The following is a 228,210-nucleotide window of genomic DNA, read 5'->3' as shown; positions in this document are numbered from 1 at the left end:
GCTGCGCGTTTTCGCGTACGGGGCTCTCACCCACTACGGCGACCCTTTCCAGAAGTCTTCCACTAACACACAACCACACAATCCGAGGTCCGGCAGAACCCCGACGACCACAACCCACGACACCGCATCCGCAACCCCTGCCGGGTATCACACGAACACGGTTTAGCCTCCTCCGCTTTCGCTCGCCACTACTCACGGAATCACGGTTGTTTTCTCTTCCTGTGGGTACTGAGATGTTTCACTTCCCCACGTTCCCCCTTACACCCTATGAATTCAGATGTAAGTAACGCCCCATGACGGGCGCTGGGTTTCCCCATTCGGACACCCTCGGATCACAGCTCGGTTGACAACTCCCCGAGGACTATCGCGGCCTCCCACGTCCTTCATCGGCTCCTGATGCCCAGGCATCCACCATGTGCCCTTACACACTTGACCACAACAAGATGCTCGCATCCACTATGCAACACTCAACACACAACCACACCCCGACCCCCGTCACACCACCACCCACACAACGGCGGGCGTTAGATGAACCAGACCGGACGCGGCCACCAAGAACACACCCACAGGTGTCTCCTCAGGACCCAACAGCGTGCCGAACCGTAGAAACAAATACCGGAACCAGAACGATCGTGTTCCACCCAGCACCCCGAAACCGGGGTGATTCAGTGATAAGGAGGGACAGACACCCCAAGGGCACTGACCTCATCCCACCAACACGGTGAGACTCCTTAGAAAGGAGGTGATCCAGCCGCACCTTCCGGTACGGCTACCTTGTTACGACTTCGTCCCAATCGCCAGTCCCACCTTCGACGACTCCCTCCACAAGGGTTGGGCCGCCGGCTTCGGGTGTTACCAACTTTCGTGACGTGACGGGCGGTGTGTACAAGGCCCGGGAACGTATTCACCGCAGCGTTGCTGATCTGCGATTACTAGCGACTCCAACTTCATGGGGTCGAGTTGCAGACCCCAATCCGAACTGAGACCAGCTTTAAGAGATTCGCTCCACCTCACGGTCTCGCAGCCCTCTGTACTGGCCATTGTAGCATGTGTGAAGCCCTGGACATAAGGGGCATGATGATTTGACGTCATCCCCACCTTCCTCCGAGTTGACCCCGGCAGTCTCCCATGAGTCCCCGGCATTACCCGCTGGCAACATGGAACAAGGGTTGCGCTCGTTGCGGGACTTAACCCAACATCTCACGACACGAGCTGACGACAACCATGCACCACCTGCACACCAACCACAAGGGAAGCCCTATCTCTAGGGATGTCTGGTGCATGTCAAACCCAGGTAAGGTTCTTCGCGTTGCATCGAATTAATCCACATGCTCCGCCGCTTGTGCGGGCCCCCGTCAATTCCTTTGAGTTTTAGCCTTGCGGCCGTACTCCCCAGGCGGGGCGCTTAATGCGTTAGCTGCGGCACAGAGACCGTGGAATGGCCCCCACACCTAGCGCCCAACGTTTACGGCGTGGACTACCAGGGTATCTAATCCTGTTCGCTCCCCACGCTTTCGCTCCTCAGCGTCAGTATCGGCCCAGAGACCCGCCTTCGCCACCGGTGTTCCTCCTGATATCTGCGCATTTCACCGCTACACCAGGAATTCCAGTCTCCCCTGCCGAACTCCAGTGATGCCCGTATCGACCGCAAGCCCAGAGTTAAGCCCCAGGTTTTCACGGCCGACGCGACACACCGCCTACGAGCTCTTTACGCCCAATAATTCCGGACAACGCTCGCACCCTACGTGTTACCGCGGCTGCTGGCACGTAGTTGGCCGGTGCTTCTTATCCAGGTACCGTCACTCACGCTTCGTCCCTGGCGAAAGAGGTTTACAACCCGAAGGCCGTCATCCCCCACGCGGCGTCGCTGCGTCAGGCTTCCGCCCATTGCGCAATATTCCCCACTGCTGCCTCCCGTAGGAGTCTGGGCCGTGTCTCAGTCCCAGTGTGGCCGGTCGCCCTCTCAGGCCGGCTACCCGTCGTCGCCTTGGTAGGCCATCACCCCACCAACAAGCTGATAGGCCGCGGGCCCATCCCCAGCCGAAAAACTTTCCACCCACTCCCATGCAGGAGAAGGTCCTATCCGGTATTAGACCCGGTTTCCCAGGCTTATCCCAGAGCTGAGGGCAGGTCACCCACGTGTTACTCACCCGTTCGCCGCTCGTGTACCCCGAAGGGCCTTACCGCTCGACTTGCATGTGTTAAGCACGCCGCCAGCGTTCGTCCTGAGCCAGGATCAAACTCTCCAACAAAAACTGGCTCCAACTGGCGGGCCTACTCCCGACGGGGTCAGGAACATGAGCCCAAAAATGAACTGGCACAAACCGCCAGTCCCGATATTACTAGCTCGACACACTGTTGAGTTCTCAAAAGACACCCGCACACCATGGCTCACCCGACGGCGAACTTCCGGGGCTTTCCCCACCGTACACCCACTCGAATCCACGAGGATCCACGGGGTCCGGCTCGGGGGGCGGCCAGCGGGCCTGTTGACCGAACCCCAGGGGCTCGTTCTGTCCGGCTGTCTCGCTGACAGAGAGAAAGTTACACGGCCCGATCAGCCAGGGCAAAACGGGGGTCCCCACCCCGAGATCGGGCCGACTGCGCAGGTCACGACGTTGCGAACGCTGCCAGGAGTCAGGTTGACGGCAGATTTCCGGGTTCATGACGGCGCTCACACTTTCGGCGACAACTGAGCGCCAGGGGCCGGGGGGCCGAGGTGGACACCGGCTGACCAGCGACCTCACCCCTGGTTCCGTGCCCGCGAGGGCGCACCCGCATCGGCTCGTCCGGCATCTTCGGGTACTCGGGCGGGTACGGCATCTCCCCCAGCCCGTCCTGCTCTTACCACTCGAGGGCCTGCCCGCGAGGGGCCTACTCGCTGCCTGTGTCGCTACGTCCCTGTCCGCGGCCCGTGTCGAGCTCTGGGCGGTTGCGTGGGGGAGAGACGAGGATGAGGCCGCTCATGCCGTCGAGGGCAGGCCCTCGGGCGGCGGGTCCGCGTCATCATCGGGCGTGAGCACCGTGTCCCTGATGGTCACGACGGTCGTCGCCGACCTCGCCGGAGCCGCGCCGATGCCGGTCGGGTACGTCGTGACGCTCTGCCCGTGCGCCTACCTGGTGATCAGTCTCCGACCCGTCGTTCGTCGCCGGGCGTCGCTCCCCGGCTGAGGCAGCCGGCGACTCCCCCGAGTTCGACTCCGACGGCGGTGCAGCCCCGGAGCCGGATGGTTTGTTGCTGGGTGGCGTGGCTTGCTCAACGTCGATTCGCTGCGCAGGCTCCCGAGCTGGGCGTAGAACGGTCACGAGCTCGGTTCCGGAACCGAGACGCGCCGCGGTGCGGGGCTCCGGGCCGGGGTCCCCAGCAACGATCGTCCAGGCGGTGACACCGTGCGAGGGCGTTGCTTCCAGGCGTAAGCGATCCACAGGTACGCCGTCGCGGACCAGATCGGCCCACAAAGCCGGTGGCGTCTCGAGCGCCGGACCGGCTGACGGCGACGCCAGGATCCAGCTCGCCAGGTGGCGGTGCGGGAGTTCGGATGTGTGCGCCGGGAGGAAGATCCCGCCGACGACGACGAGTACGAGGACCGGCACGGCCAGCAAGGCTCTCAGCAGCGGATGCGGGCGAACCTGCACCGGCCGGCTGGTCCAGGCGTCGACGATCAGCGCACCAACCCCGACCACCGCCGCGACCAGCAGGGGGAGCGCCACGTCGGCGCCCGGTGCGTTCACGGCCACCAGCACGACGAGCGGCCCCGCGATCACAGCGGTCCATCGCAGCGCGCGGATCGCGAGGACTCCCCCGACGACCACGACCGAGGCGAGCAGCACCAGCACGTCCCGCTCCGACCCGGTGAGTACGGAGCGCGCAGGTGTGCCCAGCAGGGGCGGCGCCACGAGTGCCGCGAGCAGGACGAGGCCGAACGCTCCGCCGACGACCGCGGTCCAGCCGAGCTCTCGGGAGACCGCGTTCTCACGCCGGAGGACGAGCACGGCCGAACCGACCGCCATCGGCACGGCGACCAGCGGCGCGCTGGCGATTCCGAGTGCGAGCGCCGCCACGCCGAGTCCCAGGAGGACCCGGCGCCGCGTGAGCAGGTGCGGGCGCCGGTGACGACCGCCCGGGCGCTGCTCTCGGAACACGAGCGCCGTCACGCCCGTCGCCGTCCATGCCGCTCCCACGACGCCCGGGCCGACCGCGGCGAGCGTCGAGACGACCGGACCCATCGCCGCGGCCCCCGCCAGCGGCAGAGCGACGGTCGCCGGCCGCCAGCGCAGCGCCGTCCCGAGCACCAGGAGGCACGCGACAAGCACCACGCACGCCAGCACCGCCAGCTCCCGAGCGCCCCCGAGGACGGCGTCGTGTCGATGGAACGCTCCGGTCAGCCACGCGTAGGCGACGAGTTGGTCCCTGACGAAGGACTCGCCGGCGTCCACGGCAGGAGCGAGACCGGGCCCGAACAGGAGAACGCCGAACGCGCTCGCGGTGATCCGGGTCTCCGCGGCCGAGGCCGGGGCCGTTGCCGTGGTCACGGCGACCCGGGCGATCAGGGCGACGGCGAAGCCACCCACCGCGACGAGCACCGCATACCGCCGCACGGCGCTCCAGACGCCGGGCTGGACCCAACCCCATCCCCACCGGGTTGCCGCGTACCTGCGGAGTGCGCCGACGAAACTGGCGCTGATCAGGAGGGTGCCGACCCACGGCAGCAGGAACATCACGAGCTGGAACACGCTCAGTGCAGTGGTCGCCACCTCGCCGGCGCGCGCCGCCTGCTCGATCGTACCGAGGTAGTCGATCAGCCCGTCCCAGACGACGGGGATGACGTGGGGCGCCAGGATGAGGAACCCGACGAGATAGCCGAGCAACGTCGGCACAACCAGAACGACCCACAGCACAATGAGCCGGCGCGACCAGGGCCGAAGCTTTCCCACCCGTGGATCAGTCGGACGCCCTGGAACGAGGCTGGCGCACACCGGCCGCAGATAGCTGAAGAGATCAGGCACCCCGACCAGGTCGGCGAGAATGTAATAGCCATCGAGCCGGATCGAAGGCAGGAACTGCCATGCGGTTTCGGTGTGAAGAGCGATGAGGACGAGCAGCAGCCAAGGCTGACCTGTCGTGAGGTACAAAAGGCTCACACCGGCCATGAAGATGGCATTGAAGTACACCCCGCCGAGATCGGTGCGTAAACGACCGATCCGGTCGAGCCGGTAGGCGTCGGTGACGTTGGTGTACAGCGCAGGCCAGATGATGTAGAGCCCGACACCCATCACGCCTGGCCGGGCGCCACCGTAGCGGCACGCTGTCGCGTGCCCGCACTCGTGGAACATCCCGCTGAGCAGGGTCAGACCGATGATCGCGAGCATCAGCGCCGGTCGGTCGACCAGTACGTCCACCCCGGCGATCGACTGGTCGAACACGCTGCTGCGCAGGATGATCAGCACGTCGAGCGCGAGGAAGGAGGCGACGGCCGCGATCCACACGGGCCGCAGGAAGAGCGGCCGGAAGACGCCGGCGATGCGCCAGACCGCGCTCGCCGGGACGACGCCGACCCGGAAACGAAGCGCCAGCAGGGGATCGGACCGGACCGGCGGAGCAGAAGCCTCGCCGACGTCAGGGTCGCTGCCGGACACGTCGGGCGCGACGATCCCGACCGGCCGGAGCCGTTCCTCGACCAGGAACGCGATGTCGTCGGCGGTCAGGTCCTGGCCGAGCTCGGCACTGAGCGCGCAGGCCAACTCACCGTCGTCGCGTCGGCCGTCCAGGGAGCTCGCCACCCGGTAGAGGAGGGCCGGGAGCTGCATGACCTGCCCGTCGCACCGGCGCAGCAGGTATTTCGGCTCCTGGTAGCCGGACCCCTTGTATTCGCCGATCAGTTCGGTGCCATCGGCCAGCCGTCGCATGCTACGACCGGCTGCAGCTGGGGCTGCAAGCACGCCGCCCTCGACCACCATGCCCCCTCGATCAAAGCTGGTACAGCCGGAACAGGGGGGCAACCGGCGTGCGATCGCCCCCCTGCCGCCGGCAGCACGATGCGCCGACGATCAGCGCTAGGAGACGGTGAAGCTTCCGTTGCCCCCGTTGCCGCCCTCGACGATCAGGTCACCGGGACCGGTCTCCAGCGGTCCGTGAGTGTTGGTGGCGATGAGAGCCGCCCCGCCGCCACCACCGCCACCACCGAAGGTGCCGCCGCCGCCGCCGCCGCCGACGTTGCCGCCGTTGCCGCCGTTGCCGACGGAGATGCCGTTGTGCTTGCCGTGGTTGTGGTGCGGCGGAGCCACGACGGTCATGACGGTGCGCTCGGGCAGCAGTTCCACGTGCAGGTCGTCGAACATGGTTTTCCTCCCGGATTTCCTCGCGTGAAAGCGACAGAGCAGAAGAATGGTCAGCACTCGGATTCACGAGTGCCGATCGTCCGCACCTCTTCCGCGATCACGGCTTCGGAGATGTGCCGTTGATTCGGCAAGGACATTTTCCGCGGAGTGGCGACCGAAAAGCAATGGAAACGTGTACGCAGGTTGTGTGCAGACACCACGGCACTGGCCACGTACTCAGCACTGACGTTACGTCTCGGACTACGTACGTCTCGGCGCGGATCTACTGAACTTACAGTGACGTAGGTCATCGATCTTTCGACGCCGACGCAGGAGAGGTCAATGCGGGCGCAACGGACGTCGGACGCGATACTGCAGGACGAGTCATACTGCCCTTGACTCACGGGATCCCGGGTTTGCGTCACACTGGGAGCGGGTAGCGCGTCGAATTGTGGGCCCGTCTAGGTCATCATTGGGCAGGGCCGACGAATTGCCCAAGGGAATGCGCCGAACGCCAGGTGCTCGTCGGGTCTCACCCGTCTCGAGGTCCTGTCGTGGGGCGTTCCGCACTCAGTGAGGGTGGGGGGCGGGTGCAGGACGACAGGGCTGACGAGTGGCCGGGCCGGTCTTCCGTCCGGTTCCACGGGGTGTTCCCCGGCGGAGCCGTCGACAGCCGGCTCGAGCCACCGGAGCCTTCCGGCGGGATCTGGCCGTTCCTCGCTCGCGATCGCGAGCTCCTGGCCGTCCTCGATGCCGTCGGCCAGGCCGAACCCGGCTCGGTCGTGATCTCCGGCGCATCGGGAGTGGGCAGGACCCGACTGGCTCAGGAGGCCGTGCGGGCCGCGCAGCGCGCGGGCCGCCATACGGAGTGGGTGACGTGCACCCGGGAGATCGCCGCGATCCCGCTCTGCGCGCTGGCCCATCTGCTCCCCGCCGTGGGCGCGACGGATCCGGCAACGGCGTGGCAGGCCCTGGCATCCGCGCTCCATCCGGGCCAGCGGGGAACGGCCGTCGTCGGGATCGACGACGCCCATCTCCTCGACGATCTGTCGGCTGCGCTCGTGCACCGGCTGGTGCTGACCCGCACGGCGAGCGTCGTGCTCACCGTCCGAAGCGGCGCCCCGGCTCCGGATTCCGTGGCGGCGCTGTGGAAGGACGGGTTGGCGAGGAGGCTCGAGCTCGCCCCGCTGACGCGCGCGCAGGTGGAGCGGCTTCTCACCGCGGTGCTCGCCGGCACGGTGGACAGCCGGACCTGTGAGTATCTGCTGCAGATGAGCAGCGGCGCTGCCCTGTTCCTGCACGAGCTGGTCGCCGCGGGCCACGAGACCGAACGATTCCGTAAGGCGCGCGGTGTCTGGCGCTGGCAGGGCCGGCTCATGCTGACCCAGCGCCTCACAGAGGTGGTGCAGGCACAGCTCGGGGAGCTGGACCCGGCCGCGAGGGCGGCGGCGGAGCTGCTCGCCATCGCCAACCAACTGGATCTCGAGGACCTCGTCGGGTTGACCTCTCCGGACGTCGTGGCCGGGCTCGAGCGCCGGGGGATCGTCGTGACCGAGCAGGTGTCCGGCGGCACCGAGGCACGCCTGGCCCAGCCCCTGCACAAGGAGGTGCTCTGCGCCCAGACCCCCCAGGCCGAAGCGGGCGAGCTTCGGCACAGGCTCACCGAGACCGCGTGCGTTCGGCGGTGGACCCGGGAGAACCCGGTGCGGATCGCCGAACTGCTCCTCCTGCCGGGGGACCGCGTCGAGCCGGCCGCGTTCGCTCATGCGGCACTACAGGCGAACGCGATGTCGGACCATGAGCTGGCTGAGCGGCTCGCACGCGCGGCGCTCGGGTCCGAGGCGGGTGGCATCGCGGCCGTCGCGCTCGCGGAAGCCCTGCGCTGGCAGGGGCGACACGGCGAGGCGGAGCGTGTCGCGGTCGACGCCCTCCCCCTCGCGAGCTCCGAGGATCATCGTGCACGGCTCGCCACGACCTGTGCGCTCAACCAGTTCTTCGGACTCGGTCGGGTCGAGGACGCCCTGGTGTCGCTGGGCCGGGAAGGGCACGCGGCGGCAGCGGTCCGGGCAGTGCTGCAGTACTTCGCGGGCAGGCCCGAGGAGGCCATCCAGCTGGCCTCGAGCACCTCGTCGACGGCTGAGTCCGGACCGTGGCTACGACTGTGGGGATCCCTCGCATCGACCATCGGGCTCTGCGCGCTCGGCCGCGGGGACGAGGCACTCGCGGCCGTGACCCGCGGGTGGGCCGCATTCGAGGAATGCACCGCCGATCCGGAGTTGGCGATCACCCGTACCGTGCTGCGACACGTCGAGCTCGCCGGGTTGCTCCTCACCGGGCGGATCCGGGAGGCCGAAGCGGTCGCCGCCGAGCAGCACAGAGCGACGCTGTCCCAAGCACCCTCCGCGTGCGACGCGATGGGCGGGCTGGCGCTCGGGTTGGCGGCGTCGGCGAGCGGCTCCCCGTCCCTTGCTGCGCGCTGGTTGACCGAAGCCGCTGCGCGGCTTGCGGACAGCGACCCGATCGGGTGCGCACCGCTGTGCCTGGCGAAGCTGGTGGAGACGAACGTCGTGCTCCGCGACGACGGCGCCGCCGAGCAGGTCCTGAGTGAGATCGTCGAATCGGACCGACCCGTCCTGGGCGGGTGGGTCCCGCAGATCCACCTCGCCCGCGCTTGGCGAGCAGGCCGCAGGGAAGGGCTCGACGAGGGGGCCGAGGCCGCGCTGCGAGCGGGATCCTCGGCCGCGACCGCCGGGCAGCGGCTCGTCGAGGCCGAAGCCCTGCACACCGCGGCCCGTCTGGGCCGTGCCTCGGATGTCGCGGCGCGCCTCGGTGAGCTCGCCGCGCAGGTCGACGGTCAACTGATCGTCCTCTTCGCGGACCACGCCCGGGCGATCATCGATGGGTCGGGTGACGCCCTCGACGGTGTGGCCGAGAAGTTCGAGTCGTTGGGCGCACGTCTCCTTGCGGCCGATGCGGCGGCAGAGGCCGCGCGGCTCCATCAACGAGCACGTCACCCGAGGAAGGCGTCCACCTCGACCGCCCGCGCGACCCGGCTCGCAAGGGCGGCGGGCGGCGCCTGGACACCCTCGCTCGATCAGCTGAACCCACCCTCTCTCACGAGGCGGGAACACGAGATCGCCGTGCTGGCGGCCGCCGGGACGAGCAACCTCGACATCGCCCGGAAGCTCGTGCTCTCCGTGCGAACCGTCGAGACCCACCTCGCGCACGTCTACGACAAGCTGGGGATCAACAATCGCGCCGCGCTGCGAAAGGCGCTGGAGAACGAGGCTGAGCCTGGCTGAGCAACTGCGCTGGGGTCGTTGCAGACCCAGCAGGACGGCGGCGACCCCGTCAGGGCGACACAACCCAAGCTGATCCGTACAGCCGAACGGTTCGCGTTGCCACCGTCTCAGCCGTTCTGATGCCTGGCCCGGGACGGCTGCACCCGCATCGGCTCGTCCGGCATCTTCGGGTACTCGGGCGGGTACGGCATCTCCCCCAGCCCGTCCTGCTCGTACCACTCGAGGGCCTGCTCGCAGCCGCCCTGCTCGCGGTGCATGTCCGCGTGGGGGTCACCGTGCTCGGCGAGCAGCCCCGGCACGGTGCGCAGGGTGAAGTCCTCGGGCGCGACGTCCGGCAGGGACTCCCACGTGAGGGGCATGGAGACCGTGGCCCCCGGCAGCCCGCGCACCGACCAGGCCGACGCGATCGTCCGGTCCCGCGCCGCCTGGTTGAAGTCGAGGAACACCCGCTCGCCCCGCTCCTCCTTCCACCAGGCCACCGTCGCCTTGTCCGGGATCCGGTCGGCGACGCGGCGGGCGATCGAGATGACCGCGCGGCGCACCTGGATGAAGTCCCACTCGGGACGGATGGGCGCCGCCACGTGGATGCCCCTGCCGCCCGACGTCTTGGGCCACCCCGTGAGGCCGGCCTCGGCGAGCACCTCCCGCACCACGGCGGCCACGGCCACCGCATCGGCGAAGGTCGTGCCCGGCTGCGGGTCGAGGTCGATGCGCAGCTCGTCCGGATGGTCGGTGTCCGGGGCCCGCACCGGCCACGGGTGGAAGTCGAGGGTGCCCATGTTGGCGGCCCACGCGATCGCGGCGGGCTCCGACGGCGCGAACGTGTCCGCGGTGCGCCCGCTGGGGAAGGTGACGCGCGCGGTGCGCACCCACTCCGGCGCCCCCTTCGGCAGCCGCTTGGCGAAGAACGGCTCGCCCTCCACGCCGTCCGGATACCGCTTGAGGTTGGTCGGCCGGTCCCGCAGGACCGCGATCATCGGCTCGGAGACGGCGACGTAGTACTCCATCACCTCGCGCTTGGTGATCCCGAGCGCCGGGAAGATCACCTTGTCCGGGCTGGTCAGACGCACCTCGCGGGTGCCCTCCGGACCCGGGACCGGCACCAGCTCGACCGCCTTCGACGCCATGTCGCGCAACCTACCGGTGCCGGCCGACGAAATCCCGGATCGCGGCCGCGACCAGCGCCGGAGCGGTGGCGAGAGGCGACCGGCCCGCGCCGTGGGCCCGGACGTCGAGGCCCGCGACCGTCGTCCCCCGCAGCGCGGTGGTCATGGAACGGACCCTGCCACGGGGAGATCCGCACGACGAGCGGATTCCCGGCGCTACCCTCGGACCATGACCCCTCCGGAGCCGCGCCACCGGGAGCCCCACTGGGCGCGCCGGTTCGACGACGAGCTGGTCGGGCTGGACCCGGAGGACCCCGAGGCGCGCGCGTTCGCCCAGCACCTGGACCGGATGCAGCGCGACCGGCCGTCGTTCACCGTCGAGGGGTACCTGGACGGCGTGAAGGACTTCGCCGAGTCGGCGAACCGGGCCCAGGGCGGCCGGTACTGGGCGGCGGTGCTCGTCGTGGTGCTGCTGCTCGTCGGTGTGGTGTGGGTGGTCGGCAACGCGCTGGTCTTCGTGCTCGGCACCTGGTCGTAGCCCGAAACATCCCGGCCCCGCCGCGCGTTGCACCCGACGGCACCCCGTGCCGGGAAGGGTTAGCGTGACGACATGGGTCTGTTCAGCAAGGAGTCCGGGTCGCGGGAGACGGCGGAGAAGAGGGCGCAGGAGCCGGCTCCGACCGTCGTGAAGTCCGACGAGGAGTGGCGGGCCCAGCTCAGCCCCGCCGAATACCAGGTCCTGCGGCAGGCGGGCACCGAGCGGCCCTTCGTGGGTGAGTACACCGACACGAAGACGATCGGCGTGTACAGGTGCCGCGCCTGCGGCGCCGAGCTGTTCCGCAGCGAGACCAAGTTCGAGTCGCACTGCGGCTGGCCGTCCTTCTACAAGCCGGAGGACGCGGCCGTGATCGAGCGGGCGGACACCTCGCTCGGGATGCGCCGGGTCGAGGTGCTGTGCGCGGCCTGCCACAGCCACCTGGGCCACGTGTTCGAGGGCGAGGGCTACCCCACGCCCACGGACCTCCGCTACTGCATCAACTCGATCTCGATGACGCTGGAGCCCGCCGAGTAGGCGTCGGCGGACCCGCGGACACGGAAGGCCCCGCACCCTCGAGGTGCGGGGCCTTCCCCGTGTCCGGGTGTCCTCAGGGCAGGGTCGCGACCAGGTCGCCGACCTGCACCCGCGGGCCGGTGTAGAAGGGGATCTCCTCGCGGACGTGCCGGCGGGCCTCGGTACCGCGCAGGTGGCGCATGAGGTCGACGATCCGGTGCAGCTCGTCCGCCTCGAAGGCGAGGATCCACTCGTAGTCGCCGAGGGCGAAGGCGGGCACGGTGTTGGCCCGCACGTCCGGGTAGTCGCGCGCCTCCTTGCCGTGGTCGGCGAGCATCGTGCGGCGCTCGTCGTCCGGCAGCAGGTACCACTCGTAGCTGCGGACGAAGGGGTACACGCAGACGTACTTCTTGGGGTCCTCGCCGGCGAGGAAGGCCGGGATGTGGCTCTTGTTGAACTCGGCCGGGCGGTGCAGCGCGACCTGGCTCCAGACCGGGACCGACGCGCGGCCGAGGGAGGTCTCGCGGCGGAGGTCGGCGTACGCGGCCTGCAGCGCCTCGAGGTTCTCCGCGTGCCACCAGATCATGTAGTCCGCGTCCGCCCGCACGCCCGCGAGGTCGTAGACCCCGCGGACCACGACGCCCTTGCCCTCCAGGGCCTCCACGAACTCGGTGGCCTGGGTGGCCGCGCCGGAGCGCTCCTCGCCCAGCTTCCCGGGTTCCACCCGGAAGACCGACCACATGGTGTAGCGGATCGTCGCGTTCAGCTCGGCGTAGTCGAGGCGGGCCATGCCTCCATGCTGCCACGCGGGCCGGGGCTCCCGTTCGAGGTCCCCACCACTCCGGCCAGCCGTTCCGCGGCCGCCCGGGCGGTCCCGACACACGCCGGCACGCCGACTCCGTGCAGGGCCGCGCCGACGACCTCCAGGCCCCGGGCGCGGGCCACGGCGGCCTCGAGCGCGGCGACCCGGTCCAGGTGGCCGGGCGCGTACTGCGGCAGCCCGCCACCCCAGCGCTGGACGTGCACCGCGACCGGGTCGGCGGTGATCCCGTGCAGCGTCGCCAGGTCGGCGCGGGCGCGCGCGACCAGCTCCGCGTCGTCGACCTGGAGGGTGGCGGCCTCGCCGAAGCGCCCGAGGGAGACCCGGAGCCGGACCAGGCCGTCGGGCGAGACGTGCGCCCACTTGGCCGACGAGTGCGTGGCGGCCTTGATCGCCAGCGGCTCGTCCGCCGCGACCAGGACCCCCGACGTCTCCGGTCCCGTGATCCCGCGGAACGCGAGGGCGATCACGACGGACGACGCGAGCTCGATCCCCTCGACCGCGGCCGCCGCGTCCGGGACGGGCCCTGCGAGGAGCCTCCGCACGGCCGGGGCCGGGACGGCGAGGACCACCGCGTCGACGTCGAGGGCCTCGGGGGCGGTCGTGGGGCCCAGCACGAGTCGCCAGCCCGGCCCGCGGCGTTCCAGCTCCCGGACGGTGGTGCCCAGCCGCAGCTCGGCGCCCGAGGCCGCGGCCAGGGCGTCGAGCAGCACGCCGTAGCCCCCGCGGACGGCGCCGAACACGGGCCCACCCGCCTGCCCGGACACCCGCGGCCCGCCCGACTCCCGGTCGGCCGGCGGCGCGGGCGGGGCCGCCCGGGTCGCGGCCTCGGTGAGCGACGGGGCTCCGGCGTCGAGCGCGGCGGCGAGGGCGGGCACGGTGGCGCGCAGGCCCAACGCGTCGACCCGGCCGGCGTAGACACCGCCGAGCAGCGGGTCGGTGAGCCTCGCGGGGACCTCGGGGCCGAACCGCTCCCGCAGCAGGGCGCCCAGGGCGGCGTCCTGGCCGGGCTCCCAGTGCAGCGGCCGCTGCGGCTCCGCGGCCGCGGCGGCCAGCCCGGCCTCCGAGAGCACGCCGGCCAGCTGCGCCCCGGCCGTCGGGACGCCCATGAGGGTGCCGCCCGGCATGCCGACCGTGCGGCCGCCCGCGCGGATGGTGGGGCGGGCCCCGGTGGGGTGCACCGCCTCGCCGGCGAGCCCGAGCTCGGCCAGCAGCGCCGGGACCTCCGGGCGGCGGGCGAGGAACGCCTCGGCGCCGACGTCGAACGGGCGCCCCGCGAGGTCGACGGTCCGCAGCACGCCGCCGACCCGGTCCGACCGCTCGACCACGACGATCCGGGCCCCCGGACCGAGCAGGACGCGCAGCCGGTGGGCCGCGGCGAGGCCCGAGACCCCGGCCCCGACGACCGCGACCGACGGGGCGACCGTGGGGGCCACTAGAGCGAGTGCACCAGCTCGACGGTCCGGGTGATCATGTCCGGGTCGGTGCCCGGGAGCACCCCGTGGCCCAGGTTGAACACGTGCCCGGGCGCGCGGGCGCCCTCGGCGGCGATCCGCCGGACCTCCTCCGCGACGGAGGCGAAGTCCGCGAACAGCACCGCGGGGTCGAGGTTGCCCTGCACCGGCACCCGGCCGCCCGCCCGGCGGGCGGCGACGTCGAGCGGGGTGCGCCAGTCGACGCCGATGACGTCCGCGCCCGCCTCGGTCATCGCGCCCAGCAGCTCGGCCGTGCCGACGCCGAAGTGGAAGCGGGGTATCCCGGCCCCGGCGACCCGGGACAGCACGGCCGCCGAGTGCGGCAGCACGTAGCGCCGGTAGTCCCGCTCGGACAGCGCGCCCGCCCAGGAGTCGAACAGCTGCACGGCGTCGACGCCGGCGGCGATCTGCGCCTCCAGGAAGGTCGCGGTGATCTCGGCGAGGTGCGCCATCAGCGCGTGCCACACCTCCGGCGCGGCGTGCATCAGCGCCTTGGTGCGCTCGTGGTTGCGGCTCGGCCCGCCCTCCACGAGGTACGAGGCCAGGGTGAACGGGGCGCCGGCGAAGCCGATCAGCGGCGTCTCCCCCAGCTCGCGCAGGAGCAGCCCCACCGCGTCCGTGACCGGCTCGACCTGGCCGGGGTGCAGCGTGGGCAGCCCCGCGACGTCCGCGGCCGTGCGCACCGGCGACGCGACGACGGGCCCGGTGCCGGGCACGATGTCGACCGCGATCCCGGCCGCGTAGAGCGGGACGACGATGTCGGAGAACAGGATCGCCGCGTCCACGCCGTGGCGGCGGACCGGCTGCATCGTGATCTCGCAGGTGAGGTCCGGGGTCAGGCAGGCCTGCAGCATGCCCGTGTCCGCCCGCAGCGCCCGGTACTCCGGCAGCGAGCGCCCGGCCTGGCGCATGAACCAGACCGGCAGCCGCTCCGGGCGCTCGCCGCGCGCCGCGGCGAGGAACGCGGACTCGGGCAGCGACCGCCGGGTGGGCACGGTGGTGAGCGGGTTCATCACGCCCCATCGTCCCACGTCCGCCGCGCGCGGCGCAGATCGACCCGATCGGAGAGCGGCGCGCCTGTTTCCGCCGGTCCCGCCGCCGACCTACAGTCCCGCCCCGTGCCCGATCCCGCCGCCCCACCACCGCTGTTCCGCCGCGCGGTGGACACCCTCGCGGCCGTCCGGCCCCGGCCCGAGCTGGTGGTCCGCTCCCTCGAGGCGCCGCCGCGGCTGGCCCCCTACAGCTGGGCGACGAGCGTCGAGGCCGACATCGTCCACCGCGGCGACGGCACGGACGACCTGGACGAGCCCGACACGTCCGGGCGGCTGATCCTGCTGCACGACCCCGCCGGGCAGGCGGCCTGGGAGGGCGAGTTCCGGCTCGTCTGCTTCGTGCAGGCGCGGCTCGAGCGCGAGCAGCTGGGCGACGAGATGCTCCCCGTCGTCGCCTGGTCGTGGCTGACCGAGGCGCTGGCCGACCTCGGCGGCCGGCACACCGCGCTCGGCGGGACCGTGACACAGACCTCCTCGGTGCGCTTCGGCGACATCGCAGGACCCAAGCGGGACGACGACGTGGAGCTCCGCGCCTCCTGGACCCCACTCGAACCCGATGGGGACCTTGCGGCACACGCGGAGGCGTTCTGCACACTGGTGGCCACCGCCGCGGGACTTCCGCCGGTGGGAGTTCGGACGCTTGCGCGGCGAAGTGTGTGAGTGGGGAGCGAAGGTGCTGGTCACGGCGCGGGTACGGAGCGTTGATCACCCGACTGGGCGCATCACCGTCGACAAGGCTGTAACTTTCACCCGGAGAAGTTCGATCGGATACACGACGTTAGACCGCTTGGGGGGCTACAGTTCCTCCACGACACCTCCTCGGGCGGTCGGGCGCAACTCTCCGTCCCACCGGGGTCCCGGTGTTGGTCGGGGGGCAACGACCGACTCCAGGGAGGTAGTGACGTGGCCGTAGTAGGCCAGGGCACACCCTTGCGCGGCACTCCTGGTGCCGTGCTCCAGCCCGCGATGGTTCCCCATCCGCGGGAAGAGCAGTTCACCGTGCTGGTGGTCGACGACCACCCGCTGCTGCGGGAGGCCATCGCGGCCCGCCTGCGGTCCATGGGCGCCGGCACGGTGCACGAGGCGGCCTCGGTCGCCGAGGCACGTGCGCGGGCGCAGGCCAACGGGCCGTGCGACCTCGCGATCCTCGACCTCGGCCTGCCGGACGGCAGCGGCCTCGACCTCGTCACCGAGCTGCGCCAGCTCGGGTGGAACCGGCTGGTGGTGCTGGCCTCCTCGGACGACCCGTACGCCGTCCGTTCGGCCTTCCAGGCCGGGGCGCAGGCGTACCTGCTGAAGTCCGCCTCGCCCGCCGTCGTCACCGACGGTGTCAAGCGGGTGCTCGACGGCGGGGTCTACGCCGACCCGACGGTCGCGCCGCTGCTGGCGACGGGCACCCGGGTGCCGGGCACCGACAACACCCCGCGGGAGCTGTCGGCCCGCGAGGTCGAGGTGCTCCAGCTCGTGGCGGACGGGCAGTCGAACAAGGAGATCGGCGAGGCGCTGAGCCTGTCCGCGCTGACCGTCAAGAGCCACCTCTCGCGGATCGGGCGCAAGCTCGGCACTGGGGACCGGGCCCAGATGGTCGCGCTGGCAATGAGAGCCGGGGTCATCCGCTGACCGGAGACGACGCTCGCGGAGTCGACCATTGACTTCGCACGGCTCGGGGGGCGGGCCGGCGCCGCGGCACGCGGCGGCCGGCCCCTCCGCCGTGCCCGGGGGCACGTCGGGGGCCGCCTCGGACGGTGATGCCGAGGGCAACGCCCCCGTCCCCCTGCTGCGCCCCGCCGACGGGCTCCCCGAGGTCGTGCGGGACGCGGCGGCGCTGGCCGACACGGCGGCCGCCCTGGCCGCCGGCAGCGGCCCGATCGCCGTCGACGCCGAGCGGGCGTCCGGTTTCCGGTACTCGCAGCGCGCGTACCTGGTGCAGCTGCGGCGGGCGGGCTCCGGCACCGCCCTCGTCGACCCCGTCCCGCTCGGCGGCGACCTGACCGGCCTCGCGCCGGCCCTGGACGGCCCCGAGTGGGTGCTCCACGCCGCCTCGCAGGACCTGCCCTGCCTCGCCGAGGCGGGGCTGCACCCCGCGCGGCTGTTCGACACCGAGCTCGCGGGCCGGCTGGCGGGCCTGCCCCGCGTCGGGCTGGGCCCGCTCACCGAGCGGATGCTCGGGCTCACGCTGGAGAAGGGCCACGGGGCCGCGGACTGGTCCCGCCGCCCGCTCCCCGAGGACTGGCTCGTCTACGCCGCGCTCGACGTCGAGGTGCTCGTCGAGCTGCGGGACGCCCTGGCCGCCCTGCTCGAGGAGCACGGCAAGCTCGAGTGGGCGCTCGAGGAGTTCGAGGCGGTCCGCACGGCCGGGCCGCCGCCGCCGCGCGCCGACCCGTGGCGGCGCACCTCCGGGATCCACAAGGTGCGCAAGCCGCGGGCGCTCGCCGCAGTCCGGGCGCTGTGGGAGGCCCGGGACCGGCTGGCGGCCGAGCGGGACGTGGCGCCCGGCCGGGTGCTGCCGGACTCGGCGATCGTGGAGGCCGCCGTCGCCTCCCCCACCTCCCCGAAGGCGCTCTCGCAGCTGCCGGTGTTCCGCGGGCGCGCGCAGCGCAGGCTCGAGTCGTACTGGTTCGGGGCCCTGCGGTCCGCGCAGACCCTGCCCGACGCCGAGCTGCCCCGTCCCGCCGCGGCCACCGACGGTCCGCCCCCGGTGTCCCGCTGGGCAGACCGCGACCCGGCCGCCGCGGCCCGGCTCTCCGCCGCCCGCACGGGCCTGTCCGAGCTGTCGGAGCGCTGGTCGGTGCCGGTGGAGAACCTGCTGCAGCCGGACCTGCTCCGCCGGCTCTGCTGGACCCCGCCCACCGACGGCGACGTGCCCGCCTTCCTCGAGCGGGGCGGCGCGCGGAACTGGCAGATCGCGCTCACCGCCCCGGTGCTCGAGAAGGCTCTGTCGCCCCGTCAGGAGCCCTGAGAGGCTGTCGAGGCCCGCTTCAGAGCCCCACGCGCTCCCCGCGCTTCACCGCGCGGACGGTGCGGCGGACCGTGGTGACGCCCTTGCGCACCTTGCGCAGGCCGTCGACCTGGGTGGCCTTGTGCAGCTGGTAGCGCCAGGCCTCGGGGTGGTCGCCGCGGCGGTCGAGGAGGGTGTAGGCGAAGCGGACCGGGTCCTGGGTGTCCAGGTACCGGTCGACCTCCTCGAACCAGTGCATGTTGCGCAGGGCCTGTTCCTGCACCCGGCCGACCTCGGCGCGGCGCAGCGCGTCGTAGCCCGCGATCGCGCCCGGCAGGTCGTCGGCGAAGAGCTTCAGGGACTCGGCGAGCCGGACGGCGTCCTGCACGGCCAGCACGGTGCCCGAGCCGATGCCGAAGTGCGTGGTGTGCGCGGCGTCGCCCATCAGCACCACGTTGTCGCGCCGCCAGGTGGCGTTGCGCAGGTGCCGGAAGGTCAGCCACGGCGCGGCGGTGCCGGAGCTGCCCACGCGACCCGGCGGGCGCATCATCGGCTCGCCGCCGAGCGGCTCGGCGAAGATCTCGGCGACGCGCGCGACGCCCTCGTCGACGTCGGCGGCGTCCAGGCCGAGCCCGGTCCACGTCTCCGGGCCGCACTCGACGATGCAGGTGCTGGTCCCGCCGGTCGACGGGTAGGCGTAGAACCACAGCCAGCCCGCGTCCGTGCGCTCGAAGGCGAAGGTGAACCGCTCGAGGTACCGCGAGGTGCCGAGCCAGATGTACCGGTTGCGGCCGGTGGTCACCGCGGTGCCGAAGTCGTGCGCCCCGCGGACCCGGCTGCCCGCGCCGTCGGCGGCGATCACCAGGTGGGCCTCGGAGCCGAGGTCGGCCACCCGGTCCTCGGGCAGCTCGGTCTCCCAGCGGATCGTGACGCCGAGCTCCGCGGCCCGCGCGGCGAGGATCTCCAGCAGCGCGGCGCGGCCCATCGAGAAGCCGTACTTGCCGCCGATGTGCACGGGCGGCCGCCCGCCGATCCGGACGACCTGGTCGCCCCACAGGATCGCCGCGTCCCGGATGGCGCGGCCGCTCTCGGCGTCGTGCCGGTACAGGTCGTCGAGGAGGTCCTCGCCGAACGTGATCCCCCACCCGTGGGTGGCGCCGGGCGCGTTGCGCTCCAGCACCTCGACCTCGGCCGACGGATCGGCCAGCTTGGCCAGGATCGCCGAGTACAGGCCGGCGGGACCGCCGCCGACGCAGAGCACCTTCATCTCGTGCCTCCCCCTCGTCCACCGGAGTCCAACACGTCGCGGGTTAACGCCGGGCGTCCGGGGCGCGAACGTAGCAAGGCACTCGTTCGGACGATGCGCGGGACCTCCGTGACCCGCCCGAGACGGCCGGACCTGTGCGTTCCGCGACGGACGGGCTGGTCTACGGTCGATCGTGTCGCACGCGGCCCTCCGGTCGTTGGACGCAGTGTCGCGGTCGGACACACATCAGGGGGACTCAGCTTGTTCGCACGAACGGTCGCCGTGGTCGGGACCGGCTATGTCGGTCTGACCACCGGAGCCTGCCTCGCCTCGCTCGGCCACCGCGTGGTGTGCGCCGACATCGACGAGACGAAGGTGGCCGCGCTGTCCCGCGGGGAGATCGCGATCCGCGAGCCCGGGCTGGCGGAGCTCGTCGCCGAGGGCCTGGCCGCGGGCCGGCTCTCGTTCGTCGTCGGCGCGGCCGAGGCGCTCAAGGAGCTGGAGTCCGAGGGCCGCCCGGTCGAGGTGATGTTCCTCTGCGTGCCGACCCCGATGGGCGTCGGCGGCGTGGCGGACCTGGCGGCGGTCGAGGCCGTCGTCGAGGAGGTCCGCGAGGCCATGCCGCCGGGCTGCGTGGTCGTCAACAAGTCGACGGTGCCGGTGGGCACGGCGGACCGGACCAGCGAGCTCCTCGCCCGGGACGACGTCGAGGTCGCCAGCAACCCCGAGTTCCTGCGCGAGGGCTCGGCGGTGCACGACTTCCTGCACCCCGACCGGATCGTCGTGGGCTCGAACTCGTCGCAGGACGCCGCCGAGCGCGTCGCGGCCCTGTACGCCCGCCTCGGTGCGCCCACCGTCCTCACGGACGCGGCCAGCGCCGAGATGATCAAGTACGCGGCGAACTGCTTCCTCGCCATGAAGCTGTCCTACGTCAACGCGCTGGCGGAGCTGTGCGAGCGGGTCGACGCGGACGTCGCCGACGTGACCGAGGGCATGGGCTACGACCGCCGGATCGGCCAGGCCTTCCTGTCCCCCGGCCCGGGCTGGGGCGGTTCCTGCCTGCCCAAGGACACCCATGCCCTGCTCCAGGTCGCCGACTCGGCCGACTTCGAGTTCCGGCTGCTCCGGGCGAGCATCGACACCAACACCCGCCAGTTCCAGCGCATGGTCGACAAGGTCCGGGTGGCCGTCACCGGGCGCCGCGGCGGGCCGCTGACCAAGACCCGGCTGGCGCTGTTCGGGCTGACCTTCAAGGCCGGCACGGACGACCTGCGGGACTCCCCCGCCCTCGGCGTGGCCGCGCTGCTGCGCCAGGCCGGTGCCGAGCTCGTGGCCTACGACCCGGGCGTCCCGGTGGGCTCCGCCGCGGCCGGCACGCTCGACCCGCGCACGCTCACCCTCGTCGACGACCCGTACGAGGCCGCGGCGGGCGCCGAGGCGATCGTCGTGCTGACCGAGTGGCCCGAGTTCCGCTCGCTGGACTGGACCCGGCTGGCCGGGACGGTCGCCGCGCGCACCGTCGTCGACACCCGCAACCTGCTCGACCCGGCCGTCGTGCGCCGGGCGGGCTTCGCCTGGTCGGGCATCGGCCGGCAGGCGCGGGAGAACCCGAACGCCCGCCTGGGCCCCCGGTGAGCCGTCCGGCCACCGAACCGGCCCCGACGGGGCTCCGCGGCCGGATCCACGGGATCCGCCGGGAGCTCGCCGTCCCGCTGTACCGCAACACCTACGCCCTGATGCTCAACACGGCGGTCAACTCCGTCTTCGGGCTGCTCTACTGGGTCGTCGCGGCCCGCACCTACCCGGACGTCGAGGTGGGCCGCGGCAACGCGCTGACCTCGCTGATGCTGCTGGTGTCGGTGCTGACCCAGCTGAACTTCGGCCAGGCGCTCATCCGGTTCCTGCCCAGGGCGGGCACCGCGTCGGGGCGACTGATCCTGCGGTCCTACTTCGTCTCGTCCGGGCTGGGGATCCTCGGCGCGAGCGGGGTGGCGGTGTACTGCCACGTGTTCCGCGACGAGGGCGACCCGCTCCACATGTCCTGGCCCTTCGGGCTGTGGTTCGTCGCCTCGGTCGTGATCTGGTCGCTGTTCAACCTGCAGGACGCGGCGCTGACCGGCCTGCGCGAGTCCCTGTGGATCCCGCTGGAGAACGGGATCTACGGGATCGTCAAGCTGATCCTGCTGGTCGCCGTGGCGCAGACCGCGGTGAGCGACGGCGTGTTCACCTCGTGGACGCTGCCGGTGGTCGCGCTGATCGTCCCGGTGACGCTGCTGCTCTTCCGGAGGCTGCTGCCCCGGCACGTGGCCGCCACCCGGGCCGACCAGGAGCCGGTGGACCGCCGGACGCTCGCCCGGTACATGGCGGGCGACTACGCCGGCCAGGTCTTCAACCAGATGTCGTCGACCTTCCTGCCGGTCCTCATCGTGGGGCTGATGGGGCCCGAGGAGGGCGCGTACTTCCTCCCGGCGCAGACGGTGTTCACGGCGATGAACCTGCTGACGATGGGCATCACGTCGTCGCTGGTCGCCGAGGCGGCCCGGGACCCCGCGCACGCCCATCGCTACGCCCGCGCGGTGCTGCGCCGCATCGCGCTCACCGTGCTGCCCGCGTCGCTGGTGATCGCCCTGGTGGCGCCCTGGCTGTTGCAGCTCTACGGCACGCAGTACCGGGAGAACGCCACGTTCCTGCTGCAGCTGCTGATGATCTCGGTGTTCCCGCGCGTGGTCGTGTCGCTGTACATGACCATGACGCGCCTGGAGAACCGGACGGCCCCGCTCGCCTGGATCCAGCTCGTGCAGTCGGTGCTGCTGATCGGCGGCGTGGCCGTGCTGCACGGCCCGCTCGGGCTGGACTCCGTGGGCTGGGTGACGCTCGTGATCGAGATCGTGCTCGCCCTCGCCGTCGGACCGGTGGTGGTCCGGTGGCTGCGCGGGCAGCGGGACCCGCGCAGCCTGCCGGAACCGACCCGGTCCTGACTCAGTTCTTCGCGACGAACCGCTCGGGGACCGGGGTGCCGTGGCGCCACATGTCCCCGAGCGCGCGGTCGAATTCCCGCGGCTGCAGGCGCACCAGCCCGCCGCCCGGGTTGTGGGTGATCTCGCCGAAATAGATCTTGCCGTCGACGTTGTAGAGATCGATCCGGGCGAATGCGAATTCGGCACTCAGTGCCTTCGCGACGTCGAGCATCTCCGCGTAGTTCGCCGGCTGCACGGGGGGCTTCTCGGCGAAAGCGAAGCGGCCACTGATGTCGTATTGCCGCCACTCCGGCGTCAGCATGGTCGAGGTGTGCCCGGTGAACCGGTCCTGGTCGACCACGACCATGCCCGGCACACCCCCGAACATGAAGAACTTGTAGTCCGTCGGAGCGTCTCCCGTGGGGGTGCCGATGAACTGTTCGACGACCGCGCGAGGCTTGAGTCCGCGGTAGGGCGTCTCGCGCCAGGCCGCCTTGTAGAAGTCCGTGCCGAGCCAGCGCCGGACCGTCTCGCGGATGGCGGCGCGGTCGGCCGCGGCCAGGTCCGGGACCAGCACGGTCATGTCACAGCCGTGCGTCCCCTTGATCACGCACGGGCCGGGGATCGCGTCGAAGTCGAGATCCGCCGCATTGTCGACGACCTGGTACAGCGGAATGAGGTAATCCTCGCCTACCTTCTCCGCGACGTACTCGCGGACCGCGTATTTGTCCGACGTCTGGTGGACCACCGGGTCCTGCTCGCGCAGGTTCTTCGCGGCGAGCAGCTGGGACCAGGTCACGGGGTTGCGGAGCGTGGTCAGCTCGCCCTGGAAGAGGGCGTGCTTGGCGATGGCGAAGGGCCGGTCGGGAAGGAAACGCAGCCGGCGGGCGAGGAGAACCCGCGCATCGAACGTCATCTGCCAGACGATAGCGGAGCGCCGTGGACGTCCCGCCGTCACGTCCGGGAAACACAAAGCGTGACGGGCTACCCGTAATCACTCTCCTGCACACGTCCCGAAAGAGTGAATGGGGTCGCGGGAGCACCCGCACAGCACCATTGATAGGGTCCGATTCGTGCCGAAGAATGCAGCGGTGGTCTCGGTGATCACGCCGGCGTACAACGTCGGGCGGTGGATCGGGGAGGCCATCGACTCGGTGAGGCGGCAGAGCGAGGGCCGCTTCGAATACGTCGTCGTCGACGACGGCTCCACGGACGACACGGCGGACGTCGTTCGCGGGCGGGCGGCCCTCGACGCCCGGATCCGGCTCGTCTCCACCACCAACGCGGGCTCCGGCGCGGCCCGCAACCTCGGCATCGCCGAGACCACGGCGCCGTTCGTGGCCTTCCTCGACGGCGACGACCGCTGGCACCCGGAGTTCCTCCGCCGCCAGCTGCACACCATGCACACCGCGCCGGGCCCGATCGGCGCGACCTTCTGCCACACGCGCGTGATGCTGGAGAGTGGCCGCGTCGTCGGCCCGCGCTGGCAGCCGGCCGGCCCGTGCGACATGGACCGGTTCCTCGCCGAGAACAACCCGACGCACAACGGCAGCTCGCTGCTCGTGCGCCGCAGCTGCTTCGACGAGGTCGGCGTGTTCGACACCAGCATCGCCAGCGCCGTCGACCTGGAGATGTGGCTGCGGATCGGCGCCTGGTCGTCGACCCCGCTCTTCTACGGCATCCGCCGCTACCTGGTCGACATGCGGCTCATGCGCACCGGCAGCATCAGCTCGAACCGCACCGCGCGGTACGAGGCGCTCGACAAGATGCTCACCGAGTACGCGCCGATGATGACCCGGCTGCACCCGGGCCTGGCCTTCGTCCAGCCCGCGGTGTTCGCCTACCGGGACGGGCACGACGAGATCGCCGAGCGCTGGGCCCGGCAGGCCCTCACCGCAGGCCCCACCCGGCTCGCCCGCAGCCGCTGGGGCCAGTCGCTGCTGGGCTGGCACGGCGCCGGCCCGGCCGGCCGGATCAAGATGCGCGCGGCGCGCGACGGCGCCCGCGCCGGCATCTACGGCGGGATCTCGAAGGTCATCCAGTCCGTCGGCTGAGCGGGTGGCCGAGCGGGCGACCAGGCCGTGCGCTCAGCCGAGCCCGGTCGGCAGCCGGACCACCACGGTCAGGCCGCCGCCCGGCACCGGCTCGGCCCGCACCGCACCGCCGTGCGCCGCCACCACGGCCCGCACGATCGACAGCCCCAGCCCGGAGCCGGCAGTCCCGCCGGTCCGGGGCACCGGCCCGCGCCGGAAGGGTTCGAACAGCTCCCCCACCCGCGCCGGGTCGATCTCCGGCCCGCTGGAGGAGACCCGCAGCTCCGCGCCGCCGTCGAGCGGCCCGGTGCACACCTCCACCCAGCCGCCGTCGACGTTGTGCCGCACGGCGTTCTCCACGAGGTTGCCCGCCACCCGCTCGAGGAGCGCGGGATCGCCCGAGACCGGTGCCGGCCCGCCCGTCGTCCGCACGTGCAGGCCGCGGCGGGCCGCCTCGGTCGCGGTGACCCGCACGGCGTGCGCCCCGGCGTCGCGCAGGTCCACCGGCCGCCGCGCCGGCTCCGCGATCCCGCCCAGCGCCTCCGTGCGTGCGAGCAGCAGCAGGCCGGACACGAGGTCGTCCGCCCGGCGGGTGGCGTCCCGGACCACCTCGCCCATCCGCCGCAGCTCGGCGACGTCGGCGTCCGGGTCGGCCAGGGTCACGTCGACCTCGGTGCGCAGCACGGAGAGCGGGGTGCGCAGCTCGTGGCTGGCGTTGGCGACGAACCGGCGCTGCACCTCGAAGGCGCCCTGCAGCCGGTCGAGCATCGCGTCGAACGTGGTGGCGAGCTCGGCCAGCTCGCCGCGGGCCTCGCGCAGCCCCAGCCGGGCGTCGAGGTTCTCGGCCGACAGCCGGCGGGCGGTGGCCGTGACCTCGTGGAGCGGGGCGAGCACCCGCCCGACCAGCACCCACGACGTGAGCCCCGCGGCCAGGACGACCAGCGGGAAGGCGATCAGCCCGGCGTGCAGCACGTCGGCGCGCGCCGCGTCCCGCACGGCGGCGGTGACCTGCTCGGCCGGGACCTCGACGGATCCCACGCGGACCGGGGTGCCGGGCGGCAGGGAGGGCACGGACGCGGCCACCCCGCCGACGAGCAGCCAGCCCAGCCACAGCAGCAGGGCGCTGACCAGCGCGACCAGGGCGGTGCCGAGGAGCGTCAGCTGCCACCGCAGCGTGAGCCGCGTGCGCACGGCGCCCTCCTCCCGGCCGCCCGGTCAGCCGGCGGAGGGCACCCGGTACCCGGCGCCGACCACGGTCTCGATCACGCCGGGCTCACCGAGCTTCTTGCGCAGCGTCATGACCGTGACCCGGACCGTGGTGGTGAAGGGGTCGGCGTTCTCGTCCCACACCCGCTCGAGCAGCTCCTCGCTGGACACGACCGCGCCGCCGGCGCCCATCAGCACCTCGAGGACGCCGAACTCCTTGCGGGTCAGCTCGACCGGCGACGCCGCGCGGGTGACGGTGCGCCGCGCGGGGTCGAGGGCGACGTCCCCGGCCACCAGCACCGGCGGGACCGCGGGGGCGGACCGCCGGCCCAGGGCCCGCACCCGGGCGACCAGCTCGGGGAAGTCGAAGGGCTTGGCGAGGTAGTCGTCCGCGCCGCGGGACAGGCCGTCGACCTTGTCCTCCAGGGTGCCGCTGGCGGTGAGCATGAGGACGCGGGTGGTGCCGCCCCCGCCCACGATGGCCGCGCACAGGTCGTCGCCGGGCATGCCGGGCAGGTCCCGGTCCAGCACGACGACGTCGTAGCGGGTGATCGAGGACTTCTCGTGCCCGGTGTCGCCGTCGAGCGCGACGTCGACCGCCATGCCCTCCCGGCGCAGGCCGCGCGCGACCGCCTCGGCCAGTGGGGCCTCGTCCTCGACGACCAGGACGCGCATCAGCCCGCCTGCTCGCCCGACACCTCGCCGGGCTCCGGCACGGCGCCGGCGGACTCCACCACCGGCCCGGCGGGCAGGCAGCCCGGCACCTTCACGGCCCACTCGGTGACCCGGCGGGCGACGTCCTGCGCGGTGAGCCCCACGGCGGCCAGCACGTCCGACCGCGCGCCGTGCTCGAGGAACTCCTGCGGCAGGGCCACGTCCCGCTGCGGGACGTCGACCTCGGCGGTGCGCAGCGCGTCGGCCAGGGCCGACCCGAACCCGCCGTGCCGGCCGGCGTCGGCCACCGTGACGACGAGCTGGTGCGCCCGCGCCATCTCGACCAGCTCCGGCGGCACCGGCAGCACCCACCGCGGGTCGACGACGGTGACGGACACGCCCTGACGGGCGAGCCGCTCGGCGGCCTCCACACCCAGCTCACCGAACGCGCCCACGCACACCATCAGCACGGACGGCGCGGTCCCGTTGACCCGGTCCTCGCGCAGCACGTCGACGGTGCCGGCCCGGCGCACCGCCGGGACCGACTCGATGACCGGCCCCTTCGGGAACCGCAGGGCGGTGGGCCCGTCGGCCACGGCGACGGCCTCGCCCAGCTCCTCCCGCAGCGTGGCCGCGTCCCGCGGGGCGGCGACCCGGATGCCCGGCACCACGCCGAGGATCGACAGGTCCCACATGCCGTTGTGCGAGGGCCCGTCGTTGCCGGTGACGCCGGCCCGGTCGAGCACCAGCGTGACGGCCTCGCGGTGCAGCGCCACGTCCATCATCAGCTGGTCGAAGGCGCGGTTGAGGAAGGTCGAGTAGACCGCGACCACCGGGTGCATCCCGCCGCGGGCGAGGCCGGCCGCCGAGGTGAGCGCGTGCTGCTCGGCGATCCCGACGTCGACGCAGCGCTCCGGGAACTCCTGCTGGAACTTCGCCAGCCCGGTCGGGCCCAGCATTGCCGCGGTGATCGCGACGAGATCCGGGCGCTCGGCGCCGAGCCGGACCAGCTCGTCGGCGAACACGCTGGTCCAGCCGGTGGTCTTCGGGCCGGTCGGCAGGCCCGTCTCCGGGTCGAAGGCCGACGGGCTGTGCATCTGCTCGGCCTCGTCGTTCTCGGCCGGGGCGTAGCCGTTGCCCTTGCGGGTCACCGCGTGCACCACGACCGGGCCGCCGAAGTGCCGGGCGCGGCGCAGCGCGGACTCCATGGCGGCCACGTCGTGCCCGTCGACCGGGCCGAAGTACTTGAGGCCGAGGTCGGCGAACAGCTCCTGCGGACTGATCGCGTCCTTGAGGCCGGCCTTGAGCGCGTGCAGCCCGGCGTAGACCGCGGGGCCGACGACCGGGGTGCCGCGCAGCGTGTGCTTGCCGGCCTCGAGCAGCTTCTCGTAGCCCGGCTGCAGCCGGAGGGTGGCGAGCCGGTCGGCGAGGCCGCCGATCGTGGGCGCGTAGGAGCGGCCGTTGTCGTTGACGACGACCACGACGTTGCGGTCCTTGGCCGCCGCGATGTTGTTGAGCGCCTCCCAGGCCATGCCGCCGGTCAGCGCGCCGTCGCCGATCACGGCCACGACGTGCCGCTGCTGGCCGGTGAGCGAGTAGGCGCGGGCGAGCCCGTCCGCCCAGGACAGCGACGACGACGCGTGGCTGGACTCCACGTGATCGTGCACGCTCTCGGTCCGGCTCGGGTAGCCGGACAGCCCGCCCGTCTTCTTCAGCCGGTCCCAGCCCTCCTGGCGGCCGGTGAGCAGCTTGTGGACGTAGGCCTGGTGCCCGGTGTCCCAGATCAGGGTGTCCCGCGGGGAGTCGAACACCCGGTGCACGGCGATCGTCAGCTCGATCACGCCGAGGTTGGGGCCGAGGTGCCCGCCGGTCCGGGACACCGCGCTGACCAGGAAGTCCCTGATCTCCGACGCCAGCCCGGCCAGCGCGTCGGGGCCGAGCCGCTTGAGGTCGGCCGGGCCCCGGATCGACGACAGAACGTAGGATGGCTGCACGCTCACGTCCGCCACTCTACGAGCGGTGGCCAGCACGGGGCCCGCCGGACACCGGGCGTGACGCGACGGTCACGTGCGGGCAGCCGGCTCCAGCAGGTCGGCGACGTGGGCGAGCTCGTTGACCGTCCACGGCTTGCGGACCCCGTCCCGCCGGGCGACGACCCTGGTCAGGCCGGTGTAGTCGAGCGGGAAGGGCAGCGGCCGCTCGATGCCGAGCAGGTGCCCCAGATAGACGTTGATCACGCCGGCGTGCGCGAAGACCACCGCGGTCCCCCGGCCCGGGTGCGCCGCGATGACCTCTTCGAGCGCGGCGACGACGCGCGCCCGGAAGGCCGGGACGTCGACGTGCTCGGGCAGGTGGCCCTCGACCATCCGCCGCCACTCCTCGGGGTTCTCCCGGGCCAGCAGGTGCACCGGCAGGTACTGCTGCTCGTCGGCGTCGTACTCGCGCAGGTCGTGCACGGTGCGGACGGTGAGGCCGCGGGCCCGGGCGAGCGGCTCGGCGGTCTGCCGCGCCCGGGTCATGGTGCTCGCGTAGACGGCGTCGACCGGCTCGCCGGCCAGCGCGCCGACCACCCGCTCGGCCTGCCGCAGGCCCAGCTCGGTGAGCGCGGGATCGGCCCGGACCGGCGCCTGGGGCGCACCGTCGACCCGGTCCGGCAGCCCGTGCCGGACCAGGACCAGCCGCACGCCTAGAGCTTTCCGGAGGTGGCCACGTGGTCGCCGTGGCCGGCCTCGCGCAGGGTGGTGCGCAGCCGCTCGGCGATCCCGTCCTGCTCGGCGTCGTCGACCGACCTCGCGGCGTTGGCGAAGTCGAACGCCGCCATGTTCCACGCCGGGAACACGTGCAGGTGCAGGTGCGGGACCTCGAACCCGGCCACCAGGAAGCCGACGCGCGGGGGCTGCCAGATCGCCGCGACCGCCTTGGCGATCGTGTGCGAGACGCCGGTGAGGTGCGCGACCAGGTCCGGGTCGGCGTCGACCCAGTGGTCGACCTCCTCGCGCGGCACGACCAGCGTGTGGCCCGGGCCGAGCGGGTTGATCGACAGGAACCCGGCGCAGCGCTCGTCCGACCAGACGAACCGGCCGGGCAGCTCGCCGTCGATGATCTTCGTGAACACGGTGCTCATCACGGCGGACCCTACCGGCCCGCGGCCGTACCGGGGGCGGTCGCCGGTCCGCTCTCCTAGAGTTCCCGCCATGCCCCGCACGATCGCCACGAACACGCCCGTCGAGCGCGAGGAGCTCCTGGAGTTCCTCCGCCCGCGGCACAAGGTCGTCCTGCTGACCACCCGGTCGGACGGTGGGGTCCAGGGCTCCCCGGTCACCGCGGGGGTCGACACGGAGGGCCGGATCGTGGTGTCGACCTACCCGGAGCGGGCCAAGGCGCGCAACGTCGCCCGCACCGGCACCGCCTCCGTGGTCGTGCTGTCGGACGAGTTCAACGGCCCGTGGGTCCAGGTCGACGGGGACGCCGAGCTGATCACGCTGCCGGAGGCCGTCGAGCCGCTGGTCGACTACTTCCGCGCCATCTCCGGCGAGCACCCGGACTGGGACGAGTACCGGCAGGCGATGCGGGACCAGGGCAAGGCGTTGATCCGCGTCACACCCACCCGGTGGAGTCCCGTCGCGACGGGCGGCTTCCCCGCGCGGCTCGCCGACTCCTGATTCACGCCCCCGGTAGCGTTGCCGGGTTCCTCCACCACCGAACGACAACCGAGACGGTCGGCGGGCACCCGCCGGGAAGTAGGGATCGCATGCGTCCGTGGCCGGGCAACCCGTACCCGCTGGGTGCGAGCTACGACGGGGCCGGGACGAACTTCGCCTTGTTCTCCGAGGCCGCCGAGAAGGTCGAGCTCTGCCTGTTCAGCCCGCGGGGCAAGGAGACGAAGGTCGGGCTCACCGAGGTCGACGGCTTCGTCTGGCACGCCTACCTGCCGACCGTCGAGCCCGGGCAGCGGTACGGCTACCGGGTGCACGGGCCGTACGACCCGGCGCAGGGCCTGCGGTGCAACCCGAGGAAGCTGCTGATCGACCCGTACGCGAAGGCGCTCGACGGGCCGGTGAAGTGGGACGAGGCCGTCTTCGGCTACAACTTCGGCGACCCGCTGTCGCGCAACGACCGGGACTCGGCGCCGTTCGTGCCCAAGTCCGTGGTGGTCAACCCGTACTTCGACTGGGGCTCGGACCGCCCGCCGAAGATCCCCTACCACGAGACCGTCATCTACGAGGCGCACGTCCGCGGGCTCACGATCGCGCACCCGGACATCCCCGAGGAGCTGCGCGGCACCTACGCCGGCCTGGCGCACCCGGTGATGATCGAGCACCTGCAGCGGCTCGGGGTCACGGCCGTGGAGCTCATGCCGGTGCACGAGTTCCTCAACGACCACCACCTGCAGGAGAAGGGCCTCTCCAACTACTGGGGCTACAACACCCTGGCCTTCCTCGCCCCGCACCACGCGTACACGATGCGCGGCTCCCGCCCCGGCTCGCAGGTGCACGAGTTCAAGGCGATGGTGCGGGACCTGCACGAGGCGGGCATCGAGGTCATCCTCGACGTCGTCTACAACCACACCGCCGAGGGCTCGGACATGGGCCCGACGCTGTCCCTGCGCGGTATCGACAACCACGCCTACTACCGGCTGGTCGAGGACGACCCGCGCTACTACATGGACTACACGGGCACGGGTAACTCGCTCAACGTGCGCAACCCCCACACCCTGCAGCTGATCATGGACTCGCTGCGCTACTGGGTCACGGAGATGCACGTCGACGGCTTCCGCTTCGACCTCGCCTCCACCCTCGCCCGCGAGTTCTACGACGTCGACCGGCTGAGCGTGTTCTTCGACCTCGTGCAGCAGGACCCGGTGATCTCGCAGGTCAAGCTGATCGCCGAGCCGTGGGACGTCGGTCCCGGCGGGTACCAGGTCGGCAACTTCCCGCCGCTGTGGACGGAGTGGAACGGCAAGTACCGCGACACCGTGCGGGACTTCTGGCGCGGCGAGCCGGGCACCCTGGGCGAGTTCGCCTCGCGCCTGACCGGTTCGAGCGACCTCTACCAGGAGGACGGGCGGCGGCCGTACGCGTCGATCAACTTCGCCACCGCGCACGACGGGTTCACCCTCGCCGACCTGGTGTCCTACAACGACAAGCACAACGACGCCAACGGCGAGGGCGGCAACGACGGCGAGAGCCACAACCGCTCCTGGAACTGCGGCGTCGAGGGCCCCACGGACGACGAGGCCGTGCTGGAGCTGCGCGCCCGCCAGCAGCGCAACTTCATCACCACGCTGATGCTGAGCCAGGGCGTGCCGATGCTGCTGCACGGCGACGAGCTCGGCCGCACCCAGGGCGGCAACAACAACGTCTACTGCCAGGACAACGACATCGCCTGGGTGGACTGGTCGCTGGCCGGCAAGAACGCCGGGCTCGTCGGGTTCACCGCGGGCGTCGCGGCGCTGCGGCACGCGCACCCGGTGTTCCGCCGCCGCCGCTTCTTCCAGGGCAGGCCGATCGCGCCGCGCCGCCGGGACTCCCTGGCCGACATCGCCTGGTTCACCCCGGACGGCACCGAGATGACCGAGGGCGACTGGGACTCCGGCTTCGGCAGGTGCGTGATCGCCTTCCTCAACGGCGAGGGCATCTCCGACCTGGACCCGCGCGGCGAGCGCGTCACGGACGACTCGTTCCTGCTGGCGTTCAACGCCCACTGGGAGGACATCGACGTGACCCTGCCGACGGCGGAGTACGGCAAGGAGTGGGCCATCGTCGTCGACACGGCGGCGGGCGAGGTGGTCACGCTCTCGACCGCCCCCGGCGTGGTCGCGGCCGAGCCGCCGATGACCCGGGCCGGCGCCACGCACACCGTGCCCGCGCGCTCCCTCCTCGTCTTCCAGCGGACCGTGTGATGGCGCGCCCCATCCCCTCCTCCACGTACCGGCTGCAGTTCTCGAAGGACCAGACCTTCGCCGACGCGCAGGGCCTGGTCGAGTACCTGGAGCGGCTCGGAATCGGCACGCTGTACGCGTCGCCGCTGCTCGAGTCCGGCGCCGGCTCCAACCACGGGTACGACGTCGTCGACCCGACCCGGATCTCCGCCGAGCGCGGCGGGCCGGAAGGGCTGCACGCCCTGCTGGCCCGGCTGCGCGAGGCGAAGCTGACGATGCTGCTCGACGTGGTGCCCAACCACGTCGGCGTCGAGGTGCCGAAGGCCAACCCCTGGTGGTGGGACGTCCTGAAGCACGGCCAGGGCTCGCGGTGGGCCGGGCACTTCGACATCGACTGGTCCGCCGGTCCGCTGCTGCTGCCGATCCTCGACGCGGACGAGGCCAACGCCCTGTCCGAGCTCTCGGTGCAGGACGGCGAGCTGCGCTACTACGAGCACGCCTTCCCCCTGGCGCCCGGCACGGAGCACGGGTCGGCCGCCGAGGTCCACGAGCGGCAGCACTACCGGCTCGTGTCGTGGAAGCGCGGCGCGGCGGAGCTGACCTACCGGCGGTTCTTCGACGTGTCCACGCTGGCCGCGGTGCGCGTCGAGCTGCCCGAGGTCTTCGCCGACACGCACCGCGAGATCCTGCGCTGGCTGGAGGAGGAGCCCACGATCATCGGGCTCCGCGTCGACCACCCGGACGGGCTCTCCGACCCCGGCGGCTACGCGCGCATGCTGCGCGAGGCGATCGGGCCGGAGCGCTGGCTGCTGGTGGAGAAGATCCTGCACCTCGGCGAGGAGCTGCCGGTCTCCTGGCCGGTCGACGGGACGTCGGGCTACGAGGCGCTCGCGGACGTCCAGGGCGTGTTCGTCGACCCTTCCGGCGCGGGTCTGCTCACCCAGTTCACGGCCGAGCACACCGGCGTCAAGGTCTCCTCGCACGCGGCCGAGCACCAGGGCCGGCGCGAGGTGGCCGACACGATCCTCGCCGCCGAGGTGCGGCGGATCGCGGCGCTCGTCCCGGTGCCGGAGGCCGCGCCGTCGACCGAGGAGGAGCCGGGCCCGGCCGCGGACCGCGTCCGCGAGGCCGTGGCCGAGTTCCTCTGCGGCTTCCCGGTCTACCGCAGCTACCTGCCCGAGGGCCGCGAGGCGCTCGACACCGCGGTCGCGGTGGCGCGGGCGCACCGGCCGGACCTCGCCCCGATCCTCGAGGCCATCCACGCGGCGATGCTCGCCGACCCGGAGGGCCTGCTCGCCACCCGCGTGCAGCAGACCTCCGGCATGGTCATGGCCAAGGGCGTCGAGGACACCGCGTTCTACCGGTACAACCGGCTCGTCGCCCTCAACGAGGTCGGCGGCGACCCCGGCCGGTTCGGCCTCTCCCCCGCCGCGTTCCACGCGGCGCTGTCGGCCCGCGAGTCCGGGTGGCCGCGGACCATGACCACGCTGTCGACGCACGACACCAAGCGTTCCGAGGACGTCCGGGCGCGGCTGGCCGTGCTCGCCGAGATCCCCGGCGAGTGGGTCGAGCGGGTGCGCCGCTGGTCCGCCCGGCACCCGCTGCCGGAGCGCTCGCTCGAGCTGCTGGCCTGGCAGAGCGTGGTCGGCGCCTGGCCGATCCCGGCGGACCGCCTGGCCGCCTACCTCGGCAAGGCGTCGAAGGAGGCCAAGCTCGCCACCAGCCACGTCGAGGCCGTGCCCGAGGTGGACGAGGCGATCGCCGCGTGGCCCGAGCAGGTCCTGGGCGACGGCGAGCTGGTCACCGAGATCACCGCGTTCGTCGAGCGGATCTCCGCGCCCGGCTGGTCGAACTCGCTGGGGCAGAAGATCCTGCAGCTCGCCGGGCCCGGCGTGCCGGACGTCTACCAGGGCACGGAGCTGTTCGAGTACTCCCTGGTCGACCCGGACAACCGGCGCCCGGTCGACTTCGCGGCCCGGCAGCGGCTGCTCGCCCGCCTCGACGAGGGCTGGCTGCCCGGCGTCGACGACACCACCACCGAGGGCGCGGCGAAGCTGCTGGTCACGGCCTCGGCGGCGCGGCTGCGGCGGTACCGGCCCGAGCTCTTCCACGGCTACCGCGCCGTGCCGGCGCAGGGGCACGCGGCCGAGCACGTGGTGGCGTTCACGCGCAGCCCCAGACTCGTCGCCGTCGCCACCCGGCTGCCGGTCGGGCTCGAGGCGAAGGGCGGCTGGGGCGACACCGTGCTCCCGCTGCCCGACGGCGCCGCGGACTGGCACGACATGATCACCGACACCCCGGTCGACGGCAGTGCGCCGCGGCTGGCGACGCTGCTGTCCCGCTACCCCGTCGCGCTGCTCGTCCGCCCGGCCTGACGAGCCCGTCCTCACACCGCCGGTCCTCACACCGCCCGGCCGGCCCGCACCGGGGCCGGTCGGGCCGTGCGTCTCGCGGCCCGCATCGTGTTGCGCATGATGCAGCTCACGTTCCGGAACTCCGCCACACCGTCTTTACGTTGACCAGCTGATATCTCGGCGATCGAAGTAAAGATCATCCCGAGCGGGAGGACGAGTGACAAGGAGTTCGGTGAGTGAGATCGCAGTACGACTGAAGAACGTCCTGGCGGCCTCGGACGCCTACCGCCAGACCATGGCCCGGCTCGTGGGCCTGGGCGTCCCGGAGACCACGATCCTGGTGCACCTGCTGCACGAGGGCCCGCGGAGGCCGTCGGCGCTCGCGCGCCGCGTGGGCGTCACGCCGGCGAGCGTGACCTCCCAGCTGGACCGCCTCGAGCTGGCCGGGTACGTCGTCCGGCGCTCCGACCCGCGCGACCGGCGGAGCGTGCTCGTGGTCCTGACCGACCGCGGCCACGACCTGGCCGCGCGATTGTTCGCCATTTTCGACCGCGACGTGGCCGTCGGCATCGGCGCCGCCGATCCCGCCGTCACCGCGGAGCTGGGGCGTATTCTCGAGCACCTGTCGCGGCGGCTCGACGAGCGCGCCCGCGACACCCACGCCATCGCCGCCGACCTGGAGGAATCCGGCCTCCACTGATCGCGGGCCGGACCGGTACGAATGGTTCGGCAGCCGTACTTCTCCGCATCGCGATTATCTTCCGAAAAGTGCGGCTGAACGGCCGATTCCGGCACGGCGTGCCGTTCCTACTCTCGACCACGCAACGCACAAGGTCCGGGTCCGATCCCCCCATCCCACCGGAACCTCGTTGCCGGGATCGCCGGCCGTCTCCGTGCCCCCCGACCGGCCGGCGGTCCCGACCCCGGAGCCCCGGGTCCCGCCGTGCGGTGGCGGCGGGAACCGGCCGCACCGCCGTCGGCCCCCGTCAGGAGCCCCGTCGCGGGCGTTGCGCCGCGTGTCACGTGGCCCCCGCGGGCGCACCGGCCGCCCATTCGGCAGGATTCCCCCGTGGCTGACTACGCGGTGTGGGCGCCGGAGAAGGACAAGGTCCGGGTCCTGGTGGACGGCGAGACCTACGCGATGCGGCGGGAGACGGGCGGCTGGTGGCGCGCCGACGTCGAGGACAACGGCCCGGGCTCTGCCTACGCCTTCCTCGTCGACGACGATCCGACGCCCCTGCCCGATCCGCGCTCGACGTGGCAGCCCAACGGCGTCCACTCGGCCTCACGCCGCTACGACCAGAACTCCTTCTGGTGGACCGACCAGGCCTGGACCGGCCGCACGCTGGCCGGCAGCGTGCTCTACGAGTGCCACATCGGCACCTTCACCGACGAGGGCACCTTCGACTCCGCGATCGAGAAGCTCGACCACCTGGTCGCGCTCGGGATCGACATGGTCGAGGTGTTGCCCGTCAACGCCGTCGACGGGCCCCGGAACTGGGGGTACGACGGCGTCGGCTGGTACGCCGTCACCGAGAACTACGGCGGCCCGGACGGCTTCAAGCGGTTCGTCGACGCCGCGCACGCCCGCGGGCTCGGGGTGGTCCTCGACGTCGTCTACAACCACCTCGGCCCGTCCGGTGCCTACCTCGACAAGTTCGGCCCGTACTTCGCGGGCAGCAACATCTGGGGCCCCTCGCTCAATCTCGACGGCCCGTGGTCGGACGAGGTGCGCCGGTTCGCCATCGACAACGCCCTGATGTGGCTGCGCGACTTCCACGTCGACGGGCTGCGGATCGACGCCGTGCACGCGCTGCGGGACACCCGTGCCCAGCACGTCCTCGAGCAGCTGGCCGTCGAGGTGGCGGCGCTCGAGGCGCACGTCGGCCGGCCGCTGTCGCTCATCGCGGAGTCGGACCTCAACGACCCGAAGATGATCACCGCGCGCGAGGGCGGCGGGCTCGGCATGACCGCCCAGTGGACGGACGACATCCACCACTGCCTGCACGGCGTGCTCACCGGCGAGGGCCAGGGCTACTACTCGGACTTCGCCGAGGCCGACCTCGCGGGCCTGGCGCACGTGCTCACCCGCGGGTTCCTGCACGAGGGCACCTGGTCGAGCTTCCGCAAGCGGACGCACGGCGCACCCGTCGACACGGCGCGGATCCCGGGGCACCGGTTCGTGACCTACCTGCAGAACCACGACCAGATCGGCAACCGGGCCACCGGCGACCGGCTCACCCAGCTGCTCTCCCCCGGCATCCTGGCCTGCGGCGCGGCGATCCTGTTCACCTCGCCGTTCACGCCGATGCTGTTCATGGGCGAGGAATGGGGCGCCCGCACGCCGTGGCAGTTCTTCTCCTACTTCCCGGACGAGGGGCTGCGCGAGGCCGTCCGGAAGGGCCGCACCGCGGAGTTCGCCGAGCACGGCTGGGGTGACGTCGAGGTCCCCGACCCCAACGCCGAGTCGACCTTCCTCGACTCCAAGCTCGACTGGACCGAGCACGAGCAGGAGCCGCACGCGACCCTGCTGGCGATGCACAAGGAGCTCATCGCCATCCGCAAGGCGTGGCCCGAGCTCTCCGACCCGTGGCTCGACGAGGTGGCGGTCGACGTCCACCCCGAGGCCCGCACGCTCGTCATCCACCGCGGCCGGCTGCGGGTGCTGGTCAACCTCGGCCCCGAGGAGGTCGCGCTCGACCTGGGCGCCACCATCACCCGGATCCTGCTGGCCAGCGAGCCCACGGCCAGCGAGCAGTCGGACATCACGCTGCCCGGCGAGTCCTTCGCGATCGCGGTGCTCGCCGAGTAGCCCCCGAATGCACGAACGGCACTCTCGCTCGGTAGACGTGAGCGAAAGTGCCGTTCGTTCGGCTGTGGGCGGACGCTCCTATGGTTCGTCAAGCCCGTGAGGTCGTCGGTGGGTGTTCGAGCTGTCGGTAGAGCTGGCGGGTGATGTAGCGCTTGAGGCACCGGCGGATCTCGGGATCGGTCTTGCCTTCGGCGGTGCGTCTGGCGGCGTAGGCGCGGGTGTCGGGGTCGTAGCGCAGCCGTGAGACGGCGATGGTGTGGATGGCCCGGTTGAGCTGGCGATTGCCGGAGCGATTGAGCCGGTAGCGCACGGTCTTCCCGGAGGACGCGGGGATGGGTGCGGTGCCGGCGAGCATGGCGAAGGCACCGTCGTCGCGGCAGCGGCCCGCGTGTGACCAGGCGGCGAGCACGACCGCGGCGGTGATCGGGCCGACCCCGGGTAGTGGGAGCAGGTCCGGGCGCCAGGACCGCACGATCGCCCGGATCGCCTTCTCATGCTCCCCAGCCTCGGCCTCGAGAGACTGGATGCGCTTGGCGAGGGCTTTGAGCGCGGTCATCGTGGTGAACACGTGCACGTCGGCGGCGGCGGTATGCGGGCGCAGCTTCGCCGCGGTGGCGACCATGACGACGATGCTCTGTTCGCGGAACCGGTCCCGGACCAGCTCTGGGGCGGTGACCACCAGAGCCCGGAGCTGACGCTGAGCGTTCGCGCCGGCCTCGACCGCGCCGCGGCGCACGGTCAGCAGGTTCTGCAGCGCGGCCCGGTCGTCGCCGGACTTGGGCTGGGCCAACCGGGTGCGAGACAGAGCCTCGCGCGCGGCGCGGGCGGCGTCGAGCGGGTCGGACTTACGCCCACCACGGCGCGCCGGTCGTCCGGGACGGTCGAGCTCGATGACCAGCTCCTCCAGGTCACCGAGGTGTCGGGCCAGGCCGGCACCGTAGCCGCCGGTGCCCTCGATCGCCCACCCGCGCAGCCCGGCGTGGGTGTCGGCGAACTCGACGAGCTCGTTGTACCCGTCGGCGTCCGCAGCCACCGTCACCGTCGCCAGGATCGCTCCAGTGGCTGCGGTCACAGCGGCGGCTGTGTGGGTGTCGGTGTGGGTGTCGACGCCGATCACGACATCGACCAGGTCAGCGAGCCTGGACTTCTGTATCGGCTCTGACAGCATGGACATCTGCGTTCTCCTTGCCGGGAGGGACGTGGAAGGTCCCGGTCCCGGTTCGGAGCCGGCAAGACTGTGACGGGACACGCCAGCGCCTACTGGCGGTCAAGCTCCTGATCAGGCCAGCTGCTCCGGCCGGGGCCGGCGCCGACGACAACAGGTGGGCAAGTCCGCTCGAAGGCACCCGAAGAGCCAGTCAGGCGAAGGGCCACACCCGCTGTCGTCGCGCACCAACCCACCATCACCGGGCCGGTACCGCCAGCCTCACAGTCAGATGAGGCCGCTCAGATCAGACCCAGGCCCTTGACGGCCTCGCGCTCCTCGACCAGCTCGGCCACGGAGGCGTCGATCTTCTCGCGGGAGAAGTCGTTGATCTCCAGGCCCTGGACGATCTCGTACCTGCCGTTCTTCGTGGTGACCGGGAAGGACGAGATGATGCCCTCGGCCACGCCGTAGGACCCGTCGGACGGAACGGCCATCGAGGTCCAGTCGCCCTCGGGGGTGCCGTTGACCCAGGTGTACACGTGGTCGATCGCCGCGGAGGCCGCCGACGCCGCGGACGACGCGCCGCGGGCCTCGATGATCGCCGCGCCGCGCTTGGCCACGGTCGGGATGAACTCGTCCCGCAGCCAGGACTCCTCGACCTGCTCGGCGGCGATCTTGCCGCCGACCTCGGCGTGGTAGAGGTCCGGGTACTGGGTGGCGGAGTGGTTGCCCCAGATCGTCATCTTCGAGATCTCGGAGACCGGCACGCCCAGCTTGCCCGACAGCTGCGCGAGCGCGCGGTTGTGGTCGAGGCGGGTCATCGCGGTGAACCGCTCGGCCGGGACGTCCGGCGCGGCGCTCTGCGCGATGAGGGCGTTGGTGTTGGCCGGGTTGCCGACGACCAGGACCTTGATGTCGTCCGCGGCGCCCGCGTTGATGGCCTTGCCCTGCGGGGCGAAGATCCCGCCGTTGGCCTCGAGCAGGTCGCCGCGCTCCATGCCCTTCGTGCGCGGGCGGGCGCCGACGAGCAGGGCGACGTTCGTCCCGTCGAAGGCCTTGGTGGCGTCGTCGAAGATGTCGACGCCGGCCAGCAGCGGGAAGGCGCCGTCGCTCAGCTCCATGGCGGTGCCCTCGGCGGCCTTGACGGCCTGCGGGATCTCCAGCAGGTTCAGCTTCACCGGGGTGTCGGACCCCAGGAGCTGCCCGGAGGCGATCCGGAAGAGCAGCGCGTAACCGATCTGGCCAGCGGCTCCGGTGACAGTGACGGTGACAGGAGTGGACACGCCGTGAGGCTAGCCCTCCCTCCGCGGGCGCGCCGCGACGGGGATCACCCTGGTGGCGGCACCTTCGGTGTGACCTCCGACCCGCGCGCCGCCGCCCACGGCGCCCCGTGCCTCCGGTGTGCCCCGGTGGCCGGTGGACCGGACGCCGCGGGATGATCCGGGCGTGACCGCTCCCCTGCCGCTGTCCGCCCGGGCGGTCGCCCCCGACCTCGCCCGGGGCGCGATGCTGCTGCTGATCGCGCTGGCCAACGTGCACCTGTTCCTGCTGGCCGCGCCCGGGGTGCGCGGGTACCCGGACGAGCCGGGGCCCGTCGGCGGGGTGGTCACCGCCCTGCAGATGCTGCTGGTCGACGGGCGCGCCTACCCGCTGTTCGCCCTGCTCGTCGGCTACGGGGCGGTCCAGCTCGCCCGCCGGCGGGACGACGAGGGGGCGGCCGTCCGCCTGCTGCGCCGCCGAGGTGCGTGGATGATCGTCATCGGCGCCGTGCACGGGATCCTGCTGTTCCCCGGCGACATCGTCGGTGCCTACGGGCTGCTGCTGGTTCTGCTGGCCGGGTTCCTGGTCCGCGGCACCGAGGTCACGCTGCGGACGATCGCCGCCGTCGGGGTGGCGATCACCGTCCTGCTCGGTGCGGGCACCGGGCTGCGGACGGGTGCGCTCACGCTGCCCTCGGTCGCCGCACCCGACGTGCGCACGGCGCTGGGCCTGCACGTCAACGAGTGGATCGGCGGCACGCTGTCGGCGGCCCTGTTCACCGTCGGGATGCTGGCCGTCGGCGCCCTGGCCGCGCGCCGCAGGCTGCTCGACGAGCCGGAGCGGCACCGCCGCACCCTCGTCCGGGCGGCCGTGGGCGGGCTGACCGTCGCGGTGGTCGCCGGGCTCCCGCTCGCGGTGGCCGCGGCGGGCTGGTGGCGGCCGTCGGTGGGGCTGTCGGCCCTGCTCGGCCTGCTGCACGCGGTGGGCGGGCTCGCCGGCGGCGTCGGGTACGCCGCCCTGTTCGGCCTGCTCGCCACCCGCGCCGTCGGTCCCGTCGGGCGGGCCCTGGTCGCGACGGGCCGCTGCTCGTTGACCTTCTACCTCGCCCAGTCCGTGGTGTTCTGCGCGCTGCTGCCGGCGTGGACGCTGGGGTGGGGTGCGCGGATCGGCGCGGCCGGCGCCGCGCTGCTCGCCGTCGCGACCTGGGTGGCGTCCGTGCTGGCCGCGACCCTGCTGGACCGGGCGGGCCGCCGCGGACCCGCCGAGGTCCTGCTGCGGCGGCTCACGTACGGGGCCCGACCTGCACGTCCGGGCGCTGACCAGGCGGGATAGGGTCGGCCCCGTGGCGAAGCGGGACAGCAGGGCGACGCAGGCGAGCGAGCCGGCGCCGGTGGCGGACGTCCCCTACCACCGGGCCCTCTTCGGTGCGCTCGGCTGGGGCGTGGTCGCCTTCGCCCTGCAGGTCGTGTTCGGCGGGACCGGCGGGACCACGGGCCTGCTGATCCAGGTCGGCTGGATCCTCATCGCCGCCGTGCTCGCCGCGTGGCCCACCTGGTACGCGGCCCGCCGGCGCGGCTGGCCCGAGCTCTGGAAGCTCTTCCTCCTCGCCGCGCCGGCCTTCTGGGTGCTGCGGGCGGTCACCCTGATCCTGGACCGCCTGCTCTTCCACTGACCGCGGCTAGGTCCGTCGCCTGGAGCTGATCACCCCGGTGTCGAAGCCGGCCAGGTGCAGGCCGCCGGCGAACCGGGCGTGCTCCACCTTCAGGCACCGGTCCATCACGACGGTCACGCCCGCGGCTCCGGCCTTCGCCGCCAGGTCCTCGTCCCACAGCCCGAACTGCAGCCACCAGGTCTGCACGCCCTGCGCGTCCGACCCGAGCGCCAGCACCTCGTCGAGCACGCCGGGCAGGTCCTGGGGGCGGCGGAAGGTGTCGACGAGGTCGGGCACGCCCGGGCAGTCCGCCAGCGACGGGTACACGGGGCGGCCGAGGATCTCGGTGGCGTTCGGGTTCACGAACCACACCTCGTAGTCCGTGCTCGACAGGAGGTAGGTCGCCACGAAGTTCGACGCCCGCGCGGGATTGGGCGAGGCGCCCACCATCGCGACCGTGCGGGTGTCGCGCAGGATCCGCTGCCGTTCCAGCGCCGACGGGTTCTGCCAGCTCATGCGCTCTCCTTCGCGGCCTCGGCCAGCGCCTGGTCGAGGTCCCAGATGATGTCGTCCGCGTCCTCGAGCCCGACGCTGATCCGGATCAGGTCCTCGGGCACCCCCGCCGCCTCCAGCTGCCCGGCGGTCAGCTGCTGGTGGGTGGTGGAGCCCGGGTGCAGCACGAGCGTGCGGGCGTCGCCGACGTTGGCCAGGTGGCTGCACAACCGCACGGACTCGATGAACCGCGCGCCGGCCGCGCGGCCGCCCTTCACACCGAAGCTGAACACCGCGCCCGGGCCCTCGGGCAGGTACCGGCGCGCCCGCTCGTGGTGCGGGTGGTCGGGAAGCCCGGCGTACCGCACGTACTCCACCCGGGGGTCGGCGTGCAGCCACTCCGCGACGCGCTGCGCGTTCGCGACGTGCGCCCGCATCCGGAGGGGCAGCGTCTCCACGCCCTGGAGCAGCAGGAACGCCGAGTGCGGGGCCAGGGTCGGCCCGACGTCCCGCAGCTGCTCGGCGCGCAGCTTGGTGAGGAAGCCGAGCTCCTGGAAGTTGCCCCACCAGGTGAGCCCGCCGTAGCTGGGGACCGGCTCGGTCATCGACGGGAACCGGCCGTTGCCCCAGTCGAACCGCCCGGACTCGACGACGACGCCGCCGAGCGTGGTCCCGTGTCCGCCCAGGAACTTGGTCGCGGAGTGGATCACGATGTCGGCGCCGTGCTCGATCGGCCGGCAGAGGTACGGCGTGGCCAGCGTGGCGTCGACGATCAGCGGCACGCCCGCCGCGTGCGCGACGTCGGCCAGCCCGGCCAGGTCCGCCACCTCGCCGCCGGGGTTGGAGACGACCTCGGTGAACACGAACTTGGTCTTCTCCGTGATCGCCGCGGCGTAGTCCGCCGGGTCGCCGCCCGGGACGAACGTCGTGTCGACGCCGAACCGGCGCAGCGTGACGTCGAGCTGCGTGATCGTGCCGCCGTACAGGCCCGACGCGGCGACGCCGTGGTCCCCCGCCCCGGCCAGGCAGGCGAAGGTGAGGAACTCCGCGGCCTGCCCGCTGGCGGTGGCCACGGCGCCGATCCCGCCGTCGAGGCTCGCGAGCCGCTCCTCCAGCACCGAGACGGTCGGGTTGCCGATCCGGCTGTAGATCAGGCCGTACTTCTGCAGCGCGAACAGGCTCGCCGCGTCCTGGGTGTCCTCGAAGACGAAGCTCGTCGACTGGTAGATCGGGACCGCCCGCGCGCCCACGGCCGAGTCCGGCACCGCCCCGGCGTGCACCGCCCGGGTGTGGAAGCCCCAGGCGCGATCCCGCCGCTCCCTGCCGTCCCCGGTGTCGTCGCTCATACGCCCATCCTGCCTCGCCGGATCGGCGGCCGTCGCCCCGACCGACCGGTCACCGCCGCGGGAGGCGGACCAGTCCCTCCTGCATGGTGCTGGCCACCAGCCGGCCGTCCCGGGTGAAGAAGCGGCCCTGCGCCAGCCCGCGCCCGCCCGATGCGGCAGGGCTCCAGCACTCGTAGAGCAGCCACTCGTCGGCGCGGAAGGGCTGGTGGAACCACATGGCGTGGTCGAGGCTCGCCATCTGCACGGACGTGCTGGTCAGGTCGTGGCGGCCCACCACCGAGCCGAGCAGGGTGAGGTCGGAGATGTAGGTGAGCAGGCAGACGTGTCGCAGCGGGTCGTCGGGCAGCCGGCCGTCGGCCTTCATCCAGGCGCGCAGCGGGTCGTCGGTCGCCACCCGGTCCTCGGTCCACACCGGCTCGTCGACGAACCGGATGTCCAGCGAGCGCGGCACCCGCTCGATCCAGGCCGCCCCGGCCCCGGACACCACCCGGTCGCCGATGCTGGGCAGCTCGTCCGGCGTCGGCACCCCGTCGCTCATCGGCACGGAGTGTTCCAGCCCCTCCTGCGCGAGCTGGAACGACGCCGACAGCGCGAAGATGGCCTCGCCGCCCTGGATCGCGAGCACCCGGCGGGTGCTGAACGAGCGGCCGTCGCGGACCCGCTCGGTGCGGAACACGATCGGCCGGCCCGGGTCGCCGCCCCGGATGAAGTAGGCGTGCAGCGAGTGCACCCCGCGGTCCGGCTCGATCGTGCGGCCCGCGGCGACCAGCGCCTGCGCCGCGACCTGCCCGCCGAACACGCGGACGGGCGACGTCGCCGGGCTGGTGCCGCGGAAGAGGTCCACCTCGAGCTGCTCCAGCTCGAGCAGCCGCATCAGCTCGTCGAGGACGCCCTGTCCGCGCGGCACACCGTCGACGTCCAGCATGATCCCGGGGGCGCGAGGTTCGGTCACGCCGGGATCCTCCCGCACCCGGGCCTCAGGCGTGGTCCTCCTCGCCCAGCCGGTGGACGCGGATGAGGTTGGTCGAGCCGACGGTCGAGGGCGGCGAGCCCGCGACGATCACGACGAGGTCGCCCGGCTGGAACCGGCCGATCGAGAGCATGGCGTGGTCGACCTGACGGACCATCGCGTCCGTGGAGTCCACGGTGTCGACCAGGAAGGTCTCGACGCCCCACGTCATCGCGAGCTGACTGCGCACCTCGGGGGCCGGGGTGAAGGCCAGGAGCGGCAGCCGGGTGTGCAGCCGGGCGAGCCGGCGCACGGTGTCGCCGGACTGCGAGAAGGCGACCAGCGCGCGGGCCGAGAGGCGCTCGCCGATGTCGCGCGCGGCATAGGAGAGCACCCCGCGCTTGGTCCGCGGGACGTGGTTCAGCGGCGGCACGTTGGCCGGGCCCGCCTCGACGGCCTCGATGATTGTGGCCATCGTGCGGACCGTCTTGATCGGGTAGCGGCCGACGCCGGTCTCGCCGGAGAGCATGAGCGCGTCGGCGCCGTCGAGCACCGCGTTGGCCACGTCGGAGGCCTCGGCACGGGTCGGGCGTGAGTTCGTGATCATCGATTCCAGCATCTGCGTGGCCACGATGACCGGCTTGGCGTTCTCGCGGGCGATCTGGATCGCGCGCTTCTGCACCAGCGGCACGTTCTCCAGCGGCAGCTCCACACCCAGGTCGCCGCGGGCGACCATCACGCCGTCGAACGCGAGCACGATGGCCTCGAGGTTGTCGACGGCCTCCGGCTTCTCCAGCTTGGCGACGACCGGGAGCTTCACCCCGACCTTCTCCATGATCCGGTGCACGCCGTCGATGTCCGCCGGGCTGCGCACGAAGCTCAGCGCGATCACGTCGACCGACAGCGTGAGCGCGAACTCCAGGTCCGCGATGTCCTTCTCGCTCAGGGCCGGCACCGTGACGTTCATGCCGGGCAGCGAGATGCCCTTGTTGTTGGACACCGGGCCGCCCTCGGTGACCCGGCAGACCACGTCGTCGCCCTCGACCTCGATGACGCGCAGGCCGACCTTGCCGTCGTCGACCAGCAGCCGGTCCCCGGCCCGGGCGTCCCGGGCGAGCCCCTTGTAGGTGGTGGAGACGCGGTCGTGGGTGCCGGCGCAGTCCTGGACCGTGATCCGCACCTCCTGGCCGGTCTGCCACTCGCTCGGGCCGTCGGCGAACGTGCCGAGCCGGATCTTCGGCCCCTGCAGGTCCGCGAGGATGCCGACGGCGCGGCCCTCGGCGTCGGCCGCGTCGCGCACCATCTGGTACACGCGCTTGTGGTCGTCCCGCGTGCCGTGGCTGAAGTTCAGCCGGGCGACGTCCATGCCGGCAGCGACCAGCTCCCGGATACGGTCGGGCGTGGCGGTGGCCGGCCCGATGGTGCAGACGATCTTGGTGCGACGGGTCACGAGGTCAAGCGTAGCGCGCTCTCTGTAACGATCAGGTAGGAGGAAGTCGAACAGTGCGACGGCTGAGTTTCGCCCTTGCGGCGCTGGTCAGCCTGCTGGTGCTGTTCCTCCCGGCGTCCGGGGTGCCCACGGCCCCGCCCGGCGTCGACAAGCTCGTCCATCTGGGTGTGTTCGCCCTGCTGGGGCTCACCGGTCGGTGGGCGGGCGTCCCGCCGCTCCCACTGGTCCTCGCCCTCGCCGGGTACGCCGGGATCTCCGAGGTCCTGCAGGGCCTGCTGCCGATCGGGCGCAGCCCCGAGGTGCTCGACGCGGTCGTCGACTGCGTGGGCGTGTCGATCGGGGTCGCCCTGCACGAGCTGCTGGCGCGGCGGGCGCGCCGGCAGCAGGACCGGCCCTAGCGGCGGGGCTGTTCGCTGGGGCCGACGTGGTCGGCGAGCCACTCCGCGAGCGGGCGGGCGGCCCGCCAGGTGCGGCGGACGCGGTCGAGGCAGGTCCGCTCGTGCAGCGCGTCGTCCGGCGGCCAGCGGCGGCCGACCATGAGGCCCTTGTGCCGCAGCAGGTCGAGCCGCGGGTGGTCCGGGTCGGTGCCCTTCGGCCGGGTGCGCAGCTGCTCCCCGCCGACCGTCAGCCCGGCCTTCTCGGCGGCCTGCAGGATGCCGCGCAGGGCCTCGCCGCGGCGCTCGTCGTCGACGGCCGTGCGGTAGCGCGCGACCTGGTCCGGGGCCATGCCGTAGTACCCGGCCGCGGCGAGCAGCCCGTCGGGCCCGACCTGGACGTAGTACGGCGGGGCGAAGCCGCCGCAGTGGGTCTTGTACGGCGACTTGTCCTTCGCGAACCGGACGTCCCGGTACGGGCGAAAGATCTTGCCCGGCCCGAACTCCTCCTCGAGCTCGGCGAGCAGGGCCGTCATCGGGGCGCGGACGTGCGCCTCGTAGACCTCACGCTGGTCGGTCCAGTACGCCTTGCTGTTGTCCGCCAGCAGGCCGTCGTAGAACTCGACGGCGCCGTCGCCGAAGCCGTCGAAGCGCGTCGCCGAGGTGGTCACGGTGTCCGGTCGCCCGCCCGGCCCTCCGGCACGTTCGCGTCGGCGGACCCGGCCGGCTCGTCGGTCTCCTCGGCGCGCGCCCCGTCGGGGTTCGCGATCTCGGGTGGCAGCACCTCGCGCGGCTTGCGGACCAGGGCCACGTAGAGCACCGCCAGGACGAACACCAGCGCCGAGACGACGACGTTGATCCGGATGTCGCCGAACACGCGCGTGGCTGGGTCGGTGCGCATGAGCTCGATGAAGAACCGGCCGAGCGTGTAGCCGGCGACGTAGAGCGCGAAGACCCGGCCGTGGCCGAGCCGGAAGCGCCGGTCCGCCCACACGATCACCGCGGCGACGGCCAGGTTCCAGATGAGCTCGTACAGGAACGTGGGCTGCACGATCGCGATCGGGTTCGCGGTGTCGACGGCCACGCCGCCCAGCGGGTCCGACGCGCCGGTCGCCGGGTCGACCCGCTCGTAGATCTCCAGGCCCCAGGGCAACGTCGTCGGGGCGCCGTAGAGCTCCTGGTTGAAGTAGTTGCCCAGCCGGCCGATCGCCTGCGCGACGACGATGCCGGGCGCCACTGCGTCGGCGAAGAAGGGCAGCGGGATGCCACGGCGCCGGCAGCCGATCCAGGCCCCGACCGCGCCGAGCGCGATCGCCCCCCAGATCCCGAGGCCGCCCTCCCAGATCTTGAGCGCGTTGACCGGGTCGCCGCCGGGGCCGAAGTAGGTCCGCCAGTCGGTGGCGACGTGGTAGAGCCGCCCGCCGATCAGGCCGAACGGCACCGCCCACACGGCGACGTCGACGACGGTGCCCGCCGGACCGCCGCGCGCGACGAACCGCCTCTCGCCCCACCAGATCGCGACGACGATCCCGGCGATGATGCAGAGCGCGTACGCCCGGATCGGGATCGGCCCGAGATGCCAGACGCCGCGGTCCGGGCTGGGGAGGTAGGCCAGCACGGTGCTGCTCGCGAGGGCGCTCACGCCGCCACCGTAGCGCGGGGGCGGAGGGGAGCGGCTCCCCCACCTCCCCCGGCGGCACTCCGGGACCGCGCGCGACGCGCGGCCCCGGGCGGCCTCAGGCCGGCTGCGGCAGCCCCGCCCGCGCGACGCCGGCGGCGAGCTCCCGGGCCAGGTCGCGGACCGCGTCGGGCCCGCCCTTCTCCGCGGCGGAGACGAAGGCCGAGCCGACGATGACGCCGTCGGCGAAGCCCGCGATCTCGGCGGCCTGGTCGGCGTTGCGCACCCCGAGCCCGACGCCGATCGGCAGCGAGGTGTGCGGCCGGGTCCGGCCGACGATCTCGCCGGCGGCCGAGTTCACGGAGTCCCGCGCGCCCGTCACGCCCATGATCGACGTCGCGTACACGAAGCCGCTGGAGGCGGCCGTGGTCGAGGCGATCCGCTCGTCCGTCGACGACGGCGACACCAGGAAGGTCCGGGACAGCCCGTACTTGTCCGAGGCGGCGAACCACTCGTCGGCCTCGTCCGGGATCAGGTCCGGTGTGATCAGGCCGAGCCCGCCGGCGGCGGCGAGGTCCGCGGCGAAGCGGTCCACCCCGTAGCGCAGCACCGGGTTGAAGTAGGTCATCACGACGCAGTTGCCGCCCGCGGCCGTCACGCGCTCGACGGTGCTGAACACGTCCCGCAGCCGGAACCCGTTGCGCAGCGCGGTGTCCGCGGCGGCCTGGATCGTGGGCCCGTCCATCACCGGGTCCGAGTACGGCACGCCGACCTCGAGCAGGTCGCAGCCGCCCTCGCTCATCGCGGCGAGCAGCTCCACCCCCTCGTCGACCGTCGGGTACCCCGCCGGCAGATAGCCGACCAGGGCGCCGCGGCCCTCGGCGCGGCACTTCGCGAACACGTCGGCGACAGATCGGCCGCTCACGCCTGGATCCCCTCGGTCTCGCTGCCGGCGTCCGCGAAGGAGCCGGTCGGCTGCTCGGTACGGCCCTCGGCGATGGCCGTGCCGTCGGCCGCCTCGGCGCTCTCGTCCTGCCCGATCATCCCGAACCACTTCGCGGCGGTGTCGACGTCCTTGTCGCCGCGGCCGGAGAGGTTCACCAGGATCACCGCGTCGGGCCCCAGCTCCTTGCCCAGCCGCAGCGCACCGGCCACGGCGTGCGCCGACTCGATGGCCGGGATGATCCCCTCGGTGCGGCAGAGCAGCGCGAACGCGTCCATCGCCTCCGCGTCGGTCACCGGCTGGTACTCGGCGCGGCCGAGGTCCTTGAGCAGCGCGTGCTCCGGCCCGACGCCCGGGTAGTCCAGCCCCGCCGAGATCGAGTACGACTCCGCGGTCTGCCCGTCCTCGTCCTGCAGCAGGTAGGAGAAGGCACCGTGCAACGCCCCCGGCGACCCCTCGGACAAGGTCGCCCCGTGCCGGCCGGTCTCGACGCCGTCGCCACCCGGCTCGAACCCGACGAGCCGGACGCCCGGGTCGTCGATGAAGGCGTGGAAGATCCCGATCGCGTTGGACCCGCCGCCGACGCACGCGGCGACCGCGGTGGGCAGCCGGCCGGTGCGCTCGAGCACCTGGGCCCGCGCCTCGAGCCCGATCACCCGGTGGAAGTCCCGCACCATCTGCGGGAACGGGTGCGGGCCGGCGACCGTGCCGAGCAGGTAGTGCGTCGAGTCGACGTTGGTGACCCAGTCCCGCAGCGCCTCGTTGATCGCGTCCTTCAGCGTGCGCGAGCCGGTCTTCACCGGGATCACGGTGGCGCCGAGCAGCCGCATCCGGGCCACGTTGAGCGCCTGCCGGCGGGTGTCGACCTCGCCCATGTAGACCACGCACTCGAGGTCCAGCAGTGCGCACGCGGTGGCCGTGGCGACGCCGTGCTGGCCCGCCCCGGTCTCGGCGATCACCCGTTTCTTGCCCATCCGCTTGGTGAGCAGCGCCTGACCGAGCACGTTGTTGATCTTGTGGGACCCGGTGTGGTTCAGGTCCTCGCGCTTGAGCAGGATCCGCGCGCCGCCGGCGTGCTGCGAGAGCTTCGGCACGTCCGTCAGCGGGGACGGCCGCCCGGTGTAGTCACGGTGCAGCCGGTCCAGCTCGGTGAGGAACTCGGGGTCGTGGCGGGCCTTCTCGTAGGCCGTCTCCAGCTCGTCGAGCGCCGCGACCAGGGCCTCGGGGACCCATCGACCCCCGTAGCGGCCGAAGTGGCCGCGCCCGTCGGGCTCGTGGCCCGACGGCGTCTCGATGCCCTGACTGGCGGTGACCCGGCTGCTCGCCCGGACGCTCGTGGAGGAACTCACCGCACCATTCTGGAGCACGACGGGTGGAAGCCCGCAGCCACCAGCGCCCGGACGGCCGCGCCCGGATCGCCGCTGGTCACGAGGCCCTCGCCGACGAGCACGGCGTCGGCGCCCCAGCCCGCGTAGGTGAGCAGGTCGCCCGGCCCACGCACGCCCGACTCGGCCACGCGCAGCACGTCGTTGGGCAGCCCGGGGGCCAGCCGGCCGAAGATGCCCAGGTCGACCTCGAGGGTCTTGAGGTCCCGCGCGTTGACGCCGATGACCTTCGCCCCGGCCTCGAGCGCCCGGTCGGCCTCCTCCTCGGTGTGCACCTCGACCAGCGCGGTCATCCCGAGGGACTCCACGCGGTCCAGCAGCGACTCCAGGACCGGCTGCTCCAGCGCCGCCACGATCAGCAGCACCAGGTCCGCGCCGTAGGCCCGCGCCTCGTGCACCTGGTACGGCGTGACGACGAAGTCCTTGCGCAGCACGCAGACGTCGACGGCGGCGCGCACCGCGGCCAGGTCGTCGAGGCTGCCGCCGAACCGGCGCTGCTCGGTGAGCACGCTGATCACCCGCGCGCCGTTCTCGGCGTACGCCTGGGCCAGGACGGCCGGGTCCGGGATCGTCGCGAGCGCGCCCTTCGACGGGCTGCGCCGCTTGACCTCGGCGATGACCCCGACACCGGGCTCGTTCAACGCGGCCATGACGTCCCTCGGCGGCGCCGCCGCGGCGGCCCGCCGTTTGATCTCCGCGAAGTCCACCGCGGCCTCCCGGGCCGCGAGGTCCTCCCGGACACCCTCCACGATGGAGTCCAGGACGCTGGGCCGGACTCCCGCACTCACCTCACCGTGCTCGCCCACGGGGCGCACTCCCCTTCCGGGTTCGGGCCTACCAGGCGTTACGACCATGCTATTCCGTGCCGTCCGGGCGGCCGGGCCGGGGGCCGCCGTCCGGCCCACGGTCCCGCGCGAACGCACCCTCCGTGGTCGGGTCGACACCGGAGTCGAGCTCGTCCCAGGCCGCCCGCTCGGGGTCGGCCGGGCGGCGCGGCGCGCCCGGGGCGTCGTACCGCGCACCCATCCGCGGCAGCCGCCGGTCGGCCACCACCAGCAGCACACCCCCGGCGACGACCAGCAGCCCGCCGAGCACCCCGAGCAGCGGGGCGGCCGTGGTGGACACCGTGGCACCGGGTGCCGTGGTCGCCCCCGCGGCCGCGCTGCCCACCAGCGCGGGCAGCTCCGAGGCGGTCGGCGGGCGCATCCAGCCCGCCACCGCCGCGTAGGCGCCGTACCCGCCGGCCAGCGCCACGATCACGCCGAGGACCCGCCGCACGACGCCGGACACCGCGATCGCCGCGGCCACCGCCGCGACCGCGAGCGCGGCCAGCCCGAGCAGCGCCGGCGCGAGCTGCGCGCCGGTGGCCGCGACCGGCACCGCCCCGGTCGCCCCGTGCCCGGCCACCTCGACCTGCGTGGACGCCCAGTCCAGCCGGGTCGTCCCCCACAGCCCGAGCGCACCGAGGAGCAGCAGCGCGGCCGTCAGGAGGAACAGCCGGCCGCTGCGGGCGGGGGCGGGCGCGTCAGGCATGCCCGCCCGGGCGGCCCAGGGTGGCCGCGGTCGCGACCGCGGACAGCACCGCCCGGGCCTTGTTGAGGCATTCGGTGTCCTCGGCCTGCGGGTCCGAGTCGGCGACGATCCCGCCGCCCGCCTGCACGTACGCCCGGCCGTCCCGGATCAGCGCGGTCCGGATGGCGATGGCGGTGTCGGCGTTGCCGGCGAAGTCGAGGTACCCGACGATCCCGCCGTAGAGGCCGCGGCGGGTGGGCTCGAGTTCGTCGATCACCTGCATGGCCCGGACCTTCGGCGCACCGGACAGGGTGCCCGCGGGGAAGCAGGACAGCACGGCGTCGACCGCGTTCTTGTCCTCCCGCAGGGTCCCGGTGACCGTGGAGACCAGGTGCATGACGTGGCTGTAGCGCTCCACGGAGAAGAAGTTGCGCACCTTCACCGTGCCCGGCTCGCAGACCCGGCCCAGGTCGTTGCGCCCGAGGTCGACGAGCATGACGTGCTCGGAGCGCTCCTTCTCGTCGTGCCGGAGGTCCTTCTCCAGCAGCTCGTCCTCCTCGTCGGTGGCGCCGCGCCAGCGCGTCCCGGCGATCGGGTGCGTGGTGGCCTGCCGGTCGGCCACCGTGACGAGCGCCTCCGGGCTGGACCCGACGATCGTGAACGGGCTGCCGCCCGACTCGTCCTCGATGTTCAGCAGGTACATGTAGGGGCTGGGGTTGGTGGTGCGCAGCACCCGGTACACGTCGAGCGGGTCGGCCCCGCAGTCCGTCTCGAAGCGCTGCGAGACGACGATCTGGAAGCACTCCCCCGCGCGGATCTGCTCCTTCGCCACCTCGACGGCGGCGAAGTGCTCCGCCTGGGTGCGCTTGCGCTCGAAGTCCGGGGACACCGCGCTGAACACCGCGACCGTCGACGCGGCCGGCGCGGCGAGCTCGGCGGTCATCCGGTCCAGCCGGGCCACGGCGTCGTCGTAGGCCTCGTCGACGCGCTCGTCCGAGTCGTCCCAGTTGATCGCGTTGGCGATCAGCGTGATCGTGCCCTCGTGGTGGTCGACGGCGGCGAGGTCCGTGGCCAGCAGCAGGACCAGCTCGGGGATGCGCAGGTCGTCGACCGGCGGGTTCTCCTCGCTGCCGATCCGCTCGATCCGGCGGACGATGTCGTAGCCCATGTACCCGACGAGCCCGCCGGTGAGCGGCGGCATGCCCGGCAGCGGCTCGCTCTGCAGCTCCTCGACGACGCCGCGGACCGCCTCCAGCACGTCGCCCTGGGTGGGCAGGTGGTCGGGGACCTCGCCGGTCCAGCGGATCCGCCCGTCGACCGTGGTCAGCGAGGCGGCGGAGCGCGCACCGACGAACGACCAGCGCGACCAGGAGCGCCCGTTCTCGGCCGACTCGAAGAGGAAGGTGCCGGGGCGGGCGCGGCCGTCCGGGGCGGCGAGCTTGCGGTAGACGCCGACCGGTGACTCGTCGTCCGCCAGCAGCCGGCGGGTCACCGGGATCACCCGGTGGTTCTCGGCCAGCGCGCGGAACTCCTCGCGGGTGGGGCTGACCGCTCCCAGCGCGGCGGGAGGTGCGGTGGGGCTCGTGGTGGCTGCGGTCACGGGCTCATTCTCCCGTGCCGGGTGGGTGGGGTGCCGGGTGGGTGGGGTGACGGCGGGGAGGGTGAAGATGGCCCCGTGACCACCCGCGAACCGCGCCGCCGCGGCCGCCGCACCTCAGGCGAGGACACGCGCGCCGCCCTGCTCACGGCCGCGCGTGTCGAGTTCGCCGAACGGGGCTACGACGGCGCCACCGTCCGCCGGATCGCCGAGCGGGCCGGCGTCGACGCCGCCATGGTCAACCACTGGTTCGGGGGCAAGGCCCAGCTGTTCACGGCGTCGCTCGACGTGCCGGTCGACCCGTCCGCGATCGTCGCGACGGTCGAGCCCGGCGACCCCGAGCAGCTCGGCGAGCGGATCGTCGCCATGTTCCTGCGGGTGTGGGACGAGGCGTCGGGCGGCGCGCTCGTCACGCTGATCCGCAGCGTGGCCGGGCATCCCGCGGCGGCGCGGATGATGCGCGAGTTCATCGTCCGGGTGGTCATCGGACCGCTCGTCGGGCGGGTGGCGCCGGACCGGGCCGAGGAGCGGGCGGCGCTGGTCGCCTCGCAGGTCATCGGGCTGGGGATGATCCGGTACGTCGTGCAGCTCGAGCCGCTGGCCTCCGCCTCGCACGCGACCCTGGTCGCGCAGGTCGGCCCCACGGTGCAGCGGTACCTCACCGGGCCACTGCCCGACGGGTCGGCGGTGGACGGGTCGGTGGGCCGGTCGTAGCCCGACCATGATCGTCGCGCGTGGAGCGGAAAGGTCGACTTCCGTCCTTCGAGAACCAGAAATGACGATCACGGATCCAGGCCGTGGTGGCCATACCCCTGGGCACGGGTCCGCGAGCGGCGCGGCTCGGGCGGGGTGCTCGATCTCGCGGGGACGCGAACCAGCGGCCCGATGGCTCATGCACGCCACGATCGGGTGGCCGGGTCCGCGGCGGGGCCGCATGATGGATCTCGTGGTCGATCTGCAGGTTCCCGGGCTGGGGGACGTGTCCGCCGCCCTCGCGGACCGGGTCGCGGGCCTGCGGGCGCGGCTCGGTGCGGACGTCTTCCAGAAGGTCGCGGGCGACGAGGGGCCGAACCGTCGCGCACGGATCCACTCGGCGCCCGGTCCGCGCTGGTTCGCCGAGGACCGCCCGATCCGGCGGGTGCACGGGGACGCGTCGATGTTCGTCGGCGGGCTGCGGGCGCTGCTGCTGCAGTCGCTGCACCCGCTGGCGATGGCCGGGGTCGCGGGGCACTCGGGCTACCGCGGCGACCCGTGGGCGCGCCTCGCCCGCACCAGCTACTTCCTCGCCGCCACGACCTTCGGGCCCGACGACGAGGCCCGCGCCACGATCGAGCGGATCAAGGCCGTGCACGGCCGGGTCCGCGGGGTCGCGCCCGACGGCCGGCCCTACTCCGCCGGGGACCCGCACCTGCTGGAGTGGGTGCACATCGCCGAGATCGACAGCTTCCTGCGCGCCCACCAGCGGTACGGGTCGCGGCCGCTGGACCGGGAGGGCCGGGACGGCTACGTCGCCGACACCGCCCGCATCGCCCGGGAGCTCGGCGTCGTCGACCCGCCGGAGAGCGAGGCGGAGCTCGCGGCGCGCCTCCGGACCTTCCGCCCGGAGCTGCGCGGTACCCCCGAGGCGCGGTCCACGGCCCGGTTCCTGCTGCTCAGCCCGCCGCTCGCGCTGCCCGCCCGGGCACCGTACGCGCTGCTCGCGGCCGCGGCCGTCGGGTTGCTGCCCCGGTGGGCGCGCGGCCCGCTGCGGCTGCCCTACCTGCCCGTCGCCGAGGCGACGGTCGTCCGCCTGGCCGGCGAGGGCGTCACACGGGGCATCCGCTGGGTGATGTCCGGCCCGTGACCTGGCGAACGGCACTCTCGCTCACCAGCGATGAACGAGAGCGCCGCTCGTTCACGAAGAGGGGCGGGTCAGAGCAGGCGGTCGGCGTCGAAGCAGGTGTGGTCGCCGGTGTGGCAGGCCGCGCCCTCCTGGTCGACCACGACGAGCAGGGTGTCGCCGTCGCAGTCCAGCCGGACCTCGTGGACCTCCTGGACGTGCCCGGAGGTCTCGCCCTTCACCCAGTAGTCCTGCCGCGAGCGCGACCAGTACGTACCGCGGCGGGTGGTGAGGGTGCGGTGCAGCGCCTCGTCGTCCATCCACGCGACCATCAGCACCTCGTTCGTGCCGCGCTGCTGGACGACCGCGCAGACCAGCCCGTCCGCGTCGCGCTTGAGCCGCTTCGCGATCGCGGGGTCCAGCTCCGAGGTCTCGACCCTCATCGGATCTCCACGTGGTCGGCGCGCAGCACGTCCTTGACCTCGCCGATCCGCAGCTGTCCGAAGTGGAACACGCTCGCGGCGAGCACCGCGTCGGCGCCCGCGCGAACCGCCGGCGGGAAGTGCTCCAGCGCGCCCGCGCCGCCCGACGCGATCACCGGAACGTCGACCACCCGGCGGACCTTCTCGATCAGCTCGAGGTCGAAGCCCGCGCGGGTGCCGTCGGCGTCCATCGAGTTGAGCAGGATCTCGCCCACGCCGAGCTCCTGGCCGCGCGCGGCCCACTCGACCGCGTCGATCCCGGTGCCCGTGCGCCCGCCGTGCGTGGTGACCTCGAAGGTCGACGGCGTGGGCGGGCCGTCGACCACGCGCCGCGCGTCGACCGACAGCACGATGCACTGCGAGCCGAACCGGCGCGCCATCTCGCCCAGCAGCTCCGGCCGCGCGATCGCGGCGGTGTTCACGCTCACCTTGTCCGCGCCGGCCCGGAGCATGCGGTCGACGTCGTCGGGCGTGCGGATGCCGCCCCCGACGGTGAGCGGGATGAAGACCTGCTCGGCGGTGCGCCGGACGACGTCGACCATCGTCGCCCGCTCCCCCGACGACGCCGTGACGTCGAGGAACGTGAGCTCGTCGGCGCCCTCGGCGTCGTAGACCGCGGCCATCTCGACCGGGTCGCCGGCGTCGCGCAGCTCCTTGAAGTTGACGCCCTTCACCACCCGCCCGGCGTCGACGTCCAGGCAGGGGATGACGCGGACCGCGACGCCCACTAGCGGACCGCGGCGAGGGCCTCGGGCAGCGTGAACCGCCCGGCGTACAGGGCCTTGCCCACGATCGAACCCTCGATCACGCCGGTCTCGGCCAGCGCGACGAGGTCCTTGATCTCCGAGATGCCGCCGGACGCGACCACCGGCGCGGGGGTCTTCGCCGCGACCTGCCTGAGCAGCTCGATGTTCGGCCCCTGCAGCGTCCCGTCCTTGGAGACGTCCGTGACGATGTACCGCGACACCCCGTCGCGGTCCATGCGGGCCAGGGTCTCCCAGAGGTCGCCGCCGTCCTGCGTCCAACCGCGGGCGGCGAGCCGGTGCTGTCCGTCGGAGATCTTCACGTCCAGCCCGACGGCGATCTTCTCACCGTGCTCCGCGCAGACCTTCGCGCACCACTCCGGGTTCTCCAGCGCGGCGGTGCCGAGGTTGACCCGGGCGCAGCCGGTGGACAGGGCGCGGGCCAGCGACTCGTCGTCCCGGATCCCGCCGGACAGCTCCACCTTGACGTCCAGCTCACCGACGACGGCGGCCAGCAGCTCCGCGTTCGAGCCCTTGCCGAAGGCCGCGTCGAGGTCGACGAGATGGATCCACTCGGCGCCGTCCTCCTGCCACTTCAGCGCCGCCTCACGCGGCGCGCCGTAGGAGGTCTCGGTGCCGGCCTCGCCCTGGACCAGGCGCACGGCCTGCCCGTCGGCGACGTCCACAGCGGGAAGAAGCGTGAAACTCACCGCACGAGCCTACCCACCGCAGCTCGGCGGCCCGTCCGCCCCCGGACTCCAGGTGCGCCCGGGGACGGCGGCAGATCAGGCGGGCTCGGCGCCGCCCGAGGGCTCCGGCCCGTCCGGGACCTGCTCGGCGGCGAGAGACCGGCGGCCGCGCACCGCGGCGTACCCGAGCCCCACCAGCAGCCCGACGACGATCAGCAGCACCCAGCCCCACCACGCCAGCCCGCCCGGCGCGGTCGCGATCACGCCGGCCAGCGCGGCGCCGACGACCGTGCCCAGCGAGCTCGCGGTCGACGTGCGGCGGCGGGTGGTGGTCCGGCGGCGGGAGCGCCGACCCGTGCGCCCCGTGGCCGTGCGCCCCGTGGTCGTGCGCCGCGAGGACGTGCGCTTCCGGCTCGTCGTCCTCCGCCGCGGGGTGGCCACGGAACTCAGCCGACCACGTCGCGCAGCCAGTTCGCGAGCACCTGCGCGCCCGCGTCGCCGGACTTCTCCGGGTGGAACTGGGTGGCGGCGAGCGGCCCGTTCTCGACGGCGGCGACGAAGTCCTCGCCGTGGTGGGCCCAGGTGACCAGCGGCGGCCGGATCGCGTGCGACTCCTCCAGCTCCCAGCGGCGGGCGGCGAAGGAGTGCACGAAGTAGAAGCGGGTGCCGGCGTCGAGCCCGTTGAACAGGGTGGACCCCGCAGGGGCGCGCACCGTGTTCCAGCCCATGTGCGGAAGCACGTCCGCCTTCAGCCGCTCGACCGTGCCCGGCCACTGCCCGCACCCGTCGGCCTCCACGCCGAACTCGACGCCGCGGTCGAACATCACCTGCATACCGACGCAGATCCCGAGCACGGGGCGCCCGCCGGCCAGGCGGCGGCCGATGATCTGCGGGCCGCGCACCGCGTGGAGGCCCTCCATGCAGTGCGCGAAGGCACCGACGCCGGGGACGACCAGCCCGTCGGCCTCGCAGGCGGCGTCGAAGTCGGAGGTGACGGTGACGTCCGCCCCCACCCGCCGCAGCGCGCGCTCGGCCGATCGCAGGTTCCCCGATCCGTAGTCCAGCACGACGATCCGCGACACGCCCCCAAGTGTACGGACCGCCGTGGCGCCGCCCGGCCGGGTCAGCAGGCGTCGACGGGCGCGGGCCGGTGGGTCCGCAGGGTGGCCTGTTCGAGGAAGGTGCGGGCGGCCGCGGTGACGGCGCCGGTGCGGCTGACGTAGGCGATGTCCAGGTGCGCGGGCGGCTCCAGCTCGACGACGCGGGCGCCGGCCCGCTCTGCGAGCTCACGCCAGGAGTCGGGAAGCACGGCCATCCCGACCCCGGCGAGCACCAGCGGCAGGATCGCCTCCCGGTGCTCGCACTCCGCCGCGATCACGGCCCCGTGCCGCTCGAGGCCGTCGACCACGGACCGCATGGTGGTGGCGGGCGGTCCGCCGATCAGCCGGCGGCCCTCGAGCTGGTCGGGCCGCACGGGCCCGGCGAGGCCCGACTCCGGGGCCATGACCAGGACGAACCGCTGGCGCGCGACCGGATGCAGGTCCAGCCCGGTCGCGTGGATGGGCCGCGCGCTGGCGAGCAGGCCGAGCTCGGTGGCACCCGACCGGACGGCGGTGATCACCTCGTCGGCGGTGAACGCAGCCCGCACCACCACCCGCACCTGCGGGTAGGCCGCGCAGAACCGGGCGATGGTCCCGGCGAGCGGCGACACCGCCTCCGAGGGCGTCGCGACGATCTCCACCCGCCCCGCGCGCAGCCCCTCGACCGCCTCGACCGCCGCCCGGGCCACCTCCAGCCCGTGCCCGACCTCCCGGGCCGGCCCGACGAGCGCGCGGCCGGCCTCCGTGAGCACGACGTCCGCCCCGACGTGGTGGAAGAGCGCGGTGTGCAGCTCGCGCTCGAGCGCCGCGACCGCCTGGGTCAGCGTGGGTTGCCCGACGGACAGCGCCTCGGCCGCGCGGTGGAACCCACCGTGGTCGACCACGGCCAGGAAGTAACGGAGGTGCCGGGCGTCCATCGCCCCCATCCTGGTCGTTCGGTGGCCGAGTTCCTAGAGGGTGCCCTTGGTGGAGGCGATGCCGGTGATCCGCTCGTCGGGTTCGGTGGCGGCCCGCAGGGCGCGGGCGACGGCCTTGAACTCGGCCTCGGTGATGTGGTGCGGGTCCCGCCCGTCGAGCACCCGGACGTGCAGCGCGAGGTGGCCGTGGAAGGCCAGCGACTCGAACACGTGCCGGTTCAGCACCGTCGGGTAGTGCCCGCCCACCACGAAGCCCTGCATGACCTCGGGCTCGCCGGAGTGCACCGTGTACGGCCGCCCGGAGACGTCGACGACGGCGTGCGCGAGCGCCTCGTCCATCGGGATCCAGGCGTCGCCGAAGCGGCGGATGCCCTTCTTGTCCCCCAGCGCCTGGCGCAGCGCCTGGCCGAGCACGATCGCGGTGTCCTCGACGGTGTGGTGGGCGTCGAGGTGCACGTCGCCCTCGGCCTGCACGGTGAGGTCGAACGCGCCGTGCTTGCCCAGCGCGTCGAGCATGTGGTCGAAGAACGGGACACCGGTCGAGATGTTCGTCCGCCCGGTGCCGTCGAGGTCGATCTCGACCAGGACCTTCGACTCCTTGGTGACCCGCTCGACGCGGCCGATCCGGCTCATGCGATCTCCTCCACCACGTCCCCGGCCGCGGCCAGGAACGCGTCGTTCTCCTCGGGGGTGCCGATCGTGACCCGCAGCCGCTCCGGGATCCCGACGTCCCGGATCAGCACGCCGCGGTCGAGGAACGCCCGCCACGCCCGCGGGGCGTCGGCGAACCGGCCGAACAGCACGAAGTTGGCGTCGCTGGGGACGCAGTCGTAGCCCAGGGCCTGCAGCTCCGGCACGATCCGGTCCCGCTCGGCGGCCAGCAGCGCGACCGAGCCGAGCGTGGCGTCGGCGTGCCGCAGCGCCGCCCGCGCGGCGGCCTGGGTGAGCACCGACAGGTGGTAGGGCAGCCGGACGAGCTGCAGCGCGTCGACGACGGCGGGCACGGCGGCCAGGTAGCCCAGCCGGCCGCCGGCGAACGCGAAGGCCTTGCTCATCGTCCGCGAGACGATCAGCTTGTGCCCGTGCGTGGCCAGCAGGGTGGTCGCGCTGGGGTGCGCGGAGAACTCGGCGTACGCCTCGTCGACCACGACGATCCCCGGCGCGGCGTCGATCAGCAGCGCGAGGTCCGCGGGGTCGAGCGACTGGCCGGTGGGGTTGTTCGGGCTGGTCAGGAACGTGACGTCCGGCGCCTTCTCCTTGAGCAGGAGCTGCGCGGCGTCGACGTCGACCGAGAAGTCCGCGCTCCGCGGGATCTCGACCCACTCGGTCTGCGTGCCCGAGCTGATGATCGGGTGCATCGAGTAGCTCGGCACGAACCCGAGCGCGGTCCGGCCGGGCCCGCCGAAGGCCTGCAGCACCTGCTGGAGGATCTCGTTGGAGCCGTTGGCGGCCCAGAGGTTCGCGACGCCGAGCCGCACCCCGGTCTGCCGGGTCAGGTACGCCGCGAGGTCCTCGCGCAGCGCGACCGCGTCCCGGTCCGGGTAGCGGTGCAGGTTCCGCGCGGCCTCCTCGCAGGCGGCCGTGACGTCCGCGACCAGCTCGGGCGGCGGCGGGTACGGGTTCTCGTTGGTGTTGAGCCGGACGGCCACATCGAGCTGCGGGGCGCCGTAGGGCGACCTGCCGCGCAACGACTCCCGCAGCGGAAGGTCCTCCAGCCGGACTCCGGCGCCGGGCGTGCTCACCGCGGGAACCTCGCGGTGACGGCCTGGCCGTGCGCGGGCAGGTCCTCGGCGGTGGCGAGCGTGACGACCCGGTCCGCCACCTCGTGCAGCGCCTCCTCGGTGTACTCGACCACGTGCACGCCCCGCAGGAACGTGCCGGTGGAGAGCCCGCCGGAGTGCCGCGCGCAGCCGCCGGTGGGCAGCACGTGGTTCGAGCCGGCGCAGTAGTCGCCGAGCGAGACCGGGGCGTAGGGACCGATGAAGATCGCGCCCGCGTTGCGCACCCGTGCGCCCACCTCGCGGGCGTCGGCGGTCTGGATCTCGAGGTGCTCGGCGGCGTAGGCGTCGACGACCGCGATGCCGTCGGTGACGTCCCGCACCAGGATCGTGCCCGACTGCGGGCCCGAGAGCGCCGTGCGGATGCGCTCGGTGTGCTTGGTGGCCGCGACCTGGCGCTCCAGCTCGGCGTCCACCGCGTCGGCGAGCGAGTCCGAGTCCGTGACCAGCACCGACGCCGCGTTCGGGTCGTGCTCGGCCTGCGAGATGAGATCGGCGGCGACGTGCACGGGGTCCGCCCCGCCGTCCGCCAGGATCGCGATCTCGGTGGTGCCCGCCTCGGCGTCGATCCCCACGAGGCCGCGCAGCATGCGCTTGGCCGCCGTCAGGTAGACGTTCCCGGGCCCGGTGACCATGTCGACCGGCTCGAGGTCGGCGCCGTCCGTGTCGGTGCCGCCGTAGGCCAGCAGCGCGACGCACTGCGCCCCGCCGACCGCCCACACCTCGTGAACGCCCAACAGCGCGGCCGCGGCCAGGATCGTGGGGTGCGGCAGGCCGCCGTTCTCCGCCTGCGGCGGCGAGGCCACCACCAGCGACTCCACGCCCGCGGCCTGCGCCGGGATCACGTTCATGATCACCGACGACGGGTAGACCGCGAGCCCGCCCGGCGCGTACAGCCCGACCCGGCGGACCGGGACGAACCGCTCGGTGACGGTGCCGCCCGGTACGACCCGGGTGACGACGTCGGACCGGCGCTGCTCCTCGTGGACCTTCCGGGCGCGCTCGATCGAGGTCTCCAGCGCCTCGCGCACCGCGGGATCGAGGTTCGCCAGGGCCTTCTCCAGCTCGGCGACGGGAACCCGGACCGAGGCCGGGCGGACCTTGTCGAACCGCTCGGTGGCCTCCAGCACGGCCTCGACGCCCCGCTCGCGCACCGACTCGACGATGGGCCGGACCGCCTCGAGCGCCGCGTCGACGTCGATCTCCGCGCGCGGCAGCATCCCGCGCAGCACGGCAGGTCGCGGCAGCGGTTCGGGGCGCAGGTCGAGGCGGCGCAGGAGTGGGCGGACCATGCGTCCAGGGTACGTCCCGCCTACCTCCTCCCTGTGAGTGGCAATCACCGCTGTGGCGACCATCGCCACGCACAGCAGAATCACCGGGGTGGCGCTCCCCTCGATCCCGGCGGACCGGCGACGCGCGCGGCTCGTCGCGCGGCACCGGCTGGCCCCCGCGACCCGCACCGACGACGTCCCGCGGATCGTCGACGACCTGGTGGGGCTGCACTCCACCGACCCCGTCACCGTGTACCTCTCGGCCGCGGCGCGGATGGCGCACCCGGACCTCGGCGCGGTGGAGCGGGCGCTCTACGAGGACCGCAGCCTGCTCCGGCACCACGCCATGCGCCGGACGCTGTGGGTCTTCGGCCCGCACCACGCCCGGCTCGCCCACCACGCCGCGACGGTCGACGTCGCCGCCGTGCAGCGCCGCAACCTGCACAAGCAGCTGACCGCCGGCGGGTACGCCGACCCCGACGCCACCGTCGCCGACGCCCGGGACCGGATCCGGGAGCTGCTGCTCGCCGAGGGACCGCTGCCCGCCCGCGAGATCGGGCTGAGGCTGCCGGAGCTCACCACGCCGGTCCCGATCGAGGGCACCACCCCGTCGTTGCACTCGCGGGTCCTGCTGGTCATGGGGTTCGACGGCGAGGTCCTCCGCGCCCGGCCGACCGGGACCTGGATCAACGGCCAGTACCGCTGGGCGGCGGCCGACGCCTGGGTGCCCGGCGGGCTCGGCGAGCCGCTGCCCAAGCGCGAGGCCGCGGCCGGGCTCGCCCGCGCCTACCTGCGTGCCTTCGGCCCGGCGACCCGCGACGACCTCAAGTGGTGGGCCGGCTGGACCGTCGCGACGGCGAAGGCCGCGCTCGCGGACGTCGGCGCGGTCGAGACCGACGCGGGCCTCGTGCTGCCCGACGACCTGGACGCGGTCGAGCCGCAGCCCTCCGTCGCCCTCCTCCCGGGCCTCGACCCCACGACCATGGGCTGGAAGCAGCGCGACCACTACCTGGACCCCGCGCTCACGCCGCACCTGTTCGACCGCAACGGCAACGGCGGCCCCACGGTGTGGGTCGACGGCGCCATCGTCGGCGGGTGGGTGCAGCGCAAGGACGGGACGATCGCGCTGAAGCTGCTCGCCGACGTCGGGGCCGAGGCCCGCGCCCAGGTCGACGCCGCCGCGCACGCCCTGGAGACCCTGCTCGGCGAGGTGCGGTTCACCGTCCGCTTCCCCGCCCCGATGGCGGCCGAGCTGCTGGCCTAGATTCGCCGGGCGTGAGCGACTGGTTCCTGGCCGGTGAGCACGAGGCCGACGCGGTGGCGTCGGTGGCGTCCGGCGAGCACTCCTTCGACGACTGGCCCCACCTGTCGATCCCGTTGCGGCGCGGCGAGCTGGCCGCCCTGTACGCGGCGCTGACCGAGGCCGGCCCCGGCGACCCCCGCAGTCCCGCCGGCCTGCTCGCCGTCGAGATCGACGCCGGCATGATCGTGACCCGGGTGCCCGCGGCCGCGATCGAGGCCCTGGCCGAGATGACCCCGCGGACGGCACCGCCGGTGATGGCCGCCTGGTCGGAGGCCATCGCGCACGGCGAGCCCGACGCGCTCGGCGAGATCCTCTCCGACCTCGCCGCCTTCGCCCGGGACGCCGCGGAGTCCGGCCGCCCCGTCCTCGAGCTCGCCCCGTACTAGGCCGCTCCGGCGACCTCGTGCACCACCTCGGCGAGGACCTCGTCCGCGACGGGCATCGCGGCGACCTCGGCCGCGAGCCGCTGCGCCGCCCGCCGGAAGGAGGGCTCGCCGAGCAGGCGTCCCACCGCCGTGGCGACCGCGTCGGGCGTGACCTCCCCGGGCTCCAGGGCCAGGCCCGCGCCGGTCGGCAGCAGTGCCGCGGTGTTCGACGGCTGGTCGGTGCCCTGGGGCAGGCACAGCTGCGGCAGACCGTGGCAGACCGCGCCGATCATCGTCCCGGCACCGGCGTGCGACACCACCGCGCGGCAGCGCGCGAGCACCAGGGCCTGCGGCAGGTACCGCGCGGCGAGGACCCCGGGCGGCTGCGGTCCGAGGCCGGCGGGGTCGACGTCCGGCCCGGTCGTCACCACGACGTTCACACCGCTGCGCACGCACCCCTCCAGCACCGCGCGGAAGATCTCCGGAGCGCGGTTCGTGACCGTCCCCAGGGTCACGTAGACGGTGTCCTCGTGGGGCAGGGCGTCGAGGGCGGCGGCGAGGTCGGGATCGGGCTCGCCGGCCTCCCCGGCGGTGGGCCGGACCGGCCGCAGGTCCGTCCACGGGTTCGGTTCCGGACCGCGCAGGCCCGGCGGGCACGGGTCGAGGTAGGGCGCGGCGAACACGGCCGTGATCGGGTCGGGCAGCCCCGCGGCGCCGATCGTCTCCCCGACCACCTGGCCGAAGCGCGCGGTGTCGGGCACCGTCGGCCCGTACCCGTGGGTGACGTGCGGGACGCCGTGCGCCACCGCGGCGGTCGCCGACCCCAGCTCCAGGGTGTCGTGCACGACCAGGTCGGGCCGCCAGTCGTCGAGCAGCGCCGCGACGTCCCGGGCGCGCTCGATCGCGCCCGCGCCGAAGAAGTGGCGCGCGGCGACGAGGGGCCGCTCGTCCGGGGGCAGCTCGCCGAACGTCACCCCGTTCAGCCGGGCGAACGACTCGGCCAGCGTGGCCCCCGAGCGGTGCACGCGGACGCCGAGCCGCGCGGCCGTGGGCGCGAGATCGGCGCCCGTCGACACCACGATCTCCGCCCCGGCGCGCTGCGCGGCCCGGATCAGGGGCACCATCGGCAGCAGGTGACCGAACCCCGGCCACGAGGCGACGAGGATCCGCACGGCGACCACCTCCACCCCTGAGGAGCGGCGGCAGCGGCCGGCGGATACCCGCTACAGGTCCAGGCCCAGGTCCAGCGCGGTCACCGAGTGGGTCAGGGCGCCGACGGAGATGAAGTCCACTCCGGTCTCGGCGTACTCGCGGGCGTCGGCGAGCACCAGGCCGCCGGACGACTCCAGCAGGGTCGGGGCGGAACCACGGCGGCGCACCGCCTCCGCGGTCTGGTCCGGGCTGAAGTTGTCGAGCAGGACCAGCTCCGCCCCCAGCTCCAGCACCTCGTCGAACTGCGCGAGCGAGTCCACCTCGACCTCGCACGGCAGCTCCGGAGCCTGCTGCCGGGCGGCCTGCAGCGCCGCGGACACCGAGCCCGCCGCCGCCACGTGGTTGTCCTTGATCAGGATCGCGTCGCCGAGCCCGAGCCGGTGGTTCACGCCGCCGCCGCAGCGCACGGCGTACTTCTCCAGCAGCCGCAGCCCCGGGAGCGTCTTGCGGGTGTCCCGGATCCGCGCCCCGGTGCCCGCGACGGCGTCGACCCACCGGGCGGTCGCCGTCGCCACCCCGGACAGGTGGCAGAGCAGGTTGAGCGCGGTGCGCTCGGCCGTGAGCAGCGCCCGGACCGGCGCCCGGACGACGAGCGCGGGCTCGCCCGGTGTCAGCCGCGACCCGTCCGGCAGCTCGGCGAGCAGCTCCCACCCCGGCACCACCAGGTCCAGCACGGCCTCGGCCGCCGGGACGCCGGACAGCACCCCGGCCTTGCGGGGCGTGAACGACCCGACGGCCACGGCGTCGGTCGGCACCGTGGCGGCCGTGGTGGCGTCGGGGCCGTAGCGCAGGTCCTCGTCGAGCGCGGTGCGCACCACGCGGGCCAGGTCGTCGGGGTCCGGCACCCCGATCTCGGTGGCGCCGCCGACGCCCGCGGCGATCCCGGCGCTCACGCCGCACCCGCCAGGGCGTCCGTGCCGACGACCGGGCGGCCGCCGTCGTCGAGGGTCACGAGCAGGGACTCCTTCTGCCAGACGTCGTCGCGGTCGGGGAAGTCCGTGCGGACGTGGCAGCCGCGGCTCTCCCGGCGGGTGCCGGCGGCCGCGAGCACGGCCTGCGCGAGCAGGGTCAGCGCCGCGTCCTCCACGCCGGTGCGGTCGAGCGGGGTGGCCAGCAGCGTGGCCTGCTCGACGACGTCCGACGCCGTGGCGAGGCCCGTCGCGTCCCGGCCGATCGCGGCATACGCGCTCATCGCCCGCTGCACGACGCCCCGGTCGGCCACGCCCACCGCGGGCGCCGGCGCGATCAGCTCGGGCGCGGCCGCCCGCGGCTGCACCCGATTCCTCAGGGCCAGGTCCTCGACCACGGCCCGGACCGTGCGCTCGCCCACCACGAGCCCCTCGAGCAGCGAGTTCGACGCCAGCCGGTTGGCCCCGTGCAGACCGGTGCGCGCCACCTCGCCGGCGGCGTACAGCCCCGGGACCGCGGTGCGGCCGTCGATGTCGGCGACCACGCCGCCGCACGCGTAGTGCGCCGCCGGGGTGACGGGGATCGGCTCGCGGGTCGGGTCGATGCCGGCCTCGCGGCACGACGCGTACACCGTGGGGAACCGGGCCGCGAAGCCCTCCAGCGCGGTGGCGTCGAGGTACATGCAGTCCGCGCCGGTCTCGGCCATCCGGCGGGTGATCGCGGCGGCCACGACGTCCCGCGGGGCGAGGTCGGCGAGCGGGTGCCGGCCGACCATGAACCGGGTGCCGGCCCGGTCCCGCAGGACCGCGCCCTCGCCGCGGACCGCCTCGGTGACCAGCGGCCGGCGGCCGACCGCGGGCCCGGTGTAGAGCACGGTCGGGTGGAACTGCACGAACTCCAGGTCGGCCGCGGCGGCCCCGGCGCGCAGGGCCAGCGCCACGCCGTCGCCGGTCGAGGTCCCGGGGTTGGTGGTGCTCGCGTAGAGCTGCCCGTACCCGCCGGTGGCCAGGAGCACGGCCGGGGCGCGCAGGACGCCGGGGCTTCCGGCGTCGTCGAGCACGGCGAGCCCGGCCACGCGGCCGGAGGCGTCCTTGAGGGCGTCGACGGCGACGTGCCCGGTGAGGATCGTGAGCGACCGGGCGGCCTCGACCAGGGCGCGCTCGATCTCCGCGCCGGTGGCGTCGCCGCCCGCGTGCACCACGCGGAAGGCGGAGTGCCCGCCCTCGCGGGTCCGGTCGAGCCGGGCGCCGCGCGCGTCGAACAGCGCCCCGCGCTCGCGCAGCCGGCCGACCGCGGCGGGCCCGCCCGCGACGATCGCGGCGACCGCCTCGGCGTCGTTGAGCCCGCCGCCCGCGGCGAGGGTGTCCGCGGCGTGCGCCTCGACCGTGTCGCCCGGCACGTCACCGAGCACGACGGCCACGCCGCCCTGGGCCCAGCGGGTGCTGCCGGCGTCGGTCGCGTCCTTGGTCACCACGACCACGCGCAGCCCGGCCGCGGCGGCGTCGAGCGCGGCGGTCAGCCCCGCGACGCCCGACCCGACGACGACCAGGTCGGCGCCCGCCTCCCAGGTCACTCGCCACCCCCGGGCCGGCCGATCGCGATCATCCGCTCGACGGCGGCGCGCCCGCGCGCGGCGAGCTCGGGGTCGACGTGCACCTCGTCCGTGCCCTCGCGGACGCTGCGCAGCAGTGCCATGGGCGTGATCATCTTCATGTAGGTGCAGCTCGCGCGCTCGTTCACCGCGCGGAAGTCGATCTCCGGGGCGGCCCGGCGGAGCTGGTGCAGCATGCCGACCTCGGTCGCGACCAGGACCGACTTCGCGTGCGACGCGCGGGCGGCGTCGACCATCCCGCCGGTCGAGAGGATCTTGACCCGGTCCGCCGGCACGGTGCCCGACCCGGCGAGGTAGAGCGCCGAGGTGGCGCAGCCGCACTCCGGGTGGACGAAGAGCTCGGCGTCGGGGTGGGCCTCGGCCTGCGCGGTCAGCTCGGCGCCGTTGATGCCGGCGTGGACGTGGCACTCCCCCGCCCAGACGTGCATGTTCTTCCGGTCCAGGGTGCGCCGGACGTGCGCGCCCAGGAACTGGTCCGGCAGGAACAGCACCTCGCGGTCCTCGGGGATCGACGCGACGACCTCGACTGCGTTCGACGAGGTGCAGCAGATGTCGGTCTCCGCCTTCACCGCGGCGGTGGTGTTCACGTAGCTGACCACGACGGCGCCGGGGTGCTCGGCCTTCCAGGCCCGGAGCTCGTCGACGGTGATCGAGTCGGCGAGCGAGCAGCCGGCCCGCGCGTCGGGGATCAGCACGGTCTTCCCCGGCGCGAGGATCTTCGCCGTCTCGGCCATGAAGTGGACGCCGCAGAACACGATGGTCTCCGCGTCGACCTCGGCCGCGATCCGGGACAGCGCCAGGGAGTCGCCCACGTGGTCGGCCACGTCCTGGATCGCCGGCAGCTGGTAGTTGTGCGCCAGCAGCACGGCGTTCCGGCGCCGCGCGAGCTCGCGCACCTCGTCGCCCCAGCCGGGGTACGGGACGCCGGTCCCCGCCTGCACGTCAGCCGTCACGGTCATCGCTCGTCCTCCTCGGATGTTTTCGCCTGTTGGTCGAAAACACGGCGATCGTAGCATCGCGGCCGCCCGCAGGACACCGTCCGCGTGACTCGGAACTCACCTGCCCGTAACCTGCGCGTCCCGGAACGGACGGTTCGCCCGGATCACCGCGGCGGCCCCTACGATCGGCGCATGCCCGCCCGTCCCACGGGCCACGAGGTGCTCGCGGCCGTCCTGCAGGTCCGCGAGGACGCCCTCCAGGTGCTGCTCTGGCAGCGCGGCAAGGACCCCGACCGGGGCCGCTGGGCGCTGCCGGGCGGTACGCTCGGCGACACCGAGGACGTCGAGGAGTCGGTGCGCCGCCAGCTCGCCGAGAAGGTCGACGTCCGCGAGGTCACCCACGTCGAGCAGCTCGGCGTGTTCAGCGCGCCGGAGCGGGTGCCCGGCATCCGGCTCGTCGCCACGTCGTTCCTCGGGCTCGTGCCGTCCGACGTCGACCCGGCCGTGCCCGCGGACACCGCCTGGTTCCCGGTCGACGACCTGCCGGAGACGGCGTTCGACCACGCCGAGATCGTCCACGACGCCCGGGACCGCCTGCGCGCCAAGCTCTCCTACACCAACCTGGGCTTCGCGCTCGCCCCGCGGGAGTTCACGATCTCCGCGCTGCGCGAGCTCTACGCCGCCGCGCTCGGGCACCCGGTGTCGGCGACCAACCTGCAGCGGGTGCTCACCCGGCGGCACGTCCTCGCCGCCACCGGCGAGACCGCGCCGCCCGGGCCGGCCGGCGGACGTCCCGCCGCGGTGTTCCGGTTCACCGAGCGGGCCCTGCGGGTCACCGACGCCTCTGCGGTGCTCCGCCCGCCGGGCACCCGCGATTCGGCGGGCGACGGCGCGGTGCGGCCCGTACCGTGACGTCGTGGTCGCGACGATCCCCCTCTTCCCCCTGGGCACCGTGCTGATGCCCGGGGCGTCGCTGCCGCTGCACATCTTCGAGCCGCGCTACCGCCAGCTCACCGTCGACCTCGTCACGGGCGCGGTGCCGGACAAGGAGTTCGGCGTCGTCGCCGTGCGGGAGGGGCACGAACCCGACGTCCACGGCCTGGACGCGCTGCACGCGATCGGGTGCACCGCCCGGCTGCTCGACGTGCGGCGGCTCCCCGACGGGCGCTACGACGTCGTGACCACCGGCGCGCGGCGGTTCCGCCTGCTCGACCTCGACGCGGAGGCCAAGCCGTACCTCTGCGGCGCCGTCGAGTTCGTGCCGGACGACAAGAAGACCTCCGAGTCGGACGACCTGACCCGGATGCTCGCCGGCGCCGCCCGTGCCGCGCACCGCGGCTACTGCGCCACCGCCTGGAAGAACGACGACTGGTCCGAACCCGCCCACGAGGTCGCGACGGCCGAGCTCGCGCACGTCCTGGCCGCGGACTGCCTGCTGCCGCTCGAGGACCGGCAGGCGCTGCTGGAGCAGACCTGCCCGGTCGAGCGGCTGCGCATGGTGCGGCTGCTCATCGCGCGCGAACGCGGGCTGCTGGAGCGGCTCCGGGCGGTGCCCACGCCGATGAGCACCTTCGCGGAGCCCTTCGGCCCCAACTGATCCGGCGCGTCACTCCCAGCCGAAGCGGCCACGCAGCTCGTCCGCCACCCGGTCGAAGCGCGCCCGGTCGAGCACCGCGCCCTCCCGCCGGATGTCGTGCTCGCCGACCTCGAGCACGCGGTCGAGCCGGATGAAGGACTCGCGGCCCTCGCGGTCCCACTCGCCGGACCCGATCGCCACCCAGTCCGGGTCGCCCTCGCGCTTGTGCTGGCTGGACAGCATCAGCCCGAGCAGCTCCCCGCCCTGCCGCCCGACGACGAGCAGTGGCCGGTCCTTGCCCTGGCTCGCGTCCTCCTCGAACGGCACCCAGGTCCACACGATCTCGCCCGGGTCCGCGGCGCCGTCGAGCTCGGGGGCGTAGGCGATGCGCCGGGCCCGGTCGCCCGTCGGCGCGGTGCGGATCCCGCCGTGGCCCTCCGGCGCGGGGCGGGCGGGTGCGTCGTCCGCCTGCGCGAGGAGCTTGAAGCCCACGTCGACCGCTTGCTTGAGCAGGTTGCCCCAGTCCATGGTCGACAGCATCTCATCGGTCCACCGATGAGTTTCCGGCGCGGCGGTCGTTCCATGCAGCGACACCACCGCAGCGACACCACCGCAGCGACACCACAGCAGCGGCACCCCACCGCACAAGGAGGAACCACCATGGACTGCAGGCTCGAGGTCGTCGTCGTCCCCGTCTCCGACGTGGAGCGCGCGTACGAGTTCTACGCCGGGAAGCTCGGCTTCCCCGTCGACTCCGACTTCCACCCGAACGAGCACTTCCGCGCCGTCCAGGTCACCCCGCCCGGCTCGGCCTGCTCGATCGTCTTCGGCACCGGTCTCGGCGGCGGGGCCGCGCCCGGCTCGCTGCAGGGCTGCCACCTCGTCGTCACGAACATCGAGAAGGCGCACGCCGAACTGGAGGCCGCGGGCATCGAGAACAGCGGACCGCAGCACTTCGTGGACGGCGCGCAGACGGCCGGCGTGCACCCGGAGCACGAGGACTACGGCACCTTCGTCTACTTCGCCGACCCCGACGGCAACTCCTGGGCCCTCCAGGAGGTCCGGAGCCCGAAGCGCTGATGGGGCCCGATCCGACCGTCGACCTGGAGGCGGGCTTCGCCCGGCACCGGCGCGAGCTGCACGTGCACTGCTACCGCATGCTCGCGTCGGTGGCCGACGCCGAGGACGCCGTCCAGGAGACCTACCTGCGGGCCTGGCGCGGGCGGGCGGGGTTCGACGGCATGCACCTCCGGGCCTGGCTGTACCGGATCGCGACCACGGTCTGCCTCGACGCCGCCCGCGCCCGGGCCCGCCGCCCGGCGTCGGCGGCCGAGGTGGCCTGGTTGACGCCCTACCCGGACACCCTGCTCGAGCCCGCGAGCGCCGAGGAGGAGCCCGACGCGCTCGTCGTCGCGCGGGAGACGATCGAGCTCGCGTTCCTCGTGGCCCTGCAGGTCCTGCCGCCCCGGCAGCGGGCGGCGCTGCTGGCCCGCGAGGTCCTGGGGCTGCCCGCCAAGGAGACCGCGGAGATGATCGGGACGAGCGTCGCGGCGGCGAACAGCGCGCTGCAGCGGGCGCGGGAGACGCTGCGGACCCACCTGCCGTCGCACCGCGACGACTGGTCCGTCCAGGAGCCGAACCCCGCGGAGAAGGAGCTGCTCGACCGGTTCATCGCGGCACACGAAAGGAACGACGCGGCGGCCGCGCTCGCCGCCGCGGCAGAGGACATCCGGGTCACCATGCCGCCCGCGCCCTACTGCTTCGAGGGGCACGACCGGCTCCGGACGTTGCTCGACCGGGCCTTCGGGCCGGACCGCGAGGGCGACTGGCGGCTGCTGCCCACCGGCGTCAACCTCATGCCGGCCGCGGCGAGCTACCTGCGCCGGCCCGGGGACACGGTGTTCCGCCCGTTCAAGCTCGACGTCCTGCGGGTGGAGGGCGACCGGATCGCCGAGATCACGACCTTCGGCTGGTCCTGGTTCCCCGCCCTGGGCCTGCCCGACCACCTGTGACCCCCGCACGAACGGCGCTCTCGCTCACTGGACATGAGCGAGAGCGCCGTTCGCCCGTGGTGGGCTCAGGCGCTGAGCTCGCCGTGGCGGGAGCAGCGGGCGGTCCAGCCGAAGGGGTCGACCTGGACCACCATCCGCCGGGCGCACTCCGGGCAGAACCGGGGCGGTTCCAGCTCCCGCTCGCGGGCACAGCGGGCGTGGTCGCCCTCGGCCGCCGGTGCACCGCAGCGGTCGCAGAAGGTCCCCACGGCGCTCACAACGTCTCGTTGAGGGCCTTGATCGGCATCTCCAGCTCGCCGAGCAGGTCGATGTCCGACTCGGCCGGCCGCCCGAGCGTCGTCAGGTAGTTGCCGACGATCACGGCGTTGATCCCGCCGAGCAGGCCCTTGCGCGCGCCGAGGTCGCCGAGGGTCAGCTCGCGACCGCCGGCGAACCGCAGCACGGTGCGCGGCAGCGCGAGCCGGAACGCAGCCACCGTGCGCAGCGCGTCGGGCCCCGACATCGGCTCGAGGTCGCCGAACGGCGTGCCCGGGCGCGGGTTGAGGAAGTTCAGCGGCACCTCGTCGGGGGTCAGCGAGGCGAGCTGCGCGGCGAACTCCGCGCGCTGCTCCAGGCTCTCCCCCATCCCGACGATCCCGCCGCAGCAGACCTCCATGCCGGCCTCGCGGACCAGCCGCAGCGTCTCCCGGCGCTCCTCCCACGTGTGCGTGGTGACCACGTTCGGGAAGTGCGAGCGCGCGGTCTCGAGGTTGTGGTTGTAGCGGTGCACGCCCGTCTCGGCCAGCGCGGTGACCTGCTCCGGCGTGAGCATGCCGAGCGAGCACGCGACGTTGATGTCCACCGCGTCCTTGATCGCCGCGACGCCCGCCGCGACCTGCGCCATCAGTCGCGCGTCCGGCCCGCGGACCGCCGCGACGATGCAGAACTCCGTGGCGCCCCTCTTCGCCGTCTGCCTGGCCGCCTCGACCAGCATCGGCACGTCCAGCCACGCCGAGCGCACCGGCGACTCGAACAGCCCCGACTGGGAGCAGAAATGGCAGTCCTCGGGGCACCCGCCGGTCTTCAGCGAGATGATCCCCTCGACCTCGACCTCCGGCCCGCACCAGCGCATCCGCACCTCGTGGGCCAGCTCCAACAGGGCGTCGAGCTCGGAGTCGGGGAGCCGGAGGACCTCCAGGACCTGCTCCTCGGACAACCCTTCCCCGCGCTCGAGGACCTGCTCACGGGCACGGGCGAGGACAGTCGACGTCGCTGTGGTCACGGGCGCGAACTATGCCAAACACCACCCAGCGCGGGGGCGAGGGTGTGACGCGCGACCCGGGCGAATTCAGCCGGACGAAGGGTCCCGCTCCGCTCCGGCAGCGCCCCGAGCAACGGCACGCCGGTGACGGCGGGCAGGTCGGCGAGGTTGCACCGCGCGGCCAGGTCCGGCTCCGCCGGCCAGGACCCGACGACGACGCCGGCGCACGCGATGCCGCGGTGCGCCAGGGCGTCGGTGGTCAGGGCGGTGTGGTTGAGCGTGCCGAGCCCGGCCGCGGCCACGACGAGCACCGGCGCGCCGAGCGTGGCGGCGACGTCGGCCAGGGTGCCGTCGGGGGTGAACCGCACGAGCAGCCCGCCCGCCCCCTCCACGAGGACCAGGTCGTGATCGGCGGCGAGATCGCGGGCGGCGTCGACGGCGGCCCCGGGCGTGACGGGCGGGAGCCCGGCGCGGCGGGCCGCGGTCTCCGGGGCGAGCGGCTCGGGATAGCGCGCCAGCTCGGCGGTGGTCACGCCGGGGACCAGCGCCGCGACGGCCGCCAGGTCGCCGGGCTCCCCGCGGGCGACCCCGGTCTGGGCGGGCTTGAGCACCGCCACCCGCTCCCCCGCCGCCGCGGCCAGGGCGGCGAGCGCGGCCGTGACGACCGTCTTGCCCACGTCCGTGCCGGTGCCGCTGACCACGAGCACCCGACCGGTCACGGGCGGACCTCCGCGAGCACCTCGTGCAGGACCTCGCGCACGCGCCCCAGCTCCGCGGCGGTGAGGTCGGCGCGCGCGGTGAGCCGCAGCCGGCTCGTCCCCTCCGGCACCGACGGCGGCCGGAAGCACCCCACCCGGACCCCGCGCTCCAGGCACCGCCCGGCCGCCTCGAACGCCACCACCGGGGACCCGAGCACCACCGGCACGACCGCCGAACCCGTGAGCGGCCACTGCCCCTCCAAGGGCAGTTGCCGCTCACCACCCGCGACGACCTGCGACGACGCCAACGCAGCCGCGGCGATCGCAGCCAGCTCCGCGGAGGTCCGGAGGACCGCGGCGGCCCGGTCCGGCTCCTCCCGCAGCACCCGCAGGGCGGCGAGCGCCCCGCCGACGGACGCGGGCGCGAGCCCGGTGTCGAAGATGAAGGTGCGGGCGGTGTCGACCAGGTGCTCGACCACGGCGCGCGGGCCGAGCACGGCGCCGCCCTGTCCGCCCAGCGACTTGGACAGGGTCACGGTCGCCACGACGTCGTCGGCGCCGGCGAGGCCTGCCTCGACCAGCACGCCGCGTCCGCCGGGCCCGCAGACGCCGAGGGCGTGCGCCTCGTCGACCACCAGCACCGCACCGCGCGCTCGGCAGGCGGCATGCAGCTCGCGCAGCGGCGGGATCCCGCCGTCGATGCTGTCGACCCCGTCGGTGACGACGAGGGCCCGCTCCTCGGTCCGGGCGGCGAGCGCGGCGTCGACCGCGGCCACCTCCGCCCGCGGCGTGACGACGACGCGGGCCCGGGAGAGCCGACAGGCGTCGACGAGCGAGGCGTGGCTCCGCGCGTCGGACACGACGAGCGCGCCGCGGCCGGACAGCGCGGTGACCACGCCCAGGTTGGCGGTGTAGCCGGAGGAGAAGACCAGCGCGGCCTCGGCGCCGCAGAACGCGGCGAGCTCCTCCTCGAGCGTGGCGTGCAGCGTCGTCGAGCCGGTCACCAGCCGGGACCCGGTCGAGCCGGCACCCCACGCGCGCAGGGCCTCGACGGCGCCGTCGACCACCCGCTTGTCGCGGGACAGGCCGAGGTAGTCGTTGCCGGCCAGGTCGATCGCGTCGGCGTGCAGGGTTCGGGGACGCAAGGAGCGCCGCAGGCCTTCCGACCTGCGGCGCTCGGCGTTGTCCCGCAGCCAGTCCAGGGGGTGCGCCACCCGGGAGACCCTAGGCGGCGCCGCCGCCCGGACCGGCCGCGGTGTGACGGACCACTACTGGGCGGTCTGCCCCTCCTGCTCCTCCTGCTGGCGGGCCACCTCGGCCTTGACCTGGTCCATGTCGACCTCCTGGACCTTGCCGATCAGCTCCTCCAGCGCCGGCGCCGGCAGCGCGCCGGGCTGCGCGTAGAGCACCACCCCGTCGCGCACCGCCATCAGCGTCGGGATCGACGAGATGCCGAAGGCCTGCGCCAGCTGCGTCTGGGCCTCGGTGTCGACCTTGCCGAAGGTGATGTCCGGGTGCTTCTCCGACGCCTCGTCGAAGACCGGCGCGAACTGCCGGCACGGGCCGCACCAGGAGGCCCAGAAGTCGACGAGCACGGTGCCGTCGCCCGCCACGACCTCGTTGAAGTTGTCGGTCGTCAGTTCCACCGTTGCCATGTCCGCCTCAACTCCTCCGGGTCGGCGTATGTTCCGCCTACCCGCGCAGCGCCGCGGGCAGTCGCGCACCCACCTGCGAACCGACTCCCGATCCGACCGAGTCGTGCGGCCGGAAGGCGCGGGCGTCGGCGTCGTAGACGAGGACGTCGGCGGTGCGGATGTCGAAGAACAGGCCCATCAGCTCGGCGTCGACGCCGAGCTCACGCAGCTTCTCCAGCTGCATCGCGACGTTGACCATCGCCAGGCAGTCGCGCTGCGCGAACCCGGCCTCGACCCCCGCCCGGCCGGCCGGGTGACCCGCCAGCCACGCGTCGAGGCTGGGCCGGCCGCTGCGCAGCCAGTCGCCCAGGGCGCCGTCGGGCATGTCGGTGGGCACGCCGTCGAGCAGGCCCTTCATCGCCCCGCAGCCGGAGTGCCCGCACACCGCGACGAGCGGGACGCGCAGCACCGAGGTCGCGTACTGGACCGCGGCCAGCGCCCCCGTGCCGTGCACGAGGTTGCCGACGTTCTGCACGGTGAACAGGTCGCCCGGCCCGCTGTGGGTGATCATGTTCGGCAGCACGCGGGAGTCGGCGCAGGCCAGCAGCAGCCCGGACGGGCTCTGCCCGCCGGCCAGGCCGGAGAAGGTCGGCCGGACGTGCTCGGCCGTCTCGCGGTGGTAGGCGCGGACGCCGGCCAGCATCGGCGCGCTCGGGCCGTCGTGCGCGTCCTCGGCGTGCTCCGACTGCCACTGCGACCAGGTGGCGAACCGCCCGTGCTGCGGATCGGTGCGCGTGCCCGCGGGCTCGCTGACCTCGACCCACCCGCCCGTGGCGCGGTGCCGCCGGGTCCAGGACTCGAGGTGGTCGTAGGCGGTGTGGTCGAGGTAGTCGACGACGAGGTCGACGCGCACGGGTTCGCCGCCCGGCACCTCGTTCAGCACCCGCGACAGGGCCGGCACCGAGAGGAAGCTCAGCGTGCCCTCGACGACGACGCGGCGCGGGCTGCTGCCCGTCGGCTCCTCCACCCGCACCCGGGCCCGGGCGGCGCGGCGCACCATCAGCAGCCCGGCCAGCACGAGACCGATCGCCACCCCCTCGAGCAGGTTGAGGAACACCACGCCGAGCACGGTCGCGACGTAGATCAGCAGCTCGCCGTGCGTCCGGGCGGTGCGGATGTCGGCCGGCTTGACCAGCTGCAGCCCGACGACCACGAGCAGGCCGGACAGGGCGGCCAGCGGGATCAGCTCGATCACCGCGACCAGCACGATGCCGAACAGCGCGATCCAGACGCCGTGCAGGACGGCGGAGGCGCGGGTCTGCGCGCCGGCGCGGACGTTGGCCGAGCTGCGGACGATCACCCCGGTGATCGGCAGCCCGCCGAGCAGGCCGGAGACGGTGTTGCCGGCGCCCTGGCCGAGCAGCTCGCGGTCGGCGTCCGTGCGGACGGCGCGGGCACCGCCGTCGCGGTCCTGGGCCATCCGGTCGACGGCGACGGCCGAGAGCAGGCTCTCCACGCTGGCCACCAGCGCGACGGTGAGCATGCCGCCGAGCACACCGAGCCACAGCCCGGAGTCGGGAAGCACCGGCAGCGCGATCGACTCGATGAGGTTGCCGGGCAGGTCGACGCGCGGGACGTCGGTGAGGGCGAAGCTCAGGGCGGTCGCGGCACCGACGGCGACGAGCGCGCCGGGCACGGACCTCTGCGGCCCGGGGAGCCGGGGCCACACGATCATGATCGCGATGGCGGTGAGCCCGGCGACGACGGCGCCGCCGTGCAGGTTCATCAGCTGCGCGGGGAACTCGCGCAGGTTGTCCAGCGCGCCGGTCTGCGCGCTGCCGCCGAGCACGACGTGCAGCTGCGCCAGCGCGATGGTGATCCCGATGCCGGCGAGCATGCCGTGCACGACGGCCGGCGGGATGGCCTGCGTGAAGCGGGCGAGGCGGGACAGCCCGAAGCCGAGCTGCAGGAGGCCGGCACCGACGGTGATCAGCGTGGTGACCTGCCAGCCGAACTGGTCGACCAGCCCGGCGACGATCACGGTCAGGCCGGCGGCCGGCCCGCTGACCTGCAGCGGGGAGCCGCCGAGCAGGCCCGCGACGACGCCGCCGACCACGCCGGCGATGAGGCCGGCCATGATCGGCGCGCCCGAGGCGAGCGCGATGCCCAGGGAGAGCGGGACGGCCACCAGGAACACCACGAGCGAGGCGCCGAGGTCGGCGCGCAGCGTGCGGGGGTCGAGGCGGCCGCGGGTGCGGGGCGGGACCGCATCCGGGGAGCGGTCGGGAGCGCGCCCGGTGGGGGCGGCGCTCGGGGTCTGGTCCGGCACGTCGGGTCCTCCGGTCAGGGGTCGGTCTGGCTGGGGGGCGCACGAGTGCGGCTGTGCGGCCGTGCGGCGGTCTGCCCACTGAGCAAATCGGACGGCGAGGCCGTCCGGTTCCCGTCGGTCCGTGCCGGAACGTCCGGTTCCACTGAATCGATCACCCCGTGTGCCCGGGCGCCGACACCGACGCCGTCATGATCGTCACGGAACGGTTCTTCCGAGTGAGGTCATCGCGCTGCGCGGTGCATGGCGGCCGCCCTCCTGGCGAACCGCTGGCCCGATCGTGTGGATCATGGTGGGCGGCGCCACAGAGGCACCGATCGGGTGGTGCCGCGGTGAACTCCGCGTTACGCCGCGGCCGCGACGGCCGCGACGCCGTCCGTGATCCGGGCCAGGTCCGCGTCGTCGCAGACGAACGGCGGCATCGTGTAGACGAGGTCGCGGAAGGGCCGCAGCCACACCCCCGCCGCCAGCGCGGCGGCGGTCGCGGCGGCCATGTCCACCTCGTGATCCAGCTGGACGACGCCGATCGCCCCGAGGACCCGCACGTCGGTCACGCCGGGTGCCCGGCGCAGCGGGGCGAGCCCGTCGTGGAGCGCCTGCGCGATCCGGCGGACCCGGCCGCGCCAGTCCTGGTCGAGCAGCAGCCGGGTCGACGCCAGCGCCACCGCCGAGGCGAGCGGGTTGCCCATGAACGTGGGCCCGTGCATGAGGACCCCGGCCTCGCCGTCGGTGATCCCGCGGGCCACCTCGCTGCTGCACAGCGCCGCGGCCATCGTCACGTATCCGCCGGTCAGGGCCTTGCCGACGCACATGACGTCCGGCGAGATCCCGGCGTGGTCGGCCGCGAACAGCTCCCCGGTGCGGCCGAAGCCGGTCGCGATCTCGTCGAACACCAGCAGCACGTCGTGCGTCAGGCACAGCTCGCGCAGCACGTGCAGGTAGCGCGGATCGTGGAAGCGCATCCCGCCCGCGCCCTGCACGACCGGCTCCACGACGACCGCCGCGAGCTCGTCGGCGTGCCGCTCGATCGTCTCGGCCAGCTCCGCGACGTAGTCGTGGGAGAACTCGCGGGGCGGGGCACCGACGAACACCTGCTGCGGCAGCACGTCCCGCCACAGGGAGTGCATGCCGCCGTCCGGGTCGCAGACACTCATCGCGCCGAAGGTGTCGCCGTGGTAGCCGCCGCGCCAGGTCAGCAGCCGGTGTTTGCCCGGGCGCCCGCGCGAGCGCTGGTACTGCAGCGCCATCTTGATCGCGACCTCGACCGACACCGAACCCGAGTCGGCCAGGAAGACGTGCTGCAACGGGCCGGGCGTGATGTCCACCAGCAGCCGGGCCAGGTCGACGGCCGGGCCGTGGGTGAGCCCGCCGAACATCACGTGGCTCATCCGGCCCAGCTGGTCGGTGATCGCCGCGTCGAGCACTGGGTGCCGGTAGCCGTGGATCGCCGCCCACCAGGACGACATGCCGTCGACCAGCTCCCGGCCGTCGGCCGTGGTCAACCGCACCCCCTGCGCCCCGACGATCGGCACCGGGTCCACGGCCGCCGGCATCGGCGCGTAGGGGTGCCAGACGTGGGCGCGGTCGGCGGCGAGCAGGCCGGCGGTGTCGGGTCGGGCGTCGGCGGTCGTCACACGGGGACCCTACGTCCCGGCCCGTCGAGCGCGGGGCGGGCGAGGAGGGGCACTATCCTGACCCGACCATGTCCGCCGAAGCCAGCACGGACGTCGGTCCGGGGGGCGCCGACGCCGGGGATCTCGAGGGCCCCCATCCGGTCCTGTCCCGTCGGCGCGGACTCGGTCAGACCAGCGCGCGCTCGCTGCTGCTGACCCTGCTCGGCGAGTTCGTGCTGCCACGCGACGAGCCGGTCTGGACCCAGGTGCTGATCGACGTCCTGGGCGGGCTCGGGGTGGAGAGCAAGTCCGCGCGGCAGGCCCTCGCCCGCACGGCCGCGGAAGGCCTGGTCAGCTCGGACCGGGCCGGCCGCCGGGTGCGCTGGACGCTCACCGACGCCGGGCGCGACCTCCTCTCGGCGGGCGCCGAGCGCATCTACACCTTCGGCAACCCCGCCCCGGCGTGGGACGGGCGCTGGCTGGTCCTGCTCGTCAGCGTGCCCGAGTCCCGCCGCCAGCTGCGGCACCGGCTGCGCACCCGGCTGGCCTGGGCGGGCCTGGGCTCCCCCGCCCCGGGCGTGTGGGTCTCCCCCGATCCCGGCAAGGAGGCGGAGGTCGCGGACGTGGTCGCCGACCTCGACCTCGAGGCCGTGACCAGCTCGTTCGTCGGCCCCTTCGGCCGGATCGGCGAGCAGGCGGACGTCGTGGCGCAGGCCTGGGACCTCGCCGGCGTCGAGCGGGAGTACGAGGACTTCCTGGCCGAGTTCGCCGACGCCGCCCCCGCCCTCCCGGCCGACGTGCTCACCCACCAGGTGCTGCTGGTGCACGCCTGGCGCCGCTTCCCCTTCCTCGACCCCAAGCTCCCCGCCGAGCTGCTGCCCGAGGAGTGGGCGGGCACCCGCGCCGCCGCGCTCTTCGACACCCTGCACAGGCGCTGGCAGCGACAGGCCCAGGCGCACTGGCGCTCGCTCGTGAGCCGCGCCGCCTGACCCCCGACACACGAACGGCGTTCTCGCTCACCAGATATGAGCGAGAGCGCCGTTCGTGCTGGCGGGCTCGGGTCAGCCGAGGCAGCCGGGGCCCAGGAGGGCCTTGAGGTCGCCCATCAACGCGGGAGTGTTGGTGACCTTGAGGGTGTCGGCGAGCTTCCAGTGCGTGATCTTGGTGCCGTAGACCAGCGCCAGGTGCACCTCCGAGGTGCCCGGGTGGTGGGTGAGCACCTCCTTGAGCTGCGCGACCCGCTCCGGGGTGCACAGCTCGGTGCGCAGGCTGACCTTCACCGGCAGCCCCGCCTCGCCGGCGGCCTGCAGCTCGGGGACGGCGAGGTCGTTGGCGATCAGGGAGACTCGGTCGTCCCGCTTGTTCACCCGGGCCTTGACCAGCACGATCGCGTCCTCGGCCACGTCGACGCCCACCACCTGGTAGGCCCGCGGGAAGAACAGCACCTCGATGCCACCGGCGAGGTCCTCGATCTGGGCCGACGCCCAGGGCTCGCCGTTCTTGTTCACCCGGCGGTTGACGTTGGTGAGGATGCCGCCGACGGTGACCTGCGCGCCCTCGCCGATCGTGCCCTCGAGGATGGACTGGATCGGGGTGTCGGCCTTGGCGGAGAGGGCCTGCTCGACACCGTCGAGCGGGTGGCCGGAGACGTAGAGGCCCAGCATCTCCCGCTCGACGGCGAGCTTGTGCTTGGTGTCCCACTCGTCCTCGGGCACCTTGACGTCGAAGATGCCGCCGATGTCCGAGTCCTCGTCGCCCGAGCCGTCGAGCGAGCCGAAGAGGTCGAACTGGCCCATCGACGCGGCCTTCTTGCTGCTCATGATCGCGTCGATCGCGTCCGCGTGGACGAGCAGCAGGCCCTTGCGCGAGTGGCCGAGCGAGTCGAACGCGCCGGCCTTGATCAGCGACTCGATGACCTTCTTGTTGCAGACCACCGCGTCGACCTTGCGCAGGAAGTCGGAGAAGTCGGTGAAGTCGCCCTTCTCCTTGCGCGCGGCGACGATCGCGTCGACGACGTTGTAGCCGACGTTGCGGATCGCGCCGAGGCCGAACCGGATGTCGTCCCCGACCGGGGCGAAGTTGCGGACCGACTCGTTGACGTCCGGCGCGAGGACCTTGATCCCCATCCGGCGGCACTCGGCCAGGTAGACCGCGGCCTTGTCCTTGTCGTCCCGGACCGAGGTGAGCACCGCGGCCATGTACTCGGCCGGGTAGTTGGCCTTGAGGTAGGCGGTCCAGTAGGAGACCACGCCGTACGCGGCGGAGTGCGCGCGGTTGAAGGCGTAGTCGGAGAAGGGCAGCAGGATGTCCCAGAGGGTCTTGACCGCGTTCTCGGAGTAGCCGTGGTCCTTCATCCCCTGGGCGAAGCCGGCGTACTCCTTGTCCAGGATCTCCTTCTTCTTCTTGCCCATCGCGCGGCGGAGCAGGTCCGCCTTGCCGAGCGAGTAGCCCGCGAGCTTCTGGGCGATCGCCATGACCTGTTCCTGGTAGACGATCAGGCCGTAGGTCTCGCCGAGGATGTCCTTGAGGGGCTCCGCCAGCTCCGGGTGGATGGGCGTGACCTCTTGCCGCCCGTTCTTGCGGTCGGCGTAGTCGTTGTGGGCATTCGCGCCCATCGGACCCGGCCGGTAGAGCGCGCCGACGGCGGAGATGTCGTCGAACTCCGTGGGCGCCATCCGGCGCAGCAGGTCCCGCATCGGCCCGCCGTCCAGCTGGAACACGCCGAGCGTGTCGCCCCGGGCGAGCAGGTCGTAGGTCTTCGGGTCGTCCAGCTCGACGGTCTCGATCTCGAGCTTCGGCTTGCCGTTGAGCTCGATGTTCTCCAGCGCGTCGTCGATGATCGTGAGGTTGCGCAGGCCGAGGAAGTCCATCTTCAGCAGCCCGAGCGTCTCGCAGACGCCCATGTCGAACTGCGTGATGATCGCCCCGTCGGCCTCGCGGCGCTGGATCGGGATGACGTCGATCAGCGGCTTGCTCGACATGATCACGCCGGCGGCGTGCACGCCCCACTGCCGCTTCAGGCCCTCGAGCCCGCGCGCGGTGTCGACGATCTCGCGGACCTGCGCGTCCGCCTCGTAGAGCGCCCGGACCTCGGTGGCCTCCGAGTACCGCTTGTGGCTCGGGTCGAAGATCCCGGACAGCGGGATGTCCTTGCCCATGACGGCGGGCGGCATGGCCTTGGAGATCCGGTCCGCCACCGAGTAGCCGGGCTGGCCGAACAGCACGCGCGCGGAGTCCTTGATCGCGGCCTTCGCCTTGATCGTGGAGTACGTGATGATCTGGGCGATCCGGTCCTCGCCGTACTTCTCCGTGGTGTAGCGGATCATCTCGCCGCGCCGGCGCTCGTCGAAGTCCATGTCGATGTCGGGCATGGAGATGCGCTCGGGGTTGAGGAACCGCTCGAAGATCAGCTTGTGCCGGATCGGGTCGAGGTCGGTGATCTCCAGCGCGTAGGCGATCAGCGAGCCGGCCGCGGAGCCGCGGCCCGGGCCGCAGCGGATGCCGACGGACTTCGCGTACTGGATGAGGTCCGCGGTCACCAGGAAGTAGCCGGGGAAGCCCATCTGGATGATCACGCCGAGCTCGTACTCCGCCTGCCGGCGGTACTGCTCGGTGACGCCGTTCGGGAACCGCTTGTGCAGGCCCCGCTCGACCTCCTTGATCAGCCACGACTCCTCGGTCTCGCCCTCCGGGACGGGGGCGCGCGGCATGAGGTCCTGGCTGGCGAACGACACGTCGACCCGCTCGGCGATGGCGAGCGTGTTGTCGCAGGCCTCGGGGTGGATCGGGTCCCACTGGGCCCGCATCTCGGCGGCGGACTTGAGGTAGAAGTCCTGCGCGTCGAACTTGAAGCGGTTCGGGTCGGCGAGGGTCTTGCCCGTCTGCACGCAGAGCAGCACCTCGTGCGGCTTCGTGTCGTCCGGGTAGGTGTAGTGCAGGTCGTTGGTGGCGACGCCGGGGAGGTCGAGCTTCTTCTTCAGCGCGAAGAGGTCCTCCTGGACCCGCTTCTCGATCTCGATCCCGTGGTCCATCAACTCGCAGAAGAAGTTGTCCTTGCCGAAGATGTCCCGGTAGTCCGACGCGGCCTGGCACGCGTCGTCGAAGCGGTCCTGCTGCAGCAGGCGGGCCACCTCGCCGGACGGGCAGCCGGTGGTGGCGATGATCCCCTTGCCGTAGGTCTCCAGCAGCTCCCGGTCCATGCGGGGCTTGTAGTAGTAGCCCTCGAGGCTGGCCAGGCTGGAGAGCCGGAAGAGGTTGTGCATCCCCTCGGTGTTCTCGGCCAGCAGCGTCATGTGGGTGTACATCTCACCCGGGTTGTCGTCGCTGACCGTCTGGCCGCCGAGGGTGGCGCGCTTGCGCTCGTGCCGCGAGCCCGGGGAGAGGTAGCCCTCCATGCCGATGATCGGCTTGACCCCGGCCGCGTTGGCCTTCTTCCAGAACTCGTACGCCCCGTAGACGTTCCCGTGGTCCGTCATCGCCAGCGCGGGCATCTCCATCCGCGCGGCTTCCTTGAACAGGTCGTCGAGTCGGGCCGCACCGTCGAGCATGGAGAACTCGGTGTGCGTGTGGAGGTGGACGAAGGAGTCCCTGCTGTTCCCGCTCGCCGGGGCCATGGGTCGTCGAGACTCCCTTCACGCGCTCGCGCGCGGGTGGTGCGGCGGACCCGCGGGCCCCGACGGCGGCCGCCCGGCCGCCCTCGGGGTACGGCGTCCGGGTGCACGGCCGGCGACCGGACGGTGGCCCGTGCGGTGCCGGCGGATGTCGGGTCCCCGGGTCCGGGGGTGCGGCCAGACTAGCCCCGGCCACCGACAGTTCCGTGACCGCCGCCGGGCCCGTCGCGAACCCGCAGCTCACCGCGTCGAGGCGTGTCGAGGTCCCGGCGCGTCGCCTCCCGCCGGGCGTGTCGCGCCCCGGCTCAGGCCGCGAGGGCGGGCGCGGCGGGCCGGGCGGCGACCCGGTCGTAGACGCCCTCGAAGGCGTCGAGCGTGGCGTCGAGGGCGTGCCCGGCCACCAGCTCGCGGGCCGCCGCGCCCATCCGCCGCCGCGCCGCCGGGTCGCGCAGCAGCGCGGCCAGGACCGAGGTGAGGACGTCGACGTCGCCCGGCGGGAAGAGCCAGCCGGTCCGCCCGGGGCGGACCAGGTGCGGAAGGGCCATCGCGTCGGCCGCGACCACCGGCTTGCCCGCCGCCATCGCCTCCAGCGTGACCAGGCTCTGCAGCTCGGCCACGCCGGGCATGCAGAACACGGCGCAGCGCCGGTAGGCCGCGAGCAGGGTCTCCTCGTCGACGAACCCGTGGAACACCACCCGGTCGCCGAGCCCCAGCTCCGAAGCCAGCCGCTGCCACGCGGCCCGCTCGGACCCGTCGCCGACGATCTCGAGCCGGACGGTCGGGGCCAGCCGGACGGTGGCCCGGAGCAGCTCGTCGACGCGCTTCTCCTGGTCGAGGCGCCCGACGAACAGGATCGTCGGGGTCGGGTCCTCGCGGCCGCCGGCGTAGCGGGCCGGGTCGACGCCGCAGGAGATCGCGGTGGCCGGGAGCCCGGTCGAGCGCGTCAGCAGCTCGACGGCGCGGGGCGTGGGCGCGGTCAGGGCGTCGGCGCGCCCGAACACCCGCCGGACGTCCCGCCACGCCAGCCGGGCCGCGGCCCGGTGCAGCGCGGCGGGCACCCGGGCGTGCGCGACCAGGTTCTCCGGCATGAAGTGGTTGGTCGCGACGAGCGGGCGCCCGGTCGCCGACGCGGCCGCCGCTAGCCCGCGTCCGACCGAGAAGTGCGCCTGCACGTGCACGACGTCCGGATTCACCTCCGCCAGCACGGCCGCCGCCGCCGGGCCCGCCACCCACGGCAGGCACACGCGGAAGTTCTCGTGCAACGGGTAGCGGTGCGAGCGCACCCGGTGGACGGTCACCTCCCCGTCGATGCCGCCGAAGCGGTGCACCGCGGGCGGGCCGTCCGGCGACGGCGCGGCCACGTGGACCTCGTGACCGCGGCCGGCCAGGCCGGTGGCCAGGCGTTCGGCGAACCGGGCCGCGCCGTTGACGTCGGGCGCGAAGGTGTCGGCGCCGAGCAGGATCCTCACGTCGGTACCTCTCTCGGGGTGGAGGGCTGGTGGCTTCGGTTCTGGTGCCGGGTGGACCGGTGCCGGGCGGCGTCGGGGTGGTGCCGGGCGAGCAGGGCCACGCCGGCGGCCGCGACCGCGCCGGCGCCCAGGAGGAAGGCCACGCCGGCGGGGCCGAGCCCGCCTGCCTCGCCGAGCAGGCCGGCCCCGAGCCCGGTGGCCACGAACGGGTCGACGACGGTCAGCGCGGCCACGACGACCGCCGGCGGGCCGGAGGCGAAGCCCTGCTGCACGAGCCAGCCGCCCGCGGCGAGCGCGACGGCCAGGGCGGCGGCCGCGCCGAGGAGCGTGCCGACGTCCGCGGTCCCGATCTGCACGGAGACCGCCCGCAGCAGGGCGGAGACCAGGCCGAAGGCCACGGCGCCCGCCGCCGCGCAGGAGACGCACCGGACCCGGCCGGTCGTCCGGGCCGCGAGGACCGCGAGCCCGAGGCCGGCGGCCGCCGCGGCGGTGCAGGAGACCAGGAGGAAGCGGCCGAGATCGGCGGGGGCGTCCGGGGTCGCCGCGGCCGCCGTCCGGACCACGAGCGCGACCCCGGCCACGCAGAGGGCGGCACCGGCGACGACCCGGCCGGGCGGCCTGCGGTTCCGCAGGCCGAGACCCACCGCGAGCGGGACGGCCAGGACCCCGACCGGCTGCACGACGCTCACCGGCGCGAGGACCAGCGCGAGGGCGTGCAGGCCCGCGCCGGCGACCGCCAGGCCGGCCCCGGCGAGCCAGCGCGGGCGCGAGAGGAGCTCGCGGAGGTCGACCCGGCTCGTGATCGCCCCGTGCTGCAGGACGGCGGCCCCGGCGAAGCAGACCGCGCCCACGACGGCGAGCAGCAGCGCGAGCGCGGTCATCGGGTGGTCCCCGGGCGCAGGGCGCGGGCGGTCGTGATCAGCAGCGCGGTCACCGCCCCGTACAGAACCCGCTCCACCCCACCCAACAGGGGAAATGCGGGTGAACCCGCGACGACGATCGGCAGATGGGCGAGGAGGAACGCCCCCGACAGGGCGGCGGTCAGGAGCGCCAGCGCGACGACCCCGCGGCGGGCGGCGGCCCGGACCGCGGGTCCGCCGGCCAGGAGCAGCACCGCGACCGGCAGGACGGCGAAGATCCACGCCCCGGCGTAGCGGTGCACGGCCGCGGCGAGGTCCGGCGGGGTGCCGGGCACGTTCGTCGGGACGACCCCGGCGACCACCATCGCCCCCGCCCAGCTCGCGAGGAGGCCGACCGCGGCCCGCGATGCCCCGGCCCGGCGGGCGGCGGCGGCCAGCACCGTCGCGCCGAGGGCCAGCGCGCCCGCCGCGATCGCGAGGACGAGATGCCCGCCCGGCAGCAGGACGTAGTCGCTGACCGTGTGCACCAGCGGGTCCACCGCCGGGGTGTGCAGGGCGCCCGCCACGTGCAGCACGAGAACCGCCCATCCCGCCACCGCCACCCCCGCCGCCACCAGGGCGGCGGGGAGGGTGAGGGTGCGGCCCGTGTGTCGAGGCCGTGTGGCCGTCGTCCGTGCTGCGGTCGAGAGCCGCGCCGTCGAGGTCGACGGCAGCGCCGCGCTCGCACGTGGCGGGACCGGAGACGGCAGGGCCGGTGGAGGTGGCGGCGCCGCGACCGGAGTCGGGACGATCGGCGGCGGTGCGACAGGTGGCGGTGCCGCCGGTGGCCCACCCGCCGGTGTTGCGACGACCGTCCCGCAGGTCGCCGGAGCCGACGCCGCCTGCGCCGACACGATCATGGTGGTGGGTGCGGCCACCGCCGCCGCACCCGCCTCGCTCCCCCGCTCGCTCACGTGATCAACGCTCGCAGCGCGGCGGCTCCGCCGTAATCCGGTGATCCACCGAGCCGACCCGGGGGTCACCCCGACCTTCCCCGGGGTCGCCCGCCCCACCACGGGCGCGGCGACCAGGTCCTCAGTGGCTCGCACGCAGGCGACGACGTGCCGAGTCGGGCGGGGCCGCACACAAGCTCCGGTGCCCTCGCACACCCGCGGGAGCAGTCACACACCCGGTCGACCGGATGTGCCGCGCCCGACGAGGTGTGGGAGCGGTCGCGGATCTCGCGCGGCGAGTTCAGCGAAGGACAGCGGCGGCCGGGCCCCGACCGGTGGTCACCAGCGGAAGGGTCGCCGATCGATCTCTGCGTGTAGCCCTCCCCACGAGCACCGCCTGCAACGCCGCCGGCGGCGCACCCTCGAAGCCGCGCCACACCCGGTCGGCAGGATGTGCGACCTACCCGCAGGGTGTGTCAGCGGGCAACAACAGGTGTGTGGCGACGCGAGCGGGTGTGCCGCCACCTCGACGCACCTTCCCCCGCCGAGGGTCCGCCCGCCCCGAAGGACGGTCAGGGGACGAGGCCGTCGTCCGGGAGGGGGGTGGCGGCGGTGGCCTGTTCCGGGAGGAGCGGGGACAGCGCGAGCTCGGGCAGCGTGACCCCCGCCGGCGCGGCCTCCACCGCCCGCACCCCGGGCGTCCCGGCGAGCGCCTCCAGCCCGGCCCGGTCGGCCGAGACCACCAGCGCCACCACGCAGGCGCACGGCCCGGCGTAGGCCGCCGCCTCCGCCCGCGCGACGGCGGCGGGGCGGTCCGTGAGCCGGGAGGCGTCGGCCTCCGCGGCGTGCCCCGCGCGTTGCCGGGCCGTGTCCAGGGCGGCCGCGACCGGGGCTCCGGCGGGGAGGGTCTCGAAGCGCAGGGCGGTCTGCACCCGCGGGATCGGCACCCGGAACACCACCTCGACGGCGGGGCTGGCGGATCCGGCCAGCGCGGCCGCGGCGTCCGTGGTGAGCTCCCGGTCGAGCTGCACCAGCGCCGGCGCACGCTCCCCCGGCGCGGGCAGGGTCGCGGGCAGCCGGGCGAGGTAGTCCGGCACGGCCTCGCCCGAGTCGGGCCCGAGCCGCACCTGGCCCTGCGCGACCGCGGGCCCGCGCCCGGCGGAGGACGACCGCGCCTGTGCCGCCGCGTACCCGACGGCGACCAGCACCCCGAGCACGCAGACCACGATCAGCCAGCGGCGCCCCCGACGGGTCAGCAGACCGCCCTCGTCGTGGGAGTCGGGGTCCGGAGGCTCAGTCACGCAGCCGCTCGAGCGCCCGGGCGAGGTCGGGCGGGTACTCGCTCGTGAACTCGACCCACCGCCCGTCGGCCGGGTGCTCGAAGCCCAGCGAGCGGGCGTGCAGCCACTGCCGCTGCAGCCCCAGCCGCTTGGCGAGCGTGGGGTCGGCGCCGTAGGTCAGGTCCCCGACGCACGGATGCCGCAGCGCGGAGAAGTGCACCCGGATCTGGTGCGTGCGCCCGGTCTCGAGGTGCACGTCGAGCAGCGACGCGGCGCGGAACGCCTCGATCGTGTCGTAGTGCGTGACGCTCGGCTTGCCGCCGGCCACCACCGCGAACTTGTAGTCGTGCTTGGGGTGCCGGTCGATGGGCGCGTCGACGGTGCCGCTGGTCGGGTCGGGGTGGCCCTGCACGATCGCGTGGTAGCGCTTCTCGACCGTGCGCTCCCTGAACGCCCGCTTCAGCACGGAGTAGGCGTGCTCGGACTTGGCGACGACCATCACGCCGGTGGTGCCGACGTCGAGCCGGTGCACCACGCCCTGCCGCTCGGCCGCACCGGAGGTCGACACCCGCACTCCGAGCGCGGCCAGCCCGCCGACGACCGTCGGCCCGGTCCAGCCCGGGCTGGGGTGCGCGGCGACGCCCACGGGCTTGTCGACGACGGCGATGTCGTCGTCCTCGTAGAGCACCGTCATGCCGCCCACCAGCTCCGGCGGCGCGGTGATGACCGCCGGGGCCTCGGGCTCGGGCAGCTCGACCTCGAGCCAGCTGCCGGCGGTGAGCCGGTCCGACTTCCCGGCGGCGCGCCCGTCGAGCGCGATCATCCCGTCCTCGGCGAGGGTGGCGACGACGGTCCGGGACAGGCCCAGCAGCCGGGACAGGCCGGCGTCGACCCGCATCCCGTCGAGGCCGTCCGGGACCGGGAGCTGGCGGAGGTCACTCACCGGCGGGCTCCCGCTCGGCCGCGCCCGCCCGGGTCCCGTCGAGCTCCCGGCCGGTCAGCGCGAGCAGGACCAGCAGGATCCCGCCGCAGACGATGCTCGAGTCGGCCAGGTTGAACACCGGGAAGAACGAGCCGTCCGTCCGCACCACGGAGATGACGTCGACGACGTGCCCCTGCAGCGGCCCCGGCGCCCGGAAGATCCGGTCGACCAGGTTGCCCAGCGCCCCGCCGAGCACGAGCCCGAGCGCGATCGCCCAGCCCACCGACCGCAGCTTCCGCGAGATCCGGATGATCACCACGACCACGCCGAGCGCGATGATCGACAGCACCCAGGTGTAGCCGGTGGCCATGGAGAACGCGGCGCCGGGGTTGCGCACCAGGACCAGGTTGACCAGCCCGCCGAGCAGCCGCACGGGCGGCCGGTCCTCCAGGGTCGCGACCGCGAGGACCTTGGTCAGGATGTCCAGCAGCAGGACGACGGGTGCCACGAGCGCGAGCACCCACACCCGGCGTGGCGGGAGGGGGGCGGGGTCGGTGCGCTCGTCCGGCTCGTCGGTCACACCCTCGATTATGCGGGCCTTCCGGGGCCGTCCGGACGGGGGCCGGGATCGGTGTCCCGCCAGCGCACCAGCGCGCCGCCCCGGTCGACGGCCCGCAGCCGCTCCTCGGTGCGCTCCCGGACGTCGGCGGTGGCCACCACGAGCAGCTGGTCGTGCTCGCGCAGCCGGGTCTGCCCGCTGGGGGTGAAGGCCTGCTCGCCGCGCACGACGAGGCTGACCGTGGCGCCGACGGGCAGCCGCAGCTCCCGCAGGTAGACCCCGCGCAGCTTCGAGCCCGGCGGGATCCGGACCTGGAGCAGGTCGGCGTGCAGCTCGTCGAGCGGCGCGGCGTCGACCTCGACGTCCTTCGGCTCGGCGGTGCGCGCGACCCGCAGCCGCCGGGCGACCCACGGCAGGGTGGTGCCCTGCAGCAGGGTGAGGATCACGACGAGCACGAACACGACGTCGACCAGGTTGGCCGCGCCCGGCGCCCCCTCGACCAGGGAGATCAGCGCGAGCACGATCGGCACGGCCCCGCGCAGCCCCGCCCACGACAGGAAGGCCTGCTCCCGCCACGGCACCCGGAACGGCAGCGCGGCCGCGACCACCGACAGCGGCCGGGCGAGGACGAGCAGGACGCCGGCGGCGATCAGCGCGGGGATCACGGCGTCGACCAGCCGGGCCGGGCTGACGTACAGCCCGAGCAGCACGAACAGCCCGATCTGGGCCAGCCAGCCGGTGCCCTCGGCGAACGACAGCACGCCCCCGCGGTGCGGCAGCCGCGAGTTGCCCAGCACGAGCGCACACACGTAGGTGGCGAGCAGGCCCGACGCGTGCGCGAGCTGCCCGCTCGCGAAGGCCAGTACGCACACGGCCAGCGCGGCGAGCGGGTAGAGACCGGTCGCGGGCAGGGCCGCCCGGCGCAGCGCCCAGGCCCCGCCGAACCCGAGGGCGAGGCCGATCACCCCGCCCGCGACCAGCTCGTAGACCACGAGCAGCGGGGTCATCCAGGTCAGCGGGTCGTCCGAGGCGAGGAGGAGGACGGCGAGGACCACCGGGGCGTCGTTCATGCCGGACTCGAGCTCGAGTGCCCCGGCGAGCCGCCGTGACACCCCGACCCCGCGCAGCACGCTGAACACGGCGGCGGCGTCGGTCGACGACAGCACCGCGCCCCAGAGGAACGCGACCCGCCAATCCAGTCCGAGCAGGTAGTGCAGGGCGGTGCCGGCCACGACGATGCTCACGACGACCGCGATCGTCGAGAGCCCGATGCCGATCCCGAGCGACGGCCGCACCGCCTGCCAGCGGGTGGTCAGGCCGCCCTCCACGAGGATGAGCACGAGCGCGGCGAGGCCGAGGTTCTCGGTCAGCGCGGCGTTGGAGAACTGGACGCCGAGGACCGCCTCGCCGAGCAGGATGCCGATGCCGAGGTAGAGCAGCAGCGAGGGCAGCCCGAGCCGGACCGACACACGCACGGCGAGCACGCCGATCAACAGGACCGCGGCGACGACGCCGAGCAGGACCTCCAGGCTCATCGTCACCCCCGGCTCGTACGCGGACAACCCTATCCGCGCAGGTCACGCGGCCGTCAGGCGGGTGCCGGCACCGTGGGCCGGCGACGGTCGACACGGCCGAAGAGCCAGATCACGGGCAGTGTGCAGGACAGCGACACCGCGATGGAGAGCGGGCGTTCCCGCCACCAGACCCGGTCCGGCACCTCGCGCTCCCCCGGCCGCCCGGTGAACGCGTAGGACAGCCCGCGGCCGATCGCCATGCCCGTGGTGTGGAAGAGGAAGACGGGCATCGCGAACCGGTTGCTGCCGACAGCGCCGGTGCGGCCCTCCCGCAGGATGGCGGCATGCCGCCGGTCGACCCGACGATCACGCCACCCCGTGCGCGGCGTGTCCTCCCCCGGTGGTGGGGCCTGGTCGCCGCCGTCGCGCTGCTCGTGGCCACGAACGTGCTGGTCGGCGTGGTGTGGCCGGCGTGGGCGGTGCCGTGGAAGGTCGTCGTGACGGCGTTGCTGCTCGTCCTCGCCCGGGTCTGCGGCCTGGGGTGGGACGACCTGGGGCTCGCCCGGCGGCACCTCGGCACATCGTGCCGTCTCTGGGCCTGAGCAGCGCGAACGCCGCGGTCGGGGCGACCGTCGGCGGGTGGGGGGACGTCGGGCGGGCGGCGCTCGCCGTCGTCGCGACGTTCGGGGCGGGGATCCTGCTGTGCGCGGGGCGGCGCTGGGGCGGGCACCTGGTCACCCCGGTGCTGGCGCACCTCGCCACGAACTCGTCGGGCGTGGCGTTCGCCTGGTTCCTGGTCTCCTGATTCAGAGCCGCCAGACCAGCGTGGCCGCGGTGCGCGGGCGCGGCGGGATCCCGTCGAGCGCCGCGGCGACCTCGGGCTCCCGCTCCGGCGGCAGGCACAGCCGCCGCGTCACCCACTCCGGCGAGTGCGGGGCGCGCCGCTCCCGCTCCCAGCGCGTGACCTCCGGCTCGACGCCCTGCTCGCGCAGCACGGCGACGGCGTCGTCGACGGTCGCGGGCTCGGGCCGGTGCAGGTCGTGGAAGCGCGTCCAGAGCGGGTCGAGCCACGCCATCGGGTGCTCGGACAGCATCTCGACGACGACCCCGCGGACCGCCGCCGCGGTCAGGGCGGCGAGGAAGGGCGGCAGGTCGACGACGTTGTGCAGCACGTGGTGCGACACCACGACGTCCGCGGTGCCGACCTCCCCCGCCACGTCGGGCCACGGGCCGAGGACGGTCCGGGCGGGCACGCCGCGGACGTCCGCGCCGGCCTCGAACAGGTCGAGCATGTCCTGCTGGGTGTCGACGCCGGTGGCGTGGGTCATCGCACCGACCAGGGCGAACGCCGCGTCGCCGCCGCCGCACCCGACGTCGAGCACGGTGCCGGTGGGATCGAGCAGGGCGAGCCCCGCCTCGCGGGACGGGGTGTCCGCGGGGACCGTGGGCGCGGTGAAGTCCTGCGGATCGTGCCCCCACGGACAGGCCGGGGCCAGCGCCAGAATCTCGGGCGGGACGCCCCGCCCGGACTGCAGCTCCGCCCACCGCTCGGCAGCACTCCCCACGGCGATCACCCTAGCCCCGCGCCCAGCAGCCGATGAGCGAACGGCACCCTCGCTCACTAGGTCTGAGCGAGGGTGCCTTTCGCTCACTGCTTGGTGACGGCGACCTTGACCTCGGTGTTCTTCCCCTGCGGGTCGGAGACGCCGCCGGTGCCGGTCGGCTCGGCGAGCTCGGCGTACGCCACGCTCGTCGCCAGGACCTCGCCGGCCACGAAGGCCTCGTGGGCCCGGACGGCGTCGAGCACCGGCTCCGGCGCGTCGAGGGTCAGGGCGATCCGGTCCGAGACCTCGAGCCCGGCGTCCCGACGGGCCTGCTGGACCGCGCGCACCACGTCCCGCGCCGTACCCTCGGCCGCCAGCTCCGGCGTGACGGCCGTGTCGAGCACGACGAGCCCGGTGTTGCCGGGCAGCGCCCCGGTGGACTGCGGGTCCGCCGCGAGCAGCCGCTCGGAGAACTCGCCCTCCAGCAGCCGGATCCCGCCGGCCGTCACGGTGCCGTCCTGGTTCGCCGTCCAGTCGCCCGCCTTCACGGCCTTGATCGCCGTCTGGGTCTCCTTGCCCAGCCGGGGACCGCAGGCGCGGGCGTTGACCGTCAGCTCGAAGCGGCCGTGGGTCGCGACGTCCGTGGTCAGCACGACCTCCTTGACGTTCACCTCGTCCCGCAGGACGTCGGCGAACGGCGCGAGGGTCTCCGCGTCGGCGGCCGCCACGGTCAGGGAGGCCAGCGGCAGCCGGACGCGCAGCTTGCGCGCCTTCCGGAGCGACAGCCCCGCCGAGGCCACCTGCCGGACGCGGTCCATGGCGGCGACCAGCGCCGCGTCGTGCGGCAGCTCGGCGGCCGACGGCCAGTCGGCGAGGTGCACCGACCGGCCGCCGGTGAGGCCCTGCCACAGCTGTTCCATGGTCAGCGGCAGCAGCGGCGCGGCGACGCGCGCGGTCACCTCCAGCACCGTGTGCAGCGTGTCGATCGCGTCCCGGTCGCCCTCCCAGAACCGGTCCCGGGAGCGCCGGACGTACCAGTTCGTGAGCACCTCGGCGTGGTCGCGGATCTGCTCGCACGCCCCGGCGATGTCGTAGGCGTCGAGCGCCGTGGTCACGCCGTCGACCAGGTCCGCGGTCTTGGCCAGTACGTAGCGGTCGAGGACGTGCGTGGAGTCCGTCCGCGTGGTGCCGGTGACCCCGGCCGCCCCGGCGTAGAGCGACAGGAAGTACCAGGTGTTCCACAGCGGCAGGATCGCCTGCCGGACGCCCTCGCGGATGCCCTGCTCGGTGACGACCAGGTTCCCGCCGCGCAGGATCGGGCTCGCCATGAGGAACCACCGCATGGCGTCCGACCCGTCGCGGTCGAAGACCTCGTTGACGTCCGGGTAGTTGCGCAGCGACTTCGACATCTTGGCGCCGTCGTCGCCCAGCACGATCCCGTGCGCCACGCAGCTCTCGAACGCGGGCCGGTCGAACAGCGCCGTGGCCAGCACGTGCAGGGTGTAGAACCAGCCGCGGGTCTGGCCGTTGTACTCGACGATGAAGTCGCCCGGGTAGTGGTCCTCGAACCAGTCCCGGTTCTCGAACGGGTAGTGCACCTGCGCGAACGGCATCGAGCCGGACTCGAACCAGCAGTCCAGCACCTCGGGCACGCGGCGCATGGTCGACTTCCCGGTCGGGTCGTCCGGGTTGGGCCGGGTCAGCTCGTCGATGAAGGGCCGGTGCAGGTCCGTCGGCCGGACGCCGAAGTCCCGCTCCAGCTCGTCGAGCGAGCCGTAGACGTCCGTGCGCGGGTAGCGCGGGTCGTCGGACACCCACACCGGGATCGGGCTCCCCCAGAACCGGTTGCGGGAGATCCCCCAGTCCCGGGCGCCCTCCAGCCACTTGCCGAACTGGCCGTCCCGAATGTTGCCGGGCACCCAGTTGATCTGCTTGTTGAGCTCCACCATCCGCTCGCGGAAGGCGGTGACCTGCACGAACCACGAGTCGACGGCGCGCTGGATCAGCGCGTTGCCGCAGCGCCAGCAGTGCGGGTACGGGTGGTCGTAGGTCTCGTGCCGGAGCAGGACACCCGTGACGTAGGTGGCGGTGCCGGCCTTGAGGTCCCGGATGATGTTCGGGTTGGCGTCGAACACCTGCTGGCCGGCGTACGGCGGGACCTCGACGGTGAACTCGCCCCGCGAGTCCACGGGCACGACGGCCTCGATGCCGGCCGCATCCGTGACGGCCTTGTCCTCCTCACCGAAGGCGGGCGCGATGTGCACGAGCCCGGTGCCGTCCTCGGTGGTGACGTAGTCCGCCTCCAGGACCCGGTGCGCGTTCTCCCGGCCGACGAAGAAGTCGAACGGCGGGGTGTAGCCCAGGCCGAGCAGCTCGCGACCGGTGAAGGTGCGCAGGACCTCGGGGGCCTCGCCCAGCTCCCGGGCGTAGGCGCCGACGCGCGCGCTCGCCAGGACGTACTTCTCGCCGTTCGCGGAGAGCAGCGCGTACTCGACGTCCGGGTGCACGGCCATGGCGAGGTTCGACGGCAGCGTCCACGGCGTCGTCGTCCAGACCAGGGCCAGGGCGTCGTTCAGCTCCGGGTCGTCGCTCACGAGCCGCAGCCCGACGGTGACGGCCGGGTCCTGCCGGTCCCGGTAGACGTCGTCCATCTTCGTCTCGGAGTTCGACAGCGGCGTCTCGCAGCGCCAGCAGTACCAGAGCACGCGGAACCCGGAGTAGACCAGCCCCTTGTCCCACAAGGTCTTGAAGGCCCACATGACGCTTTCCATGTAGTCCAGGTCGAGCGTCTTGTAGTCGTTGTCGAAGTCGACCCAGCGGGCCTGGCGGGTCACGTAGTCTCGCCACTCGCCCGTGTAGCGGAGCACGGAGGTGCGGCACGCCTCGTTGAACTCGGCGATGCCCATGCTCTCGATCTCGGACTTGTGGTTGATCCCGAGCTGGCGCTCGGCCTCCACCTCGGCGGGCAGGCCGTGGGTGTCCCAGCCGAAGCGGCGCTCGACGTGCTTGCCGCGCATGGTCTGGTACCGCGGCACGACGTCCTTCACGTACCCGGTGAGCAGGTGGCCGTAGTGCGGCAGGCCGTTGGCGAAGGGCGGGCCGTCGTAGAAGACGAACTCGTTGCTGCCGTTCTCGCCGGCGGGGCGGGCCTCGACGGAGGCGACGAACGTGTCGTCCGCCTCCCAGTACTTGAGGACCTCGCGCTCGAGCTGCGGGAACGCGGGATGCGCGGGAACCGGGGGGTAGCTCTCGCTCATGGCGGTCGGTGCTCCTCGTGCAGTGCGTGGCTGTCGCTGCACGGGGACGACTCGATGGTGCTGAGCCGCGGTACCACCCCGCTTGCCCCGCTCGCGCGGGACCGCTCGTTCGACGGCTGTGACGGGCCGAACCCGTCCGGTTCTACTCCCCGGCCGTGCCGGGTTTCTTCCGGAGGCTCCCCGGTGATGGCCGGATCGGTGCCTGTGCCACCAGGGTAGCGCGGGGCGGCGAACCGTTATTCCGCGAGGTGCACACGCCCACGACGCCCCGCTCCTCAGGAGCGAACGGGGGCGCCGTTCGTGCTGGTCAGCTGCTGGTCAGCGGGCCGCGGCCTGGTGCCGGCCCGCCATGGTGCGGTCCGGGGTGCACCAGCCGCACGGGGTGAAGCCCAGCTCGACGGCCTCCTTGGCCGGCAGCGGGATCACCGGGCGGCCGGGCAGCGACCGGCAGCCCGCGAGGTGGTAGCGCGGCTGCTCGTCGACCACGACGACCTCGTCGTCGAGCTCGGCGACCAGCGCTGCGACCGTCGCGTCCCGCGGTTCCTCCGGGGGCTCGCCGTGCGGCCCGGGCGGGGGCATCGAGCCCAGCGGCGGCGGACCGCCGGCGGGCTGCTGGCCCTGCTGGGCCGGCTGCCCCTGGGGCTGGCCGGGCTGACCCGGCTGCCCCTGCGGGGCCTGTGCGCCGGGCTGGGTCGCGGCCTGCGCGGCGGATCCGGTGTGCGCCGGCGTGGCCACGGTGGGGCCGTCGATGTCCGAGGCCGACGCGGACACCGCGCCGGAACCAGGGGTGGACGTGCTCCCGGATGCTCCCGCCGCGGTCGCCGGGGCGCTCGCGTCGCCGGCCGCGGTCTCCGTCGCGGGGCCCTCCGCGGACGTCGCGGACGTCGTGGCCGGGGACGCCCCGGGCTCGGCACCGGAACCAGCGGCCGGGCCGGCTGCCGCCGTGCCGCCGGCCCGACCGGGCTCCGATGCCTGCTCCGCCGCCTCCGAGGAGGATGCCGAGGGGTCCGACACCTGGGTCGGGCTCTCGGTCGACCCCGATGCCGCAGCGGGAGCGGCCGCGTCCGTGCCCCCGTCCGCGTCGGGCTCCGCCGCGGACGCCGACGCACCCGCCGGCTCCGGGGCGCTCTCGCCGCGGGCACCGGTCGGGGCGCGCTCCTGCGTCGGGGCGCCGGAGGCCGGCTCCTCGCTCTCGTGCTTCCCGTGTGCCGCAGCCGCCACGCCCGCGACCGCGGCGCCCGTGGCGGCGCCGGCGGCACCGGCCGCCACCGCCGGACCGGTCCCGGAGCCGGTCTCCCCCGACGGGGAGTCCCGACGCCCCGTGGCGTCGGCATGACCCTCGTCACCAGTCACGCTGCGTGACGAAGAATCGCTCGACCGGGTGTCGTCATGCACAGCGCCGGACGGTCGCTCGGCTGAGCCGGACGGTCCCACGCGGGGCATCACGGAGGTGGCCTCCGCGTCCGACCCGGCACCGGGGCCGGAGTCCGACGAGGACTGTCCACGCTCTACCCCGGCCTGCGGCGGGGGCACACGCCCGGGCGAGCCCTGCCCGACGACCGGGAGCACCTCGGTGACCGGCTCGATGTCACGGCGTGTCCCCTGCGGGCCGCCCTGCGGCGCCGCTGCGGCGCCGGCGGCGGGCTGCTGCGACTCCGCGCCCGCCTTGACGGCCGAGCGGCGTTGCAGCCAGTCGACCAGCAGGGCCACCGCGGCCGCCACGGAGACGGCCACGGAGATCCACGCCCAGAGGACGCTGCCCGAGAGCAGCGCCACGACCAGCAGGCCGAAGGCGATCAGGACCAGAACCAGAACCAGCAGCAGCACTGTTCACCCCGTGTACGGCGGGCGGCGGCACGAGTGCCGCACTGCCGCCCGCCAGTCGTTCGGACGACGGGCCGGGCCGTCAGCTTCCGGCGTCCGCGCGCTGGCCGTAGCCGGTGGCGGCGTACCCGCCGTTGGCGTTCGACCGGGCGGCGTCCGACGGCGCGGCCGACCCCCGACCCTCGAGGTCGCGCAGCTGCGACTCGAGGTAGGTCTTGAGCCGGGTGCGGTACTCGCGCTCGAAGGTCCGCAGCTCGTCGATCTTCTTCTCCAGCACGCCCTTGTCCCGCGTGATGGTGCCGATGATCTCGGTCTGCTTGCGCTCCGCCTCGCTGACCAGCGAGGACGCCTTGTCGCGCGACTGCCGCTCGAGGGTCTCGGCGCGGGTCCGCGCGTCGTTGAGCATCGTCTCGGCGCGGGCGCGCGCGTCGTTCACCAGGCCGTCGGACTTGGTCCGGGCCTCGCTGAGCAGCTGCTCCGACTTGGCGCGGGCGTCCGACAGCATCGCGTCGGCCTCGTTCTTGGCCTCGGCGGTCAGCCGGTCGGCCATCTCCTGGGCCAGGCCCAGGACCTTGGCGGCCTGGACGTGGTGGTCCCCGCCCCCGGCGTCGCCGTCGCCCATCGGGCCCATGGCGCGCTGCGGCTCGACCGGACGCGGCGGCTGCGGGGGCTCCACGGGCCGGATCTGCTGCGTGGGCGGCGGGCCGGCCTGGACCCCCATCCCACCCTGCTGCGGGCGCGAACGCGCCTCCTCGAGGTCGGCCTCGGCGTTGCCGAGTCGCTGCTCGAGCTGGGAGACCTGCTCGCGCAGGTCCTCGTTCTCCTCGATCAGCCGGGCAAGCTCGGCCTCGACCAGGTCGAGGAACGCGTCGACCTCGTCCTCGTTGTACCCCCGCTTACCGATCGGGGGCTTGCTGAACGCGACGTTGTGAACGTCGGCGGGCGTCAGCGGCATCGGATCACCTCATGCAGTCCTCGGCGGCAAACCGGCTGGCGGGTGACTGGGGCTCACGCCACCGCCGGTCTGGCAATGCTCATCAGTATGAACACCACCAGCAGCAGAACCATAATCGAGAGGTCCAGTCCGACGCCCCCGATCCGGACGACGGGGATCACTCTCCGCAACAACTTCACGGGCGGGTCGGTGACGCTGAACACCATCTCGAGGGCCGCGGCCGGACGCCCGGCGGGCACCCACTCGCGTGCGAACGAGTGCACGAGCTCCACCACGATGCGCGCGACGAGCAGGAGCCAGAAGAAGAACAGGATGTAGTAGATGACGAACTGGAGGGCGATCGGCACGCCCTAATCCTGTCGGAAGAGGCCCCGCTCTGCGAGCCTGCGGGCGTCGTCGGCCGAGACCTCGACGTCGGCGGGCGTCAGGAGGAACACGCGGCTGGTCACCTTGTCGATGGAACCGCGCAGCGCGAACGCCAGACCAGCGGCGAAGTCCACCAGGCGGCGCGCGGCGGCCTCGTCGAGGTCGGTCAGGTTGATGATCACGGGCACGCCGTCGCGGTACCGCTCGCCGATCGTGCGGGCCTCGGTGAAGCTGCTCGGCTGCAGGGTCGTGATGCGCGCCAGGGCGGCCGCGCCGCGGTCCCGCTGCTCGGGCACCGAGGAGGGCGCCGCGACCGGCGCCGGCGGCTCGGGGGCGGCGCGCAGCACGGACTCCTCGCGGTCCACGGCCAGGGCGCCGCGGGTCGCCGGGGACGGGGCCGAAAGGCCGCCGCCGGCTCCGCCGGTCAGCCCACCGGAGGCGCGCACGGGTTCACGCGGAACCCGCGCCGGGCGGGCCGCCTCGCGCGCCGACCGGCGGTTCCAGTCGTCCAGCGGGCGCTCGTCGCGGCCGGCGTCGTACTCGGCGTAGTCGCTCCGGGGGTCCGGCGCGTCGTCGAAACGGTCGTCCGGGTCCGACCAGCGGTCGGCCCGGGCGCGGGGTGCGCGGCGCGGATCGGCGAAGGCCGCCGGCTCGTCGGCGTAGTCCATCTCCTCGGCGGGCACCATGCCGAAGTAGGCCTTGAGCCGGTACATCGCACTCATCCGTGCTCCCAATCCTCGACGCCCCCGATGCCGGTCCGCCCCCGCGGACCGGGCAGTCACCGGGAGGTTAACGTCCGGTCCCCCACAAGGGCCGTTCCGACACGCGCGACCGTCGAACCGTGACGGATCGCCACCTCCAGGTCCCCGCTCATCCCGGCCGACAGCACGGTCGCGCCGGGGTGCGAGGACCGCACCCGCCTACCCGCCGCCTCGATCGCGGCAAACGACTCCTCGACGTCGGCACCCAGGGGGGCGACGCTCATCAGTCCGTCGAGGACGAGCCCGGATGCCCCCGCGACCTGGTCCGCGAGCGCGAGCAGGCCGTCGTCGGGCACGCCGCCGCGGTCCGGGTCACCGTCCACGCTGTACTGGACGAGGACCGGCAGCGGCTCCGTCCGGGCGCCCGCGTCGAGCGCGCGGAGCACCGCCTTGTCGAGCGCGGCGGCCAACCGGGCCGAGTCGACGCTCTCGACCCGTGTCACCCACGGGACCACCAGCTTCGCCTTGTTCCGCTGCAGCCCGCCGACGAAGTGCCACCGCAGGGGCGCGCCGGGCCGCAGGGCACGGAGCTGTTCGACCTTGGCGGCCGCCTCCTGGGCGCGGTTCTCACCGAACGCGACGAGCCCGAGGTCGACCAGGGCCGCGACGTCCGCCGCGGAGATCGTCTTGGTGACCGCGAGCAGCTCCACCTCGTCCGGGTCGCGTCCGGCTGCGGCGCAGGCCTTCGCGATCCGGGCGCGCACCTCCCCGAGGCGCCGCTCGAGCTCGGCGCGCCGTTCCGGGGAGGCCTCCTGGGTCACCCGGCGAACCTTACGGAACGTGTCCGCCGGGACCCGCGAGCCGAAGGGGTGGTGTCGCGAGCGTCACGCAACCGTGATGTCTCCCGAACGTCCCCTGGGTCGGTTCTTGTGATTCCGAACCCGGGTGCCGCGGCCTCAGACGCCCGCGTCGAGCCAGACGACGCCGGCGAGGCGCCCGGTCCGCTGGTCCCGCCGGTGGCTGAACAGGGCCGGGTCCTCGAGCGTGCAGCGCGGGTCCACGCCGACCTTGGTGACGCCGAGCCCGGCGAGCTGGCGGTGGAGCCCGGCGCGCACGTCGACCGACGGCATGCCCCGGCGGGTCTCCGCCGCGCTGCCGGGCAGCGCGGCCTCGACCTCCGCGCGCATCTGCGCGGGCACCTCGTAGCAGAGTCCGCACACTGCCGGGCCGAGCAGCACCTCGATGTCCTCGAGGGCCGCGCCCAGCTCCTGCATGGCGGCCACGGTCGCGGGCACCACCCCCGCGGCCGCCCCGACCCGCCCCGCGTGCGCCGCGCCGACGACGCCGGCCTTCGGGTCCGACAGCAGGACGGGGGTGCAGTCCGCCGCGAGCACCGCGAGCCCGATCCCGGGGACGGCGGTGACCGCGGCGTCGGTCTCCGGGACGTCCGGTGCGCTGCGCCGCGGCGGCTCGGTGACCGTCACGACGCGCGTGCCGTGCACCTGGTTCAGGAACACGGTGCCGCGCAGGCCCAGCTCGCGCGTGAGCCGGTAGCGGTTGGCGTCGACGGCGGCGGGGTCGTCGCCCACCGCCCGGGACAGGTTGAAGCTGTCGAACGGGGCGGCGGACCGGCCCCCCGCCCGGGTGGTCACGACCCTGCGGACCCGCGCGCGCTGCGCCGTCTCACTCACCCCACGACCCTAACCACGCCGCGACCGCCCCCTCACACACCGCGTCGCCCTCCCGCACGCCTGTCGGAGTCGGTGTGCGGGAGGGCGACGCGGTGTGGGTCAGGTGTGAGGCCGCGTCGGAGCGGGTGTGCCGGGCCTCAGCGGTTGCGCCGAGGCCGGCACCCCGTCCGTGGCCGTCGGAGCTCAGCGGCGCATGAAGGGCGGGACGTCGACGTCGTCGTCGACCTCCGTCTCCCGGTTCTCCGCGGCCGCGGGGGCGGCGGAGGACGAGGGGGGCGGGGTCGGCGCCGGGGCCGGGTCGGGCTGGGCGTGGGCGCCCGACGGGGAGGACACCGGGCCCTCACCGACCGGCCCGCCCAGCTCGGTCATGGCCGGGTTCTGCCGGGCCACCTCGGGCTGCCGGGGCGCCGGCGGCGAGTACGGGGCGACGGGCGGGAGCGTCCCGCTCTGGTTCGCACCGGACCCGAACGCCGTCGACGAACCGGCCGAGTAGCCGGTGTGCCCGTTGCCAATGTTCCCCGCCGCGGGCGGCGGGGTCTGCGGCACCGGCGGCGCGGGAGCCGGGGGCGGCGTGGCAGCCGCCGGGGCGGCGGGCTCGGCCGAGCGGAAGGCGGAGGGCTCCAGCTTCTTGTGCGTGGGCGTGCCGCCCTCGAACCCGGCCGCTATCACCGTGATGCGCACCTCGTCGCCGAGGGAGTCGTCGATCACCGTGCCGAAGATGATGTTGGCCTCGGGGTGCGCGGCCTCCTGGACCAGCGACGCGGCCTCGTTGATCTCGAACAGACCGAGGTCGGAGCCGCCCGCGATCGACAGCAGCACGCCCTGGGCGCCGTCCATCGACGCCTCCAGCAGCGGCGAGTTGATCGCCTTGCCGGCGGCCTGCACGGCCCTGCCCTCCCCTCTGGCCGACCCGATGCCCATCAAGGCGGACCCCGCGCCGGACATGACCGACTTGACGTCGGCGAAGTCCAGGTTGATCAGGCCGGGGGTGGTGATCAGGTTCGTGATGCCCTGGACACCGGAGAGCAGCACCTCGTCGGCGGAGCGGAAGGCGTCCATCAGGGAGACGCCGACGTCGCCGAGCTGCAGCAGCCGGTCGTTGGGGATGACGATCAGGGTGTCGCACTCGTTGCGGAGCTGGGTGATCCCGTCCTCCGCCTGGCCGGCGCGCCGCCGCCCCTCGAAGGTGAAGGGGCGGGTGACCACGCCGATGGTGAGCGCGCCGAGCTTGCGGGCGATGGACGCGACGACCGGCGCGCCGCCGGTGCCCGTCCCGCCGCCCTCGCCGGCGGTCACGAAGACCATGTCGGCCCCCTTGAGGACCTCCTCGATCTCCTCGCGGTGGTCCTCGGCGGCCTTCCGGCCGACCTCGGGGTTGGCACCCGCGCCGAGGCCACGGGTCAGCTCGCGCCCGATGTCGAGCTTCACGTCCGCGTCGGACATGAGGAGGGCCTGCGCGTCGGTGTTCACCGCGATGAACTCGACGCCCTTGAGGCCGACCTCGATCATGCGGTTGACGGCGTTCACGCCGCCGCCACCGATGCCGACCACCTTGATCACGGCCAGGTAGTTGTGCGGGGGCGTCATGCGCGGCACCTCTCGGTTGCTCGGGTCCGGGTCAGCTCCGTCCAGCAGGTCTGTCCGGGCCGTTCGCGATCGAACGCTAGGTCCGAGGAGGGGGCACGGTCCAGCAGGCGCGCCGCGCGTCGGCAACACCTCGATGGTGTGGGAGCGACCATCCGTGACCTGCTCGTGACCCAGCGTCCATCCGGCCTGACGGACAGCGACGCACTGGTCCGGACGGAGCAGCGGATGTCTCAGGAACGGCGGGTCAGCGCGTGACGGTCGGGAGCTCCGGGCTCGAGACGTCGTAGACCGAGCCCTCCTGGGTCAGCAGCGGCACCAGCACGGCGATCTTCCGGTCCGCGCGCTCCGTGGAGCCGAACAGCACCTGCCGCTCCCCCAGCCCGAGCCGGACGGTGGGTTCGGTGGCGGCGTTGTCGACGTCGATCGTGGTGACCTGCCCGCGGAGGTCCGGCGGCAGCGCCTCGAGGACGGCGAGGGCCGCCCTGGTCGACGGGTCGTCCGGCCCGACGGCGCCGAAGCCCAGCATGGGCAGCGCGGGCGGCACCTCCGGCGCCTTCTGGTAGGCGACGCCGGTGGCGTCGACCAGCGTGACGCCCTGCGGGGTCCGCGCCAGCGCCACCGCCGTCCGCTCGACGACGGCGATCTCGACGGTGTGCGGCCAGCCTCGGCTGACCTGCACCGAGGCGACCCCGGGCAGCCGGGCGACCCGCCCGGCCACGGCCTTGGTGTCGACCTCGACGAGCGGGCCCCCGGTCTCGACGGCCGCGGCGCCGAGCACCGCGTCCCGGGACACGGTGAGCGTGCCGGTGACCTCGACGGTCTCGACGTCGGCGAGCCCGGAGCGGGCGAGCAGCAGCCACGACCCCACGCCGAGCGCGGACAGCAGCACCAGGACGAGCAGGGTCAGCGCCACCCGCCGCCGTACCCGGAACCGCCGGTCGACGGGCCGGGCCGCCTTCCGGGCCGACTTCGCCGACTTCCGGGCCGACCGGCGTGCCGTCCTCCGCGCCCGCTTCTCCTCCACCCGCCGCTGCTGCGGCAGCAGCCGGCCCCGCTGCGCCGCCCGCTCCTCGCGGATGCGGCGGGCCCGCTCGGCGGCGGCCGGACGCGCGGGCATGCGGTCGACAGCCCGGTCGGCAGCCCGGTCAGTGGCCCGGTCGGCGGACCGCTCGGCCGAGCGGTCCGACGACCGGCGCCCACGCCGGGTGGAGGAGGGCCGGGTCACGTCGCGGCCCGGTCCAGCTCGAGGAGGATCTCGGGGCCGAGCACCGTGACGTCGCCGGCACCCATCGTGAGGACCAGGTCACCGGGGCGGGCCAGGCCGGCGAGCACGCTCGGCACGTCCCCCCACGCCGGGACGAAGTGCACCTGCTCGGCCGGCAGCGGCACGGCGTCGGCGACCAGGGCGCCGCTCACGCCCGGCTCGGGGTCCTCCCGGGCGCCGTAGACGTCGAGCACCACGACCTCGTCGGCGAGCGCGAGGGAGCGCCCGAAGTCCTCGGCGAAGGTCCGCGTGCGCGAGTAGAGGTGCGGCTGGAACGCCACGATGACCCGGCCGCGCTGGCCGGGCCCGCCCACCGGGGGCTGCACCTCGCGGGCCGCGCGCAGGGTGGCGGCGACCTCGGTGGGGTGGTGGGCGTAGTCGTCGTAGACGGCCACTCCGCCGGCGCGGCCCTTGTACTCGAACCGGCGCCGGACGCCGTCGAACACGGCCAGCCCCTCGACCAGGCCCACGACCGGAGCACCCAGCGCGACCCCGGCCAGCAGCGCGCCGAGGGCGTTGAGCGCCATGTGCTCGCCGGGCACGGCCAGCCGCAGCTCCCGCTCCACGCCGGCGTGCCGGGCCCGCACCCGCGAGCCGGAGCCCTCCGGGGTGAAGTCGAGCAGGACGGCGTCCTCGGGGCCGGTGGCGGTGCGCCCGTATCGGCGGACGGGGACCCCGCCGGACTCGGCGAGCACCGCCAACCGCTCGGCGCCCTCGTCGTCGGCACAGGTCACGAGCGTGCCACCGGGCGCGATCCGGCCGAGGAACTCCTCGAACACGGCCCGGTAGGCGGCCTCGTCGCCGTGGTGGTCGAGGTGGTCGGGCTCGACGTTGGTGACGACCGCGACGAGCGGCGCGAACGCCGTGAACGAGCCGTCCGACTCGTCCGCCTCGACCACGAAGACGTCGCCCTCGCCGTGGTGCGCCCCGGCGCCGGTGACCGTGAGGTCCCCGCCGATGGCGAACGACGGGTCCACGCCGCAGTGCTGCAGCGCGACCGTGAGCATCGACGACGTGGAGGTCTTGCCGTGCGTGCCCGCGACGGCGGCGACCCGGTAGCCCTGCGTGAGCGCGGCGAGGGCCTGCGCCCGGTGCACCACGGTGAGGCCGCGTTCGCGGGCCCGCACGAGCTCGGGGTTGGTCTCCCGGATCGCGGTCGACACGACGACCGTGGGCGGCCCGCCGAGCTGGTCCAGGTTCTCCGCCGCGTGCCCGACGGCGATCGACGCCCCCAGCGCCCGCAGCGCGAGGACGGTGCGCGAATCCTTGGCGTCGGACCCCGACACCTCGACGCCGCGGGCCAGCAGGATCCGCGCGATCCCGCTCATGCCGGCCCCGCCGATGCCGATTAGGTGCACCCGGGGTCCCAGCACCGGGACGGAGCTGTGCACGGTCATCTGCCCAGCACCCCGAACACCACCTGGGCCAGCCGCTCGTCGGCGTCGGCGTGGCCGGAGGCGCGGGCCGCGGCGCCCATCGCGGCGAGCCGGCCCGGCTCGCGGAACCACGGCACCAGCTCGGCGAGCACGCGGTCACCGGTCAGCTCCGCGTCGGGCACGAGGACGCCGCCCCCGGCCTGGGCGACCGGCTCGGCGTTGAGGGCCTGCTCGCCGTTGCCGTGCGGCAGCGGCACGTACACCGCGGGCAGCCCGACGGCGGAGACCTCGGCGACCGTCATCGCGCCGGCCCGGCAGAGCACGGCGTCGGCCGCGGCGTAGGCGAGGTGCATGCCGTCGATGTAGGGCAGCGGGACGTACCCGGGCTGCGGCGGGGCGGCCTGCCCGGTCGGGCCGTGCGCGTGCAGCACCCCGATCCCCTCGTGCAGCAGCCCCGGCAGCGCCTGGGCCACCGCGCCGTTCAGCGACCGGGCGCCCTGTGAGCCGCCGAAGACCAGCAGCACCGAGCCGTTCGGGGGCAGCCCGAACCTCCGGCGTGCCTCGGCGCGCAGCCCGGGCCGGTCCAGCGTGGTGACGGCGTGCCGCAGCGGGATGCCGAGTACCTGCGCGTCGGGCAGGCCGCTGCCGGGCACCGCCGCGACGACGGCGGCGGCGAACCGCGCGCCCACCTTGTTGGCCAGCCCCGCGCGCGCGTTGGCCTCGTGCACGACGATCGGGACGCGCCCGCGGGCGCCGAGGTAGGCCGGCAGCGCGACGAACCCGCCGAAGCCCACCACGACGTCCGCCTCGACCTTGGTGAGCACCTCGCGCACCCTGGCGACGGCGCCGCGCACCTTGCCGGGCAGCCGGAGCAGGTCCGTGGTCGGCTTGCGCGGGAGCGGCACGGGGGGGATCAGCTCGAGGGGGTAGCCGCGCGCCGGGATCAGCCGCGTGTCGAGGCCCTTCTCCGTGCCCAGGGCCGTGACCGTCGCGTCGGGCCGCAGCCGCTTGACGGCGTCGGCGAGGGCGAGCGCCGGCTCGATGTGACCGGCGGTGCCGCCGCCGGCGACCACCACCGACGGGCCCGGGCCCATCCGCGGCAGGAACTGGGTGCCGTACTCGCTCATCGTCTCCGCTCGTGGGATCTGCTGTCGTCGGGGATGGTCAGGGCCGAGTCTCCGCTCCGCGCGCTCCGCTCAGCGGCGCACCGAGCGCTGGACCGGCGGCCGCGGCGCGGGTGCCCGGTAGGGCTCCGGCAGCGGGAGCCGCAGGAACGAGGCGATCCGGCCCTGGCCGTCCGACCGCAGCGCCGCCACGGCCTCGGGCTCGTGCCGGGCCGCGTTCGTCAGCATGCCGAACACGAACATGGTCACGACGAGGGAGGTCCCCCCGGAGGAGATGAGCGGCAGCTGGAGCCCGGTGACCGGCAGCAGCCCGACCACGTAGCCGATGTTGATCGCGGCCTGCACCACGAGCCAGGTCGTCGACGCCGCGGTCACCAGCCGCAGCCACGGGTCCGTGCTGCGCTTGGCGATGCGCAGGCCGGTGTAGGCGAGCGTGGCGAACAGCGCGAGGACGGCGAACGCCCCGACCAGGCCGAGCTCCTCGCCGATGATCGCGAAGATGAAGTCGTTGTGCGCGTTGGGCAGGTAGTCCCACTTGGCGCGGCCCTGGCCGAGCCCCACGCCGAACAGCCCGCCGTCGGCCAGCGAGTAGAGGGCCTGGGTGGCCTGGTAGGCGGGGCCGAGCGGGTCGGTGGTGTCCGACGAGAGGAAGGCCGTGATGCGGCTGACCCGGTACCCCGCGGTGAGGCCGAGGATGATCGCGCCGGCGAGCCCGCCGACGGAGATCGCCGCGAGCAGCTTCATCGGGGCGCCGCCGAACCACAGCAGGGCGATCATGACGATGCCGAGCGAGATCGTCATGCCCAGATCCGGCTCGAGGACGAGCAGGGTGAGCAGCAGCAGCGTGACCGGGACCAGCGGGTTGAGCGCGTGCTTCCAGCGGTGCATCACGTTGCGCCGGGCGACGAGCACGTGCGCGCCCCAGAGCGTGAGCGCGACCTTGACGCCCTCGGACGGCTGCAGCGAGAAGGAGCCGATCGCGAACCAGGCGCGGGAGCCGTTGCGCACCACGCCGACGCCGGGGACCAGCACCGCGACCAGCAGGACGACACCGGCGATCAGCAGCCAGGGCGCCAGGGCCCGCATCCGCTGCGGCGGGATCCGCAGCCCGAGGTAGAACAGCACCAGTCCGGCCGCGCAGAAGCCGAGCTGGCGGACGAACACCGCGTACGACGAGCCGCCCGCGGAGTACGACTCCACCGACGACGCCGACAGCACCATCACCAGGCCGAAGATCGTCAGCAGCCCGAAGACGCCGAGGATCAGGTGCAACGAGGTGAGCGGGCGGCGCAGCCAGGCCTGCAGCGCCTTGGCGCCGCGGCCGACGGCGGCGCGCGCAGGCGCCAGGCTGTCCGTGCGCGAGGGCCGCGACGGGCGGCGCGGGCTGCGGGTGGGCGCGCTCATGCGCCCGGCTCCCCGGCCCCGCCCTCCGCTGCGCCGGTCTCCGCCGATTCCCCGAGGGCCGCCACGGCGGCGGCGAACGCCTCGCCGCGCTCGGCGTAGTCCCGGAACTGGTCCATGGAGGCCGCCGCGGGTGCGAGGAGTACGACATCCCCCGGTCGGGCGAGTGCGGCGGCACGGCGGACGGCGGAGGACATGACCTCATCGTCGCCCTGGGTCACCTCGACGGCGGGGATCTGGGGCGCGTGTCGCGCGAGTGCGTCGACGATCTCCGCCCGATCGGTACCGATGATCACGGCCCCGGCCAGCCGGTCGGCGTGCCGCGCGATCAGCCCGTCGACGTGCGCGCCCTTGAGCAGCCCGCCCACGACCCAGACGATGCGCCCCGCGGGCTGGGCGGCCAGGGCGGCGTCGGCGGCGTGCGGGTTGGTGGCCTTGGAGTCGTCGACGTACCGGACGCCGGCCACCGTCCCCACGTGCGCGGAGCGGTGCGGGCCGGGCCGGAACCCGGCCAGCCCCTCCCGCACGGCCCCGGGCCCGACGCCGTGGGCGCGGGCCAGCGCCGCGGCGGCGAGGGCGTCCGTGAGGCCGGGCGGGCCGCCCGGCGTGACGTCCGCGACCGCGGCGAGCACGATCCCGTCACCGAAGGCGCGGTCGACCAGCTGCTCCCCCACGATCCCGAGCTGTCCCGGGCCGGGCCCGGCCAGGGTCACGCCGACCTTCGTCGGGGCCGGGGACTCGCGGAGCAGGCGGGCGGCGATCGTGTCGTCGGCCCCCGCGACCGCGACGGGCCCGGTGAGGGCGCGCGCCTTGGCGGCGGCGTACGCGTCGAGCCCGCCGTGCCAGTCGAGGTGGTCCTCGGCGACGTTGAGCACCAGGCCGGCGGCCGGGACGACCGACGGCGACCAGTGCAGCTGGAAGCTGGAGAGCTCGACGGCCAGCACCGCGTGCCGGGCCGCGACCGCGCTGACCACCGGGTAGCCGATGTTGCCGCAGGCCACGGCGTCGAGCCCGGCGGCACGCAGGATCGCGGCGAGCATGCCGGTGCAGGTGGTCTTGCCGTTGGTGCCGGTGACGACCAGCCAGACCGGCGGGACCGCCCGCTCCTTCCCGAGCCGCCACGCCAGCTCCGGCTCGCCGACGACCTCGATCCCGCGCACCGCCGCCTCGGCGACGAGCGGGTGGTCGGGCCGCCGGCCGGGGCCGGTGACGATCAGCTCGACGCCCTCGGGGAGCCCGGTGACGGCCTCGGCGCCGGTCGGGAGGTCCTCCAGCGCGGCGGCCCGGTCGTCCGACACCAGGGTGCGGGCACCGGCGGCGAGCAGCGCCTCGGCGGCCGCGATCCCGGAGATCCCGGCGCCCGCGACGAGCACGGTCCGGCCGGCGAACTGGCCCGGCATCTCTACAGTCCCGACGAGGCGGAGAGCCACTCGGAGTAGAAGATCCCCAGCCCCAGCGCCGCGCAGATCGCCGCGAGCAGCCAGAACCGGATGATCACCGTGGTCTCGGCCCAGCCGGCCAGCTCGAAGTGGTGGTGGAAGGGGGCCATCCGGAACAGCCGTCGCCGGGTGGTGCGGAAGACGATGATCTGCAGCGAGACCGACAGCGCCTCGACCACGAACACCCCGCCCATGACGACGAGCAGCAGCTCGGTCTTGGTGACCATGGACAGCCCGGCGAGCAGGCCGCCGAGGGCCAGCGACCCCGTGTCGCCCATGAAGATGCGGGCCGGGGCGGCGTTCCACCACAGGAAGCCGATGCAGCCGCCCATCGCGGCGGCGGCGACGATCGCGACGTCGAGCGGGTCGCGCACCTCGTAGCAGCCCGCGGCCGCGGTGACGGAGCAGCTGTTCCGGAACTGCCAGAACCCGATGATCGTGTACGTCGCCAGCACCATCGCGGCGGTGCCGGCGGCCAGGCCGTCGAGCCCGTCGGTGAGGTTCACGGCGTTGGACCAGGCCGCGACGATCAGGTTGCAGAGGATCACGAACCCGACGACGCCGAACCCGAGCACCGCGATGTCCCGGACGAAGGACAGGTACTCCGACGCCGGGGTGAGGTTGCGGGCGTTGGCGAACCGCAGCGCCAGGATGCTGAAGATCGTCGCGGTGAGCACCTGGCCCACGATCTTCGACGTCTTGTTCAGGCCCAGGTTCCGGCGCCGGCGCAGCTTGAGGAAGTCGTCGACGAACCCGACGACGCCCAGCGCGGTGGTGAGGAACAGGACCAGCAGCGCCGACGCCGTCATCGGCTCGCCGGTGAGCAGGTGCGCGACCAGGTAGCCCGCCCAGATGGCGAGCAGGATCGCGACGCCGCCCATGGTGGGCGTGCCCCGCTTGGTCTGGTGGCTCTTCGGGCCGTCGGCGCGGATCTCCTGGCCGAAGCCCTGCCGCGCGAAGAAGCGGATCAGGTAGGGGGTGAGCAGGATGGACAGGGCCAGCGCGACGCCGGCCGCGACGAAGACGCCCCTCACTGTCGGATCAGCTCCTGTTCCAGCAGCGCGGCGGCGAGCCGGTCGAGGCCCGCCGAGCGCGAGGCCTTGACCAGCACGACGTCGCCGGCGCGGACCTGGTCGGCCAGCAGCGCGACCGCGGCGTCCCGGTCGGCCGCCTGTTCGGTCCCGTAGAGGTCCGTGCCCACGGCCACGAACCGGTCCACCCCCAGCTCCCGCACCACGTCCGCGACCTGCGCGTGCGCCGCCGGGGCGGTGTCGCCGAGCTCGGCCATCGGGCCCAGCACGGCCCACGTCCGACGCGTGCCGCCGCCGATCGCGGCCAGGGCGCGCAGCGCGGCGGTCATCGACTCGGGGTTGGCGTTGTAGGCGTCGTTGACGACGGTCACCCCGTCGGCCCGGTCGGTGACCTCCATCCGCCAGCGGGAGGCGGCGCCGGCGGCGGACAGCGCCGCGGCGATCCCCTCCGGCGTGCCGCCCAGCTCCAGCGCGACGGCGGCCGCGGCGAGGGCGTTGCCCACGTGGTGCTCGCCGACCAGCTGCAGCGCGACCGGCGCCTCGCCGGCCGGGGTGACCAGGCGGAAGGCGGCACGCCCGGCCTCGAGCCGGACGTCCGCGGCCTGCACCGCACCGCCCGTCCCGTAGCCGACGACACGGGCCGCGGTCCGGGAGGCCATCGCGGCGACCCGCGGGTCGTCGAGGTTCAGCACCGCGACCCCGCCCCGGCCCGCCGCGGGCAGGGCCTCGACCAGCTCGCCCTTGGCCTGTGCGATCGCCTCCGGCGAGCCGAACTCGCCGACGTGCGCGCTGCCGACGTTGAGCACCACGCCGATCCGCGGCGGCGCGATCCGGCACAGCCGCGCGATGTGCCCCGGCCCGCGGGCCGAGAGCTCCAGCACGAGGTGCCGGGTCGCGGCGTCGGCGCGCAGCGCGGTCCACGGGTGGCCCAGCTCGTTGTTGAACGACCCGGGCGGGGCGACGGTCTCGCCGAGCGGCCGCAGCACGGCCGCGATCAGGTCCTTGGTGGAGGTCTTGCCGGAGCTGCCGGTCACGCCGACGACCTGCAGGTCCGGCAGGTGCGTGACCGAGTGCCGGGCGAGCCTGCCCAGCGCGGTCAGCACGGCGGCCCCGGAGCCGTCCGGGTCGGCGTCGCCGAGGTCCGTGCCGGCGAACGAGTCCTCCGCCGGCGGGGCGATCACGGCCGGGGCGTCGACCTCGCGCCCGGCGAGCACCGCCGAGGCACCGGCCGCCACCGCCGCGGCCGCGAAGTCGTGGCCGTCGGCGCGCTCCCCGGGCAGGGCGAGGAACAGCCCGCCCGGCCCGACCTTCCGGGAGTCGAACTCCGCGCCGGTGACGGGCTCGTCGCCCGTCGCCCGGTGGAGCCTGCCCCCGGTCACGGCGGCGACCTCGGCCAGCCGCATCTCGATCATCGTGCCTTCCTCGATCCCCGGATCATCGCCCGGCGGCGCGGATCGCCGCGGCGAGCTCGTCCACGTCGTCGAACGGGTGCTTGACCCCGTGGACCTCCTGGCCGGTCTCGTGTCCCTTACCCGCAACGACCACCACGTCGCCGGGTTTCGCCACCTCGACGGCGGCGATGATCGCCGCGCGCCGGTCGCCGATCTCGAGGATGTCGCCGCGGGCCGCTTCGGCCTCGGCACCTGCGCGCATGGCGGCCCGGATCTCGGCCGGGTCCTCGGTGCGCGGGTTGTCGTCCGTGACGATCAGCACGTCCGAGCGCGCGGCCGCGGCGGCCCCCATCAGCGGGCGCTTGCCGGTGTCGCGGTCGCCGCCGCAGCCGAGGACCGTGATCACGCGGCCGTCCGGCTGCTGCGCCCGCAGCGCGTCGAGCAGCGCGGCGACCGCGGCGGGCTTGTGGGCGTAGTCGACGACCGCGAGGAACCGCTGACCCGCCTCGACCCGCTGCATCCGGCCCGGGACGGCGAGCTCGGCGAACCGCGGCGCGGCGACCGCGGCGGGCACCCCGGCGAGGTCGAGGACGGCCAGGGCCAGCACGGCGTTGGCGATGTTGAAGGCGCCCGGCAGCTGCAGCCGCAGCGGGATCTCCTGCCCGTCCGGGGCGACGACGACGGCCTGCTGTGCGCCGTCCGGGTCGGTCACGATGTCGCGGGCGGTCCAGTCGGCAGGGTCGGTGGTGGAGACGGTGACGGCGTCGGGCGCCATCCCGGCCAGCCTGCGGCCCCACTCGTCGTCGACGCAGACGACGCCCTGCGCCGCGCGCAGCTCGTCGTCGACGAAGAGGCGCGCCTTGGCGGCGAAGTACTCCTCCATGTCGTGGTGGAAGTCCAGGTGGTCCTGCGAGAGGTTCGTGAAGGCGCCCACCGCGAAGCGGGTGCCGGCCACGCGCCCCAACGCCAGCGCGTGGCTGGAGACCTCCATGGCGACGTCCGTGACCCCGTGCTCGCGCATCACGCCGAACAGCGCCTGCAGGTCGGGCGCCTCGGGCGTGGTGAACGCGCTGGGCAGGCGGTCCTCGCCGATCCGGGTCTGGACGGTGCCGAGCAGGCCCGTCGCGCGGCCCCCGGCCCGCAGCCCGGCCTCGAGGAAGTGCGCCACCGTGGTCTTGCCGCTGGTCCCGGTCACGCCGAGGACGGTGAGGTCCGCGGTCGGGTCCCCGTAGACGGCGGCCGACAGCGCGCCGAGGACGGTGCGGGGGTGCGGGTGCAGCAGCGCCCGCACGGACCCCCGCTCGACGGCCTCGCGCAGCTCCGGGCGGGTCAGCCCGGCCGGGTCGGTGAGGACGGCGGCCGCGCCGGCGGCCAGCGCCGCGCCCGCGAAGTCGGCGCCGTGGGCGCGGGCGCCCGGCAGCGCGGCGAACAGGTCGCCGGGGCGGACGTCGGAGTTGCGGTGGGTCACGCCGGTGACGGCGACCGCGGGCCCCTCTGTGCCGATGGTCGGCTCCGCAAGCGTCGCTTCCGGCGGGTACGGCTCGGCCCCGGTGAGCGCGGCGAGGCGGGCTAGGTCGACGGGGGCGACCCGCGCGGGGCGCGGAGGGAGACCCTGCTGCCCGGCCGTCACGCGCGCGTCCGTCGGGCGGTCCGTGGGAACGGAGCTGGCGGGCGACACGTCGGGGAGGCTACCGAGGGCCGCCGGGCGCCCCTCCTCCGCACCACCCGCCCCGCGCGGGCCGCAGGCGCTCGTCGGGAGCCGTCCGCGCACGCCGGACCGGCCCCCGGTGGAACACCCGGGGGCCGGTCGGACGGCGGTCGGGACACGGCCGAGATCACATCGGGATCAGGGCGCCACCAGGGTCTGCACCGGGGCCGGCTCGCCGACCGGGATGTTCTCCTTCTGTCCCAGGTAGGAGGCGATGTCGTGGAACAGGGGGGCGGCCGAGGTGCCGCCCTTCGGCGCGTCGAGCATGATCGCCACGACGAACCGGGGGTCCTGCGCCGGCATCATGCCCGCGAAGGTGATCCAGTACGTCGACGACGCGTAGCAGCCGCACTTCGGGTCGACCTGCTGGGCCGTGCCGGTCTTGCCGGCGACCTGGTAGCCCGGGACCTGCGCGGCGTACCCGGTGCCCTGCTGCCCCGGCGCCTTCTGCGTGACGGCGGTGAGCATCGTGCGCAGCTGGGCCGCCGTCTCCGGCGACACCACCCGCACGCCCTCCGGCTGCGGGGTCTCGGTCCGCGAGCCGTCCGGCGCGATGGTGGCGCCGACGATCCGCGGCGGGATCCGCACCCCGTCGTTGGCCACGGCCTGGTACATCCCGGCCATCTGCAGCACGGTCATCGACAGGCCCTGCCCGATGGGCAGGTTGCCGAAGGTCGAGCCGGACCACGCCGAGCGCGCCGGCACCGAGCCGCCGCTCTCGCCGGGCAGCCCGACGCCGGTGCGCTGGCCGATCCCGAAGCGCGCCAGCATGTCCGAGAACCGGTCCGGGCCCAGCTTCTCCGCCGTCATGATCGTGCCGACGTTGGAGGACTTCGCCAGCACGCCGGTCAGCGTGTAGTGGTCCAGCCCGTGGTCCCAGGCGTCGTGCACGGTCCGGTCGGCGACCTTGATGCTGCCCGGGACGTCGAGCACGTCGTCCGGCTTGGCGAGGCCGTACTCCAGCGCCCCGGCCATGGTGACGACCTTGTTGACCGACCCCGGCTCGAACGGGCTGGACACCGCGGCGTTGCCGAGCGTCGACGGGTCCGAGGTGGCGAGCTGGCGCGGGTCGAAGGTCGTCCCGTTGGCCATCGCCCGGACCTGCCCGGTCGCCGAGTCCAGGACGACCGCGGAGCCGCCCTTGGCGCCCGTCCTCGCCACGTAGTCCTGCAGCTTCTGCTGCACCACGTACTGCAGGTCGGAGTCGATCGTCAGCTCGACGTCCGAGCCGGGGACCGCCGCCTGCTGGGCGCGGGTGCTGCCGGGGATGACGGTGTCGCTGCCCTCCGCCGTGTCGACGACCTGGAAGCCGTCCGTACCGGCGAGCACGTCGTCGTCGGCGCTCTCCAGGCCGACGCGGCCGACCAGCTTCTGGTTGTCCGCGCTCCACGTCGCGGCGCCGATGATGTTGGCCGCCAGGGTGCCGGACGGGTACTGGCGCGACTCGCGCTTCTCCTCGGCGATCTCCGGGAAGCGCTCCTCGAGGGCACGCGCGACGTCCGGGTCCGCGTTGGTGGTGAGCACGACGTAACCGCGGTCGGCGTTCAGCTGCTCCTGGATCGCGTTGGCGTCGCCGCCCGTGGCCTGGGCGACGGCCTGCGCCATCTCGGTCTTGTACGCGCCCGCCTGCTCCTTCTTCACCGAGCTGATCAGCCGCGGGTTCGTCACGAGCGCGCGGGCCTCGGTGGAGAAGGCCAGCCGGGTGCCGTTGCGGTCGAGGATCGCGCCGCGCTCCGCCGCGATCGTGATCTTGGTGGTGCGCTGCTTCTCCGCGCTCGCGGTGAGGTCGCCGGCGCGCACGGTCTGGATCAGGAGCAGCTGCACGGCCGAGGCCAGCAGCAGCACGACCAGCACGAGCCGGCCGATCCGGAAGCGCCGGTCCGCCAGTCCCAGGCGCGAGGTGGGCCGGCGCGGCGGCCCCGGCGGGCGCCGCGGGCCGGACCGCGGGCGGGAGCCGGGACGGGCGCGCGGGGGCGCGATCGCCATCAGCCCGCTCCGCCGCCGGTCGGGGCCGGGGCCTGGGCGGCCTGGTGGTCCTGCGCCTGCGCGCCCTGCTCCGGCTGCTCCTGCTGCTCCTGGGTCGCGGCCTCGGCGTTGGGGTTGGCGGGTGCGGCCTGCGCGGACTCGCCCTGCGGCGCGTCCTGCTGGGCCCCGGCGTCGACGGCGAGCTGCGACTGCGCGGGCGCCTGGGCCGGCATCGGGTCGGCCGGTGCCTCCGGCGCCGCCGGGGCGGCGGGCTGCCCCGCGGCCGGAGCGGCCGGGGCGGGCTGCGCCGGGGCGGGCGCCGCGGGCCGGGTGGCCGCGGCCGGCTCCCCGACGACCGTGACCGCCCCGTCGGGCCCGACGACCAGCCGGGCCGGGTCCTGCACCGGGACCATGCCCAGCTCGGTGGCCCGCTGGGCCAGCGCCGGCGCCGACTCCATCGACGCCACCTCGCGGTGCAGCCGCTCGCTCTGCTCGGTCAGGTTCCGCGCCGCCGTCCGGGCGTCCTGCAGGGTGTAGGAGTCCGCGGCGGCCGCCGTGGACAGCCACAGCGTGAGCACCAGCCCGGTCACGAGCAGCGCCATGATCAGCAGGACGAACTGCGCGCGGCCGCCGGTGGCGGTCCGCTGCCCGGCGCGCCGGGGTGTCCCGACGAGCCGGCGGGTGCGTTGGTCACGGCGCGCGTACGCGGCCTCGGCCGCCCCGGACCCGCGCCGCTGTGCGGGGACGGTGACGCTCCCCCGCTGGGCGGGGATGCGGCGGCTCGGCGCCTCGGTGCCCGTCCAGCTCACCGACACCGAGGGGCGACGGGTGCGGGTCCGGTCCGCGACCGGGGCACTCACGCCGCACCACCGGTGACGTCCGCCGGGTTGCTGCCGTCGTGTCGGATCATGCTGCGACCTCCCGGATGCGCTCGGCGGCCCGGCACCGCACGGAGGCGGCGCGCGGGTTCTCTTCGATCTCGTCGTCCGTGGCGACCTCGGCCCCACGGGTCAGCAGCCGCAGCTCCGGGCCGTGGCCCGGCAGCTCGACCGGCAGGTCCACCGGGGTCCGGGAGGTCGCGCGGGCGGTGAACTCCCGCTTGACCATCCGGTCCTCCAGCGAGTGGTAGGCGAGCACGACGACCCGCCCGCCCACCGCCAGCGAGTCGAGCGCGGCCGGCAGCGCCGTCCGCAGGGCCTCGAGCTCGCGGTTGACCTCGATCCGCAACGCCTGGAACGTGCGCTTGGCGGGATGCCCCCCGGTCCGCCGCGAGGCGGCGGGCACGGCGGCGTAGAGCAGCTCCACCAGGTCGGCGCTGCGGGTGAACGGTTCCTGCTGCCGGCGTCTCGCCACGGCGGAGGCGATGCGGCCGGCGAACCGCTCCTCCCCGTACTCCCGCAGGATCCGGGTGAGCTCGGGCACCGGGTAGGTGTTGAGGACCTCGGCCGCGGTCGGGCCCGTGGTGGGGTCCATCCGCATGTCGAGGTCGGCGTCGCGGGAGTAGGAGAAGCCCCGCTCGGCGGCGTCGAGCTGCAGCGAGGACACCCCGAGGTCGAACAGGACGCCGTCGACGCGCGGAAGCCCCAGCTCCGCGAGCACCTCGGCGATCCGGTCGTACACGGCGTGCACCAGGTGCGTGCGGCCGGAGTGGGCGGTGAGCCGCCGCCCGGCCAGCTCGAGCGCCTGCGGGTCCCGGTCGAGACCGACCAGGGTCAGCCGCGGGTGCGCCGCCAGCAACGCCGCCGAGTGGCCGCCGAGGCCCAGGGTGGCGTCGACCAGCACCGCCGACCGGTCCCGCAGGGCCGGTTCGAACAGCTCCAGTACGCGCGGCAGCATGACCGGCACGTGGGAGTGCGGACCCGGCTCGTCCTCCGTCGTGGACACCTGGTCACCTCCCGCCGCGCCCCGGCCCCGCGCCCGCACACGGAACCGCCCTGCATGCACAGCGGCCCGGGACCCGCCGGCGTCCCGAGCCGCTGTCGTCCCGCTCCAGCTCCCCAGCCTGGCGGGTGTGTACCGCTCGTGCCACCGTCCCCACCTGGCCGCCGTGCGGGCCGCCCCGCCCCGACGGACCTGGCACCGGGGAAGGTGCGCCAGGGCCGTCGGGCCGGGAAGGCCTTCACGGCGTCCGGGTCGGGACGGCGACGGTGTCGCGTGTTCGAAGTCGGGGACCGCCCCGGGCCCGCGGTGCGGGCTCAGATCAGTCCGGGCAGAACCTCCTCCTGCGCCTTGGCGTAGTCCTCCTCGTGCCGCTCCTGGTACTCCTGCCAGGACTGCGCGTCCCAGATCTCGACGCGCGTGAACGCGCCGATCACCACGCACTCCTTGGTCAGTCCCGCGTACCGGCGCAGCTCCGGGGCGATCGCGATCCGGCCCTGGCCGTCGGGGTTCTGCTCGTCGGTTCCCGCGAAGAGGTTCCGCTGGAAGGCACGGGCCGACTCGCTGGTCAGCGGCGCCGAGGCGACCTTGGTGGCCATCTCCGTGAAGGCCTCGCGGGTGAACACGTAGAGGCAGTGGTCCTGCCCTTTCGTGACCATGCACCCGCCCCGCAGTTCGTCCCGGAACTTCGCCGGCAGCGTGAGCCGCCCCTTGTCGTCCAACCGAGGGGTGTAGGTGCCGAGGAACACCCGCCCCACCTCATCTCGGAGCCCCGTCTCGCTCCAACGGCGGCCACATTACCCCACTTCCCCCCACCGTCAACTCGAACAGACCCCTGACGAGGCCTCCGTTCGGTGTTTCAGCAGGTCGGATGACGTGGGGCCCGGTGGGGGGAATCCGGCGGCGGACGCGTTCGGGCACCGGGCCCCACCAGCACCGCCTTCGCAAAACCGCAGGTCACGGAGGTGGGGGTGTAACGGTGGGGCGGGGTGGGGCGAGAGGTGGGGGACGGTGGCGACCGTCGGTGGGGCGCCGTGGGGGACCGGGTGGGGCCCCGGACGGACGCCCCGGCGGGGTGGACGTGACACGTCCGGGGGACGGTCCCCGCACCCGTTTGACAGACTGGGGTGCAGAGTTCCCGCGTTCTTCTGCAGTTCCCCCGTGTCCGACCCGTCCGCGGACGCCCACGAACAGGAGCAGGCTTGACCACCAGCAGCCGTCAGGGCCCGCCGGTGACCGGCGAGAGCGTGCCCGAGCCCCCGCCGCTGGCCGCCGTCGCCGACCTCACCGGCCGCATCGCGCAGAACGTGCAGCGGATCATCGTGGGCAAGCCGGAGGTCGTCCGGCTGGCGCTGGTCACCCTCCTCGCCGAGGGCCACCTGCTCGTGGAGGACGTCCCCGGGGTCGGCAAGACCTCGCTGGCCAAGGCGCTCGCCCGCTCGCTCGACTGCTCGGTCAGCCGCGTGCAGTTCACCCCGGACCTGCTGCCGGGCGACATCACCGGCATGTCCGTCTACAACCGGCAGACCGGGGAGTTCGAGTTCCGGCCCGGCCCGGTGTTCGCCAACGTCGTGATCGCGGACGAGATCAACCGCGCCTCGCCGAAGACCCAGTCGGCGCTGCTGGAGTGCATGGCCGAGCACCAGGTGACCGTGGACGGCGGCACCTACGTGCTGGCCAGCCCCTTCATGGTCGTCGCCACCCAGAACCCGGTGGAGATGGACGGCACCTACCCGCTGCCCGAGGCACAGCGGGACCGCTTCACCGCGCGGATCAGCGTCGGCTACCCCGACCCGGCCGCCGAGCTCGCGATGATCGACGAGCACGCGGGCGCCGACCCGCTCGACACCCTGCGTCCGGTGGCCGACGCCCGCACCGTCCGCTCGGTCATCGAGGCCGTGCGCCGGATCCGGGTCGGCCAGGAGGTGCGGCAGTACTGCGTCGACCTCGTCGGCGCCACCCGGCGCCAGCCCGAGCTGCGGCTCGGCGCCTCCCCGCGCGCCACCCTGCACCTGGTGCGGGCGGCGCGGGCCCAGGCGGCGCTCGCCGGCCGCGGCTACGTCGTCCCGGACGACGTGCAGGCGATCGCCGTCCCCGTCATCGCGCACCGGCTGACCGTCGCCCCCGAGGCCGGCGCGACGCGGGTCACCGCCGCCGACGTCGTCCGCGGGTTGCTGTCGCGCATCCCGGTGCGGGCCCCCTCGCGGGCGTGAGCTCCCGTCCGTCCGTGGGTCGCCCCGGGGCCCGCACCTTCGGGCTGACGGTCCGGGGGCGCAGCCTCCTGGCCGGCGGGGTCGCGACGGCCGTGTGCGCCGTCGTCCTCGACGAGCGCGACCTGCTCCGCATCGGGCTGGTCGTGTGCCTGCTGCCGCTGGTGTCGCTGCTCCTCGCCGTGCGCACCCGCCGCTCGGTGCAGGCCGCGCGCACGCTGCTGCCCGCGCGCACCGCCGCGGGTACCCCGGCCGAGGTCGCCCTGGACCTGCGGGGCGGGCCCGTGCTCGGTGCCCTGCGCCTCGCCGACACCGTGCCCGACGCCGCCGGCCCCGTCCCGTCGACACCCCCGCGGTTCACGGTGCACCGGATCGGGAGCCGCGGCGCGCGCGTCACCTATCCCCTGCGGCCCGCCCTGCGCGGGGCGCACCGGGTGGGCCCGCTGACCGCCCGGGCCGTCGGCGCGCTGGGTCTGGCCGAGTTCACCCGGGAGATGCTGGGGCCGGACCGGCTCCTGGTGGTGCCGCGGGTCGTCGGGCTGCACGGGGCGCCGCGCGCGCTCGGCAGCGGCGAGGGCCTCCCCGGGGCCGCGGCCCAGCAGGGCCAGGGCAGCCCGGACGTCATGGTCCGGACCTACCGGCAGGGCGACGAGCTGCGCCGGGTCCACTGGAGGAGCACCGCCCGGCACGACGAGCTGATGGTCCGGCTCGAGGAGCGGCCCTGGCACGCGGGTGTCACCGTGCTGCTGGACCGCCGCGACGGGGCGCATCGCGGCCACGGCGCCGGCGCCAGCCTCGAGTTCGCGGTCACGCTGGCCGCCAGCATCGGCGCGCACCTGCTGCGCCGCGGCGAGCCGGTCGAGGTGGTGACCGAGGACGGCACGCCGGTTGCCGCCGCCGAGGGCGGCCTCGACCCGCTGCTCGACGGGCTGGCCGTGCTCCGCCCCGCCGCCCGGCCCGATCTGTCCGGCCCGTCCACCGCCGCCGGCCGGGACGTCGTCTCCGTGCTGGGGGCGTGCACACCCGAGCAGGCCGGGCAGCTCGCCGCCCGGCACCCCGGCGGCGGGTACGCGGTCCTGCTCGCCGTCGACACCTGGGACGCGGCCGGCGAGCCGACGCCCGAGCCGGCCGCCGCGGCCGAGGTGCTCCGCCGCGCGGGCTGGCACGTCACCGTCGCGACCGCCGACCACACGCCCGAGCAGGCCTGGGACGCGCTCGTCGCCGGCAGCCCCGTGATCCCGGCGGGTGCCCGATGAGGACCACCGACCGAGGGGGCCGGCCGTGAGCACACCGACCGCCGTCCGTCCGGCCCCGCCCGCCGCCGCTCCCCCGCCCGGCCGCCCGCGGATCCGCTGGGTGGCCGCGGTGGCCGCCGGGCTCGCCGTCCTGCTCGCGGGCACCTGCCTGGTCGCCGTGGTGCAGGGCGGGACCTGGTTCGCCGACGGGGCGCTGATCGTGGCCGTGGTCGTCGGGCTGGGGATCGCGCTGCAGCGGCTGCCCGCCGCGGCCGTCGCCGTCGGTCAACTGCTCGGCGCGCTCCTCGTGCTCACCGGCCTGTTCGGCGACGACGCCGTGGCCGGCTTCCTGCCCGGTCCCGCGGCGTTCGGCGCCTTCGCCGACCACGTCACCGAGGCCGCCGCCCAGATCGACTCCGGCGTCGCGCCGGTGGTGCCGACCGCCGGCATGCTCTTCCTGATCACGGCCGCGTTCGGCCTGCTCGCGGTGATCGTGCACGCCGTCTCGGTGTCCGCCGGGGCGCCCGCTGCGGCCGGGGTGCCGCTGCTGTGCATGGTCGCGGTGCCGGCCGCGCTGTCCGACGCGCTGCTGCCCTGGTGGGCGGTCACCAGCGCGGTCGCCGGGTACGGGCTCCTGCTCGTCGCGCGGGACGGCGCGGGGCGCCGCGGGAGCGCCCTCGTCACCGGCGGGATCGCGGTCGTCGCCGTCGCCGGGGTGCTCGGGCTGCTGCTCGGCAGCGCGGCGACCGTCGTCGGCACGGCCGGGCGGTTCGTCAGCGGCGGCGCGGGCGGCGGCAGCGGCGGGGCGATCGGGCTCAACCCGTTCACCTCGCTGCGTGGGCAGCTCACCCAGAGCGAGCCGGTCGAGCTCTTCCGCACCACCGGCCTCCCCCGCCCGACCTACCTGCGCGCGCTGACCCTCTCGGACTACCGCGCCAACTCCGGCTGGCAGGCCGCGACGCCCCGGCCCGGCGTCCCGCTCGCGGGGCCGCTGACCGAGGACCCGGCGGAGGGCGAGCGGGTCCAGGTCGCGGTGCAGAACGTCGGCTTCCGGGACTACTGGCTCCCGCTCTACGGCCAGCCCGAGTCCGTGACCGGCGTCGACGCCGACCGGTGGGCCTACGACCGCAGCAGCGGCATCGCCTACACCCCGCGTCCCCGCGAGGAGGAGGCCTGGCAGGAGACCGCCGTCCTGCCCGCACCGTCGGCCGACGACCTGCGCTCGGCCGCGGGCCCCACGCGCGTGGACCCGGCGTACCGGGACACCGCCGGCGTCGACCCGCGGGTCGCGCAGATCGCCGCCGACGTCACCCGGGACGCCGGCACCCCCTTCGACAAGGCCATCGCGCTGGTCGAGTACTTCACCGGGCCGCAGTCGCAGTTCCGGTACAGCCTGGAGACCGCGCCGGGCAGCGGCGACGACGCCCTCGTCGACTTCCTCACCGTCGGGCGCGCGGGGTACTGCGAGCAGTTCGCCTCGGCGATGGCCGTGATGCTGCGGACGCAGGGCGTCCCGGCGCGGGTCGCCGTCGGGTTCACCGCCGGCACCGAGGGCGACGGCTACCGCAGCGTCAGCACCCGGGACGCGCACGCCTGGGTCGAGGCCTGGTTCCCCGGCCACGGCTGGACGACCTTCGACCCGACCCCGCTCACGGACGGCCGCACGGTCGTCCCGCCGTACGTCCTCGAGGCCGTGGCCGACGCCCCGCCCGGCGCCGAGCAGCCCGCCGCGCCGCAGGAGGAGGTGCCGCAGCCGGAGCCGCGGGCCGAGGCCCCGCAGCCGACGCCGGAGCCGCCGCCCGCGGACGTCCCGCAGCCCGACCCGACGGCCGCGGACCAGGACGGGGGCGTCCCGGTGCTGGTCCCGCTCGTGGCGCTGCTGGTGGTGGCGCTGCTGGCCGGCCCGTCCGTCGCCCGGCGGGTGCTGCGGAAGCGCCGGCTCGCCGCGGCCGCCGCGGGTGGCCCGGGCGCCGGACGCGCGGCATGGGACGAGGTGCTGGCGACCTCGCGGGACCGCGGCTCGGCGGTGTCCGACGGGGACACGGTCCGCGGGACCGCCCGGACGGTCGTGGGAGCCCACGAGCTCGACGGCGCCGCGCAGGACGCGCTCCGCGAGATCGTGCGGCTGGTCGAGGCGGAGTGGTACGGCGACGAGCCGCCCGCCGAGGACGCGCTCACCGGGCCGCTGCAGGCCGTGCTCGCCGCCATCGGCGGCTCCGGCCGGCGGGGCTGGAAGTCGTGGGTGCGGACTCTCGCCCCGCGCTCCCTGCTCACCGGCCTCCGGGCGCCGGCGAAGGACCGCACCCCGGCTGCCTGATCACGGCTCGGCGCGCACGCGCTGCACGCACGAACGAGCAGAGCCGCGGCCTCTCGGGCCGCGGCTCTGCTCGTGGTCGGGATTCAGTCCTGTTCGAACCGACGCCGGAAGCGCTCTTCCATGCGCCCGGTGAACCGGTTCTTGTCCGGCTCGGCCTGCTTGTCGTCCGACCCGCCGGCGGACTTGGCGGCTCCGCGGGCGCTGATCGCCAGCATCGTGCCCCCGAGCATGGCCAGGAAGCCGACCACGCTGACGACGGGGACCGCGCCGACGAGGTCGCGGAGCGGGGCGACCGCCACACCGACGACGAGCAGGACCAGGCCCACCGCGAAGACCGCGATGCCCTGGAGCCGCCGGCGCCGGCTCGGTTTGCGCAGCTTGGAGCCGCGCACGGTCGAGGCGAACTTGGGGTCCTCGGCGTAGAGAGCACGCTCGATCTGTTCGAGCAGGCGCTGCTCGTGCTCGGAGAGGGGCATGACGTCCTCCGGCACAACGGTCACGGGATGTCCTGCCAACCGTGGTGCGCGGGTGGCCGGACGAGCGCCCGGGATGGGCGTCTGACCAAGAGGATACGAGGCAAAGCGCTGGTCCACTACCCGGAGGTCACAACCCGGGCAGACCGATCTTCGAACGGCCGCCCGCACCGGCCGAGAGGTGATCGATCTCACCTTTCCCGTCCAGGTGGGACAGCCGCCCGGAGTGCTCGGAGCGCTTCGGGTGCTCGGGGCGCTCAGGGCGCGACGGCACGCGCCAGGACGTGCAGCCGCGCGGCGACCTCGCGCAGGGCGGGGACGCCGGCGGCGAGGTCCTCGAGCTCCGCGGCACCCCGCATGTCCGCGTGGCCGCCGTCCCGGACGGCGTGGGGCAGCCAGGCCTCGAGCAGCCCGTCGCCCTGCACCAGCTCGACGCGCAGCCGTCGGGTGTCCTCCAGCAGCGCCGTGACGGCGGGCCCGTCGAGCCGGCGGCGGAGGGTGTCGTCCGGCCCGTACCGCCCGTCCGGGTCGGTGAGGACGGCGCGCGCCTCGTCCAGCCGCCCGGCCAGGACGTGCCAGAGCACGGCCGCGTGCCGGCTCGTGGCCAGCACCGACACGGCCGCGCCCGGGGCCGCCACCGCGGCGAGCGAGGCCGCGGCCCGCGCCGGGTCGTCGACCACCTCGAGCAGCCCGTGCCCGAGCACCAGGTCGGCGCCGCCGGAGTCGATGAGATCGGCCACGACCTCGGGCAGCTGGTCCGCGTCGCCCTGCACCGGCGTGACGAGCGCGTGCACCTCGGCCTCGCGGGCGCGGCGCTCCAGCGCGGCCAGGGCGTTGGGGCTGACGTCGACGACCGTCACCGCGCAGCCCGCCGCGGCCAGGGGCACCGCCCACGAGCCGCTGCCGCCGCCGACGTCGACCACCCGGGGCCGGCCGTCGGGCCGGGCGGACCGCGCCCGCTCGACCTCCGCGTCGAGGACACGGCGGACCGCTCCGCCGCTCACGGTTCCCGGACGCTCGCCTGCCACCGCGTTCACACGGGCAGCCTAGTGGCGCCCGCACGGGCCGTGGCGCCGAGACTGTAGGTTGATCGCCGTGCAGGTCGTCGCCACGCTGAGCCTGAAGGGCGGGGTCGGCAAGACCACCGTCGCCCTCGGTCTCGCCGGTGCCGCGCTGCACCACGGCATCCCCACCCTCCTCGTGGACCTGGATCCCCAGGCCAACGCCACCATCGCGCTCGACGTCGAGCCCACCACGGGCACCGTGGCGGACGTGCTGGACGAGCCGAGCCGCTCGGTGCTGCGCCGCGCCGTCGCGACGAGCGCCTGGGGCGAGGGGCTGGACGTGCTGGTGGGCTCGGAGCAGAACGAGCGGCACAACCACCCGGACCCGAGCACCAAGCAGCTCGAGCGGCTGGCCCGCGCGCTCTCCCGGCTCGACGACCCCGATCTGGGCTCCAGCCTCGGCCGCACGGACGAGAAGCCCGGCGAGCCCTACCAGCTGGTGATCATCGACTGCCCGCCCTCACTGGGGCAGCTCACCCGCAGCGCCCTCGCGGCCTCGGACCGCGCGATCCTGGTGACCGACCCCACGATGTTCGCGGTGTCCGGCGTGCAGCGGGCCTTCGACGCCGTGCAGGCCGAGCGCGAGCGCGGCAACCCGGCCCTGCAGCCCCTCGGCGTGCTGGTCAACCGGGTGCGCCCGCGCAACGCCGAGCACGACTACCGGATCGCGGAGCTGCGGGAGCTGTTCGGCCCGCTGGTGTTCGGCAGCGTGCTGCCGGACCGCTCCGCGGTGCAGCAGGCGCAGGGCGCCTGCCTCCCGATCCAGTCCTGGGACACGCCCGGCGCCCGCGAGGTCGCAGCGGTCTTCACCGCCCTCCTCGGGCGGCTGCTGCGCTCCCGCTCCCGGGGCTGACCGGCCCGAACCCCACCTCCCGGCCGCCGGCTCAGCGGTCGACGAGCAGCTCCCGCACGATCCCCACGAACTGCTCGGCCTGCCGCAGCAGGTCGTCCGCCTCGCGACGGGTGACCAGCCGGGAGATGCCCGCCTCGGCGGCCGCCCGGGTGTCCGAGCAGGACGCGAAGAACGCGGCCCACTCCCCCAGCTCGGGCGCGATGTCGCCGAGCAGCTGCCAGACGCTGCGCGGCCGCCCGCGCCGCTGCTCCGGCACCGCCCGCGCCGCCAGCACCGCGGCGCCGGCCCGCAGCGCGGCGAGATACGCCGCCGGGTAGCGCAGCAGCGGCTCCGGCTCGCGGTAGCCGTCCGCCACGCACTCCGCGGCCTGCCGCAGCAGGCCCAGCGCCGCCTTCGACACGGGCGCGGCCGGCGCCCGCTCGCTCGTCGTGATCGTCATGTCCGCTCCTCCGGTCCTCACGCTCGCCCTGCACGCCCGCACCACCGCGGGTGCCCGTGCCGTCCCCCGTGCTCTGCCCTGCCCTGCCCCGCACCGCTCGCGACCCCGGTGCCGGCCGGCACCCCGGCCGCCGCTCATCCGGCCTCCGGCACGCGGACCAGGTCCCACACGCCTGGGCCCGCGCGCATCCGCAGCACGAACTCCCGGGCGGGCTCCTGCGGCGACTCCGCCGACCGGGCCTCCACCCGCCAGCAGCGCAGCTGGTCGCCGCCGATCGGCATCGGCGACGGGAACGGCCACGGCGACTCCTCGATCCACCGCTCGCGGACGTCCGTCACCAGGTACCGGGACCCGCGGCGGGCGGGCCTGCGTTCGAACTCCACCGGCTCGCCCTCGAGCCAGCGGACCTGGACCGGTGCGGGCTCGCGGGGCCCGAACACCCGGGAGAAGGTGCTCACGGAGATCACTCCCCTTCCGGCCGGCTGGGATCCGGCTGGACACGAGCACCGGCCCGCGCCGGTGCGGGCCGGCGGGGTCGGTACGGACAGCGCAGACCGACCCGGGGAGGGGGTGCTTCCCCCACCCCGCCCCCGGGACCGACCTGGATCGAACATGTGTTCGACTCGTCCAGTGAAGCGTGTCCGGCGCGGGCCGTCAAGTCGGGACGGCGCCACCCCGAGGACGTCCCGGAGGGCTCCCCGCCCCGTGTGTGCACGCCCTTCTCCTACCGGTCACCACCGACGGACCGGTGCGCCCGAGGGGCTCCGGCCGTCGGTGCCTGCCCCCTGTTGCGTCCCGTGGTGAGATGGCCGCATGACCCGCCCGGAGCCCGTCCGATGACCGCGGCGCCCGCCCGGCCGCGGCTGGTCGCGCTGTCGTCGGTCGAGCTGGCCGACCACCTCGGCGAGGCGCTCGACGTCTACGTGGCCGCGATGGGCTACCCGCCCGGCACCGCGCGCCAGCGCCGCAACCTCTGGCTCGAACACACCCGCCGCGCCGGGTGGCGCTGCGTGGGGTGGATGGACCCGGGCGGCCACCTGATCGGGATCGGCTACGGGTACTCCGGCGGGCCCGGGCAGTGGTGGTTCGAGGAGGTCCGGCGGGGGCTCGCCGCGCGCGGCGCCGCCCGGGACCCCGCCCAGCCTGACTGGCTGCACGACTACTTCGAGCTCACCGAGCTGCACGTCCGGCCGGACGCACAGGGCTCCCGGCTCGGCGAGGGCATGCTGCGCGCGCTGCTCGACGGCGCCGGGCACCGCATGGTCCTGCTGTCCACACCGGAGTACGCGCCGCGCGCCCCCGGCCGGGCGTGGCGGCTCTACCGCAGGCTCGGCTTCGAGGACGTGCTGCGCGACCACCGGTTCACCGGCGACAGCAGGCCCTTCGCCGTGCTGGGCCGGACCCTGCCGCTGCCGCCGGCCCCCGGACGCGGGTGACCCCGGCCCGTCGCTGCGCCGCCCCGGGGCCGGGCGATGGCACGATGACCGCCGTGCAGTCCCCGCCCGCCCCCCGCCGTGACCGAACCGGCCCCGATCCTCTCGGCCCCGCTCGGCTCGGCCCCCGCCGCGCCTCCCGGTTCCGCCGGGTCGTGTCCGTGCTCCTGCTCGTGGCCGTGGCGGTCGCGGCGCTGGGCGGCTGTGCCCGCGTGCGGGCGGCCCTCGCCGTGCAGCCGGACGACACCGTGACCGGCGAGATCGTGATCGCCACGCCGGAGAAGGGCCCGGACGACAAGGGACCGGCGATCACCGTGCCGCCCGCCCTGGAGTCCGACGTGGACGTGTCCGACTACCGGCAGGACGGCTACACCGGATCGGTGCTGCGGTTCTCCGGGCTGTCGTTCGACCAGGTCGGACAGCTCACCGCCGCGGGCGGCTCCGGCAGCGAGCGCGCGCACCTCACCCTGCGCCGCGCGGGCAACCGGATCGTGCTCGAGGGCGCGGCCGACCTCACCACCGTCCCGGTCGACCGGGCCGACTTCCAGCTGAAGGTCAGCTTCCCGGGCGAGGTCCTGGACACCAACGGCGACTCCGAGGCCGGCACGGTGAGCTGGAACTTCACCCCGGGCGAGGTCGGCGACGTCAACGCCGTCGTGGCCTACGACGACCCGCAGGCCCCGTCGGCCACGGCCTGGTCGCTCGGGCTCGCGGTGATCGTGCTCGGCGCCGTCGCGGCCGTGGTCGCGCTGGCCCGGCGCACCCGCAACCCGCCGGTGCGCCGGTAGGTCAGGCCAGGGCGGTGGGTGACGGCAGGGCGGGCTCGCGCGCCAGCCCCAGCCGCTCGACCAGCTCGGCCGTGGCCAGGGACCGGTTCAGCGTGTAGAAGTGCAGCCCGCGCACCCCCTCGCCGAGCAGCTTGCGGCAGAGCTCCTCGGTGAGGTCGAGGCCGGCGGCGCGGAAGGCGGCCGGGTCGTCCGCGTAGGGCTCCAGCCGCTCGGCCAGCCCGGGCGGCAGCGGCGCGCCGGACAGCTCCGGCCCGCGGCGCAGCGTCTTCACGCTGAGCAGCGGCATGATCCCCGGCAGCAGCGGCACCTCGCAGCCCGCCGCGGCCAGCCGGTCGCGCAGCCGCAGGAAGCCGTCCGGCTCCCAGAACAGCTGGGTGATGGCGAAGTCCGCGCCCGCCCGGATCTTCGCCAGCAGCCGCTGCAGGTCGCTGTCGAGGTCCGCCGAGCGCGGGTGGCCGTACGGGAACGCCGCCACGCCCACGCAGAACGAGCCGGACCGCTTGACCAGCCGGACCAGGTCGTCGGCGTAGGTCAGACCCTCGGGGTGGGCCACCCAGTCGCCGAGCGGGTCCCCGGGCGGGTCGCCCCGGACCGCGAGGACGTTGCGGATCCCGGCGGCGGCGTACGAGCCGATGACGTGCCGCAGCTCCGCCACCGAGTGCGACACGGCCGTGAGGTGCGCCATCGCGACCAGCGTCGTGTCCGTGGCGATCCGGGCCGTGGTCCGGATCGTCCGGTCCCGGCTGGAGCCGCCGGCGCCGTAGGTGACCGACACGAACGCGGGGTCGAGGGGCTCGAGGCGGCGGATCGCCTTCCAGAGCTCCGCCTCCCCCTGCTCGTCCTTGGGCGGGAAGAACTCGACCGAGAAGACGGGGCGGTCCGTACCGATCCGGTCGATCACCGAGGTGCGCGGCTGCGCGGTTCGCGTGGTCACCTGTTCAGCCTACGGTCGTGCGTCGGCGCGCCCAAGGTGCGTCCCGCCGATACGCTCGCCGCGTGGTTCATCCCTCCCCGCCCACGAACGTCCTGCCGGGCCCGGCACCCGAGCCCGCGGGGGCCGCCGAGCTCCACACGCGGGTGGAGCAGGCCCTGGAGGACTACCTCCTGCGCCGCCGAGAGGACGCCGCGGCGATCGGCCCCGTGTTCGCCGACGCCGTCGACTCGCTCGTCCGGTTCGTCCTGAGCGGGGGCAAGCGGATCCGCCCGACCTTCGCGTGGTGGGGCTGGCGCGGCGCGGGCGGCGACCCCGCCGACGCGCAGGCGCCGGCCGTGCTGCGTGCGATCAGCGCGCTGGAGCTGATCCAGGCCTCCGCGCTGGTGCACGACGACCTGATGGACGCCTCGGCCACCCGCCGCGGCCGGCCCACGGTGCACGTCGAGTTCGCCGGCCGGCACGCCGACGCCGGCTGGTCCGGCCCGCCCGCCCGGTTCGGCGCCGCGGCCGCGATCCTGCTCGGCGACCTGGCACTGACCTGGGCGGACGACATGTACCACGACTCCGGGCTCGACGCGGAGACCCTGTCCCGCGCCCGGGCCCCGTGGCGCGGGATGCGCACCGAGGTGCTGGGCGGGCAGTACCTGGACGTCCTCACCCAGGCGACCGGCGACGACTCCCCCGGGGCCGCCCTGCGCATCGACCGGTTCAAGACGGCGGCCTACACCGTGGAGCGCCCGCTGCACCTGGGCGCGGCCCTCGCCGGCGCGCCGGACCGGCTGGTCGCGGCGTACCGGCGGTTCGGCGCGGACATCGGCGTGGCCTTCCAGCTGCGGGACGACCTGCTCGGCGTCTACGGCGACCCCGAGGTCACCGGCAAGCCCGCCGGCGACGACCTCCGCGAGGGCAAGCGCACCCTGCTGGTCGCGCTCGCCCTGGAACGGGCCGCCGACGGGCCCGCCCGGGCCGCGATCACCGGCGCGCTCGGCGACCCCGACCTGGACCCCGCCGCCGTCGAGCGGCTGCGGGACCTGTTCACCGACCTGGGTGCGGTGCAGGCCGTCGAGCAGCGCATCGCCGCGTTGACCGGCGCGGCGCTCGACGCGCTCACGGCCGCCGACATCGCCGAGCCGGCCGCGACGGCGCTGCAGGAGCTGGCCGTGCGGGCCACCCGCCGGCACCGGTGACGCGCCGGTGAGACGACTGGAGGGGCCGACCGACCACGTCGTGGTCGTCGGGGCCGGGCTCGCGGGCCTCTGCGCGGCGCTGCACCTGCTCGGCGCCGGCCGCCGGGTCACGATCGTCGAGCGGGACGAGCACCCGGGCGGCCGGGCCGGCCGGCTGGACCTCGAGGGCCCGTCGGGCACCTACCGGGTCGACACCGGGCCCACCGTGCTGACCATGCCGGAGCTGCTCGACGAGGCGCTGGGCGCGGTCGGGGACTCGCTGGCCGCCCGGCTGGACCTGGTCCGGCTCGACCCGGCCTACCGCACCACCTTCGCCGACGGCACCACCATCGACGTCCACACCGACGCCGAGGCGATGGAGGCCGAGGTCCGCGCCACCTGCGGCCCCGGGTCGGCCGACGGCTACCGCCGGCTGCGCGCCTGGCTGACCGACCTCTACCGCACCGAGATCGACTCGTTCATCGGCGCGAACTTCGACTCGCCGCTCTCCCTGCTCGGACCCGACCTGGTCCGGCTGGCCGCGCTCGGCGGGTTCGGCCGCCTCGGCCCGCGGATCGCCCGGTACCTGCCCGACGAGCGGCTGCGCCGGATCTTCTCCTTCCAGGCCCTCTACGCCGGGGTCGCGCCGGACCGTGCGCTCGGCGCGTACGGCGTGATCGCCTACATGGACACGATCGCCGGGGTGTACTTCCCGCGCGGCGGGATGCGCCAGGTCGGCGACGCGCTCGCGGCCGCCGCCGTCGACGCCGGGGCCGAGCTGCTGACCGGCCGCGAGGTCACCGGGCTGGAGCGCCGCGACGGGCGCGTCACCGCCGTCCGGCACACCGCCGCGGACCGGACCGACTGGGCCGCACCGGAGCGCCTGGCCTGCGACGCCGTGGTCCTCACCCCGGACCTGCCCGTCGCCCACCGACTGCTCGGCGGCGGACCCCGGCGTCCGGTGCCGGTGCGCTGGGCGCCGAGCGCGGTCGTCGCGCACCTCGGCGTGGCCACCCCGCGCCACGAGCTCGCCCACCACACCATCTCCTTCGGGGCGGCGTGGGAGCGGACCTTCGCGGAGATCATCGACGAGGGCCGGCTGATGAGCGACCCGTCGCTGCTGGTCACACGGCCGACCGCGACCGACCCGACGCTCGCGCCGGCGGGCCGCGACCTGCTCTTCGTCCTGGCGCCGTGCCCCAACCTCGAGCGCGCGGGCCTGGACTGGGACCGGGTCGGCCCGGCCTACCGGGACGAGCTGCTCGGCGTCCTGGAGAAGCGCGGGATCACCGGCCTCACCGGCGACGTCGAGGTGTCCGCCCTGGTCACGCCGGCCGACTGGGCGCGCCAGGGGCTCGCCGCGGGTACGCCGTTCTCGGCCGCGCACACCTTCGCCCAGACCGGGCCCTTCCGGTCCCGGAACCTCCCGCGGCGGTTCGGCAACGTCGTGCTCGCGGGCTGCGGGACCACGCCCGGGGTCGGCATCCCGCCCGTCGTCCTCTCCGGGAGGCTGGCCGCCGCCCGCGTGACCGGGGCGTGACCCTGCCGTGATCGGGCGGGGTCCGGAGCGGACGGAGGAGCCGCCCGTGCGAGCATGGGCCCCGACATGACCGCGCAGCCCACCCGACCGGCGACCGGGCCGGAGCCGACCGACCCGGCAGGTTCCCCGGTGCCCAGCGACGTCCCCACGGCCACGGCGCTCGCCCCGGACGACCGGCAGCGCGACTCGCCACCGGCCGCCGGGACGGGCGCCCCGCGCCCCGCGCCCGGCCTCCGGTCCCGCCTCGGGAACCCGCCGCGCAAGCCGCTCTGGCTCGGCTTCGCGGCGTCGGCGGTGCTGCTGGTCGGTGGCGTGGGTGCCGGCGGCACACTGATCCACGACCCGATCCTCACCAACAGCCCGCTCGGCTTCTGGCGCTTCGGTCACGGCAAGGAGCTGGCCACCGCGCTGATGTACGTCGGCGTCGTGCTGATGGCGTGGGCGTGGGTCCGGCTCGGACGCGAGGTGCTCGCCCGCCGCGTCGGCGGCCGGGCCGTGCTCACCACCTCCGTGGTGTGGATGCTCCCGCTGCTGATCGCCCCGCCGCTCTTCACCCGGGACGTGTACAGCTACCTGGCGCAGGGCGCGCTGCCGGTCTTCGGCTTCGACCCGTACGCGGTCGGGCCGGAGGCGATGCCGGGCACCTTCACCGACAACGTCCACTACTTCTGGCAGGACACCCCGGCGCCGTACGGCCCGTTCTTCATCCTGGTCGCGAAGGCGTGGGCCTGGGTCACGGTGCAGGCCGGTACCAACATGGTGCTCGGCGTGATCGGCATGCGGCTGATCATGTGCGTCGGGCTGGTCCTGCTGATCTGGACGCTGCCGGAGCTCACCCGCCGCCTCGGCGGCCGGCCGGCGGTGGCCCTGTGGGTCGTCGTCGCCAACCCCGTGATGGTCATCCACCTCGTCGGCGGCGGGCACAACGACCTCCTGCTCGTCGGGTTCCTGGCCGTCGGCTGCCTGGCCATGCTGCGCGGGAAGCACGTGCTCGGCATCGCGCTGGTCACCCTGGCCATGGCGACCAAGGCCAGTGCCGCCGTCGCGTTGCCGTTCATGGTGCTGATCTGGGCCGCGCAGCTCGAGGGCACGTTCCTCCGCCGGCTGCTCCGCGCCGGGGCGGCGAGCGTCGCGGTGTTCCTCGTGGTGTTCGCGGGCGTCAGCGTGGCGGCCCACGTCGACCTGGGCTGGCTGCCGGCGCTCAGCGCGCCGTCGATGATCGTGAACTGGCTGTCGCTGCCCACCGGGCTCGGCGAGTTCGTGCACACCGCCCTCGGCGGCGTGGCCCCGCTGCCCAAGCAGCCCTTCATCAACGTGGCCCGGGTGATCGGTGCGATCGCACTGGTCACGATCGTCGCGGTGCAGTGGTGGCGCGCCCGTGGCGGCGGCCCCGACGCCGTGCGCCGCGCCGGGATCGCGCTGCTCGCCGTCGCCCTGCTCTCCCCGGCCACGCTGCCCTGGTACCTGAGCTGGGGCATGGCGATCCTCGCGATGGTCCCGTGGAGCGCCCGCGGCCTGCAGTGGCTGGTCTTCGGCTCGCTGTGGCTGATGATCGTCTACTACCCGAGCGGCGAGGCCGGCCTCTACAACTGGGGCTACCTCGCGGTGTGCGCCGTGCTGGCCTGGGTCGCGGCCCGTGCGCTGCTGCGGCCGGACCCGCTGGGCTTCCGCAGGCCGAAGGCGGTGCCCGCCCGGAGTGCGCTGTCGGACCCGGAACCCTCCCGTGCGTCCGCAGTCGGCGGCCGCTGAGCTCGACGCGGCCGGGATCACCGATCCCGCGCTGCGCCGGGCCTACGGCGAGTGCCGCGCCCTCAACGCCCGGCACGGCCGCACCTACTTCCTCGCCACCCGGCTGCTCACGCCGGACCGCAGGCCCGCGATCCACGCCCTCTACGGCTTCGCCCGGCACGCGGACGAGATCGTCGACGACCTGGGCGCCGGCGCCCCCACCGAGGAGCGCGAGGCGGTGCTCGACGAGCTCGGCCTCGACCTGGTGAGCGCGTTCTCCGGCGACGACCCGGGCACCCAGCCCGTGGTCACGGCCGTGGCGGACACCGTGCGGCGGCACGGGATCGACCCGCGGCTGTTCTCCCCGTTCCTCACGTCCATGCGGATGGACACGCACGTCACCGGCTACGCGACCACGGCCGAGCTCGACACCTACGTCCACGGCTCCGCCGCCGTGATCGGCCTGCAGGTGCTGCCCGTCCTCGGCTCCGACGCGCCCGCGGAGGCCGCCCCGCACGCCGCCGCGCTCGGCGTGGCCTTCCAGATGACCAACTTCCTGCGGGACGTCGGCGAGGACCTCGACCGCGGACGCGTCTACCTCCCGGCGGACGAGCTGGCCGCGTTCGGCGTGGACCGCGAGCTGCTGGCCTGGTGCCGGACCCGGCGGACCACCGAGCCGCGGGTCCGCCGCGCCCTCGCCCACCTGGTCGCCCGCACGCGCGCGGTGTACCGGCGCGCGGAGCCGGGGATCGCGATGCTCGCGCAGGAGTCCCGGGACTGCGTGCGCTGCGCCTTCACCCTCTACGGCGGGATTCTCGACGAGATCGCCGCCGCGGGCTACGAGGTGCTGCACCGCCGGGTCACGGTCCCCCGGCGGCGCCGGCTGGCGGTGGCGGGGCCGGCGCTCGCCCACGCCGTCTGGACCCGCCACCGGCCCTGAGGGCCGTGCGACCGGTCAGAACGCCATGGCCTGGGCGCGCCGCTTGATCTCGCGGTGCCGCCCGGCCCGGATGGCCGCGATCGGGGTGCCGGGCAGGCTGGCGTCCTCGGTGAAGAGCCAGCGCAGGATGTCGACGTCGGGGTAGCCGCCGTCGCGCAGCACGGTGATCGTGCCGGACAGGCCCTTCACCACGGCGTTGCCGTCGAGGAAGTCCGCGGGCACGCAGGTGGTGCCCTCGCGCTTCAGGGAGAGCAGCTGGCCGTCCTTGATCAGCTGGTGCACGCGGGTCCGCGGAACCGAGAGGATCTCGGCGACCTCGGTGGCCGGAAGGACGGCGACGTCGTCGGACAGGACGGGTGTCGTCCCGTTCGTCTCACTCACGCGCGTCACCATGCCACAGCACGGCCTGCCGAGGGGAGACGCGCGGGCAGAGATTGCCCGGGCGGTACCGTCGGGGGGTGACCGCCCCGCCCGGCTCCCCCGGAGCCCTGATCGACGCGCGGTACCGGATCGGGCCGGTCCTGGCCCGCGGCGGGATGTCCACGGTGCACAGGGGACTCGACACCCGGCTGGACCGGCCGGTCGCGATCAAGATCATGGACCCGCGGCTGGCGGCGGACCCCACCTTCCGGGCCCGGTTCGAGCGGGAGGCGCGCTCCGCGGCGCGGATCGACCACCCCCACGTCGTCGACGTGCACGACCAGGGCCGGTGCACGCCGCCCGGCGGAGAGCCCACGCTGTTCCTGGTCATGGAGCTGGTCGACGGCGGCACGCTGCGGGACCTCCTGCGCCGCCGGGGCGCGCTCGGCGTGCCCGCGACCTTCGCGGTGCTCGAGCCGGTCCTGTCCGGCCTCGCGCAGGCGCACCGCCTCGGCATGGTGCACCGGGACGTCAAGCCCGAGAACGTGCTGATCGGGCGGGACGGCAGCGTCAAGGTCGCCGACTTCGGCCTGGTCACCGCGGCCGCCGAGGCCGGGGTCAGCCACGCCGGGATGATCCTCGGGACGATGGCGTACCTGTCCCCCGAGCAGGTCGCCACCGGCCAGGCCGACGCGCGCAGCGACGTCTACGCCGCCGGCGTCCTCGGCTACGAGCTGCTCACCGGCGCCCCGCCCTACACCGGCGACAACGCCCTGTCGGTCGCCTACCGGCACGTGAACGACGACGTGCCGCCGCCCTCGGCGGTCGCGACCGAGGTCCCGCCGGAGCTCGACGACCTGGTCCGCCGCGCCACCTCGCGCGACCCCGACCGCCGCCCGGCCGACGCCGCGGCGTTCCTCGCCGAGCTCGTCCGGCTGCGGGAGTGGCTGGCCGTGCCGCAGGTGCCGGTGCCGCTGCCGCCTCCGCCGCCCCTCGAGGAGCAGGACACCGTGCCGGCCGAGCCCTTCGCGCTGGAGGCGGCGCCCGAGCCCGCGGGCCCCGGCGGCACCCGCGCACTGAGCCGGGCGGAGTACGACCCGTCGACCGAGATCGGACGCGGTCCGGGGCGGCACGGCACGGCCTCGGCCCCGCGGCCCGAGGCGCTGCCGGACCACCGCATCGCCCGGCGACGCGGGCGCCGGGTGTTCGCGCTGTGGATCCTGCTCCTGCTGCTGCTCGGCCTGGTCGTCGGCGGGGCGGCGTGGTGGCTGGGCTCGGGCCGCTGGACGTCGATGCCCGCGGTCGTCGGGCTGGACCGGTCCGCCGCCGAGCAGCTGCTCACGCAGGCGGACCTGGCGTGGTCGGTCACCGAGCAGCACCACGACGACGTCGCCGCCGACCGGGTCGCCTCCGCCGACCCCGCCGCGGACTCCCGGCTGCTGCGCGGCAGCTCGGTCACCCTCACGGTCTCGACCGGCCGCCCGGTCGTCCCGGCGGTCGCCGAGGGCAGCACGGTGGAGCAGGCGCAACAGGTGCTGCAGGCCGCGCAGCTCACGCCCGCGACCTCGGCGTCCGCGGCGGAGTTCAGCAGCACCGTGCCGCAGGGTGCGGTGCTGCGCACGGACCCGCCGGCCGGCACCCCGCTGCCGATCGGCGGCACGGTCACGCTCGTGCTGAGCAAGGGCGTGGAGCCACCCGCGGAGGTCGACGTCCCGCTCGTGATCGGCGACCGGCTCGACGAGGCCCGGGAGCGGCTCGAGCGCCGCGGGCTGCAGGTCGACGTGGAGCGGGGCTTCCCGTTCGGCCGGGAGAACCCGCGGGTGGTCAACCAGGACCCGGGCCCGGGGACCGCGGTCGAGGAGGGCTCGACCGTCACCCTCACGGTCTTCTAGCGCCTGGGCGTGGTCAGTGGTGCCGGAGCGCCACCGACCACGCACGGCGAACTCAGCCGCGCAGCATCTCCGCGACCAGGAAGGCCAGCTCGAGGGACTGCTGGGTGTTGAGCCGCGGGTCGCAGGCGGTCTCGTACCGGCCGTGGAGGTCGGTGTCGGAGATCTCCTGGGCGCCGCCGAGGCACTCCGTGACGTCCTCGCCCGTGACCTCGACGTGGATCCCGCCGGGGTGCGTGCCGAGCGCGCCGTGCACCTCGAAGAAGCCCTGCACCTCGTCGACGATGCGGTCGAAGTGGCGGGTCTTGTAGCCCGTCGTGGACTCGTGGGTGTTGCCGTGCATCGGGTCGCACTGCCAGATGACCTTGTGGCCGGAGGCGGTGACCTTCTCGACGATCGGCGGCAGCGCGTCCCGGATCTTGCCGTTGCCCATCCGGCTGATCAGCGTCAGCCGGCCCGGCTCGTTGCGCGGGTCGAGCCGCTCGACGTACTCCACGGCCTGTTCCGGCGTGGTCGTCGGACCGATCTTGAGGCCGATCGGGTTCGACAGCAGCTCCGCGAACGCGACGTGCGCGCCGTCGAGCTGGCGGGTGCGCTCGCCGATCCAGAGGAAGTGCGCGGACAGGTCGTAGAGCACCGGGTTGTCCCGGTCGAGGTCCAGCCGCAGCATCGCCCGCTCGTAGTCGAGCAGCAGGGCCTCGTGCGAGGCGTAGAACTCCACCGCGTGCAGCTGGTGGTCGGTGACCCCGCAGGCGTCCATGAACCGGACGGCGCGGTCGATCTCCGCGGCGACGGCCTCGTACCGCTCCCCTGCCGCCGACGTGCGCACGAAGTCCTTGTTCCAGTCGTGCACCATCGCGAGGTCGGCCATGCCGGTCGCGGTCAGCGCCCGGACCAGGTTCATCGCGGCGCTCGCGTTGGCGTACGCCCGGATCATGCGCGACGGGTCCGGGGTGCGGGAGGCCTCGTTCGGCGCCAGCCCGTTGACGATGTCGCCGCGGTAGGACGGCAGGCCCAGCGCGTCGACGGGCGAGCTGCGCGGCTTGGCGTACTGCCCGGCGATGCGGCCGACCTTCACCACCGGCAGCGACGCGCCGTAGGTCAGCACGACGGCCATCTGCAGCAGCGTGCGGATGGTCGCGCGGATGTGCGGCTCGGTGTTGTCGACGAACGTCTCGGCGCAGTCCCCGCCCTGGAGCAGGAAGGCCTTCCCGTTCGCGACGTCGGCGAGGCGCTGCTTGAGGCGGTCGACCTCGGGCGGCAGCACGACCGGCGGCACGCTCTCGAGGACCGTGCGGGTGTGCTCGACGACCGAGGAGTCCGGCCACTCGGGCTGCTGGGCGGCGGGCCGGGCGAGCGCGTCGTCCAGCCGGGTGCGGAGCTCACCGGGCAGCGGCGGCAGCTCCGGGAGGACGTCCACGGGGGCGTCGACGGACCAGTTCACGACTCGCAGGGTATTCGGTACCGCGCGGGGCCCCGCTCCCGGCACCCGGCGCGACCGGTGCCGACGCCGCTCCGCTCAGGGCGTCGGGACCGCGGTCTCGATCACCTGCCAGCGGCGCAGGTTGAGCCGGGCGTCGGCCAGCGCGTCGTGCGCGTCGGAGCTGGGCGGCGGCAGCGACGGACGGCCCGCGTCCTCCCAGCGCTGGCGCAGCTCCCGGGTGAAGCGCGGCAGCGCCCGGGGCAGGGCCGGCATCGCGCCCCACAGCTGGCAGAGGGCGACGTGGTCGTACGCGGCGATCCAGGCCCACAGCTCGACCTCGCCGGGCGCGCCGGTGAGGAACTCGAGCAGCTCGCGGCGGATCGTCGCGCGGGACCGCCAGGCCTTGTCGGCCGGCGAGGGCAGCTTGGGCAGCACGTTCGCCCGTACCCACGGACCGGCCTTGCCCGGGTCGAACTCGGTGGACACCGCGTAGAACTCGCGCCCGTCCTCGCCGACGACGCCGATCGACACCAGATCGATCGTCCTGCCGTCCTCGATGAACTCGGTGTCGTAGAAGAAGCGCATGCCAACCCTTTCCGACCTGCCGCGACTCTACGTCGCCCGAACGGCGGGGTGTGCGCCGGGACTGGGCCGGACGGGCGAAGATGTCCGGGCGTCGTCACGATCCGGACGTCCCGGACGACTTTCCCGGTGAACCGCCGCACTCCCGCCGCACCCCGAGCGAGAACCCATGCGCCGCCGCTCCCCCACCGCCCTGCTCCCGGGGCTTCTCGTGCTGCTCTGCGCCGTGCTCGCCGCGGCGTGCGCGGGCCCGCCCCAGGCTCCAGCCACCACGATCTCCCTGCGGCTGTGGGACGACCAGGTGGCCAAGGCCTACGGCACCTCGTTCGCGGAGTTCGAGCGGCAGAACCCGGACATCCGGGTGGACCTCGACGTCGTGCCCTACGCGGACTACTTCGTGAGCCTCAACGCGCAGCTCGCGAACGGGACCGGCGACGACATCTTCTGGCTGAACTCGGCGTACTTCGGCGCGCTGGCCGACTCCGGCGCGCTGGTCGACGTCGGCCGGATCCTGCCGGGCCGCACGCGCAACTGGGTGCCGGCGGCCGTCGACCAGTACACCCGGGACGGCGCACTGTGGGGCGTCCCGGCGCTCACGGACGGCCGGATCGTCACCTACTACAACAAGAGGATGCTGGCCGACGCCGGCGTCGACCCCGCGGCCCTGACCTGGGATCTCGACCCGGCGAAGGACACCTTCCTGCCGGCGATGAAGAAGCTGACGGTCGACGCGCAGGGCCGGACCGCCGACCAGCCCGGATTCGACCCGGCGAACGTGGCCCGGTACGGCTTCAACGCCGGCCGCGACCTGCAGGCGATCTACTACGACTTCGTCGGCTCCAACGGCGGACGCTTCCAGCAGCCGGACGGCACGTTCGCGTTCGCCGAGCCGCGGTCCGCGCAGGCCTTCCAGTACCTCGTGGACCTGATCAACACCCACCACGTCGCGCCCGACGCGGACGACACCAACGTCAACCCGGACTACGGCCGGGACGCCTTCCTCGACCAGCGGCTCGCGGTGTTCCAGTCCGGCACCTACAACCTGCGCAACGTGGCCGACGGCGCGACGTTCGAGTGGGGCGTGGCGCCGATGGTCGCCGGGCCGGCGGGCCGGGTGTCGGTGGTGAACAGCGTGATCGCGGCGGGCAACGCGCGCACCCCGCACCCCGAGGCCGTGGCGCGCGTCCTGGACTGGATCGGCTCCGAGCCCGGCGCCGACCCCGTCGGCGGGCGGGGCGCTGCGCTCCCGGCGGTGACCGGGTCGCAGCAGAAGTTCTTCGACTACTGGCGCGAGCGCGGCGTCGAGACCGGGTACTTCGGCAGCCTCGGCGGCACCGCGACGATCGACCCGCCGATGGGTCCGAAGTTCGGCACCGGCCTGCGGGCCTTCAACCCGGTCCTCGGCGAGGTGTTCGCCGGCCGGGTGCCCGTCGGGCCCGGGCTGCAGCAGGCGCAGGACGCGGCCAACGCGGCGGTCTCGGCAGGCTGACCGGGCCCGGTCGGGCGGCTCAGGCGGCCGCTCTGCCCTGCTGCTCCTTCTTGGCGTGCTCGGCCTTCTCCTTGACCGACGCGGCGTACAGGTCCACGTAGGTCTGTCCGGAGAGCTCCATCAGCGCGTACATGATCTCGTCCGTCATGGACCGCTCGATGAACCGGTCCCCCGCCATGCCCTCGTAGCGGGAGAAGTCCAGCGGCGCCCCGACCCGCACGTGCACGTGCCCGGGCCGCCACATCTTCGAGCCGATCGGGTTGACCTTGTCCGTGCCGATCATGGCCACCGGGATGACGGGCACGCCGGCCTCGAGCGCCATCCGGGCCACCCCGGTCTTGCCCTTGTAGAGCCGCCCGTCCGGCGAGCGCGTGCCCTCGGGGTAGATGCCGAGGAGCTTGCCCTCGCGCAACAGCCGCACCGCGGTGTCCATCGCCGCCTGCGCCGCGTTGCCGCCGGACCGGTCGATCGGGACCTGCCCGACGCCGCTGAAGAACTGCTTCTTCACGAAGCCCTTCAGCCCCGGCTCGGTGAAGTACTCGCGCTTGGCCAGGAACGTGATCCGGCGCGGCACCTGCAGGGGCAGCAGGAAGGAGTCGGCCACCGCCAGGTGGTTGCTCGCGAGGATCGCGGCACCCGAGGCCGGGATGTGTTCCAGGCCCTCGATGGTGGGGCGGCAGAACATCCGGAGCAACGGGCCGAGCAGGACGTACTTCGACCACCAGTACAGCACCGGACAGGGCCTCCTCACCGCAGGGAGCCCAAGCCTACGGAGCGTCGCGCCGGTGCGACAACAAGGGGACTCCCGGCACCCGTGGCGGGCGCGTCCGTGTCAGGATGCACGGGTCTGTCCCCGCAGACCCCGAGGAGGCCGCGAGCATGAGCACGGGCGAGCCGGAGGGCGTGCAGGGCGACCCGGGACGCGAGGGCCGCCGGTCGGACCCCGATCCCTTCGAGCAGGTCGTGGCCTCGTGGAAGGCGGAGGGCACCGTCCCCCGCTGGCCGGGCGGGGCGCAGGACGGGGCCGCAGCCGAGCCGCCGCCCGTCCCCGAGATCGATCCCCGCAAGGACCCGGAGGAGCACTACGTCCCGCCGGAGCCGCCGCCGCTGCCGCGGGTGGGCGCCGCCGTCGGGGTCGGCCTCGTGCTGGTCGTGCTGGGGATCGTCCTGGTCGCGGCGCCGCAGTGGATCGGGATGTCCTCGGTCTACGGGCTGCCGCTCGGCCTCGTCGCGATCGCCGGCGGCCTCACCTGGCTGCTGATGCGGCTGTGGCAGCCCGCCGACGAGGACGTGGACCCGTACGACGACGAGGGCACGGTCTGACGGTCTAGCGCGCCGCCCCGCCCGTCAGGACCGCCTCGCGGGCCAGCTCGGCCGCCCCCACCACCGCGGCCGCGGAGCCGAGCTGCGCGGTGCGGATGCGGGCCAGCGGCCGGTTGCCCGCGCCGGTGACGATCCGGGCGTAGTGCTCGCGGGCCTCGTCGAGGAACAGCGGCGCCGACACCGACACCCCGCCGCCGATCACGACCAGCTCGGGATCGAACACGTCGGCGATCAGCGACAGGCCCTCCCCCAGCCACCGGCCCATCTCGGCGACCGCACGCCGGGCCAGCCGGTCGCCGTCGCGTGCGGCGGCCGCCACCCGCTGGCCGGTGATCCGGCCCGGGTCGCGGGCGGCCTCGCGATGCAGGACCGAGGTGGTCGCGTCGGGGTCGGCGAGCATCTCCAGGGCGGTGGTGGCGAGCGCGGTGCCGCTGCAGTAGCGCTCCCAGCAGCCACGCTTGCCGCACTCGCAGGGGCGGCCGTCCGGCACCACGCGGACGTGCCCGAACTCCGGCGCCACCCCGAACGCACCGCGGAAGAGCGCGCCGTCGAGCAGCAGGGCCCCGCCGATCCCGGTGCCGAGGGCCACGAAGACGACGGTCGACGCGCCCGCGGCGGCGCCGTAGCGGCGCTCGGCGAGGGCGGCGGCGTTGGCGTCGTGCTCGACGACGACCGGCACGCCGAGACGCTTGTGCATCCGGTCGGCCACCGGCGCGTCTCGCCAGGACAGGTGCGGCGCGAAGCGGACCAGGCCGCGGTCCGCGTCGATGAACCCGGCCAGGGCCAGGCCGACCGCGGACACGTCGTGCCGCTTCGCGAGCTCGGTCACGCAGGCGGCGATGGTCGCCTCGAGGGCCTCGTCGCTCTTGGGCGTGGCCGCGGTCGCGCTGTCGATGACCCCGCCCTCGGGGTCGACCACCCCGGCGCGCACGCTCGTGCCGCCGACGTCCACTCCGACCGTCAGCACGTCAGGCCCGCACCACGCGGATGTGCTGGACCCGCCGCGACGTCCCGGGCCGGGCCCGTCGTCCCTCGTCACCGGCCTCGCCGTGATCCCCGCCGGGATCCCCGGGTCCGTCAGGGGTCGTGCCATGTCCGCTCTCTTCCTCGGATCCACGCCCCGCAGCACTGCCGGCCGTTCCCTCCGCCGCCGGGTCCGGCAGCTCCTCCACCAACGCCCGCAGCACCGTCAACAGTCCCGCCGCGTGCTCGGCCAGCCGCACCGCCAGCTCGGGGCGCTCGCCGCGCAGCAGCGCGAGCAGGGCGCAGACCGGGCACGACGCGCAGCTCGAGGGCGTGCCGTCCTCTCCCGAACGCGCGGCGTCGACCAGCGGGCCGACCCGGTCGAGCGCGGCCACGGCGAGGGCGCGCAGCTCACGGGTGAGGGCCTCCGAGTGGGCGCAGCTCAACCCGGTCCCCCGCTCATCGCCGCATCCAGAGCGCCGGGTCCGGCGCGAACACCACGACCAGGTCCGTCGCATGGCCCTCGCCCACCAGGCGGGCGCCCGTGACCTCGCACCGGCGCAGCACGGCCGGCAGGCTCACCCGCCGCCGCGTGGCGCCCACGGTGACCACCAGCTCGTCGCCGACGCGGGTGAGGTCCAGCGGGCCGTCGGCCGCACCGGGCAGCCGCAGGGCCAGCTCGAACTCCGAGTCGGCGGAGGTGCCGTCGCCCGCGGTGCGCTCGAGCCGCAGGACCGGGCCGGTGGCAGGGCCGGGGGCCGCGGGGTCCGCCGTCCCGTACAGGCTCCCGGCGAGCGCGACGAGCGCCTCCACGCCGGTCGGCTCGGCCGCGGTGTAGGGCACGGTCGCGAGCGGAACGGCGTCCCCGCACTCCGCCCGCACCTCGGCCAGCACGGCCTGCTGCTCGGTGTGCCGCTCGCGCAGCCAGCGCGCGGTCGGCCCGCGCAGCGACGGCGGCGGCGCGGGCATGACCCGGTTGACCACCAGGCCGTCCACCTGCAGGTCGTGCAGGGCCAGGGCGGTCAGCGTGCGCCGGGTCTCCGCGGCGACGACCCGCTCGGGGGTCAGGACCAGGCGGATCGAGGTCTCCTCGCGGTCGGCCAGCATGGCGCGCAGCCCGGCGAGCTGCGCGGCGAGCCGGTCCAGGGCGTCGACCGTGCGGTCCCAGCCCGCGGACCGCTCGGCGCCGGCCCGTCCCGAGGCCAGCCCGGCGATCATCCCGCGGACCGCCCGGCGGTGCGCGGGGAAGAGCCGCTCCAGGTACCCGGACAGCGCCTCGGGCAGGCCGAGCAGGCGCAGCGTCTCGGCGGTGGGGCCGCAGTCGACCACCACCACCTCCCACAGCCCGGAGGTCGCGAGCCGGTGCACCTCGGCGAGCGCGAGCAGGTCCTCGACGCCCGGCAGCACGGTCAGCTCGTCGGCCACCAGCTCGTCGATCCCGGCCCCGGCCAGCACCGTGCGCAGGTGTCCCTGTAGCTCGGCCCACGTGTCGTCGAGCAGCACCCGGGTGTCGACGTGCGCGGCGAACAGCCCGCTGCCGAGGTCGGCCGGCTCGTTCTCGGTGGTGTCGTCGAGGCGCTCGCCGAGCGCGTCCCCGAGGGAGTGCGCGGGGTCGGTCGAGACGACGAGGGTCTTGCGCCCCGAGCGCGCCAGGCGGGCGGCCGTGGCCGCGGCGAGCGTCGTCTTCCCGACGCCCCCCTTGCCGGTGAACAGCACGACCCGCACGGGCGGCAGCGTAGCCGCCACGGGGCGTGCGCTCAGGAGCGGCTCTCCACGCGGCGCTTCAGACCCTTCAGCGCGGTGTCGATGATCACCTTCTCGGCCTTGCGGCGCAACATGCCGATCATCGGGATGTTGAGGTCCACGGCGAGGCTGTAGGTCACCGTGGTGGGCGCGCCGCCCGCCGACTCCAGGGTGTAGGAGCCGTTCTGCGCCTTCTGCATCTGGCCCTTGACCAGGGTCCAGCTGACCGAGCGGCCGTCGGACGCCCAGTCGTAGTCCAGCGTGTAGGTGTCCTTGATCGGGCCGGCGTCCATGGAGAACCGGACGCGGTCGGCACGGGCGGGGTCGGACCTCGCCCCCTTGTCGAGGATCTCGACCGTCTTCACCTGGTCCGCCCACTCGGGGTAGGCCTCGAAGTCCGCGATGACCGCCATGACCGTCTCGGGGTCGGCGTCGATGGTGATCGAGGACGTCGTCGCGTCGGCCATGCCGCGCACGTTACCGGGCGGATCACCAGCGCAGTACGTACGGCTCGCCCGTCTTCCGGAAGTGGCCGACGTTGACGCACTCGGTCGGGCCGAGCCGGGCCCGCTGCGCCAGCGGCTGGTGGACGTGCCCGAACAGCGCGGCGCGCGGCCGGTCCCGCTCGATCAGCTCCACCAGCCCCTGGCCGGGCAGCTCACGGCGCTTCGTGACGACGTCGTAGTGCAGGGCCGGGACCGCGGGCGGGGCGTGGGTGCACAGCAGCTCGACGTCCGTGAGCTTGCCGACCGCGGCCACGTAGTCCTCGGACGGGACGAGGTGCGGGCGCCACGGCCCACCCTTGCGCGGCGGGAAGCCGGGCGGCAGCGGCACCCCGCCCACGAACCCGACGCGCAGCCCGCCGATGTCGACCACCTCGCCGTCGGGAACCCGGGTGCCGGGCCGCACGTGCGCTGGCCAGAGGTCGGGGACGTCGACGTTGCCCGGGATCGCCCACGTCGGGTCCGGGAGCACGGGGAACATCGCCTCGTACTGCTCGGCGATGGCCTCCTCGATCACCGCGGCCGGGTCGGGGATGCGCGACCAGGCCTGCCGCGCGAACTCCCGCAGGTCGCCGGGGCCGCCCGACCGGCGCACCTCGCCGAACCGCCGGCTCACCTCGGGCCCCAGGACGCGGCCCAGGATGCCGCCCTCGGGGTTCCGGTAGTCCACGAAGTCGATCAGGTCGCCGAGCACGAACACCGCGTCGGCGCCGTCGGCCGCCCTGGCCAGGGCCTCGACGTTGCCGTGCACGTCGGAGACCACATGCACCCGCATGATCTGCAGACGCTACGTCAGCCTCGTTCCGCCGGACCCGGCGAGTCGGGCCCGGTCCGTCATGCCCGGCGCGTCAGGCCCGGCGCGTCAGGTCCGTCGGCGGGGGCTCGCCCGGCGCGCGCCCCGCCTCCAGCCGCGCCTTGAGCGCGAACGCGATCCGCTTGGCGGCGCGCTGCCGGCGCCGGGTCTCGGCGGTGGCACGGCGGCGCGGCCACCGCGCCGGCAGGCCGTCCGGGCCCGTGGGGTCGGCGCGCAGGAAGTAGTGGACGACGGTGCCGTCGAGCACGGCCTCCAGCCACACCTCCATGCTCCCGGTCAGCGCGCCGCCCACGGTCCAGCGAACGCCCTCGACGCCGCGGTCGGCGAGCACCTCCAGCCGTAGGTCCGGCCAGAGCGCCGGCCACGCCCGCGGGTCGGCGAACTCGGCCGCGACGCGCGCAGGGGGCACGGCCAGGAATGTCTCGTCCACCACGTCCACACTGGGCACCGGCCACCTCCTCGCGGGCCCGATCCTCCCGCCCCGACCTGCGGGACCTGCGACGGGGGCCCGGACGGGCCGGACCGGGGGCCGCGCGGGCCCGGCGGGGCGAACCGGACAAGCCGGACACTCGGCGCCCTGCCGATCCGTGCGGCGACGCGCTATCTTTCCTCACGAGTAACCTGCCAACGCCGGCCAGGAGGTCAGGATCGTGCGTGAGTACAGCGTCCCGGCGACCGTCACGGTCGGTCCGGAGGAGAACCTCCTCGACGCCGTCTACGCGAACGAGGCCGAGGTCCCGCGGACCACGCTGCTGCGCGTCCAGGAGGGCGGCGGCTGGCGGGACGTCTCCGCCGCCGAGTTCGCCGCGCAGGTCACCGCGGTCGCGCGGGGGCTGATCGCCTCCGGCGTCGGGCCGGGCGACCGCGTCGCGCTGCTGTCCCGCACCCGCTACGAGTGGACGCTGGTCGACTTCGCGATCCTCGCCGTCGGCGGGGTCACGGTGCCGATCTACGAGACCTCCTCCGCCTCCCAGATCGAGTGGATCCTCTCCGACTCCGGCGCGGTCGGGATCGTCGTCGAGACGGCCGACCACGCGGCGCTGGTCGCCGAGGCCGGCGTCACGCTGAAGTTCGTGAAGGAGATCGCCTCGGGCGCGGTCGACGAGCTCGTCGCCGCGGGCAAGGACCTCGCGGACGAGCAGGTCCACGAACGCCGCCGGGGCGTGAAGGCCGACGACCTGGCCACGCTGATCTACACGTCGGGCACCACCGGCCGCCCCAAGGGCTGCGAGCTGACCCACCGCAATCTGCTCACCGAGATCGCGTCGACCCGCGCGGTGCTCTCCGAGCTGCTCACCGACACGGGCTCGGTGCTGCTGTTCCTGCCGCTGGCGCACGTCTTCGGCAAGGTCATCCAGTGCGGCGCCATCGCCTCGCGCACCGTCATCGGGCACACCCCGGACACCAAGAACCTGCTGCCGGACCTGCAGACCTTCCGCCCGACCTTCCTGCTCGCCGTCCCGCGCGTGTTCGAGAAGGTCTACAACGGCGCCCGGCAGAAGGCGCACGACGGGGGCAAGGGCCGGATCTTCGACGCCGCCGCGGACACCGCGATCGCCTGGTCGCAGGCGCAGGACACCGGAGGCCCCGGCCTCGGGCTCAAGGTGAGGCACGCCCTGTTCGACAAGCTCGTCTACGGCAAGCTGCGCGCCGCGACCGGCGGCCGGGTCGTGGCCGCGGTGTCCGGCAGCGCCCCGCTCGGCGAGCGCCTCGGGCACTTCTTCCGCGGCATCGGGCTGCCGATCCTCGAGGGCTACGGCCTCACCGAGACCAGCGCCGGCATCACCGTCAACGCGCTGTCGGCGCAGCGGGTCGGCACGGTCGGCCGGCCGGTGCCGGGCCACGGCGTCCGGATCGCCGACGACGGCGAGATCCTGCTCCGCGGCGACATCGTGTTCCGCGGCTACTGGCAGAACGAGAAGGCCACCGCCGAGGCGCTCGAGGGCGGCTGGTTCCACAGCGGCGACATCGGCGAGCTCGACGACGCCGGCTACCTCACGATCACCGGCCGCAAGAAGGAGATCCTGGTGACCGCGGGCGGCAAGAACGTCGCCCCCGCGGTGCTGGAGGACCGGCTGCGGGCGCACCCGCTCGTCGGCCAGTGCATGGTCGTCGGCGACGGCAAGCCCTTCATCGGTGCGCTGGTCACCGTCGACCCGGAGGCCCTGCCCGGCTGGCGCGAGCGCCACGGCAAGGCCGCCACGGGCGACCCGGCCTCGGCCGCCGACCTGGTCGACGACCCGGAGCTGCGCGGCGAGATCGCCGCCGCGGTCGAGGAGGCCAACCAGGCGGTGTCGCGGGCCGAGCGGATCCGCAGGTTCCGCATCCTGCCCGTCGACTTCACCGAGGCGGGCGGGGAGCTCACGCCCACGCTCAAGGTCAAGCGCGCGGTCGTGGCGCAGCAGTACGCCGCCGAGATCGCCGCGATCTACGCGCCCGCCGAGACCCCGCAGCCGGCGTAAGGGGTCTACCCGGCGAGGAAGGCCCGCAGCCGGGCGACCTGGGTGGGGAGGGTCCACTCCTCCTGCATCCAGGCCCGGCCGGCGGCACCCATCTTCCGCGCGCGGTCGGGGTCGACGAGCAGGTCGGCGAGGGCGTCGACCAGGGCGTCCCGGTCCCGGCCGTCGACGACGTGCCCCGTCTCGCCCTCGCGCACCGTCTCCGGCGCCCCTCCGCTGTCCCCCGCCACCACCGGCACCCCGCACGCCGAGGCCTCGAGCAGCACGATGCCGAGGCCCTCGACGTCGAGCCCCCCGCCGCGCGTCCGGCAGGGCAGCGCGAACGCGTCGCCCACCGCCTGGTGCGCGGCGAGCTCGTCGGCGGGCACCGGCCCGGTGAACACCACGTTCTCGCCCACCCCGTGCCGCTGCGCGAGCCGGGGCAGCCGGTCCCGGTCCGGGCCGTCCCCGACGATCAGTAGCCCGGTGCCCGGAACGCGCTCGCGCAGCGGGGCCAGGGCCTCGATCAGCGCGTCCTGCCCCTTGCGCGCCACCAGCCGGGACAGGCACGTCACGACCGGGGCCTCCCCCAGCCCGTACCGCGCCCGCAGCGTGTCCCGGGCGGCCGGGTCGGGCCGGAAGACCTCGGTGTCGACGGCCGGCGGCAGGTGTTCGAGCGCCACCCGCGGCCCGAAGGCCGACGCGAACCGCCCGCGCGTGTAGCGCGACACCACCGTGACGACGTCGGCGTCGTCGCCGATGCGGCGCAGGGCCTGCCGGGCGCCGGGCAGCATCGACCAGCCCACCTCGTGCCCGTGCGTGCTGGCCACGACCCGATCGACGCCCGCGGCCCGGCGCAGCCCCGGCCCCAACAGCGCCAACGGTGCCGCCGCGCCGAACCAGACGGTGGTGGCGCCGTGCTCGCGGGCGTACCCGGCCGCCCGCCGGGCGACGTCGGGCACCGGCAGCATCAACGACGTCGGGTGCCGATGGACGGGGTAGTCGAGGCCGGCGTCGAACCCGGCCGCGCCCTCCCACGCCGGGGCGTAGACGGCCAGCTCCCCCGGCGGCAGCCGGTCGGCGAGGGCCCGCAGGTAGTTCTGGATGCCACCCCGCCGGGGCGGGAAGTCGTTCGTGACGAGGAGCGTGCGGGCCACCCGGCGAACCTAGCGGGCCCGGGATGCCGCGCTGCGCCCCACCGCCGGGCGCAGTGCGGCATCCCGGGCCGCGTGCGTCGCGGAGGTCCGCGGCGGCCGGATCGCGGGAGGCGAACCGGCCGCCGGCGGCACGGGGAGCGGACGAGGTCAGAGGCGCCGCGCGCCGGTGAACGCGCTGCGCGACACGGTCTGGTACTTGACGACGTCGCCGCTCTGCGGCGCGTTGATCATCTTGCCGCCGCCGGCGTAGATGCCGACGTGGCTCACCGGGGAGTAGTAGAAGACGAGGTCGCCGGGCCGCATGTCGCTCCAGGACACCGGCGTGCCGACCCGGGACTGCGCGCTGCTCGAGCGCGGGAGCGTGATCCCGGCCTGCTTGAACGCCCACGAGGTCAGCCCGGAGCAGTCGAACGAGCCCGGCCCGCTGGCGCCCCACACGTACGGGCGGCCGAGCTTGGTGGCGGCCGCCCGCAGCGCGTCGGCGCCCACGCCGCTGCCGAGCAGGATGTCCGGCGCGTCCTCGGCGGGCCCGTTGAGGTCCGCGATCTCGGCCGGGCTCAGCTGGCGGAGCAGCGCCTCGGCCTCGCCGATCCGCTTCTCGGCGTCGGCCTTGCGGGTCCCGATCTCGTCCGCGGCCCGGCGGGCGTCGTCGGCGGCGGTCCGGGCGCGCAGGGTCGCGTCGTCCGCCTCGGCCTGGGTGTGCGCGGCGCGGTCGACCTTGTCCGTCAGGTCGGCGAGCACGACGAGCCGGTCCGCCGAGAGCGTCTCGAGGGCCGACATCTGGTCGAGGTAGGCCTGCGGGGAGGAGCTGGCGAGCAGGGCGTTGAACTGGTCCAGCCGGCCGTTCTCGTAGAAGGAGAGCGTGACGCCGTCGAGCGTCTCGCGGTAGGTCTCCTCGTCCCCGCGGGCCTGGTCCGCGGCGGCCCGCAGCGGGTCCACCGCCTCGCGGAGCCGGTCGGCCTCGGTCTGCTTGGCCGTGAGGTCGTCCGCGGCGGCGTGCCACTGCTCGGTGAGCGCCTCGGCCTCGTGCCGGACGTCGTTGAGCCGCTGCCGTGCCTCCTCCGGAGTGCGGGGCGGCTCGGGCGCGGCCGGGACCTGCACCTCGGGCGCGAGGGGCGCCGCCGGCGCGGCAGGGTCCCTGGGAGCGCCCGGCGCGGCCGGGGCCGCCGGATCGGCGGGAGCGGGTACGGGCGCGGGCACGCCGGGGATGCCCGGCAGGATCGGGTTCGCGGCCGCGGTACCCGCCGGGAACGCGACGACCGCGGCGGCGACCAGGGCGACCGACACCGAGGCCCGGGCGGCGGCCCGTGCACCGGTCCGCGCGCCGGACCGGGCCGCTCCGGCCCGCCGGGTCCTCCGCTCTCGGGACGACAGCACGCGGACGTGACCTCCTCCTCGCACCCGCCGTGCCCGGGTCGGGGGTCCCGGGCGGTGGGGCGCCGGGGCGCCGCGGCGGTGACCTCACGGGCCGCCCTGGGGACGACGGCCGATCACGTAAGGTCGCGGGAAGATTACGAGCGTGTGATTCACCCGTCCAGACTCGGCCGGTGGCCCGTGCCGTGAGCGGTCGTCCGCCCGCTCGTCGCCGATCGTGACCTCCCGGCGCGAACGGTGCCCCGGTTCGCTACACAGCGTTGCGGCGATCGGCCGTGCCACCCCCGATGTCGGTGACGGTGCGGGTACGCGTCGGGACCAAGCGCAACCGCGGCAGCAGCCCCTGGTCCGCCAGGACGGCCAACGCCTGCCGCTCGGCTGCGTCGAGCTGTACCCGTGGCGCGCCGGACGGCAGGTACTCGTCGCCCACGGCGAGCGCCCCCTCCCCGTCGGCCGGGTCCGGCGAGCTCGCGGCGGGCGCCGCCGACGGCACCTCCGCCGGCATCCCGGGCATGCCCAGCAGGACCCCGATCGCACAGTCCCCGCAGGACCGCCCGCGGGCCTCGCAGCTGTCGCAGTCGACGATCATCGTGTCGCTCCTCGCCTCCGGTGATCTCCTCGGGGCGCACCGTACGGAGCGGCACCGACAGTTTCCGGAGAACAGGCCTTCGACCTGCGCGGACGGGCCCGGCGGAGATCAGGGGCGAGATCAGGAGCGGAGGCGGCCGAGGAGCACGGAGGAGGGCACCGCGTGCGCCCCGCGACGACGCACGGACGCGGCGACCGCGCGGTCCGAGGACGCGACCAGCAGCGGCCGGCCCTGCGGCTCGGCGGCGACGAGGTCGCGGATGACGTCGTCGGCGATCACGCCCGGGTCGCTGAACAGCACCCGCACCCCGCGCGCACCGCGGGTCTGCGCGGCGCTGACCGCGGCGCCGTCGAACACCACGGTGACCTCGACCCCGGTCCGCGCGGCGAGTGCGCCGAGCTGCCCCACGAGCCGGGTGCGCTGGTCGGCCAGCGGCAGCTCGGGGTAGCCGGTCTTGCTGACGTTGTAGCCGTCGACGATGAGGTGCGCGGCGGGCAGGGCCAGCAGCGCGTCGAGCGTCGCGAGGTTGACGACCGGGGTGCCGCGGGTGCCGTCCGGGCCGGCGACGAGGTCCGCCGGACGCGGCCCGCCCCCGCCGAGGGAGAGCTCGCGGCGCAGGCCCTGCACGGCGCCCCCGAGGGTCTCGAGCAGCAGCCCGAGCCGCACCTCGTCGCCCTGCCGGGCCTCCTTGGCCGCCTGCCGCGCGGCCGCGACCTCGGCCTGGGCCCGCTGGGCGCGGGCGCGCTCCTCCTCGGCGCGCTCCCGCTCGCGGTCCCGTTCCCGCACGACCTCGGCCAGCCGGTCGTCGACGCCCGCCCGCAGCCGGGTGACCTCCGCCTCCAGCTCGCTCCGCGCGTCGAGCGCGACGCGCAGCTTGTTGCCCTGCTCGGACACCTTGCGGCGCAGCTGCGCGACCTCGTGCTCCCGCTGCACGGCGGCCTCGCGGGCCTGGTCGCGCGCCTCGGTCAGCTCGGCGCGCAGCCGCTCGACCTCGACGGTCAGCTTGTCCGCCCGGGACAGGGCCTCGTCGCGCTCGGCACGGGCCTCGGCCGCGTCGCCGCGCCGGGCGACGGAGGCGACCGCACCCCGCGCGCCGGGTGCGCCGGTGAGCACCGCGGCGGCCGCGGCGGTGAGGGGTTCGTCCGGTCCCGCGGCGAGCTCGCCGGGCCGGTGCTCCTCCCACCACGCGACGACGGCGGTGCGGAAGCTCGCGTTGTCCCGCAGCTCGCGGACCAGCTTCGTGCCGCCGAGGCGGGCGCGCTTGGCCGGGGTGAAACGGGCGAACTGGCGGAGCGCGGCGGGCACCTCGGCCGGCGGGAGACCGGCGAGCGCGGTACCCGCGACCTCGGCGAGGCGGTGCCGCACGGGGTCCGGGAGGAGGTTCCAGTCCAGGTCCGCGGCGCGTCCGGCGGACGCCGCGGCACCCTGCGGGTGCTCGGGCGCGGTGTCCTCCGGGTACATCGGTCAAGGTTATCCCCGATCCGGACGGGCGGCCACGGATTCGGCCGCGACGCACCCGTTCCGCGACACGCCTCGAACGGGTGTGCGAGGAAATGTCGGGGGTTCGAACTACCGTTCGCCGCGTGACCGCTCCCCAGCTCTCGTTCGACGAGCTCGGCACCCCGCTGCGCGAGGTGACGTTCGTCGTGCTCGACCTCGAGACCACCGGCGGGAGCCACGAGCGGGACGGGATCACCGAGGTCGGCGCCGTGAAGGTGCGGGGCGGCGAGGAGCTGGGCGAGCTCGGCACGCTCGTCGATCCCGGCACCGGCATCCCACCGAACGTCGTGGCGCTCACCGGCATCACCACCGCCATGGTCCGCACCGCCCCGCGCCTGCCCGCCGTGCTGCCGTCCGTGCTGGAGTTCCTCACCGGCTCGGTCCTGGTGGCGCACAACGCCCCGTTCGACTCCGGCTTCCTGCGCTCGGCCTGCGAGCGGCACGGGCAGGTGTGGCCGCGGCCGCCCGTCCTGTGCACCGCGCGGCTGGCGCGGGCGGTCCTCACCCGGGACGAGTGCCCCAGTGTCCGGCTCGGCGCGCTCGCCCGGCACTTCGGCACCCGCACGCAGCCGAACCACCGGGCGCTGTCCGACGCGCGGGCCACGGTCGAGGTGCTGCACCACCTGCTCGAGCGGGTCGGCAACCTGGGTGTGCAGAGCCTGGAGGAGCTGCTCGCGCTCACCCGGGAGGCGTCGGCGCACCGGCCGACCCAGCGGCAGCGGCAGAAGCGCCACCTCGCCGAGCAGGTGCCCTCGGCGCCGGGCGTGTACCTGTTCCGGGGGCCGCGCGAGGAGGTGCTCTACGTCGGCACCAGCGGCGACCTGCGCCGGCGGGTGCGCAGCTACTTCACCGCGGGCGAGCGGCGCAGCCGGATCCGGGACATGGTGGCGCTGGCCGAGCGGGTGGACTCGGTCGTCTGCGCGCACGCGCTCGAGGCGGGCGTCCGGGAGTTGCGGCTGCTCGCGGCGCACAAGCCGAAGTACAACCGACGCTCGCGCAACCCCGGCCGAACCTGGTGGGTGGCGCCGACCGCCGAGACCTTCCCTCGGCTCTCCGTGATCACCAGCGCCCGCGAGGGCGCGCTGGGCCCGTTCACCTCGCACCGCTCAGCCGCGACGGCGCTCGACACCCTGCTCGACGCCGTGCCGCTGCGGCGGTGCACGCAGCGGATCCCGGCCCGCGCCCCGTCCGCGTCGCCCTGCATGCTCCACGAGCTGGGCAAGTGCGGAGCCCCGTGCGCGGGTCTGCAGACACCGGAGGAGTACGCCCCCGCCGTCGAGTCGCTGTGGTCGCTGGTCCACGGGGCGAGCGACGACCCGCTGCACCGGCTCGCCCGCGGGGTCGACGAGCTGGCGGGCAAGGAGCGGTTCGAGGAGGCGGCGGGCGACCGGGACCGGCTGGCGTCGCTGATCTCGGCGCTCGAGCGGCGCCAGACGCTGGCCGAACTGGCCGCCCAGCCCGAGCTCGTCGGTGCGCGGCCGGACGGGCGCGGCGGCTGGGAGCTCGCCGTGGTGCGGTACGGGCAGCTGGCGGCGGCGGACGTGGCCCGACGTGCGGTGCGGCCGATGCCCGTCGTCGAGGCTCTGCGGGCCGGCGCCCAGACGATCCTGCCCGGCGAGGGGCCGCTGCACGGGGCCCCGCCCGAGGAGGTGCGCCTGATCTACCGCTGGCTCACCACCGGCGGCACCCGGCTCGTGTACTGCGAGCCGTGGTCCGAGCCGGCGCGCGGCGCCGCCCGGTGGAGCCGCTGGGCGCTCAAGGCGAGGGAGGGCACGGAGGCCGGCCGCAGTGCCGTCGAGGTGCTGGCGGGGAGGGGGTGAGCCGCGGGCCTCAGGTCGAGCCGACCGAGAAGGCGGCCTCGGTGTCCGCGCGGGAGTAGGAGCGGAAGGCGATGTGGGTGTCGGTGTGCTGCACGCCGTCGACCTTGGAGATCCTCCCCGCGATGAGGTCGGCGAGCTGCTCGTGTTCGCGGACCTTCACGATCGCGATCAGGTCGACGTCGCCGGCGCACGAGTAGACCTCGGCGACGCCCTCGATGTCCGCGATCGCCTGTGCGGTCTCGGGGATCCGGTCGGCGAGGGTGTGGACCAGGACGATCGCGGTGATCACGGGCTCTCCTTCTCACGAGGCCTCGGGGCGGTTCGCTGCGGAGGCTAGTGCAGCAGGGGCCGCGGTGCCGCGATCCACACCGGGCCGTGATCATCGGGTGTGTGGGGGGTGGCGTCCGCGCCCCGGACGTGCCGCACCCCGGTGGGCGACCCGTGCGGGGCCGCCCACCGGGTGCGGGTCCTGTGCTCAGCCGGAGGTGCGGGCGTCGAAGGACGAGGCCCGGGTCGCCGACGCGGCCGGTGCCGCCTCGGTCATCGCGCCCTCGCTGGCGGGCTCGTCCCCGGACGGGTCCCCACCGGACGGCTTCTCACCGGACGACTGGCCACCGGACGACTGGCCACCGGAGGAGTCGCCCGTGGACGAGTCCTCACCGGACCGGTCCTCGCCGCCCGTGGCGGGCGCGCCGGCCGCGGGCTGCCCCGCACCGTCGAGCGAGTACATGCGCACCCAGTCGATCTCGTAGTTGGCCTCGCGCATCCCGCCGCCGTGGAAGTTGTCGAACTGGATGGTCAGGTGCCCGGAGGGCATGTCCTGGATGTTCTTACGGCCGCCGGGACCCGCGCCGTCCTCGAGCGTGTACCACTCCTTGCCGTCGACGTAGCCCCGCACGTGGTCCGGAGTCCACTCGAAGGCGATGTTGTGCCACTCGGACAGCGGCGCCCCGCAGTCCTCCTCCTCCAGGAACTCCTGCTGCACCGGCATGTTCGGGTGCGGGTAGTGGATGAAGGCGTTGGCGCACTCCTCGCCGGGCGCCTGGTTCTCGAGGAAGTCGTACTCGCCGTCCTCCGGCCAGCTGTCCGACTCCGGCCACACGATCAGCAGCGGGTGGTACTCCTTGCCCGAGTCCCCCGTGTTGAAGGAGCGGACGCGCGCCTCCCAGCGGCCGTACCGCTGGTCGAGCTTCGAGGCCAGCCAGCCGGTGTCGCCGTTCTCGCTGCCCTTCTGGATCAGCTTCTCGCCGTCGACGGTGCTGTTGGCGCCGCAGCGCTTGCCGTTGCCGTTGTGACCGGCCCAGCACCCGTTGATCGTGTCCCACTTGGCGGAGTCGGGGGCGCCGGTGTAGCCGAACTCGTCGGACTCCGGCAGCGGCGTGCCCCAGCCGTACTTCTCGGCGGCGGTCTCGGGCTCGGCCGGGACCGGCGGCACAGCGACGGGCGGCACCCCGACGGGCGGCACCCCGACGGGCGGCACCGCGACGGGCGGCACCGTGACGGGCGGCACCGTGACGGGCGGGGCGACCACCGGCGGCGTGACGACCGGCGGCACCCCGGGCGGCTCCTGCACCGCGACCCCACCGGGCCCGGCCGCCGTGCCGCCTACCGGCGGGGCGGTGGGATCCGCGACCGGCGCGGCGACGGGAACAGCCGCAGGGGCTCCCGGAGCGGCAGCACCGGCGACGGGAGCCGATCCCGCGACCGGGTCCGCCACCGCACCGCTCACGGGCGGGACGGGTGCGGTCCCAGCCGCCGGCGCGGCCGCTACCGGGGCGGCAACGGGTGCACCGGGCGCGGCGGGGGCGGGCGCGGTGCCGGGGGCCGGCGCGGAGGCCGAGGCGGCGTTCGCCGGGTCGGCCGCCGGAGTCGCACTCCCCGGGGCGGGCTGAGCCGGCAAGGCCACGGGGGCCCCGCCCGCCGTGCCCGCAGCCGGTGCAGGGCTGGGAGCCTGTGCCGAGGCGTCCGCGGGACCGGAGGACAGCAGTCCCGTCCCGGCGGGAGCGGCAGCGGTCGGCCCGGTGGCCGCGGTCTCCCCGGAGGTGTCGTGGGCGCTCGCGACGCCGGGCCCGATCAGGCCCAGGGCACCGACCGTCGCGATCAGAGCGAGGTGTCTGCGGGTTCGGAGCTTCATCGGATCGCCTTTCGCCTGCACCCCCGTCGCCCGGGCGGGCAACCCGGCCCGGCGGCTTCGTGACTCTGCGCAAGGCATCTGTCACTACCCGCCGCACCGCATGGTGTCGTTGAGGTAGGTGGTGCTGGCGTGAATCATGGTGCTGATGTCCGCTTTGGGTCACCGAAGAGCAGGCAAAGCCCCTCGAAGGCGTGACACCGTCCCCGGTCGGGCGTCACCCGGTGCAGCGAGGGCTCGCTCCGGGCACCGGAGCACGAACCACCCGTCTGAGCAGCGTGTCTGACGCAGAGTCGCCGAAACGGTCACGACCCGTGAGATCACGCGCGAACGCCATGAAGCACCGCGCGCACACCCCTGAGCCGGCGCTCGGGGACGGCCTCGGGCTCCCCGAGCGCCGCGAGCGTGACAGGACGGTCGTCGAAGCAGCCCTCGCGTCCCGTTGACAATGATTATGGAGCCGGGTCATCGCCCGGAGACCACCGCGCGACTCGCGAGAGGGCACAGCGCGACTCACGCGAGGGCAGGGCGCGAGTGGCGGGGTGGGCCGGGCGCACCCGACCCACCCACCTACCCCTTGAGCCGGGTGGAGACCTCGGCCCAGGTGCCGAGCAGCCGCTCGGCCGCGCCGGAGTCGATCGCCCCGGCGGCGCGCTCCAGGCCCGCGGCGAGGGCGGTGTCGAGGTCGGTCACCGGGCCGTCGTAGGCCGCCAGCGCGCCGGCGGCGTTGAGCAGCACCGCCTCACGGACCGGCCCCTGCTTGCCGGCGACGAGGTCGCGGGCGACCTCGGCGTTGGCGCGGGCGTCGCCGCCCCGCAGGTCCTCGCGGGTGGCGGGGCCGATGCCGAGGCGGGCCGGGTCGACGGTCGCCCGGCGCACTTCTCCCCCGCCGGCGATCCAGACGGCGCTGGCGGTGGTCGTGGTGAGCTCGTCGAGGCCGTCGTCGCCCCGCACGACGAGCGCGGAGGCGCCGCGCTCGGCCAGCACCTCGGCGATCACCGGTGCGAGCCGCGGGTCCGCGCACCCGACGAGCCCCGCCGACGGCTGGGCCGGGTTGGTGAGCGGGCCGAGGATGTTCATGGCCGTGGGGACGCCCAGCTCGCGGCGCACCGGGCCGGCGTGCCGCATCGCCGGGTGGAAGACCGGGGCGAAGCAGAAGGCGATGCCCGCCTCCGCCACACAGCTCGCGACGGCGGACGGCGGCAGGTCGATGACCACCCCGAGCGCCTCGAGCACGTCGGCCGCCCCCGACGACGAGGACGCCGCCCGGTTCCCGTGCTTCACCACCGGCACCCCGGCGGCCGCGACCACGATCGCGGCCATGGTGGAGATGTTGACGGTGTTGGCCTGGTCCCCGCCCGTCCCGACGATGTCGACCGCGCGGCCCGCGACGGTGACCCGGTTGGCGTGGTCGAGCATCGCCGCGGCGAGCCCGGTGATCTCGCCGGCGGTCTCGCCCTTGGACCGGAGCGCGACGAGGAACCCGGCGAGCTGGGCCGGTGTGGCGTCGGCCGACAGCACGCGGTCCATCACCCACGCCGTGTCCTCGGCGGCGAGGTCCTGACCGGAGATGAGCCGGCCGAGCACGGCCGGCCAGGTCTGGTCGGCCATCAGCGGCGGACGGGGGCGCTGTCCCCGGTCCCGTTCCCGCCCTCGAGACCGCGCAGCACCTCGGCCACGGTCTCGGCGGCGGTCAGCGGGTCGAGCGGGTGCACGAGCACGGCGTCGGCCCGGGACCAGGTGGCGAGCCACCGGTCGTCGGCGCGCCGCACGGAGACCACGATCGGGGGGCAGTCGGCGATCTCGTCCTTCAGCTGCCGGGCGAGTCCCAGGCCGCCGGTCGGCTGCGCCTCGCCGTCGAGGATCGCGAGGTCGACCTCGCCGGCGTCGCATGCCGCGAGGACCTCGGCGACCCCGGAGGCCTCGACGTACCGGACGCGGCCGAGATCGGGCGCGGGGCGCCGCCCGACCGCCGTCACGACCGCCTCCCTGACCTCCGGACGATGGCTGTAGACCAGGACGTTCCAGGTCCGCCGCCCGGACGACGCGGACGGGTTCGTGCTCGCGGGGAGGCTTCCGGCGCTGCTCACCCGCCGCATACTAGTCAGCACCCGCACACCCGCGGACGCGCACGCGCGGGAACCCGGAGGGGCCGGCGAGGCGTTGCCCCGGTGCCGCCGAACCGGTTCTCCCTGACGAAGTGGGTATCCCGACAGGCTGTAGAAGTTCGCGTGGGGTCATAATGCCCGCGTGACGACAGCGGCTCCCAACATCAGCGCGCGGATCCACTCGCTGAACCGACCGAACCTGGTCAGCATCGGCACCATCGTCTGGCTGTCCAGCGAGCTGATGTTCTTCGCCGGCCTGTTCGCGATCTACTTCACCGCGCGCGCCCAGAACGTCGGCGAGTGGCCCCCGCCGCCGACCCACCTCGACGTCCCCTACGCACTGGTCGTGACGATCGTCCTCGTGGCGTCCTCGTTCACGTGCCAGTTCGGGGTGTTCGCCGCCGAGCGCGGCGACGTGTTCGGCCTCCGGCGCTGGTACACGCTGACGCTGCTCATGGGCACGTTCTTCGTGCTCGGCCAGATCAACGAGTACCACACGCTGGTCACCGAGCACGAGACGACGATCTCGTCCAGCGCCTACGGCACGGTCTTCTACATGGCCACGGGCTTCCACGGCCTCCACGTGACCGGCGGCCTGATCGCGTTCATCTACCTGTTGATCCGCACCAGGCTGAGCAAGTTCACCCCGGCACAGGCCACCGCGGCGATCGTCGTGTCCTACTACTGGCACTTCGTCGACGTCGTCTGGATCGGCCTCTTCGCCGTCATCTACTTCATCCGGTAGCGGACCCCGCTCCCCGGAAGCACGAAACGCCGACCGTGAGGGTTAGACGCCGACGATGACCACCGAGACCACCACACCACCCGCGCCCCGGAAGCGGCGGCCGCACGGCAAGATGCGGCGCAAGTTCGCCGGTCTCCTCGCGATCGGCGTCGCCCTGCTGGCGGTCGGCGGCGGGTACACGTTGTTCGCCCCGAACGCCGAGCAGAACCAGGCGATCGCCCAGCCCGACGCCGCCCTGGTGGCCAAGGGCCAGGAGCTGTACAACGCCGCCTGCATCACCTGCCACGGCTCCAACCTGCAGGGTGTCGCGGAGCGCGGCCCCAGCCTGATCGGCGTCGGCGACGCCGCCGTCTACTTCCAGGTCTCCTCCGGTCGCATGCCGCTGGCCCGCCAGGAGGCCCAGGCCGGCCGCAAGCCCCCGCTGCCGCAGTTCGACCCGGACACCGAGGAGGGCCGGGCGAACCTCGACGCCCTCGGCGCCTACGTCCAGGCCAACGGCGGCGGCCCGGAGACCCCGGCGCAGACCGGCGCCGCCCTCCGCGGCGACGACCCGGCCCGCGGCGGCCAGCTGTTCCGCCTGAACTGCGCCTCGTGCCACAACTTCACCGGTGTCGGCGGCGCACTGTCGTCGGGCAAGTACGCCCCGTCGCTGGCCACGCCCACCGAGGAGCAGATCTACACCGCGATGCTCACGGGCCCGCAGAACATGCCGAAGTTCGGCGACCGGCAGCTCACGCCGGAGGAGAAGCGGGACATCATCGCGTACGTCAAGTCCGTCACCAACGGCAGCAACCAGGTGGGCGGTTACGACCTCGGGGGCCTGGGCCCGACGACCGAGGGCGTGGTCATCTTCGTCGTCGGCCTGACCGCTGTCATCGGTTTCGCAATGTGGTTGGGAGCGAAGAATTGAGCGCCACCGACACCCCCGGCCGCCCCTCCCCGGAGGAGCTCGAGGGGATGAGCCAGGAGGAGCTGGCGCGGCTGGCCGGGACCCTCGACGACGTCGAGGTCGTCCACAACGCGCCGAAGTGGCCGGTCAGGGGCACCCGCGCCGAGAAGCGCGCCGAGCGGACCGTCGCGGCCTGGTTCATCCTGTCGGCGCTCTCGGCCCTGGGTTTCATCGTCGCCTTCATCGCCTGGCCGCACGAGTACGTCGCCCCCGGTGCCCCGGGGTACGGCTGGTACGCCTCGTACAACCCGGCGATCGGCTTCCTGTTCGGGTTCACCGTCCTCGCGCTGGGCATCGGCGTCATCGCCTACGTGCGGAAGTTCTTCCCCGAGGAGGTCTCGGTCCAGCAGCGGCACGACGGCCGCTCGGACGAGGTCGACCGCCGGACGATCATGGCCCAGCTCGCGTCCGCCGGGAAGTCGACGGACATCGCCCGGCGCAAGCTGATCACCCGCTCCGCGGGCGCCGCGGCCGGCATCTTCGGCATCGGCCTCGGCATCGCGGCCCTCGGCCCGCTCATCCGCAACCCGTGGAAGGGCGGCGACCAGGCGGCGCTGTGGGTCACCCCGTGGGCCCCGAAGGGCGACGAGACCGTCTACCTGCGCCGCGACACCGGCATCCTCGGCGAGATCTCCCGGGTCCGCCCCGAGGACATGGAGCCCGGCTCCATGGAGACGGTGTTCCCCTACCGCGAGTCGGAGCGCGGCAACGAGGAGGAGCTGCTGCACGCGCAGCGCGCCTCGGACACGCCGGTCATGCTCATCCGGCTCCGCCCCGGCACCGAGACGATCAAGCGCCAGGGCCAGGAGAACTTCCACTTCGGCGACTACTACGCCTTCTCGAAGGTGTGCACCCATCTGGGCTGCCCGACGTCGCTCTACCAGGCGCAGGACAACCGCATCCTGTGCCCGTGCCACCAGTCGCAGTTCCTCGCGACCGAGTACGCGCGGCCGGTCTTCGGTCCCGCGACGCGCGCATTGCCCCAGCTGCCCATTACCGTGGACAGTGAGGGTTACTTCGTGGCACGGAGCGACTTCATCGAGCCCGTCGGACCGGCATTCTGGGAGCGGAGGCCATGAGCGCCATCACCACACCCGTCACCAAGTCCGGTGGCCCGAAGAGCAAGGCCGCCGCCGCGCTCGACGAGCTCGACGAGCGGTACCACCCCGCCGCCGGGCTGCGGAAGCAGTTCAACAAGGTCTTCCCCACGCACTGGTCGTTCATGCTGGGCGAGGTCGCGCTCTACAGCTTCATCGTCCTGCTGCTCTCGGGCATCTACCTCGGGCTGTTCTTCGACCCGTCGATGACCGAGGTCGTCTACAACGGCCCGTTCGACAACCTGCGCGGCATCCACATGTCGCGGGCGTACGAGAGCGCCGTCGAGATCTCCCTGGAGGTCCGCGGCGGCCTGTTCGTGCGGCAGGTCCACCACTGGGCGGCACTGCTGTTCGTCGCCTCGATGGTCGCGCACATGTTCCGGATCTTCTTCACCGGCGCGTTCCGCAAGCCGCGTGAGACGAACTGGATCATCGGCCTGGTCCTGATCCTGCTGGGCATGCTCGAGGGCTTCACCGGCTACTCGCTGCCGGACGACCTGCTCTCCGGCATCGGCCTGCGCATCGCCTCGGGCTTCATCATGTCGATCCCGCTGATCGGCACCTGGGCGCACTGGCTGCTCTTCGGCGGCGAGTTCCCGGGCATGGAGATCATCCCGCGGCTCTACATCGTCCACGTGCTGATCTTCCCGGGCATCCTGCTCGCGCTGATCGGCGTGCACCTGGCGCTCGTCTGGTACCAGAAGCACACCCAGTTCCCCGGCCCCGGGCGCAAGGAGACCAACGTCGTCGGCGTCCGGATCCTCCCGGCGTTCGCGGCCAAGGGCGGCGCGTTCTTCGCGATCGTCGTCGGCGTCATCGGGATCATGGCCGGCATCTTCCAGATCAACCCGATCTGGAACCTCGGCCCCTACGACCCCTCGCACGTCTCCGCCGGGTCGCAGCCCGACTGGTACATGCTCTTCTCCGAGGGCATGGCGCGCATCTTCCCGCCGTGGGAGATCTACCTGTTCGGCCGCTACACCATCCCGGCGGCCTTCTGGGCCACGGTGGCGTTCCTCCCGGTGCTGTTCGTGGTGGCGGGCATCTACCCGGCCCTCGAGCGCAGGATGACCGGCGACAACGCGCTGCACAACCTGCTGCAGCGCCCGCGTGACGTCCCCGTCCGCACGTCGCTCGGCGTCATGGGCATCACGTTCTACGTCTGGCTGGTGCTCTCGGGCGTCAACGACTGGATCGCCTACTTCTTCCACGTCTCGCTCAACGCGACCACGTGGGCGGGCCGCATCGGGCTCCTGGTGGTCCCGCCGATCGCCTACTGGGTGACGTACCGGATCTGCATCGGCCTGCAGAAGAGCGACCGGGCGGTCCTGGAGCACGGCATCGAGACGGGCATCATCCGGCGGCTGCCGCACGGCGAGTTCATCGAGGTCCACCAGCCGCTGGCGGGCGTCGACGACCACGGCCACCCGGTCCCGCTGGAGTACCAGGGCGCGCCGGTGCCCAAGCGGATGAACCAGCTGGGCTCGGCCGGCACGCCGGTCGCCGGCTCGCTGCTCGGCCCGGACCCCGTCGAGGAGACGGTGGCCCTCGAGCAGGCCCGCGCCGACAACCACCACCGCGAGCTCGAGGAGCGCGACCGGCGCGCCCGGGCGGCGGAGGAGCTGGAGCTGGCCGGCCGGCCCGACGCGGGGCGGCCGAAGGACCAGACCGACTGACGGTCCGCACGTCCTGATCGACACGGAGAAGGGGCCCCGCACCGCGGGGCCCCTTCTCCCGTTCTCGGGCCGTCTCCCCGGCGGGTCACCCTGTCCGGGAGGCCAGGTGTCACGCGCCACGCGCGGCTGCTAACGTGGCGGACGTGCGACTCGCAGCGATCCTTCTCGCCGCGCGCGCAGGGCTCGTAGTAGCCCAGCGCGTCGGCTGAGCCAGGCTGCCGTCGCGCCCCCGCGGGACCTCTCGCCCCGCGCTCCCCCAAGCCGAGAACCCTGCCGAGACCTGGCTCGCGTTCCCAGCAGCTTCACGAACGCACCCCCCGGAGCACGTCCCATGAGCATCACCATCGACCGGCCCGGCGACGTCCGTACCGGCACCGCCGGCTGCCGCATCCTGCGCCGCCACACGATCGTCACCACGCACGGCATGGACGGCGTCCTGCTGGTCGCCGCCGAGCTGCGCGCCTGCGGCGGCCTCGTCAAGGAGATGGCGGTCGACGTCCGCGAGGGCGTCGGCTGCAGCGAGCTCACCTGCTCGGTCAGCATGACCGCGGAGGAGGCCGCGGAGTTCGCGACCCGCCTCCGCGCCCTGCCGAGCGTCGAGTCCGTCGACCCCTACTAGGAGGCCGGGGCGCCGGTCCGGCCCCGGGCGGCGGCGAGCATCTCGCCCAGCTCGGCGACCTTGACCCGCTCGGCGCCGCCGCGGGCCTCCCCCAGGCGCAGCTCCTCGGCGTCGAGCCGTTCCCAGTCGGACCAGGTGACCGGCTCGATGCCGTAGGCCTCCAGCCGCTCGACGACGGAGTCCGGGTCCGGGTACTCCGGGTCCGGGAGCGTGTGGAGGTCGTCGAGCAGCGAGGCGACGGTCTCCACGGCGTCGTGCTTGTTCGTGCCGATCACGCCGGTGGGGCCGCGCTTGATCCAGCCGGTCACGTAGGCGCCGGGCACCCGCCGGTCGCCGTCGACGACCCGGCCGGCGTCGTTGGGCACGATCCCGTTGCGCTCGTCGTAGGGCAGGCCCGGGATCGGCTCGCCCGAGTACCCGATCGCCCGGACGACCAGCCCGGCCTCGAAGGTCTCCTCCTCGCCGGTCCCGACGACCTTCCCGTCCTGCACCTCGTTGCGCTCGACGACCATGCCGGCCACCCGGCCGCCCTCCTCCAGCAGCCGCACGGGCGTGCGCAGGAAGTGCAGGTGGATGCGCCGGGGCGCGTCGCCGGGGGTGTGCGCGGTCCAGTCGGTGAGCAGCGCGAGGTTCTGCTTCTGCCGGCGCTCCTCGGGTTCGGGGACGCCCGCGGCCAGCACGCCGTCGTCGTGCACCAACACCTGCACGTCGTCGAGCTCGCCGATCTGCCGCAGCTCGGCCGGGGTGAACTTGACGTGCTCCGGCCCGCGCCGGATCACCACGTGGACGTCGGCGACCGCACTGCCGCGCAGCGTCTCCAGCACCCGGTCCGGCACGTCCGTCCCGGCCATCTCGGCGTGCCCGCGGGCGAGCACGCGGGCGACGTCGAGGGCCACGTTCCCCGCCCCCACCACGACGACGCCGGGGTGGTCGAGCAGCGGGTCGAGGTCGACGAAGTCCGGGTGGCCGCAGTACCAGCTCACGAAGGCGCCGGAGCCGTGGCTGCCGTCGAGCTCCTCCCCCGGGATGCCCAGGGCGCGGTCCACCGAGCTGCCCGAGGCGTGGACGATCGCGTGGTAGTGCTCGCGGAGGACGTCGAGCGGGATGCCGCCCTCACCGACGCGGACGTTGCCGAGGAACCGAACGCGGGAGCCGTCGTCGAACGGCTTCTGCAGCACCCGGATGACCGACTTCATCTTCACGTGGTCCGGGGCGACGCCGTAGCGGACCAGGCCGTACGGGGCGGGCAGCCGGTCGAGTACGTCGACGTCGACGGGAACCTCGGAGGCCAGCAGGGCGGCCGCGGCGTACAGGCCGGACGGGCCGGCCCCGATCACCGCCACTCTCGGTTGCGCGGGCATCTCGGGCGTCACTGCTCCTCGCGCGCCCCCGGTCGACGGGGTCCTCCGGCGGCCGGCGGCGGCCGACGACCGGTGGTGACCGGGGCGCAGATGGTGGGAATGCGCGTCTGTCCGGCTCAGTATCGCCCGCGCCGCAGGCCTCGCGAGTGAGATCCGTCACGCGTCAGGCCGGACGGTCAGCCGGCGAGCTCCTCGCTGCTGCGGAAGACCCGCCGGTAGTCCGCCGGCGCGACGCCGACGACCTTGCGGAAATGGTGCCGCAGCAGGGTGCCGCTGCCGAACCCGCAGCGGGCGGCCACGGCGTCGACGGAGAGGTCGGTGTCCTCGAGCAGGCGCCGGGCGTGCAGCACACGCTGCCGGGTCAGCCAGCGCAGCGGGGTCGTGCCGGTCTCGTTCACGAAGCGCCGGGCGAAGGTCCGCTCGGACATCGTGGCGCGCTTCGCCAGGTCCGCCACCGTGTGCTCGACGTCGAGGTGGGTGAGCATCCAGTCCAGCAGCGGCCCGAGCGAGTCGGCCGAGCACTCCGGCACGGGCCGGTCGATGAACTGCCGCTGCCCGCCCTCGCGCTGCGGCGGCACCACCATGCGGCGCGCGATGCCGTTCACGACGGCGCTGCCGAGCTCGCGGCGGACCAGGTGCAGGCAGGCGTCGATACCCGCGGCCGTGCCCGCGCTGGTGATGAGGTTGCCGTCGTCGACGTAGAGGACGTCCGGGTCCACCTCGACCGTCGGGTACCGCTCGCGCAGCTCGTCGACGCTGTGCCAGTGGGCGGTGACCTTGCGCCCGTCGAGCAGCCCGGCCTCGGCCAGCACGAAGACGCCGGAGCAGACGGTCAGCAGGATCGCGCCGGCCGCCTCCGCGTCCCGCAGGGCCTGGAGCGCCTCCTCCGGGAACTCTCGCAGGCGGGTGGCGGGCACGGCGACCAGGTCGGCGCCCTGGAGCCCCTCGAGGCCGTGCTCGGGCACGACCTGCACGCCCCCGGTGGTGCTGACCGGCTTCCCGGCCTCGACCCCGCAGACGCGGTACTCGAGGACCGGCAGGCCGTCGTCGGAGCGGTCCATGCCGAACACCTCGCACAGCACCCCGAACTCGAACACGGCGAGCTCGGGCATGACCAGCACGGCGACGCTGCGCAGCATGCGCGACAGCATACTGGCGGCATCTTTGCGCAGGGTGTCTTCTCTGCCACTTCTGGCAGGAACTGATGCGGAGCAAACTTCCTGCCATGACCGCATCGATCCTCGTCCTCGCCGCCCTCGTCGTCCTCGGGTGGAGCCTCGTCGGCGCCCACCGGGACGGCCGCCGCCGCTTCCGCCTGGCCCAGTTCCGCCCCGCGGCGCCGTTCGCCGGGATGCTGCCGGCCGACCGCGACCGGGAACGCCTGGTCGCCGACCTGCGGGCCCTGCCCGACTCACCGGCCGACATCGAGACCCGGCTGCGCATCTAGATTCCCGCCCGACGGGCCGCGTGTTCAGGCCTCGTGGAACTCCGTGAGCCGCTCCGCCTCCTCCGCCACCTCCCGCGCCGCCGCGGCGGGCAGCTCCGCGAACGGCGCCGGCACCACCCGCCCGTCGGTGAACCGCCAGGTGCCGGCCACCCGGCCGTCGACCAGGAAGGTCGGCGTGGACTGCGGCATCCGCGTGGCGAACACCTTCTCCCGGTGCTCCGGCGGCAGGATGCCCGCGCGCGTCGCGTGCCCGAGCAGCAGGACTGCGTCGAAGGTCGAGAGGAACCGCACGGGCGCGGGCGTGTCCGCCGCCGGGATCGGCAGCCGCGGCAGGTCGACGAGCTCGCCGCCCGCCGGGTCGCGGAACCGCCGGGTCTCGATCCTCGCCAGCACGGCCCGTGCCTCGGTGATCGTCCAGCCGGCGTACCGCGCGAGGTCCTGCGCCGACGCCGGCCCGAACGCGCGCAGGTAGCGCTCGGCCAGCAGCTCCTCGCCGCCGGCGCGGTCGGCCCCGCTCGCCGGCACCCAGTCCTCGGCCAGCCCGTACACGTGCGCGCGCGGCGACTCCCAGGTCCCGGCGGGCGGCACCCGCACGAGGTCGAGCCACAGCTGGACGCCCTGGAAGGCGACCTTCGGGAACCCGTCCGCCGCGAGCAGCGCGACGATCTCGGCCTGCTTGCGCGGGCCGTCCGCCAGGTACCTGCGGACGGCCTCGGCGACGGCGGGCATGTCCAGGCCCGCGGCCTCCTTCTGCGCGCGCAGCCACCACCGGCGCCGCGGCTCGCGCACCGCCTCGGTGAGCGGGGCGAGGTCGGCCGCCGAGACCATGTGGATGGTGCAGCGCATGACCCACGCCTGGACGATCCGGCGCCCGGTCAGCGCCCCCGTGAGGTCCTCGCGGCGGAAGTCCCGCAGCCGCGACCACAGTCCGACGTAGCCCGACGGCGCGTACTGCGTCTGCAGCCCGCCCACCCGCTCGACGGCGCGCACGGGTCCGAGCGCAGCGCGCTCCAGCAGGAGCTGCCGCGCCAGCAGTGCGCGGTTCAGCTCACCCCACGACAGCTCCCGTTCCCCCACGCCGGGCAGCGTGCCACCCGGGACCGACAGAACGGGAGGTTCAGCCCGGGGAGACGGCGAGCCCGGCGGCGGGGATCGGCAGGCCGAAGCGCTCGCGCAGGGTGCGCAGCGGCCTCCGGTGCGCCCGCAGCAGCGGGACGACGTCGTCGGCCACCTTCTCCAGCCCGCGCGGCCGGGCGGGGAGGAACACGACCCCGTCGGCGCCGGCCCTGGCGAGCTCGCGGGCGAGCGACGCCAGCCCGGCCGAGCCCGAGTGGTGGAGCCCGTCCCCCGCGCCGACCCCGACGTCGACCAGCAGGCGCAGCGTCCGCGGATCGCGCCCGGCCTCGGCGGCCGCGCCCTCGACGTCCAGCCGGCGCATCGCCGCCTCGGCGACCGTGCCGGCGGAGATCCGCACGACGTCGGCGCTGCGCGCCGCGACCGTCAGCGCCTCGGGCGCGTCGGCCCGGACCACGACGACCGGCTCGCCCTGCGGCGACCGCGGCACCGGGATCCGGCCCTGCACCTGCACGAACTCACCGCTGAACCCGGTCCCGCCACCGGTTCGGAGCCGGTGCGCCACCTCGACGACCTCCGCGGCCTCGGCCCACAGCTCCCCGGGCGGGGTGGGCGCGACCGGGGCCGTCACCACGGCCTCCCACCCGGCCCGGCCGAGCGAGGCGGCGTCGAGCGCGGCCACGGCGTCGTGCAGGGCGACGGGATCGGCGCCGGTCACGGGCACCTGCGGCACCAGCCCGGTGCCGGGCACGCCGGGCGCCACCCGGGTGGCGATCGCGAGCGCGTCGAGCGGTGCGGGGCCGGCGGCCGGCTCGGGGGAATCCACGAGGAACAGCACGTCGACGCCCCGGGCCGTCAGCGTCACCCGCTCCAGGAGCCGCCCCGGATCGGCGCTCTCGCCGCACGGCTGCACGCCCAGCACGATCGGTCGCTCGGCCACGGGTCCCCCTCGCTCGGTCTCAGGGCCACCATCGCAGCACGGGCCGCGCCCGGACGCCCGGCCGGGTCACCCCCGCAGCCCCTTCAGGTCCGCCTCGACCGCGGCGGCGCAGGCCCGCAGGTGCGGGAGGGCCTCGTCGCGCAGCCAGGCGGTGCTGTTGCGCAGGGCGTGGGTGCTGACGTTGGCGGCCGCGACCACGGTGCCCGCCGCGTCCCGGATCGGCACCGCGACCGACCGCAGCCCGTCCTCCAGCTCCTGGTCGACGAGGCAGTAACCGGCGGCGCGGACGTCGCCGAGGACGTCCCGCAGGGTGTCCCGGTCGGCCACGGTGCGGTCCGTCAGCGGCTCGAGGGCACCCAGCCGCGCGTCGAGCTCGGCCGGCGGGAGGGCGGCCAGCAGGACCCGGCCCATCGAGGTGGCGTAGGCGGGGAACCGCGTGCCGACCGTGATCGACACGGCCATGATCCGCGCGGTGGCGACCCGGGCGACGTAGACGACGTCGCCGCCGTCGAGCACGGAGACCGAGGCGGACTCGTGCACCGTCTCGACGAGCTCCTCCAGGTGCGGGGAGGCGAGCTCGGGCAGCGACAGCGCCGAGAGGTAGGAGTAGCCCAGCTCCAGCACCCGCGGGGTGAGCGCGAAGAACCGGCCGTCCGTGCGGACGTAGCCGAGCTCGACGAGCGTGAGCAGGAAGCGGCGGGCCGCGGCGCGGGTCAGGCCGGTGGCGCGCGCGACGTCGGACAGGGTCTGCGCCGGGTGCGCCCCGTCGAACGCCTTGATCACCGACAGCCCGCGGGCGAGCGACTGGACGTGCTCGGCGCGGACGGCGTGGTCGGTCTGGTTGGCACCGTGCTTCTCGGGCGCGTTCACCGGGCCTCCAGGATGCGGTCGACGAGCTCGCCGGCGTGGCCGGTGTCCGGCTGGCCGTCGGTCGTCAGGGCGAGGTTGCGGCGCATGGCGTCCGGGTGGACCTGCAGGCCCTCCAGGCTGGTGCGCAGCCGGCCGGCCGCACCGCCGGTGACCGCGAGCAGGTCGGTGAGCGTGCCCCACTCCGCGTGCCAGGCCCCGGCCGCGCGCTGGTGCTCGTGGTCCATCGCGGCGAGCAGCGTCGCGACCAGCCCGGGGGCCCGGCGGGCCGACGCCCGTGCGGTGATCGCCGCGATCGGGTTCCGCTTGTGCGGCATGGACGACGAGTCGCCGGGGGCGGCCTCCGAGACCTCGCCGACCTCGGTCTGCGACAGCAGCACGACGTCCGTCGCGGGCTTCGCGCACGCCCCCGCGGCCACGCCGAGGGCCGCGGCCAGCGTGCCGATCCGGGTGCGCTCGGTGTGCCACGGCACCCCCTGCGGGGCGAGCCCGAGCAGGTCGGCGACGGCGTCGGCGACCGCGGGCCCGTGCGGGTGCGAGGCGGCGAGGGTGCCGGCCGCGCCGCCGAACTGGACGGGCAGGGCGTCGACCCGGACGGCCAGCTCGCGGGCGGCGGCGTCGAGCCCGGCGGCCCAGCCCGCGGCGACGAGCCCGAAGGTCGTCGGCAGCGCCTGCTGGCCGAGGGTGCGGGCGACGGTCGGGGTGTCGCGGTGCGCGCCGGCGAGCCGGGCGGCGGCGTCGGCGGCGGAGCGGAGGTCGGTCAGCACGGTCGGTGCGGCGCGGTGGACGAGCAGCACCAACGCCGTGTCCATGACGTCCTGGCTGGTCGCGCCGGGGTGGACCGCGCCGCTCGCCCCGCCCGCGGCCTTGCGGAGCAGCCGGGCCAGCGGGATCACCGGGTTGCCGCCCTCGACGGCGGCGCCGGCCAGCTCACCCGGCACGCCCGGGTCCGTGGCCAGCCGGTCGGCCGCGGCGGCGACCTCCTCCGCGTCGTCGGGCCGGACGAGGGCGTACCGTGCGGCGGCGCGGGAGAGGGCGACCTCGACGTCGAGCAGCGCGCGCACCCACGCGGTGTCGCCGAGGTGCGTGGCGACGGCGTCGGTGCCGGAGAGCGGCGCGAGCAGCCCCGTGTTCGTCATGCGCACGACCGTACGGCATGCGCCCGGAACGGTCAGGAACTCGCTCGGGGACAATGGCCCGGTGACCCGCCCCCGCTACCGCACCGTGCTCCTCGACCTCGACGGCACCCTCGTCGACTCCGCCCCGGGCATCCTCGGGACCCTCCGGACCGCCTTCGACCAGGTCGGCGTGCCGTGGGACGACACCGTCATCGGCCGCCAGCTGCTCGGCCCGCCGCTCTACGAGTCGCTGCCGCCGCTCGTCGGCGCGGAGAACACCGAGAAGATCCTCGCGCTGTACCGGCCGCTGTACCGGGAGAGCGGCCTGCTCAAGTCCACCCCGTACCCGGGCATCGAGGACCTGCTCCAAGCCCTCGCGGCCGCCGACGTGCGGCTCGGGCTCGCGACGAGCAAGGCCGAGCCCGCCGCCCGCGAGATCCTCGCCAACCAGGGCTGGACCGAGCTGTTCATCGCCATCACCGGCGACACGGTCGACGCGCAGCGCCCGAGCAAGGCCGCCGTGGTCGAGGAGGCGCTGCGCCGCCTCGACTCCCCCGAGCCCGACGAGACGATCATGGTCGGCGACCGGCTGCACGACGTCGTCGGGTCGGGCCGGCACGGCATCTCCTGCCTCGGCGCGGGCTGGGGCTACGCGGAGCCCGGCGAGCTCGACACCGCCGGCGCGATCGCGGTCTACCCCACCGCCGCCGACCTCCGGGCCGCCCTCCTCTGACGCCAGGCTCCCGCAGGACACGAGCGAACGGCGCTCGCTCACCAGATCTGAGCGAGAGCGCCGTTCGTGCATCACCTGATGTTCGCGATCCGAACTCTTGTGCGAGATGCGAACGGCGGGTACGGTGCCCTGCATGGACAAGGTGGTGGCGTCGGCGCGCGAAGCGGTCGCCGACATCGGGGACGGCGCGTCCCTGGCCGTCGGAGGCTTCGGCATGTCCGGCGTCCCGACCGCGCTGATCGCGGCCCTGCTCGAGCAGGGCGCGACCGACCTCGAGACGATCAGCAACAACCTGGGCGTGGACGGCTTCGGCCTCGGCACCCTGCTCTCCGCGGGCCGGATCCGCCGGACGATCGGCTCCTACGTCGGCAACAACAAGGAGTTCGCCCGGCAGTACCTCGCCGGCGAGCTCGAGCTGGAGCTGACCCCGCAGGGCACGCTCGCCGAGCGGCTGCGCGCGGGCGGGGCCGGGATCCCGGCCTTCTTCACCCCCGCCGGCGTCGGCACGCTGGTCAGCGACGGCGGCCTGCCGTGGCGCTACGCGGCGGACGGCACGGTCGCGGTGAAGTCCCCGCCGAAGGAGGTCCGCGAGTTCGACGGCGTGCGCTACGTGCTCGAGCGCGCCATCGCCCCGGACTACGCGCTGGTCCACGCCTGGAAGGGCGACCGGCACGGCAACCTCGTGTACCGGCGCAGCGCCCGCAACTTCAACCCGGACTGCGCCGCGGCCGGGCGGATCACGATCGCGCAGGTCGAGCACCTCGTCGAGCCCGGCGAGATCGACCCCGACGCGGTGCACACCCCCGGCATCCACGTCCAGCGCGTCGTGCACGTGCCCGACGCCGAGAAGCCGGTCGAGTTCAGGACGGTGCGGAAGTGAGTCTCACCCGGGACCAGCTCGCGAAGCGGGTGGCCGACGAGCTGCCCGACGGCTCGTACGTCAACCTCGGCATCGGCATGCCGACGCTGGTGCCCGACCACATCCCGGGCACCCGGACCGTGGTGCTGCACAGCGAGAACGGCATCCTCGGCGTCGGCCCCTACCCGACGGACGACGAGGTCGACCCCGACCTCATCAACGCCGGCAAGGAGACCGTCACGGTCCTGCCCGGCGCGAGCTACTTCGGCTCCTCGGACAGCTTCTCGATGATCCGCGGCGGCAAGGTCGACGTCGCCGTCCTCGGCGCCATGCAGGTCAGCGTCGGCGGCGACCTCGCCAACTGGGCCATCCCCGGCAAGATGATCAAGGGGATGGGCGGGGCGATGGACCTCGTCCACGGGGCGAAGAAGGTCATCGTGATGATGGACCACGTCTCCAAGGACGGCTCGCCCAAGATCGTCGAGCAGTGCACCCTGCCGCTCACGGGCGTGGGCTGCGTGAACCGGATCGTCACCGACCTCGCCGTGATCGACGTGACGGACGAGGGCCTGCGCCTGGTCGAGACCTTCGGCGTCTCCGAGGACGAGGTGCGCGAGAAGACCGGCGCATCCCTCCTCTGACGCACGAACGGCACTCTCGCTCACAAAGGTGGACGAGAGTGCCGTTCGCTCAGCCGACCAGCAGGACGATCAGGGTGCGGGGGCCGTGCACGCCCTCGACCCGGTCCAGCTCGATGTCGCTGGTCGCGCTCGGCCCGCTGATCCAGGTCAGCGGCCGGGTGGGGTCGAGGCGGTCCACCGCGGAGGCGACGTCGGCGACCACCTGGTCCACCCGCACCACGCACACGTGCCGATCGGGCACGAGGGTCGCGGCGCGCCGGCCCTGCCCCGGCCCGTGGTCCAGCACGATCGTCCCCGTCTCGGCGATGCCCAGCGCGGCCGTGGTCAGCACGCCGTCGACGGTGTCGAGCTCGGCGGTCGTCAGCTGCTCGTCGAGGATCGCGTCGGCCGGGCGCAGGTCCTCCGGCAGGTCCGCGGGCACCAGCAGGCGCGGGACACCCTCCAGGGCCGCGGCCAGGTGCGTCGGCAGGTCCTCGGGCGTGCAGCGCACCACCGTCGCCTTGTAGTCGGCCACGCGCTCGGCGAACAGCTCGACGTCCTCGTGCGTGGTCGGCCGCGGCTCCGGCCGGTCCACGGCGACGTCGGCAGGGTTCTCGGTGCTCGGGACGTCCTGCAGCGCCGTGCGCACCCGCCCCAGGATCTCCTCGCGCACGCTCACTTCGCTCCCCCGTCCTCGCGGCGCCCGCCGTCCGTCCGCGCCCACCACGCCCGGAACGACTCCGGCGCGGGCACCGGCACGTCCCGTGCGTCGGACCAGGCCGCGGCAGGCCCGGGCAGCGCGCCGAGCACGCCACGGCCGCCCGGCGCGCGGCGCTTGGTGCCCCGCAGGAGCCGTCCGACGGCGCCGGACACCTTCTCCGCCGCGGCGGTCCGGCGGGCGTCGGACAACGCCCACGACGCCGCCTTCATCGCCAGGTTCTGCACCTTCGGCTCGCCGCGGTGCGCGTCGACCACCTTCGTGCGCAGGTGCACCAGCACCTCGGGGATGTCGATCCGCACCGGGCACACCTCGAAGCACGCCCCGCACAGGCTCGAGGCGTAGGGCAGCGAGTCGACCTGGGTGTCGTGCCCGACCCCGCGCAGCATCGGGGTGAGGATCGCCCCGATCGGCCCCGGGTAGACCGAGCCGTAGCTGTGGCCGCCGGTGCGCTCGTAGACCGGGCAGACGTTGAGGCACGCGGAGCAGCGGATGCAGCGCAACGCCTGCCGGCCGACCTCGTCGGCGAGCACGTCCGTCCGCCCGTTGTCGAGCAGCACGACGTGGACCTCCTGCGGACCGTCGCCGGGCGTCACGCCGGTCCACATCGAGGTGTACGGGTTCATCCGCTCGCCGGTGGAGCTGCGCGGGAGCAGCTGCAGGAAGACGTCGAGATCCGCCCACGTGGGCACGAGCTTCTCGATGCCCACCACGCTGACCAGCACCTCGGGAAGGGTCAGGCACATCCGCCCGTTGCCCTCGCTCTCGACCACGGCCAGCGTGCCGGTCTCCGCGACCGCGAAGTTGGCGCCGGACACCGCGACCTTGGCGCGCAGGAACTTCTCCCGCAGGTGCGCCCGGGCCGCGGCGGCGAGCTCGGCCGGGGTGTCGGTGAGGTCGCGGGGCGCGGCCTTCCCGTGCCGGCCCATCTCGCGCAGGAAGATCTCGCGGACCTCGGAGCGGTTGCGGTGGATCGCCGGCACCAGGATGTGGCTGGGCAGGTCCTCGCCGAGCTGCACGATCAGCTCGGCCAGGTCGGTCTCCCAGGCGTGGATCCCGGCGGCCTCGAGGGCCTCGTTGAGCCCGATCTCCGCCGTCGCCATGGACTTGACCTTGACGACCTCGTCCGTCCCGTGAACCCGGGCGATGTCGACGACGATCCGGTTGGCCTCGTCGGCGTCGCGCGCCCAGTGCACGGTCGCGCCGGCCCGGGTCAGCGACTCCTCCAGCTGTACGAGGTAGGTGTCGAGGTGCCGGAGCGTCCGGTCCTTCAGCGCGGCACCGGCGACCCGCAGCCGCTCCCACTCGTCGACCTCGCCGACGACCGCGGCCCGCTTGGCCCGGATCGTGCCGGTCGCGTGGGCGAGGTTGCGACGGAGCTGCGTGTCGGCCAGGGCGGCGCGGGCCGCGGTCGGGAAGGCGGGCGTGCCGAGGAAGGTGGCGCTCACCGGGCACCTCCGTGGGCGAGGGCGGCGCTGCCGGCGGAGTCGCGGTCCGCCTCCCGGGGCGGTTCCTCGATCACGGGCTCGGTCGCGGCCAGCACCTCCGCCAGGTGCATCACGCGCACGCCCGACCGCTCGCGGGAGAGCAGGCCGCCGATGTGCGTCAGGCAGGAGTTGTCGCCCGCGACCAGCACCTCGGCGCCCGACTCGCGCACGTGCCGCGCCTTGTCCGCGCCCATCGCGATCGAGGTCTCGGAGTTCTTCACCGCGAAGGTCCCGCCGAACCCGCAGCACTCCGTGGCCGCCGGCAGCTCGACGAGCCGCAGCCCGCGCACGGCCTCCAGCAGCCGGGTCGGCCGGTCGCCCACGCCCAGCATCCGCAGCGAGTGGCAGGTCGGGTGGTAGGTGACCCGGTGCGGGAAGTAGGCCCCGACGTCGACCACGCCCAGCACGTCGACCAGGTACTCGGACAGCTCGTACACCGGCGCGGCCTGCTCGACGGCGCGCACCAGGCCCGGATCGCCGGAGCGCTCGGCCACCAGGCGGTGCTGGTGGCGCACCGAGCCCGCGCACGAGCCCGACGGCACCACGACGGCCTCGTACCCGGCGAAGGCCTCGAGGTGCCGGCGCAGCAGCGGCACGGCCTCGTCGAGGTAGCCGGTGTTGACCATGGGCTGGCCGCAGCAGGTCTGCGCGGCCGGGAAGTCGACCTCGACCCCCAGCCGGCGCAGCAGGGTGACGACGGCCCGACCGGTGTCCGGGAACAGGGCGTCGTTCATGCAGGTGACGAGCAGGCCGACGGTCACGGTGCCTCCGGTGGTGGGCGGAGTTCGGCTCCGGGTCCGTCCCCGGGTCCGGCGCGGGCTGAGCTATGGTCGGACCTTAACCCGCACGCTAGGCTCCCGTCCACCGAGGGGGTGGAGATGGCGGCACCACGCTGGGACCAGGTCCAGCGCGTCCCGACCTACGAGCTCGTGATCGAGCGGATCGAGGAGCAGCTCGTCTCGGGGGCGCTCGGCCCGGGCGACCGGCTGCCCCCGGAGCGGGAGCTCGCGTCGATGCTCGGCGCGAGCCGCCAGGCGGTGCGCGAGGCGCTGCGCGTGCTGCAGGCGCAGGGCGTCGTGCGCTCGCAGCAGGGCACGGGCAGCGACTCCGGCACCGTGATCGTCCCGGCACCGGCGAAGGCCCTGTCCCGACTGCTCAAGATGCACCTCGCGGTGAGCTCCTTCCCGGCCGAGGACCTCACCGGCGCGCGGGTGATGCTGGAGCGCACCAGCGCCGCGTCGGCCGCCGAGCGGCGCTCCCCCGCCGATCTCGCCCGGCTCCGCGAGGCGCTCGCGGCGATGGACGCCGACCTGCCGCGCGAGGAGTTCAACCCGCTCGACACGGCCTTCCACGTCGCGATCGCCGAGTCCGGCGGGAACCGGCTGGTCAGCGAGCTGACCGCGGCGATCCGCGAGTCGCTGCGCGGCGCCCTGCTCGACGGCATGCGGGCCGAGGAGGACTGGCCCGGCCTGCGCGCGCAGCTGCGGCGGGAGCACCGCGGGATCCTCCACGCGATCGAGGCCGGTGAGGCCGCGCGGGCCGCCGAGCGGATGGAGGCGCACATCCGGGCCTTCCACCGCCGCCTGCCCTGACGGACGCCGATCAGGTCCCCGGGTCGTCGTCGGGGGGCGAGGTGGCGGCCGAGCCCGCACGCCGGGCCCGGTCCTCGAGGTAGCGCTTCTCGGCGAGGTTGAGGGCACCCCGCGCGGCCTTGCGGTAGTGCTCGCGCGCCTGTTCGTGCTCGCCCAGCCGGTCCAGCAGGTGGGCGCGCACGGCGTCGGGCCGGTGGTGGCGGGCCAGCCGCTTGTCGCCCGCCACCCGGTCCAGCACCTCCAGCCCGCGCTCGGGCCCGTACGCCATCCCGACTGCCACGGCCCGGTTGAGAGTGACGACCGGGTTGTCCGTGCACTCCTCGAGCAGCCGGTAGAGGATCTCGATCTGCCGCCAGTCGGTGTCGGCGTCCGTGGGCGCCTCGGCGTGGACGGCCGCGATCGCGGCCTGCAGCTGGTACGGACCGACCTCGCGACGGGCGAGCGTGCGTTCGAGCAGCGCGACGGCCTCGCCGATGGCCGCGTGGTCCCACCGGCTCCGGTCCTGCTCCGCGAGGGGGATCATGCGGCCGTCGGCGTCCGTGCGGGCCTGCCGCCGGGCGTCGGTCAGGAGCATGAGGACGAGCAGGCCGGCCACCTCCCCGTCGGCGGGCAGGAGGCGGTGCAGCATCCGGGTCAGCCGGATCGCCTCGGCGGAGAGGTCGACCCGGGTGAGGCCGGTGCCGGCGCTGGCCGTGTACCCCTCGTTGAAGATCAGGTAGAGGACGTGCAGGGCAGCGGCCAGCCGCTCGGTGCGCGCGTCGGCGGGCAGGGTGAACGCGGCGCCGCCGGCCTCGATCGTGGCCTTCGCCCGGCTGATCCGCTGGGCCATCGTGGCCTCGGGGACCAGGAACGCGCGGGCGATCTCCGCGGTCGTCAGCCCGCCGACGGCGCGCAGCGTCAACGCGATCCGGCTCGCCTCGGTGAGGTCCGGGTGCACGCAGAGCAGCAGCATGTCGAGGCTGTCGTCGACGGCCGGGGCCTCGAGCTCGACGGCCTCGGAGGGATCGACGGCCGCGGCCTCCTCCCGGCGGCGCCGCGCGCTGTCGCTCCGCCACAGGTCGGTCAGCCGGCGGCGGGCGACGGTGACCAGCCACCCGACCGGCTCCTCCGGGACGCCGGTCTCCGGCCAGGTGGTCGACGCCGCGAGGAGGGCCTCCTGCACCGCGTCCTCGCACAGGTCGAACTGCCGGAAGCGGGAGACGAGCACGCCGAGGACCTGCGGCGCGCAGCGGCGCAGCAGGTCCTCGAGCGCGCGGTCGGCCATCGTCAGGAGGCCTCGGGCTCGCTCAGGCCGAAGCCCGCGGTGAAGACGACCGGGCGCACCTCGATCGCGAGCCCCTCGATCGCGGCGTCGGGGATCTTGGCGGCCAGCTCGTACGCCCGCTCCGGGGTCTCGACGTCGACCAGGTAGAAGCCGCCCATGTACTCCTTGGCCTCGACGAACGGGCCGTCGGTCACGGTCGTCGCGCCGTCGCGGACGGACACGACCGCACTCCGCGACGGGTCGGCCAGGGCCTGCGTGCCGATCAGCTCCCCGGTGCGGGTGATCTCGTCCATGAAGCGGCCGTGCCCGGTCCCGATCTCGCGGCCCTGGGCCTCGGTCAGGCTCTCCAGCACGGCGGGGTCGACCTGCATGATGATCAGGTACTTCACGACGTCTCCTCTCGTCGGCGGCGCCCGGCGGGCGTCCGTCGTGAGCACGTACGGAGCGGGAGGTCCGCGCTCGACATCCTGCCGTGAGTGACCTGTGTCACACACCCCGCAAGAACCGGCCCAGCTCCGCAGCGGTGGTCGCGGGGTCGTCCTCCGGAAGGAAGTGACCCGCCTCGGGGACGACGACACGGCGGGAGCCCGGGATCGCCGCGGCCAGCCGGTCGGCGGAGTCGGCCGGCAGCCAGCGGTCGTGCTCGCCCCACAGCACGAGCGTCGGCGCGGCGACCTCGCCCAGGGCCGCGACCACGTCCCGGGTGTCCGCCTCGTCGAAGCCCTCGACCTGGTCCAGGTAGCGCTGCTGCCCGGCCTCGCCGGCGTAGGGCTCGAGGTAGGCGCGCTCGGTCGACGCATCGAGCGGGCGGTGCGTCGCCGTGGCGAGGTGGGCGCGGATCAGTTCGTGGAACACGTGCTCGGGCATGGTGCGGTAGACGTCGAGGTGCGCCTGGATGTGCTGCGCGACCGGCGTGGTCCACGGCGGCAGGACGGCGGCGTCGAGCAGGGCGAGGGCGCGCGCGGGAACCCGATGGCGCAGGTGCGCCCGCAGGACGGCCGCGGCACCGATGTCGTGCCCGACGAGCACGGGATCCCGCAGGTCCCAGGCGTCGAGCAGCTCCGCCAGGACGCGTGCGTGCAGGGCGACCGACGGGCGGACGCCGGCCGCGGTCGTCGAGCGTCCGTAGCCGGGGAGGTCCCACAGGTAGACCGTGTGGTCCGTGGCGAGCGCCGGCACGACGTCCCGCCACAGCACCGACGAGGACGGCGTGCCGTGGGTGAGGACCACGGCCGGACCGTCGCCGACGCGCTCGTACGCCACGGTCCCGCCGGTCACCTTCTCCTGGGTCTGCAGCATGTCCGCCTCCGGTAAGGTCTTCGATGCGGTTGGGACGGTTACCGTGACACGGCGGAGGTAAGGCGTGCAACTGGCTTTGAGCGATTACCCCCGAGGGGCGGAGCTCGCGACCGCGCTGATCTCCACCGCACCGCGGGTGTGGCACGGCGTCGAGAAGCTGACGTCTGCGGCGGAGGTCGACGACCTGCTCGCGGCGCACGGGTTCGCCGGGTCGTGCACGCCGGCCGAGCTCGACGACGTGCGTGACCTGCGGGCGGAGCTGCGCGCGATCGTCGACGAGATCGTCGACGGCGAAGGGGTCGACGCCGTCGTCCGGCGCGCCTCGACCCTCGCGGCGGGCGGGCTGACGCTCGGCGGGGGCGACCGTCCGGACTGGGTCTTCGGGTCCGACGCCGGCCTGGTCGAGGGCCTGGCGGCGGTCACCGGGGTGGGGCTGCTGGGCGCGGTGCGGGCGCTCGGGGCGCAGCGCTTCCGGGCCTGCGCCGCACCGTTCTGCGAGGGCGCGTTCGTCGACGTGAGCCGGGCGGGGCGGCGCCGCTACTGCATGCCGGACCTGTGCGGCAACCGCGTCAACGTCGCCGCGCACCGGGCGCGCCGCCGGTCCGCGGGATGAGCGCACCGGGGCTCCAGCGCCGGCTGGGCACGGTCGACGCGACCGTCATCGGGCTCGGCTCGATGATCGGCGCGGGGGTGTTCGCGGCGTTCGCGCCGGCGGCGGCCGCGGCGGGGTCGGGGCTGCTCCTCGGCCTGGCGTCGGCGGCCCTGGTGGCGTGGTGCAACGCGACGTCGTCGGCCCAGCTCGCGGCCCGGTACCCGCGGTCCGGCGGCACGTACGTCTACGGGCGCGAGCGGCTCGGCCCGTGGTGGGGGTTCGTCGCGGGCTGGGGCTTCGTGATCGGCAAGACGGCGAGCTGCGCGGCCATGGCCCTGACCGCGGCGGCCTACCTCGTGCCCGCCGCCTGGCACCGACCGGTGGCCGTGCTCGCCGTCGTCGCCGTGGCCGGGGTGAACCTGGCCGGGGTGACGCGCACGGCCCGGCTCACCCGGATCCTGGTCGCGGTGGTGCTGCTCGCACTGGTCGCGATCCTGACCGTCGCGGTGGTCCGCGGCCCACTGCAGCCGGCGGGCCTGGCCGTCGGAGGTTCTGGGGCTTACGGGGTACTCCAGGCTGCCGGCCTGCTCTTCTTCGCGTTCGCCGGGTACGCGCGGGTCGCGACGCTCGGCGAGGAGGTGCGCGAGCCGGCGCGCACGATCCCGCGGGCGATCACGCTGGCCCTCGCCGGGACGGTCGTGGTGTACGCAGCGGTCGGCGTCGTGCTGTTGCTGGTGCTGGGGCCGACCCGGCTGGCGGCGTCCACCGCTCCGCTGGCCGAGGTCCTCCCGCCCGGCGCGACCTGGATCGCCGCGGCCGGCGGCGCGCTCGCCTCGCTCGGCGCGCTGCTCGGGCTCGTCGCCGGCGTGGGGCGGACCGTGCTCGCCATGGCCCGGGAGTCCGACCTGCCCGCGCCCCTGGCGGCCGTCCACCCGCGGCGGTCGGTGCCGCACCGCGCGGAGATCGCCGTCGCCCTGGTCGTCGTGGTGCTGGTGTGCACGGTGGACCTGCGCGGGGTGATCGGCTTCTCGTCCCTCGGCGTGCTCCTCTACTACTTCGTCGCCAACCTGTCGGCGCTCGGGCAGCCGCCTCCCGAGCGCCGGTACCCGCGGGGGTTCCAGGTGCTCGGGATGACGGGATGCGCCGTCCTCGCGGCGACTCTCCCCTGGCAGTCCGTGGTGATCGGGGTGGGGGTCGTGGCCGCCGGGGTGGGGTACCGGTGGACGCGGGTGCGCGTGGGCCGGAGCGCGTGAGCAGGTGATCACCGACGGTCCGGGCCCGGATCAGGCCCGGGACCTTCGTCCCTGCTCCGCGGACCGAGCGGCCCGCCGACGGTGATCGGTCGGCCCCTCCTGCCACCCGCACCGGCCAGCGACGCTGATCGTCGGCGTACCGCGCCGGCACGAGGACGATGCCGCCGCTGCGCCGCAACGGATCCGGCGGCGCAGGGCGTCGCGCCCGCCGGTCCGGACGTCCGGGGCGGGCAGGGAGGGCCCACCCGGTTCCCGGGCGGCCGGGCGGCGGTGGTGGGCCGCCGTCCCGGTCCCCACCGACACCCGGCCGCGGCAGGCGATGCCCCCCGACCACCGCGGCCGGGCCCCCTTCGCCCGCTCGTTCGGCGCGTCCCGGCCGGCGGCTCCTCCGCGCTCGCCGCCCCCGCGCCTTCCTGCGGCGTGGCCGGGAAGGCAAGGGGCACACTCGATCATGCGGGCTGCGGCCACTGAGGGGTCGAGTCGGTGGACGAGTGGCGGCACGTGCGACGCCAGTCCGCGGTGGCGATGGCGGGCCGCGATTCCAGATGGCCGTCACCGTTCGGCGAGCCCAGCCGAGAGGCATGCCCACCGGACCTGATTCGAGAACTGACGCCGAGGAGAGCCCGACGCAGCCCACCGCCGGCGAGCAGGCAGGTCACCACCACAGCCGATCCCGCAGCCCTACTGCTCGTCCTCCGGATCCTGGGCCTTCTTGGCGAGGCCGGGTGGGATCTTGCCCGAGTTCCCGGCCTCCCCCACCGGCCCACCGGAGCCGCTCGGGACCCCGTCGGACCCCCCGGGCCCGCCGCCTCCGTCGATCGAGTTGCTCCCCGTTCCCTCCACCGCGGACCGGGCCGTCGGCCCCGACGGGACATCGGTGCGGCCGCGGCCGGCCTCGACCCGGCCACCGGTCGCGTGTGCGGCCACGGACTGCCCCGTCACCGGCGCCCCCGCGTCGGTCGCGGCGGAGGCCGCCGAGACGGCCGCTCCGGCGACGCCCGCGGCGTGCTCGCCCGGGGCGGACCAGTTCGGGCTCGTGGTGGGGGCGTGCTCCACGGGGCCGGAGGGGTGGGTCTCGCCGGCGGCGAGGGCGAGGCCGCCAGTGGCGGTGCCCACCACGGCGAGGGCGGCGGCGAGGGACTTGGCGGCGACGGCGCCGGACGCGGTGACCGTCGCCCTCCGCAGCCGCCACCGCCCCCGCGAGGTCGCGGCCGCGGCGAATGCGGCCGCGGCGCCGCGTTCCCCGCGCAGCTCCCGGGGCGTGCCCGGGCCGGCGGCCGCGTCGAGCAGGCGGCGGAGGTCGCGGGGTCCCCCGTCGCCGTCGAGCAGGCGGTCGACGTCCGTGATCGCCATCCAGGTCGCCGGCGGCGCCTCGACGCCCCGGCCGGTGCAGTGCTCACACATCGGCGACCCCCGTCCGCCGTCCCTGGCCGGTCCTCGCGGGACCGGCCTCCTCCCCCGCCCGGAGCCGCTCGGCGAGCCGCCGGAGCCCGCGGTGGGCGGCGACCCGGACCGCGCCGGGCCGTTTGCCGAGCACCGTGGCCGCGGTGGTCGCGTCGAGCCCGATCACCGCGCGCAGCAGCACCGCCTCGGCCTCGGTGCGCGGCAACGCGAGGATCTGGTCGACGGCCCACTGGGTGGCCAGCCCGTCGAACACGGCACCGTCGGTGTGCCGGACGTCCGCGAGCGCCACCAGGTCCGCCGGTTCCGCGGGATCGGCAGGGCGGCGGGTGCGGGCCCGCGCCGAGTCCATCGCCCGGTTCCGGCAGATCGTGGTGACCCAGCCCCGGAAACCGTCGAGGTCCCCGGAGAAGCGGCGCAGGTCCTTCGCCACGTGCAGCCACGTCTCGGCGGTGACGTCCTCGGCGTCGGCGCCGACCAGTGCGGTGGCGTACCGCAGCAGGCGTGGTTGCAGGTCGCGGTAGAGCACGACGAAGGCCCACTCGTCGCCCGCCCTGGCCGCGCCGAGCGCGTCCTCGAGCAGGGTCTGGTCGCGGGCCGCGGCCGGGGGCGCCGCGGTCGGGCTGGCGAGGGCGGGCACTCCACCTCCAGGTCGATCGATGACGGGCCGGACGTCGGGGGGCGTCTCCGTCCGGCCCGCCACGCCCTCAGCGCGGCGCACTCCCGAGTCGTTACAGCCCGTGGCCGCGATCGCGAAGGTTGCTCCGACCGAGCCGGATCCGGCCCCCGAACGGCGCAGCCTGGAGCCGCTCGGTGGCGCCGGGACGTTCGGCCCTACCGCCCGGGACCTTCCGGGCACGGCGCGGGGGTTGCGCGGCCCGTTAGCGTCGGAGCGATCGAGGACGAGGAGGCCCCGTGACCATCTCGGTGTTCCTGCTGGACGACCACGAGATCGTCCGTCGCGGCATCGCGCAGCTGCTCGAGACGGAGGACGACATCGAGGTCGTCGGCGAGGCCGGGACCGCTGCGCAGGCCCTGGCCCGCATCCCCGCCACCCGGCCCGACGTGGCGATCCTCGACGTCCGCCTGCCCGACGGCGAGGGCATCACCGTCTGCCGCGACATCCGCTCCACGCTGAACCCGCCGCCGGCCTGCCTGATGCTCACCTCGTACTCCGACGACGAGGCCCTCTTCGGCGCGATCATGGCCGGCGCCGCGGGCTACCTGCTCAAGCAGGTCGCCGGCACCGACCTCATCGGCGCCGTGCGCACCGTCGCCGCGGGCGGCTCGCTGCTCGACCCGAAGGCCACCGCCCTGGTCCTGGAGCGCCTGCGGCACGGCTCCGAGCCGGACGACCCCCGCTACGAGGGCCTGTCCCCGCAGGAGCGGCGGATCCTCGACCTCATCGCCGACGGTCTCACCAACCGGCAGATCGGTGCGGAGCTCTACCTCGCGGAGAAGACCGTCAAGAACTACGTCTCCTCGCTGCTGCACAAGCTCGGCTTCTCCCGGCGCACCGAGGCCGCCGTCTACGCGACCGAGCGCCGCCGCCGCACCCGCTGAGGGTCGACCGGCCCCGGATCACCCCGGGTCGAGCGGCACCCGCCACGCCAGCCGGGTGCCGCCGCCGGGCCGGCGGCGCACCTCCAACGTGCCGCCCAGCTCCTCGGCGCGTTCGGCGAGGTTGTGCAGCCCGCTGCGGGCGACGTCCGAGGGCATCCCCGTGCCGTCGTCGACGATCTGCAGGACGAGGTCTGCCCCCGCCTCCAGGGTGACCGTGACCGTCCGCCCGCCCGAGTGCCGCACCGCGTTGGTCGTGCCCTCGCGGACCGCCGCCAGCAGGTGCGGGACGAGCTCGGCCGGGACGAGCGTGTCGACGGGCCCGGAGGTGCGGATCGACGGCGTCATGGCCGACCCGGCGACGATCTCGTCGACGGTGTCGAGCAGCCGCCGCCGCACGCCCCCGCCGCCCTGGTCGGCCCCGTGCAGGTCGAAGATCGCGGTCCGGATCTCGCGGACGGTCTCGTCGAGCTCGTCGACGGCCTGCCGGACCCGGTCCTGGACGTCCGAGCGCACGGCGCGGCGCATCGTGCTCTGCAGCTTCAGGCCGGTGGCGAACAACCGCTGGATGACGTGGTCGTGCAGGTCCCGGGCGATCCGGTCGCGGTCGGCGAGCACGTCGAGCTGGCGCTGCGCCCGGGTCTTCTCCGCGATCTCCAGGGCCAGGGCGGCCTGCTCCGCGAACGACGTCACCAGCGGCACCTCGGTGGACCGGTACGGCTCGCCGCCGACCCGGCGCAGCGCGACCAGCACCCCGATCACGCGCTCCCCCGAGCGCATCGGCACCGCGACCGACGGGCCGAGGCTCGGCGGCACCGAGTCCGCGCCGTGGTCGAGGAACGCCGCCGGCGAGCCGGCCAGCAACGGGCTGCGGCTCTCGGCCACCTCGTCGAGGTCGCTGCCCGCCCGGATCCCGGTGGCGGGCAGGCCGAGCGGCTCGCCGGCGTCGCCGCCCAGCTCGTACAGGCCGTCCTCGTCCGGGCCGAGCAGCACCACGGCCGCGGCCGACGCCGTGAGCTCCAGCGTCCGGACGGCGACGAGCTGGAGCACCTCCTCGTCCGACGCCCCGGCCAGCACCTCGGCCCGCACCTCGCCCAGCGCCTCCAGCCAGTGCTGGCGCTGGCGGCCCTGCTCGAACAGGTCGGCGTTCTGCACGGCGATCCCGGCGGCCGCGGCGAGGGCGTGCAGCATCACCTCGTCGTCGGCGGTGAACTCCCCGCCGCCGACCTTCTCCGTGAGGTAGAGGTTGCCGTAGATCGAGTCCCGGACCCGGACCGGGACGCCGAGGAAGCTGTGCATCGGCGGATGGTTCGGCGGGAAGCCGACGGACGCCGGGTGCGCGGTCAGGTCGGCCAGCCGCAGCGGCTCGGGATCCAGGATCAGCTGCCCGAGCAGGCCCTTCCCGGTGGGCGGCGGCCCGAGCGTCTCGCGGACCCCCGGCCGCAGGCCGACGTCGATGAACCGCGAGATCGACCCGTCCGGCGCCAGCACGCCGAGCGCCCCGTACCGGGCGTCGACGAGGTCCACGGCGGACTGCACGATCCGGCGCAGCGTGGCCTCCAGCTCGAGCCCCGCCCCGACGGCCAGCACGGCGTCGAGCAGGCTCTGCATCCGGTCGCGGGCGGCGACGATCTGCCCCAGCCGCTCCTGGACCTCGCCGAGCAGCTCGTCGAGCCGCAGCCCGGCGAGCACCCCGGAGACCGGCGGGCCCTCCTCCGGCCCGCGATCCGGCCCGCTGTCCGGCCGCGTCATCGGTCCTCCCGTTCCCTTCCGGCGGCACACGGTGTCACCCCGCGGGCGATCACGACAACCCCGCCGCGGCCCGCCCGCGCGGGTCGAACACCCCGACCGCACGGGACCTTCGACGGTAGTGCCCCGGGACCCGCGGCACCGACGCTGAGCCCGGGTCCGACCGGGACCCGCGGGATCTCGGACGGCGAGCGGTGATGATCGAGACGGGTTCGCTCGGGCTGACCGAGGGACAGCTGCAGGATGCCGTCGGGGCGGCCGCCCGCGCACCCTCGCTGCACAACACCCAGCCGTGGCGCTTCCGCCTCACCCCCGACGGGATCGAGCTGCACGCCGACCGCGACCGGCAGCTGCCGGTGGCCGACCCGACCGGCCGGGAGCTGCGGATCGCGTGCGGAGCCGCGCTGTACAACCTCCGGCTCGCGCTCATCGGGCACGGCGTGCGCCCGCTCGTCACGCTGCTGCCCGACCCCGCGCGGCCCGATCTCCTCGCCACGGTCCGCCGCGGCGGCAGCCGCCCGCCGACGCCCGAGCAGCGCCGGCTGCTGGAGGCCGTGCCGCGGCGCCGCACGAACCGGCGGCCCTTCACCGACGCGCTGGTGCCCACGCCCGCGCGGCACGCACTGCGCCGCGCCGCGCTCGACGAGGGCGCCTGGCTGGACCTCGTCACCGACCCGGGGCAACGGTTCGAGCTGGGCGTCCTGGCGCGGCGGGCGCACGAGCTGCAGATGGCCGACCCCGAGTTCGTCGCCGAGCTGGAGCGCTGGACGGGACACGGCGAGGAGCGGCCCGACGGCGTCCCGGCCGCGGCCGGCGGGCCGCTGCCCCGGCCCAACGCGACGTGGGTGCTGCGCGACTTCAGCGGCGGCACCGCGCGCCCGGACGACGGGGCGGAGGCCGAGCCGCTCATCGCGGTGCTCAGCGTGCACGCCGACGGCCCGCGCGAGGAGATCCGCGCCGGCCAGGCCATGGAACGCGTGCTGCTGACGGCCACGACGCACGGCCTCGCCGTGTCCCTCCTCTCCCAGCTGGTCGAGTGCGTCGACGTCCGGGAGAGCCTGCGGCGGCTGATCAGCGGGACCCGCCCGCCCCAGGTCGTGCTGCGGATCGGGCAGGGCTGGCCGGTCCCCGGCACACCGCGCCGGCCCCTGAGCGACCTCCTGCTGCCACCCGAGACGGGGCTTCCCGGAAGCACGACACTGCACGTGGACGACCGGCCCGATCCCGGCTCGACCAACCATCACACCTGAGCGCGCCACGCCCGGCGACGGGTCAGGCCGCGCGCCAGAACTCGAGCACCGCGACGGTGCTGCCCCGGGCGCCATCCAGGATGTCGCGCGCCCGGTCGGGCAGGCGGGCCCGCAGGGCCCCCGGGTCCGCGGGCGCGGCGACGACGGCGGTGCGCAGCCCGAGGAGCGCGGCGGTCAGCCGCAGCGCCTCGACGGCCTGCCCGGTGCGAAGGTCCGCGTGCGGGACCCGGCCCGCCGCGCCGACCAGCACGAACACCGGTTCCGGACGGGGCGCCTGCTCGTCGAGCAGGCCCGGCCAGGCGGGCCCGAGCTCGTCGCCGGGCACCACCGGGTGGCCGATCCCGCGCAGCCAGGCGCTCTCCGTCTCCGCGGCGCGCCGCAGCACCGCCCGGGCCGCGGCGTCGCGCGGACCGTCGGCGCCCTGCGGCCGCCCCTGGTCGCGGAGCGCGGCGTAGAGGGCCCGCTCCAGCGGGCGCGGCTCGTAGGCCTCACCCGGCCGCACGACGGCGAGCAGCCCCTCCTCCACCGGGTGCGTGACCTGCGGGCGGCGGCCCTGGGCGGCCACCGCGAGCCGGATGGCGCGCAGCCCCGCGCCCGCCGCCACCCGGGTGACCCGGGCCAGCGGCTCCTCCGCGAGCGACCAGCGGCGGACCACCGACCGGACGGCGACCCCGTCGTCCACGGCCGTGACGAACCAGGGCGCCGACCCCTCCGGTGCCGCGGCCGCCCGGGCCGCGTCCACGAGGGGGGCGATCCGCAGTGCCGCCCGCGACGCCTCCGGGGTGACCACCGGGTGAGCGGACATGACCTCGAGTCTCGGCACCGGCGACCGGCCGTCGCGAGAGGCGAAGGTCCCCGCTGCGGACCGCCCCGGCCGGGGCCGCCCGCCGTGACGGTCCGGGCCGTCGGTCCCTGCCGCGGCCGGGCCGGGCGGGCCATCCTGCGGGTCCGGACCGGCCCTTCAGGAGCGATCATGACCGAGCAGCGCCAGCGCCCGGCCCCGCCGGAGACCCTCGACGACGACCCGCCCGTCGAGGCGGTCATGACGCGCCGGCTCGTCGGCGTGGACCCCGCGACCCCGTTGGGCACCGCGCTGCGGCTGATGGTGGCCGGGAACGTGCGGCACCTGCCCGTCGTCCGCGAGGGCCGCTGCCTCGGCATGGTCGCCGAGGTCGACCTGCTGCGCGGGCTCGCCGCCCGCCAGGGCCCGTTCGGTGCCGCGACGCTCCTGGTCGCCGACGTGCTCCGGCCCGCGCCGGAGGTCCCGCCCGGCACCCCGCTGCACGAGGTCGCCGCCCGCATGGACCGCGAGTGCACCGACGCCCTCATGGTCGTTGCGGCGGGTCGCCCGCTCGGCCTGGTGACGGCGACGGACCTGGTCCGCGCCCTGGCCGGCCGGGTCCGCTGAGGACGGCGGGACCCGTCGCGCGGCGGTACCGTGGCCCCGCCCGGCTGTGAGGAGGACGACCGTGGACGTCGAGGTGACCCGCGACGCGGACGGCTGGACCAAGGAGGCGCCCGCGCGCTGGGACGCCGCGAAGGCCGCGGCGTTCGGCGACCTCCCGCCGGCGTTGTTCGGGCTCGGCACCCCCGCGGACGGCGACCCACTGGCGGACGAGTGGTGGCGGGCCGAGGACGGCCGCGGCGTGATCGGGTACGGCCGGCTCGACGACTCGTGGGGCGACGCCGAGATCCTGATCATCGTGCACCCGGACCGGCGCGGTGCGGGCCTGGGCTCGGTCGTCCTCGACCACCTCGAGCGCGAGGCGGGCCGGCGGCACCTCAACTACGTCTACAACGTGGTGCCGTTGACGCACCCGGACCGCGAGGAGATCTCCGCCTGGCTCCGCGCACACGGCTTCGAGGAGAAGGCCGACGGCGAGCTGCGCAAGCGCGTCCCGCGCTCCGACGTGAACTGAGAGAACGTCAGTCCGCCCGGCCCGGGGCGCCGAGGCGGTGCAGCCGCAACGCCAGCTGGATCTCCAGCGCCCGGTCCGGCTCCTGCCAGCCCTCCCCCAGCAGCGCCCCGATCCGGTCGAGCCGCTGCGCGACCGTGTTGACGTGCACGTGCAGCGCGGCCGCCGCCCGGCTCGGGCTGGCCCCGGCCGCGTAGTAGCACTCCAGCGTGCGGAGCAGCTCGCTGCCGCGGCGGGCGTCGTGCTCGGCGACCGGGCCGAGCACTCCGGCCACGTAGCCCGCGACGTCCGGCCGGTCGCCGAGCAGCAGCCCGGCGAAGCCCAGGTCCGCCGCCGCGGCCGCCTCGCCCGCGCGGCCCAGCGCGAGCAGCGCCTCCGCCGACCGGCGCGCCTCGGCCAGCGCCCCCGCGAGCCCGCCCGCGGGGTGCACGGGACCGGCCGCGCCGACGGTCACGGCTCCTTCGGGCTCCTCCGGGGTGGCCGGGTGGGCCAGCGGCTCGGCCGCGGCGGCGGGGTCGGTGCCGGGCAGCAGCGCGACGACGGCACCCTCGTGCTCGGCGACGAGCCCGGCCCGCCCGCCGGCGGCCGCGGCGTCGCGCAGGACGGCCCGCCGCCTCCCCGGCGCGCACCGGCAGACCAGCAGGACGTGCGGGCGGCGCGCGGCGACCCCCAGCTCGGCGAGCCGGGTGAGCACCGCGGGCCGCGGGCGGTCGGCCACCGCGAGCAGTTCGGTGAGCGCCTCGGCCCGCTCCCGGCGGTCGGCCTCGGCCTCGCGCTGGCCGAAGAGCAGCACCAGCGCCGTGACCATCGCGGCCCGTTCGACGGTCCGGACCTGCCCCGCGTCGAGGTCCGGGACGCCGCCGAGCAGCAGCGTGCCCAGCCGCTGCCCGGCCGCGACCACCGCGACGGCCCACGCGCCTCCCGCCCGGGTCAGCCGGCCCGGCGCCTCGTCCGCGGACCGGACCGCCTCCGCCCAGCAGCCGTCGTCCGGGGTCGCGCCGAAGCGGGCGGCCGGGGTGCCGTCCGCGTCGAGGACCACCACCCAGGCGTCGAGCAGCCGGCCGAGGGCCTCGGCGAGGTCCGCGACGTCGCCGCCCTCGAGGACCACGCCGGCGAACCGGTCGTGCGCCGCGGCCGCCTCGGCGATCGCGGCGTGCGCGGTGCGCAGGGCGTCGAGGGCCGCGGCGGTGTCGGCGAGCTGGCGGGTCTGCACCAGCGAGACGGCGGCGAGCGCGGCGAGCGACCCGAGCAGCGCCACCTCCTCGGGCGCGAACGGCCGGGCGGAGCGGTTGGCGGCGAACAGCACGCCGACGAACTCGGCGTCGACCAGCAGCGGGACCCCGCAGATCGCGACGAGCCCCTCCTCGCCCACCGCGGCGTCGATCTCCGCGGTGTGCCGGTAGCGCTCGTCCTCGCCGTAGTTCCCGGTCCAGTGCGAGTTGCGGGTGGCCGCGACCAGCCCGCCGAGCCCGGCGCCGAGGGGCAGCCGCAGCGCCTGGAACCGCGGTGACACGGAGCCCGCCGTGGCGCGCATGTAGGTGTCGCCGCGGTCGGCGTCGTAGAGGGTCAGGTAGGCGAGGTCGGTGCCGAGCAGGGCGCGGGCCCGGCGGACGATCGCGTCGAGCACCCCGCCCGTGTCGGACTGCGAGGTGAGCTCCCGGGCGGTCTCCACCAGCGCGGCCAGCTCGGACTCCCGGCGCCGGCCGGCGTCCATCGCCGACCGGATGCGCAGCACCAGGGCCCCGGCCTCGGGCTCGGAGCCGGCGAGCTCGGTGGCCGCCTGCTCCAGCACGCCGGCCGGCCCGGCCCCGTCGGCCCGCCCGCCGTCGACGCCGTCGACCCGGTCGGCGAGCAGCCGGAGCAGGTCGAGGACGGTGCGCGCCACCCGCGCATCCTGCCCGGTGAGCGCGCCCGGCGGCAGGGCCAGGGCCATCGGTGCCGGTCCCGCTCAGGGTCGGGCCGCGGCGGACCCGTCCGTCAGGGACGCGGCGGAACCGTCGCCGAACCCGTCGTCGGCGGCGAGGTCGCGGTTCCGGGTCTCGCGGTAGGTGGCCACCGCGACCAGGGTGATCACCGCGCTGGCGGCGACGTAGACGGCGATCGCGTAGCCCGTGCCGAAGGCGGCGAGCAGCGCCACCGAGACGAGCGGCGCGAGGCCACCGGCCGCGACCGAGGCGAGCTGGTAGCCGATGGACACGCCCGAATACCGGACGCCGGTGCCGAACAGCTCCGACAGGAACGCCGCCTGCGGCCCGTACATGGCGCCGTGGAAGATCAGCCCGACCACGACGGCGAGCACGGTGAGCCCGAAGCTCTGCGTGTCGAGCAGCGCGAAGAAGGCGAACGCCCACGCGCCGACGCCGACGGCGCCGAGCAGGTAGACCGGCCGGCGGCCGATCCGGTCGGACACCATGCCCCACAGCGGGATCGTCACGACGTGCACGGCGGCACCGATCAGGACCGCGCCGAGCACGAACGACGACGGCAGCCCGAACTGCTCCTTCATGTACGTCGAGACCACGATGGTGAAGATGTAGTACGAGACGTTCTCGGCGAACCGCGCGCCCATGGCCGTGAGGACCTCGCGCGGGTAGCGGCGCAGCACCTCGACGATCGGCAGGGTCTGCGACTTCCCCTCCGCCGCGCGCTCGGCGGCCTTGGCCTGCGCCTCGCGGAAGACCGGCGACTCCTCCACGGAAAGCCGCACGTACAGCCCGATGAGCACCAGCACCGCGGAGAGCAGGAACGGGATCCGCCAGCCCCAGGAGTTGAACGCCTCCTCGGACTGCACCACGGCGAGCAGCGCGAGCAGGCCGTTGGCCAGCAGCTGGCCCGCCGGCGCCCCGGCCTGCGGCCAGCTCGCCCAGAACCCGCGCCGGCGGGCGTCGCCGTGCTCGGAGACGATCAGGACGGCGCCGCCCCACTCGCCGCCCAGCGCGAAGCCCTGGATCAGCCGCAGCAGCACCAGGATCGCCGGCGCCGCGACGCCGATCGTCGCGTAGCCCGGCAGCAGGCCGATCGCGAAGGTCGACAGCCCCATCATCAGGAGGCTGACGACCAGGAGCTTCTTGCGGCCCAGTTTGTCGCCGTAGTGGCCGAACACCAGGCCGCCGAGCGGGCGGGCGACGAAGCCGATGGCGAAGGTGCCGAAGGACAGCAGCGTGCCGGCGACCGGGTCCGCGGCCGGGAAGAAGACGTGCGGCAGCACGATGGCGGCCGCCACGCCGTACAGGAAGAAGTCGTACCACTCGACCGTCGTGCCCAGCATCGAGGCGGCGACGACCTTGATCAGTGAGGTGCGCGGCGGGGATCCCGCGGGGGTCGACGGCTGTGTCATGGTCCGGACGGTAGTGCGGCGCGGGGCCCACGAGTATGTGGTGCGGCCACACCATCCTCCGAATCCGGTGTGGGCGCAGCCCGGCTCAGGTGCGCTCCGGCGTGGCCCCCGGACCATCCGGGCGGACCACGGCCACCGGCGCGAGGGCGTGATGGAGCAGCGCCCGGCCCGTCGAGCCGAGCAGCAGGCGGCCGACCGGGCCGCGCCCGCTCGAGCCGACGACCACCAGCCGGGCGTGCGCCGAGCGGGCGACGAGGGTCCGCGCGGGCGGCCCGTGGACGAGCTCGCGCGACACCCGCACGCCGGGGTACTTGCCGGTCCAGCCCGCGAGCCGCTCGGCCAGGAGCTCGCGCTCCTGCTCCTCCAGCTCCGCGAGCCCGGCGAGCGCGTCGGGGTCCTCGAGGTGCTCGAGCCAGGCGTGCACCGCGACCAGCGGCGCCGCCCAGGCATCGGCCTCCGCGAAGGCGAACGCCAGCGCGGGCTCGCTCGCCGGCGACCCGTCCACCCCGACGACGACCGGCCGGGTGCGGTCGGTGTGCATCAGCGCGGCGTCGGACAGGACCGGGCCACGGACCACGACGAGCGGGCACGGGGTCTGTCGCGCGAGCGCCGCGCCGACCGACCCGACCAGCAGCGAGGCGAACCCGCCGATGCCGCGCGTCCCGACCACCAGCACGCGCGCACCCGCCGCCTCGCGCAGCAGCACCTCCGCCGGGTCACCCTCGACCACCGCCTGCTCGACCGCGAGCTCGGGGACCACCGCCCGTGCGTGGTGCGCGGCGTTCCACAGCTGGTGGTGGGCGTGCGACCAGAGCAGCGACGACGCCTCGGGCGCCGACGACGGCGGCAGCTGGTAGGCCCGCACGAGCCGCAGCACGCACCGGTGCCGGGCCGCCTCGGCCGCCGCCCAGCGCGCCGCCTCGTTCGCCAGGTCCGACCCGTCGATCCCGGCGACGACGGTGCCCGGCAGGCTCATCCCGACCCTCCGCCGTCCGGGCGCACCACCAGCACCGGGCAGTGGGCGTGCTGCAGCAGCGCGTGGCTCACCGACCCGAGCAGCAGCGCGGCCGCGCCCCCGCGCCCCCGCGACCCGACGACGACGAGCGCGGCCCCGGCCGACTCGGCGACCAGCGCCCGCGCCGGCCGGTCCCGCACCACCAGCCGGCGGACCTCCACGTCGGGGTACTTCTCGGACCACCCCGCCAGCCGCTGGGCCAGCAGCGCGCTCTCCTCGGTCTCCAGGGCCGCCCAGTCGATCACCGGGGCGAGGGCGGGCTCGAGCATGTCGTCGAGCCAGGTGTGCACGGCGACGAGCGGCGCGGACCGCAGCGCGGCCTCCTCGTACGCGACCGCGAGGGCGGACTCGCTGGTCGGCGACCCGTCGACGCCGACGACCACGGGCCGGTCCCCCTCGGCCCCCTCGCCCGGGTCGCCCCGCACCACCGCCACCGGGGACCGGCCCCGGGCGGCGAGCGCCACCGCGACCGACCCGACGAGCAGCCCGGTGAACCCGCCCAGGCCCCGGCTGCCGACGACGGTCAGCACGGCCCGGTCCGACTCGTCGAGCAGCACGGGGACCGGGAACCCGGTCCGCAGCTCGGCCTCCGTCGCGACGCCGGGCGCGACCTGCGCGGCCAGCTCGGCCGCCGAGGTGAGCACCCCGCGGGCGGCCTCGGTCATCACCCGCCGGTAGCTCGTGCCGAGGCCCGGATTGCCGACGTGCCCGGCCGGGATCGGCGCGAACGCGGCCACCAGACGCAGCGGGGCGCCGCGGCGCGCGGCCTCGGCGGCGGCCCAGCGCACCGCGTCGCGCGCCGAGTCGGACTCGTCCACGCCGACGACCACCGGCCCGCCGGCGGTCCGCTCCGGGGTGCCGGTCACGCCGGGGTCCCCGCCTCGGGCCGCACCACGGCCACCGGGCAGGCCGCGTGGTGCAGGACGGCCTGGCTCACCGAGCCGAGCAGCGCCCCGGCGACCGTGCCCCGCCCCCGCGAGCCGACCACGACCAGCGCCGCCCCGGTCGAGCGGTCCACCAGCTCCCGCGCCGCCCCGTCGACCACGATCACGGCGCGCACGTCGACGCCGGGGTACTTCGCGGTCCAGCCGGCCAGCCGCCCCTCGAGGGCCTTCTCCTGCTCCGCCTGCACGACGCTGCGGTCGAGCAGCGGCACGAGGAAGGGATCGAGCACGGCCTCGCTCCACGCGTGCACCGCGACCAGCGGCACCGACCGCCGGGACGCCTCCTCGAACGCGACGCCCAGCGCGGCCTCGTTCTCGCCGCCGCCGTCGCTGCCGTCGACCCCGACGACGATCGGCCCGTCCGGCGCCGTCGTCCCGCGGACGACCACCACGGGGCATTCGGCGTGCGTCGCGACGGCGACCGCCACCGAGCCGAGCAGCAGCCCGGTGAAGCCGCCGCGGCCGCGCGTGCCGACCACGACCAGGGCCGCCCGCTCGGACTCGATCCGCAGCACGACCGGGGCCTCGCCGCCGCGCACCTCGCGTTCGATCTCCACGCCGGGCGCGACCTCCCGGGCCGCCGCGACCGCCGCCTCGAGGTGTTCCTCGGCCGCGCGGGCGGTGACCTGCCGCTGGTACTCCTGCCCGAGCGCGGGCAGACCGGCGGGCTGGAACGTCGTCCAGCCGACGGCCGCGACGAGCCGGAGCCGGGTGCCGCGGCGGGCCGCGTCGGCCGCGGCCCAGCGCGTGGCGTCGAGCGCCGAGTCGGATCCGTCCACGCCGGCGACCACGGCGCCACCGAGCTGGTTCGTCATCGTTCCTCCCCCGGACGCCCCGGGACGTCACCGCGGGCGTCGTCACCGATGTCGTCGCGGATGTCGACGTGATGTCGACGGGGACACGGTGACCCGGGGCCGGAGGCCGCCGCTGCTGCTCTCCGGCCCGGTGGGAGGGGACGAAGGACCCCGCCGCCCGGGAACGCGCCGGGCTCAGCCCACGGGCGTCCCGCGCCGGGGCCGCCAGCCGCGGCCGGTCTCGTCCGGGACCAGCGGGCGGCCGCAGCCGCAGCGGGAGTGCGCCGACTCCCAGCTCACCGCCTGGGCGGGATGGTTGACCCGGACCGTGGCGCCGCAGGCGGGGCACTCCCCCACCCAGATCGCCTCGACCAGGCCCGACTCGTACCGCAGGTCGTTCCGGTGCACGACACCCTCCTCGGATACCCCCGGACGTGTAGCGCACCGGGCGGGGCCGCCGCCAGGGTCCTTCGGCCCCTCCGGGGTCCTCGACCCGCTCAGCCCGCGAGGGCCGGGGCGACGGAGTCGAGCAGGGCCAGCACCCGGCCGGGCAGCACGGGTCTGCGGTCCTCCACCCCGTCGACGACGAGGTCCACCCCGACCGTCGCGGCGCGGTGCCGCGCGTGCCGGAGGACGTCGAGGCCGCGGCACTCGAAGGAGCGGACGTCGCGCAGGTCCACGACCAGCCGGCGACGGTTCCCGGCCGGGCCGCCGACCAGCGCCGACGAGTCCCGCAGCAGGTCGTCGAGCAGGCGGAGCAGCCGCGTCCCGTTGCCCGCGTCGAGGTCGCCGGCCACACGCACCAGGACGGTGCCGCTGCCCGGTACCTCGACGGAGAGCTGGACGGGAAGCGCCGAGGTCATGGGTTCCGCTCCTTCCACGCCCGTCCGGGCGCGGGTCGGCCCGTCGGGCTCGACGGGGTCGTCACGGGGAATGCCACAACCCTCCGTCGCGCCGACACGCGGTCAGTACCCGCGGAGGTCCCCGGCGGTCGGGACCAAGGTCCCGAGGGCTTGCACGCGAACCCGTACAGCCGTCAACCCGTGGAGGCCCGGCCGGTCCAGCGCGGCTCCACGTCGGCCCACTCCCGCTCCCACTCGGCGGCGCGCAGCCGCGCGACCCCGGCGAACGCCAGCTTCGCGAGGCCGCCCACCGCGAGCCCGCCCAGCAGCAGCAGCGTGCCCGCGGACGTGAGCGTCACGAACGTGACCTCCTGCGCGGCAAGGGGGGCGCGGACCAGCCGGCCGTCGTCGGTCACCCACGCGCCGACCTCGTCGCCGACGTGCTTCGGGGCGGCGACCTCCGTGCGCCCGACGCGCTCGACGCCGTCGGGCCCGGTCCACCGCACGTCGGCCGGGATCCGGTTGCCTGCCTCGGGGACCACGGGGACGTCCTCGGCGACGACGGCGGTGACCGGGGTACGCTCCCGGGCCTCGGTCGCGGCGCGCGCGGAGAGGTCGCGGTGGATGCCGAGCCCCACGACGAGGGCCGCGCCCAGGGCGACCAGCACCAGGGCGCAGATCACCCACGCGGCGAGGTCCGCGATGCGGTCGGACCGGCGCCGGGGCAGCCGGGACCTGCGCGGCGGTGGGGCCATGGCGGACAGCCTCGGGAGGCCGGCGCACGGCGGGCAGGGCCGAAGGTCCGCAGGAGTCCCGGCGTCGGTCGGGACCGGGACCCGCCCGTCAGGACAGGGCCGCCACCCAGCGCAGCCGGGAGCCGCTCGGCGTGCGTGCGGACAGCTCGAAGCTGCCGCCACGGCGCCGCGCCCGCCGTTCCAGGTTCGCCAGGCCGCTGCGCCGCGGGCCCCCTCCGGGCCCCTTCCCGTCGTCGGTGACCAGCAGCGAGAGCCGGTCGTCGCCGTCGGAGGTCTCGGCCACGACGTCGACCTCCACCCGCGACGCCTCGGCGTGCTTGGCCACGTTGGCCAGGGCCTCCCGCAGGACGGCGACCAGGTCGTCGACGAGGGTCTCGTCGTGCGCCGCGGCGACGAGCGTCTCGGCCGGGCCGCTGAAGCGCAGCAGCGGGGTGAACCCGAGCAGTCGCGCCGACTCGGTGACCACGGCGAGGATCCGGCTGCGGACGCCCTCGTCGTCGCCGGTGTGCTGCAACGAGAAGATGCTCGTGCGGATCTGCGCGATGGTGTCGTCGAGGTCGTTGATCACCTGGGCCAGCCGCGTGGCCTCCGGGCCGGTGAGCCGGGAGGCCACGCCCTGCAGCGACAGGCCCGCCACGAAGAGCCGCTGGATCACGTGGTCGTGCAGGTCGGCGGCGATCCGCTCGCGCTCGTCGAGCACGTGCAGCCGCTCCCGCTCGACGCGCGACTCCGCGAGCTCCAGCGCGATCGCGGCCTGGTTGGCGAAGCCGGCGGTGAGCTTCTGGTCCTCGAGGGTGAACACCGGCCTGCCGACCTCGCGGGCCAGCAGCAGCACACCCTCCGTCCGCTCGGCCCCGAGCAGCGGGACGACGAGCACCGGCCCGATCCGCAGCTCGACCACCGCGACCGCGGGTACGAGGTCGTGCAGCTCCCGCGGGTCGGAGAGCCGCAGCGGCCGGCACGTGTCGAACACGTGCCCGGACAGGGAGCCCGCCCGTTGCACCACACCGCCGAGCAGCTGTTCGGCGAGCTCGTCCTGCCCGGGGCCGCCGACGGCGATCTCGATCCGCAGCGTGGCCTCGTCGTCGGGCAGCAGCACGACGGCGAGGTCCGCGCCGGTGAGCCCGCGGCTGCGCTCGGCGATCGCGGTCAGCGGCCGGCCGTCGGAGGGGTCCAGCGTCTCGCGGGTCACCTCGGCGGTGGCGGCGAGCCACTCGCCGCGGCGGCGGGTGGACTCGTAGAGCCGGGCGTTGTCGATCGCGACGGCCGCCGTCGCGGCGAGCGCGCGCATGAGGTCCTCGTCCTCCGGCGTGAACTCGCCGCGCCCGCACCCGGCGAGGTAGAGCCCGCCGAACTTCTCGTCCCGCACGCGGATCGGGACGCCCAGGAAGCTCGTCATCGGCGGGTGCCCCGGCGGGAGGCCCGAGGACCGCGGGTCGTCGGCGACGGCGCGCAGCCGGATCGGCCTCCCCTCGTCGATCACCGCGCCGAGCAGCCCCTTGCCCTCGGGGAAGGTGTCCATGGACCGCACCGTCGCCTCGTCCATGCCGACCTGGACCAGCTCGGCGATGGTCCCGTCCGCGCCGAGCACCCCGAACGCGGCGAATCGCGCGTCGACGAGCTCGCGCGCGGCCTCGCAGATCCGCCGCAGCACCGCGGGCAGGGTCAGGTCGGAGACGACGGCCTGGTTGGCGCGCAACAGCCCGCGCAACCGGCCCTGGGTGGCCATGACCTCGCCGGCGCGGTCGACCAGCTGGCGCAGCAGCTGCTCGAGCTCCAGGCGCGGCAGGTCGGGGAAGGTCAGCGCCGGCTCGGCCGGACGGGACCGGCCCGGGCCGGTCGTCCGGGCCCGCTCGGCGGAGGACGGCTCGTCGGACATCGGCCCCCCTGCGCACGGTCCCCGGCGGCGTGGTGCGCCGACGCCCCCACGACGCACCCCGGACCTGCACGCTACGCAGGGCGGGACCTGCGCGCCAGGGGCCCGGCAGGGCTAACGAACAGGCACCCGGCCGGGGGAACCCGCAGCTCCGCGGGCCGTCGTCGGCGTCCCGGACGGAGGACTTCCGGCCCTGCCGGGGCGGGGCCCCGGCCACGGAGGCTGGGGCGGTGATCGTGCACTCCCCCGCACCCCGCCCGCTCGTCCCGCCCCGTCCGGGGCCCGGTGCCGGGACGGTCCGCCCGTGACGCTCGCCGCGCCGGTGCGCCCGGTCCTCGTCCTCGACGACGGCGGGACCGTGGCCGGGATCGCCGCCCAGCGCTGGGCCGCGGCCGAGGCGACCCGCCGGGACCTGCCGCTGCAGCTCGTCGGCACCCGGGCGGACGGCGCCCGCGCCGTGCGCCGGCTGCGCGGCGAGTACCCGCGCCTCCCGGTCGACCTGCGCCGGCTGCCCGGCCCGGTCCGGCGGGCGCTGCGCCCGCTGACCGCCGACGCCGCGCTGCTGGCACTGCCCGCGCCGGCCTCCGAGCCGGTGCTGTCGAACTCCTTCTGCCCGACGGCCGTCGTGCCGGCGGACGAGACGGCCCGCGGCCGCGTGGTGGTCGGGGTCGCGCCGTGGACCCCGGAGGAGGTGCTCTGCACGGCCGTCGACGAGGCCCTCGAGCGCGACGCCGAGCTGGTCGCGGTGCGCGTCTGGCGCGCCGGGGGCCGCGGGCTGCCCGACCTCGCCCGGCTGCTGCCCGGTCCGTTCGGCCCGGACGCGGGCTGGGGCCACGGCGGGAACGACACCGCCGAGGGCGCCCGGCGCGATCTCGACCAGCTGTTGTCGCCCTGGCGGATCGGCTACCCGCAACTGCAGCTGCATCCGCTGGTGGTGCACGGCGACCCGGCCGCGGTGCTCACGATGCTGTCGGTCGACGCCGAGCTGCTCGTGGTCGGCCGCTCCGGCCGCGGGGCCCTGCTGCGCGCCGTCGCCGGCTCGCCGGGCGACGACGCCGTGACCGCCGCGCGCTGCCCGGTGCTGGTCGTGCCCGAGCCGACGCCCCCGCGCGGCGAGGTGCTCGCCCTGCCGGGGTTGCTGCCGGTCGGGCCGACCGGCTGAACCCCGGATTCAGCCCGGATCAGCCCGGGTCAGACCAGGTCAAGCTCCGCGAGGTCGAGCAGGCGCTGGCGGGCCAGCCGCTCCAGCAGCTCCGGCACGGCCCCCGCGGGCACGCCGGACAGGTCCGCCCGGCACGCGCGCACGACTTGTGCCACCACCCCGTGCGGCACGCGCCCGGAGAACTCGATCGCGAGCCGCGCGACGGCGGAGGTGACCGCGTCGAACTCCCGGATCGGGAGCGGGGTCGACGTGAGGGGCAGAGCGGTGAGGGTCATCGGGCTCCTCGTGCGGCGCCGCGCAGGACGCGGCGGGCCGGGCAGGTGGACGAGCGGACCGGTGGGCCGATCGGTGAGGTTTCGGGCGGCCCGGTGGCTCCGCCGTTGCTCCGACGGAGCCCGGGACACGCACGCATTGCCGCGGTTCGCGCGGCGTCGGGACCGGATACTGCCCGGCGGGGCCGCCGCGCACCAGGGCCGGAAGTCCCTACTACCTCCGGGACCCGCCGGACCCTGGCCCCGGCGCGCCCGACGCGCGATCCTGAGGTGCCCCACCCGCGTGCAGGGAGGCATCGTGCAGGCTCATGTCGGCGACCGCATCGTCATCGAGAGCAACCACCTCGACGCCGCCCGGCGGCGCGGGACGATCGTCGCCGTCCTCGGCGGCGAGGGCGACACCGAGCACTACCGCGTCCGCTGGCAGGACGGCCACGAGTCGGTCTTCTTCCCCGGCCCGGACGCGCACGTCGACACGGCCCGCTGAGCGCGTGCGCGGTGGTCCGGGGCTTCGGACCCTGGCCAGGGCCCCGTCCGGGCGGGAGGCTCCGCGGATGCAGGTCCGCGAGGTGATGAGCCGCCCGGTGCTCGTCGTGGCGGTGGCCTCCACCGTGCGCGACGCCGCCGCGGCGCTCGCCGCCCACGGGCTCTCGGACGTCCCGGTGGTCGACGAGCGGGACCGGTTCCTCGGCATGCTCGCCGAGGCCGACCTCGTCCCGGACCGGTTGGACGGTAGGCGGGGCGCCACCGCCGTCGGGCCGCTGGTGCGCACGGACGCCCCGACCGCGACGCCCGACGGCGACCTGCTCGGCCTGGTGCACCGCATGCGCGAGGCCGACGTGCGGGTCGTGCCGGTGCTCGACGGGGACCGGGTGGCCGGGATCGTCACCCTGACCGACCTGTTGCGGGTGCTGGGGGACGCGCGGTGAGCGGCTCCGGGGGTGCCCCGGGGAACGGCGCGGGAAACGGCTCGGGGAACGGCGCCGTCGAGCTCGCCGAGCGCTTCGCCCGGCTCGCCCGGGCGCTGCGCACCGCACCGACCCCCGAGGACGCCCAGGAGCGCGTCACGCTCTACGCCGTGGCGACCGTGCCCGGCTGCGACCACGCGGGGATCTCCCTGGTCGACCGGCACGGCGGCGTGGTCTCCGTGGCGTCGACCGGCGGCACCGCGCGGCGGGTCGACCAGATCCAGCAGGAGGTCGGCGAGGGCCCCTGCCTCGGCGTGATCCACGACCGCTTCGTCTGTGCGGTGGCGGACCTGGACACGGACGCCCGCTGGCCCGGGTTCAGCCGCCGCGCCGTCGCCGAGACCGGGGTGCGCGGGCTGCTGTGCTTCCGGCTGTTCGTCGAGGACGACGTCCTGGGCGCGCTCACCCTCTCCTCCGCCACCCCGGGCGCCTTCGACGACCACGCCGTCGCCGTCGGCACCGTCCTCGCCGCGCACGCCGCCCTCGCGGTCACGGACGCCCGCAACCGCCGCCGCGCCGCCGAGCTCGACGAGGCGCTGCGCTCGAGCCGGGACATCGGGATCGCCCTCGGCATCCTCATGGCGCGCAGGCTGGCCACCCGCGGCGAGGCGTTCGACCTGCTGCGCACCGCATCCCGCCGGCTGCACCGCAAGCTGCGCGACGTCGCCCTGGACGTCGTCGAGACGGGCACGCTTCCGGCGGCTGCGGCGGCGCACGCCGAGCGATAATCTGCCCGGATCCGGTCCGCCTGAGCCCACAGCGCAGCCGGCAGTCCGAGCGGGTCCCATGAACCCACCGCCGTCCTCGGCGCGCGCGACCGCGACGCGGTACGCACGGGTCCCGCTCCCCCACGGTCGCGTCCGGCCCGGTGCGTGCCCCGCCGCCCGCGGACGTCCCCTCCCGAACGGACCCGGGTCACCCACCCGCGCTACACCCCCCAGCCCCCGGGTGGGCGGCCCGTCCGCCGGTGCGGGTCCGACGTGGCGGCCGCCGCCGCGCGTCCGGGCCCGCACCGGTCCCCCGGTTCCTCCGGCCCGCCGGGCGGCCCCACCCGTTCCGGCGAATCCGGCGGTCGTTCCCGTCGGCCCCTTCCGCCGCGCGTCGCGCCGAGGCACGCTCGACGCACCACGGCGGGAGGGACCGCGATGACCGAGCCGACCGGCGCACACACCCTGTCCGACGCGCTGTCCGACGCCCTGGCGGCCACGGGCCGCGCCCGCACCGGGATCCCGCAGGGCAAGCGCTGGACCGTGATCGTGGACCTCGAGGCGGGGTCCGGGGTGACACGGGCCGTCGCGCGCCTGCACGACCGGGTCTCCGACCGGCTCGTCGGGACCGGGCAGGCGCGGCTGGCCCCACCCGACGCGGACGTCCCCGGCCTGGCCGACGAGCTCGCCGCCGCCCAGGCACTGGCCGACCTCGCCCGGGTGATGCAGCAGATGGCGCACAACGAGGTCGAGGGCGCGACCGACGTCCGCGGGCACCTCACCACACCGGGCTGAGAGCGCCCTGCGACCCCCGGGAATACGGGACTTTCGACCCTGCTCGGGGCGGGGTCGGCGAGGGCACCATCGACGTCGCCGGCAGCGTGAAGGCACCGCGCCGGCCGCCACTCGTCGTTGGGGAGCGGACGGGTGGACCCGCCGGGGCGGGCGTTCACGGGGAACGCCCGCCCCGGCCCACGCTCGGCCCACGCTCGCCTGGGAGGGACCCGCGGTGACCCTGTCCGGATCGCCCGTCGCGGTCGGCGTCGACGGGAGCAACGCGTCGCTGCTCGCCGTCGCGTTCGCCGCGGGCGAGGCCCGCGCGCTCGGCGTCCCCCTCGTGCTCGTGCACGCGGTGCGCGCGGACGAGTCGACGCACCGGGCCGAGGCGCTCCTCGAGCGGGCCACCGCCCGGGCCCTGGCCGTCGCCCCCGAGGTCGAGGTGCTGCGCCGGGTCTCGCACTGGGCGCCCGGACCCGCGCTGCTCGAGGCCGCCCGTGCGGCGTCCCTGCTGGTCGTGGGCATGGGCGGGCGGGACGACCCGCCGGAGGCGGCCGACGACTCCGTCGCCCTCGACCTGGTCGGCCGGGCCCGCTGCCCCGTCGCAGTCGTGCGCGCGCCGCACCGAAGACACCGCTCGGTGGTCGTCGCCGCCGTCGCCGACCCCGTGCGGGACGCCCCGCTGCTCGCCGCCGCGTTCCCGCTCGCCGCGGGCCGCGGCGTCCCGCTCGTCGTCGAGGTCCCCGAGACCGGCGACGCGGACGCCGACCTCCTCGCCGCCGCCGCGCTGGACACCGCGCTCGAGCCGTGGACCACCCGGTTCCCCGAGGTCCGGGTGGAGACGGCCGGGGTGCGGGGCCCGTTCGTCGAGCACGTGCTGGAGCGCGCCGCCGGCGCCGCGGCGCTGGTCCTGGGCAGGCCGGAGGGGGCCGGGCGCTGGGACGAGCCGGCCCGGCTCGCGGTGCACCGCGGCCCGTGTCCGGTGGTCGTGGTGCGGACCGCGGCGGCGGCCGAGCGCGCCGGCGCCTGACGGTCGGAATCACGACCTTCGGCCCTGCCGAGGACGGCGGCGAGGGAGAAGGCTGGCGAGGGGCGGCACGGGGGGGCACCGTGCCCGGATCCGGGGGTGGAGCATGGGGCGTTTCGGCATGGACGTCGGCACCGGCACCACGGTGCTCTACGACGCCGAGGGCGGGTTCCAGTACGACGAGCCGTCGGTCATGCTCGGTCGCCCCGGCGGCCGCGGCGTGAGCGTGGGCCGGGAGGCGGCCGACCTGGTCGACCGGATCCCGTCCGGCTCGCTCGCCGTCCGGCCGGTGCGCGACGGCGTGATCACCGACCTCGACACCGCCCGCCGCTACCTGCGCGCCGTCGTCCGCCGGGTGCTCCCGCGCCCCTGGCAGCGGACCCGCCTGGCCGCCGCCCTCACCGTCCCCGCCGGCGCCAGTCCGCTCGAGCGCCGCGCCCTGGTCGAGGCCGCCGAGGAGGCAGGCATCGTGCGCGTGCTCGCCCTCGCCGGCCCGGTCGCGGGCGCGATCGGCTGCGGCGTCGACCCGCTCGACCGGCGGGTGCACATGGTCGCCGACGTGGGCGCCGGCACCGCCGAGATCGTCGCGATGTGCTACGGCGAGGTGCTGGCCGTGCGGTCGCGCCGGGTCGCCGGGGACGCGATCGCGGCCGCCGTCCGCCGGCACGTGCGCGAGCAGCACCACCTCTCCCTGGGCCGCGACGCCGCCGAGGACCTGACGATCCGCGTCGGGGCGGTCCCCGACGGCGGCGAGGTCACGGTCGTCGGGCGCGACGGCGACAACGGCCGGCCCCGCACGCTGCGCATCCCCGCCGGCGAGCTGCACTCCGTGGTGGCGCCGCGCGTGGCGGAGCTCGCGACCTCGTTGATCGGGTGCCTCGACGACCTGCCCGCCCGTGCGCTCGACGACCTCGCCGCGGACGGCGTCCTGCTCGTCGGCGGTGCCTCCCCGACCCGCGGGCTGCGCGCGGCCCTGGAGGCGGGGCTCGGGCTGCCGGTGAAGCAGGCGGAGAACCCGTCGACGTGCGTGGCCGAGGGGGCCGCCCGCGCCTTCACCCTGCCCGGCGTGCTCGAGACCTACGCCCGCGGCTGAGGCGGCCGCAGGATCTCTCAGGGCACGGGCGGCGACGCCTGGTACTGCCGCAGCCCGTCGATGACGATCCGGCTCGCGCTGTTGGCGCCCTTGCCCGGCCCCTGGACCAGGCCCGTCATCACCACGGTCGGGGCGTCGAACGGCGCGGCGGCGGAGGTCCAGTTGTCGTACTCCTCGGCGGACAGGCTGCCGTCCTGCGCGGTGCCGGTCTTCGCGCCCGAGTCCAGCGGCACCGTGGACAACGACGTGGCCGTGCCCCCGCGCACCGCCGCGCGCATCCCGTCCCGCACGGGGCCGAGCGCGGAGGCGAAGGGCACCGCGACGGGCGGTGGCACGGGCAGCGCGGTGAAGCCGGCCTCCGGGGTGCCGACCGCGAGCCCCAGCCGCGGCGTGACCAGCTGCCCGGTCGCGATCGCGGCCGTCCAGCGGGCGTTCTGCAGGGGCGTGACCTGCAGCGGGCCCTGCCCGATGCCGAGGATCACCGTCGTGCCGCCGTACCAGTGCCCGCCGTCGTCGGCGATCGACTGGGGCGTGCCGAGGTAGCCCGCGGACTCGCCGGGCAGGTCGATGCCGGTCGGCGACCCGACACCGAGCGCGTGCGCGGCCTCGATGATCGGGTCGGGTCCCATGAGGGCGGCGAGCCGGTAGAAGTAGACGTCGTTCGACCACGCGATGGCCTGCGGGAGGTTCATCGGCCCCATGGGCTTCCAGTTGTCGAACGTGTGCCCGGCCAGGGTGAAGCTCGCGCCGGTCGGGACGATCGACGCCGGCGGGATCGTCCCCGTCACCATGTTCGCGGCCGCGACGACCAGCTTGAACGTCGAGCCCGGCGGCACCGCGACCTGGCTGGCGTGCTCGAGCGTCGGGTGGCCCGGGCGCGCCTCCACGGCCCGCAACGCCTGCACGTCGAGCGGCGGCCCGTACAGGTTGTTGTCGTAGGAGGGCAGGCTGGCCAGGGCCAGGACCTGGCCGTTGCGCGGGTCCATGGCGACCGCGGCGCCCACGGCCCGGGGGTTGCGCTGCCCGGCGAGCGAGGCGCGGACCGAGTCGGTCAGCCGCTGCTGCAGCGGCAGGTCGAGCGCGGTGCGCAGGTCGGCGCCCGGGACCGGGTCGCGCCGGGTGCCGAGCGCGGTGGGGACACCGGACGGGGTCACCCAGTAGCACTGCTCGCCGTCGAGGCCCCGGAGCACGGCGTCGTAGCTCGCCTCCAACCCCGCCCGTCCGACGACGACGCCGGGGCCGAGCGTGGGGTCGCGCCGGGTCTGCACGTCGGTCGCGATCCCGGTGTAGCCCAGCACCGGGCCGAGCAGCTCGCCCGTGGGGTAGCTGCGGCGCGGGACCGCTTCGACCCGCACGCCGTCGAACCCGGTGACCGTGCGCGCCTGGGCGATGGGGAGCTCCGCCAGCTCCAGCGACAGCGTGGTGTCCGGGGCGGCGTCGAGGGCCGCGCGCACGTCCGCGGGCGGCCTGCCGAGCAGGCCCGCGAGCCGGTCGACCTCGCCCGGCCGGACCAGGCCGGGAACCGCCTCGATCTTCGCGGTGCCGGCGTCGGTCGCGGCCGCGTCGATCGCCAGCACGGCCCCGTTGCGGTCGGTGATCTCGCCCCGCGGCGCCGGCAGCCGGACGCACCGGGCCATCTGTTCCTGGCCCGCGGCGACCAGCGCCGGCCCCTCGACGGCCTCGAGCCGCCAGCCGAAGGCGCCGAACGTGAGCAGCAGGCCGGTCACGCCCAGTGCGGCGACACGGACCAACCGCGGGCGCAGCCGCTCGGGCGCCGCCCACAGCACGCGGCGGGCCCCGTCGCGCCGGACCCCGAGCACCACGCCGATCGCCGCGAGGTGCACCACCACGGCGGTGCCGCCGTAGCTGACCAGCGGGAACGGCACCCCGGCGAGCGGCAGGAGGCCGAGGTTGCCACCGACCGACACCACGACCTCGGCGCCGAACAGCACGGCCAGCCCGCCCGCGAGCAGGGCCCCGTGGGCGGTGCGCGAGGTGCGCGAGGCGACCGCGAGCCGCCACACCAGGACGACGGCGGCCAGCAGCACCACCACGCCGGCGACCATCCCGAACTGCAGGACGAGGCTGGCCGGGGCCAGGTCGGTGTCGCGCTCGGGCAGGTACCGCTCGAGGACGTTCGTCAGCGGGTCCCCGGCCTGCCCGAACGGGCCGCCGGAGGCGAGCGCGATCCGGGCCTGCGCGACCGCCCAGCCGGACCCGGCCGGCGACTCCGCGGCCCCCGCCAGGAAGCTGCCGAGCCGCTCCACCTGGTAGGGCCGCAGCAGCCCGACGACCAGCGGCGCGGCGACCGCTGCCCCGGCGAACACCGGCAGCACGAACCGGGCCGGCACCCGCCCGATCACCAGCAGCGCCACGGAGACGACCACCAGCAGCGTCGTGGTGCTCAGGTCCGGCTGCAGCACGGTCAGCACGATCGGGATCGCGGCGAGGACCAGCGCGCCCAGGAACCGCTGGTAGGCCGGGCGCCCCGACCCGAGGACCCCGGCGACCACCAGCAGCAGGCCCAGCTTCGCGAGCTCGGAGGGCTGGAAGGTGAACCCGCCGACGGCGATCCACCGGGTGGCGCCGTTCGCGCTCAGGCCGACCACGGGCACCGCGGCGAGCAGGACCACCGCCAGCGCGTAGCAGACGACGCCCAGCACGCCGAGCAGCCCGACCCGGACCCGCCAGAACAGCGCGAGCAGCACCAGCCCGCCGGCGGCGATGATCCCCTGCCGCACGGCGGTGTCGATCCCCTCGACGACGGCGAGGTTGGCCAGCCCGGCGACGACCAGCACGAGCGTGGCCACCACCGCGACGACGTCGAACGCCAGCCCGTGGTTCCGGCGCGGCCGGGGTGGCCTGGGCGGCCGTTCCCCCGTCGCCCACGTGGACACCCGGCGCCGACCGGGCAGGAGCCGTCGGAGCCGTCGCGCGGGCCTCATCGGGGCCACCGGCCGGTCACGGCGCGCACCCGCCCGTCGGCGGGACCCGGACCGCCGGGCTGGCCGCCGCCCCCGCACCGCCGGTGACGACGGTGAGCGCGGTCGCGGCGGCGTCGGGCACCCGGACGGCGGCGACGACGTCGGCGCGGTCCACCCCCGCCGGCACGCTCACCGTTCCCCCGGCGAGGGTGGCGCCGGCGCCGCCGCACAGGTCGTCGAGCCGCACGGTCCAGTCCACGGCCACCGGCTCGGGCGCGGGACGCAGCCCCACGTGGATGCGGACGAGGCAGTCCTGCCCGGCCCCGCAGGCCCGCACGGTGCGCAGGTCGACGGACCCGACCGCCCCGTCGGCCGCCGGCGCGGGCGCGGCCGGCAGCGGCGGCAGCACCGGGCCCGGCGCGGGCGCGACCGCGGCGTCGCGGCCGCTGGCGAGCAGGAGGGCGATGTCCGCCTCGATCCGCTCGTGCAGCAGCGACCACTCGACCGCCAGCACCGCGCAGACCACCAGCGGCCACGCCACCCACAGCCACCAGCGACGACGCCGTGCGCGCGCGCCCGCGTACCCCCCGGCCCGAACCACCCCGCAGCCCCCCTCGTCCCCGCCACGGCCCGTGTGTCGTCCCCGCCGGACACGGTGCCGCAGGAGGGGCGGACGGGGGCAGGGGCGGACGGCCCGGCGGGGTCCACCGGGTCCCGGGGCCGAACGGGTCCTTCCCGGGTCCATGGACCCTGGCGCGCCTGTGTGGACCGGCGAGGATCGGGCGACCGGCCCCCGTGTCAGGTCACAGGGCGAGCAGATCACACGGCGTCAGATCACGCCCTGCGCGCGCAACGCGGCCCGGCGCTCCTCGGACAGGCCGAGCAGGCCGCCGTAGATCTCGTCGTTGTGCTCGCCGAGGTCCGGGCCGAGATGGTCGATGCCGCCGGGCGTCACCGAGAAGCGCGGGACCGGCGCCTGCACCCGCATCGCGCCCAGGTCCGGGTCCGGTACCTGCGGGAACACGCCGCGGGCCTGCAGCTGCGGGTCCGCGAGCAGCTGCTCGGCGTCGTAAGATCGGGGCGGCCGCGACCTCGGCCTCCTCGAACACGGTCATCGCGTGGTCGAGCGTGTGCGCGGCGATCCACTCGGCCATCACGGAGTCGATCAGCGCGGCGTTCCGGAGCCGCTGCTGGGCCTCGGCGAAGCGGGGATCCCGGGTGCGGTCCTCGCGGCCGACGGCCCGCAGCGCCCGAATCGCGATCGTCGGGGCACTGCCCGACATGGCCAGCCAGTGCCCGTCCTTGGTCCGGTACGTGTTGCGCGGGGCCGAGATGTCCCAGCGGTTCCCGGTGCGGGCGGGCACCTCCCCGAGCTGGTCGTAGGTCAGCACCGGCTGCTCGATCAGCCGCGCGAGGGGCTCCACCAGGTTGACGTCGATCAGCTGGCCCGGGCCGCCGTGCACGTCGCGGTGGTAGAGCGCCATCATCACGGCGTAGGTCGCGGTCAGCGCGGCCACGCCGTCGGCCAGCATGAACGCCGGCAGCGTCGGCGGGCCGTCCGGCTCGCCGGTCAGGTGGGCGAACCCGCTCATCGCCTCGCCGACCGTGCCGAAACCCGGCCGGTCCGACTTCGGCCCGCCCGCCCCGAACCCGGTGACGTGCAGCATCACCAGCCCCGGGTTGGTCGCCGCGAGCGCGGCGTGGTCGAGGCCCCACCGCGCGAGCGTCGACGGGCGCAGGTTCAGCACCACGACGTCCGCCGTGCCCGCGCAGCAGGTCCCGCCCCGCCTCCTCGCGCAGGTTGAGCGTGACCGACTTCTTGTTGCGCCCCAGGCTCTTCCACATCAGCCCGACGCCGTCGCGCTGGGCTCCCCCACTGCCGCAACGGGTCGCCGCCGTCGGGCTGCTCGACCTTGATCACCTCGGCGCCGTGCTCACCGAGCCACGTCGCGACGAGCGGCCCGGCGGCGAGCGTCGCCCCGTCGACGACGCGGATCCCGGTCAGCGGTCCCGAACCCATCCGAACTCCTCGGCTCCCGTGCGGATCCGGCCTGCGCGGGCGCTAGCCGGCGAGGCCCTGCAACCAGGCGCGGACCCGTGGCAGGGTCTCCACGCCCGTGGTCCGGGCGACGTCGCCGGCGAGATCCGCGATCGACACCCCGCGCAACGCGCCGCGCCACGCCCGGTCCGCCTCGATCATCACCCGTGCGATCGGGCACGGCGTGGTGCACGCCTCCGGCGCGGCGGCCAGCGGCCCACGCTGCCGGATCTCGGTGCAGACGAAGGCGGGCTCGGCGCCGTCGACCGCCTCGACGACGTCGAGCACGGTGATCTCCCCCGCGGCCCGGGTCAGCACGTACCCGCCCGCCTGCCCCTGCACCGAGCGGACGAGCCCGGCCCGGGACAACGCCTGCAGCTGCTTGGCCAGGTAGGTCGGCGACACGTCGTGGAACTCGGCGAGCTTCGCCGCGGGGACCGGGTCGGTCGTGCCGGTCAGCACCACGCAGCAGTGCAACGCCCACTCCACCCCCCCGGACATCTTCACCGTCGCAGCCTACTTGACTCGGACAGAAGATGTCCGAGTAAAATCTCGGACAAAAGATATCCGGGTTCACGGGAGGGAACGGCCATGCGGATCGTCGTCGTCGGAGGAACGGGCCTGATCGGGAAGGCGCTGGTCGCGGCGCTGCGGGAGCGGGGCCACCAGGCGGTGCCCGCCTCGCCCTCGACCGGGGTCGACACGCTGACCGGCGCGGGCCTCGCCGAGGCCCTGGCCGGCGCGCAGGTGGTCGTCGACGTCACCAACTCGCCGTCGTTCGCGGACGGTCCGGTGCTCGACTTCTTCACCCGCTCGACCACCACCCAGCTCGCCGCCGAGCGCGAGGCGGGCGTGGGCCACCACGTCGCGCTCTCGATCGTCGGCACCGACCGGCTGCCCGACGCGGGCTACCTGCGCGCCAAGGTCGCCCAGGAGGAGCTGATCACCGGCTCGGGGATCCCGTTCACGATCCTGCGCGCCACCCAGTTCTTCGAGTTCCTCGGCATGATCGCCGACTCGGCCACCGAGGGCGGCTCCGTCACCGTGCCCGAGGGGGCGTTCCAGCCCGTCGCCGCGGCCGACGTCGTCGGCACCCTCGTCGAGCTCGCCACCGGCGCGCCGGTCGGCGGCACGATCGACCTGGCCGGCCCCGACCGCCGCACGATGGAGGAGTTCGTCCGCGAGTTCCTGGCCGCCCGCGAGGATCCCCGGACCGTCACCACGGGCCCCGACGCCCGCTATTTCGGCACCGCAATCGGCGACGCGCTGGTCCCGACCGGCGACGCCCGGATCGGCGTGACCCGGTTCGAGGACTGGCTCAAGGCCTGAGGCCTCTCGATCGCCCCGGCTCGGCGGGGTACCCGGGCGTGGTGGAGCTGGTCGTGATGGTCGGCCTGCAGGGCGCGGGCAAGTCGACGTGGGTGCATGGGCACCTCGCCGCCACCCACACCGTGGTGAGCAAGGACCACTGGCCCACCGCGAAGCGCCGGGGGCAGCGGCAGCGCCGGGTGCTGGAGGAGCTCCTCGCGGCCGGGCGGGACGTGGTCGTCGACAACACCAACGCCTCGCCCGAGGACCGGGCCGGGCTGATCGCGGTCGCCCGGGCCCACGGCGCCCGGGTCCGCGCGGTGCACCTCGCCACTTCCCTGGAGCTCTGCCTCGAGCGCAACGACCTGCGGACCGGCCGGGCGCGGGTGCCGCTGGTCGGGGTGCTGGGGACGCGCAACCGGCTCGTCCCGCCGTCGGTCGAGGAGGGCTTCGACCGGGTCGACGTCGTGTGTCCGTCGTGACGGGCTGCCGGGCCGCGACGGGTGTCGGTCAGCTCGTCCGGTCAGCTCGTCCGTGGGTCCTCGCGGGGCGGGAAGTTCCGCATCTGCTCGGGCCGGGGCTCGGGGCGAGGCAGTGGCGGGCCACCCGGAGTGGTGCGCGGGACCGGCGGGCCGGTCGGGGCGACCTGCGGGACCGGCGGGCCGGTCGGGGCGGCCGCCGCGACGCCGCCGGGGCCGGGCGGGGGCATCGGCGAGCCCGGCGATGCCGGGGTCGAGGTTGCGGCAGTGGTGGTGGTCGTGGCCGATTCCGACGCCCGTTCGGCGAAGGCCAGCCACACGCCGCACAGCCCGGTGATGAACAGCAGGCCGGTGACGATGCCCTCGATCTGCAGCGGGCTGATCGCCAGCGCACCGGCCGGGACGAACGCAGCCGCCACGACCAGCGCGTACAGCAGCGGGTCCAACACCGCGAGCCGCCGGCCCGGCACCCGCGCCCGGCCCGTGCGCAGCAGGTAGCGGAGGGACTCGACCAGTCCGATCGCCCCGCCGATCGCGAACGTGGCGCGCCACACCAGCCCGTTGTCGCCCGGGGTGGTACCCAGCATCGACGCCAGCCCGAGCACCCCCGGCAGGAAGAACTTCAGCGCCAGGTGCAACGTCGCCGCGTGTCGGTCCGGATCCGAGCGCCAGTTGCCGTGCGCGAACTGCATGACGCCGAACCACAGTCCCAGCAACGTGAAACTCGTGCCGCTCAAGGTCTGATAGAAGGTGACGGTCGGGTCCACGATGATTCCCCCCTCGACGCCGCGGCGAGCGGCGTTCGGGGGCCCATCGTGCTGGTCCCGGGCGTTCGCGGGAAGGGGCATTTCACAAGGCTCGCCTGCGCACACGGACCTTGATGCCGCCGACCGTCGCCGCAGAATGGACCGCCGCGACCGGCAGAAGGCGAATTCGAGAGCCCGTTTCGGGTGGCTGCCAAGGCATTTCGTGAATTAGTCGGGGCGGAGCAGCGCGGCTCACGCGAACCCCCGCTCGATGGTTCAGAACGACGACGACGCCGTGACCGGGAGACGTGAAGGCAGACGGTTGCGCGGTGGCGTCGGCGGCCACCAGATGACCACCAGCGGGTCCGGCGGCGCCAGCAGGCCCGACGAGGGATGATCGCGCGGTTCCCTTGTCGGGCAGTCGGGTCCGCCGGCCGCGGGTCGCCTGACCCCGAGAGGACCGGATTCGAGTGCGCGACACGCCAGACCGCCGAGGCGCCGGGAGCTGATCGAGGCGGAGCGGCGCCGGGAAGCGCCACGCTCCGCACGACGGGCAGAACGGCGACGGCTCGTCGAGATCGGTGATCGGGGCGCGGTGGCGGGCGGGGCCTTTCGACCGCCGCCGGCAGGCGGCAGGCGATCAGGGTGGGGCGGGGCGTCCTCGGCCCGAGTGCCGCTGTCGGAGTGCTCGCAGCAGGGCACGTCGCCGGGTGAACCGGCAACGGCGCCGGGGCAGCAGCGGGCGGAAGCGCTCGATCCTCGGGTGCCGCCGTCTGTTCGCACAGCGGACGAGGTCGACTCCGCGAGGACGGGTTCGAGTGTGCGACATGCGAGATCGCCGAGGCGTGCGGGAGCTGGCCGGCGCGGAGCGGCGCGGGTAGCGCAGCACTCCACCCCGACCGATCAGAACGGCGGCGGCTCGTCCAGGTCGGTGATCGGGGGAGGTGCTGGCGGCCGGGGCTCCTCGACCGGTGTCGGCGGCCGCCAGACGATCAGGGGTGGGTCGGGGTGGTCCTCGCTCTGGTCGGTTCCGTCGTCGGCGCAGCACTGGTCATCTTCGGACGGGACGGGCAGCGGCGGTGGGGGCGGCGGGAGCAGGGGTTCGGCGCGGGTGCGGTGGACCCGGCCGAGCGGGCTGCGCCAGACGAAGATTCCGGGTTCGGGTTGGGTCAGGGTCCAGCCGCGGTGTTTGAGGCCGTGGTCGTGCCGGCAGGCCGGGCCCAGGTCCGCGGCGGTGGTCGGGCCGCCGCGGGCGTGGTCGCGGGTGTGGTCCAGGTCGGCGTTGCGGGCCGGGGTGAGGCAGCCGAGGAAGGTGCAGTGCCGGTCGCGGAACTCGACATGCCGGCGCAGCCCGGTGTGTGGGAACCGGGCGCCCGGGTCGTCGTCGAGGGGGCGGCCGCGGGCGGCGAGGATTTCGGTGAGCACCGGGCGCCAGGAGCCGGGCAGGTCAGGGCCCGGGGCGGCGAACCGGGCCAGCAGGTCGGCGTCGACGAGCAGATCGACCAGCCCCGGCGCACCCTGATCGGTCGCCACCCGCGCGGTCCGGTCGAGGTCGCTGAGGGCGGGTCGGGTGCGCAGCGCCCCGGCCCGGAGCAGCCGCCCGTCCGGGCCGGTGAGCGCGTACCGCCACGGCGCCCGGTGTTGGGCGGCGACCAGCGGGCGGGCCCGGGAGGCGGGGATGGGTCCCAGCGCGGGCAGGGTTGCGGGCCGGTCGTCGAGCCCGAGCAGGGTGGACAGCGCGATCTGCAGATGCACCCCGCGCCGCGCCCGCATCGGGAACCCCGCCGCAGCAGCGTCCGTTGGCTCTGCCTCGGCCTTCTCTGCCTCGGCCTTCTCTGCCTCGGCCTTCTCCGGCCCTGCCTGCTCCGGCCCTGCCTGCTCCGGCCCTGCCTGCTCCCGCGCTGCGTGCTTCACCTCGTCGCAGGCCCGCTCGCCCTGGCCCAGGTCGGCCTGCGCCGGCTCGGCCTGCGCCGGCTCGGCAGGAGGCGCCGTCTGGGCAGCGTCGCCCGATTCCGCGCCCGCGCCCGCGTTCGACCGGGCTGCACGGTCGCCGGAGGGGACCCGTCGGCATCGGCTCCGGGGCGGAACGAGGCCACCGTCAGCGGCGCAGCGGGTGGGCGGGACGGGGTGGGCCGGCGCGTGCCGGCCGGTCGCCTCTGTGCGCGCGTCGAGGGCTGCGTGGGCGGGTCGGTCCGGGTGGCGTCGTGGAGCAGGGCGGTGATGATCTGTTCGTCGGTCAGGCTGTGCAGCCGGCCGTCGAGGAACCCGACGAACAGGTCCACCCGGATCTGGTCCAGCCGGCCCGGGTGCCCGGCCCGGCGGACCTGGTGGGCCAGCCGGTCGATCCGGGCCACCGCGGCGTCGGCGTCCTCCGGGGCCACCCCGTGCGCGGTGATCGTGGCGGTGCCGTCCTCGGTCACCCACGCCGACACCCCCCGCCGCGCGTGCGCCCGGCGGAACAACCGCTCATAGTGCGCCGGATCGATCTCCATGATCAACCGACGCAGCCGGCGCGAGATCTCACTGGTGGTCCACCGTCGGGCCCGGGGCAGCACCAGCGCGCACAGGTGCGCGATCTGCGCCGCCGGCAACCCGACCAGGTGCCGCAGGAACACCCCGGCCTTGGGTGGGTCGATCCGCCCGCGCTCCAGCGCCGCCCACACCGCCGGCAGCTCCACCACCAGCGCCACCGCGTCGTCGGCGTGCCCGTCCGCGGCCCGGCGCGTCCACGCCAGCGCGGCCCGGATCTCATCGGCCCAGTCCAGGTACGGATCCGGCAACTCGGCCGCCGAGTCGGGGTGCTCCGGGTCGGCATAGCCCACCGCGACCATCGCCCGCGCGAACCGGGCCCGGGTATGGCTGTCCTGGCGGTGCCACGCCTCGAGCACCGTCAACCGGTCCCGGGCGGGCACCGCGGCCAGGTCGATCCGGTCCAGCGCAACCGCCAGTGCCGGGCCGGGCGGCAGGTCCGCCAACCCGGCCGGAAGACACCCGGTCGACTGCACGGATCGAACATACATTCGACCCCCGACAGTTTCGGGCGCTCCTCCGACATGCCTCCAAAGGGCATCGGTGGCCCAGACCACGGCGGTCCGCACCACGGACACGATCAGCTCAGGCGCCGCGTCACCAGCGAGCCGCCGACTGCCGACTCACCCTCCTGACCAGCGAGAACAGGTCGGCCGCCGAACCGCTGCGGGCCACCAGGAACGCCCGCTCTGCCGAACCCCCGCCCCGCGTACCAAGTGCGCGAGGCCTGCTGGAGCGGTACGGGCCCCTCCCGACCCACCACTGCATCTCCGAGGGCCGACCGAGCATCGCCCGTCAGATTCCCCGACCCTTCTCAACGCCCCGACCGCATCCCCGCCAGGCCTCGCGTCCCGCGCCCGGCGCCTGGGGCCGGCCGCTCGCTCCGACCGAACGCCCGGTACGACCGCCTCGACCCCGCCGCCGATCGCGTCCTACAAGCCGCCCACGACCAGCCACCCTTCACATTCCCGGCCCCAACCCCTCCACCCCGACCATCCGGGCGGTGCTGGTCTCCTCCCGCACGGTGCGGATCCCGGCGTACTCGGGTCCCTCGTAGAAGGTCTCCCACGCCTCCCGCGACGGGAACTCCAGCAGCACCAGCCGGGCCGGCGTCCATCCGCCCTCGTAGACCGTGTGGGCGCCGCCGCGGACGAGGTAGCGGCCACCCGCCGCCTCGAGGGCCGGACGCACCTTCTCCATGTACGTCCGGTACCGCTCGGGCTCCCGGATCTCGACGTCGACGAGGACGTAGTAGCGGCCCGGGGCCGGTTCGGCGTCGCCGGTCATGGCACACCCCCTTGTGCACGGAGGCCGACGATGCTCCCACCGCCGGGTCGTCGCGCACATCCCCCGGGAACGCCGGAGGCCCCGTCCGACCAGGGACGGGGCCTCCGCGGCGGGGTCAGACGCCGCGCAGCAGCGCCTCGAACGACGGGGCGTCGGCGAACGGGTCGGCCGTCCGCGCCGCCGGGCGCGCGGCGACCAGCTCGGCCAGCTCCTCGGCGGCGCGCTCGATCCGCGAGGCCAGACCGTGGCTCGCCTCCCCCGCGCCACCCCAGTCCTCCGACGCCGCGAACACGGCGGTCGGCGTGACGACGGTGCGCAGGTAGGCGAACAGCGGCCGCATCGCGTGCTCCAGCGCCAGCGAGTGCCGAGCCGTGCCGGCTGTCGCGCCCATCAGCACGGGCTTGCCGGTCAGTGCGTCCTTGTCGACGACGTCGAAGAAGATCTTGAACAGCCCGCTGTACGACGCCGAGAAGATCGGCGTGACCGCGACGATCCCGTCCGCCCCGGTCACCGCGTCCAGCGCGGGCCGCAGCTCGGCGTTCGCGAACCCGGTGACCAGGTTGTCGGCGAGGTCGCGGGCGTGCTCGCGCAGCTCGACGACCTCCACCTCGGCCTCGACACCGCGACGGCGCAGGGCCGCCACGGTCGCCGAGGCCAGCCGGTCGGCCAGCAGCCGGGTGGACGACGGGACGGAGAGTCCCGCGCTCACCACGGCGATCCTCCGATGTTCCATGATCAGGCCGCCTCCTCCCGGGCCTGCCCGGTGACGTCGTCCGCCGGGGCGTACACGGTCGAGTCCTTCGCGCCCCGCGCGGCGACCAGGGACTCGTGGGTCGGGGCGTCGGGCACGTGCGCGGGCTTGAGCGCGGCGAACTCCTTGCGCAGCACCGGCACGACCTCCTCGCCGAGGATGTCGAGCTGCTCGAGCACGGTCTTCAGCGGCAGGCCCGCGTGGTCGACGAGGAACAGCTGGCGCTGGTAGTCGCCGACGTAGTCCCGGAACCCGAGGGTCCGCTCGATGACCTGCTGCGGGCTGCCCACGGTCAGCGGGGTCTCCCGGCTGAAGTCCTCCAGCGACGGCCCGTGCCCGTAGACCGGGGCGTTGTCGAAGTACGGCCGGAACTCGTCCACCGCGTCCTGGCTGTTCTTCCGCATGAACACCTGCCCGCCGAGCCCGACGATCGCCTGGTCGGCGGCGCCGTGGCCGTAGTGCTCGAAGCGGCGGCGGTAGAACTCGACCATGCGCTTGGTGTGCTCGGCCGGCCAGAAGATGTGGTTGTGGAAGAAGCCGTCGCCGTAGTACGCGGCCTGCTCCGCGATCTCCGGGCTGCGGATCGATCCGTGCCACACGAACGGCGCGACGCCGTCGAGCGGGCGCGGGGTCGACGTGAAGCCCCGCAGCGGGGTGCGGAACCGGCCCTCCCAGTCGACCACGTCCTCGTCCCACAGCTTGCGCAGCAGGGCGTAGTTCTCGACGGCCAGCGGGATGCCGTCCCGGATGTCCTTGCCGAACCACGGGTAGACGGGGCCGGTGTTGCCGCGGCCCATCATCAGGTCGACGCGCCCGCCGGCCAGGTGCTGCAGCATCGCGAAGTCCTCGGCGATCTTGACCGGGTCGTTCGTGGTGATCAGCGTGGTCGCCGTCGAGAGCTGCAGGCGCTCGGTCCGCCCCGCGATGTAGCCGAGGGTCGTGGTCGGCGACGAGGAGAAGAACGGCGGGTTGTGGTGCTCGCCCAGGGCGAAGACGTCCAGGCCCACCTCCTCGGCCTTCTTCGCGATCGTGACGACGTCCTTGATCCGCTCGGCCTCGGACGGCGTGCGACCGGTCGTCGGGTCGGTCGTGACGTCGCTGACGGAGAACACTCCGAACTGCATGACCCTCACCTCGTTGGTTGATGTGTCATCTACCTTCTCCGAACTCCGGTGACGTGTCAACTATTCCGGTACCGTGGTCCCCATGACCCGATGGCTCGACGAGCGGGAGCAGCGCGCGTGGCGCGGCTACCTCGCCATGCAGACCCAGCTGCAGGCCCTGCTGCACCGGCGACTGCAGGCGGACTCCGGGCTGTCGTACGCCGACTTCGACGTGCTCGTCGCGCTGACCGACCGCGACGGCGAGCAGGTGCGGGTGCTGGAGCTGGCCGAGGCGCTGCAGTGGGAGAAGAGCCGGCTCTCCCACCACCTGTCCCGCATGCAGAAGCGGGGCCTGGTCGAGCGGCAGGAGTGCACCGACGACGCCCGCGGCGCCTTCGTCGTCCTCACCCCCGAGGGGCGGCGCGCGATCGAGGGCGCCGCCCCCGCGCACGTCGAGGCGGTGCGGGAGCTCGTGTTCGACGGGCTCGGCGCCGACGAGGTCGACGCGCTCGCCGGCATCGCGGAGACCGTGCTCACCCGGATCCGCGCCGCGGGCTGATCGGGTCCCGCGCCGCGGACCGATCAGGATCCGCGCAGGATCAACCGCTCCGCGCGATCCGGAAGGTGTAGCGGAGCTCCCGCCACTCCCCCTCCACGGCGGCGCCGTCGGGCGTCGGGCCGGTGCGGGGTTCGAAATCGACGATCAGGTCCTCCTTCACGCCGAACACCGCGTCCGAGTCGAGGTACTTCCCGCCCCGCACGAAGAGCTGCGTGATCAGCTTCCGGTGCCCCGGCGCGTCGATCATGAAGTGCAGGTGCGGCGCCCGGTAGGGGTGCCTGCCGGCGGCCCGCAGCATCGCGCCGACCGGGCCGTCGTCGGGAATGGGGTACTCCGACGGCAGGATCGACCGGAACCGCAGGCGGCCCTCCGCGTCGGTGCGCAGCCGCCCGCGCAGCACCGGCCCGTCGAGGTCCGGCAGCTGGACGTCGTAGAACCCGTCCTCGTTCGACTGCCAGACGTCGACGACGGCGTCGGGCAACGGCCGGTCCTCCGTGTCCGTGACCGTCACGTCGACGTACAGCGGGATCCCCGGCAGGCCGGCGGAGACGTCCGCGCCCTGCGGCAGCTCCGGCGGTCCCTCCACGTAGAAGGGCCCGAGGACGGCCGACGGTGTGGTGTCCGGCGTTCGCGAGTTGTCCAGCACGTCGACCACGCTGGACAGTCCGAGCGTGTCGGAGAGCAGCACGAACTCCTGCCGGGTGTCGGTGCAGGTCCGGCCGGTGCGGGTGAGGAAGTCGATCCCCTGCTGCCACTCGGCCTGCGTGAGGTCGTTGGCCACCGCGTAGGCGTGCAGGCGCGGTACCAGGTCGGTGAGCAGCGCGCGCAGCCGCGGGTCCTCGGTGTCCGCGAACGTGGCCACGACCTGCGCCGTGAGGCCGTCGACCGTCGTGGAGCCGGGCGGCCGCTCCCCCGCCCACGCCCGGCGCAGCAGCCCGGCGAGCCCGTCCCGGGTCAGCGGGGCCGGGTTCGGGTAGGGCTTGGCGACGGCGAGCTCGACCGCCCGCTCTAGGTCCGCCTCGGCGAGCCCCAGCTCGCGCAACGACGTCGGCCCGCCCGCGTCGACGATCAGGTCGAACACCGCTCTGGGCGCGTCGGCCGCGCCCAACGCTTCGGCGACCCGGCGCATCGCCCCGGGTGCGGCCGCCGCGTTGTAGGCCATGGCGTGCGGCAGCACCACGGTGTGCGTCGGCGCGTGCGGGAGCCCGAAGCTGCCGCCGAGGGTGTGGCAGAGCTTGTGGTGCAGGCCCATCCCGACCGCACCGAGGCAGGTCCCGGCCAGCCAGGCGCCGCGCAGCAGGTCGGCGCGGGCGTCCGGGTCGGTGTCGAGGCCGCGGAGCCCCCGGGCGAGGTGGCGGACGGCGTCGAGCGCCATGCCGTCGACGACCGGGTTGGCGTCGGGCGCGTAGAGCGCCTCGACGGCGTGGGCGAGCGCGTTGACCGCGCTGGTCACGGCGAGCGGGCGGGGCAGCCCGGCCGACAGCTCGACGTCGTAGATCACCGTCTCGGGCAGGATCGCCGGGTCGGTGCGGGTGGTCTTGACCCCCTCCGCGGTCTCGCCCAGGACCGGCGTGACCTCGGACCCGGCGTAGGTCGTGGGCAGCACGACCTGGTCCACCCCGGTCCGGACGGCGAGCGCCTTGGCCAGCCCGGTCGTCGAGCCGCCGCCGACGGCCACCACGCAGTCCGCGCCGGTCTCGCGCAGCACCGCGAGCGCCTGCTCGGTGACCTCGACCGGGGTGTGCATCGCGGCGCCGTCGAACCGGCCGGCCGCGAGCGGACCGAGGATCTTCTCGACGCGGTCGGCGACGTCCCGCAGGTGTTCCCCGGCCAGGACCAGGGCGCGCGAGCGGCCGAGGCGGCTCACCTCGTCGGCGACCTGCTCGAGCGTGCCGGACCCGAAGACGATCCGGGCCGGGTGGGCGGTGTAGGTGAAGTCCTGCATGACGTTCCCCCTCAGGCCCGCGCCAGCAGCGCGGCCAGCGCGGCGGTGAGCTCCCGCTCCGGGTCGGCGGGCAGCTCGTGGGCCCGCCAGCCGACGTGCGCGTCCGGCCGGACCAGCACGCAGCCGGACTCGGACACCTCGCGCAGGCGGGCCCAGTCGTCGTAGACGTCGGTGTAATCGCGGCCCGGGCCGATCACGTGCGCGTCGACCTCGATGCCCACCGACCGGGCCGCGGCCTCCGCGGCACCGACCCAGGCCTGCCCCGAGATGCCGGTGAGCACGGTGAAGCGGCCCTTGCCGGTGACGTCGTGGGTGCTGACCTTGTGCCCGCCGCGCCCGAGCCAGCAGTGCGGCAGGCGGGCACCGGGCCAGGTGGTGGGGTGGTAGTACAGCTCCGGGTCGCGCTCGTACTCCGGCTCGGGGGTGCCGTCGCCGACCACCGCGCCCGAGCGGTAGCGCTGACCGAGCTCCACACCGTGCGCGTTGAACTCGTAGTCCTTGAGCTCGAGGGCCTTCCGCAGTGCGATCCGCTGCTCCGCAGCCTCCGGGGTGTCCGCGGCACGGGCCCGCATGCTCGCGATCTGCTGCACGGGGTCGTCGGAGTCGGTGAACCCCAGCGCGTCGAAGATCGGCCCGAACTGCTCGATGGATTTGTTTGCGCGCAGCACGATCTGCTTCCCGACCGGGGCGCGCTCGGCGTCGTAGCTGTCGAGCAGCTCCTCGCCGGCCTTCCCGGAGAGCACCGCCGCCAGCTTCCACGCGAGGTTGTAGGAGTCCTGGATGGAGGTGTTGGAGCCGAGGCCGTTCGACGGCGGGTGCCGGTGCACGGCGTCGCCGGCACAGAACACGCGGCCGGCCCGGTAGCGCGTGGCGTACATCTTGTTGTTGCCCCACAACGAGGTGGAGCGGATGGTCACCGGGATCGTGTCGTCGCCGACGAGGTCGTGGACGATCTTCGTGGCCATCGCGTCGTCGACCTCGGGCGGCGCCCGGTCGATGTCGTAGCCCCACACGATCAGCCACTCGTCCCACGGGCGGACCATGCGGACCAGCCCCATGCCGATGCCGCCGATGTTCGAGCCCGGCTGCAGCACCCAGTACAGGACGCTCGGCCGGTGCTCCACGTATCGCGACAGGTCGGCGTGGAAGACGATGTTCATGCTGCCGGCGATGTCCATCTGCCCCTCGAAGGGCAGCCCGACGTCGCGCGCCACCTGGCTGCGGCCGCCGTCGGCGCCGATCACGTACTTCGCCCGGATCGGGTAGGTGTGGCCGGACAGCCGGTCCCGCACCGTGACCGTCACGCCGTCGGCGTCCTGCTCGAGGCCGAGGTACTCGGTGTCGAACCGGATCCGGCTGCCCCGCTCGGCCGCGTGCCCGATGAGGATCGGCTCCAGCAGCGTCTGCGGCAGGTCGCAGTTGTCCGACGGGCTGGCCAGCGTGTAGTCCGCGCGACGCGCGGGGTGGGTCCCCCACGTCCGCACCCGGCCGATCTCGTCGCCGGCCAGGCTGGTGCAGAAGACCGTGTCGCCCATCAGCGCCGACGGCGTGCCCTGCGCCCGGACGTCGTCCTCGATCCCCATGTCGCGCAGGATCTCGACGGTCCGCTGGTTGGTGATGTGGGCCCGCGGCGTGTTCGCCGTCCACCGGTACTTGGTGATCACGATGTGGTCGACGCCGTAGGTGGCCAGGAACAGAGCGGCCGATGCCCCGGCCGGTCCGCTGCCGATGACCAGCACGTCCGTGGTCAGGACCGTCTGCTCGTTCACGCCGCCTCGTCTCTGAAGTGCGTCCGGGACGGATCGAGTATGGGAACGCGGTCCGCCATACGTCCAATACCGAGTCCTGCGAGCAGCTATACGCTCCGCCTATGGATCTGCGGGCGTTGGAGTGCGTCGTCGCCGTCGCCGAGGAGGGCTCGATCAGCCGGGCCGCCGCCCGGCTGCACATGACGCAGCCCCCGCTGACCGTCCGGTTGCGGTCCCTGGAGCGTGAGCTCGGCGTGGAGCTGCTGGTCCGGCACGGGCGTGGCGTGGACCTCACCGCCGCCGGGCGGGTGCTCGTCGAACGGGCCCGCCGGGTGCTCGCCGACGTGTCCGCCGCGGCCGAGGAGGTCCGGACGGTCGGGCTCGGCACGCGCGGCCGGTTCGGCGTCGTCGTCGGGCACACGGTCTCGCCCCGGCTGCTGCCGCACCTCGCCGGCGGGGCGGCGCTCGGCGGCGGCGTCGACCTGACCGTCACCGAGGCCACGGACGCCGACGTCGTCGAGCGGGTCCACCGGCGCGACGCCCACGCCGGGCTCCTCCACCTCGCCCCCGGTGAGCCGGGCCGGACCCGGCACCCGCGCGCCCGATCACGGGGACTGGAGGTGGCGGTCGTGGCCCGTGAGCCGTTGGTCGCGGTGCTGCCCGACACGCATCCGGAGGCGGGCGGCGACCGGGTCGACCTGTCGCTCGTGCGCGGGGCACGCGTGGTGGTCGCCGAGGCGACAGGCGAGGGGTTCGCGGCGCACGTCCGGGCGGCCTGGGCGGTCGCCGAGCCGGACGGCGATCACGGCGTGGTCGAGGCCGGGTCGATCGTGCAGGCCCTGGCGCTGGTCGAGGCCGGGGCGGGCGTCACGCTCCTGCCCGCGCAGTACACGTCGATGGTGTGGGGCGGGCTGGTCGCACGGCACCCGCGGCAGCACACCCCCGTGGTCGAGACCGCGGTGTGCTGGCGGCCCGACGAGGACTCCCCCGTCCTCCGCCGCTTCCTCCGCACCGCCCTGTCCACCCCGGAGCCCGACGTCCTCGGCCCCGCCCACGCCCGGCACGGTCTCGGCGCCGCGCACTGGTGACGGGCGGGCATGGAGGTCCGGCCCGCCGGGAACCCACGGGCATCTCCGGGGAGGGAGTCGCCGACATGATGACGGTCATCACCGAGATCACGCTGAAACGTGGTTCCGAGCCCGAGTGGGACGCCGCGATGCGCGACCGGCTCACGGCCGCCCGCGGGCGACCGGGCTGGGTGGGTGGGCAGCTGCTCATCCCGCTGGACGGGCAGAACACGCGCGTCGTGGTCGGGACCTGGCAGAGCCGGGCGGACTGGCAGGCCTGGCACGAGGACGACGCTTTCGCCGAGACCCGCACCCGGATGGAGGGGCTGCAGGAGGGCGACAGCCGGATCACCTGGCACGAGGTGGTGGTCGACTCCCGCGGCGAGGAGTAGCGCTCCGTTTCGGCACGCTCACCGGGGTCGGCAGTGCCGCAGTTCATCCGGGAGTACATCCACTTCCCGCCGTTCGGCCCGGAGCACCTGATCACCTCGCTGCAGCACCTGGCCGAGCTCGCCGCGCGGACGTCCGCGGAGCCGTCGACGTGATCAGGTGGCGGTCCGGACCCCACGGGTCGGAGCCGCAGCCAGGTCGGCGCGCGGCGGCGCGGTGGTGCTGCGGACGACGAGGTGGGGCGGGATGACCTGTTCGCGCTCGTCCGCCGCGGCATCGCCGTCGAGGCGGGCGACGGCCCGGGCGACCGCGAGGGCGGTGATCCGCCCGGCGTCCTGGGCGACGGTGGTGAGCGCGACGTGGGACAGGCGGGCCAGACTGCTGTCGTCGAACCCGACCACGGACATGTCGCCGGGGACCGACGCCCCCTCGCGGCGGAGGACGTCGAGGACGCCCGTGGCGCAGCGGTCGTTGAACACCGTGACGGCCGTGGGGCGCGCGGCGATCAGCTCGCGAGCGGCGGCCGCCCCGTCGTCCTCCGTGAGGCCCCCGGGCACGATCAGGGCCTGGTCGGCGAGCCCGTGGCGGTCGAGGGCCTCGCGGTAGCCCCGTCGTCGCTCGGCAGCGCCCGGGGCGCGTCCACCGTCGACGTGCGCGATCCGGGTGTGCCCGAGGTCGACGAGGTGGTCGACGGCGAGGTGGAGCCCCGCGGCGTCGTCGGTGCGGACGACGTCGACCGCGCGGTTGCGGACCGGGCGGGCCACCACGATCACCGGCATCCGGACGGCGAGATCGGCCAGCTCGGACGTCGGCAGGGCGGGGCCGAGGAGGATCAGGGCCTCGCAGCGGTCCTGCAGCAGGCTCGCGACGGCGCGGCGTTCGTCCCGGCCCGGGGTGACGGCGCTGAGGGCGAGTTCGTACTCCGCGGCGTCCGCCGAGGTGTAGAGGCCGCTGACGAGGTCGCCGTGGAACGGGTGCTGCACCCCGAACACGACGCCGATCAGCCGGGTCCGGCTGCGCCGCAGCATCCGCGCCCGACTGTCCGGGCGATAGCCCAGCTCCTCGGCCGCCTTCCGCACCCGCTCGCGCGTCGCCGCGCTCGCTCCCGGTGCGTCCCGCATGACGATCGAGACGAGCGGCACGGACACTCCCGCGCGGGCCGCGACGTCGGCGAGCGTCGTACGGCGACCGCGCGCCGGGGACCCCTCCGTCATGCCGCGAGTCTAGCCCAGAAGTTCTAGAACGTTATAGGGCAAAGCCGTTGACTGTCGCACTCCCCGACCGCATACTCACTCCTATAACGTTCTAGCTCGCGCGCGGGTGCATGCAGCTCGAGGAGGAGTGGGATGAGCCAGGTGGACAGCGGTGCGCCGGTCGGCGTCGCCCTGATCGGATCGGGCCGGATGGGCGCCTACCACGGTGCGACGCTCGCGCAGCGGCTTCCGGGCGCACGGCTGGTGGCCGTGGCCGATCCCGCCCCCGGCACTGCCGAGAAGCTCGCCGCGGGGTGGGGCGCACCCGCCGCCCACACCGACCCGGCGCAGGCGTTCGGCGACCCGGCCGTCGAGGCGGTCGTCATTGCCGCCCCGGCGCGTTTCCACGCCGACCTGATCGTCGCCGCGGCGCAGGCCGGGAAGTCGGTGTTCTGCGAGAAGCCCGCCGCCCTGTCGCTGGGCGACCTGGACCGGGCGATCGACGCCGTCCGCGCGGCCGGGGTGGTGCTGCAGGTCGGCTTCAACCGCCGCTTCGCCCCGGACTGGGCCGCCGCGCGGGCGCTGCTCGACCGGGGCGTGCTGGGCACCCCGCGGCTGCTGCGCTCGGTGACCCGTGATCCCGGCGGCTTCGACCCGTCGCGGGTCCCCGCCGACACGATCTTCAACGAGACCCTCATCCACGACTTCGACACCCTGCGGTTCCTCAACCCCGACGCCGAGGCCGTCGAGGTCTACGCGACCGCGGACGCCCTCGTCGAGCCGGCCTGGAAGGACCGCGGCCTGCTGGACACCGCCGTGGTCACCGTGAGGTTCGACAACGGCGCGACCGGGATCGCCGAGGCCTGCTTCGAGGCTGCCTACGGCTACGACGTCCGTGGCGAGGTCTTCGGCTCCGGCGGCATGGCCACGATGGGCGACGGGCGCCGCACCGGCATGGCGTTCTCCGGCCCGGCCGGCCGCGCGATCGACACCGCCCGCAGCGACCAGGAGCTCCTCGCCGGCGCCTACGTGGCCGAGCTGGCCGCGTTCGTCGAGGCCGTGCGCACCGGCGGCCCGGCCGCGGTCGGTGGCGAGGACGCCCGCGCGGCCCTGGCCATCGCGACGGCGGCGGCACAGTCGGTCCGTGAGAACCGTCCGGTGCAGATCGCGGAGGTCGCGAAGTGAGCGCCGCCACCGGCAGTCGCATCGACACCGGCAGCACCTACCGGCTCGCGGTCTCCGCCGAGGTGGTGTTCGTCGACCTGTCCTTCCTCGAGCGCGTCGAGCGGCTCTCCAGGCTCGGCTACGAGGTCGAGATCTGGGACTGGACCCGCAAGGACGTCGACGCCCTGGTCGCGACGGGCGCGAGGTTCTCCTCGATGACCGGCTACGTCACCGGCACCCTGGCCGACCCGGACGGGGCCGAGGAGCTGCTGCGCACCGCCGAGGAGTCGCTGAAGGTCGCCGAGCAGCTCGACTGCCCACGGCTCAACCTGCACGGCACCGGCCTCGACGACCGGGGCCTGCCGGTCGTCGTCGCACACGTCACCACACCGGAGATGTGGCTGACCGCAGCGAGGACCCTGACGCGCATCGCCGAGCTGGGCGAACGGGCCGGGCGGGTGTTCACGTTGGAGAACCTCAACACCGCCGTCGACCACCCCGGCGTCCCCTTCGCCCGGGCTGCGGACACGATCGCCCTGGTCGAGGCCGTCGACAGCCCCCACCTGCGGCTCAACCTGGACCTCTACCACGCCCAGATCGGCGAGGGGAACCTCGTCCAGCTCGTCGAACGGGCCCTCCCGCTCGTCGGGGAGATCCAGGTCGCCGACGTACCCGGCCGCTGCGAACCCGGGACCGGCGAGATCCACTACCCCGCCGTCGCCGCCGCGCTGGACCGCCTCGGCTACACCGGCGTCGTCGGCCTCGAGGGCTGGGCCTCCGGCGACCCCGACCGGGCCCTCGACCGCTTCCGCACCGCGTTCACGATCGCCCGCTGAGCGGAGCGGCGCCGGTCCGGCGCCCGGGTGGCGAGGCGCGTCGATGGCGTGCGGTGCCCGACGACCCGGGACCGGGACTCAGACCGCCGCGGTGCCGATCAGGCCCTTCCGCGTGACGAGGCCGGCGAGCTGCTCCTCGGAGAGGCCGTCGGTGCCGTCCGGCCTGCGGGGCAGCACCATGTACCGGGACTCCGCGCTCGCGTCCCACACCGAGATCGCGACCGAGTCCGGCAGCACGAGGCCGAACTCGCGCAGCACGCCGCGCGGGTCGCGCACCACCCGGGAGCGGTAGGCCTCGCTCTTGTACCAGGTCGGCGAGGGCCCGAGCAGCGCGATCGGGTAGCAGGAGCACAGCGTGCAGACCACGACGTGGTGCTCCTCCGTCCCGTCCGCGCCCACCCCGTTCGCGACCACCTTGAGCCGCTGCTCCTGGATCCCGCCCGCCATGGTCAGGCCCACCTCGCGGATCGCGGCGTTGGCGTCGGCCAGCAGGCGCTCCGCGAACCCCGGATCGGTCCACGCGCGCGCCACGATCCGGGCCCCGTTGGCCGGACTCCCCTTGGCCGCGAACTCGTCGATCCGGGTGTCGATCTCCCCGGGTTCCAGCAGACCGCGCGCCTCCAGCAGCGACTCGACGTGCCGGACCTCGGCCGAGATCGTCGAGCTCGCGTGTTCCCCGCTCATGCCCGCTCCTCCACCAGGTAGTCCTCCCACAGCTCGACGACGACGCTGTGGTCGCCGGCGCCGAACAGGTCCGCCGCCGCGAAGCGTACGTGGTACACGGCGTGCGGCTCCGCGTCCCGGCCGCGGGCCCGTTCGTCCGCCAGCGGGTGCCGGCCCGCGAGTTCCACCACGGTGCCGACCGCCCCGCGGGCGTAGCCCGGCAGCCGGGTGTGGCCCGCGACGTCGGCCGTCCGGGTGCGCACCCGGACGCCCGGCGCGAACCGCTCAGCCATGCGTGAGCTCCTCGGCGGTCGCGACGCCCTTCTCCGCCAGCAGCAGGCGGATCGCGGCGAACCACCGCTCGTAGTAGGAGGCGGCCAGGTACTCCCGCACCGGGAGCCGCTCCTGCGCGTCGCGGAACTCGTCGAGGTTGTAGACACCGCGCCGGATCAGGGCGCCGTTGAGCGCGAACACATGCGCCTCCCAGTCGGCGTGGAAGCGCGGCTCGTCGGGCTCCTCGACGATCGGCGCGAACCCGCTCATCCCGCCGACGTCGTTGATGCGGCTCACCCGCCCTTCCTACCC

218 protein-coding genes and 2 rRNA genes (1 of these 220 only partly in view) are annotated in these 228,210 nt (G+C 74.7%); 74 read left to right on the top strand and 146 right to left on the bottom strand.

All coding sequences use genetic code 11. The features are described 5' to 3' along the window. The 4 genes from ACQP04_RS14200 to ACQP04_RS14185 all read right to left on the bottom strand — a co-directional run. Positions 1-435, bottom strand: a 23S ribosomal RNA gene (locus tag ACQP04_RS14200); it reaches 2,695 nt to the left of the window's first position. Positions 436-735: 300 nt separating this feature from the next. Beyond that, positions 736-2,252: ribosomal RNA gene (locus ACQP04_RS14195) — 16S ribosomal RNA — on the bottom strand. Together the 16S and 23S rRNA genes form the textbook arrangement of a ribosomal RNA operon. 754 nt (positions 2,253-3,006) lie before the next feature. Next, positions 3,007-5,907 (bottom strand): hypothetical protein, encoded by a 2,901-nt coding sequence (locus ACQP04_RS14190; protein WP_433507502.1) that lies wholly within the window; start codon positions 5,905-5,907, stop codon positions 3,007-3,009. 147 nt (positions 5,908-6,054) lie between these two features. Beyond that, positions 6,055-6,339: a hypothetical protein gene (locus tag ACQP04_RS14185; RefSeq protein ID WP_433507501.1), complete on the bottom strand. Its 285-nt coding sequence runs from the start codon at positions 6,337-6,339 to the stop codon at positions 6,055-6,057. Between the two features lie 569 nt (positions 6,340-6,908). On the opposite strand from ACQP04_RS14185, the gene ACQP04_RS14180 reads away from it, so the two are divergent. After that, positions 6,909-9,620 carry a LuxR C-terminal-related transcriptional regulator gene (locus tag ACQP04_RS14180; RefSeq protein WP_433507500.1) on the top strand — a complete coding sequence of 904 codons (2,712 nt, stop codon included), beginning with the start codon at positions 6,909-6,911 and terminating at the stop codon, positions 9,618-9,620. 107 nt (positions 9,621-9,727) lie between these two features. Here ACQP04_RS14180 and ligD read toward each other — a convergent pair whose 3' ends face one another. Both ligD and ACQP04_RS14170 read right to left on the bottom strand, forming a co-directional pair. Beyond that, entirely contained in the window at positions 9,728-10,747 is a 1,020-nt protein-coding gene (gene ligD / locus ACQP04_RS14175) for a non-homologous end-joining DNA ligase (protein WP_433507499.1), read from the bottom strand. Positions 10,748-10,757: 10 nt separating this feature from the next. Then, positions 10,758-10,892 (bottom strand): hypothetical protein, encoded by a 135-nt coding sequence (locus tag ACQP04_RS14170; protein ID WP_433507498.1) that lies wholly within the window; start codon positions 10,890-10,892, stop codon positions 10,758-10,760. 63 nt (positions 10,893-10,955) lie between these two features. Here ACQP04_RS14170 and ACQP04_RS14165 point away from each other — a divergent pair, with 63 nt between their 5' ends. Then, on the top strand, positions 10,956-11,264 hold the full coding sequence (locus ACQP04_RS14165; protein WP_433507497.1) for a hypothetical protein: 309 nt from the start codon (positions 10,956-10,958) through the stop codon (positions 11,262-11,264). 72 nt (positions 11,265-11,336) lie between these two features. Further along, positions 11,337-11,798 carry a peptide-methionine (R)-S-oxide reductase MsrB gene (msrB, locus tag ACQP04_RS14160; protein ID WP_433507496.1) on the top strand — a complete coding sequence of 154 codons (462 nt, stop codon included), beginning with the start codon at positions 11,337-11,339 and terminating at the stop codon, positions 11,796-11,798. Positions 11,799-11,871: 73 nt separating this feature from the next. Here the strand turns inward: msrB and hemQ are convergent, their stop codons facing one another. The 3 genes from hemQ to hemE are packed head-to-tail and all read right to left on the bottom strand — an operon-like array spanning position 11,872 to position 15,085. Then, complete coding sequence (hemQ, locus tag ACQP04_RS14155; protein WP_433507495.1) at positions 11,872-12,567, bottom strand: hydrogen peroxide-dependent heme synthase; 696 nt, start codon at positions 12,565-12,567, stop codon at positions 11,872-11,874. Further along, entirely contained in the window at positions 12,540-14,033 is a 1,494-nt protein-coding gene (gene hemG / locus ACQP04_RS14150; protein ID WP_433507494.1) for a protoporphyrinogen oxidase, read from the bottom strand. The genes hemQ and hemG overlap by 28 nt, the downstream gene beginning before the upstream one ends. Further along, the gene (gene hemE / locus ACQP04_RS14145) at positions 14,033-15,085 is read right to left on the bottom strand and encodes a uroporphyrinogen decarboxylase (protein WP_433507493.1); all 1,053 of its coding nucleotides are present in this window, start codon (positions 15,083-15,085) and stop codon (positions 14,033-14,035) included. Before hemE ends, hemG begins: the two co-directional genes overlap by 1 nt. Positions 15,086-15,190: 105 nt before the next feature. On the opposite strand from hemE, the gene ACQP04_RS14140 reads away from it, so the two are divergent. The 3 genes from ACQP04_RS14140 (at position 15,191) to ACQP04_RS14130 (ending at position 18,083) form a co-directional block, all read left to right on the top strand. After that, a complete protein-coding gene (locus ACQP04_RS14140) occupies positions 15,191-15,784 on the top strand; it encodes a DUF3000 domain-containing protein (RefSeq protein WP_433507492.1) in 594 nt (197 codons plus the stop codon). 306 nt (positions 15,785-16,090) lie between these two features. Further along, positions 16,091-16,744: a response regulator gene (locus ACQP04_RS14135; RefSeq protein WP_156067259.1), complete on the top strand. Its 654-nt coding sequence runs from the start codon at positions 16,091-16,093 to the stop codon at positions 16,742-16,744. Between the two features lie 91 nt (positions 16,745-16,835). Then, positions 16,836-18,083: an HRDC domain-containing protein gene (locus tag ACQP04_RS14130; RefSeq protein WP_433507491.1), complete on the top strand. Its 1,248-nt coding sequence runs from the start codon at positions 16,836-16,838 to the stop codon at positions 18,081-18,083. Positions 18,084-18,102: 19 nt separating this feature from the next. Here ACQP04_RS14130 and ACQP04_RS14125 read toward each other — a convergent pair whose 3' ends face one another. Further along, positions 18,103-19,329, bottom strand: coding sequence for an FAD-dependent monooxygenase (locus ACQP04_RS14125; protein ID WP_433507490.1), 1,227 nt, complete (start codon positions 19,327-19,329; stop codon positions 18,103-18,105). Positions 19,330-19,569: 240 nt separating this feature from the next. On the opposite strand from ACQP04_RS14125, the gene ACQP04_RS14120 reads away from it, so the two are divergent. Both ACQP04_RS14120 and ACQP04_RS14115 read left to right on the top strand, forming a co-directional pair. Next, on the top strand, positions 19,570-20,943 hold the full coding sequence (locus ACQP04_RS14120; protein ID WP_433507489.1) for a UDP-glucose dehydrogenase family protein: 1,374 nt from the start codon (positions 19,570-19,572) through the stop codon (positions 20,941-20,943). Then, positions 20,940-22,286, top strand: coding sequence for a lipopolysaccharide biosynthesis protein (locus ACQP04_RS14115; protein WP_433507488.1), 1,347 nt, complete (start codon positions 20,940-20,942; stop codon positions 22,284-22,286). The genes ACQP04_RS14120 and ACQP04_RS14115 overlap by 4 nt, the downstream gene beginning before the upstream one ends. A 1-nt stretch (position 22,287) precedes the next feature. Here ACQP04_RS14115 and ACQP04_RS14110 read toward each other — a convergent pair whose 3' ends face one another. Next, positions 22,288-23,223 carry an ATP-grasp fold amidoligase family protein gene (locus ACQP04_RS14110; protein WP_433507487.1) on the bottom strand — a complete coding sequence of 312 codons (936 nt, stop codon included), beginning with the start codon at positions 23,221-23,223 and terminating at the stop codon, positions 22,288-22,290. A 115-nt stretch (positions 23,224-23,338) separates the two neighbouring features. On the opposite strand from ACQP04_RS14110, the gene ACQP04_RS14105 reads away from it, so the two are divergent. Next, on the top strand, positions 23,339-24,319 hold the full coding sequence (locus ACQP04_RS14105) for a glycosyltransferase family 2 protein (protein ID WP_433507486.1): 981 nt from the start codon (positions 23,339-23,341) through the stop codon (positions 24,317-24,319). Positions 24,320-24,352: 33 nt separating this feature from the next. On the opposite strand, the gene ACQP04_RS14100 is transcribed toward ACQP04_RS14105, so the two are convergent. The 5 genes from ACQP04_RS14100 to ACQP04_RS14080 form a co-directional block, all read right to left on the bottom strand. Further along, a complete protein-coding gene (locus tag ACQP04_RS14100; RefSeq protein ID WP_433507485.1) occupies positions 24,353-25,489 on the bottom strand; it encodes a sensor histidine kinase in 1,137 nt (378 codons plus the stop codon). Positions 25,490-25,513: 24 nt separating this feature from the next. After that, positions 25,514-26,179, bottom strand: a complete 666-nt coding sequence (locus ACQP04_RS14095; protein ID WP_037041403.1) for a response regulator transcription factor — start codon at positions 26,177-26,179, stop codon at positions 25,514-25,516. Next, the gene (gene dxs / locus ACQP04_RS14090; protein ID WP_433508363.1) at positions 26,179-28,152 is read right to left on the bottom strand and encodes a 1-deoxy-D-xylulose-5-phosphate synthase; all 1,974 of its coding nucleotides are present in this window, start codon (positions 28,150-28,152) and stop codon (positions 26,179-26,181) included. Before dxs ends, ACQP04_RS14095 begins: the two co-directional genes overlap by 1 nt. Positions 28,153-28,221: 69 nt before the next feature. Beyond that, positions 28,222-28,842: a histidine phosphatase family protein gene (locus ACQP04_RS14085; RefSeq protein WP_433507484.1), complete on the bottom strand. Its 621-nt coding sequence runs from the start codon at positions 28,840-28,842 to the stop codon at positions 28,222-28,224. Positions 28,843-28,844: 2 nt separating this feature from the next. Next, complete coding sequence (locus tag ACQP04_RS14080) at positions 28,845-29,282, bottom strand: HIT family protein (RefSeq protein ID WP_433507483.1); 438 nt, start codon at positions 29,280-29,282, stop codon at positions 28,845-28,847. Positions 29,283-29,352: 70 nt separating this feature from the next. Here ACQP04_RS14080 and ACQP04_RS14075 point away from each other — a divergent pair, with 70 nt between their 5' ends. From ACQP04_RS14075 to treZ, 5 genes are all read left to right on the top strand, one after another. Next, complete coding sequence (locus ACQP04_RS14075; protein WP_433507482.1) at positions 29,353-29,820, top strand: PPOX class F420-dependent oxidoreductase; 468 nt, start codon at positions 29,353-29,355, stop codon at positions 29,818-29,820. A gap of 89 nt (positions 29,821-29,909) precedes the next feature. Further along, complete coding sequence (gene glgX, locus ACQP04_RS14070) at positions 29,910-32,060, top strand: glycogen debranching protein GlgX (RefSeq protein ID WP_433507481.1); 2,151 nt, start codon at positions 29,910-29,912, stop codon at positions 32,058-32,060. Then, complete coding sequence (gene treY / locus ACQP04_RS14065) at positions 32,060-34,414, top strand: malto-oligosyltrehalose synthase (RefSeq protein WP_433507480.1); 2,355 nt, start codon at positions 32,060-32,062, stop codon at positions 34,412-34,414. Before glgX ends, treY begins: the two co-directional genes overlap by 1 nt. A 211-nt stretch (positions 34,415-34,625) precedes the next feature. Continuing rightward, on the top strand, positions 34,626-35,093 hold the full coding sequence (locus ACQP04_RS14060; RefSeq protein WP_433507479.1) for a MarR family winged helix-turn-helix transcriptional regulator: 468 nt from the start codon (positions 34,626-34,628) through the stop codon (positions 35,091-35,093). 369 nt (positions 35,094-35,462) lie between these two features. Beyond that, positions 35,463-37,205, top strand: coding sequence for a malto-oligosyltrehalose trehalohydrolase (gene treZ, locus ACQP04_RS14055; RefSeq protein WP_433507478.1), 1,743 nt, complete (start codon positions 35,463-35,465; stop codon positions 37,203-37,205). A gap of 88 nt (positions 37,206-37,293) precedes the next feature. Here the strand turns inward: treZ and ACQP04_RS14050 are convergent, their stop codons facing one another. Beyond that, positions 37,294-38,379: an IS110 family transposase gene (locus ACQP04_RS14050; protein WP_433507477.1), complete on the bottom strand. Its 1,086-nt coding sequence runs from the start codon at positions 38,377-38,379 to the stop codon at positions 37,294-37,296. A 272-nt stretch (positions 38,380-38,651) separates the two neighbouring features. Continuing rightward, the gene (locus ACQP04_RS14045; protein WP_433507476.1) at positions 38,652-39,635 is read right to left on the bottom strand and encodes a malate dehydrogenase; all 984 of its coding nucleotides are present in this window, start codon (positions 39,633-39,635) and stop codon (positions 38,652-38,654) included. Between the two features lie 163 nt (positions 39,636-39,798). Here ACQP04_RS14045 and ACQP04_RS14040 point away from each other — a divergent pair, with 163 nt between their 5' ends. Beyond that, positions 39,799-40,944 (top strand): DUF418 domain-containing protein, encoded by a 1,146-nt coding sequence (locus ACQP04_RS14040; RefSeq protein WP_433507475.1) that lies wholly within the window; start codon positions 39,799-39,801, stop codon positions 40,942-40,944. Between the two features lie 10 nt (positions 40,945-40,954). Further along, positions 40,955-41,284: a hypothetical protein gene (locus ACQP04_RS14035; RefSeq protein WP_433507474.1), complete on the top strand. Its 330-nt coding sequence runs from the start codon at positions 40,955-40,957 to the stop codon at positions 41,282-41,284. Between the two features lie 6 nt (positions 41,285-41,290). On the opposite strand, the gene ACQP04_RS14030 is transcribed toward ACQP04_RS14035, so the two are convergent. From ACQP04_RS14030 to pyk, 4 genes are read right to left on the bottom strand one after another with little or no spacing between them, the layout of a single operon-like run. Continuing rightward, positions 41,291-41,779: a CoA-binding protein gene (locus ACQP04_RS14030; RefSeq protein WP_037041383.1), complete on the bottom strand. Its 489-nt coding sequence runs from the start codon at positions 41,777-41,779 to the stop codon at positions 41,291-41,293. Beyond that, entirely contained in the window at positions 41,776-43,101 is a 1,326-nt protein-coding gene (locus ACQP04_RS14025; protein WP_433507473.1) for an O-acetylhomoserine aminocarboxypropyltransferase/cysteine synthase family protein, read from the bottom strand. Before ACQP04_RS14025 ends, ACQP04_RS14030 begins: the two co-directional genes overlap by 4 nt. A 49-nt stretch (positions 43,102-43,150) precedes the next feature. Beyond that, positions 43,151-44,026 carry an acyl-CoA thioesterase gene (locus ACQP04_RS14020; RefSeq protein WP_081923808.1) on the bottom strand — a complete coding sequence of 292 codons (876 nt, stop codon included), beginning with the start codon at positions 44,024-44,026 and terminating at the stop codon, positions 43,151-43,153. Between the two features lie 52 nt (positions 44,027-44,078). Further along, positions 44,079-45,500, bottom strand: coding sequence for a pyruvate kinase (gene pyk, locus ACQP04_RS14015; protein ID WP_433507472.1), 1,422 nt, complete (start codon positions 45,498-45,500; stop codon positions 44,079-44,081). Positions 45,501-45,553: 53 nt separating this feature from the next. Between pyk and ACQP04_RS14010 the strand changes: the two genes are divergently transcribed. After that, on the top strand, positions 45,554-45,898 hold the full coding sequence (locus ACQP04_RS14010) for a VanZ family protein (RefSeq protein ID WP_433507471.1): 345 nt from the start codon (positions 45,554-45,556) through the stop codon (positions 45,896-45,898). On the opposite strand, the gene ACQP04_RS14005 is transcribed toward ACQP04_RS14010, so the two are convergent. From ACQP04_RS14005 to ACQP04_RS13975, 7 genes are all read right to left on the bottom strand, one after another. Next, positions 45,895-46,545, bottom strand: coding sequence for a DUF2461 domain-containing protein (locus tag ACQP04_RS14005; RefSeq protein WP_433507470.1), 651 nt, complete (start codon positions 46,543-46,545; stop codon positions 45,895-45,897). The genes ACQP04_RS14010 and ACQP04_RS14005 overlap by 4 nt on opposite strands. After that, positions 46,542-47,516, bottom strand: a complete 975-nt coding sequence (lgt, locus tag ACQP04_RS14000; protein WP_433507469.1) for a prolipoprotein diacylglyceryl transferase — start codon at positions 47,514-47,516, stop codon at positions 46,542-46,544. Before lgt ends, ACQP04_RS14005 begins: the two co-directional genes overlap by 4 nt. Positions 47,517-47,610: 94 nt before the next feature. After that, positions 47,611-48,417, bottom strand: a complete 807-nt coding sequence (trpA, locus tag ACQP04_RS13995; protein WP_433507468.1) for a tryptophan synthase subunit alpha — start codon at positions 48,415-48,417, stop codon at positions 47,611-47,613. After that, positions 48,414-49,730 carry a tryptophan synthase subunit beta gene (gene trpB / locus ACQP04_RS13990; protein WP_433508362.1) on the bottom strand — a complete coding sequence of 439 codons (1,317 nt, stop codon included), beginning with the start codon at positions 49,728-49,730 and terminating at the stop codon, positions 48,414-48,416. The genes trpA and trpB overlap by 4 nt, the downstream gene beginning before the upstream one ends. Before the next feature lie 50 nt (positions 49,731-49,780). Beyond that, positions 49,781-50,608, bottom strand: coding sequence for an indole-3-glycerol phosphate synthase TrpC (gene trpC, locus ACQP04_RS13985; RefSeq protein ID WP_433508361.1), 828 nt, complete (start codon positions 50,606-50,608; stop codon positions 49,781-49,783). 67 nt (positions 50,609-50,675) lie between these two features. Continuing rightward, complete coding sequence (locus ACQP04_RS13980; protein WP_433507467.1) at positions 50,676-51,353, bottom strand: Trp biosynthesis-associated membrane protein; 678 nt, start codon at positions 51,351-51,353, stop codon at positions 50,676-50,678. Further along, positions 51,346-52,932: an anthranilate synthase component I gene (locus ACQP04_RS13975; RefSeq protein WP_433507466.1), complete on the bottom strand. Its 1,587-nt coding sequence runs from the start codon at positions 52,930-52,932 to the stop codon at positions 51,346-51,348. The genes ACQP04_RS13980 and ACQP04_RS13975 overlap by 8 nt, the downstream gene beginning before the upstream one ends. A 75-nt stretch (positions 52,933-53,007) precedes the next feature. Between ACQP04_RS13975 and ACQP04_RS13970 the strand changes: the two genes are divergently transcribed. Further along, complete coding sequence (locus tag ACQP04_RS13970) at positions 53,008-53,643, top strand: TetR family transcriptional regulator (RefSeq protein ID WP_037041375.1); 636 nt, start codon at positions 53,008-53,010, stop codon at positions 53,641-53,643. 232 nt (positions 53,644-53,875) lie between these two features. After that, positions 53,876-54,772 carry an oxygenase MpaB family protein gene (locus ACQP04_RS13965; RefSeq protein ID WP_433507465.1) on the top strand — a complete coding sequence of 299 codons (897 nt, stop codon included), beginning with the start codon at positions 53,876-53,878 and terminating at the stop codon, positions 54,770-54,772. A 68-nt stretch (positions 54,773-54,840) separates the two neighbouring features. Here ACQP04_RS13965 and hisI read toward each other — a convergent pair whose 3' ends face one another. The 9 genes from hisI to hisD form a co-directional block, all read right to left on the bottom strand. Next, the gene (gene hisI / locus ACQP04_RS13960) at positions 54,841-55,191 is read right to left on the bottom strand and encodes a phosphoribosyl-AMP cyclohydrolase (protein WP_433507464.1); all 351 of its coding nucleotides are present in this window, start codon (positions 55,189-55,191) and stop codon (positions 54,841-54,843) included. Then, a complete protein-coding gene (gene hisF, locus ACQP04_RS13955) occupies positions 55,188-55,958 on the bottom strand; it encodes an imidazole glycerol phosphate synthase subunit HisF (RefSeq protein ID WP_037041373.1) in 771 nt (256 codons plus the stop codon). The genes hisI and hisF overlap by 4 nt, the downstream gene beginning before the upstream one ends. After that, positions 55,958-56,683: a bifunctional 1-(5-phosphoribosyl)-5-((5-phosphoribosylamino)methylideneamino)imidazole-4-carboxamide isomerase/phosphoribosylanthranilate isomerase PriA gene (gene priA, locus ACQP04_RS13950; RefSeq protein ID WP_433507463.1), complete on the bottom strand. Its 726-nt coding sequence runs from the start codon at positions 56,681-56,683 to the stop codon at positions 55,958-55,960. Before priA ends, hisF begins: the two co-directional genes overlap by 1 nt. Positions 56,684-56,758: 75 nt before the next feature. After that, positions 56,759-57,103, bottom strand: coding sequence for a hypothetical protein (locus ACQP04_RS13945; RefSeq protein ID WP_433507462.1), 345 nt, complete (start codon positions 57,101-57,103; stop codon positions 56,759-56,761). A 5-nt stretch (positions 57,104-57,108) separates the two neighbouring features. After that, positions 57,109-57,744 (bottom strand): imidazole glycerol phosphate synthase subunit HisH, encoded by a 636-nt coding sequence (gene hisH / locus ACQP04_RS13940; protein WP_433507461.1) that lies wholly within the window; start codon positions 57,742-57,744, stop codon positions 57,109-57,111. 41 nt (positions 57,745-57,785) lie between these two features. Further along, positions 57,786-58,679: a LysR family transcriptional regulator gene (locus ACQP04_RS13935; protein ID WP_433507460.1), complete on the bottom strand. Its 894-nt coding sequence runs from the start codon at positions 58,677-58,679 to the stop codon at positions 57,786-57,788. Positions 58,680-58,712: 33 nt separating this feature from the next. Next, a complete protein-coding gene (hisB, locus tag ACQP04_RS13930; RefSeq protein WP_433507459.1) occupies positions 58,713-59,312 on the bottom strand; it encodes an imidazoleglycerol-phosphate dehydratase HisB in 600 nt (199 codons plus the stop codon). Continuing rightward, the gene (locus tag ACQP04_RS13925) at positions 59,309-60,421 is read right to left on the bottom strand and encodes a histidinol-phosphate transaminase (protein WP_433507458.1); all 1,113 of its coding nucleotides are present in this window, start codon (positions 60,419-60,421) and stop codon (positions 59,309-59,311) included. The genes hisB and ACQP04_RS13925 overlap by 4 nt, the downstream gene beginning before the upstream one ends. Continuing rightward, complete coding sequence (gene hisD / locus ACQP04_RS13920; RefSeq protein ID WP_433507457.1) at positions 60,418-61,749, bottom strand: histidinol dehydrogenase; 1,332 nt, start codon at positions 61,747-61,749, stop codon at positions 60,418-60,420. Before hisD ends, ACQP04_RS13925 begins: the two co-directional genes overlap by 4 nt. Before the next feature lie 88 nt (positions 61,750-61,837). Between hisD and ACQP04_RS13915 the strand changes: the two genes are divergently transcribed. After that, complete coding sequence (locus ACQP04_RS13915; RefSeq protein ID WP_433507456.1) at positions 61,838-62,992, top strand: winged helix DNA-binding domain-containing protein; 1,155 nt, start codon at positions 61,838-61,840, stop codon at positions 62,990-62,992. An 11-nt stretch (positions 62,993-63,003) separates the two neighbouring features. Beyond that, positions 63,004-63,417, top strand: coding sequence for a hypothetical protein (locus ACQP04_RS13910; protein WP_433507455.1), 414 nt, complete (start codon positions 63,004-63,006; stop codon positions 63,415-63,417). Here the strand turns inward: ACQP04_RS13910 and ACQP04_RS13905 are convergent. From ACQP04_RS13905 to nadA, 4 genes are read right to left on the bottom strand one after another with little or no spacing between them, the layout of a single operon-like run. Beyond that, positions 63,414-64,568, bottom strand: a complete 1,155-nt coding sequence (locus ACQP04_RS13905) for a glycosyltransferase (protein WP_433507454.1) — start codon at positions 64,566-64,568, stop codon at positions 63,414-63,416. The genes ACQP04_RS13910 and ACQP04_RS13905 overlap by 4 nt on opposite strands. A gap of 51 nt (positions 64,569-64,619) precedes the next feature. Continuing rightward, positions 64,620-65,501 carry a carboxylating nicotinate-nucleotide diphosphorylase gene (nadC, locus tag ACQP04_RS13900; RefSeq protein WP_433507453.1) on the bottom strand — a complete coding sequence of 294 codons (882 nt, stop codon included), beginning with the start codon at positions 65,499-65,501 and terminating at the stop codon, positions 64,620-64,622. Next, positions 65,498-67,090 carry an L-aspartate oxidase gene (locus ACQP04_RS13895; protein WP_433507452.1) on the bottom strand — a complete coding sequence of 531 codons (1,593 nt, stop codon included), beginning with the start codon at positions 67,088-67,090 and terminating at the stop codon, positions 65,498-65,500. Before ACQP04_RS13895 ends, nadC begins: the two co-directional genes overlap by 4 nt. Beyond that, positions 67,087-68,088 (bottom strand): quinolinate synthase NadA, encoded by a 1,002-nt coding sequence (gene nadA, locus ACQP04_RS13890; protein WP_433507451.1) that lies wholly within the window; start codon positions 68,086-68,088, stop codon positions 67,087-67,089. The genes ACQP04_RS13895 and nadA overlap by 4 nt, the downstream gene beginning before the upstream one ends. 171 nt (positions 68,089-68,259) lie before the next feature. Here nadA and ACQP04_RS13885 point away from each other — a divergent pair, with 171 nt between their 5' ends. Both ACQP04_RS13885 and ACQP04_RS13880 read left to right on the top strand, forming a co-directional pair. Further along, entirely contained in the window at positions 68,260-68,979 is a 720-nt protein-coding gene (locus tag ACQP04_RS13885; protein ID WP_433507450.1) for an NUDIX hydrolase, read from the top strand. Between the two features lie 4 nt (positions 68,980-68,983). Continuing rightward, a complete protein-coding gene (locus ACQP04_RS13880) occupies positions 68,984-69,664 on the top strand; it encodes an LON peptidase substrate-binding domain-containing protein (RefSeq protein ID WP_433507449.1) in 681 nt (226 codons plus the stop codon). Between the two features lie 9 nt (positions 69,665-69,673). Here the strand turns inward: ACQP04_RS13880 and ACQP04_RS13875 are convergent, their stop codons facing one another. Next, the gene (locus ACQP04_RS13875; protein ID WP_433507448.1) at positions 69,674-70,183 is read right to left on the bottom strand and encodes a type II toxin-antitoxin system PemK/MazF family toxin; all 510 of its coding nucleotides are present in this window, start codon (positions 70,181-70,183) and stop codon (positions 69,674-69,676) included. A 120-nt stretch (positions 70,184-70,303) separates the two neighbouring features. On the opposite strand from ACQP04_RS13875, the gene ACQP04_RS13870 reads away from it, so the two are divergent. Both ACQP04_RS13870 and ACQP04_RS13865 read left to right on the top strand, forming a co-directional pair. Then, entirely contained in the window at positions 70,304-70,723 is a 420-nt protein-coding gene (locus ACQP04_RS13870; RefSeq protein WP_433507447.1) for a VOC family protein, read from the top strand. Then, positions 70,723-71,655: an RNA polymerase subunit sigma-70 gene (locus tag ACQP04_RS13865; RefSeq protein WP_433507446.1), complete on the top strand. Its 933-nt coding sequence runs from the start codon at positions 70,723-70,725 to the stop codon at positions 71,653-71,655. The genes ACQP04_RS13870 and ACQP04_RS13865 overlap by 1 nt, the downstream gene beginning before the upstream one ends. A 65-nt stretch (positions 71,656-71,720) precedes the next feature. Here the strand turns inward: ACQP04_RS13865 and ACQP04_RS13860 are convergent, their stop codons facing one another. The 7 genes from ACQP04_RS13860 to ACQP04_RS13830 all read right to left on the bottom strand — a co-directional run bounded on the left by ACQP04_RS13860 (position 71,721) and on the right by ACQP04_RS13830 (position 79,187). After that, positions 71,721-71,912, bottom strand: coding sequence for a hypothetical protein (locus ACQP04_RS13860; RefSeq protein WP_433507445.1), 192 nt, complete (start codon positions 71,910-71,912; stop codon positions 71,721-71,723). Continuing rightward, on the bottom strand, positions 71,909-72,916 hold the full coding sequence (gene bioB / locus ACQP04_RS13855; protein WP_433507444.1) for a biotin synthase BioB: 1,008 nt from the start codon (positions 72,914-72,916) through the stop codon (positions 71,909-71,911). Before bioB ends, ACQP04_RS13860 begins: the two co-directional genes overlap by 4 nt. Beyond that, on the bottom strand, positions 72,913-73,614 hold the full coding sequence (bioD, locus tag ACQP04_RS13850; RefSeq protein ID WP_433507443.1) for a dethiobiotin synthase: 702 nt from the start codon (positions 73,612-73,614) through the stop codon (positions 72,913-72,915). The genes bioB and bioD overlap by 4 nt, the downstream gene beginning before the upstream one ends. Next, positions 73,611-74,807, bottom strand: coding sequence for an 8-amino-7-oxononanoate synthase (locus ACQP04_RS13845; protein ID WP_433507442.1), 1,197 nt, complete (start codon positions 74,805-74,807; stop codon positions 73,611-73,613). Before ACQP04_RS13845 ends, bioD begins: the two co-directional genes overlap by 4 nt. 54 nt (positions 74,808-74,861) lie before the next feature. Further along, positions 74,862-75,248: a thioredoxin gene (gene trxA, locus ACQP04_RS13840; protein WP_433507441.1), complete on the bottom strand. Its 387-nt coding sequence runs from the start codon at positions 75,246-75,248 to the stop codon at positions 74,862-74,864. A 37-nt stretch (positions 75,249-75,285) separates the two neighbouring features. Continuing rightward, positions 75,286-77,556 carry a SulP family inorganic anion transporter gene (locus ACQP04_RS13835; RefSeq protein WP_433507440.1) on the bottom strand — a complete coding sequence of 757 codons (2,271 nt, stop codon included), beginning with the start codon at positions 77,554-77,556 and terminating at the stop codon, positions 75,286-75,288. Positions 77,557-77,897: 341 nt separating this feature from the next. Then, complete coding sequence (locus tag ACQP04_RS13830) at positions 77,898-79,187, bottom strand: adenosylmethionine--8-amino-7-oxononanoate transaminase (protein WP_433507439.1); 1,290 nt, start codon at positions 79,185-79,187, stop codon at positions 77,898-77,900. A 68-nt stretch (positions 79,188-79,255) separates the two neighbouring features. Here ACQP04_RS13830 and ACQP04_RS13825 point away from each other — a divergent pair, with 68 nt between their 5' ends. Beyond that, the gene (locus ACQP04_RS13825) at positions 79,256-80,155 is read left to right on the top strand and encodes a PaaX family transcriptional regulator (protein WP_433507438.1); all 900 of its coding nucleotides are present in this window, start codon (positions 79,256-79,258) and stop codon (positions 80,153-80,155) included. 72 nt (positions 80,156-80,227) lie between these two features. Here the strand turns inward: ACQP04_RS13825 and dnaE are convergent, their stop codons facing one another. From dnaE to ACQP04_RS13805, 4 genes are all read right to left on the bottom strand, one after another. Beyond that, entirely contained in the window at positions 80,228-83,779 is a 3,552-nt protein-coding gene (gene dnaE, locus ACQP04_RS13820; RefSeq protein WP_433507437.1) for a DNA polymerase III subunit alpha, read from the bottom strand. Positions 83,780-84,081: 302 nt separating this feature from the next. Further along, the gene (locus ACQP04_RS13815; RefSeq protein WP_433507436.1) at positions 84,082-85,245 is read right to left on the bottom strand and encodes a glycosyltransferase; all 1,164 of its coding nucleotides are present in this window, start codon (positions 85,243-85,245) and stop codon (positions 84,082-84,084) included. Beyond that, on the bottom strand, positions 85,242-86,126 hold the full coding sequence (locus ACQP04_RS13810) for a hypothetical protein (protein ID WP_433507435.1): 885 nt from the start codon (positions 86,124-86,126) through the stop codon (positions 85,242-85,244). Before ACQP04_RS13810 ends, ACQP04_RS13815 begins: the two co-directional genes overlap by 4 nt. Beyond that, positions 86,123-86,719, bottom strand: coding sequence for a DUF998 domain-containing protein (locus ACQP04_RS13805; protein ID WP_433507434.1), 597 nt, complete (start codon positions 86,717-86,719; stop codon positions 86,123-86,125). Before ACQP04_RS13805 ends, ACQP04_RS13810 begins: the two co-directional genes overlap by 4 nt. 46 nt (positions 86,720-86,765) lie before the next feature. Between ACQP04_RS13805 and ACQP04_RS13800 the strand changes: the two genes are divergently transcribed. Further along, a complete protein-coding gene (locus tag ACQP04_RS13800) occupies positions 86,766-87,062 on the top strand; it encodes a hypothetical protein (RefSeq protein ID WP_433507433.1) in 297 nt (98 codons plus the stop codon). Positions 87,063-87,609: 547 nt separating this feature from the next. On the opposite strand, the gene ACQP04_RS13795 is transcribed toward ACQP04_RS13800, so the two are convergent. Genes ACQP04_RS13795 through ACQP04_RS13775 form a run of 5 tightly spaced genes read right to left on the bottom strand, consistent with a single transcriptional unit; the run spans position 87,610 to position 91,602 of the window. Further along, positions 87,610-88,338, bottom strand: a complete 729-nt coding sequence (locus ACQP04_RS13795) for a hypothetical protein (RefSeq protein ID WP_433507432.1) — start codon at positions 88,336-88,338, stop codon at positions 87,610-87,612. Next, positions 88,331-89,215, bottom strand: a complete 885-nt coding sequence (locus ACQP04_RS13790; protein WP_433508360.1) for an RluA family pseudouridine synthase — start codon at positions 89,213-89,215, stop codon at positions 88,331-88,333. The genes ACQP04_RS13795 and ACQP04_RS13790 overlap by 8 nt, the downstream gene beginning before the upstream one ends. Positions 89,216-89,252: 37 nt before the next feature. Continuing rightward, positions 89,253-89,819, bottom strand: a complete 567-nt coding sequence (gene lspA / locus ACQP04_RS13785; protein WP_358210755.1) for a signal peptidase II — start codon at positions 89,817-89,819, stop codon at positions 89,253-89,255. A gap of 8 nt (positions 89,820-89,827) precedes the next feature. After that, on the bottom strand, positions 89,828-91,333 hold the full coding sequence (locus ACQP04_RS13780; RefSeq protein ID WP_433507431.1) for a potassium/proton antiporter: 1,506 nt from the start codon (positions 91,331-91,333) through the stop codon (positions 89,828-89,830). 53 nt (positions 91,334-91,386) lie between these two features. After that, entirely contained in the window at positions 91,387-91,602 is a 216-nt protein-coding gene (locus ACQP04_RS13775; protein ID WP_433507430.1) for a hypothetical protein, read from the bottom strand. A gap of 54 nt (positions 91,603-91,656) precedes the next feature. Here ACQP04_RS13775 and ACQP04_RS13770 point away from each other — a divergent pair, with 54 nt between their 5' ends. Both ACQP04_RS13770 and ACQP04_RS13765 read left to right on the top strand, forming a co-directional pair. Beyond that, positions 91,657-91,914, top strand: coding sequence for a hypothetical protein (locus ACQP04_RS13770; RefSeq protein WP_433507429.1), 258 nt, complete (start codon positions 91,657-91,659; stop codon positions 91,912-91,914). Further along, entirely contained in the window at positions 91,896-92,117 is a 222-nt protein-coding gene (locus tag ACQP04_RS13765; RefSeq protein WP_433507428.1) for a hypothetical protein, read from the top strand. The genes ACQP04_RS13770 and ACQP04_RS13765 overlap by 19 nt, the downstream gene beginning before the upstream one ends. Position 92,118: 1 nt before the next feature. Here the strand turns inward: ACQP04_RS13765 and ACQP04_RS13760 are convergent, their stop codons facing one another. From ACQP04_RS13760 to mraZ, 21 genes are all read right to left on the bottom strand, one after another. Further along, positions 92,119-92,877 (bottom strand): class I SAM-dependent methyltransferase, encoded by a 759-nt coding sequence (locus ACQP04_RS13760; protein ID WP_433507427.1) that lies wholly within the window; start codon positions 92,875-92,877, stop codon positions 92,119-92,121. A gap of 83 nt (positions 92,878-92,960) precedes the next feature. Then, on the bottom strand, positions 92,961-96,113 hold the full coding sequence (gene ileS / locus ACQP04_RS13755; RefSeq protein ID WP_433507426.1) for an isoleucine--tRNA ligase: 3,153 nt from the start codon (positions 96,111-96,113) through the stop codon (positions 92,961-92,963). 318 nt (positions 96,114-96,431) lie between these two features. Further along, positions 96,432-97,940: a hypothetical protein gene (locus tag ACQP04_RS13750; protein WP_433507425.1), complete on the bottom strand. Its 1,509-nt coding sequence runs from the start codon at positions 97,938-97,940 to the stop codon at positions 96,432-96,434. A gap of 79 nt (positions 97,941-98,019) precedes the next feature. Then, a complete protein-coding gene (gene wag31 / locus ACQP04_RS13745; protein WP_433507424.1) occupies positions 98,020-98,892 on the bottom strand; it encodes a DivIVA-like cell division protein Wag31 in 873 nt (290 codons plus the stop codon). 53 nt (positions 98,893-98,945) lie between these two features. Continuing rightward, positions 98,946-99,239: a YggT family protein gene (locus ACQP04_RS13740; protein WP_037041316.1), complete on the bottom strand. Its 294-nt coding sequence runs from the start codon at positions 99,237-99,239 to the stop codon at positions 98,946-98,948. A 3-nt stretch (positions 99,240-99,242) separates the two neighbouring features. Next, entirely contained in the window at positions 99,243-99,980 is a 738-nt protein-coding gene (locus ACQP04_RS13735; protein ID WP_433507423.1) for a cell division protein SepF, read from the bottom strand. Between the two features lie 56 nt (positions 99,981-100,036). Next, positions 100,037-100,780, bottom strand: a complete 744-nt coding sequence (locus ACQP04_RS13730) for a YggS family pyridoxal phosphate-dependent enzyme (RefSeq protein WP_433507422.1) — start codon at positions 100,778-100,780, stop codon at positions 100,037-100,039. A gap of 135 nt (positions 100,781-100,915) precedes the next feature. Then, complete coding sequence (pgeF, locus tag ACQP04_RS13725) at positions 100,916-101,650, bottom strand: peptidoglycan editing factor PgeF (protein ID WP_433507421.1); 735 nt, start codon at positions 101,648-101,650, stop codon at positions 100,916-100,918. 183 nt (positions 101,651-101,833) lie between these two features. Beyond that, the gene (gene ftsZ / locus ACQP04_RS13720) at positions 101,834-103,237 is read right to left on the bottom strand and encodes a cell division protein FtsZ (RefSeq protein WP_433507420.1); all 1,404 of its coding nucleotides are present in this window, start codon (positions 103,235-103,237) and stop codon (positions 101,834-101,836) included. Positions 103,238-103,481: 244 nt separating this feature from the next. After that, positions 103,482-104,354, bottom strand: coding sequence for a cell division protein FtsQ/DivIB (locus ACQP04_RS13715; protein WP_433507419.1), 873 nt, complete (start codon positions 104,352-104,354; stop codon positions 103,482-103,484). A 104-nt stretch (positions 104,355-104,458) separates the two neighbouring features. Then, positions 104,459-105,898 (bottom strand): UDP-N-acetylmuramate--L-alanine ligase, encoded by a 1,440-nt coding sequence (gene murC, locus ACQP04_RS13710; RefSeq protein ID WP_433507418.1) that lies wholly within the window; start codon positions 105,896-105,898, stop codon positions 104,459-104,461. Then, positions 105,895-107,004: an undecaprenyldiphospho-muramoylpentapeptide beta-N-acetylglucosaminyltransferase gene (gene murG / locus ACQP04_RS13705; RefSeq protein WP_433507417.1), complete on the bottom strand. Its 1,110-nt coding sequence runs from the start codon at positions 107,002-107,004 to the stop codon at positions 105,895-105,897. Before murG ends, murC begins: the two co-directional genes overlap by 4 nt. A gap of 69 nt (positions 107,005-107,073) precedes the next feature. Further along, entirely contained in the window at positions 107,074-108,405 is a 1,332-nt protein-coding gene (gene ftsW / locus ACQP04_RS13700; RefSeq protein ID WP_433507416.1) for a putative lipid II flippase FtsW, read from the bottom strand. Next, positions 108,402-109,802, bottom strand: coding sequence for a UDP-N-acetylmuramoyl-L-alanine--D-glutamate ligase (gene murD, locus ACQP04_RS13695; protein WP_433507415.1), 1,401 nt, complete (start codon positions 109,800-109,802; stop codon positions 108,402-108,404). Before murD ends, ftsW begins: the two co-directional genes overlap by 4 nt. 2 nt (positions 109,803-109,804) lie before the next feature. Continuing rightward, positions 109,805-110,875, bottom strand: a complete 1,071-nt coding sequence (gene mraY, locus ACQP04_RS13690; protein ID WP_037041768.1) for a phospho-N-acetylmuramoyl-pentapeptide-transferase — start codon at positions 110,873-110,875, stop codon at positions 109,805-109,807. Continuing rightward, complete coding sequence (locus ACQP04_RS13685) at positions 110,872-112,284, bottom strand: UDP-N-acetylmuramoyl-tripeptide--D-alanyl-D-alanine ligase (protein ID WP_433507414.1); 1,413 nt, start codon at positions 112,282-112,284, stop codon at positions 110,872-110,874. The genes mraY and ACQP04_RS13685 overlap by 4 nt, the downstream gene beginning before the upstream one ends. A gap of 22 nt (positions 112,285-112,306) precedes the next feature. Then, the gene (locus ACQP04_RS13680; RefSeq protein ID WP_433508359.1) at positions 112,307-113,893 is read right to left on the bottom strand and encodes a UDP-N-acetylmuramoyl-L-alanyl-D-glutamate--2,6-diaminopimelate ligase; all 1,587 of its coding nucleotides are present in this window, start codon (positions 113,891-113,893) and stop codon (positions 112,307-112,309) included. A gap of 216 nt (positions 113,894-114,109) precedes the next feature. Further along, entirely contained in the window at positions 114,110-115,957 is a 1,848-nt protein-coding gene (locus ACQP04_RS13675; RefSeq protein WP_433507413.1) for a peptidoglycan D,D-transpeptidase FtsI family protein, read from the bottom strand. Then, positions 115,957-116,796, bottom strand: a complete 840-nt coding sequence (locus ACQP04_RS13670; protein ID WP_433507412.1) for a hypothetical protein — start codon at positions 116,794-116,796, stop codon at positions 115,957-115,959. Before ACQP04_RS13670 ends, ACQP04_RS13675 begins: the two co-directional genes overlap by 1 nt. Positions 116,797-116,842: 46 nt before the next feature. After that, positions 116,843-117,820, bottom strand: coding sequence for a 16S rRNA (cytosine(1402)-N(4))-methyltransferase RsmH (gene rsmH, locus ACQP04_RS13665; protein WP_433507411.1), 978 nt, complete (start codon positions 117,818-117,820; stop codon positions 116,843-116,845). Between the two features lie 311 nt (positions 117,821-118,131). Further along, positions 118,132-118,563: a division/cell wall cluster transcriptional repressor MraZ gene (mraZ, locus tag ACQP04_RS13660; RefSeq protein WP_037041303.1), complete on the bottom strand. Its 432-nt coding sequence runs from the start codon at positions 118,561-118,563 to the stop codon at positions 118,132-118,134. A gap of 483 nt (positions 118,564-119,046) precedes the next feature. On the opposite strand from mraZ, the gene ACQP04_RS13655 reads away from it, so the two are divergent. From ACQP04_RS13655 to ACQP04_RS13645, 3 genes are read left to right on the top strand one after another with little or no spacing between them, the layout of a single operon-like run. Then, positions 119,047-120,027: an AAA family ATPase gene (locus ACQP04_RS13655; protein WP_433508358.1), complete on the top strand. Its 981-nt coding sequence runs from the start codon at positions 119,047-119,049 to the stop codon at positions 120,025-120,027. Positions 120,028-120,041: 14 nt separating this feature from the next. Continuing rightward, positions 120,042-121,280, top strand: a complete 1,239-nt coding sequence (locus ACQP04_RS13650) for a DUF58 domain-containing protein (RefSeq protein ID WP_433507410.1) — start codon at positions 120,042-120,044, stop codon at positions 121,278-121,280. 25 nt (positions 121,281-121,305) lie between these two features. Beyond that, complete coding sequence (locus tag ACQP04_RS13645; RefSeq protein WP_433507409.1) at positions 121,306-123,576, top strand: transglutaminaseTgpA domain-containing protein; 2,271 nt, start codon at positions 121,306-121,308, stop codon at positions 123,574-123,576. Between the two features lie 83 nt (positions 123,577-123,659). Here ACQP04_RS13645 and ACQP04_RS13640 read toward each other — a convergent pair whose 3' ends face one another. Further along, complete coding sequence (locus tag ACQP04_RS13640; RefSeq protein WP_433508357.1) at positions 123,660-124,052, bottom strand: DUF3040 domain-containing protein; 393 nt, start codon at positions 124,050-124,052, stop codon at positions 123,660-123,662. Between the two features lie 254 nt (positions 124,053-124,306). Beyond that, complete coding sequence (locus ACQP04_RS13635) at positions 124,307-125,077, bottom strand: class I SAM-dependent methyltransferase (protein WP_037041756.1); 771 nt, start codon at positions 125,075-125,077, stop codon at positions 124,307-124,309. A gap of 67 nt (positions 125,078-125,144) precedes the next feature. Here ACQP04_RS13635 and ACQP04_RS13630 point away from each other — a divergent pair, with 67 nt between their 5' ends. After that, entirely contained in the window at positions 125,145-125,966 is an 822-nt protein-coding gene (locus tag ACQP04_RS13630; RefSeq protein ID WP_433507408.1) for a ParA family protein, read from the top strand. A 31-nt stretch (positions 125,967-125,997) separates the two neighbouring features. Here ACQP04_RS13630 and ACQP04_RS13625 read toward each other — a convergent pair whose 3' ends face one another. After that, positions 125,998-126,405: an SAV_6107 family HEPN domain-containing protein gene (locus tag ACQP04_RS13625; RefSeq protein WP_433507407.1), complete on the bottom strand. Its 408-nt coding sequence runs from the start codon at positions 126,403-126,405 to the stop codon at positions 125,998-126,000. A 134-nt stretch (positions 126,406-126,539) separates the two neighbouring features. Continuing rightward, positions 126,540-126,863 (bottom strand): hypothetical protein, encoded by a 324-nt coding sequence (locus ACQP04_RS13620; protein ID WP_051736904.1) that lies wholly within the window; start codon positions 126,861-126,863, stop codon positions 126,540-126,542. 378 nt (positions 126,864-127,241) lie between these two features. Between ACQP04_RS13620 and ACQP04_RS13615 the strand changes: the two genes are divergently transcribed. Beyond that, the gene (locus ACQP04_RS13615) at positions 127,242-127,841 is read left to right on the top strand and encodes a GNAT family N-acetyltransferase (RefSeq protein WP_433507406.1); all 600 of its coding nucleotides are present in this window, start codon (positions 127,242-127,244) and stop codon (positions 127,839-127,841) included. Between the two features lie 152 nt (positions 127,842-127,993). Next, complete coding sequence (locus tag ACQP04_RS13610; RefSeq protein ID WP_433507405.1) at positions 127,994-128,626, top strand: LppM family (lipo)protein; 633 nt, start codon at positions 127,994-127,996, stop codon at positions 128,624-128,626. Position 128,627: 1 nt separating this feature from the next. Here ACQP04_RS13610 and metF read toward each other — a convergent pair whose 3' ends face one another. Next, positions 128,628-129,560 carry a methylenetetrahydrofolate reductase [NAD(P)H] gene (metF, locus tag ACQP04_RS13605; protein WP_433507404.1) on the bottom strand — a complete coding sequence of 311 codons (933 nt, stop codon included), beginning with the start codon at positions 129,558-129,560 and terminating at the stop codon, positions 128,628-128,630. Between the two features lie 62 nt (positions 129,561-129,622). Here metF and ACQP04_RS13600 point away from each other — a divergent pair, with 62 nt between their 5' ends. The 4 genes from ACQP04_RS13600 (at position 129,623) to ACQP04_RS13585 (ending at position 134,934) form a co-directional block, all read left to right on the top strand. Next, positions 129,623-130,747, top strand: coding sequence for a polyprenyl synthetase family protein (locus ACQP04_RS13600; protein ID WP_433507403.1), 1,125 nt, complete (start codon positions 129,623-129,625; stop codon positions 130,745-130,747). Between the two features lie 7 nt (positions 130,748-130,754). Beyond that, the gene (gene crtI, locus ACQP04_RS13595) at positions 130,755-132,266 is read left to right on the top strand and encodes a phytoene desaturase family protein (RefSeq protein WP_433507402.1); all 1,512 of its coding nucleotides are present in this window, start codon (positions 130,755-130,757) and stop codon (positions 132,264-132,266) included. A 129-nt stretch (positions 132,267-132,395) separates the two neighbouring features. After that, complete coding sequence (mptB, locus tag ACQP04_RS13590; RefSeq protein WP_433507401.1) at positions 132,396-134,015, top strand: polyprenol phosphomannose-dependent alpha 1,6 mannosyltransferase MptB; 1,620 nt, start codon at positions 132,396-132,398, stop codon at positions 134,013-134,015. Further along, the gene (locus ACQP04_RS13585; protein ID WP_433507400.1) at positions 133,990-134,934 is read left to right on the top strand and encodes a phytoene/squalene synthase family protein; all 945 of its coding nucleotides are present in this window, start codon (positions 133,990-133,992) and stop codon (positions 134,932-134,934) included. The genes mptB and ACQP04_RS13585 overlap by 26 nt, the downstream gene beginning before the upstream one ends. Before the next feature lie 15 nt (positions 134,935-134,949). On the opposite strand, the gene ACQP04_RS13580 is transcribed toward ACQP04_RS13585, so the two are convergent. Further along, complete coding sequence (locus tag ACQP04_RS13580) at positions 134,950-135,327, bottom strand: Rv2175c family DNA-binding protein (protein WP_051736848.1); 378 nt, start codon at positions 135,325-135,327, stop codon at positions 134,950-134,952. 65 nt (positions 135,328-135,392) lie between these two features. Here ACQP04_RS13580 and pknB point away from each other — a divergent pair, with 65 nt between their 5' ends. Then, positions 135,393-137,186 carry a Stk1 family PASTA domain-containing Ser/Thr kinase gene (gene pknB, locus ACQP04_RS13575; protein ID WP_433507399.1) on the top strand — a complete coding sequence of 598 codons (1,794 nt, stop codon included), beginning with the start codon at positions 135,393-135,395 and terminating at the stop codon, positions 137,184-137,186. Positions 137,187-137,238: 52 nt separating this feature from the next. Here the strand turns inward: pknB and ACQP04_RS13570 are convergent, their stop codons facing one another. Then, positions 137,239-138,627, bottom strand: a complete 1,389-nt coding sequence (locus ACQP04_RS13570) for a class II 3-deoxy-7-phosphoheptulonate synthase (RefSeq protein WP_433507398.1) — start codon at positions 138,625-138,627, stop codon at positions 137,239-137,241. A 75-nt stretch (positions 138,628-138,702) separates the two neighbouring features. Further along, positions 138,703-139,191, bottom strand: coding sequence for a polyadenylate-specific 3'-exoribonuclease AS (locus tag ACQP04_RS13565; RefSeq protein WP_433507397.1), 489 nt, complete (start codon positions 139,189-139,191; stop codon positions 138,703-138,705). Between the two features lie 166 nt (positions 139,192-139,357). On the opposite strand from ACQP04_RS13565, the gene ACQP04_RS13560 reads away from it, so the two are divergent. Beyond that, complete coding sequence (locus tag ACQP04_RS13560) at positions 139,358-140,677, top strand: ABC transporter substrate-binding protein (protein ID WP_433507396.1); 1,320 nt, start codon at positions 139,358-139,360, stop codon at positions 140,675-140,677. A gap of 19 nt (positions 140,678-140,696) precedes the next feature. Here ACQP04_RS13560 and ACQP04_RS13555 read toward each other — a convergent pair whose 3' ends face one another. Beyond that, a complete protein-coding gene (locus ACQP04_RS13555; protein WP_433507395.1) occupies positions 140,697-141,410 on the bottom strand; it encodes a lysophospholipid acyltransferase family protein in 714 nt (237 codons plus the stop codon). 146 nt (positions 141,411-141,556) lie between these two features. Between ACQP04_RS13555 and ACQP04_RS13550 the strand changes: the two genes are divergently transcribed. Beyond that, positions 141,557-142,000 carry a hypothetical protein gene (locus tag ACQP04_RS13550; RefSeq protein ID WP_051736847.1) on the top strand — a complete coding sequence of 148 codons (444 nt, stop codon included), beginning with the start codon at positions 141,557-141,559 and terminating at the stop codon, positions 141,998-142,000. A 4-nt stretch (positions 142,001-142,004) separates the two neighbouring features. Here ACQP04_RS13550 and ACQP04_RS13545 read toward each other — a convergent pair whose 3' ends face one another. From ACQP04_RS13545 to ACQP04_RS13520, 6 genes are all read right to left on the bottom strand, one after another. Then, positions 142,005-142,967, bottom strand: coding sequence for an ROK family glucokinase (locus ACQP04_RS13545; RefSeq protein WP_433507394.1), 963 nt, complete (start codon positions 142,965-142,967; stop codon positions 142,005-142,007). 1 nt (position 142,968) lies between these two features. After that, a complete protein-coding gene (locus ACQP04_RS13540; RefSeq protein WP_433507393.1) occupies positions 142,969-143,409 on the bottom strand; it encodes a hypothetical protein in 441 nt (146 codons plus the stop codon). A gap of 13 nt (positions 143,410-143,422) precedes the next feature. Next, positions 143,423-144,688 carry an ArsA family ATPase gene (locus tag ACQP04_RS13535; RefSeq protein ID WP_433507392.1) on the bottom strand — a complete coding sequence of 422 codons (1,266 nt, stop codon included), beginning with the start codon at positions 144,686-144,688 and terminating at the stop codon, positions 143,423-143,425. 32 nt (positions 144,689-144,720) lie between these two features. Continuing rightward, entirely contained in the window at positions 144,721-145,173 is a 453-nt protein-coding gene (locus ACQP04_RS13530) for an SRPBCC family protein (RefSeq protein WP_433507391.1), read from the bottom strand. Positions 145,174-145,195: 22 nt separating this feature from the next. After that, on the bottom strand, positions 145,196-145,984 hold the full coding sequence (locus tag ACQP04_RS13525) for a metallophosphoesterase family protein (protein ID WP_433507390.1): 789 nt from the start codon (positions 145,982-145,984) through the stop codon (positions 145,196-145,198). 73 nt (positions 145,985-146,057) lie between these two features. Further along, on the bottom strand, positions 146,058-146,471 hold the full coding sequence (locus ACQP04_RS13520; RefSeq protein WP_433507389.1) for a polyketide cyclase / dehydrase and lipid transport: 414 nt from the start codon (positions 146,469-146,471) through the stop codon (positions 146,058-146,060). Between the two features lie 202 nt (positions 146,472-146,673). Between ACQP04_RS13520 and ACQP04_RS13515 the strand changes: the two genes are divergently transcribed. Then, the gene (locus ACQP04_RS13515; protein WP_433507388.1) at positions 146,674-148,485 is read left to right on the top strand and encodes an AMP-dependent synthetase/ligase; all 1,812 of its coding nucleotides are present in this window, start codon (positions 146,674-146,676) and stop codon (positions 148,483-148,485) included. A gap of 5 nt (positions 148,486-148,490) precedes the next feature. Here ACQP04_RS13515 and ACQP04_RS13510 read toward each other — a convergent pair whose 3' ends face one another. The 4 genes from ACQP04_RS13510 to ACQP04_RS13495 all read right to left on the bottom strand — a co-directional run bounded on the left by ACQP04_RS13510 (position 148,491) and on the right by ACQP04_RS13495 (position 153,042). Next, positions 148,491-149,618: a glycosyltransferase family 4 protein gene (locus ACQP04_RS13510; protein ID WP_433507387.1), complete on the bottom strand. Its 1,128-nt coding sequence runs from the start codon at positions 149,616-149,618 to the stop codon at positions 148,491-148,493. 147 nt (positions 149,619-149,765) lie between these two features. Beyond that, entirely contained in the window at positions 149,766-150,995 is a 1,230-nt protein-coding gene (locus ACQP04_RS13505) for an NlpC/P60 family protein (protein ID WP_433507386.1), read from the bottom strand. A gap of 247 nt (positions 150,996-151,242) precedes the next feature. Further along, positions 151,243-151,581 carry a hypothetical protein gene (locus ACQP04_RS13500; RefSeq protein WP_433507385.1) on the bottom strand — a complete coding sequence of 113 codons (339 nt, stop codon included), beginning with the start codon at positions 151,579-151,581 and terminating at the stop codon, positions 151,243-151,245. Between the two features lie 120 nt (positions 151,582-151,701). Beyond that, positions 151,702-153,042 (bottom strand): NYN domain-containing protein, encoded by a 1,341-nt coding sequence (locus ACQP04_RS13495; protein WP_433507384.1) that lies wholly within the window; start codon positions 153,040-153,042, stop codon positions 151,702-151,704. Positions 153,043-153,134: 92 nt separating this feature from the next. Here ACQP04_RS13495 and ACQP04_RS13490 point away from each other — a divergent pair, with 92 nt between their 5' ends. After that, entirely contained in the window at positions 153,135-154,901 is a 1,767-nt protein-coding gene (locus tag ACQP04_RS13490; protein WP_433507383.1) for a DEDD exonuclease domain-containing protein, read from the top strand. Between the two features lie 10 nt (positions 154,902-154,911). On the opposite strand, the gene ACQP04_RS13485 is transcribed toward ACQP04_RS13490, so the two are convergent. The 4 genes from ACQP04_RS13485 to ACQP04_RS13470 all read right to left on the bottom strand — a co-directional run bounded on the left by ACQP04_RS13485 (position 154,912) and on the right by ACQP04_RS13470 (position 159,050). Beyond that, positions 154,912-155,190: an Lrp/AsnC family transcriptional regulator gene (locus ACQP04_RS13485; RefSeq protein ID WP_037041250.1), complete on the bottom strand. Its 279-nt coding sequence runs from the start codon at positions 155,188-155,190 to the stop codon at positions 154,912-154,914. A gap of 186 nt (positions 155,191-155,376) precedes the next feature. Further along, the gene (locus tag ACQP04_RS13480; RefSeq protein WP_433507382.1) at positions 155,377-156,474 is read right to left on the bottom strand and encodes a glycoside hydrolase family 16 protein; all 1,098 of its coding nucleotides are present in this window, start codon (positions 156,472-156,474) and stop codon (positions 155,377-155,379) included. A 1,128-nt stretch (positions 156,475-157,602) separates the two neighbouring features. Beyond that, on the bottom strand, positions 157,603-158,643 hold the full coding sequence (gene trpD / locus ACQP04_RS13475) for an anthranilate phosphoribosyltransferase (protein WP_433507381.1): 1,041 nt from the start codon (positions 158,641-158,643) through the stop codon (positions 157,603-157,605). After that, positions 158,643-159,050 carry a hypothetical protein gene (locus tag ACQP04_RS13470; RefSeq protein WP_433508356.1) on the bottom strand — a complete coding sequence of 136 codons (408 nt, stop codon included), beginning with the start codon at positions 159,048-159,050 and terminating at the stop codon, positions 158,643-158,645. Before ACQP04_RS13470 ends, trpD begins: the two co-directional genes overlap by 1 nt. 232 nt (positions 159,051-159,282) lie before the next feature. On the opposite strand from ACQP04_RS13470, the gene ctaE reads away from it, so the two are divergent. The 5 genes from ctaE to ACQP04_RS13445 all read left to right on the top strand — a co-directional run bounded on the left by ctaE (position 159,283) and on the right by ACQP04_RS13445 (position 164,226). Beyond that, positions 159,283-159,885, top strand: a complete 603-nt coding sequence (ctaE, locus tag ACQP04_RS13465) for an aa3-type cytochrome oxidase subunit III (RefSeq protein WP_037041245.1) — start codon at positions 159,283-159,285, stop codon at positions 159,883-159,885. Positions 159,886-159,940: 55 nt separating this feature from the next. Next, complete coding sequence (gene qcrC, locus ACQP04_RS13460) at positions 159,941-160,795, top strand: cytochrome bc1 complex diheme cytochrome c subunit (RefSeq protein WP_433507380.1); 855 nt, start codon at positions 159,941-159,943, stop codon at positions 160,793-160,795. After that, a complete protein-coding gene (qcrA, locus tag ACQP04_RS13455) occupies positions 160,792-161,913 on the top strand; it encodes a cytochrome bc1 complex Rieske iron-sulfur subunit (RefSeq protein ID WP_037041240.1) in 1,122 nt (373 codons plus the stop codon). Before qcrC ends, qcrA begins: the two co-directional genes overlap by 4 nt. Then, positions 161,910-163,607, top strand: a complete 1,698-nt coding sequence (gene qcrB / locus ACQP04_RS13450; RefSeq protein WP_433507379.1) for a cytochrome bc1 complex cytochrome b subunit — start codon at positions 161,910-161,912, stop codon at positions 163,605-163,607. The genes qcrA and qcrB overlap by 4 nt, the downstream gene beginning before the upstream one ends. Positions 163,608-163,938: 331 nt before the next feature. Next, positions 163,939-164,226: a hypothetical protein gene (locus ACQP04_RS13445; protein ID WP_433507378.1), complete on the top strand. Its 288-nt coding sequence runs from the start codon at positions 163,939-163,941 to the stop codon at positions 164,224-164,226. On the opposite strand, the gene ACQP04_RS13440 is transcribed toward ACQP04_RS13445, so the two are convergent. Then, the gene (locus tag ACQP04_RS13440) at positions 164,223-165,587 is read right to left on the bottom strand and encodes an FAD-dependent oxidoreductase (RefSeq protein WP_433507377.1); all 1,365 of its coding nucleotides are present in this window, start codon (positions 165,585-165,587) and stop codon (positions 164,223-164,225) included. The two genes, ACQP04_RS13445 and ACQP04_RS13440, sit on opposite strands and share 4 nt — an antisense overlap. A gap of 176 nt (positions 165,588-165,763) precedes the next feature. Further along, entirely contained in the window at positions 165,764-166,726 is a 963-nt protein-coding gene (locus ACQP04_RS13435) for a helix-turn-helix domain-containing protein (protein ID WP_433507376.1), read from the bottom strand. An 86-nt stretch (positions 166,727-166,812) separates the two neighbouring features. Between ACQP04_RS13435 and ACQP04_RS13430 the strand changes: the two genes are divergently transcribed. After that, positions 166,813-167,034, top strand: coding sequence for a hypothetical protein (locus ACQP04_RS13430; RefSeq protein WP_433507375.1), 222 nt, complete (start codon positions 166,813-166,815; stop codon positions 167,032-167,034). Positions 167,035-167,058: 24 nt separating this feature from the next. Here ACQP04_RS13430 and ACQP04_RS13425 read toward each other — a convergent pair whose 3' ends face one another. The 4 genes from ACQP04_RS13425 to ACQP04_RS13410 all read right to left on the bottom strand — a co-directional run bounded on the left by ACQP04_RS13425 (position 167,059) and on the right by ACQP04_RS13410 (position 171,054). Continuing rightward, on the bottom strand, positions 167,059-168,111 hold the full coding sequence (locus tag ACQP04_RS13425) for a winged helix DNA-binding domain-containing protein (protein ID WP_433507374.1): 1,053 nt from the start codon (positions 168,109-168,111) through the stop codon (positions 167,059-167,061). 40 nt (positions 168,112-168,151) lie between these two features. Then, positions 168,152-169,048 (bottom strand): LLM class flavin-dependent oxidoreductase, encoded by an 897-nt coding sequence (locus ACQP04_RS13420; protein WP_433507373.1) that lies wholly within the window; start codon positions 169,046-169,048, stop codon positions 168,152-168,154. Between the two features lie 66 nt (positions 169,049-169,114). After that, a complete protein-coding gene (locus tag ACQP04_RS13415) occupies positions 169,115-169,918 on the bottom strand; it encodes an IclR family transcriptional regulator domain-containing protein (RefSeq protein WP_433507372.1) in 804 nt (267 codons plus the stop codon). Then, a complete protein-coding gene (locus ACQP04_RS13410) occupies positions 169,915-171,054 on the bottom strand; it encodes a lyase family protein (protein ID WP_433507371.1) in 1,140 nt (379 codons plus the stop codon). Before ACQP04_RS13410 ends, ACQP04_RS13415 begins: the two co-directional genes overlap by 4 nt. A 61-nt stretch (positions 171,055-171,115) precedes the next feature. Here ACQP04_RS13410 and ACQP04_RS13405 point away from each other — a divergent pair, with 61 nt between their 5' ends. From ACQP04_RS13405 to ACQP04_RS13395, 3 genes are all read left to right on the top strand, one after another. Beyond that, complete coding sequence (locus tag ACQP04_RS13405; protein WP_433507370.1) at positions 171,116-171,766, top strand: HAD hydrolase-like protein; 651 nt, start codon at positions 171,116-171,118, stop codon at positions 171,764-171,766. Between the two features lie 133 nt (positions 171,767-171,899). Continuing rightward, positions 171,900-172,646, top strand: coding sequence for a CoA transferase subunit A (locus ACQP04_RS13400; RefSeq protein ID WP_433507369.1), 747 nt, complete (start codon positions 171,900-171,902; stop codon positions 172,644-172,646). Further along, positions 172,643-173,266 (top strand): CoA transferase subunit B, encoded by a 624-nt coding sequence (locus tag ACQP04_RS13395; RefSeq protein WP_433507368.1) that lies wholly within the window; start codon positions 172,643-172,645, stop codon positions 173,264-173,266. The genes ACQP04_RS13400 and ACQP04_RS13395 overlap by 4 nt, the downstream gene beginning before the upstream one ends. 49 nt (positions 173,267-173,315) lie before the next feature. Here the strand turns inward: ACQP04_RS13395 and ACQP04_RS13390 are convergent, their stop codons facing one another. The 3 genes from ACQP04_RS13390 to ACQP04_RS13380 are packed head-to-tail and all read right to left on the bottom strand — an operon-like array spanning position 173,316 to position 176,211. Continuing rightward, positions 173,316-173,924 carry a LutC/YkgG family protein gene (locus ACQP04_RS13390; RefSeq protein ID WP_433507367.1) on the bottom strand — a complete coding sequence of 203 codons (609 nt, stop codon included), beginning with the start codon at positions 173,922-173,924 and terminating at the stop codon, positions 173,316-173,318. Further along, on the bottom strand, positions 173,921-175,411 hold the full coding sequence (locus ACQP04_RS13385) for a LutB/LldF family L-lactate oxidation iron-sulfur protein (protein ID WP_433507366.1): 1,491 nt from the start codon (positions 175,409-175,411) through the stop codon (positions 173,921-173,923). The genes ACQP04_RS13390 and ACQP04_RS13385 overlap by 4 nt, the downstream gene beginning before the upstream one ends. Beyond that, complete coding sequence (locus ACQP04_RS13380; protein WP_433507365.1) at positions 175,408-176,211, bottom strand: (Fe-S)-binding protein; 804 nt, start codon at positions 176,209-176,211, stop codon at positions 175,408-175,410. The genes ACQP04_RS13385 and ACQP04_RS13380 overlap by 4 nt, the downstream gene beginning before the upstream one ends. A gap of 117 nt (positions 176,212-176,328) precedes the next feature. Here ACQP04_RS13380 and ACQP04_RS13375 point away from each other — a divergent pair, with 117 nt between their 5' ends. Further along, positions 176,329-177,042: a FadR/GntR family transcriptional regulator gene (locus tag ACQP04_RS13375; protein ID WP_433507364.1), complete on the top strand. Its 714-nt coding sequence runs from the start codon at positions 176,329-176,331 to the stop codon at positions 177,040-177,042. Positions 177,043-177,052: 10 nt separating this feature from the next. On the opposite strand, the gene ACQP04_RS13370 is transcribed toward ACQP04_RS13375, so the two are convergent. The 3 genes from ACQP04_RS13370 to ACQP04_RS13360 form a co-directional block, all read right to left on the bottom strand. Next, positions 177,053-178,306, bottom strand: coding sequence for an RNA polymerase sigma factor (locus tag ACQP04_RS13370; protein ID WP_433507363.1), 1,254 nt, complete (start codon positions 178,304-178,306; stop codon positions 177,053-177,055). A 2-nt stretch (positions 178,307-178,308) separates the two neighbouring features. Continuing rightward, positions 178,309-178,695, bottom strand: a complete 387-nt coding sequence (locus ACQP04_RS13365; RefSeq protein WP_433507362.1) for a YciI family protein — start codon at positions 178,693-178,695, stop codon at positions 178,309-178,311. A gap of 97 nt (positions 178,696-178,792) precedes the next feature. Next, a complete protein-coding gene (locus ACQP04_RS13360; RefSeq protein ID WP_433507361.1) occupies positions 178,793-179,605 on the bottom strand; it encodes an alpha/beta fold hydrolase in 813 nt (270 codons plus the stop codon). Positions 179,606-179,681: 76 nt separating this feature from the next. Between ACQP04_RS13360 and ACQP04_RS13355 the strand changes: the two genes are divergently transcribed. After that, complete coding sequence (locus tag ACQP04_RS13355) at positions 179,682-180,218, top strand: CGNR zinc finger domain-containing protein (protein WP_433507360.1); 537 nt, start codon at positions 179,682-179,684, stop codon at positions 180,216-180,218. Continuing rightward, positions 180,215-181,450 carry an APC family permease gene (locus ACQP04_RS13350; protein ID WP_433507359.1) on the top strand — a complete coding sequence of 412 codons (1,236 nt, stop codon included), beginning with the start codon at positions 180,215-180,217 and terminating at the stop codon, positions 181,448-181,450. The genes ACQP04_RS13355 and ACQP04_RS13350 overlap by 4 nt, the downstream gene beginning before the upstream one ends. A gap of 681 nt (positions 181,451-182,131) precedes the next feature. Here the strand turns inward: ACQP04_RS13350 and ACQP04_RS13345 are convergent. Beyond that, positions 182,132-182,854, bottom strand: a complete 723-nt coding sequence (locus tag ACQP04_RS13345; protein WP_433507358.1) for a hypothetical protein — start codon at positions 182,852-182,854, stop codon at positions 182,132-182,134. Further along, positions 182,847-183,491 carry an RNA polymerase sigma factor gene (locus ACQP04_RS13340; RefSeq protein ID WP_433507357.1) on the bottom strand — a complete coding sequence of 215 codons (645 nt, stop codon included), beginning with the start codon at positions 183,489-183,491 and terminating at the stop codon, positions 182,847-182,849. The genes ACQP04_RS13345 and ACQP04_RS13340 overlap by 8 nt, the downstream gene beginning before the upstream one ends. A 275-nt stretch (positions 183,492-183,766) precedes the next feature. Here ACQP04_RS13340 and ACQP04_RS13335 point away from each other — a divergent pair, with 275 nt between their 5' ends. Beyond that, a complete protein-coding gene (locus tag ACQP04_RS13335) occupies positions 183,767-184,414 on the top strand; it encodes a response regulator transcription factor (RefSeq protein WP_358211508.1) in 648 nt (215 codons plus the stop codon). An 18-nt stretch (positions 184,415-184,432) separates the two neighbouring features. Here the strand turns inward: ACQP04_RS13335 and ACQP04_RS13330 are convergent, their stop codons facing one another. Then, positions 184,433-186,163: a GAF domain-containing sensor histidine kinase gene (locus ACQP04_RS13330; RefSeq protein WP_433507356.1), complete on the bottom strand. Its 1,731-nt coding sequence runs from the start codon at positions 186,161-186,163 to the stop codon at positions 184,433-184,435. Positions 186,164-186,357: 194 nt separating this feature from the next. On the opposite strand from ACQP04_RS13330, the gene ACQP04_RS13325 reads away from it, so the two are divergent. Continuing rightward, positions 186,358-187,410 carry an Acg family FMN-binding oxidoreductase gene (locus ACQP04_RS13325; RefSeq protein ID WP_433507355.1) on the top strand — a complete coding sequence of 351 codons (1,053 nt, stop codon included), beginning with the start codon at positions 186,358-186,360 and terminating at the stop codon, positions 187,408-187,410. A 22-nt stretch (positions 187,411-187,432) separates the two neighbouring features. On the opposite strand, the gene ACQP04_RS13320 is transcribed toward ACQP04_RS13325, so the two are convergent. Further along, on the bottom strand, positions 187,433-188,215 hold the full coding sequence (locus ACQP04_RS13320) for a hypothetical protein (protein WP_433507354.1): 783 nt from the start codon (positions 188,213-188,215) through the stop codon (positions 187,433-187,435). Between the two features lie 168 nt (positions 188,216-188,383). On the opposite strand from ACQP04_RS13320, the gene ACQP04_RS13315 reads away from it, so the two are divergent. Together ACQP04_RS13315 and ACQP04_RS13310 are read left to right on the top strand one after the other, a co-directional pair. Next, positions 188,384-188,818 carry a CBS domain-containing protein gene (locus ACQP04_RS13315; protein WP_433507353.1) on the top strand — a complete coding sequence of 145 codons (435 nt, stop codon included), beginning with the start codon at positions 188,384-188,386 and terminating at the stop codon, positions 188,816-188,818. A 61-nt stretch (positions 188,819-188,879) separates the two neighbouring features. After that, a complete protein-coding gene (locus ACQP04_RS13310; RefSeq protein WP_433507352.1) occupies positions 188,880-189,329 on the top strand; it encodes a GNAT family N-acetyltransferase in 450 nt (149 codons plus the stop codon). Between the two features lie 7 nt (positions 189,330-189,336). Here the strand turns inward: ACQP04_RS13310 and ACQP04_RS13305 are convergent, their stop codons facing one another. From ACQP04_RS13305 to ACQP04_RS13265, 9 genes are all read right to left on the bottom strand, one after another. Next, positions 189,337-191,259: a helix-turn-helix domain-containing protein gene (locus tag ACQP04_RS13305; protein WP_433507351.1), complete on the bottom strand. Its 1,923-nt coding sequence runs from the start codon at positions 191,257-191,259 to the stop codon at positions 189,337-189,339. 15 nt (positions 191,260-191,274) lie between these two features. Next, positions 191,275-192,663, bottom strand: a complete 1,389-nt coding sequence (locus tag ACQP04_RS13300) for an MFS transporter (protein ID WP_433507350.1) — start codon at positions 192,661-192,663, stop codon at positions 191,275-191,277. A gap of 85 nt (positions 192,664-192,748) precedes the next feature. Then, positions 192,749-193,639, bottom strand: a complete 891-nt coding sequence (locus ACQP04_RS13295; protein WP_433507349.1) for a universal stress protein — start codon at positions 193,637-193,639, stop codon at positions 192,749-192,751. Beyond that, positions 193,636-194,544: a universal stress protein gene (locus tag ACQP04_RS13290; RefSeq protein ID WP_433507348.1), complete on the bottom strand. Its 909-nt coding sequence runs from the start codon at positions 194,542-194,544 to the stop codon at positions 193,636-193,638. Before ACQP04_RS13290 ends, ACQP04_RS13295 begins: the two co-directional genes overlap by 4 nt. Continuing rightward, positions 194,541-195,437, bottom strand: coding sequence for a universal stress protein (locus ACQP04_RS13285; protein ID WP_433507347.1), 897 nt, complete (start codon positions 195,435-195,437; stop codon positions 194,541-194,543). The genes ACQP04_RS13290 and ACQP04_RS13285 overlap by 4 nt, the downstream gene beginning before the upstream one ends. A gap of 174 nt (positions 195,438-195,611) precedes the next feature. Continuing rightward, positions 195,612-195,824 (bottom strand): hypothetical protein, encoded by a 213-nt coding sequence (locus ACQP04_RS13280; RefSeq protein ID WP_037041199.1) that lies wholly within the window; start codon positions 195,822-195,824, stop codon positions 195,612-195,614. An 89-nt stretch (positions 195,825-195,913) separates the two neighbouring features. Next, on the bottom strand, positions 195,914-196,279 hold the full coding sequence (locus ACQP04_RS13275; RefSeq protein WP_037041196.1) for an STAS domain-containing protein: 366 nt from the start codon (positions 196,277-196,279) through the stop codon (positions 195,914-195,916). 173 nt (positions 196,280-196,452) lie between these two features. Next, positions 196,453-197,013: an Rv1733c family protein gene (locus ACQP04_RS13270; RefSeq protein WP_433507346.1), complete on the bottom strand. Its 561-nt coding sequence runs from the start codon at positions 197,011-197,013 to the stop codon at positions 196,453-196,455. Positions 197,014-197,101: 88 nt separating this feature from the next. Then, positions 197,102-198,892: a GAF domain-containing protein gene (locus tag ACQP04_RS13265; protein WP_433507345.1), complete on the bottom strand. Its 1,791-nt coding sequence runs from the start codon at positions 198,890-198,892 to the stop codon at positions 197,102-197,104. A gap of 301 nt (positions 198,893-199,193) precedes the next feature. Between ACQP04_RS13265 and ACQP04_RS13260 the strand changes: the two genes are divergently transcribed. Continuing rightward, positions 199,194-200,051 carry a universal stress protein gene (locus ACQP04_RS13260; RefSeq protein WP_433507344.1) on the top strand — a complete coding sequence of 286 codons (858 nt, stop codon included), beginning with the start codon at positions 199,194-199,196 and terminating at the stop codon, positions 200,049-200,051. Positions 200,052-200,080: 29 nt separating this feature from the next. Here ACQP04_RS13260 and ACQP04_RS13255 read toward each other — a convergent pair whose 3' ends face one another. Next, on the bottom strand, positions 200,081-200,326 hold the full coding sequence (locus ACQP04_RS13255; protein ID WP_433507343.1) for a hypothetical protein: 246 nt from the start codon (positions 200,324-200,326) through the stop codon (positions 200,081-200,083). A gap of 280 nt (positions 200,327-200,606) precedes the next feature. Between ACQP04_RS13255 and ACQP04_RS13250 the strand changes: the two genes are divergently transcribed. The 6 genes from ACQP04_RS13250 (at position 200,607) to ACQP04_RS13225 (ending at position 204,895) form a co-directional block, all read left to right on the top strand. Further along, positions 200,607-200,810: a DUF1918 domain-containing protein gene (locus ACQP04_RS13250; protein ID WP_358211544.1), complete on the top strand. Its 204-nt coding sequence runs from the start codon at positions 200,607-200,609 to the stop codon at positions 200,808-200,810. A 67-nt stretch (positions 200,811-200,877) separates the two neighbouring features. After that, positions 200,878-201,252, top strand: a complete 375-nt coding sequence (locus ACQP04_RS13245) for a CBS domain-containing protein (protein ID WP_433507342.1) — start codon at positions 200,878-200,880, stop codon at positions 201,250-201,252. Beyond that, positions 201,249-202,019: a GAF and ANTAR domain-containing protein gene (locus tag ACQP04_RS13240; protein ID WP_433507341.1), complete on the top strand. Its 771-nt coding sequence runs from the start codon at positions 201,249-201,251 to the stop codon at positions 202,017-202,019. The genes ACQP04_RS13245 and ACQP04_RS13240 overlap by 4 nt, the downstream gene beginning before the upstream one ends. Positions 202,020-202,436: 417 nt before the next feature. Further along, positions 202,437-202,793: a dsRBD fold-containing protein gene (locus ACQP04_RS13235; RefSeq protein ID WP_433507340.1), complete on the top strand. Its 357-nt coding sequence runs from the start codon at positions 202,437-202,439 to the stop codon at positions 202,791-202,793. A 214-nt stretch (positions 202,794-203,007) separates the two neighbouring features. After that, positions 203,008-203,805 carry a universal stress protein gene (locus ACQP04_RS13230; protein WP_433507339.1) on the top strand — a complete coding sequence of 266 codons (798 nt, stop codon included), beginning with the start codon at positions 203,008-203,010 and terminating at the stop codon, positions 203,803-203,805. A gap of 103 nt (positions 203,806-203,908) precedes the next feature. After that, complete coding sequence (locus ACQP04_RS13225; protein ID WP_433507338.1) at positions 203,909-204,895, top strand: rod shape-determining protein; 987 nt, start codon at positions 203,909-203,911, stop codon at positions 204,893-204,895. A 17-nt stretch (positions 204,896-204,912) separates the two neighbouring features. On the opposite strand, the gene ACQP04_RS13220 is transcribed toward ACQP04_RS13225, so the two are convergent. The 5 genes from ACQP04_RS13220 to ACQP04_RS13200 all read right to left on the bottom strand — a co-directional run bounded on the left by ACQP04_RS13220 (position 204,913) and on the right by ACQP04_RS13200 (position 210,358). Continuing rightward, positions 204,913-207,792 carry an FtsW/RodA/SpoVE family cell cycle protein gene (locus ACQP04_RS13220; protein ID WP_433507337.1) on the bottom strand — a complete coding sequence of 960 codons (2,880 nt, stop codon included), beginning with the start codon at positions 207,790-207,792 and terminating at the stop codon, positions 204,913-204,915. Positions 207,793-207,856: 64 nt separating this feature from the next. Beyond that, on the bottom strand, positions 207,857-208,360 hold the full coding sequence (locus tag ACQP04_RS13215) for a hypothetical protein (protein WP_433507336.1): 504 nt from the start codon (positions 208,358-208,360) through the stop codon (positions 207,857-207,859). A gap of 262 nt (positions 208,361-208,622) precedes the next feature. Next, on the bottom strand, positions 208,623-209,567 hold the full coding sequence (locus ACQP04_RS13210) for a CoA transferase (RefSeq protein ID WP_433507335.1): 945 nt from the start codon (positions 209,565-209,567) through the stop codon (positions 208,623-208,625). Further along, positions 209,561-209,839: a CoA transferase gene (locus tag ACQP04_RS13205; RefSeq protein WP_433507334.1), complete on the bottom strand. Its 279-nt coding sequence runs from the start codon at positions 209,837-209,839 to the stop codon at positions 209,561-209,563. The genes ACQP04_RS13210 and ACQP04_RS13205 overlap by 7 nt, the downstream gene beginning before the upstream one ends. A 42-nt stretch (positions 209,840-209,881) precedes the next feature. Beyond that, positions 209,882-210,358 (bottom strand): RrF2 family transcriptional regulator, encoded by a 477-nt coding sequence (locus tag ACQP04_RS13200; protein WP_358209177.1) that lies wholly within the window; start codon positions 210,356-210,358, stop codon positions 209,882-209,884. A 90-nt stretch (positions 210,359-210,448) separates the two neighbouring features. Here ACQP04_RS13200 and ACQP04_RS13195 point away from each other — a divergent pair, with 90 nt between their 5' ends. Then, complete coding sequence (locus tag ACQP04_RS13195) at positions 210,449-211,186, top strand: SDR family oxidoreductase (protein WP_433507333.1); 738 nt, start codon at positions 210,449-210,451, stop codon at positions 211,184-211,186. Between the two features lie 41 nt (positions 211,187-211,227). Next, positions 211,228-211,647 carry an AAA family ATPase gene (locus ACQP04_RS13190; protein WP_433507332.1) on the top strand — a complete coding sequence of 140 codons (420 nt, stop codon included), beginning with the start codon at positions 211,228-211,230 and terminating at the stop codon, positions 211,645-211,647. Between the two features lie 41 nt (positions 211,648-211,688). Here the strand turns inward: ACQP04_RS13190 and ACQP04_RS13185 are convergent, their stop codons facing one another. The 6 genes from ACQP04_RS13185 to ACQP04_RS13160 form a co-directional block, all read right to left on the bottom strand. Next, positions 211,689-212,381 (bottom strand): hypothetical protein, encoded by a 693-nt coding sequence (locus tag ACQP04_RS13185; RefSeq protein ID WP_433507331.1) that lies wholly within the window; start codon positions 212,379-212,381, stop codon positions 211,689-211,691. Positions 212,382-213,293: 912 nt separating this feature from the next. Continuing rightward, positions 213,294-214,304: an HNH endonuclease signature motif containing protein gene (locus tag ACQP04_RS13180; protein ID WP_433507330.1), complete on the bottom strand. Its 1,011-nt coding sequence runs from the start codon at positions 214,302-214,304 to the stop codon at positions 213,294-213,296. After that, a complete protein-coding gene (locus ACQP04_RS13175) occupies positions 214,301-215,395 on the bottom strand; it encodes a hypothetical protein (protein ID WP_433507329.1) in 1,095 nt (364 codons plus the stop codon). Before ACQP04_RS13175 ends, ACQP04_RS13180 begins: the two co-directional genes overlap by 4 nt. A 484-nt stretch (positions 215,396-215,879) precedes the next feature. Then, the gene (locus ACQP04_RS13170) at positions 215,880-216,206 is read right to left on the bottom strand and encodes a DUF1330 domain-containing protein (RefSeq protein ID WP_433507328.1); all 327 of its coding nucleotides are present in this window, start codon (positions 216,204-216,206) and stop codon (positions 215,880-215,882) included. A 115-nt stretch (positions 216,207-216,321) separates the two neighbouring features. Continuing rightward, on the bottom strand, positions 216,322-216,939 hold the full coding sequence (locus ACQP04_RS13165; RefSeq protein WP_433507327.1) for an FMN reductase: 618 nt from the start codon (positions 216,937-216,939) through the stop codon (positions 216,322-216,324). Between the two features lie 2 nt (positions 216,940-216,941). After that, a complete protein-coding gene (locus tag ACQP04_RS13160) occupies positions 216,942-218,081 on the bottom strand; it encodes an LLM class flavin-dependent oxidoreductase (protein ID WP_433507326.1) in 1,140 nt (379 codons plus the stop codon). A gap of 82 nt (positions 218,082-218,163) precedes the next feature. On the opposite strand from ACQP04_RS13160, the gene ACQP04_RS13155 reads away from it, so the two are divergent. Then, positions 218,164-218,619 (top strand): MarR family winged helix-turn-helix transcriptional regulator, encoded by a 456-nt coding sequence (locus ACQP04_RS13155; protein ID WP_433507325.1) that lies wholly within the window; start codon positions 218,164-218,166, stop codon positions 218,617-218,619. A gap of 40 nt (positions 218,620-218,659) precedes the next feature. Here the strand turns inward: ACQP04_RS13155 and ACQP04_RS13150 are convergent, their stop codons facing one another. After that, complete coding sequence (locus tag ACQP04_RS13150; RefSeq protein ID WP_433507324.1) at positions 218,660-220,564, bottom strand: maleylacetate reductase and hydroxyquinol 1,2-dioxygenase domain-containing protein; 1,905 nt, start codon at positions 220,562-220,564, stop codon at positions 218,660-218,662. An 11-nt stretch (positions 220,565-220,575) separates the two neighbouring features. Then, positions 220,576-222,333, bottom strand: a complete 1,758-nt coding sequence (locus tag ACQP04_RS13145; RefSeq protein ID WP_433507323.1) for an FAD-dependent oxidoreductase — start codon at positions 222,331-222,333, stop codon at positions 220,576-220,578. 101 nt (positions 222,334-222,434) lie between these two features. On the opposite strand from ACQP04_RS13145, the gene ACQP04_RS13140 reads away from it, so the two are divergent. Together ACQP04_RS13140 and ACQP04_RS13135 are read left to right on the top strand one after the other, a co-directional pair. Next, positions 222,435-223,400: a LysR family transcriptional regulator gene (locus tag ACQP04_RS13140; RefSeq protein WP_433507322.1), complete on the top strand. Its 966-nt coding sequence runs from the start codon at positions 222,435-222,437 to the stop codon at positions 223,398-223,400. A gap of 65 nt (positions 223,401-223,465) precedes the next feature. Next, positions 223,466-223,771 carry an antibiotic biosynthesis monooxygenase family protein gene (locus ACQP04_RS13135; RefSeq protein ID WP_433507321.1) on the top strand — a complete coding sequence of 102 codons (306 nt, stop codon included), beginning with the start codon at positions 223,466-223,468 and terminating at the stop codon, positions 223,769-223,771. Positions 223,772-223,924: 153 nt separating this feature from the next. On the opposite strand, the gene ACQP04_RS13130 is transcribed toward ACQP04_RS13135, so the two are convergent. Next, on the bottom strand, positions 223,925-224,983 hold the full coding sequence (locus tag ACQP04_RS13130; protein ID WP_433507320.1) for a LacI family DNA-binding transcriptional regulator: 1,059 nt from the start codon (positions 224,981-224,983) through the stop codon (positions 223,925-223,927). 132 nt (positions 224,984-225,115) lie between these two features. Here ACQP04_RS13130 and ACQP04_RS13125 point away from each other — a divergent pair, with 132 nt between their 5' ends. Further along, on the top strand, positions 225,116-226,147 hold the full coding sequence (locus ACQP04_RS13125; RefSeq protein ID WP_433507319.1) for a Gfo/Idh/MocA family oxidoreductase: 1,032 nt from the start codon (positions 225,116-225,118) through the stop codon (positions 226,145-226,147). Beyond that, the gene (locus tag ACQP04_RS13120) at positions 226,144-226,962 is read left to right on the top strand and encodes a TIM barrel protein (RefSeq protein WP_433507318.1); all 819 of its coding nucleotides are present in this window, start codon (positions 226,144-226,146) and stop codon (positions 226,960-226,962) included. The genes ACQP04_RS13125 and ACQP04_RS13120 overlap by 4 nt, the downstream gene beginning before the upstream one ends. Before the next feature lie 78 nt (positions 226,963-227,040). Here the strand turns inward: ACQP04_RS13120 and ACQP04_RS13115 are convergent, their stop codons facing one another. The 3 genes from ACQP04_RS13115 to ACQP04_RS13105 are packed head-to-tail and all read right to left on the bottom strand — an operon-like array spanning position 227,041 to position 228,195. Next, on the bottom strand, positions 227,041-227,646 hold the full coding sequence (locus ACQP04_RS13115) for a nitrile hydratase subunit alpha (protein ID WP_433507317.1): 606 nt from the start codon (positions 227,644-227,646) through the stop codon (positions 227,041-227,043). Next, positions 227,643-227,918 (bottom strand): SH3-like domain-containing protein, encoded by a 276-nt coding sequence (locus ACQP04_RS13110; protein WP_433507316.1) that lies wholly within the window; start codon positions 227,916-227,918, stop codon positions 227,643-227,645. The genes ACQP04_RS13115 and ACQP04_RS13110 overlap by 4 nt, the downstream gene beginning before the upstream one ends. Continuing rightward, complete coding sequence (locus ACQP04_RS13105) at positions 227,911-228,195, bottom strand: hypothetical protein (RefSeq protein WP_433507315.1); 285 nt, start codon at positions 228,193-228,195, stop codon at positions 227,911-227,913. The genes ACQP04_RS13110 and ACQP04_RS13105 overlap by 8 nt, the downstream gene beginning before the upstream one ends. Positions 228,196-228,210: the final 15 nt, after the last annotated feature.

Origin of the sequence: Pseudonocardia halophobica (assembly GCF_050948485.1) — a bacterium.
Taxonomy (GTDB): Bacteria; Actinomycetota; Actinomycetes; order Mycobacteriales; family Pseudonocardiaceae; genus Pseudonocardia; species Pseudonocardia halophobica.
This window is presented reverse-complemented; position numbering and strand designations above follow the sequence as displayed.

Coding starts and splice junctions, on each gene's coding strand:
- ftsZ (WP_433507420.1), bottom strand. CDS start 103,237: ATGACGCCCCCGCACAACTACCTGGCCGTGATCAAGGTGGTCGGCATC.
- ACQP04_RS13675 (WP_433507413.1), bottom strand. CDS start 115,957: ATGGCGATCGCGCCCCCGCGCGCCCGTCCCGGCTCCCGCCCGCGGTCC.
- ACQP04_RS13200 (WP_358209177.1), bottom strand. CDS start 210,358: ATGTCCGGGGGGGTGGAGTGGGCGTTGCACTGCTGCGTGGTGCTGACC.
- ACQP04_RS13865 (WP_433507446.1), top strand. CDS start 70,723: ATGGGGCCCGATCCGACCGTCGACCTGGAGGCGGGCTTCGCCCGGCAC.
- hemQ (WP_433507495.1), bottom strand. CDS start 12,567: ATGGCCCGCCTCGACTACGCCGAGCTGAACGCGACGATCCGCTACACC.
- ACQP04_RS13150 (WP_433507324.1), bottom strand. CDS start 220,564: ATGCAGGACTTCACCTACACCGCCCACCCGGCCCGGATCGTCTTCGGG.
- ACQP04_RS13360 (WP_433507361.1), bottom strand. CDS start 179,605: ATGCTGCAGACCCAGGAGAAGGTGACCGGCGGGACCGTGGCGTACGAG.
- ACQP04_RS14020 (WP_081923808.1), bottom strand. CDS start 44,026: ATGCTGGACGTCGACGGTGTGCCGCGCGGACAGGGCGTCCTCGACGAG.
- ACQP04_RS13560 (WP_433507396.1), top strand. CDS start 139,358: ATGCGCCGCCGCTCCCCCACCGCCCTGCTCCCGGGGCTTCTCGTGCTG.
- ACQP04_RS13980 (WP_433507467.1), bottom strand. CDS start 51,353: ATGCCTGACGCGCCCGCCCCCGCCCGCAGCGGCCGGCTGTTCCTCCTG.
- ACQP04_RS13685 (WP_433507414.1), bottom strand. CDS start 112,284: ATGATCGAGATGCGGCTGGCCGAGGTCGCCGCCGTGACCGGGGGCAGG.
- ACQP04_RS13640 (WP_433508357.1), bottom strand. CDS start 124,052: ATGCCCCTCTCCGAGCACGAGCAGCGCCTGCTCGAACAGATCGAGCGT.
- ACQP04_RS13735 (WP_433507423.1), bottom strand. CDS start 99,980: ATGAGTGCGATGTACCGGCTCAAGGCCTACTTCGGCATGGTGCCCGCC.
- ACQP04_RS14170 (WP_433507498.1), bottom strand. CDS start 10,892: ATGACCACCGCGCTGCGGGGGACGACGGTCGCGGGCCTCGACGTCCGG.
- ACQP04_RS13495 (WP_433507384.1), bottom strand. CDS start 153,042: ATGTACCCGGAGGACACCGCGCCCGAGCACCCGCAGGGTGCCGCGGCG.
- hisD (WP_433507457.1), bottom strand. CDS start 61,749: ATGGTCCGCCCACTCCTGCGCCGCCTCGACCTGCGCCCCGAACCGCTG.
- ftsW (WP_433507416.1), bottom strand. CDS start 108,405: ATGAGCGCGCCCACCCGCAGCCCGCGCCGCCCGTCGCGGCCCTCGCGC.
- murG (WP_433507417.1), bottom strand. CDS start 107,004: ATGAGCGAGTACGGCACCCAGTTCCTGCCGCGGATGGGCCCGGGCCCG.
- ACQP04_RS13615 (WP_433507406.1), top strand. CDS start 127,242: ATGACCGCGGCGCCCGCCCGGCCGCGGCTGGTCGCGCTGTCGTCGGTC.
- trpD (WP_433507381.1), bottom strand. CDS start 158,643: ATGGCCGACCAGACCTGGCCGGCCGTGCTCGGCCGGCTCATCTCCGGT.
- ACQP04_RS13125 (WP_433507319.1), top strand. CDS start 225,116: ATGAGCCAGGTGGACAGCGGTGCGCCGGTCGGCGTCGCCCTGATCGGA.
- ACQP04_RS13410 (WP_433507371.1), bottom strand. CDS start 171,054: ATGACGAACACGGGGCTGCTCGCGCCGCTCTCCGGCACCGACGCCGTC.
- glgX (WP_433507481.1), top strand. CDS start 29,910: ATGCGTCCGTGGCCGGGCAACCCGTACCCGCTGGGTGCGAGCTACGAC.
- ACQP04_RS13715 (WP_433507419.1), bottom strand. CDS start 104,354: ATGCCCGCGCGTCCGGCCGCCGCCGAGCGGGCCCGCCGCATCCGCGAG.
- ACQP04_RS13195 (WP_433507333.1), top strand. CDS start 210,449: ATGCGGATCGTCGTCGTCGGAGGAACGGGCCTGATCGGGAAGGCGCTG.
- ACQP04_RS13530 (WP_433507391.1), bottom strand. CDS start 145,173: ATGGCCGACGCGACGACGTCCTCGATCACCATCGACGCCGACCCCGAG.
- ACQP04_RS13300 (WP_433507350.1), bottom strand. CDS start 192,663: ATGACACAGCCGTCGACCCCCGCGGGATCCCCGCCGCGCACCTCACTG.
- murD (WP_433507415.1), bottom strand. CDS start 109,802: ATGCCGGGCCAGTTCGCCGGCCGGACCGTGCTCGTCGCGGGCGCCGGG.
- ACQP04_RS13770 (WP_433507429.1), top strand. CDS start 91,657: ATGCCGCCGGTCGACCCGACGATCACGCCACCCCGTGCGCGGCGTGTC.
- ACQP04_RS13115 (WP_433507317.1), bottom strand. CDS start 227,646: ATGAGCGGGGAACACGCGAGCTCGACGATCTCGGCCGAGGTCCGGCAC.
- ACQP04_RS13110 (WP_433507316.1), bottom strand. CDS start 227,918: ATGGCTGAGCGGTTCGCGCCGGGCGTCCGGGTGCGCACCCGGACGGCC.
- hisB (WP_433507459.1), bottom strand. CDS start 59,312: ATGAGCCGGATCGGCCGCGTCGAGCGGGTCACCAAGGAGTCGAAGGTC.
- ACQP04_RS14185 (WP_433507501.1), bottom strand. CDS start 6,339: ATGTTCGACGACCTGCACGTGGAACTGCTGCCCGAGCGCACCGTCATG.
- ACQP04_RS13295 (WP_433507349.1), bottom strand. CDS start 193,639: ATGAGCCTGCCGGGCACCGTCGTCGCCGGGATCGACGGGTCGGACCTG.
- ACQP04_RS13325 (WP_433507355.1), top strand. CDS start 186,358: ATGATCGAGACGGGTTCGCTCGGGCTGACCGAGGGACAGCTGCAGGAT.
- trxA (WP_433507441.1), bottom strand. CDS start 75,248: ATGGCAACGGTGGAACTGACGACCGACAACTTCAACGAGGTCGTGGCG.
- ACQP04_RS13400 (WP_433507369.1), top strand. CDS start 171,900: ATGGACAAGGTGGTGGCGTCGGCGCGCGAAGCGGTCGCCGACATCGGG.
- ACQP04_RS14095 (WP_037041403.1), bottom strand. CDS start 26,179: ATGCGCGTCCTGGTCGTCGAGGACGAGGCCCCACTGGCCGAGGCGGTC.
- ACQP04_RS13440 (WP_433507377.1), bottom strand. CDS start 165,587: ATGCCCGCGCAACCGAGAGTGGCGGTGATCGGGGCCGGCCCGTCCGGC.
- ACQP04_RS13265 (WP_433507345.1), bottom strand. CDS start 198,892: ATGTCCGACGAGCCGTCCTCCGCCGAGCGGGCCCGGACGACCGGCCCG.
- ACQP04_RS14030 (WP_037041383.1), bottom strand. CDS start 41,779: ATGAGCTGGCAGAACCCGTCGGCGCTGGAACGGCAGCGGATCCTGCGC.
- ACQP04_RS13525 (WP_433507390.1), bottom strand. CDS start 145,984: ATGCGGGTGCATGTGGTCTCCGACGTGCACGGCAACGTCGAGGCCCTG.
- ACQP04_RS13285 (WP_433507347.1), bottom strand. CDS start 195,437: ATGACGAACCAGCTCGGTGGCGCCGTGGTCGCCGGCGTGGACGGATCC.
- ACQP04_RS13790 (WP_433508360.1), bottom strand. CDS start 89,215: ATGCGGGTCGACGCCGGCCTGTCCCGGCTGCTGGGCCTGTCCCGGACC.
- ACQP04_RS13270 (WP_433507346.1), bottom strand. CDS start 197,013: ATGGCCCCACCGCCGCGCAGGTCCCGGCTGCCCCGGCGCCGGTCCGAC.
- ACQP04_RS14135 (WP_156067259.1), top strand. CDS start 16,091: ATGGTTCCCCATCCGCGGGAAGAGCAGTTCACCGTGCTGGTGGTCGAC.
- ACQP04_RS13825 (WP_433507438.1), top strand. CDS start 79,256: ATGTCCGCCGAAGCCAGCACGGACGTCGGTCCGGGGGGCGCCGACGCC.
- ACQP04_RS13370 (WP_433507363.1), bottom strand. CDS start 178,306: ATGGCCGACCGCGCGCTCGAGGACCTGCTGCGCCGCTGCGCGCCGCAG.
- ACQP04_RS13350 (WP_433507359.1), top strand. CDS start 180,215: ATGAGCGCACCGGGGCTCCAGCGCCGGCTGGGCACGGTCGACGCGACC.
- ACQP04_RS13445 (WP_433507378.1), top strand. CDS start 163,939: ATGAGCATCACCATCGACCGGCCCGGCGACGTCCGTACCGGCACCGCC.
- ACQP04_RS13565 (WP_433507397.1), bottom strand. CDS start 139,191: ATGCGCTTCTTCTACGACACCGAGTTCATCGAGGACGGCAGGACGATC.
- ACQP04_RS13320 (WP_433507354.1), bottom strand. CDS start 188,215: ATGTCCGCTCACCCGGTGGTCACCCCGGAGGCGTCGCGGGCGGCACTG.
- ACQP04_RS13775 (WP_433507430.1), bottom strand. CDS start 91,602: ATGCCCGTCTTCCTCTTCCACACCACGGGCATGGCGATCGGCCGCGGG.
- ACQP04_RS13870 (WP_433507447.1), top strand. CDS start 70,304: ATGGACTGCAGGCTCGAGGTCGTCGTCGTCCCCGTCTCCGACGTGGAG.
- ACQP04_RS13315 (WP_433507353.1), top strand. CDS start 188,384: ATGACCGAGCAGCGCCAGCGCCCGGCCCCGCCGGAGACCCTCGACGAC.
- ACQP04_RS13225 (WP_433507338.1), top strand. CDS start 203,909: ATGGGGCGTTTCGGCATGGACGTCGGCACCGGCACCACGGTGCTCTAC.
- ACQP04_RS13885 (WP_433507450.1), top strand. CDS start 68,260: ATGCCCGCCCGTCCCACGGGCCACGAGGTGCTCGCGGCCGTCCTGCAG.
- ACQP04_RS13170 (WP_433507328.1), bottom strand. CDS start 216,206: ATGACCGGCGACGCCGAACCGGCCCCGGGCCGCTACTACGTCCTCGTC.
- ACQP04_RS14075 (WP_433507482.1), top strand. CDS start 29,353: ATGCCCCGCACGATCGCCACGAACACGCCCGTCGAGCGCGAGGAGCTC.
- ACQP04_RS13135 (WP_433507321.1), top strand. CDS start 223,466: ATGATGACGGTCATCACCGAGATCACGCTGAAACGTGGTTCCGAGCCC.
- ACQP04_RS14050 (WP_433507477.1), bottom strand. CDS start 38,379: ATGTCCATGCTGTCAGAGCCGATACAGAAGTCCAGGCTCGCTGACCTG.
- msrB (WP_433507496.1), top strand. CDS start 11,337: ATGGGTCTGTTCAGCAAGGAGTCCGGGTCGCGGGAGACGGCGGAGAAG.
- wag31 (WP_433507424.1), bottom strand. CDS start 98,892: ATGCCGCTGACGCCCGCCGACGTTCACAACGTCGCGTTCAGCAAGCCC.
- ACQP04_RS13490 (WP_433507383.1), top strand. CDS start 153,135: ATGTCGGGGGTTCGAACTACCGTTCGCCGCGTGACCGCTCCCCAGCTC.
- ACQP04_RS13500 (WP_433507385.1), bottom strand. CDS start 151,581: ATGATCGTCGACTGCGACAGCTGCGAGGCCCGCGGGCGGTCCTGCGGG.
- ACQP04_RS13935 (WP_433507460.1), bottom strand. CDS start 58,679: ATGGACGCCCGGCACCTCCGTTACTTCCTGGCCGTGGTCGACCACGGT.
- ACQP04_RS13345 (WP_433507358.1), bottom strand. CDS start 182,854: ATGTGTGAGCACTGCACCGGCCGGGGCGTCGAGGCGCCGCCGGCGACC.
- ACQP04_RS13430 (WP_433507375.1), top strand. CDS start 166,813: ATGACCGCATCGATCCTCGTCCTCGCCGCCCTCGTCGTCCTCGGGTGG.
- ACQP04_RS13625 (WP_433507407.1), bottom strand. CDS start 126,405: ATGACGATCACGACGAGCGAGCGGGCGCCGGCCGCGCCCGTGTCGAAG.
- ligD (WP_433507499.1), bottom strand. CDS start 10,747: ATGGCGTCGAAGGCGGTCGAGCTGGTGCCGGTCCCGGGTCCGGAGGGC.
- ACQP04_RS13780 (WP_433507431.1), bottom strand. CDS start 91,333: ATGAGCCTGGAGGTCCTGCTCGGCGTCGTCGCCGCGGTCCTGTTGATC.
- qcrB (WP_433507379.1), top strand. CDS start 161,910: ATGAGCGCCATCACCACACCCGTCACCAAGTCCGGTGGCCCGAAGAGC.
- murC (WP_433507418.1), bottom strand. CDS start 105,898: ATGACCGTGCACAGCTCCGTCCCGGTGCTGGGACCCCGGGTGCACCTA.
- ACQP04_RS13580 (WP_051736848.1), bottom strand. CDS start 135,327: ATGGTGACGCGCGTGAGTGAGACGAACGGGACGACACCCGTCCTGTCC.
- ACQP04_RS14165 (WP_433507497.1), top strand. CDS start 10,956: ATGACCCCTCCGGAGCCGCGCCACCGGGAGCCCCACTGGGCGCGCCGG.
- ACQP04_RS13255 (WP_433507343.1), bottom strand. CDS start 200,326: ATGACCCTCACCGCTCTGCCCCTCACGTCGACCCCGCTCCCGATCCGG.
- ACQP04_RS13235 (WP_433507340.1), top strand. CDS start 202,437: ATGACCGAGCCGACCGGCGCACACACCCTGTCCGACGCGCTGTCCGAC.
- ACQP04_RS13810 (WP_433507435.1), bottom strand. CDS start 86,126: ATGACCGCGCTCGCGCTGCTGCTCGCCGTCGTGGGCGCGGTCTGCTTC.
- hisI (WP_433507464.1), bottom strand. CDS start 55,191: ATGAGGGTCGAGACCTCGGAGCTGGACCCCGCGATCGCGAAGCGGCTC.
- ACQP04_RS13130 (WP_433507320.1), bottom strand. CDS start 224,983: ATGACGGAGGGGTCCCCGGCGCGCGGTCGCCGTACGACGCTCGCCGAC.
- ACQP04_RS13155 (WP_433507325.1), top strand. CDS start 218,164: ATGACCCGATGGCTCGACGAGCGGGAGCAGCGCGCGTGGCGCGGCTAC.
- ACQP04_RS13165 (WP_433507327.1), bottom strand. CDS start 216,939: ATGGAACATCGGAGGATCGCCGTGGTGAGCGCGGGACTCTCCGTCCCG.
- ACQP04_RS14025 (WP_433507473.1), bottom strand. CDS start 43,101: ATGAGCGACGACACCGGGGACGGCAGGGAGCGGCGGGATCGCGCCTGG.
- ACQP04_RS14080 (WP_433507483.1), bottom strand. CDS start 29,282: ATGAGCACCGTGTTCACGAAGATCATCGACGGCGAGCTGCCCGGCCGG.
- ACQP04_RS13330 (WP_433507356.1), bottom strand. CDS start 186,163: ATGACGCGGCCGGACAGCGGGCCGGATCGCGGGCCGGAGGAGGGCCCG.
- dnaE (WP_433507437.1), bottom strand. CDS start 83,779: ATGGCCCCGGCGAGCGGGAACAGCAGGGACTCCTTCGTCCACCTCCAC.
- ACQP04_RS13275 (WP_037041196.1), bottom strand. CDS start 196,279: ATGACCTCGGCGCTTCCCGTCCAGCTCTCCGTCGAGGTACCGGGCAGC.
- nadA (WP_433507451.1), bottom strand. CDS start 68,088: ATGACCGTGACGGCTGACGTGCAGGCGGGGACCGGCGTCCCGTACCCC.
- ACQP04_RS14125 (WP_433507490.1), bottom strand. CDS start 19,329: ATGAAGGTGCTCTGCGTCGGCGGCGGTCCCGCCGGCCTGTACTCGGCG.
- qcrC (WP_433507380.1), top strand. CDS start 159,941: ATGACCACCGAGACCACCACACCACCCGCGCCCCGGAAGCGGCGGCCG.
- ACQP04_RS13375 (WP_433507364.1), top strand. CDS start 176,329: ATGGCGGCACCACGCTGGGACCAGGTCCAGCGCGTCCCGACCTACGAG.
- ACQP04_RS13435 (WP_433507376.1), bottom strand. CDS start 166,726: ATGCTGCGCAGCGTCGCCGTGCTGGTCATGCCCGAGCTCGCCGTGTTC.
- hemE (WP_433507493.1), bottom strand. CDS start 15,085: ATGAACCCGCTCACCACCGTGCCCACCCGGCGGTCGCTGCCCGAGTCC.
- treY (WP_433507480.1), top strand. CDS start 32,060: ATGGCGCGCCCCATCCCCTCCTCCACGTACCGGCTGCAGTTCTCGAAG.
- ACQP04_RS14190 (WP_433507502.1), bottom strand. CDS start 5,907: ATGCGACGGCTGGCCGATGGCACCGAACTGATCGGCGAATACAAGGGG.
- ACQP04_RS13305 (WP_433507351.1), bottom strand. CDS start 191,259: ATGGCCCTGGCCCTGCCGCCGGGCGCGCTCACCGGGCAGGATGCGCGG.
- ileS (WP_433507426.1), bottom strand. CDS start 96,113: ATGAGCGAGAGCTACCCCCCGGTTCCCGCGCATCCCGCGTTCCCGCAG.
- ACQP04_RS13160 (WP_433507326.1), bottom strand. CDS start 218,081: ATGCAGTTCGGAGTGTTCTCCGTCAGCGACGTCACGACCGACCCGACG.
- ACQP04_RS13205 (WP_433507334.1), bottom strand. CDS start 209,839: ATGGGTTCGGGACCGCTGACCGGGATCCGCGTCGTCGACGGGGCGACG.
- ACQP04_RS13875 (WP_433507448.1), bottom strand. CDS start 70,183: ATGCTGTCGACCATGGACTGGGGCAACCTGCTCAAGCAAGCGGTCGAC.
- ACQP04_RS13550 (WP_051736847.1), top strand. CDS start 141,557: ATGAGCACGGGCGAGCCGGAGGGCGTGCAGGGCGACCCGGGACGCGAG.
- ACQP04_RS13245 (WP_433507342.1), top strand. CDS start 200,878: ATGCAGGTCCGCGAGGTGATGAGCCGCCCGGTGCTCGTCGTGGCGGTG.
- ACQP04_RS13140 (WP_433507322.1), top strand. CDS start 222,435: ATGGATCTGCGGGCGTTGGAGTGCGTCGTCGCCGTCGCCGAGGAGGGC.